Annotated in this window: 161 protein-coding genes and 3 pseudogenes (1 of these 164 only partly in view); 76 read left to right on the top strand and 88 right to left on the bottom strand. The window is 72.3% G+C overall.

What is annotated here, in order from left to right:
* The 3 genes from ACGF5G_RS13250 to ACGF5G_RS13260 all read right to left on the bottom strand — a co-directional run.
* Positions 1-282 carry the 5' portion of a thiamine pyrophosphate-dependent enzyme gene (locus ACGF5G_RS13250; RefSeq protein WP_357696970.1) on the bottom strand. 1,488 nt of this gene lie to the left of the window's left edge, so 282 of the gene's 1,770 nt are visible here — the first part of the coding sequence; its start codon is at positions 280-282; its stop codon lies beyond the left edge, outside the window.
* 202 nt (positions 283-484) lie between these two features.
* Positions 485-667, bottom strand: a complete 183-nt coding sequence (locus ACGF5G_RS13255) for a hypothetical protein (protein WP_393262250.1) — start codon at positions 665-667, stop codon at positions 485-487.
* A 70-nt stretch (positions 668-737) separates the two neighbouring features.
* Entirely contained in the window at positions 738-1,178 is a 441-nt protein-coding gene (locus ACGF5G_RS13260; protein WP_393262251.1) for a phage holin family protein, read from the bottom strand.
* Between the two features lie 663 nt (positions 1,179-1,841).
* Between ACGF5G_RS13260 and ACGF5G_RS13265 the strand changes: the two genes are divergently transcribed.
* Entirely contained in the window at positions 1,842-2,153 is a 312-nt protein-coding gene (locus tag ACGF5G_RS13265; protein WP_393262253.1) for a hypothetical protein, read from the top strand.
* Between the two features lie 2 nt (positions 2,154-2,155).
* Here ACGF5G_RS13265 and ACGF5G_RS13270 read toward each other — a convergent pair.
* A pseudogene (locus ACGF5G_RS13270) lies at positions 2,156-2,964 on the bottom strand (IS630 family transposase); the annotation flags it as partial.
* A 596-nt stretch (positions 2,965-3,560) separates the two neighbouring features.
* Here ACGF5G_RS13270 and ACGF5G_RS13275 point away from each other — a divergent pair.
* From ACGF5G_RS13275 to ACGF5G_RS13290, 4 genes and pseudogenes are all read left to right on the top strand, one after another.
* A complete protein-coding gene (locus ACGF5G_RS13275) occupies positions 3,561-4,340 on the top strand; it encodes an SDR family oxidoreductase (protein WP_393262256.1) in 780 nt (259 codons plus the stop codon).
* Positions 4,341-4,471: 131 nt separating this feature from the next.
* Complete coding sequence (locus ACGF5G_RS13280) at positions 4,472-4,825, top strand: hypothetical protein (protein WP_393262258.1); 354 nt, start codon at positions 4,472-4,474, stop codon at positions 4,823-4,825.
* 54 nt (positions 4,826-4,879) lie between these two features.
* On the top strand, positions 4,880-5,017 hold the full coding sequence (locus ACGF5G_RS13285; RefSeq protein ID WP_393262261.1) for a hypothetical protein: 138 nt from the start codon (positions 4,880-4,882) through the stop codon (positions 5,015-5,017).
* A gap of 18 nt (positions 5,018-5,035) precedes the next feature.
* Positions 5,036-5,641, top strand: a pseudogene (locus ACGF5G_RS13290) (tyrosine-type recombinase/integrase); the annotation flags it as partial.
* A 57-nt stretch (positions 5,642-5,698) separates the two neighbouring features.
* On the opposite strand, the gene metH reads toward ACGF5G_RS13290, so the two are convergent.
* Positions 5,699-9,214: a methionine synthase gene (metH, locus tag ACGF5G_RS13295; RefSeq protein ID WP_393262264.1), complete on the bottom strand. Its 3,516-nt coding sequence runs from the start codon at positions 9,212-9,214 to the stop codon at positions 5,699-5,701.
* 262 nt (positions 9,215-9,476) lie between these two features.
* On the opposite strand from metH, the gene ACGF5G_RS13300 reads away from it, so the two are divergent.
* Positions 9,477-10,346, top strand: a complete 870-nt coding sequence (locus ACGF5G_RS13300) for a PAC2 family protein (RefSeq protein WP_357093678.1) — start codon at positions 9,477-9,479, stop codon at positions 10,344-10,346.
* 126 nt (positions 10,347-10,472) lie between these two features.
* The gene (locus tag ACGF5G_RS13305; protein WP_393262267.1) at positions 10,473-11,264 is read left to right on the top strand and encodes a GntR family transcriptional regulator; all 792 of its coding nucleotides are present in this window, start codon (positions 10,473-10,475) and stop codon (positions 11,262-11,264) included.
* Positions 11,265-11,395: 131 nt separating this feature from the next.
* On the opposite strand, the gene mshC is transcribed toward ACGF5G_RS13305, so the two are convergent.
* The 4 genes from mshC to ACGF5G_RS13325 all read right to left on the bottom strand — a co-directional run bounded on the left by mshC (position 11,396) and on the right by ACGF5G_RS13325 (position 14,951).
* Positions 11,396-12,634, bottom strand: a complete 1,239-nt coding sequence (mshC, locus tag ACGF5G_RS13310) for a cysteine--1-D-myo-inosityl 2-amino-2-deoxy-alpha-D-glucopyranoside ligase (RefSeq protein ID WP_393262270.1) — start codon at positions 12,632-12,634, stop codon at positions 11,396-11,398.
* 88 nt (positions 12,635-12,722) lie between these two features.
* Positions 12,723-13,541: an SCO1664 family protein gene (locus tag ACGF5G_RS13315; RefSeq protein ID WP_393262272.1), complete on the bottom strand. Its 819-nt coding sequence runs from the start codon at positions 13,539-13,541 to the stop codon at positions 12,723-12,725.
* Positions 13,538-14,113, bottom strand: a complete 576-nt coding sequence (locus ACGF5G_RS13320; RefSeq protein WP_393262275.1) for a DUF3090 domain-containing protein — start codon at positions 14,111-14,113, stop codon at positions 13,538-13,540. The genes ACGF5G_RS13315 and ACGF5G_RS13320 overlap by 4 nt, the downstream gene beginning before the upstream one ends.
* 124 nt (positions 14,114-14,237) lie before the next feature.
* Positions 14,238-14,951: a histidine phosphatase family protein gene (locus ACGF5G_RS13325; RefSeq protein WP_393262278.1), complete on the bottom strand. Its 714-nt coding sequence runs from the start codon at positions 14,949-14,951 to the stop codon at positions 14,238-14,240.
* A gap of 122 nt (positions 14,952-15,073) precedes the next feature.
* On the opposite strand from ACGF5G_RS13325, the gene ACGF5G_RS13330 reads away from it, so the two are divergent.
* Positions 15,074-15,682 (top strand): helix-turn-helix domain-containing protein, encoded by a 609-nt coding sequence (locus ACGF5G_RS13330; RefSeq protein ID WP_393262280.1) that lies wholly within the window; start codon positions 15,074-15,076, stop codon positions 15,680-15,682.
* Positions 15,683-15,782: 100 nt separating this feature from the next.
* Here ACGF5G_RS13330 and ACGF5G_RS13335 read toward each other — a convergent pair whose 3' ends face one another.
* Together ACGF5G_RS13335 and ACGF5G_RS13340 are read right to left on the bottom strand one after the other, a co-directional pair.
* On the bottom strand, positions 15,783-16,619 hold the full coding sequence (locus ACGF5G_RS13335) for an undecaprenyl-diphosphate phosphatase (protein ID WP_357696942.1): 837 nt from the start codon (positions 16,617-16,619) through the stop codon (positions 15,783-15,785).
* Positions 16,616-17,668, bottom strand: a complete 1,053-nt coding sequence (locus ACGF5G_RS13340; protein ID WP_393262283.1) for an LLM class F420-dependent oxidoreductase — start codon at positions 17,666-17,668, stop codon at positions 16,616-16,618. Before ACGF5G_RS13340 ends, ACGF5G_RS13335 begins: the two co-directional genes overlap by 4 nt.
* A 178-nt stretch (positions 17,669-17,846) precedes the next feature.
* Between ACGF5G_RS13340 and ACGF5G_RS13345 the strand changes: the two genes are divergently transcribed.
* The 3 genes from ACGF5G_RS13345 to ACGF5G_RS13355 all read left to right on the top strand — a co-directional run bounded on the left by ACGF5G_RS13345 (position 17,847) and on the right by ACGF5G_RS13355 (position 19,614).
* Positions 17,847-18,818, top strand: a complete 972-nt coding sequence (locus ACGF5G_RS13345; protein ID WP_357696938.1) for an aldo/keto reductase — start codon at positions 17,847-17,849, stop codon at positions 18,816-18,818.
* A 74-nt stretch (positions 18,819-18,892) separates the two neighbouring features.
* Positions 18,893-19,204 carry an ArsR/SmtB family transcription factor gene (locus ACGF5G_RS13350; protein ID WP_393262285.1) on the top strand — a complete coding sequence of 104 codons (312 nt, stop codon included), beginning with the start codon at positions 18,893-18,895 and terminating at the stop codon, positions 19,202-19,204.
* Positions 19,201-19,614 (top strand): SRPBCC domain-containing protein, encoded by a 414-nt coding sequence (locus tag ACGF5G_RS13355; protein WP_393262287.1) that lies wholly within the window; start codon positions 19,201-19,203, stop codon positions 19,612-19,614. The genes ACGF5G_RS13350 and ACGF5G_RS13355 overlap by 4 nt, the downstream gene beginning before the upstream one ends.
* 153 nt (positions 19,615-19,767) lie before the next feature.
* Here the strand turns inward: ACGF5G_RS13355 and ACGF5G_RS13360 are convergent, their stop codons facing one another.
* Together ACGF5G_RS13360 and ACGF5G_RS13365 are read right to left on the bottom strand one after the other, a co-directional pair.
* Positions 19,768-20,670, bottom strand: a complete 903-nt coding sequence (locus tag ACGF5G_RS13360) for a hypothetical protein (protein WP_393262289.1) — start codon at positions 20,668-20,670, stop codon at positions 19,768-19,770.
* A gap of 22 nt (positions 20,671-20,692) precedes the next feature.
* Positions 20,693-21,280, bottom strand: a complete 588-nt coding sequence (locus ACGF5G_RS13365) for a hypothetical protein (protein WP_393262290.1) — start codon at positions 21,278-21,280, stop codon at positions 20,693-20,695.
* Positions 21,281-21,321: 41 nt separating this feature from the next.
* Between ACGF5G_RS13365 and ACGF5G_RS13370 the strand changes: the two genes are divergently transcribed.
* From ACGF5G_RS13370 to ACGF5G_RS13380, 3 genes are all read left to right on the top strand, one after another.
* Positions 21,322-21,792, top strand: a complete 471-nt coding sequence (locus ACGF5G_RS13370) for a YbaB/EbfC family nucleoid-associated protein (protein ID WP_393262292.1) — start codon at positions 21,322-21,324, stop codon at positions 21,790-21,792.
* On the top strand, positions 21,789-22,943 hold the full coding sequence (locus tag ACGF5G_RS13375) for an SseB family protein (RefSeq protein ID WP_393262293.1): 1,155 nt from the start codon (positions 21,789-21,791) through the stop codon (positions 22,941-22,943). Before ACGF5G_RS13370 ends, ACGF5G_RS13375 begins: the two co-directional genes overlap by 4 nt.
* A gap of 181 nt (positions 22,944-23,124) precedes the next feature.
* Positions 23,125-23,316, top strand: coding sequence for a DUF5703 family protein (locus ACGF5G_RS13380; RefSeq protein WP_053655860.1), 192 nt, complete (start codon positions 23,125-23,127; stop codon positions 23,314-23,316).
* A gap of 75 nt (positions 23,317-23,391) precedes the next feature.
* Here ACGF5G_RS13380 and ACGF5G_RS13385 read toward each other — a convergent pair whose 3' ends face one another.
* Together ACGF5G_RS13385 and ACGF5G_RS13390 are read right to left on the bottom strand one after the other, a co-directional pair.
* A complete protein-coding gene (locus tag ACGF5G_RS13385) occupies positions 23,392-24,042 on the bottom strand; it encodes a hypothetical protein (protein WP_350704635.1) in 651 nt (216 codons plus the stop codon).
* Positions 24,043-24,104: 62 nt separating this feature from the next.
* Positions 24,105-25,433 (bottom strand): M20/M25/M40 family metallo-hydrolase, encoded by a 1,329-nt coding sequence (locus ACGF5G_RS13390; RefSeq protein WP_393262296.1) that lies wholly within the window; start codon positions 25,431-25,433, stop codon positions 24,105-24,107.
* 182 nt (positions 25,434-25,615) lie between these two features.
* On the opposite strand from ACGF5G_RS13390, the gene ACGF5G_RS13395 reads away from it, so the two are divergent.
* The 3 genes from ACGF5G_RS13395 (at position 25,616) to ACGF5G_RS13405 (ending at position 27,591) form a co-directional block, all read left to right on the top strand.
* On the top strand, positions 25,616-26,224 hold the full coding sequence (locus ACGF5G_RS13395) for a hemerythrin domain-containing protein (RefSeq protein ID WP_393262299.1): 609 nt from the start codon (positions 25,616-25,618) through the stop codon (positions 26,222-26,224).
* Between the two features lie 109 nt (positions 26,225-26,333).
* Complete coding sequence (locus tag ACGF5G_RS13400; RefSeq protein WP_393262302.1) at positions 26,334-27,329, top strand: LysR family transcriptional regulator; 996 nt, start codon at positions 26,334-26,336, stop codon at positions 27,327-27,329.
* 19 nt (positions 27,330-27,348) lie between these two features.
* On the top strand, positions 27,349-27,591 hold the full coding sequence (locus ACGF5G_RS13405; RefSeq protein WP_393262304.1) for a hypothetical protein: 243 nt from the start codon (positions 27,349-27,351) through the stop codon (positions 27,589-27,591).
* Positions 27,592-27,660: 69 nt separating this feature from the next.
* Here the strand turns inward: ACGF5G_RS13405 and ACGF5G_RS13410 are convergent, their stop codons facing one another.
* From ACGF5G_RS13410 to ACGF5G_RS13420, 3 genes are read right to left on the bottom strand one after another with little or no spacing between them, the layout of a single operon-like run.
* Positions 27,661-28,011 carry a DUF3140 domain-containing protein gene (locus ACGF5G_RS13410; protein WP_350704392.1) on the bottom strand — a complete coding sequence of 117 codons (351 nt, stop codon included), beginning with the start codon at positions 28,009-28,011 and terminating at the stop codon, positions 27,661-27,663.
* The gene (locus tag ACGF5G_RS13415) at positions 28,011-28,181 is read right to left on the bottom strand and encodes a hypothetical protein (protein ID WP_350686336.1); all 171 of its coding nucleotides are present in this window, start codon (positions 28,179-28,181) and stop codon (positions 28,011-28,013) included. The genes ACGF5G_RS13410 and ACGF5G_RS13415 overlap by 1 nt, the downstream gene beginning before the upstream one ends.
* A gap of 14 nt (positions 28,182-28,195) precedes the next feature.
* Positions 28,196-30,751, bottom strand: coding sequence for an ATP-dependent Clp protease ATP-binding subunit (locus tag ACGF5G_RS13420; RefSeq protein WP_393262305.1), 2,556 nt, complete (start codon positions 30,749-30,751; stop codon positions 28,196-28,198).
* Between the two features lie 214 nt (positions 30,752-30,965).
* Between ACGF5G_RS13420 and ACGF5G_RS13425 the strand changes: the two genes are divergently transcribed.
* The 5 genes from ACGF5G_RS13425 to ACGF5G_RS13445 all read left to right on the top strand — a co-directional run bounded on the left by ACGF5G_RS13425 (position 30,966) and on the right by ACGF5G_RS13445 (position 36,363).
* Entirely contained in the window at positions 30,966-31,370 is a 405-nt protein-coding gene (locus ACGF5G_RS13425) for a hypothetical protein (RefSeq protein ID WP_393262308.1), read from the top strand.
* 124 nt (positions 31,371-31,494) lie between these two features.
* Positions 31,495-31,755 (top strand): hypothetical protein, encoded by a 261-nt coding sequence (locus ACGF5G_RS13430; RefSeq protein ID WP_089000636.1) that lies wholly within the window; start codon positions 31,495-31,497, stop codon positions 31,753-31,755.
* 9 nt (positions 31,756-31,764) lie between these two features.
* A complete protein-coding gene (locus tag ACGF5G_RS13435) occupies positions 31,765-33,045 on the top strand; it encodes a hypothetical protein (protein ID WP_393262310.1) in 1,281 nt (426 codons plus the stop codon).
* Positions 33,038-35,701 carry an FtsK/SpoIIIE domain-containing protein gene (locus ACGF5G_RS13440; protein ID WP_393262312.1) on the top strand — a complete coding sequence of 888 codons (2,664 nt, stop codon included), beginning with the start codon at positions 33,038-33,040 and terminating at the stop codon, positions 35,699-35,701. The genes ACGF5G_RS13435 and ACGF5G_RS13440 overlap by 8 nt, the downstream gene beginning before the upstream one ends.
* Positions 35,698-36,363 (top strand): hypothetical protein, encoded by a 666-nt coding sequence (locus tag ACGF5G_RS13445; protein WP_393262314.1) that lies wholly within the window; start codon positions 35,698-35,700, stop codon positions 36,361-36,363. Before ACGF5G_RS13440 ends, ACGF5G_RS13445 begins: the two co-directional genes overlap by 4 nt.
* A 66-nt stretch (positions 36,364-36,429) precedes the next feature.
* Here ACGF5G_RS13445 and ACGF5G_RS13450 read toward each other — a convergent pair whose 3' ends face one another.
* Together ACGF5G_RS13450 and ACGF5G_RS13455 are read right to left on the bottom strand one after the other, a co-directional pair.
* Positions 36,430-37,698: a cupin domain-containing protein gene (locus ACGF5G_RS13450; RefSeq protein ID WP_393262317.1), complete on the bottom strand. Its 1,269-nt coding sequence runs from the start codon at positions 37,696-37,698 to the stop codon at positions 36,430-36,432.
* A gap of 9 nt (positions 37,699-37,707) precedes the next feature.
* Positions 37,708-38,058 carry a hypothetical protein gene (locus ACGF5G_RS13455; protein WP_393262319.1) on the bottom strand — a complete coding sequence of 117 codons (351 nt, stop codon included), beginning with the start codon at positions 38,056-38,058 and terminating at the stop codon, positions 37,708-37,710.
* 258 nt (positions 38,059-38,316) lie between these two features.
* On the opposite strand from ACGF5G_RS13455, the gene ACGF5G_RS13460 reads away from it, so the two are divergent.
* On the top strand, positions 38,317-38,799 hold the full coding sequence (locus ACGF5G_RS13460; RefSeq protein WP_393262322.1) for a PIG-L deacetylase family protein: 483 nt from the start codon (positions 38,317-38,319) through the stop codon (positions 38,797-38,799).
* Positions 38,800-38,838: 39 nt separating this feature from the next.
* Positions 38,839-39,063: a hypothetical protein gene (locus ACGF5G_RS13465; RefSeq protein WP_393262324.1), complete on the top strand. Its 225-nt coding sequence runs from the start codon at positions 38,839-38,841 to the stop codon at positions 39,061-39,063.
* A 112-nt stretch (positions 39,064-39,175) separates the two neighbouring features.
* Here the strand turns inward: ACGF5G_RS13465 and ACGF5G_RS13470 are convergent, their stop codons facing one another.
* The 9 genes from ACGF5G_RS13470 to ACGF5G_RS13510 form a co-directional block, all read right to left on the bottom strand.
* Positions 39,176-39,604 carry a DUF2267 domain-containing protein gene (locus tag ACGF5G_RS13470; RefSeq protein WP_357695769.1) on the bottom strand — a complete coding sequence of 143 codons (429 nt, stop codon included), beginning with the start codon at positions 39,602-39,604 and terminating at the stop codon, positions 39,176-39,178.
* 304 nt (positions 39,605-39,908) lie between these two features.
* Positions 39,909-40,781 (bottom strand): DUF72 domain-containing protein, encoded by an 873-nt coding sequence (locus tag ACGF5G_RS13475; RefSeq protein WP_393262329.1) that lies wholly within the window; start codon positions 40,779-40,781, stop codon positions 39,909-39,911.
* A gap of 44 nt (positions 40,782-40,825) precedes the next feature.
* Complete coding sequence (locus ACGF5G_RS13480; protein WP_393262331.1) at positions 40,826-41,224, bottom strand: TraR/DksA family transcriptional regulator; 399 nt, start codon at positions 41,222-41,224, stop codon at positions 40,826-40,828.
* 162 nt (positions 41,225-41,386) lie between these two features.
* Positions 41,387-42,025 (bottom strand): uridine kinase, encoded by a 639-nt coding sequence (locus ACGF5G_RS13485; protein ID WP_393262334.1) that lies wholly within the window; start codon positions 42,023-42,025, stop codon positions 41,387-41,389.
* A 124-nt stretch (positions 42,026-42,149) separates the two neighbouring features.
* A complete protein-coding gene (locus tag ACGF5G_RS13490; RefSeq protein WP_357695775.1) occupies positions 42,150-42,755 on the bottom strand; it encodes a winged helix-turn-helix domain-containing protein in 606 nt (201 codons plus the stop codon).
* A 374-nt stretch (positions 42,756-43,129) separates the two neighbouring features.
* Positions 43,130-43,567: a DUF6463 family protein gene (locus ACGF5G_RS13495; protein WP_393262337.1), complete on the bottom strand. Its 438-nt coding sequence runs from the start codon at positions 43,565-43,567 to the stop codon at positions 43,130-43,132.
* 115 nt (positions 43,568-43,682) lie between these two features.
* The gene (locus ACGF5G_RS13500) at positions 43,683-44,831 is read right to left on the bottom strand and encodes a CapA family protein (RefSeq protein ID WP_393262340.1); all 1,149 of its coding nucleotides are present in this window, start codon (positions 44,829-44,831) and stop codon (positions 43,683-43,685) included.
* Between the two features lie 173 nt (positions 44,832-45,004).
* Positions 45,005-45,679, bottom strand: a complete 675-nt coding sequence (locus ACGF5G_RS13505; protein WP_393262343.1) for a response regulator — start codon at positions 45,677-45,679, stop codon at positions 45,005-45,007.
* Positions 45,676-47,370 carry an ATP-binding protein gene (locus ACGF5G_RS13510; RefSeq protein WP_393262346.1) on the bottom strand — a complete coding sequence of 565 codons (1,695 nt, stop codon included), beginning with the start codon at positions 47,368-47,370 and terminating at the stop codon, positions 45,676-45,678. Before ACGF5G_RS13510 ends, ACGF5G_RS13505 begins: the two co-directional genes overlap by 4 nt.
* Before the next feature lie 99 nt (positions 47,371-47,469).
* Here ACGF5G_RS13510 and ACGF5G_RS13515 point away from each other — a divergent pair, with 99 nt between their 5' ends.
* From ACGF5G_RS13515 to ACGF5G_RS13555, 9 genes are all read left to right on the top strand, one after another.
* On the top strand, positions 47,470-48,477 hold the full coding sequence (locus tag ACGF5G_RS13515) for a Bug family tripartite tricarboxylate transporter substrate binding protein (protein WP_393262348.1): 1,008 nt from the start codon (positions 47,470-47,472) through the stop codon (positions 48,475-48,477).
* Between the two features lie 5 nt (positions 48,478-48,482).
* Positions 48,483-49,241, top strand: coding sequence for a tripartite tricarboxylate transporter TctB family protein (locus ACGF5G_RS13520; protein WP_393262350.1), 759 nt, complete (start codon positions 48,483-48,485; stop codon positions 49,239-49,241).
* Complete coding sequence (locus tag ACGF5G_RS13525; RefSeq protein WP_393262352.1) at positions 49,241-50,746, top strand: tripartite tricarboxylate transporter permease; 1,506 nt, start codon at positions 49,241-49,243, stop codon at positions 50,744-50,746. The genes ACGF5G_RS13520 and ACGF5G_RS13525 overlap by 1 nt, the downstream gene beginning before the upstream one ends.
* Positions 50,743-51,135, top strand: a complete 393-nt coding sequence (locus tag ACGF5G_RS13530) for a universal stress protein (protein WP_393262355.1) — start codon at positions 50,743-50,745, stop codon at positions 51,133-51,135. The genes ACGF5G_RS13525 and ACGF5G_RS13530 overlap by 4 nt, the downstream gene beginning before the upstream one ends.
* 50 nt (positions 51,136-51,185) lie before the next feature.
* Positions 51,186-52,346, top strand: a complete 1,161-nt coding sequence (locus ACGF5G_RS13535) for an MFS transporter (protein WP_393262357.1) — start codon at positions 51,186-51,188, stop codon at positions 52,344-52,346.
* 387 nt (positions 52,347-52,733) lie between these two features.
* Positions 52,734-53,798 carry an N-acetylmuramoyl-L-alanine amidase gene (locus tag ACGF5G_RS13540; protein ID WP_393262359.1) on the top strand — a complete coding sequence of 355 codons (1,065 nt, stop codon included), beginning with the start codon at positions 52,734-52,736 and terminating at the stop codon, positions 53,796-53,798.
* 550 nt (positions 53,799-54,348) lie between these two features.
* On the top strand, positions 54,349-55,179 hold the full coding sequence (locus ACGF5G_RS13545; RefSeq protein ID WP_393262362.1) for an inositol monophosphatase family protein: 831 nt from the start codon (positions 54,349-54,351) through the stop codon (positions 55,177-55,179).
* A gap of 178 nt (positions 55,180-55,357) precedes the next feature.
* Positions 55,358-55,591: a hypothetical protein gene (locus tag ACGF5G_RS13550; RefSeq protein ID WP_393262365.1), complete on the top strand. Its 234-nt coding sequence runs from the start codon at positions 55,358-55,360 to the stop codon at positions 55,589-55,591.
* Positions 55,584-56,453: a PhzF family phenazine biosynthesis protein gene (locus ACGF5G_RS13555; RefSeq protein WP_393262367.1), complete on the top strand. Its 870-nt coding sequence runs from the start codon at positions 55,584-55,586 to the stop codon at positions 56,451-56,453. Before ACGF5G_RS13550 ends, ACGF5G_RS13555 begins: the two co-directional genes overlap by 8 nt.
* A 104-nt stretch (positions 56,454-56,557) precedes the next feature.
* Here ACGF5G_RS13555 and ACGF5G_RS13560 read toward each other — a convergent pair whose 3' ends face one another.
* The 9 genes from ACGF5G_RS13560 to ACGF5G_RS13600 are packed head-to-tail and all read right to left on the bottom strand — an operon-like array spanning position 56,558 to position 65,246.
* Positions 56,558-58,312, bottom strand: coding sequence for a cytochrome bc complex cytochrome b subunit (locus tag ACGF5G_RS13560; protein ID WP_393262370.1), 1,755 nt, complete (start codon positions 58,310-58,312; stop codon positions 56,558-56,560).
* Positions 58,309-59,172 (bottom strand): ubiquinol-cytochrome c reductase iron-sulfur subunit, encoded by an 864-nt coding sequence (locus tag ACGF5G_RS13565; RefSeq protein WP_393262372.1) that lies wholly within the window; start codon positions 59,170-59,172, stop codon positions 58,309-58,311. The genes ACGF5G_RS13560 and ACGF5G_RS13565 overlap by 4 nt, the downstream gene beginning before the upstream one ends.
* Positions 59,169-60,029 carry a c-type cytochrome gene (locus tag ACGF5G_RS13570; protein ID WP_393262374.1) on the bottom strand — a complete coding sequence of 287 codons (861 nt, stop codon included), beginning with the start codon at positions 60,027-60,029 and terminating at the stop codon, positions 59,169-59,171. Before ACGF5G_RS13570 ends, ACGF5G_RS13565 begins: the two co-directional genes overlap by 4 nt.
* A gap of 4 nt (positions 60,030-60,033) precedes the next feature.
* A complete protein-coding gene (locus tag ACGF5G_RS13575; RefSeq protein ID WP_393262377.1) occupies positions 60,034-60,423 on the bottom strand; it encodes a c-type cytochrome in 390 nt (129 codons plus the stop codon).
* Positions 60,423-61,310 carry a cytochrome c oxidase assembly protein gene (locus ACGF5G_RS13580; RefSeq protein WP_393262380.1) on the bottom strand — a complete coding sequence of 296 codons (888 nt, stop codon included), beginning with the start codon at positions 61,308-61,310 and terminating at the stop codon, positions 60,423-60,425. The genes ACGF5G_RS13575 and ACGF5G_RS13580 overlap by 1 nt, the downstream gene beginning before the upstream one ends.
* Complete coding sequence (locus ACGF5G_RS13585; RefSeq protein ID WP_393262383.1) at positions 61,307-61,696, bottom strand: hypothetical protein; 390 nt, start codon at positions 61,694-61,696, stop codon at positions 61,307-61,309. The genes ACGF5G_RS13580 and ACGF5G_RS13585 overlap by 4 nt, the downstream gene beginning before the upstream one ends.
* On the bottom strand, positions 61,696-62,325 hold the full coding sequence (locus tag ACGF5G_RS13590; RefSeq protein WP_393262386.1) for a heme-copper oxidase subunit III: 630 nt from the start codon (positions 62,323-62,325) through the stop codon (positions 61,696-61,698). Before ACGF5G_RS13590 ends, ACGF5G_RS13585 begins: the two co-directional genes overlap by 1 nt.
* On the bottom strand, positions 62,322-64,250 hold the full coding sequence (ctaD, locus tag ACGF5G_RS13595; protein ID WP_393262388.1) for a cytochrome c oxidase subunit I: 1,929 nt from the start codon (positions 64,248-64,250) through the stop codon (positions 62,322-62,324). The genes ACGF5G_RS13590 and ctaD overlap by 4 nt, the downstream gene beginning before the upstream one ends.
* Before the next feature lie 21 nt (positions 64,251-64,271).
* Complete coding sequence (locus tag ACGF5G_RS13600; RefSeq protein WP_393262391.1) at positions 64,272-65,246, bottom strand: c-type cytochrome; 975 nt, start codon at positions 65,244-65,246, stop codon at positions 64,272-64,274.
* A gap of 202 nt (positions 65,247-65,448) precedes the next feature.
* Between ACGF5G_RS13600 and ccsA the strand changes: the two genes are divergently transcribed.
* From ccsA to hypD, 17 genes are all read left to right on the top strand, one after another.
* Entirely contained in the window at positions 65,449-66,210 is a 762-nt protein-coding gene (gene ccsA / locus ACGF5G_RS13605; RefSeq protein ID WP_393262395.1) for a cytochrome c biogenesis protein CcsA, read from the top strand.
* Entirely contained in the window at positions 66,207-66,614 is a 408-nt protein-coding gene (locus tag ACGF5G_RS13610) for a cytochrome c maturation protein CcmE (RefSeq protein ID WP_363707921.1), read from the top strand. Before ccsA ends, ACGF5G_RS13610 begins: the two co-directional genes overlap by 4 nt.
* Positions 66,604-68,541, top strand: a complete 1,938-nt coding sequence (locus tag ACGF5G_RS13615) for a heme lyase CcmF/NrfE family subunit (RefSeq protein WP_393262398.1) — start codon at positions 66,604-66,606, stop codon at positions 68,539-68,541. The genes ACGF5G_RS13610 and ACGF5G_RS13615 overlap by 11 nt, the downstream gene beginning before the upstream one ends.
* Positions 68,538-69,077, top strand: coding sequence for a TlpA family protein disulfide reductase (locus tag ACGF5G_RS13620; protein WP_393262400.1), 540 nt, complete (start codon positions 68,538-68,540; stop codon positions 69,075-69,077). Before ACGF5G_RS13615 ends, ACGF5G_RS13620 begins: the two co-directional genes overlap by 4 nt.
* Positions 69,074-69,961: a cytochrome c-type biogenesis protein CcmH gene (locus tag ACGF5G_RS13625; protein WP_393262403.1), complete on the top strand. Its 888-nt coding sequence runs from the start codon at positions 69,074-69,076 to the stop codon at positions 69,959-69,961. The genes ACGF5G_RS13620 and ACGF5G_RS13625 overlap by 4 nt, the downstream gene beginning before the upstream one ends.
* A 264-nt stretch (positions 69,962-70,225) precedes the next feature.
* Positions 70,226-71,632, top strand: coding sequence for a hypothetical protein (locus ACGF5G_RS13630; RefSeq protein ID WP_393262405.1), 1,407 nt, complete (start codon positions 70,226-70,228; stop codon positions 71,630-71,632).
* Positions 71,629-72,213, top strand: a complete 585-nt coding sequence (locus ACGF5G_RS13635; RefSeq protein ID WP_393262408.1) for a hydrogenase maturation protease — start codon at positions 71,629-71,631, stop codon at positions 72,211-72,213. Before ACGF5G_RS13630 ends, ACGF5G_RS13635 begins: the two co-directional genes overlap by 4 nt.
* Positions 72,206-72,562 carry a hydrogenase/urease maturation nickel metallochaperone HypA gene (locus ACGF5G_RS13640; protein ID WP_393262411.1) on the top strand — a complete coding sequence of 119 codons (357 nt, stop codon included), beginning with the start codon at positions 72,206-72,208 and terminating at the stop codon, positions 72,560-72,562. The genes ACGF5G_RS13635 and ACGF5G_RS13640 overlap by 8 nt, the downstream gene beginning before the upstream one ends.
* Positions 72,562-73,101, top strand: coding sequence for a hemerythrin domain-containing protein (locus ACGF5G_RS13645; protein WP_393262414.1), 540 nt, complete (start codon positions 72,562-72,564; stop codon positions 73,099-73,101). The genes ACGF5G_RS13640 and ACGF5G_RS13645 overlap by 1 nt, the downstream gene beginning before the upstream one ends.
* Positions 73,098-74,222, top strand: coding sequence for a hydrogenase expression protein HypE (locus ACGF5G_RS13650; protein ID WP_393262416.1), 1,125 nt, complete (start codon positions 73,098-73,100; stop codon positions 74,220-74,222). Before ACGF5G_RS13645 ends, ACGF5G_RS13650 begins: the two co-directional genes overlap by 4 nt.
* The gene (locus ACGF5G_RS13655; protein ID WP_393262419.1) at positions 74,219-76,018 is read left to right on the top strand and encodes a nickel-dependent hydrogenase large subunit; all 1,800 of its coding nucleotides are present in this window, start codon (positions 74,219-74,221) and stop codon (positions 76,016-76,018) included. The genes ACGF5G_RS13650 and ACGF5G_RS13655 overlap by 4 nt, the downstream gene beginning before the upstream one ends.
* On the top strand, positions 76,011-76,622 hold the full coding sequence (locus ACGF5G_RS13660; protein WP_393262422.1) for a hypothetical protein: 612 nt from the start codon (positions 76,011-76,013) through the stop codon (positions 76,620-76,622). The genes ACGF5G_RS13655 and ACGF5G_RS13660 overlap by 8 nt, the downstream gene beginning before the upstream one ends.
* Positions 76,619-77,233, top strand: a complete 615-nt coding sequence (locus ACGF5G_RS13665) for a DUF5947 family protein (RefSeq protein ID WP_393262425.1) — start codon at positions 76,619-76,621, stop codon at positions 77,231-77,233. Before ACGF5G_RS13660 ends, ACGF5G_RS13665 begins: the two co-directional genes overlap by 4 nt.
* A 14-nt stretch (positions 77,234-77,247) precedes the next feature.
* A complete protein-coding gene (locus ACGF5G_RS13670) occupies positions 77,248-77,451 on the top strand; it encodes a hypothetical protein (protein ID WP_393262427.1) in 204 nt (67 codons plus the stop codon).
* Positions 77,452-77,484: 33 nt separating this feature from the next.
* Positions 77,485-77,586: a DUF6893 family small protein gene (locus tag ACGF5G_RS13675; protein ID WP_375373474.1), complete on the top strand. Its 102-nt coding sequence runs from the start codon at positions 77,485-77,487 to the stop codon at positions 77,584-77,586.
* 22 nt (positions 77,587-77,608) lie between these two features.
* On the top strand, positions 77,609-77,881 hold the full coding sequence (locus tag ACGF5G_RS13680) for a HypC/HybG/HupF family hydrogenase formation chaperone (protein ID WP_393262430.1): 273 nt from the start codon (positions 77,609-77,611) through the stop codon (positions 77,879-77,881).
* A gap of 11 nt (positions 77,882-77,892) precedes the next feature.
* Positions 77,893-79,020: a hydrogenase formation protein HypD gene (gene hypD / locus ACGF5G_RS13685; protein ID WP_393262433.1), complete on the top strand. Its 1,128-nt coding sequence runs from the start codon at positions 77,893-77,895 to the stop codon at positions 79,018-79,020.
* A gap of 120 nt (positions 79,021-79,140) precedes the next feature.
* Here the strand turns inward: hypD and ACGF5G_RS13690 are convergent, their stop codons facing one another.
* The gene (locus tag ACGF5G_RS13690) at positions 79,141-80,250 is read right to left on the bottom strand and encodes an RNA-guided endonuclease InsQ/TnpB family protein (RefSeq protein ID WP_393262435.1); all 1,110 of its coding nucleotides are present in this window, start codon (positions 80,248-80,250) and stop codon (positions 79,141-79,143) included.
* Between the two features lie 101 nt (positions 80,251-80,351).
* Between ACGF5G_RS13690 and hypE the strand changes: the two genes are divergently transcribed.
* Complete coding sequence (gene hypE / locus ACGF5G_RS13695) at positions 80,352-81,503, top strand: hydrogenase expression/formation protein HypE (RefSeq protein ID WP_393262437.1); 1,152 nt, start codon at positions 80,352-80,354, stop codon at positions 81,501-81,503.
* 16 nt (positions 81,504-81,519) lie between these two features.
* On the opposite strand, the gene hypF is transcribed toward hypE, so the two are convergent.
* The 7 genes from hypF to ACGF5G_RS13730 form a co-directional block, all read right to left on the bottom strand.
* Positions 81,520-83,805, bottom strand: coding sequence for a carbamoyltransferase HypF (hypF, locus tag ACGF5G_RS13700; protein ID WP_393262439.1), 2,286 nt, complete (start codon positions 83,803-83,805; stop codon positions 81,520-81,522).
* A gap of 8 nt (positions 83,806-83,813) precedes the next feature.
* On the bottom strand, positions 83,814-84,479 hold the full coding sequence (locus ACGF5G_RS13705; protein ID WP_393262442.1) for an SIS domain-containing protein: 666 nt from the start codon (positions 84,477-84,479) through the stop codon (positions 83,814-83,816).
* Positions 84,476-84,736: a HypC/HybG/HupF family hydrogenase formation chaperone gene (locus ACGF5G_RS13710; protein ID WP_393262444.1), complete on the bottom strand. Its 261-nt coding sequence runs from the start codon at positions 84,734-84,736 to the stop codon at positions 84,476-84,478. Before ACGF5G_RS13710 ends, ACGF5G_RS13705 begins: the two co-directional genes overlap by 4 nt.
* Entirely contained in the window at positions 84,733-85,347 is a 615-nt protein-coding gene (locus ACGF5G_RS13715; RefSeq protein ID WP_393262446.1) for an SIS domain-containing protein, read from the bottom strand. The genes ACGF5G_RS13710 and ACGF5G_RS13715 overlap by 4 nt, the downstream gene beginning before the upstream one ends.
* A 9-nt stretch (positions 85,348-85,356) precedes the next feature.
* Positions 85,357-85,731 carry a helix-turn-helix transcriptional regulator gene (locus tag ACGF5G_RS13720; protein ID WP_393262448.1) on the bottom strand — a complete coding sequence of 125 codons (375 nt, stop codon included), beginning with the start codon at positions 85,729-85,731 and terminating at the stop codon, positions 85,357-85,359.
* Positions 85,732-85,886: 155 nt separating this feature from the next.
* A complete protein-coding gene (locus ACGF5G_RS13725; RefSeq protein WP_393262450.1) occupies positions 85,887-87,110 on the bottom strand; it encodes an RNA polymerase sigma factor in 1,224 nt (407 codons plus the stop codon).
* Entirely contained in the window at positions 87,107-87,643 is a 537-nt protein-coding gene (locus ACGF5G_RS13730; RefSeq protein WP_393262630.1) for a YciI family protein, read from the bottom strand. Before ACGF5G_RS13730 ends, ACGF5G_RS13725 begins: the two co-directional genes overlap by 4 nt.
* Positions 87,644-87,745: 102 nt before the next feature.
* Between ACGF5G_RS13730 and ACGF5G_RS13735 the strand changes: the two genes are divergently transcribed.
* Complete coding sequence (locus tag ACGF5G_RS13735; RefSeq protein WP_393262453.1) at positions 87,746-88,156, top strand: DoxX family protein; 411 nt, start codon at positions 87,746-87,748, stop codon at positions 88,154-88,156.
* Positions 88,157-88,202: 46 nt separating this feature from the next.
* The gene (locus tag ACGF5G_RS13740) at positions 88,203-88,649 is read left to right on the top strand and encodes a hypothetical protein (protein WP_393262454.1); all 447 of its coding nucleotides are present in this window, start codon (positions 88,203-88,205) and stop codon (positions 88,647-88,649) included.
* A 22-nt stretch (positions 88,650-88,671) separates the two neighbouring features.
* Here the strand turns inward: ACGF5G_RS13740 and ACGF5G_RS13745 are convergent, their stop codons facing one another.
* The 7 genes from ACGF5G_RS13745 to ACGF5G_RS13775 form a co-directional block, all read right to left on the bottom strand.
* Entirely contained in the window at positions 88,672-90,417 is a 1,746-nt protein-coding gene (locus ACGF5G_RS13745) for an ABC transporter permease subunit (protein ID WP_393262456.1), read from the bottom strand.
* On the bottom strand, positions 90,414-91,916 hold the full coding sequence (locus ACGF5G_RS13750) for an ABC transporter substrate-binding protein (RefSeq protein ID WP_393262457.1): 1,503 nt from the start codon (positions 91,914-91,916) through the stop codon (positions 90,414-90,416). The genes ACGF5G_RS13745 and ACGF5G_RS13750 overlap by 4 nt, the downstream gene beginning before the upstream one ends.
* Before the next feature lie 36 nt (positions 91,917-91,952).
* Complete coding sequence (locus ACGF5G_RS13755; RefSeq protein ID WP_393262458.1) at positions 91,953-92,732, bottom strand: ABC transporter ATP-binding protein; 780 nt, start codon at positions 92,730-92,732, stop codon at positions 91,953-91,955.
* Positions 92,729-93,508, bottom strand: coding sequence for an ATP-binding cassette domain-containing protein (locus ACGF5G_RS13760; RefSeq protein ID WP_393262460.1), 780 nt, complete (start codon positions 93,506-93,508; stop codon positions 92,729-92,731). The genes ACGF5G_RS13755 and ACGF5G_RS13760 overlap by 4 nt, the downstream gene beginning before the upstream one ends.
* Positions 93,509-93,713: 205 nt before the next feature.
* Positions 93,714-94,226 (bottom strand): hypothetical protein, encoded by a 513-nt coding sequence (locus tag ACGF5G_RS13765; protein ID WP_393262463.1) that lies wholly within the window; start codon positions 94,224-94,226, stop codon positions 93,714-93,716.
* Positions 94,216-96,024 carry a RyR domain-containing protein gene (locus ACGF5G_RS13770; protein WP_393262465.1) on the bottom strand — a complete coding sequence of 603 codons (1,809 nt, stop codon included), beginning with the start codon at positions 96,022-96,024 and terminating at the stop codon, positions 94,216-94,218. Before ACGF5G_RS13770 ends, ACGF5G_RS13765 begins: the two co-directional genes overlap by 11 nt.
* A 280-nt stretch (positions 96,025-96,304) precedes the next feature.
* Positions 96,305-100,522, bottom strand: a complete 4,218-nt coding sequence (locus ACGF5G_RS13775; protein WP_393262468.1) for a HEAT repeat domain-containing protein — start codon at positions 100,520-100,522, stop codon at positions 96,305-96,307.
* Positions 100,523-100,822: 300 nt separating this feature from the next.
* Here ACGF5G_RS13775 and ACGF5G_RS13780 point away from each other — a divergent pair, with 300 nt between their 5' ends.
* On the top strand, positions 100,823-101,779 hold the full coding sequence (locus ACGF5G_RS13780; protein ID WP_393262470.1) for an SCO2521 family protein: 957 nt from the start codon (positions 100,823-100,825) through the stop codon (positions 101,777-101,779).
* Between the two features lie 6 nt (positions 101,780-101,785).
* Here the strand turns inward: ACGF5G_RS13780 and ACGF5G_RS13785 are convergent, their stop codons facing one another.
* From ACGF5G_RS13785 to ACGF5G_RS13805, 5 genes are all read right to left on the bottom strand, one after another.
* Positions 101,786-102,763 (bottom strand): SCO2522 family protein, encoded by a 978-nt coding sequence (locus tag ACGF5G_RS13785; protein ID WP_393262472.1) that lies wholly within the window; start codon positions 102,761-102,763, stop codon positions 101,786-101,788.
* Positions 102,748-103,677 carry an SCO2523 family variant P-loop protein gene (locus ACGF5G_RS13790; protein WP_393262474.1) on the bottom strand — a complete coding sequence of 310 codons (930 nt, stop codon included), beginning with the start codon at positions 103,675-103,677 and terminating at the stop codon, positions 102,748-102,750. The genes ACGF5G_RS13785 and ACGF5G_RS13790 overlap by 16 nt, the downstream gene beginning before the upstream one ends.
* The gene (locus tag ACGF5G_RS13795) at positions 103,678-105,519 is read right to left on the bottom strand and encodes an SCO2524 family protein (RefSeq protein ID WP_393262476.1); all 1,842 of its coding nucleotides are present in this window, start codon (positions 105,517-105,519) and stop codon (positions 103,678-103,680) included.
* 237 nt (positions 105,520-105,756) lie between these two features.
* Positions 105,757-106,551 (bottom strand): SCO2525 family SAM-dependent methyltransferase, encoded by a 795-nt coding sequence (locus ACGF5G_RS13800; protein WP_393262478.1) that lies wholly within the window; start codon positions 106,549-106,551, stop codon positions 105,757-105,759.
* Between the two features lie 733 nt (positions 106,552-107,284).
* Positions 107,285-108,673 carry an alkaline phosphatase PhoX gene (locus tag ACGF5G_RS13805; RefSeq protein WP_393262479.1) on the bottom strand — a complete coding sequence of 463 codons (1,389 nt, stop codon included), beginning with the start codon at positions 108,671-108,673 and terminating at the stop codon, positions 107,285-107,287.
* Between the two features lie 354 nt (positions 108,674-109,027).
* Between ACGF5G_RS13805 and ACGF5G_RS13810 the strand changes: the two genes are divergently transcribed.
* Complete coding sequence (locus ACGF5G_RS13810; RefSeq protein ID WP_393262481.1) at positions 109,028-110,503, top strand: SDR family NAD(P)-dependent oxidoreductase; 1,476 nt, start codon at positions 109,028-109,030, stop codon at positions 110,501-110,503.
* Between the two features lie 267 nt (positions 110,504-110,770).
* Here ACGF5G_RS13810 and ACGF5G_RS13815 read toward each other — a convergent pair whose 3' ends face one another.
* Positions 110,771-112,660, bottom strand: a complete 1,890-nt coding sequence (locus ACGF5G_RS13815; RefSeq protein WP_393262483.1) for a glycerophosphodiester phosphodiesterase family protein — start codon at positions 112,658-112,660, stop codon at positions 110,771-110,773.
* A 346-nt stretch (positions 112,661-113,006) separates the two neighbouring features.
* On the opposite strand from ACGF5G_RS13815, the gene ACGF5G_RS13820 reads away from it, so the two are divergent.
* Positions 113,007-113,390, top strand: coding sequence for a Scr1 family TA system antitoxin-like transcriptional regulator (locus tag ACGF5G_RS13820; protein WP_393262633.1), 384 nt, complete (start codon positions 113,007-113,009; stop codon positions 113,388-113,390).
* Complete coding sequence (locus ACGF5G_RS13825) at positions 113,383-113,601, top strand: DUF397 domain-containing protein (RefSeq protein WP_393262485.1); 219 nt, start codon at positions 113,383-113,385, stop codon at positions 113,599-113,601. The genes ACGF5G_RS13820 and ACGF5G_RS13825 overlap by 8 nt, the downstream gene beginning before the upstream one ends.
* Here ACGF5G_RS13825 and ACGF5G_RS13830 read toward each other — a convergent pair.
* From ACGF5G_RS13830 to ACGF5G_RS13860, 7 genes are all read right to left on the bottom strand, one after another.
* Positions 113,574-114,149, bottom strand: a complete 576-nt coding sequence (locus tag ACGF5G_RS13830; protein ID WP_393262488.1) for a hypothetical protein — start codon at positions 114,147-114,149, stop codon at positions 113,574-113,576. The two genes, ACGF5G_RS13825 and ACGF5G_RS13830, sit on opposite strands and share 28 nt — an antisense overlap.
* 8 nt (positions 114,150-114,157) lie before the next feature.
* Complete coding sequence (locus tag ACGF5G_RS13835; protein WP_393262490.1) at positions 114,158-114,970, bottom strand: AAA family ATPase; 813 nt, start codon at positions 114,968-114,970, stop codon at positions 114,158-114,160.
* 501 nt (positions 114,971-115,471) lie between these two features.
* Positions 115,472-117,133 (bottom strand): protein kinase, encoded by a 1,662-nt coding sequence (locus ACGF5G_RS13840; protein WP_393262492.1) that lies wholly within the window; start codon positions 117,131-117,133, stop codon positions 115,472-115,474.
* A 5-nt stretch (positions 117,134-117,138) separates the two neighbouring features.
* A complete protein-coding gene (locus ACGF5G_RS13845) occupies positions 117,139-120,084 on the bottom strand; it encodes a type I restriction endonuclease subunit R (protein ID WP_393262495.1) in 2,946 nt (981 codons plus the stop codon).
* Positions 120,085-120,182: 98 nt separating this feature from the next.
* Entirely contained in the window at positions 120,183-121,325 is a 1,143-nt protein-coding gene (locus tag ACGF5G_RS13850; RefSeq protein WP_393262497.1) for a hypothetical protein, read from the bottom strand.
* 152 nt (positions 121,326-121,477) lie between these two features.
* On the bottom strand, positions 121,478-123,439 hold the full coding sequence (locus ACGF5G_RS13855) for an N-6 DNA methylase (RefSeq protein WP_393262499.1): 1,962 nt from the start codon (positions 123,437-123,439) through the stop codon (positions 121,478-121,480).
* Positions 123,440-123,555: 116 nt separating this feature from the next.
* Positions 123,556-125,493, bottom strand: coding sequence for an N-6 DNA methylase (locus tag ACGF5G_RS13860; RefSeq protein WP_393262501.1), 1,938 nt, complete (start codon positions 125,491-125,493; stop codon positions 123,556-123,558).
* A 106-nt stretch (positions 125,494-125,599) separates the two neighbouring features.
* Between ACGF5G_RS13860 and ACGF5G_RS13865 the strand changes: the two genes are divergently transcribed.
* From ACGF5G_RS13865 to ACGF5G_RS13920, 12 genes are all read left to right on the top strand, one after another.
* Entirely contained in the window at positions 125,600-126,130 is a 531-nt protein-coding gene (locus ACGF5G_RS13865; RefSeq protein WP_393262504.1) for a DUF4352 domain-containing protein, read from the top strand.
* Positions 126,131-126,217: 87 nt separating this feature from the next.
* Positions 126,218-126,712, top strand: a complete 495-nt coding sequence (locus tag ACGF5G_RS13870; protein ID WP_393262506.1) for a hypothetical protein — start codon at positions 126,218-126,220, stop codon at positions 126,710-126,712.
* Between the two features lie 35 nt (positions 126,713-126,747).
* Positions 126,748-127,566 (top strand): ribonuclease HI, encoded by an 819-nt coding sequence (locus ACGF5G_RS13875; protein WP_393262508.1) that lies wholly within the window; start codon positions 126,748-126,750, stop codon positions 127,564-127,566.
* A gap of 28 nt (positions 127,567-127,594) precedes the next feature.
* Positions 127,595-128,521, top strand: coding sequence for a hypothetical protein (locus tag ACGF5G_RS13880; protein ID WP_393262509.1), 927 nt, complete (start codon positions 127,595-127,597; stop codon positions 128,519-128,521).
* A gap of 79 nt (positions 128,522-128,600) precedes the next feature.
* Positions 128,601-128,999, top strand: coding sequence for a DUF4190 domain-containing protein (locus ACGF5G_RS13885; RefSeq protein ID WP_393262511.1), 399 nt, complete (start codon positions 128,601-128,603; stop codon positions 128,997-128,999).
* Positions 129,000-129,015: 16 nt separating this feature from the next.
* Positions 129,016-129,303 (top strand): hypothetical protein, encoded by a 288-nt coding sequence (locus ACGF5G_RS13890; RefSeq protein ID WP_393262513.1) that lies wholly within the window; start codon positions 129,016-129,018, stop codon positions 129,301-129,303.
* Between the two features lie 113 nt (positions 129,304-129,416).
* Positions 129,417-131,021, top strand: a complete 1,605-nt coding sequence (locus tag ACGF5G_RS13895; protein WP_393262514.1) for a TIGR02677 family protein — start codon at positions 129,417-129,419, stop codon at positions 131,019-131,021.
* Positions 131,018-132,262 (top strand): TIGR02678 family protein, encoded by a 1,245-nt coding sequence (locus tag ACGF5G_RS13900; RefSeq protein WP_393262516.1) that lies wholly within the window; start codon positions 131,018-131,020, stop codon positions 132,260-132,262. The genes ACGF5G_RS13895 and ACGF5G_RS13900 overlap by 4 nt, the downstream gene beginning before the upstream one ends.
* Positions 132,259-136,395, top strand: a complete 4,137-nt coding sequence (locus ACGF5G_RS13905; RefSeq protein WP_393262518.1) for a TIGR02680 family protein — start codon at positions 132,259-132,261, stop codon at positions 136,393-136,395. The genes ACGF5G_RS13900 and ACGF5G_RS13905 overlap by 4 nt, the downstream gene beginning before the upstream one ends.
* Positions 136,392-137,660 carry a TIGR02679 family protein gene (locus ACGF5G_RS13910; protein WP_393262520.1) on the top strand — a complete coding sequence of 423 codons (1,269 nt, stop codon included), beginning with the start codon at positions 136,392-136,394 and terminating at the stop codon, positions 137,658-137,660. The genes ACGF5G_RS13905 and ACGF5G_RS13910 overlap by 4 nt, the downstream gene beginning before the upstream one ends.
* Positions 137,661-137,735: 75 nt before the next feature.
* Positions 137,736-137,915 (top strand): hypothetical protein, encoded by a 180-nt coding sequence (locus tag ACGF5G_RS13915; protein WP_393262522.1) that lies wholly within the window; start codon positions 137,736-137,738, stop codon positions 137,913-137,915.
* Positions 137,916-138,071: 156 nt separating this feature from the next.
* Entirely contained in the window at positions 138,072-138,785 is a 714-nt protein-coding gene (locus ACGF5G_RS13920; RefSeq protein WP_393262525.1) for a hypothetical protein, read from the top strand.
* A 572-nt stretch (positions 138,786-139,357) separates the two neighbouring features.
* Here ACGF5G_RS13920 and ACGF5G_RS13925 read toward each other — a convergent pair.
* Positions 139,358-140,242: a DUF4034 domain-containing protein gene (locus tag ACGF5G_RS13925; RefSeq protein ID WP_393262526.1), complete on the bottom strand. Its 885-nt coding sequence runs from the start codon at positions 140,240-140,242 to the stop codon at positions 139,358-139,360.
* Between the two features lie 276 nt (positions 140,243-140,518).
* Here ACGF5G_RS13925 and ACGF5G_RS13930 point away from each other — a divergent pair, with 276 nt between their 5' ends.
* Positions 140,519-141,046, top strand: a complete 528-nt coding sequence (locus ACGF5G_RS13930) for a GNAT family N-acetyltransferase (RefSeq protein ID WP_393262529.1) — start codon at positions 140,519-140,521, stop codon at positions 141,044-141,046.
* Positions 141,047-141,238: 192 nt separating this feature from the next.
* The gene (locus ACGF5G_RS13935; RefSeq protein ID WP_393262531.1) at positions 141,239-141,904 is read left to right on the top strand and encodes an HAD family hydrolase; all 666 of its coding nucleotides are present in this window, start codon (positions 141,239-141,241) and stop codon (positions 141,902-141,904) included.
* Between the two features lie 260 nt (positions 141,905-142,164).
* On the opposite strand, the gene ACGF5G_RS13940 is transcribed toward ACGF5G_RS13935, so the two are convergent.
* Positions 142,165-142,500 carry a hypothetical protein gene (locus tag ACGF5G_RS13940; RefSeq protein ID WP_393262534.1) on the bottom strand — a complete coding sequence of 112 codons (336 nt, stop codon included), beginning with the start codon at positions 142,498-142,500 and terminating at the stop codon, positions 142,165-142,167.
* A gap of 233 nt (positions 142,501-142,733) precedes the next feature.
* On the opposite strand from ACGF5G_RS13940, the gene ACGF5G_RS13945 reads away from it, so the two are divergent.
* Positions 142,734-143,273, top strand: a complete 540-nt coding sequence (locus ACGF5G_RS13945) for a hypothetical protein (protein WP_393262535.1) — start codon at positions 142,734-142,736, stop codon at positions 143,271-143,273.
* 382 nt (positions 143,274-143,655) lie between these two features.
* On the top strand, positions 143,656-144,264 hold the full coding sequence (locus tag ACGF5G_RS13950; RefSeq protein WP_393262538.1) for a DUF6368 family protein: 609 nt from the start codon (positions 143,656-143,658) through the stop codon (positions 144,262-144,264).
* Between the two features lie 171 nt (positions 144,265-144,435).
* Here ACGF5G_RS13950 and ACGF5G_RS13955 read toward each other — a convergent pair whose 3' ends face one another.
* The 8 genes from ACGF5G_RS13955 to ACGF5G_RS13990 form a co-directional block, all read right to left on the bottom strand.
* Positions 144,436-145,611 carry a hypothetical protein gene (locus ACGF5G_RS13955; protein WP_393262541.1) on the bottom strand — a complete coding sequence of 392 codons (1,176 nt, stop codon included), beginning with the start codon at positions 145,609-145,611 and terminating at the stop codon, positions 144,436-144,438.
* 141 nt (positions 145,612-145,752) lie between these two features.
* Positions 145,753-146,391, bottom strand: a complete 639-nt coding sequence (locus ACGF5G_RS13960) for a hypothetical protein (protein WP_393262543.1) — start codon at positions 146,389-146,391, stop codon at positions 145,753-145,755.
* A gap of 552 nt (positions 146,392-146,943) precedes the next feature.
* Positions 146,944-148,191 (bottom strand): globin domain-containing protein, encoded by a 1,248-nt coding sequence (locus ACGF5G_RS13965; protein ID WP_393262635.1) that lies wholly within the window; start codon positions 148,189-148,191, stop codon positions 146,944-146,946.
* A 415-nt stretch (positions 148,192-148,606) separates the two neighbouring features.
* Positions 148,607-150,418, bottom strand: a complete 1,812-nt coding sequence (locus ACGF5G_RS13970) for a hypothetical protein (protein ID WP_393262546.1) — start codon at positions 150,416-150,418, stop codon at positions 148,607-148,609.
* 109 nt (positions 150,419-150,527) lie between these two features.
* Entirely contained in the window at positions 150,528-150,824 is a 297-nt protein-coding gene (locus tag ACGF5G_RS13975; protein ID WP_393262548.1) for a phosphopantetheine-binding protein, read from the bottom strand.
* Position 150,825: 1 nt separating this feature from the next.
* Positions 150,826-153,912: an amino acid adenylation domain-containing protein gene (locus ACGF5G_RS13980; protein WP_393262551.1), complete on the bottom strand. Its 3,087-nt coding sequence runs from the start codon at positions 153,910-153,912 to the stop codon at positions 150,826-150,828.
* A 26-nt stretch (positions 153,913-153,938) separates the two neighbouring features.
* Entirely contained in the window at positions 153,939-155,444 is a 1,506-nt protein-coding gene (locus ACGF5G_RS13985) for an AMP-binding protein (protein ID WP_393262554.1), read from the bottom strand.
* A gap of 1 nt (position 155,445) precedes the next feature.
* Positions 155,446-161,004 carry an amino acid adenylation domain-containing protein gene (locus ACGF5G_RS13990; RefSeq protein ID WP_393262557.1) on the bottom strand — a complete coding sequence of 1,853 codons (5,559 nt, stop codon included), beginning with the start codon at positions 161,002-161,004 and terminating at the stop codon, positions 155,446-155,448.
* Positions 161,005-161,186: 182 nt separating this feature from the next.
* Here ACGF5G_RS13990 and ACGF5G_RS13995 point away from each other — a divergent pair, with 182 nt between their 5' ends.
* Positions 161,187-164,006: a condensation domain-containing protein gene (locus ACGF5G_RS13995; RefSeq protein WP_393262559.1), complete on the top strand. Its 2,820-nt coding sequence runs from the start codon at positions 161,187-161,189 to the stop codon at positions 164,004-164,006.
* 19 nt (positions 164,007-164,025) lie between these two features.
* Here the strand turns inward: ACGF5G_RS13995 and ACGF5G_RS14000 are convergent, their stop codons facing one another.
* The 9 genes from ACGF5G_RS14000 to ACGF5G_RS14040 form a co-directional block, all read right to left on the bottom strand.
* Positions 164,026-166,041, bottom strand: a complete 2,016-nt coding sequence (locus ACGF5G_RS14000; protein WP_393262562.1) for an amino acid adenylation domain-containing protein — start codon at positions 166,039-166,041, stop codon at positions 164,026-164,028.
* On the bottom strand, positions 166,038-168,953 hold the full coding sequence (locus ACGF5G_RS14005; RefSeq protein ID WP_393262564.1) for a beta-ketoacyl synthase N-terminal-like domain-containing protein: 2,916 nt from the start codon (positions 168,951-168,953) through the stop codon (positions 166,038-166,040). The genes ACGF5G_RS14000 and ACGF5G_RS14005 overlap by 4 nt, the downstream gene beginning before the upstream one ends.
* A complete protein-coding gene (locus ACGF5G_RS14010) occupies positions 168,950-172,507 on the bottom strand; it encodes an amino acid adenylation domain-containing protein (RefSeq protein WP_393262567.1) in 3,558 nt (1,185 codons plus the stop codon). The genes ACGF5G_RS14005 and ACGF5G_RS14010 overlap by 4 nt, the downstream gene beginning before the upstream one ends.
* Complete coding sequence (locus ACGF5G_RS14015) at positions 172,507-172,773, bottom strand: phosphopantetheine-binding protein (protein ID WP_393262570.1); 267 nt, start codon at positions 172,771-172,773, stop codon at positions 172,507-172,509. Before ACGF5G_RS14015 ends, ACGF5G_RS14010 begins: the two co-directional genes overlap by 1 nt.
* Positions 172,773-175,043 carry a beta-ketoacyl synthase N-terminal-like domain-containing protein gene (locus tag ACGF5G_RS14020; protein WP_393262572.1) on the bottom strand — a complete coding sequence of 757 codons (2,271 nt, stop codon included), beginning with the start codon at positions 175,041-175,043 and terminating at the stop codon, positions 172,773-172,775. Before ACGF5G_RS14020 ends, ACGF5G_RS14015 begins: the two co-directional genes overlap by 1 nt.
* Positions 175,036-178,257 carry an amino acid adenylation domain-containing protein gene (locus ACGF5G_RS14025; RefSeq protein ID WP_393262574.1) on the bottom strand — a complete coding sequence of 1,074 codons (3,222 nt, stop codon included), beginning with the start codon at positions 178,255-178,257 and terminating at the stop codon, positions 175,036-175,038. Before ACGF5G_RS14025 ends, ACGF5G_RS14020 begins: the two co-directional genes overlap by 8 nt.
* 293 nt (positions 178,258-178,550) lie before the next feature.
* Positions 178,551-179,705 (bottom strand): S8 family peptidase, encoded by a 1,155-nt coding sequence (locus ACGF5G_RS14030; RefSeq protein WP_393262577.1) that lies wholly within the window; start codon positions 179,703-179,705, stop codon positions 178,551-178,553.
* A gap of 336 nt (positions 179,706-180,041) precedes the next feature.
* Positions 180,042-180,881 carry an aminoglycoside phosphotransferase family protein gene (locus ACGF5G_RS14035; RefSeq protein ID WP_393262581.1) on the bottom strand — a complete coding sequence of 280 codons (840 nt, stop codon included), beginning with the start codon at positions 180,879-180,881 and terminating at the stop codon, positions 180,042-180,044.
* 5 nt (positions 180,882-180,886) lie between these two features.
* Positions 180,887-181,651 carry a response regulator transcription factor gene (locus ACGF5G_RS14040; protein ID WP_357463641.1) on the bottom strand — a complete coding sequence of 255 codons (765 nt, stop codon included), beginning with the start codon at positions 181,649-181,651 and terminating at the stop codon, positions 180,887-180,889.
* A 587-nt stretch (positions 181,652-182,238) separates the two neighbouring features.
* Between ACGF5G_RS14040 and ACGF5G_RS14045 the strand changes: the two genes are divergently transcribed.
* Positions 182,239-183,447: an MFS transporter gene (locus ACGF5G_RS14045; protein ID WP_393262583.1), complete on the top strand. Its 1,209-nt coding sequence runs from the start codon at positions 182,239-182,241 to the stop codon at positions 183,445-183,447.
* An 85-nt stretch (positions 183,448-183,532) separates the two neighbouring features.
* Here ACGF5G_RS14045 and ACGF5G_RS14050 read toward each other — a convergent pair whose 3' ends face one another.
* A complete protein-coding gene (locus tag ACGF5G_RS14050; RefSeq protein ID WP_393262586.1) occupies positions 183,533-185,170 on the bottom strand; it encodes a BCCT family transporter in 1,638 nt (545 codons plus the stop codon).
* Positions 185,171-185,629: 459 nt separating this feature from the next.
* Positions 185,630-186,250, bottom strand: coding sequence for an L-threonylcarbamoyladenylate synthase (locus ACGF5G_RS14055; RefSeq protein ID WP_393262589.1), 621 nt, complete (start codon positions 186,248-186,250; stop codon positions 185,630-185,632).
* Between the two features lie 289 nt (positions 186,251-186,539).
* Here ACGF5G_RS14055 and ACGF5G_RS14060 point away from each other — a divergent pair.
* Positions 186,540-187,645: pseudogene (locus tag ACGF5G_RS14060) on the top strand (IS630 family transposase).
* A gap of 115 nt (positions 187,646-187,760) precedes the next feature.
* Here ACGF5G_RS14060 and ACGF5G_RS14065 read toward each other — a convergent pair.
* Complete coding sequence (locus ACGF5G_RS14065) at positions 187,761-188,633, bottom strand: hypothetical protein (protein ID WP_393262591.1); 873 nt, start codon at positions 188,631-188,633, stop codon at positions 187,761-187,763.
* Positions 188,634-188,788: the final 155 nt, after the last annotated feature.

Genomic DNA, 188,788 nt, shown 5'->3' on the forward strand with positions numbered 1-188,788 from the left:
GACGTGGTCGAGCTTGGCGTCGTAGAGCCCGTTGAGCAGGTGGATGGCGCCCGGCCCGGAGGTGGCGGCGCACACCCCGATCCGGCCGGTGGCCTTGGCGTACCCGGTGGCCATGAAGGCCGCCGCCTCCTCGTGGTGCACCAGCACGAACCGCAGCTTCTCCCGCTGCCGGCGAAAGCCCTCCATCAGGCCGTTGATGCCGTCGCCAGGGAGGCCGAAGACGGTGTCGACGCCCCACTCCACCAGTCGTCGGGCAAGGCCTTCGCCTACGATCTCCTGCACGTCACGCCTCCTGAATCCGTACCCCCGCGGTCCCGGACGGCTACCCGGCATCCGATCCGTCGCGAGCTACCCGTGACGATTCGCGGCAAACGTCCGAACTGGCGTTTTCGGCCGAGCGGCGGTGACATGCCGGGCCGATGCCGCCGGACCACCCGCTGCTCGCCCCCGCTCGTAAGCTGCGGGTGCTCCGGCCCGCGACCGCTCAGCGGCGGCGGCGGCGGCGCGAGATCAGCAGGCCGAGGACCAGACCCGCCAGGAGCAGGGCGATCTGCTTACCGGAGACCGACGACTTCAGCTGGCCGAGTCCTCTCCTGGGGTCGACGAGGGTGCCCGCGGCGTCACCAATCCTTCCGATGATCACGTCGTCGATCCGGCTCCGTTTCATCGCCCACCGTCCATTCCTGTATGGCCCCGCAGGTTCCCGGGCCGCCGTGGCCGCCCATGTCGACGATGTTTCAGCGCCCCAGCTCGTCGCGGGCGGCCGAGGAACCGGCCGGCACCACCCGGCCGGCGGTGCTGGACACCGCATCGCGTACCTCGTCCGCCAGCCGGGCGGACCTTCCGCCCGCCGCACGCAGCCGCTCCAGGCCCGCGGCGCCGAGGAACACGGCAGCGGCCACGTACCCGGCGGTCATCCCGGCAGCCGCCAGCCGTCGCGGCAGGAACGCCTCCAACATGCGCAGCGAGGTCGCCGAGGCCGCCCCGACAGCCAGCACCGCACACCCTCCGGCGGCGGCCAGCAGCACGAAGCCGAGCCCGGCCGGGCGGGCGGCGTCCGCGAGCTGGGTGCGTACCGCTCGAACCTCCTCGCGTACCACCTCGGCCACGTCCTCGGCCAGGCGGTCGGTGGGACTGGCTGGTCGGCCGCCACCCCCGGGCTGGTTCGCCATGCCCATCGGGCCTCCCTCGGCTCGTCTCGGCCCGGTCGAGTACCCCGAAGCAGCACCCCCATTCGCTCCCGTCCCACAGCGGCGGCTTGGGGGACCGCGCAGCACGAGCCGGGCGGTCACTTGGAGGGACCGGGCGGAAACGGCGGCGTACGACTCACCGCTGCGCCGGGGACCACTCGCGCTGCGTCAGGACCCTGTAACTCCGGCTCCGCCGCCGGTCTCGGACCGATCTGGAGGTAGCCGCTCTGGAGGTAGGCATGGGCGGCAATCGGTCCTTCAGCGCCGCCAGCCGCGCGTCCGCCCGGTCACAGCTGCCCAAAGCCGCGACCGCTAGGCAGAGAAAGGCGGCCCGCAGAGGCGGTCCCGCCAGAAGCGAAAAGCCCGTCCGCGACGCGCCGGGCGACGGTGCCGTCCTCCATCGCGGTACGCACCGCCACCGGCATCCGCCCGAGGGGGAACCGCCCCGCGCGGAGCTGGTGCGCGACAGCGTCTGTGGGCGTCTCCGCCATCGCCTCCAGCTGTCGGTCGAGGATGCTCGCGGTGGCCCCATCCACGGCTTCGGGTCAGCAGGTCGAGGGCGAGTTTGACAGTGCCGAGGTCGTCGTACCGGGCTGCCAAGATGCGGGCGTGGACGACGCGTTGACGGTGCTGAGGCGAGAGTTCGAGTCCGTGGATGGGAGCTTCCTGCTCCGACTGCGCTGTGAACTCGTCTGGGACCGGGCAGCGTTCAGCCGGTTGGAGCAGGCGATGCGGGTGGCCTGTGAGCAGCGCGAGGGTCATGACGACTTGCCGCGCTGGATGGCTGAGGGGTTCTACGAGGTCTCACACTTCGTGGCGGAGTGGACCGCGCACTCGCACTTTCCTCGGCCGGAGCCGGCCCAGCACTACCAGGATTGCCTGGAGCGGTTGCGGGACCTGGCGGACTGGTTCTTTCGCGGGTGGCATGCCTACCAGGAGCCGCACCTGTGGCGTGATCTCTAGCGTCATGCAGAAGAGTTGTGTTGTGCCTTGGCGGGAATCTGGTCAGCGGTCTTGGTCCAGCGGAACGGCTGGCAGCGTTCGTCGTAGCCGTCGATGAACGCGCGGATCGCGGCGATCAGGTCGGCGACGCTGGTGAAGCTGCCGCGGCGTATGGCCTGCCGGCTGATGATCCCAAAGAAGATCTCCACCATGTTCATCCAGGACGCACTGGTCGGAGTGAAGTGCATGGTCATCCGCGGATGTTTGGCGAGCCACGCCTTGACGTTCGGGTCGTTGTGGGTGGCGTAGTTGTCAGCTACCACGTGCAGCTTCACTCTCGGGTGGGCCTTGGCGACCTGCTTGAGGAAGGCCAGGAACTCGGCATTGGAGTGCCGCTCGTAGCAGGCGTTCGCGGTGATCTTTCCAGTGGCGACCTCCAGGGCGGCGAACAGCGTGGTGGTGCCGTGTCGCCGGTAGTCGTGGGTGCGGCGCTCCGCCGCGTCGAAGCGCATCGGCAGCAGCGGCGCGGCCCGGTCCAGCGCTTGGATCTGCGACTTCTCGTCCACGCACACCACGACCGCGTTGGCCGGCGGATCCAGATACAGGCCGACCACATCGCGAATCTTGGCTTCCAGCTGCGGGTCGGTGGAGGACTTGAGCGTCTCAACGCGATGCGGCTGCAGCCCCCAGGCTCCCCAGATCCGGGCCACCTCGGCGAAGCTGACCGGCAGCCCAGCCCTGGTCAAATGGTCCGCGAGCAGCCGCGCCGATATGCGGGAAAGACCACGCCGTCCGTCGTAAGACGCGGCGGTGGTTCCAGCCTCGTACCCAGTGCGACGCACACTGCGTGGGCAGCCGCGACCTTCACGTCACCCTCAGCGGTGTCCACCGGCCAATCCACAATCTTCTTCACCGTGGCCTTGTAGCCACCGGGTCCCGCCACGCGGGCGAGCGCATAGCGCACGCCCTCGACCGCCTCAGCCACCAATCGATCATTGACCGGCCGATCGATCACAGCTCGCAACCCATAGACATCCCGCAGCCAGGCAAAGGCATCCGGGGAAACGTCTACCTCGTCACGGTCTGCCCGCTCGACCGCGACAGCCACATCCGCCGCATGCCCAATCCGGCCAACCATCTGCCGAAGGCGAAACTCTCCCTGCACGGCCAGACGATACCGGCTCCGGTTCTTCGTCCCGAAGAAACGATCACCCGTCGATGAGCTGAGCGACCGGTATGGGCGAAATACCGGAACGGTCCGCCATCGCAGCCGGCTGTCCGACTCCGCTTGATGGCTGACACGGCGCCCTCCGTTGATGCTTGACGCCGTGGCGATGCACCGCCGGCTCTGCTGTGGTGGCCGGGTAATTCCGATGACGGCCATTGGGCGGGCAGCAAGGATGGTGCGTCGAGGGGGTGCGACCACGGATGGCACTTACGGATGGCACGGACCAACAGCATCGACCCGTCGCCCTGGTGACCGGTGCCGGCCGCAGCGCCGGCATCGCTGCATCGGTGGTGCTGACGCTGGCTCAGACCGGCTGGGATGTCGGCTTCACCTACTGGACCCCGTACGACGAGCGGATGCCCTGGGGAGCCGATCCCGAGGCCATGACGCAGCTCAGCAGCCAAGCCGCCAAGCACGGGGCAAGAACTGCCGCAGTCGAGGCGGACCTCGCTGATCCTCACGCCACGGCTGGCATCTTCAAGGCCGTGGAGCGAGAGCTGGGCTCGGTCAGCGCGCTCGTCCTCGCCCACTGCGAGAGCGTCAAGTCGGGCCTGCTCGACACCAGCATCGAGAGCTTCGACCGTCACTTCGCGGTCAACACCCGGGCGAGCTGGCTCCTGATTCGCGAGTACGCCCAACGGTTCCAAGGGCCACATGGCACCGGACGCATCGTCAGCCTGACCAGTGACGCTACCGTCGGCAACCTTCCCTACGGAGCCAGCAAAGGCGCTTTCGATCGGATCACCCTGGCCGCTGCTCAGGAACTGGCCCACCTCGGCGTGACCGCCAACGCCATCGATCCGGGTCCAACCGATACCGGCTGGATGACCGCAGAGATCAAGGATGCCGTCCTACGGTCCACGCCGCTCGGTCGCCTCGGGCGCCCACAGGACTGCGCGAACCTCGTCGCGTTCCTGTGCTCACCCGACGGGGGCTGGATCAACGGCCAACTCTTACACAGCGACGGCGGCATCTCCTAACCAACGTTGCGCCTTCGAAGATGGCAGGGGGTCAAGCGTCGTCCGGGGCCGTTTGGTCAACCATCATTCGAGACCAGGCATCGCCGGCAGCCGGCCGGCCTGGCCTTTACTCCGGGGCAGTCACGCTGCCCTTGACCGCTTGGTCGATCAGCTCGGCGGCCCTGTCCGGGCGGGTCTCGGACTTCGATGGTGAGGTCGGCGGTGACAAGTGTTTCTGTTTCGTCCCATGCTTGGAGGCGTTCCGCGGTGTCGCCGGTCTGTCGTTGTGCGATCCGCAGTTCCGCCACGTCTCGGGGACACGTGAGAGGAACAACGGTCCATTGCGCGTCAGGGAATGCTTCGCGTACAGCTTCAACGGCCTCGGCCTGGCCGAGATGCACTACAGGGATGCCGTCGTGGAGCTGCCGGCGCAGGCCGTGGGCGTCGACGACGTAGACGGATCCGTACCGCTGGTTCTCCCACACCACGTCACCGGCGGCGCGTAGTGCCGCCAAGTCCGCGTCCGTGGTCATCCGGTAGCCCGTGGTGCGAACGCCGCCGTGGACGACAAGAAGATCGTCAGCAATCCGTTCTCGGCTAAGAGCATCCAACGCCCCCGGCATGTCCCCAACAAGGTCCAGCCGTGGTCAGTCGACCGGCTCACCGCGTTCCGCGCGAAGCTGCCAGACCGCTACTGAGTCGCCGTCGACCTCGGCACGGGCTGCGGACTACGGCAGGGCGAGATCTTCGCCGTAAGCCCAGACGACCTGGACGCGACCCGGCCAACCCTCCGAGTCGTCCGTCAGGTCAAGCTCGTGCGCGGCGCGCTCATCTTCGCCCCGCCCAAGGGCGGGAAGACGCGGGAGGTTCCCCTCCCCGCCTCAGTAGCTCGCCGCTTGGGCGACCACGCCAAGCAGTACGCGCCCGTAGAGGTCACCTTGCCTTGGGGAACCCTGACCGGCGACGTCACGACAGTCACCCTCTACTTGACGACCCCTGACGGCCTGCCACTCAGCCGCTCAGAGTTCAACCCCCGCATCTGGAAGCCCGCGATTCGCGCCACGGGCATCCCCGACGACCGCCGCAACGGGATGCACGTCCTTCGGCGCACCTACGCCTCAGTTCTCCTGGACGCTGGGGAGAGCATCAAGGCCCGCTCGACCTACCTCGGCCACGCAGATCCGGGCTTCACTCTGCGGACCTACACACACCTGCTGCCGACCAGTGAGGACCGCACGCGCCGGGCCATTGATGCGGCGTTCGGTGAGGACCAGGCCGCCGAGGACGGCCCGGAAGCCGTTGACGGCCTGGAGACGGCATGATCATGGTTCAGCGACCCTCCGGACGACCTAGATTCCAGGTCAGAGCACCTGGGGCCGTCACTTCGCGTTGAAGTAGCTCGCCTCCGGGTGGTGCACCACGATCGCATCCGTGGCCTGCTCCGGCATCAGCTGGAACTCCTCCGACAACTGCACGCCGATCCGCTCCGCGCCCAGCAGCTCCACGATCTTCGCGCGGTCCTCCAGGTCCGGACAGGCCGGGTAGCCGAACGCGTACCGGCAGCCCCGGTAGTCGGTGCGCAGCAGCCCCGCCAGGTCGGCCGGGTCGTCGTCGGCCACGGTACGGCCGCCCGGCAGGGTCAGCTCGGCGCGGATCCGCCGGTGCCAGTACTCCGCCAGGGCCTCGGTGAGCTGCACGGACAGCCCGTGCACCTCCAGGTAGTCGCGGTACTCGTTGCGGGCGAACATCTTCGCGGTGTACTCGCTGATCGGCTGCCCGACCGTGACCAACTGCAACGCCACCACGTCCAGCTCGTCGCCGCGCGGGCGGAAGAAGTCGGCCAGGCAGAGCCGCCGCTCCTGGCGCTGCCGAGGGAAGGAGAACCGGGCCCGCTCGGCGTGCCCGTTCTCGTCCAGCACCACCAGGTCGTTGCCCTCGGCGTACGCCGGGAAGTAGCCGTACACGACGGCGGCCTCGAGCACCTGGTCGGCGATGAGACGGTCCAGCCAGTAGCGCAGCCGCGGCCGACCCTCGGTCTCCACCAGCTCCTCGTAGGACGGTCCCTTGCCGCCCCGCGCGCCGCGCAGCCCCCACTGCCCGAGGAAGGTGGCCCGCTCGTCGAGCAGCGCCGCGTAGTCCGCGAGCGGCACGCCCTTGACGACCCGGGTGCCCAGGAACGGCGGGGCGGGCACCTCGACGTCGGTGGCCACGTCGGAGCGGACCGAGGCGTCGTCCAGCGCCGGCAGCGCCTCGCTGACGATCGCCCGCTGCCGCTCGCGGCGGGCCCGGCGGGCCGCCAGGGCGGCCTCCCGCTCGGCGTCGACCACGGGCGCCCCGCCACGCTTGGCGGTCATCACCCGGTCCATCAGGGACAGCCCCTCGAAGGCGTCCCGGGCGTAGTGCACCTGGCCGGGGAACATCGCCCGCAGGTCGTCCTCGACGTACGCCCGGGTCAGCGCCGCCCCGCCCAGCAGCACCGGCCAGCGCTCCGCGACCCCGCGCGAGGCCATCTCGGCCAGGTTCTCCTTCATGATCACGGTGCTCTTGACCAGCAGGCCGGACATGCCGATGGCATCGGCCCGGTGCTGCTCGGCGGCCTCCAGGATCGCGTTGATCGGCTGCTTGATGCCGATGTTGACGACCTCGTAGCCGTTGTTGGAAAGGATGATGTCGACCAGGTTCTTGCCGATGTCGTGCACGTCGCCCCGCACGGTGGCCAGCACGATGCGGCCCTTGCCGCCGTCCTCGGCGGTCTCCATGTGCGGCTCCAGGTACGCCACCGCGGTCTTCATCACCTCGGCGGACTGGAGCACGAACGGCAGCTGCATCTGGCCCGAGCCGAACAACTCGCCGACGACCTTCATGCCGTCGAGCAGGATGTCGTTGATGATGGACAGCGGGCTGCGCCCCTGCGCCATCGCCGCGTCCAGGTCGGCTTCCAGGCCGTTGCGCTCGCCGTCGATGATCCGCCGCTTGAGCCGCTCCTCCAGGGGCAGCGCGGCCAGTTCCTCCGCCCGGCCGGCCCGCGCCGACGCGGCGTCCACGCCCTCGAAGATCTCGATGAACCTCTGCACCGGGTCGTAGCCCTCGCGACGCCGGTCGTAGACGAGATCCAGCGCCACCTCCCGCTGCTCGTCGGGGATCTTGTTGAACGGCAGGATCTTGCTGGCGTGCACGATGGCGCTGGTCAGGCCGGCCTGGCGGCACTCGTGCAGGAAGACCGAGTTGAGCACCTGCCGGGCGGCCGGGTTGAGCCCGAAGGAGACGTTGGAGATGCCGAGGGTGAAGTTGACCCCCGGCCAACGGCGGGCGATCTCCCGGATCGCCTCGATCGTCTCGATGCCGTCGCGCCGGGTCTCCTCCTGGCCGGTGGCGATCGGGAAGGTCAGCGCGTCGATCAGGATGTCCGCGCGGTCCATCCCCCACCGCCCGGTGAGGTCCTCGATCAGCCGGCCCGCGACCCGCACCTTCCAGTCGGCGGTCCGCGCCTGCCCCTCCTCGTCGATGAGCAGCGCCACCACGGCGGCTCCGTGCTCCTTGACGATGGGCATCACCCGCGCGTACCGGGATTCGGGGCCGTCGCCGTCCTCGAAGTTGACCGAGTTGACCACGCACCGCCCGCCGAGCATCTCCAGCCCCGCCTCGATCACCGCCGGCTCGGTCGAGTCCAGCATGATCGGCAGGGTGGAGGCGGTGGCGAAGCGGCCGGCGAGTTCCCGCATGTCCTGCGTGCCGTCGCGGCCGACGTAGTCGACGCACAGGTCCAGCAGGTGCGAGCCGTCGCGGGCCTGGCTACGGGCGATCTCCACGCAGGCCCGCCAGTCGCCGGCGAGCATGGCCTCGCGGAACGCCTTGGAGCCGTTGGCGTTGGTCCGCTCCCCCACCATCAGCAGGGAGGCGTCCTGGGCGAACGGCACCGGGTGGTAGACCGACGAGACCCCCGCCTCGTGCCGCGGTTCGCGGGGTACGGGGCTCGTGCCGTGCAGGCGCTCGGCCAGGACCCGGATGTGCTCGGGGGTGGTGCCGCAGCAGCCGCCGACCAGCGACACGTCGTACTCGGTGACGAACCGCTCCAGGGCGTCGGCCAGCTCCACCGGGCTCAGCGGGAAGTACGCCCCGTCCGCGGTCAGCACCGGCAGGCCCGCGTTCGGCATCACGGACAGCGGGATGCGGGAGTGCTGGGAGAGGTAGCGCAGGTGCTCGCTCATCTCGGCCGGCCCGGTCGAGCAGTTCAGCCCGATCAGGTCGACCCCCAACGGCTCGATGGCCGCCAGCGCCGCCCCGATCTCGCTGCCCACCAGCATGGTGCCGGTGGTCTCCACGGCGACGTGGCAGATGATCGGGACCGTCCGGCCGAGCCGGGCCATCGCCCGCTTCGAGCCGACCACCGCCGCCTTGACCTGGAGCAGGTCCTGGCAGGTCTCCACGATCAGCGCGTCCGAACCGCCGTCGATCAGGCCCTCGGCGTTCTCCTGGTAGGCGTCGCGCAGGGTCGCGTAGGCGGCGTGCCCGAGGGTGGGCAGCTTGGTGCCCGGGCCGATCGAGCCGAGCACGAACCGGGGCCGCTCCGGCGTGGCGTACGCGTCGGCGGCCGCCCGGGCGATCCGCGCCCCCGCCTCGGAGAGCTCGCGGATGCGGTGCGGGATGTCGTACTCGCCGAGGTTGGCCAGGTTGGCCCCGAAGGTGTTGGTCTCGACGCAGTCCGCGCCGGCGGCCAGGTAGGCCTCGTGCACCCCGCGGACCACGTCCGGCCTGGTGACGTTGAGGATCTCGTTGCAGCCCTCGAAGCCCTCGAAGTCGTCGAGGGTGAGGTCAGCCGCCTGCAGCATCGTGCCCATGGCGCCGTCGGCGATGAGGATCCGGTCTGCCAGCACGTCGAGCAATGAGGTCCGCACGGGGTTCAGGTTAGTGCCGCCGCGACCCGATGGGTTCCCCCGTGCTTGTCTTCCCACATTCTGTCAGCGGGATCACGCCGTCCGGTTCATCGCGGTATGACCGGCCGACGTCGGGCCCGACCGGCGCGGCCGACGGGCCGCTTCCCGCGCCGGGACGTAGGCTGACGGACGTGAAGGACTACAGCGACAGCACCACGCCCGGCGGGCGGGCGACCGGGTACGGTCCCGGCACCGCCCCCGACGAGCAGGGTGAGGTGACGGCGTGACCGAGTTCGACGGACTGCCGGTGCTGCGGTCCCCCGTGGCGATCGCCGCGTTCGAGGGTTGGAACGACGCCGCCGACGCGTCCACCGCCGCCGTGGAGCACCTGGAGCAGGTGTGGCAGGCCCGCCAGGTCACCGAGCTCGACCCGGAGGACTTCTACGACTTCCAGGTCAGCCGCCCCACCATCACGATGGCCGAGGGCGAGACCCGCCGGGTGGAGTGGCCCACCACGCGCTTCATGGTGGCCAGCCCCGAGGGCACCGAACGGGACGTGGTGCTGATCCGGGGCATCGAGCCGAGCATGCGGTGGCGCACCTTCTGCGAGCAGGTGCTGGAGATCTGCCACAGCCTGGAGGTCGAGCGGGTGGTCGTGCTCGGTGCCCTGCTGGCCGACGTGCCGTACACCCGGCCGTTGCCGATCAGCGGCAGCGCCTCCGACGCGGAGGCCGCGCAGCGCTACCAGCTCACCCCCACCCGATACGACGGCCCGACCGGGATCGTGGGCGTGCTGCACGACGCCTGCAACCGCGCCGAGGTCGACGCGGTGTCGTTCTGGGTGCACGTGCCGCACTACGCCAACAACCCGCCCTGCCCGAAGGCCACCCTGGCCCTGCTGCACCGGGTCGAGGAGGTGCTCGACCTGCCGGTGCCGATGGCCGACCTCGCCGAGGAGGCCGCCGAGTGGGAGCAGCGGGTGCGCAGCGCCGCCGAGCAGGACGCCGAGCTCGGCGAGTACGTGCGCGAGTTGGAGGAACGCGTCGGCGACGCGGGCATCACCCCGCTGACGGGCGACGAGATCGCCCAGGAGTTCGAGAAGTACCTGCGCCGCCGCGGCGGCTCCGCCGGCCCGACCGCCGGCTCCTGGTAGCGCCTCTCCCCTGCCTGCCCCGGGCCCCGGACGTATCTCGTCCGGGGCCCTTTCCGCGTGTCCGGGGTGGCGCCGTCACCACCTCTACGGCATCCTAGGAACCTAGCTGTGATCGAGGAGGCGGGCATGCAGATCAATCCGGGGGCGGCCGAGTTCCCGCACCGGCAGATCGCCGCGCAGCTCAAGGCGCAGATCCGCCGCGGTGACTGGGGGCCGGGCGAGCGGCTGCCGTCCATCCCGGCGATCGCCGAGATGTTCGGCGTGGCGAAGCAGACCGTGCAGCGGGCCGTCGACCAGTTGCGGGTCGAGGGCATCCTGATCACCAAGCCCGGCTCCGGGACGTACGTGCGGGGCACCCGGCGGCGGCTCAACCGGCTCTCCCGGGGCCGGTACGGCGGCTTCCGCGGCTACCACACCGACCTGGCCGCCCGGTACCGGCAGCAGCTCGTCTCGGTCGGCCGGGCCCCCGCCCCGCCCGAGGTGGCCGACGCGTTCGGCGTGGCCGACGGCACCGAGCTGCTCTGCCGGCGCCACCTCGTCCGCACCGAGGACTCGCCGGTCGAGGTGGGCGCCTCGTGGTTCCTGCCCGCCGACACCGCCGGCACGTCGCTGGAGCGCGCCGAGGCGTTCGGCCGGCCGCTCTACCAGGAGGCCGAGGAGGCCACCGGCCGGCGGTACGTCTCGGCCACCGACACGATCAGTGCCCGCCAGCCCAGCCGGGAGGAGGCGGAGATCCTCCAGATCCGTCCCGACACCCCCGTGCTGCACCTGCTGCACGTCGCGTACGACGGCCACCGCAAGCCGATCGAGGTCGCCCAGGCGACCTGGCCCGGCCCGGTCACCACGCTGACCGAGGAGTACAAGATCCCCTCCCCCACCCCGGCCCCGGACCCCGACCCGGGGCTGGTCCTGGGCTGACGCCGCCCCTCCCGCCTCGCCCGACCGCGATCTTGCACTTACCGCCGGGAGAAGGCGGACACACGCCGCGCGTCGAGGGCCGAAAGTGCAAGATCGCGGTCGGGACCGGGGCGTGGGGAGCGAGGGCTGGGTTAGAGGCGGATGCCCAGGAGGGCGTCGAGGGTGTCGGCGAAGAGGGTGGGGGCGGCCGGGTCGGTCGCGGTGCCGGAGAGGGCAGCCACGGCCCACTCGTCGGCCAGCACCAGGGCGCCCGGCGAATCGAGGTCGTCGGCGAGGCGGGCGCGTACGCCGGCCAGGAACGCCTCCCCCGACGGGCCGGCGGGCGCGGCGGCGGCCTGCCGCCAGCGGGCCAGCCGCTGCTGCGCGGTCGCCAGCAGCTCGTCGGTCCAGGTGCGGTCGGCGCGGTAGTGCCCGGACAGCAGTGCCAGCCGGACCGCCATCGGGTCGACCCGGTCGGCGCGCAGCCTGGAGACGAAGACCAGGTTGCCGCGGGACTTCGACATCTTCTCGCCGTCCAGGCCGATCATGCCGGCGTGCACGTAGTGGTCGGCGAAGGGCGCCGCGCCGGTGAGCCGCTCGGCGTGCGCGGCGGAGCACTCGTGGTGCGGGAAGATCAGGTCGTTGCCGCCGCCCTGCACGTCGATCCGGTCGCCGAGCAGGTTGAGCGCGATCACCGCGCACTCGATGTGCCAGCCGGGGCGGCCGGGACCCAGGTCGCCGCCCGGCCAGGAGGGCTCGCCCTCGCGGGCGCCGCGCCACAGCAGCGGGTCGAGCGGGTCGCGCTTGCCGGCCCGGTCGGGGTCGCCCCCGCGCTCGGGGAAGATCTCCAGCATCTGCTCGCGGGACAGGTTGGACTCGTAGCCGAACCGGGGCGCGGCGGCGATGTCGAAGTAGACGTCGCCGGTGCCGTCCTCCAAGCGGTACGCGGCCCCCTCCTTGAGCAGCACGAGGACCTTCTCGGCGATGTCGGGAATGGACTCGACCGCGCCCACATAGTGCGCCGGCGGGATGATCCGCAGCGCCTCCATGTCCTCCCGGAACAGCGCCGTCTCGCGCATCGCCAGGACCTTCCAGTCCTCGCCGTCGCGCTCGGCCCGCTCCAGCAGCGGGTCGTCGATGTCGGTGACGTTCTGCACGTAGCGCACGTCGAGGCCCGCGTCCCGCCACATTCGCTGCACGAGGTCGAACGCGATCATGGTGGCGGCGTGGCCGAGGTGGGTCGCGTCGTACGGGGTGATGCCGCAGACGTACATGGTCGCGGTGCCGGACGGCTCGCTCGGCCGGACGCCCTGCCGCGCCGAGTCGAACAACGCCAGTGGCCCGCCCCTGCCCGGCAGCCGCGGCACCTCGTGCCCCACCCAAGAGTCCATGACCGTCAGCCTAACCAGCCGCCGGACCCGGACACGGCCACCCCACAAGTGATCATCGTGACAGCCCCGCCGGAGCGGTGTCGGGCGGTCACATGGGGGGCCAGGGCACCGCCGGCCAGTCCTGCGGCGGCTGCGGGAAGCAGCCGGTGTGGCGCATCCGGTCGACCCGGGCGGCCAGCTCGGCGATCTCCCCGATGGTGAGGTGGTCGGCCAGTTCCGCGCCGAGCGCGCCGGCGAGCTGGCCGGCGAGCGCGTCGAGCATCTCCACGGCATCCCCCGGCAGCGGCCGGCCGGCCCAGCCCCAGAGCACCGTGCGCAGCTTCTCCTCGACGTGGAAGCTCACCCCGTGGTCCACGCCGTAGATCCGGTCGTCCGGGCCGACCAGCACGTGGCCGCCCTTGCGGTCGGCGTTGTTGATCACCGCGTCGAGCACCGCGAGGCGGGCCAGCCGCGGGTCGTCGGCGTGGGCGAGCGCGTAGGGCGTGCCGTCGTCGTCTCGGGCCGCGGCGATCGGGAACCAGCGGGGCGGCAGCGCGTCGGCCGGCACGAAGCCGACCAGCGGCTCGGCCTCCGCCGGCTCGTCGATCCAGAGCTGGCACGACCCCGGCCCCAACGGGCCGTCCCGCAGCACCGTGGGCGGGACCAGGTCCCACCCGGTGGCTCGGGAGACCATGTAAGCCGAGACCTCCCGGCTGGCCAGGGTGCCCTCGGGGAAGTCCCACAGCGGACGCTCACCCCGCACGGGCTTGTAGACGCACCGCGCGGTCGCCCCGTCGAGGGTCAGGATGCCGCGCAGGGTGGTGTTGGAGGCGTCGACGAGTCGCCCCTCCAGGTCGAGCCGGCCGTCGCGGAGCAGTCGGAGCGCGGCGTCGCCGTCCTGTCGGGGCTGGAGTTCCGACGAGGTCACCGGTGATAACCGTTGTGGCGCGGGCAGAGGTGACCCGCCGGGTCGAGCGGCTGGCCGCACAGCGGGCAGGGCGGGCGGCCGGCGTTGACCACCCGCCGGGCCCGTTCGATGAACGCGCGGGTCGCCTCGGGGGTCAGCCGCACCCGGAGCCGGTCGAGGTCGTCGTCCGGCTCGTCGTCGACGTCCTCGTCGTCGTCCGGCTCGCCCAGCTCGACCTCGGCCTCCGCCTCGCCGGCGGCGATGGCCTCGATCACCACGGTCACGGTGTCGACGTCGAAGGCCAGCCCGAGCGTGCCGACCCGGAACTCCTCGTCGACCGGCGTGTCCAGCGGGTCGTTGTCGCCGACGGCGGCCACCGGCTCGGGCAGCTCCACACCGAAGCGGCGCTGCGCCTCGGAGAGCAGCTCCTCCAGCTTCTCGGCGAGCAGCGACACCTGGACCTTCTCCAGCGCGACGCTGACCAGCCGGCCGCCGCCGCGCGCCTGGAGGAAGAACGTGCGCTCCCCGGGCGGCCCGACGGTCCCGGCGACGAACCGCTCCGGCGGCTCGAAGGCGTGCACCTGGTGGGTCATACCCACGACCCTATCCGGCGCGCCACGGCACCGCGTACCCCACCGACGCGAATCGCCGCGCGCCCGCCGCGCCCGGCTGGGCGGCGGCCGGGCCCGGGCGTGGCGGTGGGCCGCCGCCGGGCCGTCACCGGCCTGCCCCCGCGCCGCCGCCCACCGCCGCGTCGGAGTCGGCCGCGCCGGCGGCCCGGGCCGCCCGGCGGCGTCGCCTGGGCGGCGGCGGCACCAGGGCGGCCAGGTCGCCGCCGGTGTCGTTGAGCCGCACCAGGAACGGCCGCAGCGGGGTGTAGCGGATCGCCGTCACCGACGCCGGATCGGCCACGATCCGCTGGAACAGGTCCAGGTGTACGCCGAGCGCGTCGGCCACGATGGCCTTGATCACGTCGCCGTGGCTGCACGCCAGCCACACCGCCTCCGGGCCGTGCTCCGCGGCGACCCGGGCGTCCCACGAGCGCACCGCGGCGACCGCCCGCGCCGCCATCGCCGCCATCGCCTCCCCCTCCGGGAAGACCGCCGCGCTCGGGTGCTGCTGGACCACCGGCCAGAGCGGCTCCTTGGCCAGCTTCTTGAGCGGCTGTCCCTCCCAGGTGCCGTAGCCGCACTCGGTCAGGCCCTCCTCCACCGTCGGGGTGGCCCCGGGCAACGCCAGCTCCACGGTCTGCCGGCAGCGGATGAGGGGGCTGGTCACCACCGCCGCCAGCGGCACCGGCCGCAGCCGCTCGCCCACCGCGGCGGCCTGGGCCCGGCCGGTGTCGTCCAGCTCGACCGGCTGGCGGCCGGCCAGCCCGCCGTCCGCGTTCGCGGTCGTCCGGCCGTGTCGCAGAAGCAGAAGGGTCGCCACGGTGACACCCTATGATCCTGCGCCCGGCGGCGGGCGTACGCGGCGTCCGTCGCGGCCGCCGCATCCGGCCCCGCACCGACCAAGGTGGCAAGTGATGTTTGCCGGGCTGGCAAACTGGCGGCATGGACGACGATCTCGACCAGGCGCTCGGCGCGGTGGGACCCCGGCTGCGCGCGCTGCGCCGGCAGCGCGCGACCACGCTGGCCGACCTGTCGGGGGCGACCGGCATCTCGGTGAGCACGCTGTCCCGGCTGGAGTCCGGCTCCCGCCGGCCGACCCTCGAACTGCTGCTCCCCCTGGCCCGGGCCCACGGCGTCACGCTCGACGAGCTGGTCGGCGCTCCGCCCACCGGCGACCCGCGCATCCACCTGCGGTCCGTCACCCGGCACGGCATGACGATGCTGCCCCTGACCCGCCGGGCCGGCGGCATCCAGGCGTACAAGCTCGTGATCCCGGCCAGCAGCTCCCGCCGGGAGCCCGATCCGCAGACCCACGAGGGCTACGAGTGGCTCTACGTCCTCAACGGGCGGCTGCGGCTCGTCCTCGGCGAGCGGGACCTGGTGCTCTCCCCCGGCGAGGCGGCCGAGTTCGACACCCGGGTGCCGCACTGGTTCGGGGCCGCCGACGCCGAGCCGGTCGAGTTCCTCAGCCTGTTCGGCACGCAGGGCGAGCGGGCGCACCTGCGCGCCCGTCCCAGGGCCACCCCCTCGGAGGAACGGGACGGGCGCTGACCCCGCCGACGGTCTGCACGGCCCGCCCCGGACCCGGGCCGGCCCCCGTCCGCACGAGGCGGAGGCGGGGGCCGGCGGGGCTGCGGGGCTGCGGGGCGGGTCAGGTGGCGCTGATGGTGCCGGTCATCAGCAGGGCGAGCACCAGGGTGCCCAGCGCGACCCGGTACAGCACGAAGACGTACAGGGTGTGGTGCGCGACGTAGCGCAGCAGCCAGGCGATGGCCGCGTACCCGACGCCGAAGGCGATGATCGTGGCCACGACCATCTGGGCGACGCTCGGCACCGAGGTGCCGGGGGCCGCCGGCTCGAAGACGTCGCCGACGCTGAAGATCCCGGACATCACCACCGCCGGGATGGCCAGCAGGAACGAGTAGCGCGCCGCCGCCTCCCGGGTGAGGCTGAGCAGCAGCCCGGCGGTGAGCGTGCCGCCGGAGCGGGACACGCCGGGGATCAGCGCCATCGCCTGGGCGAAGCCCATCACCACGCCGTCGCGCATCCGGAAGTTCTCCAGCGTGCGCGTCTGCCGCCCCCAGTACTCGGCGAACGCGAGCACGAACGCGAAGACGATCAGCGTGGTGGACACCACCCAGAGGTTGCGGCCGGCGGTGCGGATCTGGTCCTTGAACAGGAAGCCGAACAGCCCGATCGGGATCGAGCCGACGATCACGTACCAGCCCATCCGGTAGTCGAGGCTGGAGCGGACCGACTTGTCCCGGATGCCGACCAGCCACGTCCGGGTGATCCGCCAGATGTCCTTGGCGAAGTAGATCAGCACCGCCGCCTCGGTGCCCAACTGGGTGACCGCGGTGAACGACGCCCCGGCGTCGCGGTCGAAGAAGATCGCCGAGGTGATCCGCAGGTGCCCCGACGAGCTGACCGGCAGGAACTCGGTCAGTCCCTGGACGATGCCCAGGACGATGGCCTCGACCCAGGTCACTCGCCGACTCCCGAGAGCTCCAGCGCCTCGGCGACGGTACGCAGCGTCTGCACGCCGCTGTCCCGGTCCGCCGCGAACAGGGCCACCGACAGGGTGGTGACGCCGGCGGCCGCGTACTCGCGCATCCGCTCGGCGATGCGCTCCTTCGGGCCCAGCAGCGAGGTCCGGTCGATGAACTCCATCGGCACCGCCGCGGCGGCGTCACGCTGCCGCTTGGCCAGGTAGAGGTCCTGCACCTCGCGGGCGGCGTCGCCGTAACCCATCCGGGTGGCGAGCTGGTTGTAGAAGTTCTGCTGCCGGCTGCCCATGCCGCCCACGTAGAGGGCCGCGTAGAAGCGGACCAGCTCGGCGCAGGACGCGACGTCGTCGCCGACCACCACCGGCACGGACGGGACCACGTCGAAGCCGGCGAGTTCCTTGCCGGCCTTCGCCCGCCCGGCCCGGACCGACGCGAGCTGCTCCTCGGCGAACTCGGGGGCGTAGAAGACGGCGAGCCAGCCGTCGGCGATCTCCCCGGCCAGCTCCAGGTTCTTCGGGCCGACCGCGGCGAGGTAGATCGGGATGTGTTCGCGCGGCGGGTGGAAGCCGAGGCGCAGCGCCTTCCCGGGCCCGTCCGGCAGCGGCAGCGTGTAGAACTCGCCGTCGTACGCGACCTCCTTGCGGGCGACGGCCAGCTTCACGATGTCCACGAACTCGCGGGTCCGCGCCAGCGGCTTGCCGAACCGCACCCCGTGCCAGCCCTCGGAGACCTGCGGACCGGACACCCCCAGGCCGAGCCGGAACCGGCCGCCGGAGAGCGAGTCGATGGTGGCCGCGGTCATCGCGGTCATCGCCGGGGTGCGGGCGGGGATCTGCATCACCGCGCTGCCCACGTCGATCCGCTCCGTCTGCCCCGCCAGCCAGGCGAGCATGCTCGGCGAGTCGGAGCCGTAGGCCTCCGCCGCCCACACCACCGAGTAGCCGAGCCGGTCCGCCTCCTGGGCGAGAGCCAGGTGATCGGCCGGCGTGCTCCACGCCGTCTGGTATCCGAGGCTGAGCCCGAGTCGCACTAAGGTCCTCCCCCATCCGCACCACAGGTCGCATCAGGTTACGCAATGCGGGAGAACGCCCCGATCACCGGCTCACCGCAACCGGGGGGCGACCCGAGCGGTCGGAAACACGACGCGCCCGGCAGACTTGACGGGAGCGAGGATGTCCGCGCGGCCCGGTTCGAAATAAGGTTCACCCATGCAACAGCGACCGCTCGGCCGAAGCGGGCTGGCGGTTTCGCGGCTCGCGCTCGGCACCATGACGTGGGGCCGGGACACCGACGCCGACGATGCGGCCGCCCAGCTGAAGAGTTACCTCGACGCGGGCGGCAACCTGATCGACACCGCCGACGTCTACGGCGACGGCGACGCCGAGTCGGTCATCGGGTCGCTGCTGGGCACCCTGGTGCCGCGCGAGGAACTGCTGATCGCCACCAAGGCGGGGCTGCGGCCGGGCAGCGGCCGGCGCCGCGACGGCTCCCGGGGGCACCTGCTGCGGACGTTGGACGCCTCGCTGCGCCGCCTCAACACCGACCACGTCGACCTGTTCCAGGTGCACGGCTACGACCCCGACACCCCGCTGGAGGAGACCCTCGCGGCGCTGGACCACGCGGTGGCCAGCGGCCGGGTCCGCTACGCCGGGGTGTCGAACTTCTCCGGTTGGCAGACCGCGCGGGCGGCCGCCTGGCAGGCCGCCTGGCCGGGCCGCGCCCCGGTGGTGGCCGCGCAGGTGGAGTACTCGCTGCTGGAGCGAGGCGTGGAGCGGGAGGTGCTGCCCGCGTGCGAGGCCCTCGGGCTGGGGGTGCTGCCCTGGTCGCCGTTGGGCCGCGGGGTGCTCACCGGCAAGTACCGGCACGGCCGCCCCGCCGACTCGCGGGCGGCCTCGCCGCACTTCGAGCGGTTCGTCGCCACCTACCTGGAGCCGCGCTGCTCCAGCATCGTGGAGGCGGTCGCCACCGCGGCCGGCGGGCTGGGGGTCTCGCCGCTGGAGGTGGCGCTGGCCTGGATCCGCGACCGGCCCGGGGTGGTGGCCCCGATCCTCGGCGCGCGGACAGTCGGGCAGTTGCTCGGCGCGCTCCAGGTCGAGCGGATGACGCTGCCGGAGGAGATCATCACCGCGCTGGACGACGTGTCGGCCGTACCGGTCGGCTACCCCGAGCGCGACGGCTGACCTGCCCCGCCGCGACGGCGCCAACGTGTCGGAAATCATTGACATGTCGGCAATCCCCGACATAACTTGTGGTGGTGCCTGACGACGACGTGTTCCTCGCGCTGGCGAGCCCGGTCCGCCGCAGACTCCTGCAGCTGCTCGCCGAGGGGCCCCGTACGGCCGGCGACCTGGCCAGCCAGTTCGACCTGAGCCGGCCCGCGGTCGCCGAGCACCTGCAGGTGCTGCGGCGTGCCGCGCTGGTGCACGACGAGCCCAGCGGCCGGCAACGGCACTACCACCTCACCGCGGAGCCGCTCGCCCAGGTCGGCGACTGGCTCCACCCGTTCGAACGATTCTGGCGCCAGCGACTGCGCTCGCTCGCCGACGTCGCCGAGGAGGACAAGTGACCGCGACCAACACCGACAGCATCGCCGTCGACCAGTTCGTCGCCGCCCCGCCGAGCAAGGTCTGGCGCACGCTCACCGAACCCGAGCTGCTCGCCCGCTGGTGGGTGCCCGGCGACATCGCCGCCGTCCTCGGGCACCGCTTCCACCTCCAGATGCCCGGCTGGGGAGCGGTGGCCTGCGAAGTCGTCGAGGTCGTCCCCGAGGAGAAGCTCGTCTACACCTTCAACGAGAGCTGGACACTGACCTGGCGTCTGGTCGCGGAGGGCAACGGCACGCGCCTGTTGTTCGAGCACAGCGGGTTCGACCTCGACCAGAAGTCCGAACGGAACGCCTTCGGCCGGATGGGGCCCGGGTGGCGGGACAAGGTGCTGCCGCAGCTCGCACGGACCGCCTGCCGACCCACCGACTGACGTTCCGTCAGGGCACGCCGGGGCGGAGGCCGACACGGCTCGGGGCGCCGGTGGCACGCCCGGTGGCCGTGGCACGGGTTCGGTCGCGGTCCGCCTCCGTTCCATGCGAGACGGGACACCGGCGTCCGCGCCGCTGCGGCGGACGCCGCCGGCTCAGGCCGTGGGGCGCCGACCCGGGATGTCGCGTACGGCCGCGAGGAAGCGCGCCTGGTCGTCGCGGGTGGCCGGGTTGACGATCCGGATCCAGGAGCCGTCGTCGAACACGATGGTGGACGGGAACTGCGCGAGGCGGGCGGCGCCGTGGTCGGAGTCGATCCGGGCGATGCGCCCCCGGTCCACGCTCCACAGCACCTGGGGGCGGCGGCGGTCCTCCCGGTCGGGGTCGGGGCGGCGGCCCATCCGCAGCAGGTACAGGTGGGTGTCGGTGACGGCGAGCGGGGTGCCGGTGTAGCGCTCCAGGAACAGCAGCAGGCTGCCGGCGAGCGTGGCGAGGTCGCCGCTGAAGACGTACCGCCGCCGATAGGCGATCTCCGCGAGCTGGTCGGCCAGCGGCCGGTAGCGGCTGAGCCGGAACAGCGCCCGGAACGCCTCCTGTTCGGCGGTGAGCGGCAGCGGCTGCCGGGGCTCGGCGGCCGGGCCCGGCTCGTCCGCCTCGGCCGCCTCCGGGCTGCTCGCCGCGAGGACGGCCGCCCTGCCCGGCAGCAGCAGGACGCCCGCGACGACCCGCACGGGCGTCATCACGGCGTCGACCCACGCGACCGGGTTGACGATGTGGAGCAGCCCGAACAGCGCGCGCGGGTCGAGCGCCTCGGCCAGCTCGGCGTTCACCCGGTCGGCGAGATGGCCGCCCGCCCGGTGGTTCTCGGGCGCCCGCACCGGCGCCAGGCCGACGTAGCGGATCTCCTCGCCGGGCAGCAGCGGCGCGACCAGGGCGCGCTCCGGCTCGTCGCTGGTGCGGAACTCGTCGCGCAGCTCGCGGGCCTTGTCGCGGGCGGCCCGCGCCCCGCCGAGCACCGCGTCGGTCAGTCGGCCGAGTCGACCCCGGGCGCCGGTCACGCCCCACCTCCTCGATCGGCCCTCACCGGCCGGCTGGTTGCTCCGCCGGCTGCCCGAAGACATTCGGGTCGATCCACTCGGCGCCGCCCGCGACCGCCCCGTCGATCTTGTCGTCGAGCTGGTCCGTGCCGGGCACCGACAGCCCCGAGACCACCGCGACGGTGCCCCAGGTCGCGCCGTGCACCACCGCGTTCGGGACGTTCCACGGCAGGTTGGAGACGAAGTCCCGGCCGATCATCCGCGCCCCGTCGGCCATGCCGTGCGCCCGCAGCGCCCCGACGCGCTCGAAGGTGCTCATGTCGAACGGCGTGCCCGGCTTGCCGAGCTTCCAGCTGCCCTTCGCCGGATCCGTGAACTTGTGGAACCACTTGTCGGGGTCGCCGGCGGCGCGGCGCTTGTCGGCGTACTTCTGGCCGGTGCCGCCGCTGACCTGCTCGGCGTACTTCTCGCGGAGCAGGTCGCTGACGAACGGCAGGTGCCCGAACGCCCCGTCGGGAACGTCGCCCGCGGACGCGATCCGGCTCTCCAGTGCGGTCAGCGAGGCGGCCACCTGTTTCGCCGCCGCTTCCAGTCGCCGTACCGCCTGCACGTCGACGTCGACGTCCGCCATGCCGTTCCTCCCCCGTCGCCCGGCGGGACGACGATACGATCATGGGGCTGCCGGTCGCCACCCCGGACCGGCGCCGCGTCCGGGAGGTTCTCGTGTCCGACCTGCTGTCCGCGTTCGACGCCCTCGCCGGACGGCTCGCCGACATCGAACGCCGCTTCGCCGGCCTCAGCGACGACCTGGACGGGCTGAGCGGCACCGCGACCGACGACAGTGGACTGGTGTCCGCGACCGTCGACGCCACCGGCGAACTGACCGACCTGAGCCTCGCGCCGACCGCGCTGGGCGTGGGCACGGAGGACCTCGCGGCGATGGTGCTGGCGGCGTACCGGCAGGCCCGCACGGCGGCGGCGGAGCAGCTCGGCGAGCGCACCGAGGGCCTCGACGTCACGCTCGGCGCGGGCCTGGGCGAAATCTTCGGCACCCCCGGCGACTTCGCCTCGCTGGGCCGGCTGGAGGAGGCCATGGGGCGGCTCGGGCGGCTCGACGGGCGCCTCCCGGGGCCGACGGCATGACCTCGCTGGGCTGGCCCGACGTCGTCGCCCGGCTGCACGACACGCTGTCCCGCTGCGACCACGACACCGACCTTGAACTCGCCGCCGGTCCCCGCCGGCTGCACCTCATGGTGCGCCGGAACCGGGTCCGGGGAATCTGCCCGGCCTACGACGAGCGGCACCTCGCGGAGCTCGGCTGGCAGGCGCCGCGAAGCGCCGGCGACTGGTGGCACGAAACGCCGCGCACCCCCGAGGGCCTGCGTTGGTGGAGCGGGTTCGTGGCGCGGACCGCTGCCGCCGTGCTGACCACGGAACCCGACGCGCTGTCCTGCCAGATCCTCCCGCCCACCGGCCCCCGGGTGCGGCCGAGGCCGACGCTGCCGCGCTCGCCGCGACCCCGGCCCCAGGTGGCCGCGCCGCCCGTCCGGCCGGTGGCGGCGCCGGCCCCCCGGCCGCCCGCCGGCCCGGCCGTGCCCGTGGCCCCGCCCGCCGCACCGCCGCCCCCGCCCGTTCCGGCCGTCCCGCAGCCGCCCGCCGGGGACCGGCCGGAGCGAAGCGGACCGGCCGCTACCTCGGCCCACCGGCCCGCCGACGGCACCGCGCCCACCGCCGACGCCCCGGACGAGCCGGGCAGGGCCGCCGCGACCGGGACCGGACCGCATGCCGACGAAGGAGCCGGGTCGTTCCCGACCGCCGCGAGCGGAACCGGGCTGACCGCCGACGACCGGGACCGGTCGGCCCTCACCGGGTCCGGGCCGACCGTCGGGGGCGGGTCGGCGGAGGGCGGCCGGACGGTGCAGGACCTTCTCGGCGACGCCGTCGCGCGGCGCGACCTGCCGGCGTACCTCGGCGTCCTGGCCGCCTCGATGGTGTGCGTACCGCTGGCGGCGGAGCCGGGCCCGGACCGCGACGTGCCCTGGACGGTTGTCGCCGACGCGGCCGGCGCGCCGCTGCTGCCCGTATTCACCACGCCGGACGCCCTGGCCGCGTTCGCCGGCTCGGGCGTGCCGTTTGTCGCGATGCCCTGCGCGGACCTGCTCGCCGACTGGCCGGAGCCGGCGTGGGGGCTGGCGGTGGACGCCGGCACCCCGCGGACGCTGCTGCTGGCACCGCCGGCGCTGGCCGCCCTGCTGGCGGCGAACCCGCCCGTCGACGGCGCGCCCCTCGACTAGACAGCGCGCCGCTCGACTAGGAGGTGTCGGGACCGGCCGGCGTCGGGTGGACCGGCCCGGTGCGGGGGCGACGACGGGCCCCGGCCCGGGGTGGGCCACCTCACACCCGGGCGCCGGACGGCGGCGCGGGTCACCGGCGAGGGGGTGGCGGACGGCCGCCGGGCTGGGCAGCATAGGGCTCATGGACTACGAGTACGCGCCGCTGCGGCTGCCGCCGAACGTCGACCGGTTGACCGCTGCGGCGCAGTTGGCGATCCAGGCGGAGTTCTCCGGGTGGGAGTTGGCCCGGGTGCGGCTGTTCCGCGACGGCACGCGCCAGGTGGTGCTGCGCCGCCGACGGGTCAACCAGCCGCAGCCGGGCCTGTCGTACTGATCACCGGCGGCACCGCCGGTACGCGGACGCCCCGGGGCCCGGCCGAACTGCCGGGGGCCCCGGGGCGCCGCCGCCCTAGTGGGCGTGGTCGTGCTCGTCGTCGAGCTCCAGGAACGGGTGCTCGTCGAGCCGGCCCACCAGCCGGTCGTCGGGCGCCGGCTGGAACGGGCCGACCGGGTCGTCGTCGTCGAAGGACTCCAGGTCCACCGGGGTGCCGACCTCGCTGACCATCACCACACCGTCCAGCGGCTCCAGCTCCGGCACGTCCAGTGCGCCGAGCGAGCCGTCGCCGCTCTGGAGCAGCTCCAGCACCGCCTCACCGACCCCCTCGACGGGTGCCGGCTCGTCGTCGGCCGGGGTGCCCTCCCGGCGGGCCGCCTCGGCCACCCGGATCAGCGCCGACACGCTCGGCACCCGGTAGTCGCGCCGCTGGCGCACCGAGATGACCCGCGGGTGCGGGTCGGTGGGCTCCACGCCCTCCCCGCCGAAGCGCTCGTCGGCCTCGTCCGGGTCGATCGACTCGACGTCCCAGGGGGTGACCTCGCCGAAGGCGTCCAGGAGTTGCTCGTCGTACGCGAAGGAGGCGTTGTTCAGGGCGACGTACGCCTGCCAGACGTCGTCGTCGTCGACGCGGCCCTGCGCGGCTCGGACGGCGGCCAGGTGGTGGCGGGCCGCATCGATCACGCGCTCGAGGGCGGCGTCCAGCTCACCGTGCTGGTCGGTCATGTGGGTCAGTCCCTTCACGATGGGGAGGTTCCCCGGCGGAACACTGGCGTTCCGGACGGGGGCTAGCAGGTGCGGAGGAACCGGTCGAGAACCCGCACGCCGAACTGTAGTCCGTCCACCGGAACGCGCTCGTCGATGCCGTGGAACAGCGCGGAGAAGTTCAGGTCGGCGGGCAGCCGCAGCGGCGCGAAGCCGAAGCATCGGATGCCGAGCTGGGAGAACGCCTTGGCGTCGGTGCCGCCGGAGAGCATGTACGGCACCGGCCGGGCCCCCGGGTCCTCCGCGCGCAGCGCCGCCGACATCGCGTCGACCAGGTCGCCGTCGAACGTCGTCTCCAGCGCGGGCTGGCGCTGGATGTACTCGATGACGATGTCCGGGCCGACCAGCTCGCGCAGCTGTCGCTCCAGCAGCTCCGACTGCCCGGGAAGGCTGCGGCAGTCGATGGTGGCGGTGGCCCGGCCGGGGATGACGTTGTCCTTGTAGCCGGCGGCGAGCCGGGTCGGGTTGGCGGTGTTGCGGATCGTCGCGCCGATGATGTTGGCGATCGGCCCCAGCTTGGCGATGGCGGTCTCCGGGTCCTCCGGGTCGAGTTCGATCCCGAGCAGGTCGGAGACCTCCTCCAGGAAGGCCCGGACGGTGTCGGTCACCACCACGGGGAAGCGGTGCCGGCCGACCCGGGCCACCGCCTCGGCGAGCGCGGTGACGGCGTTGTCGTCGTGCACCATCGAGCCGTGCCCGGGCCGGCCCTTGGCGCGCAGGCGCAGCCAGTCGATGCCCTTCTCGGCCGTCTCGATCAGGTAGAGCCGCTGCTCGTCGTTGACCGAGTAGGAGAAGCCGCCGACCTCGCCGATGGCCTCGGTGCAGCCGTCGAGGAGATCGCGGTGCCGCTGGACGAGGAAGTGTGCGCCGTAGTCGCTGCCGGCCTCCTCGTCGGCGGTGTACGCGAGCACGATGTCGCGCGGCGGGCGCACCCCGGTGCGCTGCCAGTGCCGCACCACGGCCAGCACCATCGCGTCGAAGTCCTTCATGTCGATCGCGCCGCGGCCCCACAGGTAGCCGTCGCGCAGCTCCCCGGAGAACGGGTGTACCGACCACTCGTCGGCGTCGGCGGGGACCACGTCGAGGTGGCCGTGCACCAGCAGGGCGCCGCGGCTCGGGTTGGTGCCCGGGATGCGGGCGACCAGGTTGGCGCGGCCCGGCGCCGACTCGTGGATGGCGGACTCGACGCCCACCTCGGCCAGCTTCTCCGCCACGTACTCGGCGGCGACGCGTTCGCCGACGCTGGTGTCGTTGTCCCCGGTGTTGGTGGTGTCGATCCGCAGGAGGTCGCGGCACAGGCCGACGACCTCGTCGGTGGGGTCGGGAAGGGCGGAGGCGGGGTCGCTCGTCATCGCTTCTTCATACCAGCCGACCGGTCCGCTCCGGTCGCCCCGTCCCGCCCCTGTGGCGCGGCGGGGTGGGGCCGCCGGGGCGGGCGCGTACCGCCGCCCGGTTTCGCCGCCGGCGCGGTCGGGTACCGCCGGTCGCGACCGCACCCCACCACGTGCTCCGCCCGCCGCCCGAGGAGGGCACCATGACCGTTCCCCTGCCGCCGCTGCCGCCCACCGGAGAGGACGAGACCTTCCGGCCGGGCGGGCGCAGCATCGCCGACATCGTCGACGCCGAGCACCGGCAACTGCGGGAGCTGCTGCGCCGGCTCACCGACGCCGACGCCGAGCCCGCACCGGAACGCGGGTGGGAGGTGCTGACGGCGGCGCTGTCCCGGCACCTGTCCGCCGAGGAGCAGTACCTGCTGCCCACGGTCCGGGCCGCGCTGCCCGACGCCGCCGACCGGGTGGACCAGGTGCTCGCCGACGACATGGCCCTGCTGACCGCCCTGGGCGGGCTCGCCGACGACGGGCTGGCCGAGGTCGACGCGCGGGTCCGCCGCCACGTCGAGGAGGTCGGCGCCCTGGTCGCGGCGCTGCGCGAGGTGGCCAGCCCCGAGGAGCTGATCCGCCTGGGCAACCGGCTGGAGATCGCCGAGGAGGCGGCCCCGACCCGACCGCACCCGGGCACGCCGGCGACCCCGCCCTGGAACCGGGTCGTCGAGCCGGCGGTGGGCGTGGTCGACAAGGTGCGCGACGCCGTCACCGGCCGCCCCACCTACCTCGCCGACCTGGCCGAGCCGCCGTCGAGCTGAGCCGCCGGCTTCCCCGCCGGGCGCCCCGGCCACCGGCCCGGCACACATCGGAAGGTGTTGATACGTTCAGGGCCTTCCGCCAGCCGCTGCGGGGTCATACCGTCACTCTATGAATCTGGAGCTGCGTCACCTGAGGGTGGTCTGCGCGATCGCGGAGACGGGGAGCGTGACCAAGGCGGCCTCGGCGCTCGGCCTGGCCCAGCCGGCGCTCACCGCCCAGCTCCAGCGCATCGAGCGGACACTGGGCGGGCCGCTGTTCGAACGGGACCGTCGCGGCGCCCGGCCCACCGTCCTCGGCGAGCTGGTCCTCGCCCGGGCCCGGGTGCTGCTGCCGGCCATGAAGGGCCTGCAGGACGAGGCGGCCCGGCTGGCCGGTGCCGGGGATGCCCCCCGGCGCTACCGGTTCGGCGGGGTGAACAGCCCGATCCTCGGTCGGCTCGTGCACCGGCTCGCCGCCGATCCCCCGCCGGCCCAGATCACCACCCACGCCTCCTGGTCGGCGGAGGAGCTGACCCACCTGGTCGCGGGCGGCCGGCTGGACTTCGCGCTGATCGGGGTGTGCGGCGATGCCGCCCCGCCGGCCGAGTACGGGTTGAGCTGGCGGGAGGTGGCCGTCGACCCGGTGCTCGTCATGCTGCCCGAGCAGCACCCGCTGGCCGGCCGGGCCGAGGTGCCCCTGGCCGACCTACGCCGCGAGCAGTGGGTCGCCGCGCCCGGCGACGGCTGCTTCGGGGACTGCTTCGCCGCCGCCTGCGCCCGCGCCGGCTTCACCCCCCGCAAGCTGTACGAGGCCGACGTGCGCGTGTGCATCGACATGGTCGACTCCGGCGAGGCGGTGGCACTGTGCCAGGCGACCTTCCGTCCGGTCGCCGGGCTGGTCACCCGGATGCTGGCCGGGACCCCGCTGCGCTGGCGGCTGATGCTCGGGTGGCACCCCGACTCCCCCGCCGCCCGGGACGCCGAGGTGGTGCTGGAGACCGCGCTGGCCGCGTACACCGACTCGCTGGCGGCACATCCGGAATACCTGTCCTGGCTGCTGCGCAACCCGGGCTTCGGGGCGCAGGGGCTGACGGCCGCCGGGACGGACCGGGTGCGAACGGCGTGATGTCGGGTATCTGGCGGGCATGACCGATCTCTACCCCGCCGCCGACGACCGGGAGATCCTCCGGCAGGCGGCCGCCGCGCACACGTCCGCCGCCCGCGACGTGGAGGCCTTCCTGCGCCGCCTGCCCGAGGTGCCCGACCCGGCGGACATCACGGAGTACGCCACCCTGCTCACCCGGGAGGAGCGGGCGCGCGCCGACCGGGAGGCGGCGGCCGACGCCGCGGGCCTGACGATCGGCAGCCTGGAGAGCGACCAGGGCTGAGCACACGGGGCCGGCGGCGCCCGGGAGGTGTTCCCGGGGCGCGCCGGCCCGCGTGTCGACGGGGACGGTTCAGCGTTCGACGAGGACGTCGTGGCCCAGGTCGAGCAGCGAGTGCCGCCACTCGTCGTCGGCGTTGCCGCGGTCCGGCTTGGCCTCCAGCAGGTTCTCGATCTCGTCGATCGCGTCCTGCATCACCTTGATGTCCTCCGGGGTGAGGTCGACCTTGCGCTTGGTGAGCACCTTGAGGATCTCCCGGCCCAGCGCGGGCAGGTCGAGGTCCGGGTTCGGCCCGAACGCCTCCTCCCCGGAGCCGCGGGTGAGCAGCCACTGCCGCAGCTTCTCCGACGGGACGTTCACCTGGGCGTGGAAGTCGTCCCAGAGCACCTCCACCTCGGGATCGAGCCGCTGCTCGCGTACCATCAGCCCTCCTCTCGACGGCGACGGTCGGACGCCGCCGGCTCCGGCTCGTCGCCCTGCTGCTGACCCAGGCCCTCCGGCGGCACCTGCACCCGGGCGGGGTTCGCCGTCGGCGGCGCCAGGATCGGATCGGTGCGGTCGGTCTCTTCCTGGGTCTCCTCGGGTTCGGTCATGTCCGCCCTCCGGGTCATCGGGGATGGGACGTGCTGGCCGCGGTGTATCCGCGCTCGCCGGCGGTCACGTCGAAGGCGAGTCGGCCGTCGCGGGCGTCGACGACGACCTTCTGGCCGGGCGAGATGGCCGATTCCAGCAGCATCCGGGAGAGGTGGTTGTCCACCTCCCGCTGGATGACCCGGCGCAGCGGCCGCGCGCCGAACTCCGGCTGGTAGCCGTGCTCGGCGAGCCAGTCGATGCCGGCGGTGGTGAAGTCGACCTCGATGTCCTGGGCGTGCAGGCGGCGGCGGGTCTCCTCCAGCATCAACTCGGTGATCTGGCGCAGCTGCTCGGCCTCCAGCCGGCGGAAGATGATCACCTCGTCGATGCGGTTGAGGAACTCCGGCCGGAAGTTCTCCTGGAGCCGGCGCATCAGCCGCTCGCGCAGCTCCTCGCGCTCGGCGTCGGTGCCCGGCGCGCCGGTGCCGAACCCGACCGCGCGCTGGGTGCCGGTGATCAGCTCCGAGCCGAGGTTGCTCGTCATGATCAGCACGGTGTTCTTGAAGTTGACCGTACGCCCCTGGCTGTCGGTGAGCCGACCGTCGTCGAGCACCTGGAGCAGGATGTTGAACACGTCCGGGTGGGCCTTCTCGATCTCGTCGAGCAGCACCACCGCGTACGGGCGGCGGCGCACCGCCTCGGTGAGCTGGCCGGCCTCCTCGTAGCCGACGTACCCGGGCGGGGCGCCGACGAGCCGGCTCACCGTGTGCCGCTCCTGGAACTCGCTCATGTCCACCCGGACCATCCGGTCGGCCTCGCCGAAGAGCGCCTCCGCGAGGGCCCGGGCCAGCTCCGTCTTGCCGACGCCGGTCGGCCCGAGGAACAGGAAGCTGCCCATCGGCCGTTCCGGGTCGGCCAGCCCCGTCCGCGAGCGGCGGACCGCCTCGGCGACCGCGGTGACCGCGTCGTCCTGGCCGACCACCTTCTCGTGCAGGTGACCCTCCAGGCGCAGCAGCCGGTCGCGTTCCTCCTCGGTGAGCTGGTTGACCGGGATGCCGGTGGCCCGGGAGACCACCTCGGCGATCTCCCGCGGCCCCACCGCCGGCACCTGCGAGGTGGCGCCCTCGTCGCCCCGGGCGCGGCGGATCTGCTCCTCCAGCTCGGCGAGCCGGTCGCGCAGGGTGGACGCCTTCTCGTACTGCTCGTCGGCGACGGCCTGCTCCTTGTCCCGGCGTACGTCGTCGAGCTGCGTCTCCAGCTCGCGCACGTCGGAGGCCGGCGTGCGGGTGCGCAGCCGGACCCGGGCGCCGGCCTGGTCGATCAGGTCGATCGCCTTGTCCGGCAGGTACCGGTCGGTGACGTACCGGTCGGACAGCTCGGCCGCGGCGACCAGCGCCTCGTCGGTGAACCGCACCTGGTGGTGCGCCTCGTAGCGGTCCCGCAGGCCACGCAGGATCGCCACGGTGTCCTCCACGCTGGGCTCCGGCACGAAGACCGGCTGGAACCGGCGGGCCAGCGCGGCGTCCTTCTCGATGCTCTTGCGGTACTCGTCCAGGGTGGTCGCGCCGATCACCCGCAGCTCGCCCCGGGCCAGCGCGGGCTTGAGCATGTTGGACGCGTCCATGCCGCCCTCGCTGCCCGCCCCACCCGCGCCGACCAGGGTGTGGATCTCGTCCAGGAAGACGATCAGCTCCTCGCGGTGCGCGCGGATCTCGTCGATCACCTTCTTCAGCCGCTCCTCGAAGTCGCCCCGGTAGCGGGTACCGGCGACCAGCCCGGCGAGGTCGAGCTGGACCACCCGCTTGCCGAGCAGCGTCTGCGGCACGTCGCCGTCGCAGATCCGCTCGGCGAGGCCCTCCACGATCGCGGTCTTGCCGACGCCCGCCTCGCCGATCAGCACCGGGTTGTTCTTCGTCCGCCGGGACAGGATCTCGACGGCCTGCTCGATCTCGTCGGCCCGGCCGATCACCGGGTCGATCTGGTCGTTGCGGGCCAGGTCGGTGAGGTCCTGGCCGTACTGGTCCAGGGTGGGGGTGCCGCGGTCCGGCTTCGGACCGGCCATCGGCCCGCGCTCGGCGCTGGCCGCCTGCAACGACTCGGGCTGGATCCGGCCGGCGGCGAGCATCCGGCCGGCGGGCGACTCCGGGTTCAGCGGCAACGCCATCAGGATGTGCTCGGGGCCGATGTAGTTCGCGCCCATCGCCCGGGACAACTGGTGGGCGTCGAGCAGCGCCCGCTTCGCCGCCGGCGTCAGCGACAGGTTCGGCGGCACCTCACCCCGGGGCGCGCCGTCGCCGCGCCCGCCAAGCGCGTTCAGCAGGGTGTCCGGGTCGGCGCCGGCGCGGCGGACCAGGTCGCGCAGCGGCTCGCGTTGCAGCGCCGCCCACAGCAGGTGGTCGGTGTCCAGGTCGGTGCTCTGCCGCTGGGCGGCCCGCCGGGCCGCGTCGGCCAGCATCTCCCGGGCGTCGGCGGTCATCAGCCGGGTGATGTCGACCCGGTGCGCGGGTCGGCGCCCACCCTCGCCCCGGCCGAAGTACCGGGCCAGGAACTCGTCCCAGGGGTCGGAGCCGAAGTCACCGGGTCCCATCATGTCTTCCTCCGCTGCTCGGGCGCGGCACGGTCGCCAGGGGCTACCCGGCGGTCGGCGCGACAAACGCCGCCGCCCGCCGAGGCGACCCGCGTACGCCCGGCACGCTGGCGCAGGCGGGGCGTGTAAGGAAGGGCCCCCTGTTAACGCCTGGGGTAGAGGAAGGGTCCCTTCCTTACACCTGTCGTCGGCGGGGGCGGGGTGGCAGGCTGGCGGCATGGAACCGAGGCCGCTGCTGATCGTGGACGCCGCCAACGTGGTGGGTTCCCGCCCGGACGGCTGGTGGCGGGACCGCGCGGGCGCCACCGCCCGGCTGCGCGACTCGCTGGCCCGGGTGGCCGACGACGGGCTGCCCCCGGACCTGCCGGCCCCGGTGGAGGTGCTGCTGGTGGTGGAGGGCCGGGCGCGGGACGTGCCGGGCGCGGCCGGGGTCCGGGTGGTCGCCGCGGCGGGGTCCGGGGACGACGCCGTGGTCGAGCTGGTCGCCGGCGCGCCGGAGCGCCGGCGGCTGGTCGTCACCGCCGACCGTGAGCTGCGGGAACGGGTCGCGGCACTGGGCGCCGAGGTGTACGGCCCGCGCTGGTTGCGGGACCGGACCGAGCCCTCCGACGAGTCCCGTTAATCGGACTCACGGCGCTTCCGGTCGACAACCGGTCAGCGGGGCAGGAACACTGACAGGGCGGATGTTCTCTCACCGCAACCGATAGGCTCTAATGGAGGCCTCCCCGCCCCCAGGAGGTTTCGCCGTGGCGAGCGTCGCCGAGCTCAAGGCAGCCATCGATGTCGCGCTCCAACAGATCGGCGACGGCCAGAGCGCCGTGCAGGCGGCCGGCGAGAAGCTGGCCGAGGCGCAGCAGACACTGGCCGGCGCGCTGGAGGGCAGTGGGCACGAGACGGTCGAGGCGGCCCAGTCCTCGCTGACCCAGGCCAGCCAGGAGCTGGAGGAGTGCCTCGCCGCGACACTCGTCGCGGTCGAGCAGGCGCAGCTCTACGTCGCGACGCTCTGAGGCCGGGCCGTGTCCATCGTCGAGGACATCGGCGGGCAGGTCCGCGCCGCCGCCGAGGACCTGCCGCTCGCCCAGCTCGCCCTGGCGTTAGAGAAGTTCGGGCTGGCCGCCGAGCGGCTGCGCTGGGTGCGCCAGGAGTCGGCCGACCCGATGGGTGTGCCGGAGCTGTCCGCCGCCACCGAGCACGCCGAGACCGCCGGCTACGCGCTGCGCGTCGCGCAGGAGCAGCTGTCGGCGTACCTGGCGGCGATCGGGCTGGGCCCCGACGGCGCGCCGGCGCCCGGGCCGGAGCAGCAGCAGCGCCGGCCGGCACACGACGCGCCGCGCGAGGCGGCCCCGGTCGCCCCGGCGCCCGAGCCGGCCGGCGAGGTGAAGCTGCGCCGCTGGTGGTCGGTGCGGGTGGCCGAGCTGACCGGCGGCCGGGAGGGGCCGCCGGACGAGCCCGACGAGCGGGTCGGCGACGCCCGGGAGCTGCTGCGCCGGGTGGTGGGCGGGGTCCGGGCCGGCGACCGGGACCGGCTGCACCGCGAGCTGCGCCGCGCGCACGCCGACGTCGGCCTCGGTCTGGCCGCGCTGGCGCCGCCGCTGCTGCGCGACCTGGCCGGAGAGCTGCTGGGGCACCCGCCGCGCGCCGACGACCTGGGGCGACTGCGCCGTGAGCTGGACGGCCGGGTCCGGGACCTGCTGCCCGGGCTGCCCGCGCCGGTGCTGGACACCCTCCTGACCCGGGTCTGCCGGATGCCGCCGCCGCGGCGCGGCGAGGCGGAGCAGCCGCACGCGGCCGACCCCGCGGTCACCGCCGGGGTGCTGACCGGCGTGCTGCTGGCCCGGCTCGGCCGGGACCTGCCGGTCGAGGGCGAGCGGGACCGGCAGGCCGAGGCCGGCCGGGAGCGGCAGGCCGCCGCCGAGCGGGACCGCCGGGCCGACGCCGCGCGCGACCGGGCCGCCGACGCCGAGTGGGAGCGGCGCGCCGCCGACGCGCGGGGCCGGGTGGCCGATGCCCGGAAGCGGGCCGCCGCGGCGTCCGACCGGGCGGCCTCGGCGCACGAGCGGGCCGCCGCGGTACGGGACCGGGCCGCCGCCCGGCGGAACGAGTCGGCGGGCGGCGGCCGGGCCGCCCCTGGCGACCCGCCGGCACCGGGCGGAGCGGGGACACCCGTCGGGCCGGCGGCCGGCCGGGGCGCGCCGGGCGCCGACCGGCCCGCCGGTCGCGCCTGGTCGAGCCCGCCGACGGGTCGGCCCGTGTCCGGCGGGGCCGGGGAGCCACGGCCGCGGGGCGTCGATGGCTGACCGGCGGACGCAGCTGGTCACCCGGGTCCGGGGCATGCTCGGCGAGGCCCTCGGCGCGACCCGGACCCGGCTGTCGACGGCGCAGGCCGAGCTGACCACGGCCCGGGAGCGGCTGGCGAAGGTACGGCGGGCCGCGGCGGTCGTGCCGGAGCGGGTGGGCGCGCAGCGGGACCGCCGGCTGGCCGACATCGACGACCGGCACGCGGCGCGGATCGCCGAGCTGGCCCGCCGCGCGGCGGACGCCGCGCGGCGGGAGGCCCCCGGCGCCGCGTCCGCCGACTGGGCGCGGTGGCGCCCCACCCCGGCGCGGCGGGCCGAGCCGCCCGGCGCGCTGCGGATCGGCACGGTCCGCATCCCGGGCGCGGAACCGGTGCCGGCGCTGGTGCCGCTGCTGGACGCCGGCCACGTGGAGCTGACCGGGGACGACCGGGACGGCGGCGAGGCGGTGGTGTCGGCGCTGCTGCTGCGCGCCGTCGGCCGGGCCGACCCGGGCGCCGTCCGGCTGATCGGCTACGACCCGGAGCACCTGGGCGGCGGGCTGGCCGGCTTCGCCCCGCTCGGCACCGCCGGGCTGCTCACCTTCGTCGGCCCGGGCGGGCTGGCCCGCCTGCTCGACGACCTGGTGGAGCAGATCCGCCGGATCAACGAGACGGTGCTGGCCGGGGAGCACGGCTCGCTGCGCGAGCTGGCCGCCGCGACCGGCCGCCGGCCGGAGCCGTGGCGGGTGGCGGTGCTGCTGGGCGGGGACGAGCTGTCCCGGCACGAGCGCGGCCAGCTCGACCGGGTGGTGCGCACCGGGGCGGCCTGCGGGGTGCACCTGGTGGTCCGGGGCGTGTCGCTGCCCGACGACCCCACGGTGACCCGGGTGGCGGTCGACCCCGACGGCGCGCGGATCGGTGGGCTGCCGGTCAGGTCGGACCCGCCGCCGCCCGCGGCCCTGGTCACCGAGACCTGCCGGGACGTGGCGGCGCGGGTGAACGCCGGCCCCGCCCCGACCCCGTTCACCGACCTGCTCCCGCCCCCGGAGCAGATGTGGCGGGAGGATTCGGCGACCGGGCTGACCGCCCCGATCGGCGAGGGGCCGCACGGCCGGCCGGTCCTGCTCACCCTGGGCGACTACCCGCCGCACGCGCTGATCGGCGGCCCGTCCGGCACCGGCAAGACGAACCTGATCTTCGCCTGGATCGGCGCGCTGGCGGCCCGCTACTCCCCCACGGAGTTGGAGTTCTACCTGCTGGACTTCAAGGAGGGGGTCTCCTTCGCCCGGTTCGCCCAGGGCCGACGCGACCCGAGCTGGCTGCCGCACATGCGGCTCGTCGGGATCAACGTCAACACCGACCGGGAGTTCGGCTTGGCGCTGCTGCGCTTCCTCGCCGAGGAGCTGCGCCGGCGGGCCGACGCCGCGAAGAAGCACGAGGTCACCAAGCTCGCCGAGCTGCGCGCGGTCGACCCGACGGGGCACTGGCCGCGGATCGTCGCGGTGGTCGACGAGTTCCAGATGCTGCTGGCCGGGCGCGACGTCGTCGCCCGGGAGGCCGCCGACCTGCTGGAGGACCTGGCCCGGCGCGGCCGGTCCCAGGGCATCCACCTGGTGCTCGCCTCGCAGGACGTGCGCGGCATCGAGGCGCTCTGGGGGCGGCCGGCCCTGGTCGCCCAGTTCACGCTGCGCATCGCGCTGCCCAAGGCGCTGCGGATCCTCGCCGAACGCAACGACGCCGCCCAGTCGCTGCCCCGCCACCACGCGGTCGTCAACGCCGAGTCGGGCATGGCCGAGGGCAACCAGGTGGCCCGCATCCCGTCGGCCAGCGACTGGGAGACGTGGAGCGAGCTGCAGCACCGGCTGTGGCGGATGCGCCCGCAGGACGCCGCCCCGGCCCGGCTCTTCGACGGCGACGCGATCCCCCGGCTCGCCGACGCGCCGGACTTCCGGGCGCTCACCGCGCCGGAGGCGGGCCACCCGCGGACGCCGGTCGCGCTGCTCGGCGAGATCATCGACGTGCAGGCCCGTTCGGCGGTGCTGCGGCTGCCCCGGGCCCCCGGACGCAACCTGGCGGTGCTCGGCACGCGGGTGGACGAGGCGTGCGCGGTGCTCGACGCGGCGGCCCGCTCGCTGGCCCGGCAGCACCGCCCCGGCACGGCCCGCTTCTCCATCGCCTGCCTCGACCCGGACGCCGACCCGGCCGCCCGTTCCCTCTACGAGGACCTCGCCGACGACGCCGCCTGGTACGACGAGGAGACCGTCGGGGAGCTGATGGCCGAGACCGCCGAGGGGCTGGGCGCGCCGGGCATCCCGCACTACCTGCTGCTGTTCGCGGTCGACGCGGCGGCCGGGGCGCTGGCGGCGCGGGTCGGCCGGCGTACCGGGCTGGAGGAGCTGCGCCGTATCCTGCACGACGGGCCGGAACGGCGTACGCACGTGCTGGCCTGGTGGCGGGGTGTCGCCCGGATGCGCGCCGACCTGGGCGGGCCGGCGGCCCGGACGGACCAGATCGGCGCCTGGGTGGCGCTGGACGCGCACGGCGGCGAACTGGGCTCGTCGCTCTATCCGGGCACCGGCGGCCCGGACTGGTATCCCCGCCCCTGGCGTGGGCTCTTCTTCGACCGGGCGGTGCACCGCACCGGTCAGGTGATCATCCCTTATGGACCGTCCCGATGAACGAACCGGCGACCAGTGAGACGTACGCGGCGCAGCTGCGGCGGCTGGCCGAGCTGACGGCGCGGGTGCGCGACCAGCGGGCCGAGGCGCACACCTGGTACGCGCAGCAGTGTGCCGCCGCCGAACGGGCGGTCGCCGAGGCCGAGGCCGAGGTCGCGCGCGCCGAGCGGGAGCTGGTGGCGGCGCGGGAGCTGCAGGAGCGGGTGGACGCCGAGGTCGCCCACCTGTGGCAGCAGCTGCGCGGGCGACTCGGCGGGGGCGGCCGTCGGGCGGGCGGGCCCCCGGCCCCGGCGCCGGGCGCCACGGCGGACCCGGTGACGCTGCTGGACGGCGTACGCGACCTGTTGAACCGCACTCGCCAGCCCGGTGACCTGCCGGGCTCGGTGAACCCGCTGCTGGCGCTCTGCGGTGTGGCCGGCGCCGTGGTCGCGTACGCCCTGGGCGGCGCGGCCCGGGCGGCGGGCGACCGGTACGGCGGCGAACTCGCGGTCGGGCTGCCCGTGCTGGCCCTGGTGGTGACCCTGCTGGGTCCGCTGGTCGGCCTGGTGCCGGCGAAGGCCCTGGCCGACCGCCGGCACGCGGTGCTCGGCCCCCGCCCGGTCGCCGTGGTCCTCGGTGCCGGCCTGCTCACCACGGTCCTGCTGCTCGCCCTCGCCCGCTGACCCCGCGCCGGTCGCGTGGGCGTCAGCGGGCAGGCCCGGTGTCCGTCCCGCGGGCGGGGCGCGGCGTCAGGCCGGGACGACGACGGCCTCCCGGAGCAGTCGGCGGGCCAGGGTGACCCGGTCGGCGTCGTCGTCGAGGCCCGGCAGGTCGCCGACCCGGGTGGCCTCGCCGGTGAGCAGGGCGCGCACCGCCGGCGCGCACGACGCGGGCAGGGTGATGGTGCGGTCGAACAGGCGCAGCGCCACCCGGTCGCCCTGCGGGGCGAGCTGCCAGCGCAGGCCGGGGCGCGGGGCGAGCCGGGTGTCGGCGTCCAGCGCGGCCAGCGCGGCTGCCTGGGCCAGGGGCCGGATCGGCGCCGGCCGGGCGGCCGGCCAGGCGCGCTGGCGCAGCCGGGCGGCCACCGCCGCCGGGTCGGCCCGCAGCAGCCAGTCCCGCAGCGCCTCGACGGTCTCGGTCAGCTCCGGTTCGATCGCGTCCGGGTCGGCCACGTCGGTGCCGAACGGCAGCGTGGCGCGTAGCCGCTGGTCCTCGGCCGCGAGGGCGAGCAGTTCCTCGACCAGGGCGTACCGGGTCAGTGCCCGGACGCCGACGGTCAGGTGCAGCGAGCTGGACTCCTGCGCCTGCGCGCTGTGCAGCCAGCCGCGGGGCAGGTAGAGCGCGTCGCCGGGGCCGAGCACCACGCCGAGCGCGGGCGGCCCGTCGGCGGTGGCGGCGACCTCGTCGGCCCGCCCGCCCCAGGTCTGCTTCTCGAGCGGGTCGGGCAGCACCGGCGGGTGGATCCGCCAGTGCTTGCGGCCGTCGACCTGGAGGACGAAGACGTCGTGGGTGTCGTAGTGGGTGGCGAAGCCCTGGTTTCCGGCGGGGGTCAGGTAGGCGTTGACCTGCAGCGGCTGCCCGACCGCGACGCCGAGGTCGCGGGCGAAGTCGATCAGGGCCGGCCAGGTGCGGTGCAGGCCCTGCAGCACCAGGGTGGCGCCGCCGGCGTACAGCTCCAGGACCCGCTCGTCGAGGACCTGGTCGCCGATCTCGGCCCCGGCGCCGCCGCCGCCGGTGAAGCGCGCCGCCGGGACGAGTTGGCCGTCCTTGGCGATGCGCAGGAACGGGGTACGCAGGCCGCGCCGGCTGAGCAGTTCGTCGGCGTCGGCGGGGCTGAGCAGGTCGGCGAACCCCGCGGGGTTGGGCAGCTCGTCGGCGCGGGACAGCAGCGGCGTGCGCCCCCAGTGGGCGGCGGCGAACTTCGCCGGCTCGACCGACACGCAGCGGGTCAGCGCGGTCGTGGGTGCGGACGGAACCGCCGGGCGGCCGTGGCCGCCCGGCGGGACGATGTGGGTCACGGCGGTTCGTCAGGAGGCGCTGCCGTCGGCGCCGCCGTCCTGCTGGCCGGGGGTGGCACCGCCGTCCGCCGGGCCCTCCGCCCCGCCGTCGGCGCCGCCGTCCTGCTGGCCGGGCGTGGCACCGCCGTCGGCCGGGCCCTCCGCGCCCCGGTCAGCGCCCTTGTCGGCACCACGGTCGGCGCCCTTGTCGGCACCACGGTCGGCGCCCTTGTCGGCACCACGGTCGGCGCCCTTGTCGGCACCGCGGTCGGCACTGCCGTCGGCGCCGCCGTCCTGCTGGCCGGGGGTCGCGCCGCCGTCGGCCGGGCCCTCAAGGCCGCCGCCGCCGGTGGTCTGCATGTCGTCGTCGTTGAGTGCCATCGGTGCTCCCTCGGATGTGCCGCCCCGCCGTGCGCCGGGGTCCGTCGTGCAGCGGGTGGTACCCCACGCCCGATCTTCTCTAACCACACCGTAGACGTCCTTTTCGGCTCACACCGGCGGTTCGCCGTGCCGGGTGGGCGGTCAGTCCGGCGGTACGGCAGGACGGCCGAGGCAGGCGTTCACCCCGCGGTTCGGCGGTGCCGGGCGGCGAGCCCGCACCGGCGGTGTCAGGATGGTCAGGCCGACGAGGAGGTGGCGATGACCGAGGGCCCGGGGTCGCTGGAGCCCGTGACCGAGCAGTGGCAGCGCGCCCTGGCGATCGTGGCGCACCCCGACGACCTGGAGTTCGGCGCCGCCGCCGCGGTCGCGCGCTGGACGGCGCAGGGCAAGCACGTCGTCTACTGCCTCGTCACCAGTGGCGAGGCGGGCATCGACGGGATGCCGCCGGCGCAGGCCCGTCAGGTGCGCGAGCAGGAGCAGCGGGAGTCCGCCGCGCTGGTCGGGGTGGACACGGTGGAGTTCCTCGGCCTGCCCGACGGCATCCTGGAGTACGGCGTGCCGCTGCGCCGCGAGCTGGCCGCGGTGGTGCGCCGGCATCGCCCCGAGATCGTCATCACCAACAACTTCCGCGACACCTGGGACGGGGCGTACGCGCTGAACCAGGCCGACCACATCGCCACCGGGCGGGCGGTGCTGGACGCCGTCCGCGACGCCGGCAACCGCTGGGTGTTCCCCGAGTAGCTCGCCGACGGCGTCGAACCGTGGGGCGGGGTACGCCAGGTGTGGGCAGCCTCCTCCCCGCTCGCCGCCCACGGGGTGGACGTCACCGACACCTTCGACCGGGGAGTCGCCTCGCTGCGGGCGCACGACGCGTACCTGGCCGGGCTGGGCGACGGCAGCTTCGACGCCGAGGAGTTCCTCGAGGGGCTGGGCCGGCCCGCCGGCGCCCGGCTCGGCGTCCGCTACGGCGCCGCCTTCGAGGTCTTCCACTTCGACCTCTGGTAGGGCTGCCGCGACGATCCTGCTCGGCACCACGGTCGAGGCGAACAACGCCTCCGCCGGAACGCGCGAGCGGCCCGCCCCACGCCGGTGGAGCGAGCCCTCGTCGACGCGCCCGTCAGGGAATCATCCGGGCCATGTCCTTGGGCATGGTGTCCTTCACGTCCTGCCACTCGCCCTGGGTCACGTGCCGGCGCAGGGTGTCCAGCACCACCTGCACCACCCGCTCCGGGCCGCCCTCGACGTCGTACGGAAAGCGCTGCCGGACCTCCAGCAGGAAGTCGTCCCGGTTCAGCTTGACCGGCACGTCCATCGGCTTCCAGCCGTCGAAGTAGATCCCCCGCACCACCACCGGCAACTGCGCGGCGAACTCCACGCTCTCCTGCACCGGCATCCGGTCGCGCAACAGGTGCAGCACCGTGCGCATCGCGCAGTAGGACTGGTTGCGTTGCTCCTTCGGCCAGCCGTAGGCCTGCTCGATGTCCCTCAACATCTCGTTGGTCTTCTGCATCGAGGACTCGATTGCCGACTGCAACTGCTCAGCCATCTCTCCACCCCCGTACGTCGGTCTCCCACCGTCGGTCGTCGTCACGTCGCGGCGGCCCCACCGGACCGCGCGGCTGCCGGGTCGGCCTGACCCGGTCGGCGCGCGGCACCCACCGGGCGTCGCCGGACGACCCGACGACGTGCAGCACGGCGCCGCGTCGTCGATCCGGTACCACCCGAACCGTCATCTCCAGCCACCTCCGTGGTGTCGGTTCCGCGGTCGCGGTCGACCGCACGCACCGTCCATGCTGCGCGGCGGCGGGGTGAGCGGGCTTCACCCGGACGGGATGAGAGCAGGGCGCGGCTCAGCCGGCGTCGAGCAGCCCGGCGAGGGTGGCGGCGTTGGTCTGCGCATAGTCGCGGTAGCAGTTGTTGAGGAGAACGTGGGTCTGCTCGGTGGAGTCGGCCAGCTCGCGCAGCTTCGGCGCCCAGTCGCGCAACTCCCGGTCGGAGTAGCGGTAGCCGAACTTCTCGTGGATGTCCTTGCTGGTCCACTTGTCGCTGTGCCCGTGGAAGCGGACCACCGCCAGGTCCGCGGTGGCGGCCAGCACCGGCGGCACCGACGAGCGGTGCCCCTGCGGCATGTCCACGCAGACGTACGCCAGCCGGTGCTGGCGCAGGAAGGCGAGCGTCTCGTCGGCGTTGTCGCCGTCGAACCAGGAGGCGTGCCGGAACTCGTAGACCGGGCGCAGCGGGGCGCAGCGCTTCGCCACCTCCAGGAGGTACTGCTTGTTGTCCCGGCGGATGGTGAACCAGGGCGGGAACTGGAACAGCAGCGCGCCGAGCCGGCCCGCCTCGACCAGCGGGTCCAGCGCGCTGAGGAACCGCGTCCAGACCTCCTCGTACGCCTGCGGCGGCAGGTCGTCCGGGTAGAGGTTCTTCTTCTCCGTGTCGGGCCGGAGGTCCTTGTAGAGGGCGTCGACCCGGGTCGGGTGCCCGGTGAGCAGGCTGAACGCCTTGACGTTGAAGGTGAAGCCGGCCGGGGTGCGCTCGGCCCACAGCCGCGCCGTCCGCTCGGCGGGCGGCGAGTAGTAGGTGGCGTCCACCTCGACGAGCGGGAACTGCCGGGCGTAGTACGCCAGCCGCTTCTCCGGGGTGTCGGCGGTCTGCGGGTACCAGCCGGAGTCCAGCAGCGTGCGGTCGGTCCAGGAGGCGGTGCCCACCTTGATCTCACCCATGGGTGGAGTCCACCGCGTCCCGGACCGACCCGCAACCGCTCGCGTCAGGCCGCCCGGCGCTCCCGGCTCTGCTTGCACTGCACGCAGGTGGTGGCGGAGGGGAAGATCTCCAGCCGCTCGACCGGGATGGCCGCGGAGCAGCCCTCGCAGAAGCCGTAGGTGCCCTCCTCCAGCCTGGTGAGGGCGTGCTCGTACTGGGTGCGGCGGTCGAGGATGGTCCGCAGCAGGGACTGCGCGGTGTCCCGTTCGGCCGTCTTGGTGCCGCTGTCGGCCTGGTCGTCGCCGGCGGTGTCGCCGACCTCCACCAGCCGCAGCACCTGGCTCTGCAGCACCGCCTGCTCGTACTCCGCGGACAGCTCGTCGTAGCGGGCCTGCAGGGAGCGCCGGATCTGGTCGATCTCCGCCTGGGATCGGCCCGTACCGACCTTGTCGTGGACGAGCATCGCTGCCTGCCTTTCTGGGCCTCAAGGTCCGCCGGGGCGCCGGTGCGTGCGCCCGGGCCGTGGTCGTCTGCGCGCGGGTGGATCACCCGTGCTCTGTGAGCCGGCCGAATACCCCGGCCCGCCGACGATCAAACCGGCCACTTTTTCCGGACGTCGCGGCGGTCAGGAGGACACCGCGGACTCCACCAGCGCCGGGTGTCGGGGGTCGTCGGCGCGCACCACGACGTCGGCGAACGAGGCCGGGGCCACCTCGTCGGCGTACCGGGCGAAGGCGGGCAGCGTCCACCGCAGCGCTGGGTCGGTGCGCCGGGCCAGGGCCGCCGGGGAGAGCGCCAGGTGGACCGTGACGTCGAAGGGCAGGCCTCCGCCGAGCAGCAGCGCCCCGCTGACCAGCAGGACGCCCCCGGGTGGCAGGTCGACGTACGCGGCGCGGCTGGCCCGGTCGGCGCGGGCGTCCCAGAGCGAGGGCAGCACCCGCCCGGAGCCGTCCGGCCCGGCCGGGTCGAGCACCTCCCGGCGCAGCCCCGCCTCGTCGACCCACCCCTCGTAGTACGCGTCGGGGTTGGTCCGGCCGTGCTCAAGGCGGACGGAGGCGGGGCGGAGGAAGTCGTCGGCGCGCACGTGCAGCACGGGCCGGCCGAGCGCGCGCAGCGGGTCGACCAGCGCGGCGGCCAGCGCGTCCGGGCCGGCGGCGGGCGGGCCGTCGACGGCCACGCGCAGCCGCCCGGCGCTCACGGTGCCGGCGAACCGCTCGGTCAGCTCGGTGACCAGCCGGTCCGGGGTGATGGGGCGGATCCGCATCCGACCATCGTGCCCCGTGGGCCGGCGGTCCCACGGGCCGGCCGACTGCGGGGTGGGCCGGGCGGTCACCGCCCGGTCGCACCGGCGCGACTCCCCCCGCGAACGGGCCACTCCGGGCGCGAGGTCAGCCGCTGCGGTCGATGGTGACGCGGGCGTCGTCGGCCAGCCGGTAGCCGACGCCGTAGACGGTGGTGACCAACGGGACGTCGACACCGACCTTGCCGCGCAGGCGGCGGACGTGCACGTCGACCGTGCGCACCCCGGCGTGCTCGTAGCCCCACACCGCGTTGAGCAGCTGCAACCGGGTGAACACCCGGCGAGGGTGGGCGACCAGGTGCAGCAGCAGGTCGAACTCCAGCCGGGTCAGCGGCAACGGCTCGCCGTCGCGCAGCACGGAGCGGGACGAGGCGAGGATGTGCAGGGCGGGGATCGTGGGGGCGGTGGCCGGGCGGGACGGCGACCGCCCGGCCGGCACGGCGTCGGGCCGACGCTCCACGGTGGCGGCCGTGATGGTGCCCTCTCCGCGTTCGAGCATCTCCCGGGCGGCCTCCAGCAGCCGACGGGCGGGTGGGGTCAGCGACTCCTCGCAGGCCAGCGGGATGTTCAGCGTCACCGTGAGCATCGGGGCGGCCGTGTTGGCGGGGCGGCGCTGGCCGCCGGGGGGCCGACCGGGAACAGCGGGCTGGGACGTATGCCATCCGGCGCGCGACGAGGCGGGGCTGACCGACATGGTCCTCCTTGGCTGGTCCGGGTATCTCCCCACGGCCCGGGACGCCGCTTCATCGATGCTTCCCGGCGCCCGGGCGAGGGTCAAGGGGCGGCTACGTTGCATGAATGTGACAATTGACGAACGCATCGGAGCCGAATGCTCGCTCTGCGTACGAAGCCTGATGATTACAGCAGAGCCGTCGGGTTGACCCGATACGGGGGGTCCCCGTCCGGTTCACGTCCGTCGAGGTGACATGTCCCGGCGCGGGTGAACCAGGCCCACCTCGGCGCCGCACGGCGGTCGGGCACGCTCCCACGGATGGCGTGGCGAAGCGGCGACATGCACGGAGACGCTGCCCAGGTGGTCACGACCGGCGGCTGCCGTACTGGCGGCGATCAGCGCTGTGGCCGCGCGGCCTCCTCCCGCCCGACCGCCGGCCCCGTTACGCCGCGCCCGGCGGCCCCGCGGCGGGCCAGCAGGTCTTCGGCGATGAGCAGCCCGGCCGGGATGAGGCCCAGCAGGAAGCCGCTGGGACCGACAAGCAGTGCGCATCCGGCCGCCCAGCCGGCCACTGTCCAGCCGACGTAAGCCGGCGCGCACTCGCCGCGCCGCCCCAGCCGCGCCAGCAGGAGGCCGAACAGGACCAGGGGGACGACGAAGCCCCCGGGCAGCGCCCAGAACACGGACAGGGACGCGTCACCGCCTTCGCCCGAGCGCAGTCCGCCGGTGAGCCACTCGCTCCAGTAGGGGTGGGGCAGGAAGACCGCGGCGTGCAGGACTCCGATGGCCGCCATCGACCATCCGGCGCCGATCGTCAATTTCTTCTTGATCATGCCCCTAGCCTCCGCCTCCTGCCCGGGGCCGCGCCTCCCCGATGAGGGGTGGCCCCCTCCCTCGCGAGAGGGAACATCCGCACGGGCGCGTGAAGGGGACGTGAAGCCGACTTGATCATTGGTGCGGCATCCGCAGCCCGGCGGAGAAGGCATCCCGCAGGTCGACGTATCCGTTGATCCGCCGTGCGATCGCGGCGTAGTGCGCCCGACGCGGGGCGGGCACCACCGGGTCGCTCAGCGCGGCGGTCAGGTCGACGACGCGGGCCCGCGGTCGGTACTCCATCCAGGTTGGCAGCACGGTCACGCCGGCGACCTCCCACCCACCGGACGGGGTGCGGGTGAAGGTGAACTCCGGCACGACCGCGTCCTGAGTGTTTTCCGCCGAGCCGTCACCGAACCGGGCGGTCAGGTTTCCCATGCCGTAGGCGACCCATTTTGCGCCGACCTTCTCGAAGGGCTGGACCACGTGCGCATGGTGGCCGACGATCAGGTCGATGTCGGGCGAGGACAGCAGCCGGCTCGCGAGGTCGACCTGGTCGGCGTTCGGTTCGTTCTGGTACTCGGTGCCCCAGTGCATCGACAGGATGACGATCTCCGCGCCGGCGACGCGGGCCCGCCGCGCTTCGGCGAGGATGGCGTCCGCGTCGATCAGGTTGGCCGCCCAGGGCCGTCCCGGCGGCAGCGGGATGTCGTTGAAGCTCAGGGTGTACGAGAGGTGTCCGATCTTGACGCCGCCCACGTCCATGACATTCGGGCGTTGGCTCTCCGCCGCGGTCCGGGCCGTGCCCGTATGCCGCAGGCCCACCCGGTCGAGGTTGTCGAGAGTACGGGCGATGCCCTCGACCCCGGTGTCCAGAGAGTGGTTGGAGGCGGTGGAACAGGTGTCGAAGCCTGCCCACGCGGCGGCGTCGGCCAGTGCGGGGGGCACGCTGAAGTTCGGCCAGCCGGTGAACGGGCCGGCGGGCTCGGCCAGGGGCGTCTCCATGTGGCAGATGGCCAGATCGGCGGCGCTCACGCGGGCGCGGACCGCGGCGAGCACCTGCGTGAAGTCGTGGCCGTCGCGTCCTGCTCGGCGCGCATCGGTGGCTGCCTGCTCGGTGAGCGCGGGGTGTACGAGCAGGTCACCGGCCGCCACCACGGTGAGTGTGTTTCGGGGTCCGGCGCTGGTGGCGGCGGCGCTGGGCGGTTCGCTTGTCGTCTCCCTCTGCGGCGCGTCGCAGCCGGACGCCAGAGCAGCGATCACCAGCAGTGCCACAGCCGACATTCTCCTCATTCAGCACATAATGCCGATGCTTCGCACAGAGCGTCGGGAGAGAGGAAAACGTCCTTCCAGGGAGGAAGGGCCAGATGCCGGCATCGTCCCGGGACGACCGCGGCGAGCCCGGCCAAGGCGCCTCCCGGGGGCGCCAGGTGCCTGCGGCACGGAGCTGTCGATCGTCAGGAGACCCAGACGTAGCGACGCTCCGGGCGGCCGGCGGAGCCGTACCGGAGGCTGACCTCCGCCCGCCCGGTGTCGGCGAAGTGTTCCAGGTAGCGACGGGCGCTGACCCGGGAGATGCCCACCGCGTTGGCGCACTCGGCGGCGGAGAGCGTCCCGGAGTGCCCCCGCAGGGCGCGCTCCACCAGCTCGGCGGTCTCCCCACTGAGGCCCCGGGGCAGCGCGGAGGTGGCGATGTGCGCGCCGCTGCGGGACAGCACCCGGTCCACGTCGCTCTGGTCGCTGACCACCGTGGCGCGCAGCGAGTTGCGCCGGGCGGCGTACTGCTCCAGCCGGGTCCGCAGCTCGTCGAAGCCGAACGGCTTGAGCAGGTAGTTGACCGCGCCGTAACGGACGGCCCGACGCACCGCCTCGGCCTCCCGGGCCGCGCTGATCACCAGCACGTCGCAGTCGTGCCGGGCGGCCCGCAGCCGGGTCACCACATCCAGGCCGAACATGTCCGGCAGGTAGAGGTCGAGCAGCACCAGGTCGGGGCGGAACTCGTCGACGGCGGCGATCGCCTCCTCGCCCGTGCTGGCCGTGCCCACCACCCGGAAGCCGTCGATGCGCTCGACGAAGCCGCGGTGGATCCGGGCCACCATGAAGTCGTCGTCGACCACCAGTACGTCGATCACCGGCTCACCTCCACTGCCCCGGTCACCGACATCCGGGCCGTGAACATCGCGCCCTCCTCGGTGTTCGTCACCGCAACCTCGCCGCCGCGACGGTGGCAGACCAGCCGGGTGAGCGCCAGTCCGATGCCCCGTTCGCCGCCGCGCGCCGCCTTGGTGGTGAACCCGTGCGTGAAGACCTCCTGGGCCAGTTGCGGGGCCACCCCCGGGCCGGAGTCGCGGACCACGATCTCCACCGAGGAGGCGTCCTGGCGTAGTTCGACCTCCACCCAGGCCGGCCCGTCCGGGACGTCACCGCCGTCCGTTCCGGTGCCGTCCGGGCTGCCGGACGGCACCGGGGTCCGGCTCTCCCGGCCGCCGGCCACGGCCTCCACGGCGTTGTCGACCAGGTTGCCCAGCACCGTCGCGACGTCCGCGGCGACCGCCGGCTCCAACCGGTCCAGGCCGGTCCGCTCGGAGATCCGCAGCTCCACCCGGCGCTCGGCGGCCAGCGCCGACTTCGCCATCAGCAGGGCCGCCACCGCCGTGTCCTGGATCCGGCTGGTGACGGTGAGGTCGAGGGAGGCCCGGTGCCGGCTCAGCGCGTCGACGTACCGGACCACCTCGTCGTGCTCGCCGATCTGGATCAGCCCGGAGATGGTGTGCAGCTGGTTGGCGAACTCGTGGGTCTGGGCGCGCAGCAGCTCGGTGGTGCTGCGGAAGGAACCGATCTCCTGCTCCAGACGGGCCAGTTCGGTGCGGTCCCGCAGGGTGGTCACCGAGCCGAGCCGACGGCCGTCCTTGCTGACCGTCATCCGGTTCATCACCAGCACCCGGCCGGCGCGCACCACCACCTCGTCCCGGGCCTGCGGCTCGTGGTCGGCGCCGGCCAGCACGTCCCGCAGCCGGCCGGAGATCCTCAGCTCGGCGAGGGTGCGGCCGAGGCAGTGCTCGGGCAGGTCGAGCAGCCGCCGGCCGACCGCGTTGACCAGGGTGACTCGCTGCTGCGGGTCCAGCGCGATCACCCCCTCGGCGATGCCGTGCAGCAGCGCCTCCCGGTGCTCGGCCAGGCCGGCGATCTCCCGGGGCTCCAGGCCCAGGGTCTGCCGCTTGATCCGGCGGGCCAGGAGCCAGGAGCCGACGACCCCGAGCAGGCTGGCGATGCCCAGGTAGGTGAAGAGGTACGACGAGGCGCCCACCAGCCGCTGGGACCATCCGGGCGACGCCTCCCCGATCATCACCACGCCGAGATGCCGCCCGAGGTTGTCCTTGCGGTCGCCGAGCACCGGCACCTGGGCGACCAGCTCCCGCGAGTCGCCGACCGCCAGCTCGCCGGACCAGCTCCGGCCCCGTGCCACCTCGGGGTCGCCGAGCTCGAGCGGGCTCCCCACCAGCGTCGGGTCGGTGGAGCTGACCACCCGGCCCCGGGCGTCGGCCACGGTCACCGAGGTCACCCCGGACTGGGTCAGCGCGTTCTGCACCAGCGGGGCGACGAGTTCCGCCGGCGCCGGCTGGTTGATCCGCTCACGCAGCAGCCGGTTGCCGGCGAGCTGCTCGCCGAGGGCGGCCACCCGCCGCCCCTCCACCCGGTTGAAGGTGGCGGCGGACTGGGCCAGCGAGACGGCGGCCACCGCCACCAGCACGACCACGATGATCGCGAGCTGGAGCACGAGCAACTGCCCGGCCAACGTACGGCGGGGGGTGACCGTGACCACAAAGACCTCAACTTCCGCTGGTGACAGAACGCAGACATAGGGTTCGCCCGGAGGCCATCATCTTGCCGCCGGACTCCTTCGAAACGGAAGAGAAACATGATGGCAACTCGGAGAAAACTGCTGGTCATGGGCGTCTCGGTCGCCACGGCGCTGGCGCTGGGCGCCTGCGGTGCCACCGCGGACAAGAACGAGGGCGGGTCCGGCGGCGACGGCGGACCCGCCACCGGACTGCGGATCATGGTGCCGAACACCCCCGGCGGCGGGTACGACACCACCGCTCGCACCGCGGCCAAGGTGATGGAGGACGCCAAGATCGCCACCGGGGTGCAGGTCTTCAACCTGCCGGGCGCGGGCGGCACCGTCGGTTTGCAACGCATGGTGAACGAGAAGGGCAACGGCAAGCTCGCCATGCAGATGGGGCTGGGCGTGGTCGGTGCCTCGTACACCTCGAAGTCGTCGGCGACGCTCACCCAGACCACCCCGCTGGCCAAGATGATCGAGGAGGCCGGCGCCATCGTGGTGCCGAAGGACTCGCCGTACAAGACCATCGGCGACCTCGTCGCGGCGTGGAAGGCCGACCCCAAGGGCATCGCGGTCGGCGGCGGCTCGTCTCCCGGCGGCCCGGACCACCTGCTGCCGATGCAGCTCGCCAAGGCCGTCGGCATCGACCCCCGCCAGGTCAACTTCGTCTCGTACGACGGCGGCGGCGAGCTGCTGCCGGCCGTGCTCGGCGGCAAGGTCGCCTTCGGCGCCAGCGGCTTCGGCGAGTTCCTCGACCAGGTCGAGGCCGGTCAGATCCGGGTCCTCGCGGTCACCAGCGCGGCCCCGATCGACGCGCTCAAGGACGTGCCGACGCTGAAGTCCTCCGGCATCGACCTCGTCTTCACCAACTGGCGGGGCATCGTCGCGCCGCCCGGCATCAGCGACGCCGACAAGAAGGTCTGGATCGACGCGCTGACGAAGATGCACGAGTCGGACGAGTGGAAGGCCGAGCTGACCAAGCGCGGCTGGACCGACGCCTTCGTCACCGGCGACCAGTTCGCCACCTTCCTCACCGAGCAGGACAAGTCGGTGGCGGACCTGCTCACACAGCTCGGACTGGCATGACCGGCATGACCACCCGACCGGAGCGGGGCGGCGACCCGCCGCCCCGCCCGGGCGCCGCCGACGGACCGGTCACCGCGCCGGTGCCGGGCCAGCCGACCGGTCCGGACCCGGCCACGTCGGGCGGGACGCCGACGGTTCCCGGCCCGGACGTGGCGCCCGCCTCGGCGGCGGGACGGCTGGGCGCGGCGCGTACGCCGGTCGGGCCAAGGGAGCCCTCGGCCGTGCCGGGCGGTCCCGCCCCGGCCGACGCGGAGGTCGAGGCGGGACCGGCGGCGACGCCGCGCCGCGACCGGGCCCAGTACGCCGTCTGCGCCTTCCTCGCCCTCGTCGGCGCGCTGGTCCTCGTCGACGCGGCCCGCACCGGGCACGCGATCAGCACCGCCGACCCGATCGGCCCGAAGCCGGTGCCGATCCTGCTCGGGGTGCTGCTGCTGATCGTCGCCGCGATCTACGCGGTGGACGTGGCCCGTGGCGGCGCCGGGGAGCCGGAGGCCGGCGAGGACGTCGACCTGACCACCCCGATCGACTGGCGGACGGTGCTGCTGCTCATCGGCGCGTTCGGGGTCAACGCGGTGCTCATCGACCGGCTGGGCTGGGTGATCAGCGGGACGCTGCTGTTCTGGGGTTCGGCGTTCGCGCTGGGCAACCGGCACCACGTGCGCAACCTGCTGATCTCCGTCGCGCTGTCGTTGATCACCTTCTACACGTTCGCCATCGGGCTCGGCGTGAACCTGCCCGCGGGCGTGCTGCAAGGGATCCTGTGATGGACAACCTCGGAAACCTGCTCGACGGGTTCGCCAACGTGGTGACCCCGATGAACCTGCTGATCGCGCTGCTCGGGGTCACCATCGGCACCGCCGTCGGCGTGCTGCCCGGGATCGGCCCGGCGATGACGGTGGCGCTGCTGCTGCCGGTCACCTACGGGATGGAGCCCACCCAGGCGTTCATCATGTTCGCCGGCATCTTCTACGGCGGCATGTACGGCGGCTCGACCACCTCGATCCTGTTGAACACCCCGGGCGAGTCGTCCTCGGTGATCACCGCGATCGAGGGCAACAAGATGGCGAAGGCGGGCCGGGCCGCGCAGGCTCTCGCCACCGCCGCGATCGGCTCGTTCGTCGCCGGCACCATCGCCACCCTGCTGCTGGTGGTGGTGACCCCGCCGGTCGTGCGGTTCGCGATCAGCCTCGGCGCGCCCGACTACTTCGCGCTGATGCTGCTGTCGTTCGTGGCGGTCACCGCGGTGCTCGGCGCGTCCCGGGTACGCGGCTTCGCCTCGCTGCTGATCGGCCTGGTCATCGGCACGATCGGGATCGACGCGGTGAGCGGCCAGCAGCGGCTCACCCTGGGCATCCCGCAGCTCGCCGACGGCATCGACGTGGTGGTGGTGGCGGTCGGCATCTTCGCCGTCGGCGAGGCGCTCTGGATCGCCGCGCACCTGCGCCGCCGCGCCGCCGAGGTGATCCCGGTCGGACGGCCGTGGATGGGGAGGCAGGACTGGAAACGGTCCTGGAAGCCGTGGCTGCGCGGCACCGCGTACGGATTCCCGTTCGGCGCGCTGCCGGCCGGCGGGGCGGAGATCCCGACGTTCCTGTCGTACGCCACGGAGAAGAAGCTGACGAGGCACCCGGAGGAGTTCGGCCGGGGCGCGATCGAGGGCGTCGCCGGGCCGGAGGCGGCCAACAACGCCTCCGCCGCCGGCACGCTGGTGCCGATGCTGGCCATCGGCCTGCCCACCAACGCCACCGCCGCGGTGATGCTGGCCGCCTTCCAGCAGTACGGCATCCAGCCCGGCCCGCTGCTCTTCGAGCGGGAGTCGGGCCTGGTGTGGACGTTGATCGCCAGCCTCTTCGTGGGCAACCTGCTGCTGCTGGTGCTCAACCTGCCGCTCGCACCCGCCTGGGCGCGGCTGCTGCGGATCCCCCGCCCGTACCTCTACGCCGGGATCCTCTTCTTCGCCTCGATGGGCGCGTACGCCGTCAACGCCCAGCCGTTCGACCTGTTCCTGCTGCTCACCCTCGGCCTGCTCGGCTTCGGCATGCGTCGCTTCGGGCTGCCGATCCTGCCGCTGATCGTCGGGGTGATCCTCGGCCCGCGCGCCGAGTTGCAGGGCCGACGGGCGTTGCAGCTCTCCGGCGGCGAGCTGCACGGCCTCATCGGCGGCTGGGTGTCCTGGACGGTCTACGCCGTGGTCCTGGTGGTGCTGCTCTGGCCGGTGCTCGGCCGCTTCGTCGTTCGACCTGTTCGCGAAAGGCTGGTGACCCGATGACGGTGCTGGTGGGGTACGTCCCCTCGGCCCTTGGTGAGGCGGCCCTTCGGGCCGCCGTGGAGCAGGCCCGGTTCCGCGACGAGCCGGTGCTGGTGGTGAACACGTCGCGCGGCGACGCCTACGTCGACCCGCGCTTCGCCCAGGAGGACGACCTGGCCCAGGTGGTGCGAGAGTTGACCGCCGAGGGGGTGCCGCACACCGTCCGCCAGCTGATGCGCGGGCGGGACGCGGCCGAGGAGATCGCGGAGATCGTCGACACGGAGGAGATCTCGCTGGTGGTGATCGGCATCCGGCACCGCACTCCCGTGGGCAAGCTGATCATGGGTTCGACCGCACAGGAGATCCTGCTTCGGGTGCCCTGCCCGGTCCTCGCGGTGAAGGCCGACTGAGTGGAGTGCCCACCACCGTTCACGGGGACCCCGGGCTGACCGGGGTCCCCGTGCGTACCCAGACGGGCCTGCTGCTCGCCCACACCGTCGTGGTGCAGGCGGTCACCTTCATGCTGCGCCCGGCGTCCGCGTACCGGGCGCTGGACCTGGACGTGCCGGCGGCCTGGCTCGGCGTGCTCGGGGCCAGCTTCGCCGTCGTGCCGCTGGTGCTCGCGGTCCCCTCCGGCCACGCGGTCGACCGGTTCGGCGAACACCGGATCGTGCTGGCCGGCTCGGGTCTGCTCGCCGCCGCCGGCGCCTGCTTCGTGCTGTTCGCCGACTCGGTCGCCGGCCTGGTCGTGGCCAGCATGGTCCTCGGCACCGGCCACCTCTTCGCGGTGGTCGGCCAACAGGCGCTGGTCGCCAACCGCACCGCGGCGGACCGGTACGACACGGCTTTCGGCTACTACACCTTCGCCGCCTCGCTCGGCCAGGCGCTCGGTCCCGGCCTCATCGTGGCCTTCGGCGGTGACCGCCCGATCCCGGACACCGGGGCGATCTTCCTCGGCGCCACCGCGCTCACCCTGCCCCTGCTGGTCGCCGCCGCGTTCCTCCGTCCGTCGGCGCACCATCGGCAGGCGGCGGGGCCGGCCGCCGGTGGGCTGGGCGGCCTGCTCCGGCAGCCGGGACTGGTGCGTGCCCTCGCGGTCAGTTGCGTCGTCCTGGCGGCGGTCGACATCACCCTGGTCTACCTGCCGGCCCTCGGTGCGGAGCGGGGCATCGCCGCCGGCACCATCGGCGTGCTGCTGGGGTTACGGGCGGTCGCGTCGATGACCTCGCGGCTGCTGCTCGGCCGGCTGGTCGCCGCCGTCGGTCGGCGCCGGCTGCTCGTCGGCACCGTCGCGATCTCCGCCGCCGGTCTCGGTCTGCTGCTGCCGCCCCTGCCGCTGTGGGCGATGGCCGTGGTGGTCACGGTCTCCGGGTTGGGCCTGGGCGCCGGGCAACCGCTGACCATGTCGTTCCTGGCCGAGGCCGCGCCGCCCGGGCTGCGCGGCCGGGCGATGTCCCTGCGCCTCACCGGCAACCGGCTCGGCCAGGTGCTCATCCCGAGCGCCGCCGGTGCGCTCGCCGCCGGCGCCGGGGCGGCGGGCGTGCTCGCCTGCACCGCCGCCGGCCTGGCTGGCGCGGCCGTCGCCGCGACCGGCCTGCACCGGCCGCCCCCGGAACCCTGAGCGCGGCCCTCGCTCGCCGAGTGGGGGAATCGGACCTGACGTGGACACCTGGACGACCACCGCCGGCGAGAACGTCTGCGCGCCCGGTCGCTTTCCAAGATCACGAACACGTAAACGTCCTTCCCGGACACATCGACGGTGGTTACAGTCACCGCCGTGAGGCTTCCATGGACTCCACGCGCGTTGCCGGCGGCGGCAGCAGACGTTGCCGCCACGTCGGCCGAGCGCGCATGCCACCGCTGAACGCGGCCCTTCGACGACGTGGCGTCATCGCGCACGCCCACGTACGCGAGGTTCGCCGGGCGGAGGCAGACGGCGCCAGACCGGTGCCGGTGGTGGGCGCCTCACAACTTCCCCAGTGCTCATCCCTCCATCTGAGAGGCACCCATGCTCAGCAACACCCCCCTGCGGCGCCGTACCCTGTTGGCCGCCGCGGCCGGCGCCGCATTCGCGCCCGTCGTCGCCGGCCAGGCCCGGGCCGCGATCCCCCGCGTCTACATCGACCCGGGGCACGGCGGCACCGACCCCGGCGCGGTCGGTAACGGCCTGCAGGAGAAGGCACTCACCCTCGACATCGCCCTGCAGCTACGCAGCATCCTGCTGGCCAACTGGAGCGTCGACGTGCGGATGTCACGGACGACCGACGTCACCCGCAGCCTCACCTACCGCACCGACGACGCCAACGCATGGGGCGCCGACCTGTTCGTGAGCGTCCACATCAACTCGGGCGGCGGCACCGGCTTCGAAAGCTACCGGTACCCGACGGCGGACTCGGCTACGGTCAACCTGCACAACGCACTGCACTCGAGGGTCCTCGCGGACATGCGGACGATCGGTGGGGTCGCCGACCGGGGCCAGCGGACGGCCAACTTCCACGTACTCCGCGAGACCACCATGCCGGCGGTCCTCACCGAGAACCTGTTCATCGACACCGTCGCCGACGCGAACCTGCTCAAGCGGGCCGACTTCATCACCGCCACCGCCCACGGGCACGCCCAAGGCATCGCGCAGTACCTGGGACTCGGCAGCACTCCCCCGCCCGCATACAGCACCATCGTGGACAACGCCACCGCGGGCCGCTTCAGCGCGAGCACCAACTGGGGCACGTCGACCTACTCGGCACAGCGGTACGGAGCCGACTATCGGTTCGCCAACCCGGTGGCCGCGAGCGACGCGGCATGGTTCAAGGTCAGCATTCCGCAGTCCGGCAACTACCGCGTCGAGGTGCGGCACCCGGCGGACCCCGGCTACAACAGCGCGACGCCGTACGTGATCGTCACCGCGGCGGGAAACCAGACGGTGCACGTGGACCAGCGCACCAACGGCGGCGTCTGGCGTTCGATCGGCACCTTCAACCTCGCTGCCGCCGACCGCAACCTGGTCGGTGTGAGCCGTTGGAGCAGCGCCGGCGGATACGTGATCGCCGACGCGGTACGGGTCACCCGGGTCTGAGGCGCCGGCCTCAGCGGTGAGGGGGAGGGCGCGGCCCGTGCAATGTCGCGCTCCGCGCCCTCCCTCGCGGAGTGATGTGTCGGCGTGGACAACGTGGGCGGCCGGACCGCGTAGGCGTACCCGTCGTAGGACTCGTCTCGCCGACGGTTCCAGCAGCAGGCCCTGGCTTCAGGAATGCGACGACCAGAACTGCCTCGGATACGTCAACAGTGTCCTCCTCTTCGCTCCGCCCTGCCTTGGGTGCGGCGGGTTCTCGGATTCGGCCAAACGGGGCGCGGGCGTGAACGCGAGCGCGGTGGCGCGACCGATCCCGTTCGCCGCACCCGTCACGAATGCGACCTTGCCCGCGAAGCTGGCGCCAGCCGTCCTGTCGATCACTGGTTCCTTTCCGCGTTGGAACTCACTCAGCGCGGCGTCCGCTGCCATGGCGGTCGCCCTCCCAGGGGTGGCGCGGTTCGTCAGGGATTGAGGAGGACCTTGATGGCCCGACGCTCGTCCATGGCCTTGTAGCGGGCGGTCGGTGGCCCCGAGATAGGCAAGGATGGTGCCCATGGAAAACGACCTTCTGCTTGCTCGACGTGCCGCCCTGACCGGTGCCGCAGTGGGTCTGCGGTATTTCGCGGCCCTCGCTCAGCTTCCCCGGCAGCTGAAGTCGGACGGCAGCGTAGTGACGGAAGCCGACCGCGCCGTCGAAGCCGCCATCCGAGAGGTCCTGGCCGACACGCGGCCCGACGACGCCGTCCTGGGCGAGGAAGCCGGGCAGAGCGGTGGGGGCAGCCGTCGCTGGATCGTCGACCCGATAGACGGCACCGCGCTGTTCGTCGCCGGTGACAACCGGTGGTTGGTGCTCGTCGCGTTGGAAGAGGCTGGCGAGATCGTCGTCGGGGTGGCCGCGGTTCCCGCGCAGGGGAAAGTCTGGTGGGCGCAGCGGGGCGGCGGCGCGTTCCAAGCGGACTTCTCCGGACTGACACTGACCGACGAGCGACGGATCACCGTTGACGGCGACAGGCCGGACATCCTGTGCGGAAGCCGACTCGGCGTGATTCCCACCGACGATGAACTCTTCCAGGCTGAACGCGAGATGATCGCACCGCTGAGTGCCATGACGTCGACCGCGCCGTGGAGCACCCATGCTGCACTGCTCGTCGCGTCCGGGCAGTTGGACCTCGCCGTCCAGACCCGGGGACAGGTGTGGGACTACGCGGCTACGTCGCTCATCGTCGAGGAGGCTGGTGGGCGCTTCAGCGGGCTTGACGGGCAGGCACAGCCCGCCCCCGGGCCGGCGCTGTTCGCGCGCAGCGGCCTCGTGCACACCGCGGCGCTGCAGGTCCTCAACACCGGCGCCGACCGGTTGGCGGACGACCACCGATCGATGCGCTGAGCAGCAGCCCGCCAGCCAAGCCCTTCGACCTTCGCCGACTGCCGCTGCCGCGCTCTGCCACAGTAATCACACCCGGTGAACGCTGATGGTCACCACGACCAGGTGGCCGGGCCCGAGGCCGGTGCCGGGCGCTCCGTTTGTCGGCGGCAGCGAAGGCGAACGACCGCGAGGCGGTACCGTGTCGGAAACCGAAGCGCTGGAGGAGGCGGGCGGAATCGACTTGCAGCACCGACCGACCGAGCTGCCAAAGGCCCGCATCGCCGAGCAGCAACCGGATACCGCGTACGCCCTCAGCGCGCTCGGGCACGACGCCCACCAGGCGCTGTCCCACTTGTCCGCTGGTCCGACGACTGGGCCGGTGCCCTCGCCGGCCACGCGGCAGTTACCGGCGAAGGGATGCCGGCTTGACTAACTTCTCCCGCCGCGATGTGACGATCGTCGACGCCTGCACGCTCCGGGGACAAGGCGGCAGCCCCACCGCCGTGCTGGTCGACGACCCGGCGCTCGACGATGGCGCACGCCGCGTGGCGGTTCGCGATGCAGGCACCTCACACGCGGCGTTCGTGGACACGGGCACGGACACTGTCCGGTTCTTCACCACGCATGGCGAACTCACCAACTGCGGGCACGGCACCGTGGCCGCCCAAGCGTTCCTGCTGCGCCGTCGCGGGGCAACAGAGCATCACGGGCACCAGCGGACCGGCGGCCGCATCTTCGGCACCACGGCGGTCGAGCGCGACGACGGCATCGAGGTGTGGTTCGACCAGGGCCTCATCGGTCTTCAGGACGGCGTTCCCGCGGGCCTCGACGGGGTCCTCGGCGCCCTCGGTATCGGGCCGGACGCCATCGCCACGAACGACACCCCGACCGTCGCATCGCCGGGAACGCCGCGACTGCTCGTGCCCGTCAAGACGGCGCCGATCCTGCGCTCGCTGCGACCGGATCTGCCCCGGCTCGCCGCTGAATGCCGCCGCCTCGGTTACCTCGGCTGCTTTGCCTACACGATGTCTCCGGTCAACGGCAGGGCGATGGCGCGCATGTTCGCGCCCGCCATCGGAGTCGGCGAGGATGTGGTCAACGCCAACAGCAGCGGATGCCTCGCCGCGCATCTTCATGTGACACATGGCCGGAACAGCGTCGAAGTCGAACAGGGACACTCTGCCGGACGTCCGTCCCTGGTGTTCGCCACCGCGACGACCACCCGTGAGGGCATCCTGACCCGGGTCGGCGGGACGGCCGTTGTCCGAAGCAGACTCGAGGGCACGGCGGCCTGACGCATCCGGGTCGTCAGGGTGTGGGTGGCCAGGATGGTGACGAGCGTCAGCGCACCGAGTCCAGCTCCGTGGAATCCACCACGATTCCGTCATCGCCGTACCGGTCAGTCCGACGGGCCCGACCGCCCGTCCGGCCCGTCGCGGTCCGGGCCGGAACGGGCCGGTTTGCGCGCCCGCCGCCGCTGGGCCAGGGCCGTCACCAGCAGGGACACCCCGAGCGCGGCGTCGCCCCAGCGGCGCAGCGCGGACCGGAGGCCGGGAGCCGGCGGCGGGGGCCCGGGAACGACGACGCGGCCCACCCCCGGGTACGCCAGCCGGGACGCACGGGCCACCTCCTGCTCCGACTCCCCCGACAGGTTGCCGTGGATGGTGACGTCCCGGGCGTCGTCGCGGTAGCGCCAGCGCCACAGGTCGCCCTCGGACCACATCTCGATCCGCTCGCCCGGCAGGGTCGCCTGTGCGGCGGATTCGGGCGGCTGGTCCGCCCGCCCCGCGTCGCCGCCGCGGCGAGGCCCACCGACGGCCCGCCGCAGGTCGGCGCGGGTGAGATCGCCGATCCCGGCGGCGTCGCCGCGGTTCAGGGCCCGCGCCACCAGGTACGCGAGCAGCCCGGCCGCCACGGGCAGCAGCAGGACCAGCACCTGCAGCAGCGAGCGCACGTCATGGGTCGGCACGTCCAGCAGCCGGGCGACGATGTCGTCGCCCGCGGCGACGGTCAGCACCCCGTAGAACGTGATGGCGGTTACGCCGATGCCGGTGCGCGCGGGGTGGTCGCGGGGGCGGTCGAGCAGTTGGTGCGGCCGGCGGTCCTTCGTGCGCAGCCGCTCGGCGAACGGCCAGGCGTACAGGGCGAGGAAGGTCAGCCCGCCCAGCACCACCCCGGGGACGAACGGGGCGGGCACGAGGTACCCGGCGATTCGGATCTCCCACGGCGGGAAGAGGCGCAGCGCCCCGTCGCCGAAGGCGACGTACCAGTCGGGTTGGGCGGGGGACGTGGCCTCGGACGGTTCGAACGGTCCGTAGATCCACACCGGGTTGATCTGCAGCAGCCCGCCGAGGGCGAACAGCACGGCGAGCACCCAGGCGAACAGGGCCAGCGAGCGCAGGGCGTAGCTGGGCCAGAGCCGGGAGCCGACGACGTTGTGTTCGGTCCGTCCCGGACCCGGGAACTGGCTGTGCGTCTGCCGCACGATGATCGCCAGGTGGATCGACACCAGCGCGACGAGGAGGGCCGGGACCAGCAGCACGTGGCTGACGAACATCCGGGGAATCATCTCGTCGGAGGGAAACTCGCCGCCGAGAGCCAGGAACGCCAGCCACGGCCCGACCAACGGGACGGACTCCGTCACCGAGACGAGGATCCGCAGGCCCATACCGGAGAGCAGATCGTCCGGCAACGAGTAGCCGGTGAAGCCGTTGAACAGGGCCAGGGCCAGCATGGTGACGCCGATCAGCCAGTTGATCTCGCGCGGCTTGCGGTACGCCCCAGTGAAGAAGATCCGGCTCAGGTGCACCACGATCGCGGCGACGAAGACCAGCGCCGCCCAGTGGTGTGTCTGCCGGATCAGCAACCCGGCAGACACGTCCCAGCTCAACCGCACCGTCGAGGCGTACGCGGCGGAGGTGGGGACGCCGTCCAGCGGCGCGTAGCTGCCCTGGTAGACGCGGTCGGCGGCGCTGGGGTCGAAGAAGAGGGTCAGGTAGACGCCGGTGAGGATCAGCGCGACGAACGAGTAGAGCGCGATCTCGCCCAGCATGAACGACCAGTGGTCGGGGAACACCTTGGCCAGGGCTCTGCGGGCGACGGGAGACAGCCGCAGCCGGTCGTCGAGGGCGCGGGCGAACCGGTCGACGATCACGGCCGGCCCCAGAAGCCGGCGCCGGGTGGGGCGGTGAAGTCACCGGTGGCGCGCAGGTGGCCGTCCGGACCGACCTCGATCGGCAACCCGGGCAGCGCTCGGGCGGCCGGGCCAGACACCGGACGGGCCGCGGCGAGCAGGTCGAACGAGGACTGGTGGCAGGGGCAGAGCAGTTGCCCGGTACCTGCCAGGTAGAGGCGGACCGGGCAGCCGGCGTGCGTGCACAGCAGCGAGTAGACGACCAAGCCGTCGAGGTGACCGCCGGCCGGTGGCCGGGTGAAGCGTCGCGGGTCGAGACGGACCGCGAAGGCGGGCCCGTCACCGGCGTCGACGTCGCCTTCCGGGAAGACCACGACCATCGTGTCCGCCGGCACGTCCTCGGGGCGCAACAGTCGCCCCTCGCGGGTCACCAGCCGCACACCGGACCCCCAGGGCGTGTCCTTCCGTGCCGTCACCGGGCGGGCGCGGTCGAACGGCAGCAGGGAGCGCAGCGGGAAGAGCGCGGTGACGCCGAGGGCGGCCAGCGCCAGCCCGAGCGCGGCGAGCGGGCCACGGCGGCGCAGCGGGCTGTCCTCGGCCGTGAACTCCGCCGCCGCCAGCGCCTGCGTGCGCGGCGGAGGGGTGAACCCGGCGTGCTCCTCGACGTAGCCGCCGGACGGCACGAGCCGCCGCCCCCAGACCGCGAGCCCCACGGCCAGACCGGCGAAGGCCACCGCGAGCGAGACGCCCTCCCACTGCGTCTGGCCGCCGAGGACGTAGGTCACCGCGAAGCCGACCGCTCCGGCGGCGCTGACCAGGAAGGCCGTGACGATGCGGCGGGTCACACCCCGGTCGGGCGGCGGTGCACCGCTGTCGCTCACTCGCCAGCCCTCCCGCCCAGCCAGCGCGCCGCCGCGACGAGCAGTCCCAGCACGACGATCCACGCCACGAGTCCCTCAGCCAGCGGGCCCAACCGGCCCAACGGGTTCCCGCCCCGGTCCAGCCGGTCGCTCTGCAACCTCCGCACGTAGGTGACCACGTCGTTGACCTGCTGGTCGCTGAGAACCTGGCTGGGAAAGACCGGCATCAGACCGGGACCGACCCGCACCGCCTCGGCCACCTGCACCGCGGTCGCGTCGTACAGGGGTGGGGCGATCGATCCGTCGGTCAGGTACGCGCCCGCCCCGGTCGCGCCGTGGCAGGGTGCGCAGGTGGCGGCGAAGATCTCCCGGCCGTTGGTGACGCTGCCGGGTGCGACCTGGGGGATCTGCGGGCCGCCGCCGAAGGTGCCGACGTGGCCGACCAGCGCCGCGATCTCGCCGGCCGAGAACACCGGCTCGGCACGTCGGGGCTGCTGCTGCTCGGTCGAGAGCGGCATCCGGCCGGTGGAGACCTGGAAGTCGACCGAGGCGGGCCCGACACCGATCAGGGAGGGCCCCCGCTGGGCGCCCTGGCCCTGCGGGCCGTGGCAGCTGGCGCAGTGCTGCCGGTAGAGCTCGGCGCCGTGGTCCGTCGGTGCCGACACGGCCGGTGCGGACGTGGACGCCGCCGACGTGGCCGGTGCTGGCGTGGCCGGTGCGGACGTGGCCGGTGCGGACGTGGCCGGTTGGGGGTCGGGCTGCGCCGCGACGCCGGGTCCGGCGGCGAGCGTCAGCACGGCACCGACGGCGAGGGCCCGCCGGGGGTGCAGCCGCACCCTGCGGCCCCGTCCGGCGGTGATCGTTGCTCGTTGGTCCACGGCCTCAGTCCAGTGTGTACAGGTAGGCGGCGATGTCCTGCGCGTCGATCGGGTCGATGCCCAGGTCCGGCATGGCGGTGCCGGGCTCGACCGCCTGCGGGTCGGCGATCCAGTGCCGCAGGTTGTCGGCGTTGTTCGGCAACGCGCCGGCGATGTAGGAGCGGGCGCCGAAGCGGGTCAGGGGCGGGCCGACCAGCCCGTTCGCCCGGTCGATGCCCGGGATGACGTGGCAGGAGCCGCAACCGTGCTCGACGATGAGCTGTGCGCCGCGCTCGGGGAAGCCGACGCGGACCTCCGGCGGTGGCGGCGGGGCGGTGCTGGCGCAGCCGGGCGCGACGAGCACGACCGGCAACACCAGCAGGACCGGCCACAGCGACCGGATTCTTCGCGTCATCACGCCCCCGCTCCGGTATGCGTGGTGACGACCGGGCCGCTCGGTTCCGGCGGGGTCACCCGGTCCGGGCTCTGCCGGTGCAGGCGCAGCAGCCAGCGCAGGAAGATGGTCAACGTCGCGACCAGCACGGCCACGTCCATCGGCGCCCACATCAGCAGGCCCGCCACCTGTTGATCGGTGAGCGGGTTGGGGCCGAGCGCCTCGGCCGGGTAGACCGGTCGCGGCGCGAAGGTGAGCACCGCGCCCAGGGCCGAGGCCGGCAGCATCGTGGCGACCAGGAGCAGCACCGCGATCGGGGCGGGCAGGCGGTGCTGCGGCGCGCCGAGCACCGGCGCCCACAGCAGCCAGGCAGCGGTGACGAAGCAGAGATGCTCGACGGCGTGCACGAGCGGTTGCTGCAGGGCGGCGAGGTAGGGCCCGGGCAGGTGCCAGACCCACAACACCAGCGTCTGCACCCCACCGGCCAGCGCAGCCGTGGTCATCGGCCGGCGCAGCCACCGGGCGGTGGGGGCGGCCCGGAGCCGGGCCAGTCGTTGCCGTAGCGGCTGCGGGCAGGCGAGGGTCAGTGGCAGCCCGGCGGCGCCGGCGGCGAGCAGCGGCCCGGCGACCAGCAGCAGGGCCATGTGCTGGATCATGTGCCCGGTCAACGACCGCCCGGCCAGGTCGGTCAGCGGAGGGCCCTGAGCGGCGAGCGCGACCAGCACGCCGAGGCCGAAGGTGGTCACCCGCCAGCCCGGCAGGACGCGTCCCGCGCCGCGGCGCGCCCAGAGCTCGTGCACGCCGCGGCCGTAGCCGGCGGCCAGCAGGGCCAGCGTCAGCACGAGCAGGATGTCGAGCAGCCCGGCCACGACGGACGCCTCCTGCGGCACGCCGCCGGTCGCGGTCATCCCTGGCATGGCGCCAGCACCAGCAGGGCGACTCCGCCCAGGACGATGATGGTCAGGAAGAGCAGGTTCAGCCAGATCCCCACGACGGCGAGCATCCTGGTGCGGGAGACCGACCGGTCCTCGCCGTCCTGGCGGATGCGCCGCCAGGCCAGCCCGGCGGCGAGCAGCGATCCCACGGTGGCCAGCGCCGGCAGCACCACCGCCAGGGTGACGACCAGACGCAGCGGCACGGCGCCGACGCGCGTGGAGCCGGTGGCGCAGGTGAGTTCGTCGACGCCCCACGCGACGATCAGGTGTACGGCCCAGGCGAGCGCGCCGCCGAGGACCCCGTACCAGAGCAGCAGCCCGCCGGCGAGGCGGGCGCGCTGACCGGGCTGGACGCTCATCACAGCCACGGCGAGAGGTAGACGGTGAACAGGATGGCGGCCCACACCGCGTCGACGAAGTGCCAGTAGATGGCCGTGTTGCGGACCCGGTCGTGGCGGTGGCCCCCAAGGTTGCCGCCGCGCAGCGAGGCGGCGAGCAGCCGGCTCAGCATGGTCAGCCCGACCAGCACGTGCAGGCCGTGGAACCCGGTGATGGCGTAGAACAGCGAGCCGTAGACGTTGGTGGTCATGGTGAACTCACGCAGCAGTTCGGCGTACTCGGTGGCCTGCAGGGCCAGGAACGTCAGCCCGAGGAGCAGGGTGGCGGCGACGCCGATGTTCAGCCGCCGGCGCTGCCCGGCGCGGATGCCGCGTTCCGCCCAGATCAGGGGCAGGCTGCTGGGCAGCAGCACCGCGGTCATCACCAGTGGGCGCAGCAGCGCCGGCTCGGCGATTCCGTCGGGGGGCCACGGCGAACCGTGCTGGAAGCGCAGGTAGAAGTAGCTGCCGAGCAGGTAGGCGAACAGGGTCGCCTCGGTGGCGACGAACATGACCATTCCCCACCAGCCGACGGAGCGGCCGGCCGGCAGTTCCGTCGTCAGCGCCTCGCCGCCGGTGGCCGCCGCGATGCCGCCTCGGGCGGCTCTCATCCGGTCACCCCCGGCTCCGCCTCTGGCCGGCGCGGCGGCCAGAGCCAGACGGCCAGCGTCGCGGCGACGGCCAGCGCGGCGGCGACGGCGACCGGGTACCAGGCGAACAACATCGCGGTGAAGAACACGAGCAGTTCCACGGCGACCAGGAGCGGCTGCAGGGAGGCCTCGGGCATCTGGACCGCGCGTTCGCGTCGGCCGTCCAGTTCGCTGGTGATCAGCGTCGTCCGGCCGTCGGCGAGGATCCGGTCACCCGTGGCGCCCGCGCCCATCGACTCCATGCTCTGGGCGTCCCAGGCGGGGTGCAGGCTGTGCACCCGCGGCAGCACCGGGAAGTTGTAGGGCTGCGGTGGTGATGCGGTCGCCCACTCCAGGCTGTCGCCGCCCCAGGGATCGGCCGGGGCCGGCCGGCCACGCCGGATCGCGTGCCCGACCCCGATCAGTACGAGCAGCAGCCCGACCGCGAGGAGGTACGCCCCGGCTGTGCTGACCAGGTTCCACCGCTCCCAGCCCAGCTCCCCGGGATAGGTGTAGACGCGTCGGGGCATGCCCCACAGGCCGTAGAGGTGCATCGGGAAGAACGTGACCTGCATGCCGGTGAACACCAGCCCGAAGGCCCACCGGCCGAGCCGCTCGTGGTACATCCTGCCGGTGATCTTCGGCAGCCAGTGGTAGATGCCGGCGAGGATCGGAAACAGCGCGCCGCCGACGAGCACGTAGTGGAAGTGCGCCACGACGAAGTACGAGTCGGTGATCTGCTGGTCGAAGGCGGTGATCGCGAACATGGTGCCGGTGAAGCCGCCGACCACGAAGGTCACCAGGAATCCGATCACGAACAACATCGGCACCCGGAGGACCAGCCGGCCGAGCAGCATGGTGGCCAGCCAGGCGAAGATCTGGATGCCCGACGGGATGGTGATGATCGTGCTGGCCGCGCTGAAGAAGCTGTAGGACAGCTGCGGCAGCCCGGTGGCGAACATGTGGTGCACCCACACGCCGAAGGAGATGATCGCGATGGACACGATGGAGAGCACGACCAGCGCGTAGCCGACCACGCCCCGGCGGGTGAAGGCCGGCAGCACCGCCGAGACGATGCCCAGTGCCGGCAGCACGATGATGTAGACGTCCGGATGGCCGAAGATCCAGAACAGGTGCTGCCAGAGCAGCACGTTTCCGCCGGCCTCCGGATCGAAGAAGTGGGTGCCGAACCGGCGGTCGAGGAACAGCATCGCGTTGTCCAGGTTCAACGCGGGCAACGCGAAGATCACCATGAACGCGGTGGCGACGATCGCCCAGACGAACAGCGGCACCCGGTCGAGCGACATGCCGGGGGCGCGCAGCTTCAGCGCGGTGACGATGAAGTTGATCGAGCCGGCGGTGGTGGCGATGCCGAGGAACAGCAGCCCGAGGGTGTAGACGTCGATGTTCATCCCGGGCATGCTCTGCTCACCGGCCAACGGCACGTACGCGAACCAGCCGGCGTTCGGGGCCGCGCCGAAGGGCAGGCTGGCCCACATGAACAGCCCGGCGAAGAGGAAGATCCAGTAGCCCAGCGCGTTCAGCTTCGGAAACGCCATGTCCCGCGAACCGATCATGAGCGGGACCAGGTAGTTGCCGAAGCCGAAGAGCATCGGGGTGGCGAACAGGAAGATCATCGCCGTGCCGTGCATGGTGAACAGCTGGTTGTACTCGTCCGGGGAGAGCAGGGTGGACTCGGGGCGGGCCAGTTGGGTGCGCATCGCCAGCGCGCTGGTCCCGGCGAGGGCGAAGAACAGTCCGGCGGTGACCAGGTAGCGCCGCCCGATCTTCTTGTGGTCGACGGTGCCGAACCAGGCGACCAGGGACGGCCGCTCACCCCAGTGCTGTTCCAGCCGCGCCAGGTCCTCGCGGGTCGCGCCGGCCGGCGGTGCGGCAGCGGTCGACATGTCGTCACCTCCCCCGTGTGGTCACTTCAGCGACTGCAGGTACGCGATGAGGTCCGGCAGCCGCGCGGCGTCGATCGGTTGCGGCGGCATGTAGCTGCCGGGTTTGACGGTCTGCGGGTTGGCGATCCAGCCGCCGAGGTGGCCGGCGTCGTTCGGCACCGCGCCGGCGCCGAGGCTCCAGCGGGAACCGACGTCGGACAGGTCGGGACCGGCCTGGCCGTCGGCGCCGGTGCCGCGGATGGCGTGGCAGCCGGCGCAGGTGCCCTGGACGAACGCCTGCCGGCCGCGCTGTTCGGCGTCGGTCCGCGGCTGCCGGGCCGGCGAGCCGAGTCGGGCCAGCCAGGCGTCGAACTGCGGGCGGGGCTCGGCCACCACCAGGAACGCCATGTGCGCGTGCTGGGTGCCGCAGTACTCGGCGCACTGGCCACGGTAGGTGCCCGCCCGCTCGGCCTGCAGCCACGTCTCACGGGTCTCGCCGGCGATCAGGTCGGTCTTGGGCATCAGCTGCGGCACCCAGAAGCTGTGCAGCACGTCCGCGGTCCGCAGCCGCACCCGGACCCGCTCCCCCACCGGGATGTGGAGCTCGTTGGCGGTCGCCCCGTCGGTCCCCGGCACCCGCACCTCCCACCACCACCTGTGGCCGGTGACCTCGATGGTCGGCGCCTGCGGCTCCGGGCCGGCGCCGAGCGCCGCCAGGTCCCGCAGCCCGACGCCGTAGACCGCGACCAGGATGAGCAGCGGAACGCCGGCGCCGGCGACGGCCACGAAGCGCAGTGGCTGGCCGTGCCGGACCCGGGTCGTCGGTGCGCGGCGGAACAGCAGCGCCCAGGCCAGCAGCGCCATCACCTCGACGAAGACCGCCAGGGCTATCCAGAACAGCAGCCACCAGGTCCGCTCGACGCGCGCGGCGCCGGTCCCCGCGGTGTCGAGCGTGGACGGCGCGTCCGTGGCACAGGAGGTCAGGGCGAACAGCGCCGCCAGGGTGCCGAGCGCCATGACGGTGCGACGGTGCGACCGCCGCGCGGTCCCACCGGCCGTCGACGCCGCTGACCTGTCCACCGCCAGGGACGGTAGCGGCACGAACCGCTTTGGTCCGCAATTATGCCAAAAGCCGCCTATCGCCTTCTTTGGACCGCTAGCCTCCTGTTCGAGCGATAGCCAGCGGAAGCGCCCGGTTCGGGGCGCGGACAGGGAGATCATGCACCAGCGGGTCCTCGATCTCGTCGCGGATACCCCGCGGGCCGCCGCCGGCCGCCGCACCCTGGCCTGGATCGCCGGCGGGCTGGCCGCCGCAGCGACCCTGACCGGCGGGTTGGTGGCGCCTGCGGACCAGCTCCAGGGGCAGGCGCAGCGGCTGATGTACCTGCACGTCCCGGCCGCGTGGGTGGCGTACGCCGCCTTCGCGGTCGTCCTGCTCGGCAGCGGCGCCTACCTGCTCAACCGGGATCTGCGGTTCGACCGGCTGGCCCGGTCGGCGGCCGAGATCGGCGTCGTGCTGACCGCCGCCACGATCGCCACCGGCGCCGTCTGGGGCCATCTCGTGTGGGGCACCTGGTGGGCCTGGGATCCGCGGCTGGTGAGCAGCGCCCTGCTGCTGGCGGTGTACGCCGGCTACCTGGCGTTGCGCCGCCTGCTCAGCGAGCGGCACGCCGCGGCGGACAGCGCCGACCATCGGGTCGCCCGTTCGGTGGCCGCCGTCGGCGTTGCCGCGTTCCTGCTGGTACCGGTGGTGCACTTCTCGGTCGTCTGGTGGCGCTCCCTGCACCAGCAGGCGACGGTGCTCGCGCCGCAGCGCCCCCCGATCGACCCCCGGATGGGGACGGCTCTACTGCTCGCGGTCGCCGCCGCGACGGCCGCCGCCCTCTACGTCCTGCTGCGCCGGCTGGCAGCCCTGGAACGCCAGTCCGCCCGTGCGGTGCGGCAGGCGACCCCGGCCCGGACGCCGGTCCGGACGGGATGACCCGCCGCATCGGCCGGATCGCGGTCGGCTTGGTCGGCCTTTCCGCCGGTGCCCTGTTGGCGGCCGCCGCCATGCAGGGCACTCTCACCTACTACCGCACCCCGGCGGAGGTGTCCCGGGATCCGGAGGTCCGTCAGGAACGGCTGCGGGTGAGCGGCCAGGTGGTGCCCGGCTCGCTGCGCCGCGCCTCCGATCGGACGGAGTTCCGGCTCGCGGAGGACGGCCACGAGATCGCCGTACGGCAGCGCGGTGTGCCGCCGGAGACCTTCCGGGAGGGCGAGGCGGCCGTCGTCGAAGGCCGCTTCTCCGCCGACGGGGTCTTCGACGCGGATCAGGTCGTCGTTCGGCACGGCAACGAGTACCGGCCTCCGACAACCCCGGGAGGGCCGGCGGATGGCCGGTGAGTTCGGCACCGCGAGCCTCGCCGCCGGCCTGGTCACGGCCACCCTCGCCGCCCTGCTCTGGCTGCGCGCCGGGCTGTCCGGCGGGCCGGTCAGGGTCGCGCGCGCCGCGACCGTCGCCAGTCTCCTGGCCGCCGTCCTCGGTAGCGCCGTGCTGGAGTACGCCCTGCTGCGCCACGACTTCAGCGTCCGGTTCGTGGCCGAGAACGGTGGACGGGACGTGCCGGTCTACTACACCGTCACCAGCCTCTGGTCGGCGCTGGACGGCTCGCTGCTGCTGTGGCTGGTCATCCACTGCGCGATCGCCGCGCTGCTGGCAACCCGGGCGTCGCGGTACCCGGCCCGGCTGCACGCGTACGCCATGCTCGTGGTCAGCGCGGTCGGCATGTTCTTCTTCGCGCTGACCTACTTCGCGGCGAACCCGTTCCGGGAGGTGCGGCCGGTGCCGCTCGACGGCCCCGGACCCAACCCACTGCTGCAGCAGCACCCCGCGATGGGAGTGCACCCGCCCCTGCTCTACCTGGGCTACATCGGCCTGGTCGTGCCGTTCGCGTTCGCGCTCGCCGGGCTGCTCGCCGGCCGGGACGGGCACCACTGGCTGCGCGCCGCCCGGCCCTGGGCCCTGCTCGCCTGGTCGGCGCTCACCGCCGGAATCGGGCTCGGCGCCTGGTGGTCCTACGCGGTGCTGGGCTGGGGCGGATACTGGGCCTGGGATCCGGTGGAGAACGCCTCCCTGTTGCCCTGGCTGACCGCCACCGCGCTGCTGCACACGGCGCTCGGCGGTACGCGGGCGCGGGCGGGTTGGAACGTCGTGCTGGCCTGTGCGAGCTTCCTGCTGGTGCTGCTCGGCACGTTCCTCACCCGCTCCGGCGCGGTGGCCAGCGTGCACGCGTTCACCGAGTCGCCGCTCGGACCGATGCTGCTGGGCTTCGTCGTGCTCGCCGTCGCGGTCTCGACCGTGCTGGTGGGATGGCAGGGCCCGGGCGCGGTCCCGCGGAGCCGCACGCCGGTGCTGTCGCGGGGCGCGGCCGTTCTGGTCAACGGGGTCCTGCTGCTCACCATCGCGGCGATGGTGCTGGTCGGCACGATCTTCCCGCTGCTGTCCGAGTCGTTCGGTGGGATCCGGACGGCCGTCGGCCCCCGCTACTACCAGCGGACCGCGGTGCCGCTGGCCGTCGTGGTGCTCCTGGTGATGGGCGTGGTGCCCGCGGTGGTGTCGGCCCGGCGGGCGGGCGCGCTGCGCCGGCTGGGCGTGCCATTCGGCGTCGCGCTGGCCGTCGTGGCCGTGCTGGGCTGGGCCGGCCGCCCCGGTGCGCCCGCCCTCGCCGCGTTCGGGGCCGCGGCGTTCGTCCTCAGCGGCCTGGTGGGGCAGGCCGCCCGGGCCGCCCGCATCGGCGCTGCCGCCCCCCGGCTGAGCGCTGCGAGGCTCGGCGGAGTGCTGGCGCATGCCGGGATCGCGCTGGTCGCCGCCGGGGTCGCCGGCTCGTCGGCGTACGGCAGCAGCATCGAGCGGGACATCCGGGTGGGCGAGGCCCTGCGCGTCGGCGGGGTCCAGGTGCGGCTGCTGGAGGTGCGCCGAACGGGCGACGCGGATCGGATGGCGGTGACCGCCCGACTCGAGCACGACGGCGGGACACTGGCGCCGGCCCTGCGCTACTTCCCCGCCCACGACACCGCCGTCACCGTTCCACAGATCCGCACCGGAGTGGTCCGGGACGTCTACGTCACGCTGATCGCCGCCGGCGCGGACGGCGGCAGCGCGACCGTACGGCTCGCGGTGAATCCGCTGGTGGCTCTGCTGTGGGTCGGTGGCGGGCTGACGGCGGCCGGTGGGCTGCTCGCGGTGCCGGCGGCGGTGCGGCGCCACCCTGCGCCCGGGGCCGCCGTCCCGACCGCGGCGGCTGTCGAGCGGACGGAGGTACGGGTGTGAGCGTGCTCCGCAGGCGGCTGTGGCCGGCGCTGGTGCTGGTCGTCACCGCCGCAGTCGGCACCGGCCTCGCCGCCGGCCTCGGCACGCCGGACCGGTCGGCGCCGGTCGGCGCCTCGACCGGGGACCCCGCGCCGCCGATCGCCGGCACGACCCTCGACGGGGGCCGGTTCGACCTCGCCGACGTGCGGGGGCATCCGGTGCTGGTGAACGTCTTCGCGTCCTGGTGCGGGCCCTGCCGCGACGAGTTGCCGCTGCTGGCGGAGGCCGGCCGGCAGGGCCAGCCCGCCGGGTTGCGGATCGTCGGCATCAACCTGCGCGACGGACCCGACGCGGTACGGGCGCTGCTGCGCGAGACCAGCGCGGAGGCGATGACGGTGGTGCCGGATCCCGACGGCACCCTGGCGATCGGCTGGGGGGTCCGGGGCGTGCCGGAGACCTTCCTGGTGGACCGGGACGGGCGGGTCGTGGACCGGCGCCAGGGCGTGGTCACCCGGCAGTGGCTGGAACAGCGGCTCGGCCCGCTGCTGGCCGGATGAGGCGGCGTCACGCCCTCGGCGGAGCCGTGCTGGCCGTCCTGCTGGCCGCGGCGGTCCTCGGAATGGTTCGTGCGGGCCAGCCCGCACCACGGCAGGATCCGGTCCGGTCGGTCGCCGTCGGATTACGCTGCCCGTCCTGCCAGGGCGAGTCGGTGGCCGACTCGCGTTCCCCGATCGCCGCCGCCATGCGGCAGGTGGTGGCCGACCAGCTCGCGCGGGGCCGCGACCCTGACGACATCCGGCGCTGGTTCGTGCAGCGCTACGGCGAGGAGGTGCTGGCCGATCCGCCGGTGCGCGGTCCCGGGCTGCTGCTGTGGGTCGTACCAGCGCTGGCGCTGGTCGGCGCCGGGTACGCCGCGGTTCGGACGCTGCGCCCCCGTACGCGGGGGGCGCCGGCGCCGGCACCGACGGAACCGGCGCCGAGCGGCGCGGCGGCCCGCCTGGCCTGGCGGGCGGGCTCGCTCGGTCTGGTCGCCGTCGTCGTGGCGGTGGCGGCCGCCGGGGCCCGCCTCGACGGGTCGACCGAGGGCGGCGAGCCACCGGATCCGGCGGCGGTGGCCGTGCTGCTCGCCCGGGACCTGGAGCAGCAGAGCCGCTTCGACGCGGCGGCGGAGCTGTACCGGCAGGCGTTGCGAACCCGTCCCGACGACGGGGTGCGGCTGCGGTTGGGATTCGCGTTGGTCCGCGCCGGTGACACGGCCGGCGCGGAACGGGAGGCCCGGCAGGTGCTGGCGCGCGTCCCCGATTCGCCGGACGCGCTGCTGGTGCTCGGGCTGGCCCAGCGGCGGTCCGACCGGGCCCAGGCCGAGGTGACCCTGCGCCGCTTCCTGGCCGCCGCCCCGGACCATCCCGCCGCCGCCGAGATCCGCCGGCTGCTCCCCTGACACTCGCCCGTACCCACCCACGCGGGCGACCTCGTTCGCCGGGCGGCACCGGCGCCCACCTCGCTCCCCCTGCGCCGGCTTGTGCCGTCGGCCTGTCGTCCGTCGGCAGAACGAGCATCCCCAGGTTCGGAGCTGCTCACCCGATCCGGTGAGTGCTGTCGGCACACAGGGACGACGAGCACTTACGGCCACCCGGCCGGATGGACTAGACCGGGGTGACAGCCCACCGGAGCTGGTTCCGTGCGCCACGGAGGAGGGAGCACCATGCAGACGCATCCGCGCGGCGGTGGCATCCACGGCGCCGAGGCGGTCGCGGAGGCGATCCTGTACGAGGGCTACCTGCTCTACCCCTATCGGCGGTCTTCGGGCAAGAACCGCGTCCGTTGGCAGTTCGGTGTCCTCGTGCCCCCCGCCTGGGCGGATGCGCACGGCCTCGGCGACAGCACGGTGGCGGGTTCGGCCGAGTCACCGTGGCAGCAGACCGAGTGCCTGATGGAGGTCCCGGACACCGCAGTCGTCCGGATCAGGGTGCGCTTCCTGCACCTGCAAAGACGGGTGGCCGAGGAGCGGACGGCCGACGGCGGCTACCGGCCTGTCGACAGCAGAGATGCCGGGAGCCGCGTGGAACTCAGCTTCGACGAGGCCGTACCACAGGAGTTCGACCTCGAAGCGTCGGTCGCCGACCTGCGCCGCGGCCGTCGCCTCGACATCCGGGTCCCGGGCGGCGAGGACGTCGACCAGTTGGTCGACGATCGGGGCGAACCGGCGGGGCGGGTGGTGCGCCGGCGATGGCCGTTGTCCGCATCGGTCACCATCTCCGCCGTGCCGTGTCAGGCGCCCTTCCGGTTGCTGCGGCTCCGGATCCACGTCGAGAACACGGACCGGACGACTCCGGCGGCCAGCCCACGCGACGAGGCGTTGCGGTGTTGCCTGCTGGCGACCCACACCCTGGCCTCCGTCAGTCAGGGTCGATTCCTGTCACTGCTCGACCCGCCCGAGTGGGCGGCGCACGCGGCGAAGGAATGCCGCAACGTGCACACCTTCCCCGTGCTGGCCGGCGAGGTCGGCACCGCTGACGTCCTGCTCTCGTCGCCGATCATCCTCTACGACCACCCGCAGATCGCACCGGAGAGCCCGGGCGATCTGCACGACGCGACCGAGATCGACGAGATCCTCTCGCTGCGTACGCTCACGCTCACCGACGCCGAGAAGCGGGAGGTGCGGGACACCGATCCCCGGGCCGCCGCGATCCTCGACCGCGTCGACGCCATGCCGCCCGAGGTGTTCGCGCGGTTGCACGGCGCCGTTCGGAGCCTGGAGCCCGTGCGGCGAGACGGCGGTACCGCCACCTCACCACGCTGGTGGGAGCCCGGTGCCGATGCGGGGATCGCGCCGGAGAGCGACACCGTCCTGGTCGGTGGCACCCTGCTGTCCCGGGGCAGCCGGGTTCGGTTGCGCCCCCGGAAACGCGGCACCGACGCGCACGACATGTTTCTGGAGGGCCGCACCGGCCGGGTGGAGCAGGTCCTGCTCGACGTCGACGGGTCACGGTTCCTGGCCGTGACGGTGGACGACGACCCGGGCGCCGAACTGCACCAGTGGTACGGGCGGCTACGCCATTTCCGTGCCGAAGAGGTCGAGCCGTTGGCCGGCGAGGTGGAGGCGCCGTGAGGAGCAACGGCAGCGGGCGGATCCTGGTCGCCGGCATCGGCAACATCTTCCTCGGCGACGACGCCTTCGGCGTCGAGGTCGTCCGGCGCCTCCGGGACGCTGTCCTGCCGGAGATGGTGGATGTGTCCGATTACGGCATCCGGGGGATGCATCTGGCCTACGATCTGCTGGACGGCAACCACGACGTGTTGGTCATGGTGGACGCGTTGCCACTGAACGAGGCGCCTGGCACGTTGGCCGTCCTCCACGTGGACCTCGACGACCCTGGCTGGACGCTGGGGCCGGCGGACGCGCTGGCGGCACCGGCAGCCGACGGGCACGGGATGGATCCGGCGTCCGTGCTCCGGTTGCTGCGCAGCCTGGGCGGCACCGTCGGCCGCGTCCTGGTCGTGGGATGCCAGCCCGCTGTCATGGACGAGCGCATGGAACTGTCGGCGCCGGTCGCCGAGGCTCTCGACGAGGCGGCCCGGATGGTGGTCGGGGTCGTGGAGGAGGAAGCCGCACGGCTCGGTGCCGCGGCGGAGCAGCGGGAGACAACCCAGCAGACGTCAGCCGAGAGGGAGGTGACCGCGCATGCATGAGACGGGGCTGTCCGAGGCGATCGTGACCGCCGCGGTGCGCAGAGCCGCGGGCCGCCGGGTCACCGGGCTACGGGTGCGGATCGGGGGTCACCCGGTGGACCCGGAGATCGTCGCGCAGGGCATCCAGTTGGCCGCGGCCGGCACCATCGCCGCGGACGCCGCCGTCGACCTGGTCCTGGAGCCGATGACGGTGACGTGCCATGACTGCGGTCGCAGCGGGCCGGTCGACGACCACCTCGCGATGGTCGCCTGTCCGGGGTGCGGCGGCGTGGACATCGATGTCACCGGCAGCGACGACGTCGTCCTGGAGTCCATCACCGTGAACTCCGGCGCGCGGAAGCCGGCCTGATGGACGCCGTCGAACTGCTGCGGCATGACCACCGCGTGGTCGAGCAGTTGTTCCGAGACTATCGGGCGGCGGCCTCCGACGCCCAGCGGCGCGGGGTGGTCGACGTCCTCATCCGGGAGCTGTCGAAGCACGCCGCGCTCGAGGAGGTCCTCTTCTATCCCTTCGCCGCGAAGGTGTTGAACGACGGGCAGGTCGCCGGACACCTCGCGGGGCATGCGCCCATCAAGGAGCTGCTGCTTCAACTGGACCGGTGCGGGGTCGGCGATCCGGCGCAGGACCAGCTGATGGAGCGGCTGGCGTCCGCCGTCGCCCGGCACGTGCGTGACGACGAGAACCAGCTCATGCCGCTGCTGTGCCGGCAGGCGGACGAACAGGCACTCCGCGAGCTGGGGCAGGAGATCGACCGGGGCAAGCAGCGCGCTCCCACGCGTCCGCACCCGCACGCACCGGACAGGCCTCCGGCGCTGGCCCTCGCGGCGCCGCTGGCAGCCATCTACGACCGGCTTCGGGACCGGATGCAAGGGAGGCCCCGCACATGACGCAGGGGATGCGCGACACCGGCGCGGTGATCCCGCACGAGAACGGGTTTGACGAGGTCACCGTTCTCTGGATCTCCGAGGGCATGAGTTGCGACGGAGATTCCGTGTCGATGACCGCCTCCGGTCAGCCGGCGATCGAGGACATCGTCCTCGGGCTCGTTCCCGGTCTGCCGAGGGTCAACCTGCACAACAAGGTGCTGTCGCCGACGGCCGGCGGCGAGGAGTTCCTGGCGCCGTACCGGAAAGCGGCTCGTGGGGAGATGATCGAGCCGTTCATCCTCGTCATCGAAGGATCGATCCCGAACGAGAACATCAACGGCGACGGGTACTGGACGTCGTTCGGCAACGACGAGAACACCGGTGAGCCGCTGACCTTGAACTGGTGGATCGACCGGCTCGCGCCGAAGGCCTGGGCGGTCGTCGCGGCCGGCACGTGCGCGACGTACGGCGGCATCCACGCCATGGCGGGCAACCCGACGGGGTGCATGGGCCTGGCCGACTATCTCGGGTGGGACTTCCGGTCCCAGGGCGGCTTGCCGATCGTCAACGTGCCCGGCTGCCCGATCCAGCCGGAGAACTTCATGGAGACCCTGACCTGGGTGCTCTACCACGCCGCCGGCTCGGCCCCGCCTCCGCCGCTGGACCACATGCTGCGGCCGCAGTGGCTGTTCGGCAAGACCGTGCACGAGGGCTGTGACCGGGCCGCCTACTACGAGCAGGCCGACTTCGCCAAGGACTACAACTCGCCCAAGTGCCAGGTGAAGATCGGCTGTTGGGGGCCGGTCATCAACTGCAACGTCCCGAAGCGCGGCTGGATGGGCGGCGTCGGTGGCTGCCCCAACGTCGGCGGCATCTGCATCGGCTGCACCATGCCGGGATTCCCCGACAAGTTCATGCCGTTCATGGACATGCCTCCCGGTGGCAGCCTGTCGACGCTGCTCATCAAGCCGTACGGCGCGTTGATCCGCCGGCTGCGCGGCATCACCAACGTGACCGCCAACAAGGAACCGAAGTGGCACCACAACGGCCCGGAGCTCACCAGCGGCTACAACCCCCGGTGGCGCCCGTACGGCCCGGCGGACCCCCGGCGTCAGGCAGCAGAGGAGAGGTACCGACCGTGACAGCGACGGAAGCCAAGAAGGCCACCGGCCAGAAACCCGGCGAACTGGTGGAGATGGCCTGGGATCCGATCACCCGGATCATCGGCAACCTCGGCGTCTACACGAAGATCGACTTCGCGAACCGCGTGGTCGCCGAATGCCACACCACGTCGTCGCTGTTCCGCGGCTACTCGGTATTCATGAAGGGGAAGGACCCCCGCGACGCCGGCTTCATCACCAGCCGGATCTGCGGCATCTGCGGCGACAACCACACGACCTGCTCCGTCTACGCGCAGAACATGGCGTACGGCATCAAGACCCCGCCCCTGGCCGAGTGGATCATCAACCTCGGCGAGGCCGCCGAGTACATGTTCGACCACACCCTGTTCCAGGACAATCTCGTCTTCGTCGACTTCTGCGAGGCGATGGTCAAGCAGACCAACCCGAGTGTGCTGGCCCGCGCCGAGAAGACCCCGGCACCGGGCCGGGACATCCACGGCTACCGGACGATCGCCGACATCATGCGGGCCTACAACCCGTTCGAGGGCGAGGTGTACAAGGAGGCGCTGAAGGTCAGTCGGACTACCCGGGAGATGTTCTGCCTGATGGAGGGCCGGCACGTCCACCCGTCGACGGTCTATCCCGGCGGCGTCGGCACGATGCCGCAGCCGACGCTGTTCACCGACTACCTGAGCCGGCTGATCAGCATCCTGGACTTCGTCAAGAAGGCCGTCGCCATGAACGACGACATCTTCGACTTCTGGTACGAGGCGCTGCCCGGCTACGAGGAGGTCGGTCGCCGCCGGGTCCTGCTCGGCTGCTGGGGCGCGTTCCAGAACCCCGACGTCGTCGACTACCGCTACGAGACCATGACGACCTGGGGACGGGCGATGCACGTCACGCCTGGCATCGTCGTCGACGGCAAACTGCTCACCACGGACCTGGTCGACATCAACCTCGGCATCCGGATCCTGCTCGGCAGCTCCTACTACAAGGACTGGGCCGGCCAGGAGGAACCGTTCGTCAAGTACGACCCGCTCGGCAATCCGGTCGACATCCGCCATCCCTGGAACCAGACCACCCTGCCTGACCCGCAGAAACGCGATTTCGACGACAAGTACAGCTGGGTGATGAGCCCCCGCTGGTTCGACAGGAGCAGCGGGGAGCATCTCGCGCTGGACACCGGAGGCGGCTGCTTCGCCCGGCTGTACACCACGGCGCTCGCGAAAATGGTCGACACCCCGTACGTCAAGTCGACCGGGCAGAGCGTGCTGATCTCGCTTCCGAAGAGCCAGCGGCTGCCCGAGATGACGTTGGAGTGGAAGATCCCGCGCTGGTCGAACGCGCTGGAGCGGGACCGCTCACGGGCCTACTTCATCGCGTACGCCGCAGCGATGTCGCTGCACTTCCTGGAACGGGCGATGGAGCGGATGCGCGGCGGCGACATGCGGGTCTTCGCCGAGTTCGACGTGCCGGACGAGGCCATCGGCTGCGGCTTCCACGAGGCCGTCCGGGGCACCCTGTCGCACCACCTCGTGATCAGGGATCGCAAGATCGCCAACTACCACCCGTACCCGCCCACGCCGTGGAACGGCAGTCCCCGCGACAGCTACGGCACACCGGGTCCGTACGAGGACGCGATCCAGAACATGCCCATCTTCGAGGAGAACGGCCCGGAGAACTTCAAGGGTGTGGACATCATGCGGGCGGTGCGCAGTTTCGATCCGTGCCTGCCGTGCGGGGTGCACATGTACGTCGGCGGCGGTCGTACCCTGAAAAAGATCCACTCGCCGATGTTCGGCGCGTCCCATGGGTGAGCAGCCGGAGGTCCAGCGTCTCGCCGACGCGGCCGTCGAGCCGCGGCTGGCCCGCCTGGACGCCGCGCTCGGCCAGCTCGAGCAGACCCCCGGCCGCACCGCCGAGCTGGCGTTGGAAGCCGTCGAGATCCTGACCGAGGTGTACGGCGAGGCGCTGGCCCGGGTCACCGATCTCGCCGCCGACAGCGCCGGCCCGCTCGACCGGCTCACCGACGACGAGCTGCTGCGGCACCTGCTGTTGCTGCACCGCATCCACCCGGATCCGCTGGAAGGGCGCGTGGCCCGTGCGGTCGACGATCTCCGGCCGCAGCTGCGCGCGCAGGGCGCTGAGATCGCGCTGGTCGGCGTCCAGGACGAGGTGGCGAGGATCAGCCTGTCCGCGAGGTCGTGCGGCGGTGGCGGCGGGGCCCTTGGTGACCTGGTGCGGGAGCAGGTGTTGGCGTTCGCGCCGGAGCTGTCCGCCGTCGATGTGGTGGCGCCGGCGCCGGCTCCGGCACTGATCCCGGTCGCCACCCTGTGGGAGCGGCCGGACCGGACCGACGAGACGGCGACGAGCGCGGCGGGGCGAGCTGCGGGGCTCCTGGCGTCGGGTGGCACGGAATGACGGCGGGCGCGCTGCAACGGGCGATCCGCCGCGCGAGGCGGCGCGCGGCCTCGACCGAGCGCTGCGGCATGTGCGCCGGGCCGGTCGGCCCCGAGCACCGGCATGTGTGGGACGAGCAGGACGGAGAGCTGATGTGCGCCTGCACGCCCTGCTCCCTGCTGTTCGAACGTGAGGCGGCCGGCGGTGGCCGGTACCAGCTCGTCCCCACCGAGGGCAGACGGTTGACGGGCCTGTCGGTCGACGAGCTCGGCGTGCCGGTCGGCCTGGTCTTCTTCGTGAAGCAGCGGGACGGCCGGGTGCTCGCCCACTACCCGAGTCCCCTCGGCACGACCGAGTCGGAGATCGATGCCGGCGTCTGGGGGGCCGCCGAGGCGCGATCACCCGCGCTGGCCGCGCTGAAGCCACGGGTCGAGGCGTTCCTGGTGTGGACGGGCACGCCGCGCGGCGGCGGCCAACAGTGGGTGGTGCCGGTCGACGACTGCTTCCGACTCGTCGCACTCATCCGGCGGAACTGGGCGGGCATGTCGGGGGGAAGCGCGGTGTGGCGGGAGATTCCCCGATTCTTCGACGAACTCGGCCGACGACACCATCGGCCGTCCGGCAAGGACTGACGGAGGAGGCGGGAATGGGCGAGATCCGAGTGGGCGATCCCGATGTCGAGCTCGACGCACCGGCGCACACCAAGGGCGTGGAGGAGGGCAACTCGCGGCGGAGGAGGCAGTCAGGCCATCAGGATGACGGAACGGTGGACGCGCGTCGCTCGACCGGCATCCGACCCAAGAGACACGACCCGATCCTGCCGATCATGCCGAATCTGCCGCCGGGCTGACCGGGCCCGGACCAGGCCCGAAGGAGGTGAGCTGTGCGGAAGCTGTTGGTGCTGCTGGCCGGCGTGGTGGTGGCCGGGATGTTCTGGAAGGAACTTCCCGCGCTGCGGCGCTACATCAAGATCGAGAAAATGTGATCCGGAGAGGACCAGCGAGTCGATGTGTCTTGGTATCCCGGGCGAGATCGTCGAGATCAAAGCCGGTCACGACGATCTCGCCATCGTCGACGTCGTGGGCGTCCGGCGGGTGATCAACGTCGGCCTGCTCGACGGCGATCAGACAGGAGTCGGCGACTGGGTGCTGGTCCACGTCGGCTTCGCCATGTCGAAGATCGACGAAGCCGAGGCGACCGCCACGTTGGCGCTGTTGTCCGGCCTGGGCCAGGCGTACACCGACGAGCTGCAGGCGCTCGCCGAATCCGATATCAGCTAGGGAATCACCAGATGCGTTTCGTCGACGAGTACCGCGATGCGGACAAGGCCCAGGCGTTGGCCACGCAGATCGCCGCCTTGTGCGAGCCCGGGCGGCAGTACAAGTTCATGGAGGTCTGCGGCGGGCACACGCACACCATCTACCGGCACGGGCTGGAGGACTACCTGCCCGAGAACGTCTCGCTCGTGCACGGCCCCGGCTGCCCGGTCTGCGTGATCCCGATGGGCCGGGTGGACGACGCCATCGCCATCGCACACCAGCCGGGCGTCATCATGACAGCGTTCGGCGACATGATGCGGGTCCCCGGCGGCAGCGGCTCGTTCCTCGACGCCAAGGCGGCCGGCGCGGACATCCGGATGGTGTACTCGCCGTTGGATGCGCTGAAGGTCGCGCGGACCAACCCCGACCGCAAGGTCGTCTTCATGGCGATCGGGTTCGAGACCACCTCGCCGTCCACCGCGATGACTGTGCTGCGGGCGGCCGCCGAAGGGATCGACAACTTCTCGGTCTTCTGCAACCACGTCACCATCCTTCCGGCGATCAAGGCCATCCTCGACTCACCCGACCTGCGCCTCGACGGCTTCCTCGGCCCCGGGCACGTCTCCACCGTGATCGGGTGCCGACCGTACGAGTTCATCGCCCACGACTACGGCAAGCCCCTGGTCTGCGCGGGTTTCGAGCCGCTGGACCTCCTGCAGTCGGTCTTCATGCTGCTCACGCAGCTCGCCGAGGGCCGCTGCGAGGTGGAGAACCAGTACACCCGGGTGGTGCCCTGGGACGGCAACCTGCGGGCGCTGGAGGCGATCGGCCAGGTCATGCAGCTGCGGCCACACTTCGAGTGGCGCGGTCTCGGGTTCATCTCGCACTCGGCGCTGCGGATGCGGGACGAGTACGCGGCGTACGACGCCGAGCGGCTCTTCGACGTTCCGGGGGTGCGCGTGGCGGACCCGAAGGCCTGCCAGTGCGGCGAGGTGCTCAAGGGTGTGCTCAAGCCCTGGGAATGCAAGGTGTTCGGCACCGCGTGCACGCCGGAGACACCCATCGGCACGTGCATGGTCTCGTCGGAGGGCGCCTGCGCGGCGTACTACAACTTCGGCCGCTTCACGCGGCAGCGGGTGGCGGAGGCGACGCGGGTTTGACATCCTCCCGGCCCTGGAGGGCCGGGATTCCCCCTGGTCGCCCGTGGGGTTTCCTGCTTCGTCGCCGACTGCCCGCCCGGAGGGACTCCGTTGAGGTCTTACATCAGCTCCACAGGCGTTTCACCTGTCCGCCAGCCCGGCGGCCAGGAGGTTTCTCGCGGCGTTGATGTCCCGGTCATGGGTCGCACCGCACGGGCATTGCCACGTACGGATGGTCAACGGCAGGGATTCGGTGAGTTGCCCGCAGTCCGCGCACAGCTTGGACGACGGCAACCAGCGGTCCACCGTCACCAGGGTGCGCCCGTACCAGGCGGCCTTGTACTCCAACATGGCCCGCAGATCCGACCAGGCCGCGTCGGAGATCGCGCGAGCCAGCCGGTGGTTACGCAGCATGTTCCGCACCGTCAGGTCTTCGATCACGACCGTTTGGTTCTCACGGACGAGTCGAGTCGACAGTTTGTGCAGGTGGTCCCGTCGCCGATCGGCGATTCGAGCGTGAATCCTGGCGACCTTGAGTCGGGCTTTGGCCCGGTTGGCCGAGCCTTTCTCCTTGCGCGCGTGTTCCCGCTGGGCCTTGGCGAGTTTCCGCCGGTCGGCCCGCTCGTGACGGGGGTTGGTGACCTTCTCCCCAGTGGACAAGGTCACCAGGCTGGTCAGCCCCACATCGACGCCAACCGCCGTATCCACCGATGGGAGCGCCTCGACGGTCGGGTCCTCGACAAGCAGGGACACGAACCAGCGGCCGGCCGCGTCTCGAGACACGGTGACGGTGGACGGTACGACGCCCTCGGGCAGCGGACGCGACCACACGATGTCCAGCGGGGCGTCCATCTTCGCGAGAGTCAGTTGCCCGTCCCGCCAGCGGAACGCCGACCGGGTGTACTCGGCGCTGGCCCGGGACTTCCTCTTGGACTTGAAACGGGGGTATCGGGCGCGTTTGGCGAAGAACGCCGCGTAGGCGGCGTGCAGATGCCGCAACGCTTGTTGCAGCGGAACGCTGGACACATCGTTGAGGAACGCCAACTCCTCTGTGCGTTTCCATTCGGTCAGGACCGCCGACGATTCCGCGTAGCTGATCGAGCGGCGTTGGGTGGCGTATGCGCGGGTCCGCATCTCGAGGGTTTTGTTGTAGACCAGACGCACGCACCCGAAGGTGCGGTGGAGCTGTTCGGCCTGCTCACCGGTGGGATAGAAGCGGTACTTGTATGCCCGCTTCACCACCCCACCCACATTTCACATTCTAGCGGTCCATTGTGTTACGCGATCATTGAGGGGAGGGAGCGGCGTTTCCTCCCGGCCCTGAACGGCCGGGTTCCCACGCCGCAACTCTGATGACGACAGAACGTACCGCCGAGTGGGCCGAGCGCGCGGTGGCCGAGGCCGAAGCGGCAGTCGACCGGGAGCCCGGGCGACTGTCGCCCGAGCAGCAGGTCCTGCAGCGCATCGAACGGGCGCGCCGGCGCAAGCCGAAGATCAGGGAGGATCTCGTCACCCTCGCGCACGGCGCCGGCGGGAAGGCGACCCACACCCTGGTCGAGGGGCTGTTCGTCGAGGCGTTCCGCAACCCGACGCTCGAGGCGCTCGACGACGGGGCGGTGCTCTCCGTGGCTGGCGGCCGGCTCGCCTTCACCACCGACTCGCACGTCGTGTCCCCGCTGTTCTTCCCCGGGGGTGACATCGGCGACCTCGCCGTGAACGGCACGGTCAACGACCTCGCGGTCAGCGGCGCCCGCCCGTTGTACCTGTCGGCCGGCTTCATCCTCGAGGAGGGCTTTCCGGTCGCCGACCTGCGTCGGATCGCCACCTCGATGGCCGTCGCGGCGCAGCGGGCCGGGGTGCAGGTGGTCACCGGCGACACGAAGGTGGTGCAGCGCGGCAAGGCCGACGGCTGCTACGTCAACACGGCGGGGATCGGCGTGGTGGAACGGCCGGTGATGCTGGGCGCCGCACAGATCAGCCCTGGTGACGCGATCCTCGTCTCCGGGCCGATCGGTGATCACGGTGTCACGATCATGCTCGCCCGCGGCGAGCTGGACATCGAGGCCGACCTCGTCTCCGACACCGCGGCGCTGCACGGTCTCGTGGCGGCCCTGCTGGACGCCGCCCCCGGGGTGCGGCTGCTGCGCGACGCCACCCGCGGCGGAGTGGCGACCATCCTCAACGAGGTGGCGCAGGCGGCAGGGGTCGCCGTGGTCGTCGACGAGGCGGCCGTACCGGTACGTCCCGCCGTGACCGGGGCGTGCGAACTGCTCGGCATCGATCCGCTCCACGTGGCCTGTGAGGGACGCTTCATCGCCGTGGTGGACGGCGCGCAGGTGGACGTGGCGCTCTCGGCGCTGCGGGGGCATCCGCTCGGCGAGGACGCCGCGGTCATCGGCCGGGTCGCCGCCGACCCGCCCGGGATCGTACTGCTCAAGACGGTGTTCGGCGGCACCCGCATCGTCGACATGCTGGTCGGGGATCCGCTGCCGCGCATCTGCTGACGCGACGGTCGTCGGCTCAGCCGGACGGGGTGGCCCGGTGCCGGGCCGCGGCCACCACGGCCTGGCCGAGGGAGATACCGCCGTCGTTGGGCGGCACCCGCGAGTGCACGAGCACCCGGAACCCCTCCGCCTCCAGGCCGCACACCACGAGGTCGAGCAGCAGCACGTTCTGGAAGACGCCGCCGGACAGCGCGACGCTTGCCAGACCCGTGCGTTCGCGGACGGCTCCGGCCGCCCGCACCACGGCGTCCGCCAGTCCCTGGTGGAAGCGCGCGGCGATCCGGCCGGGGTCCACACCGGAGAGCAGGTCGTCGACCACGCACCGAACCAGGCCGCGTCCGACGTCGGCGAGCGGGGTCGTCCCGGCCGCCTCGACCCGGTAGCCGCCGCGTTCGTCGCGACGAGCCCGCTGCTCCAGGGCGATCGCGGCCTGGCCCTCGTACGTGACGCGGTCCCGCAAGCCGAGGATCGCCGAGACGGCGTCGAACAGCCGGCCCGCGCTCGAGGTACGCGGCGAGTTCGTCCCGCTCCGCGCCAGCGCCACCATCACGGGCCACCGCCGCTCGTGTCGCCGCAGCACCTCCAGGTCGGGCACGGCGTCGCCGTAGATGTCGTCGAGGTACGCCACCGCCATCCGCCACGGCTCGCGGATCGCCGCGGCCCCGCCCGGCATCGGCATCGCGCCCAGGTGGCCGACCCGCTCGAACCCGATCAGGTCCGCGACGAGCACCTCACCTCCCCAGAGGGTGCCGTCCGGGCCGAACCCGAGGCCGTCGAAGGCGACCCCGATCACCGGGCCGCGTTCGCCGTTGTCGGCCAGGCAGGACGCGACGTGGGCGTGGTGGTGTTGGACGCCGACCAGTTCGACGTCATCGCGCTGGAGCGCGTACTTCGTCGACAGGTACTCGGGATGCAGGTCGTGGGCGACCATCTCCGGTCGGACGTCGAAGAGGCGGCTGAAGTGCTCGATCCCGTCGGTGAACGCACACAGTGTCTCGTAGTTCTCCAGGTCGCCGATGTGGTGCGAGACGAACGCACGCCGTCCCTTCGCCACGCAGAAGGTGTTCTTCAACTCCGCGCCGCACGCCAGTACCGGTCGGTCGAACCGCCACGGCACCGTCACCGGGGCGGGCACGTAGCCGCGGGACCGCCGCACCGGCAGCTCGCGGCCCCGGAACACGCGCACCACCGAGTCGTCGGTGCGGACGTGGATGCGCCGGTCGTGGACCAGGAAACCGTCGGCGATCCGCGCCAACCGCTGCCGCGCGTCGTCATCCCTGTGGGCGATGGGTTCGTCGGAGGTGTTGCCGCTGGTCAGCACGATGGGCATGCCGAGCCGGCCGATCAGCAGGTGGTGCAGCGGCGTGTACGGCAGCATGACGCCCAGGTCGCGGTTGTCCGGTGCCACCGACGCGGCGACCGGTGCGTCGGCGCGGCGTGGCAGCAGCACCACGGGACGGCGTGCACCGGTGAGCACCCGCGCATCTGCCGGCGTCAGGTGGACCAGGGTGCGCGCCGCCCGGAGGTCGGCGGCCATCACGGCGAACGGTTTCTCCTCGCGGCGCTTGCGGGCGCGCAGGGCCGACACCGCCCGTTCGTCGTCGGCACGGGTCGACAGGTGGTAGCCGCCCAGCCCCTTGACCGCGAGGATCCGGCCGTCCCGCAGCCACCGTGCGGCGGTGTCCACGGGATCGCCGACGACAGGGGCGCCGTCCGCGTCGACGAGCCGGAGAGCCGGGCCGCACTCCGGACAGCACACCGGCTCGGCGTGGAAGCGTCGGTCTCCAGGGTCTGCGTACTCGGCGGCGCAGCCGGCGCAGAGTGGGAACTCCCCCATCGTGGTGGCGCGCCGGTCGTACGGCACGTCCGTCACGATCGTGAACCGCGGCCCGCAGTTGGTGCAGTTCGTGAACGGGTAGCCGTGGCGGCGGTCCGTCGGATCGGAGACGTCCGCGAGGCAGTCCGGGCAGGTGGCGGTGTCGGGGGAGATCAGTGCCTCCCGGCCGGCGCCGGTGACGCTGGCGACGATGACAAAGCCGGGCCGCCCCGTCCGGGGCACCGCTTCGGTGGTGACCCGCTCCACCTGTGCGAGTGTCGGTGCACGCCGGCTGAGGTCGGTCACGAACGCGGTCAGCTGGTTCCCGTCCCCCTCGACCTCGACGAAGACGCCTCCGGTGTCGTTGCCGACGAACCCGGCCAGGTCGTACTCCCTGGCCAGGGCGTGCACGAACGGACGGAAGCCAACCCCCTGCACGATGCCCTCGACGCGGACCCGTACCCGCCTCGGATCAGGCGTGACCATGCCGGCCGTCAGAGTTCGCCGGTCAGTGCCTGCTGGGTGAGTTCCCAGAGCACGTGATAGACCGTCGTCTGCGCCTCCTGCACCCGGTGCACCGACGAGGACGGCACCACGAACAGGTGATCGACGGCGTCCGACTCGGCCATCCGGCCGCCGTCGTATCCGGCGAGACCGACGGTGACCATGCCCCGCCGGGTGGCCTCCTCGAAGGCCCGCAGGACGTTGGACGATCCGCCGCTGGTGGAGAGCCCCACCGCGACGTCGCCGGCGCGACCGAACGCGCCGATCTGCCGGGCGAACACCACCTCGAACCCCACGTCGTTGGAGAGCGCGGTGAGCACCGCGACATCGTGGGTCAGCGATATGGCCGGCAACGGTCGGGCGGTCGTCGGCGGGTGCAGGAACAACTGCGCGAGATCCTGGGCGTCGGTGCTGCTGCCGCCGTTGCCGAACGTGAAGAGCTTGCCGCCGGCCTGGAACGCCGCCGCGAGCGCCCGGGCGCATTCGACCAGCCGGCACCCGTGCTCGGCCACCAGGGACTCGCGGAGGGTGACGATCTCCCTCGCCTTGTCCGCCGTGGATCGGGCAACGTCGGCGAGCACCGTGCCGGCGTCGGCCGCCCGGGTGTCGAGGAACGGATAGAGCGCCCCCAGTGCGCCCCCGACGCGGGCGCTCACCGAGCCTTCTCCACGACCGCGATGGCCTCCTTCGCGTGTACGAGCACCACGTCGCCGGCCGCCGCGTCGACCAGCGCGACGCTGACCTCCTCCGGCCCGCCGTCCGTGTCGACCACGGCCAGGTGGCCGGGCACCAGCTCCCGGATCCGAACCGCGACCGCGGCGTCGGAACAGGTGATGCAGGCGTCGCCGTGGCAGTCGGCCGCGATCGCCGTGCTCGGCCGACCGGCCGGCGGGAAGAACGCGTCCCGGGTCACCGGGCCTCCTCCGGTTCGAGCAGACCGGGCTGCTCGAGGAACACGTGCACCAACTCCCACAGGAGGTGATAGACCGTCACGTGGACCTCCTTCACGATGCACGGATCATCTGAGCGAGCGACGACGAGATGGTCGGCGGTGGCGTCCCGGGCAATGTCCCCGCCGTCTCCCCCCACCAGCGCCACGGTGAGGAGGCCGAGGTGGCGGGCGGTCTCCAAGCCTCGGCGGACGTTGACACAACGGCCGTCGACGGAGAGCCCGACCGCGATGTCCTGCGGGGTGGCGAGCAGGCGCATCTGGGCGGCGAACACCTCGTCGAAACCCTCCGCCCGGGCGATCCCGGTGAGGGTGGCGGCGTCGTTGGTGAGGGAGAGCGCCGGCAGCGCCCGCTTGCCGACGATGACGGGGTGAACGAACTCGACCACGATGTGCTGGGCATCGGTGGCCGGCCCGCCGTTGCCGAAGACGATCAGCTTGCCGCCACGATGAAAGCGCTGGGACATCTCGTAACAGGCCCGCGCGACCTGCGCGGCGTCGCCGGCGAGCGCCTCCGCGGGGGCCACCCGGCGGGCGAACGCGCGGTGAACCGCCGGGAACACGGACGATTGCATCGTCCTCCTTCAACCTCGGGAAGCGGCATACGAGTCACGCCCGTCCCGCGGCCTCTCGAAGGCGTCCGCCGAGCGCCGCAGAAAGGCATCCATGACGTGGTCCAGTTGCGCCAGGCGGGCGATCCACGACCGGAGGTCGTTGCGTCCCTTCGCCGTCAGCTCGTAGCGCCGACGCGCCGGGCCCGCCTCGGCGGCCTCCCACCTCGACAGCAGCGAACGGTCGCGCTCCAGCCCGCGCAGCACCCGGTAGACCTGACCGGATTCCACGTCGGACATTCCCATCGCTTCAAGTCGCTCGATCAGGTCGTACCCGTGACTGGGTCGCTCGAAGATCAGGAGCAGGAGGAATGGATGCAGCAGGCTGCGCAGTTCACGCCCATGCATGTCAGTCCCTTCCGCGGTCGGGCCGCCGCTCCTCCTCGCAGCTAAGCACACCGAACCTCCCGAAAATGGGGAAATGTCCAACTTGAGGTTGCGGAGCCGATGGTGTGAGAGCCCGGATCGGTGCCCCTTGAGCCACCGCCGGTCCCCACCGTGGGTTACCGGGCGGCGAGTCGGGCCTGTCGGAGCAGGTACTCGCGTTCCGGAATGCTCGCCGTCTGCCGTGCCGCGGCCTGGTATTGGGCGACGGCAGCCTCGTGATCACCGGCCTGGTGGAGCAGGTGGGCCCGCACGGCGGCCAGGCGGTGGTTGCCCGTCATCCGGGCATCGGAGTCGAGCGCTTCCAGCAGTGTCAGGCCGGCCCGGGGCCCGTGGACCATGGCGGCGGCGACGGCGCGGTTGAGCGTCACGACGGGGTTGTCGTCGAAACGCTGGAGCATGTCGTACAGGTTGAGGATGTGCGGCCAGTCGGTGTCTTCGGCACGGGCGGCCTGGCTGTGCGCGGCGGCGATCGCCGCCTGGATCTGGTAGGGGCCCGGTCGGCGGTGCGCCAGTGCCGCGGCGAGCAGCGTGATGCCCTCGTGAATGGTGCGGCGATCCCAGCGGCCGCGGTCCTGCTCCGCCAGCGGCACCAGCTCACCGGCGGGGCCGGTGCGCGCCGCCCGCCGGGCGTCGGTGAGCAGCAGCAACGCGAGCAGGCCGGCGACTTCGGCGTCGTCGGGGCGGGTCCGGTGGACCATACGGGCCAGTCGAATCGCCTCGGTGGCCAGGTCCGTACGCTGCAGGGCGACACCGGAGGTCGCCGTGTGCCCTTCGGTGAAGATGAGGTAGAGCGTGTGTAGCACCGCCCGCAACCGACCCTCGTAGTCGTGCCGGGTGGGCGGTTCGAACCTGGCGCCCGCGTCCCTGATGCGCTGCTTGGCCCGGCTGATCCGCTGTGCCAGCGTGGCCTCCGGCACGAGCAGGGCATGGGCGATCTCCGCCGTGGTCAGCCCGCCCACCGCTCGCAGGGTCAGCGCGATCTGCGAGGCCGCCGTGAGCGCGGGATGGCAGCACAGGAAAAGCAGCGTCAGGGTGTCGTCGGATGCCTCGCCGGTGTCGGCCGCCGGAGCCAGCCAGTCGGCGGGCGGTACCTGCGCCGCGAGTGTCGCCTCGCGCCGCAGACGGGACTGCTCGCTGCGCAGGTGGTCGATCAGACGTCGGGAGGCGACCCGGATCAGCCAACCCCGCGGGTTGTCCGGTACGCCTTCGGCGGGCCATTGCGTCGTCGCCGCCAGCAGCGCTTCCTGGGTGGCGTCCTCGGCCTCGTCGAAGTGCCCGTAGCGGCGCGTTACCGCTGCCAGGACCTGTGGCGCCAGTTCGCGCAGCAGGTCATCGCTCATCCGTGCACGGATCGCAGTTCGACGCGGGTGGACACGACGCCGGCGAACCGGGCTGCCAACTCGACCGCACGGTCGTGGGTCGCCACATCGATGATGCCGAACCCGGCGAGGAACTCCTTGGTTTCGGCGTAGGGCCCGTCCGAGACCACCGGCGTGCCGCCGCGGAGGTCGACCGTCTGCGCGCGTGCCGGCTCGGACAGCCCGAAGGCGCTGACCAGCTCGCCGGTGGCGGCCAGTTCCTTCTGCAACGCCTGCATCGCCTCGAAGTGGGCGGCGATCTCCTCGGGCGACATCGCGTCCGGGCCGGTGCCGGCCAGTGCTTCCCAGGCCGACGGGCCACCGTAGGTCATCACCATGTACTTCACACCGTCACCCTCCGCGTTCACTCGATCGAACATTGATACCAGATCACAACGGTCGAATCCGGCCGGCGGCCCGCACGCCAGCGGGTGCGGTGTGCCCTCCGCGCGCCCCACGTTCAGCCGCCGGCCTCGTTTCCCGCCGGCCCGCACCCATCCTTCCGGCGCCTCCATCACCGGCGAAAAAGATCTTCGAAAAATCTCGACCGGCGTGTAGAGAACGGGTGGCCGGCTCCGACGTCCCGGGTACAACGACGACCCGACGAGGAGAGCCCCATGACCGTTAACGTCGCCACCCGTTCCGCCAGCCGCCCGACCGGTCTGCGCCGCACCGGATCCATCGCCCGGTGGGTGGTGCAGGCGTTCCTCGCCGTGCAGTTCGTCTCGGGCGGGGTGCTGAAGCTCATCGGCGACGCGCGAATGGTCGACCTGTTCACCGACATCGGTGCGGGGCAGTGGCTGCGCTACCTGGTCGGCGTGTGCGAGGTGGCCGGCGCCCTCGGTCTGCTGGTTCCGCGGCTGGCCGCGCTGGCCGCCCTCGGCCTGACCGGGCTCATGGCCGGGGCCGTGGTCACCAACGTGCTGATCGGCGCCAACCCCGCGGTGCCAGCCGCGTTCCTGCTGCTCGCGGCGGTCATCGCCTACAGCCGCCGCGCTCAGATGCGCCGCTCTACCCCCAGCCGTTGAGACCCCAACCGTTCGAACGCCCGACCCGGTGAAAGGAACCATTGCCATGACCGACAAGACCCTCGGCGGCGCGTCCGCCAGCACCCCCCACCCAGCCCTGAAGACCCTTGAGGTACTGGTCGGCACCTGGGATGTCTCCGGGCCCGGGCACCACGGCACCGTCACCTACGAGTGGATGCCGGGCGGTCACTTCCTGGTCCAGCGCGTCCACCTTGTCCAGGACGACCACACCACCTCCGGCATCGAGTACATCGGATACGACCCCGGGAGCGGCACCCTGAAGTCGCACTTCTTCGGCAGCAATGGAGAGATCCTGGAGTACGTGTACGAGGTGGCCGACCGCGAGCTGACCATCTGGTTCGGCCAGCCAGGCTCGCCGGCGAGGTACCGCGGGACCTTCGACGCGGAGGGCACCAGCGCCACCGGGGCGTGGGCCTGGCCCGGTGGCGGTTACCAGTCCACCATGACCCGCGTCCATCCCGCCGTCCGTTGACAGCCTGGTGGGGTGGTGTCTCTCAGCGGGAACGCCGCAGTGCTGAGGCCGTGACGGTGAGCACGGACAGGGCGACCAGCGACAGGCACGGTCCGAAGGCCGTCCACGGGGCGCGTTCCACGTACGGCATGCCCTCGGACAGCACGAGGCCCCAGTCCGGGGTCGGTGGTTGCGGACCGAGGCCGAGGAAGCCGAGTGCCGCCAGGGCCAGCGCGATGCCCGGGATGCGCAGCAGCGCGTGGCGGGTCAGCGGCCCGAGCACGCCGGGAAGGATGTGACACCACAGGGTCCGGGCCCGTCCGACACCGAGCACGGGCAGGATCGCCACGTACGGCTGTGCCCGTGCCTCCACGACCAGAGCCGCGGTGTGCGCCGCCAGGGGCGCCCAGCCGACCAGCAGTACGGCGGCGGCCGCGGCGCCGGTCGACGGGCCGGTGACCGCGACGACGAGCAGCCCGGCCAGCACCGGCGGCGCCGCGTTCGCCATCTCGATCGGGCCGGTCGCCGCCCGGGGAAGCAGTCCGACCACGAGCCCGATCAGCAGGCACGCCGCGCACAGCAGCAGCGCGGTGCCGATGGTCGTGGCCGCGCCGTGGCCCAGCCGGGCGAGCAGGTCCCGCCCGGAGGCGTCGGCGCCCAGCGGCAGGTCCCACGAGGGAGCCGTCAACCGGCCGCGGTCGGCGGCGTAGGGGTCGCCGGCCAGCCCGGCGACGACGAGGACGGTGAGCACGAGCGTCGCCACGCCGGTCGTGATCCACAGGCCGCGGTGCGGGGCCGGGGCGTGCGCGGCCACCGGCAGGGCGCCGGAACGCAGCGCGGGGCCGAGCAGTGCGCGGCGCAGCAGTTCGGCGCCGATGCCGGCCACGACGCCGAGGACGAGCAGGATCAGCACGCCGCCCTGCAGCACCGGGAGGTCCTGCGTCTGGGCCGCGCCCAGGGTCACCCGGCCCAGCCCGGGAACGGCGAAGACCCGTTCGACGGCGACGCCCCCGCCGGTCAGGCCGATGAGCACCAGCCCGATCTGCGGGAGCAGCGCGGGCAGCGCCCGCCGGAGCAGGGCGGCGGCGGTACGGGCACGGCCGGCCCCGGCGGTCGCCCAGGTGATCGTCCACGGCTCCCCCGCGGTACGGGACACCGCGTCGGCCAGGAGCATCCCGATCAGCCCGCCGGCCGGCAGTCCCAGCGCCAGCGACGGCAGCACGGCGTGGTGCGCCGAGTCCCACCCGTACGGTGGAAAAGCGCGCAGACCGACCGCCCCGACGATCAGCAGGACCGACGCGAGCAGGAACTCCGGCAGCGCGGTGAGGGCTGCGGCCCCCGCCCCGCCGCTGCGTCGCGGGGTGCCGCGCAGCGCCGCCCGGAGCGCGGGCAGCGTCAGCAGCCCGGCCACCACGGCGGCGACCAGCCCGGCGAAGGCCGTCAGGGTCAGCGAGACCCCGGTGGCGGTGAGCAGGTCCGGCAGCACGGGCCGGCCGCTGACCCAGGAGGTGCCGAGGTCCCCGCGCGGCAGACCGGAGAGCCAGCGGCCGAGCAGCGCGAGCGGTCCCGCGTCGAGGCCGAGTTGCTCGCGGACCGCGGCCAGCGCCTCGGGGGTGGCCTCCTGCTCGGCGGAACGCCCGCGCAGCACGGTGAGCGCGGGGTCACGCCCGGACAGCCAGGGCAGGACGCCGACCAGGGCGATCACCGCCGCGGCCGCGCCGATCCGGGACAGGGCGGTCACCCCGGGAAACGGCCGGGGCCCGGCTTTCAGGAGGGGTGCGGCGGTCACGCTGGCGCGGTTCGGGCCGTGATCAGCGTACGCTCGCGCGAGTCGCGCTCCACGCCGGTGAACGCGCCGGACTCCCCCTGGATGACCCGCTCGTGCAGCAGCGGGATCGCGGCGTCCGACTCCAGGATCAGCTTCTCCGCCCGCATGATGGCCGCCTGTCGCTGCGGGCCGGCCGTGGTGGCCGCGGCGGTTCTCAGGGCGGCGTCGATGGCCGGGTCGCAGAGCTGGGCGATGTTGAACGAGCCCTCGCAGGAGAAGTCGCTGTACATGTAGGCGACCGGATCGCCGGAGTCCAGGACGGTGGCGCGGGACAGGACGAAGGCGTCGAACCTGCCGGCCAGGGCGTCGGCCTCGATCTGGGCGTACTCGCGTACCTCTTGGCGCACCGTGAAGCCGGCGGCTTCGAGCTGCTGCTGGAGTTGCACGGCGACCTCGGGCAGCTCGGCCCGGTCGGTGAAGGTGGCCAGCACGATCGGGGTGCCGTTCACCTTCTTCGCGGCGGTGTTCTCTCGCTCGAGGCGTGCCTCGGCCGCCCAGGGCAGAGCGGGACCGAGCAGGCCGGCGGCGACGTCGGCGCGGCCCTCGTAGACGGTGTCGACGATCGGTTCGCGGTTGATCGCCTGGCGGGCGGCGGCCCGCACGGCGGGGTCGGCGAACGGGCCCTTCTTCGTGTTGAGGTACAGCGTGTTGGTGCGGGGCATCGGCACCTCGAACACCTTGTCGGCGTCGAGCAGACCGGCCTGCGACACCGGGACGGCCTCCACCACGTCCACCGTGCCGGTCCGCAGCGCCGCCGCCCGCGCGGTGGCGTCCGGGACGAAGCTGACGTCGATCCCGGCGGCCTTCGCGGGCCCGCCCCAGTAGCCGTCGTAACGGTCCAGCTTGGCGGTCGTGGTGTTACTGGAGATCAGCCTGAACGGGCCGGTGCCGCGCCCGGCGGGGTTGACCACGCCGTCCGCTCCGTAGGCCGCGGCGGACAGGATGGAGAGCTGCGGGCTGGACAGCCGCTGCGGCAGCAGTGGGTCGGTTTCACGGGTGGTGACCAGGACCGCCTTGTCGGTGGCCGCGGGATCCGGCTGCACGGTCAGCTCGACGCCGTCGAGGATGCGGGGCTTAGGGCTGGCCTTGGTCGCCGCGGTCAGGGCGGCCACCACCGACGCCACGGTGAGCGGGGTGCCGTCGTGGAACGTGACCCCGCTCCGGATCTCGAACCGCCACGTTCTCGGGTCGTCGAGCGGGGTGAAGGCGGTGGCGAGGGCAGGCTGCGCGATGCCGTCGGCGTCGAGGGTCACCAGGGTCTCGGCCGTCGACCAGCGGGACAGCTTGAACGCGTCGTCGCTGAACGGGGTCAGCCCGCTGCGCGGCGGCAGCAGCATCGCCACCGAGATCCGGTCGTCGCCGGTGGCCTCGGCGGTGTCGCCGCCGGCGTTGAAGCAGCCGCTCAGCAGCAGCACGCCGGCAACGGCAGCGGCGGCGAGGCGTAGGCGGGATGGAGGCACGGTGATTCTCCGATGGGTAGTGGGGATTCCGGTGTTTCAGGCCGGGAATCGGGGCACCGCGGCGAACAGCGCGCGGGTCTCCGGGTGTTCGGGGCCGGCGAGCAGGTCGCCGGTCGGGCGGTCCTCGACGATCCGGCCCTCGTGCAGCACCGTGATCCGGTCGCACAGGGCAGCCGCCGCGGACAGGTCGTGGGAGACCAGCAGCAGCGCGGTCCCCCGGGTCTCGGACGCCTGGCGCAGGGCGTCGACGACGTGCGCCCGCAGCGGGGCGTCGAGGCCGCTGACCGGCTCGTCGGCGATCAGCAGTCGCGGCTCGGGGCTCAGCGCCCGGGCGATCGCCACCCGCTGGGCCTGCCCGCCGGAGAGATCCCGGGCGCGGGCCGTCCGCAGGTCCGCCGGCAGCCGTACGGCCTCCAGCGCCGCCACGGCCGCGGCGGTGAGCCGGGCCCGGTCGGTGACCCCGCACAGCCGGCGAATCGGCTCCGCGACGATGTCGAGGACCCGGGCGCGCGGGTCGAGGGTGGACCCGGGGTCCTGCGGCACGTACTGGACGACCCGGCGGAACCAGCGCAGCCGGTGGACCGGTCCGGGCGTCACGTCCCGGCCGTCGCAGCGGATTGAACCGGCCTGCACCGGTTCCAGGGCGAGCAGCGCCCGTACCAGAGTGGACTTTCCGGACCCGGACCGGCCGACCAACGCGACGCGTTCACCGGCGGCGATCCTGAGGTCGACGCCGTCGAGCACGGGCAGGGCGGACGCCGAGCGGTGGGACGGCGGGTAGGCGTGCCGAAGCCGGTTGCACTCGATGACGGTCATCGGCGTGCGGCCAGGGCGTCCGCCGAGAGCCGGGCGGCGTCAACGAGGTCACGGGCCCGGGGATGCCGGGGGTCGTGCAGCACGTCGAGGGCCGGGCGGTCCTCGACAACGCGCCCCTCGTGCAGCACCACGATGCGGGTGCACAGCTCGGCGGCGACAGCGAGGTCGTGCGTGATGAACAGCAGCGCCGGGCCGTCCGGGCCGCCGGTACGCTCCCGTAGCAGCCGCACGATCGCGGCCTGGGTGACGACGTCGAGGGCGGTCGTCGGTTCGTCGGCGATCAGCAGTGGCGGGTGGGCGGCCAGGGCCACGGCGAGGCAGGCGCGTTGGCGTTGCCCGCCCGAGAGCTGGCTCGGGTAGCGGCCGGCGACCCGCTCCGGGTCCGGCAGGCCCACAGCGGCCAGCAGTTCGAGAAGCACCCGCCGGGTGTCGGCGCGCCGGACGTCGCGGTGCAGTGGCAGGGCGACCTGTTCACCGATGGTGACCAACGGGTGCAGCGCCAGTGCGGGGTCCTGGAGCACCGCAGCGGGTCTGAACGCGGCGCCGCGGCGGGCGCACGGCAGACCGAGCACCTCCTCGCCGGCGATGCGGATGCTGCCGGCGGCGACCAGGCCCAGGGGCAGGACACCCAGCACGGCCTTCGCGGTGAGGCTCTTGCCGGACCCGGAGGCGCCGACCAACGCGACACGCTCGCCCGGCGCACACGTCAGGTTGACATCGGAGACGAGCGCGCGACCGTTCCCGTGTACCCACAGGTCGGTAGTGGTCAGAACCACCTGCCCCACCACACCCCCAGAAAACGAGATCGGTTTTCGTCGCCCGGATAGCTGCCGCCCGGCGGTAACGCCGCAGGCCCGAGCCCTCCGGCGGTGAACGTTACAATGAAAACCGTTGCCAACAAAATCGTGGCGTCACCCGACCCACGTGTTCAGGTTCTCGAACCCATTCGTCGCAGGCAGCCGCCCCGCCGTTGCTGGCCCGTCAGTCCCCGAGGACCATCCGGCGGGCGCCGACGGGCCAGAGGACCGTGGTCGGGATGCCGTGGCGCCGCGCCCAGCCGACGGTCCGGTCCGTCGACGCCGCGTGGCAGCCAGGTTCGCCGTCCCACACCGCCACGAGTCGCTGCACCCGTCGCACCAGTTCCCGGTTGGCGGCCACGTAGGCGGCGGTGTGCGAGCGGTCGTAGCCGGTGTGGACGACCGCCGCCGCCCGGGCGAGCAGCTCGTCGAAGGCCGTCCGGTTCTCCGGGCGGATCACGGCGGTCCGGTAGTCGCGGGCCGGGAGGATCACCTCGTGCGTGCCGCCCATCTCCAGAATCGTGCGCACGAAGACCTGATCCGCACCGGCCGCCAGGCAGGTGACGCCGTGCACCGGCCGGTCGCTGATCCGGCGCAACTCGACGCGGAGCGCGTCGGCGACGAGCAGCTCGGTGTCGCGGGTCAGGTTGATGTGCCCGGTCATGCCGACGCGCACCGGTGCGGGATCAGCCGGCATCCCCCGGTCCTCTCCGCTGCGCGGGCACCGCGGGTGCCAGCCGGATCAGCTCGAACCCGCTGTCGGACAGCACGTCGGGCAGCGCCCGGATTTCCTCGCGGTTCTGCTCCTGGACGCCGGGGGGCAGTTGGTCCCACGGCCGCAGGGCGGGATGCCGCCGCCGGGCGTCGTCGCGGGGCTCGCCGTACGTCCAGCCCTCCCCTCGCCGTTCCCGGCACCACCGTTCGTGCTCGAGGCGGGCGAGTTCCTCGATCCGGTCGTCGATGACCTGCCCGGCGGCGGAAGCGTCGCCGGTGCCGCCGCGCCGGGGCGCCACGACGCACCCGAGATTCAACAGCTTCGCGGCGATGTCCTGGACGTGTGCCCTGTTGGCCCGCCGCAGCGACTCGGGCAGCCGCGACCAGTCCACCATCGCCGGCGCGTCGCCGGGGCGCACCCCGGCGCCCTGCTGGGCCTGGAGGTACCGCTCGTGGATCAGCCGGGCCAGCCGCTCGGTGAGGTCCTCGGCGATCAACCGGGCATCGCAGGCGCGGGTCAGCACCGGATAGAGGCGGAGCTTGCCGTGCACCTCGTCGAGCAGGTCGTGGCGGGAGTCGCCGTGGAAGGCGGCGGCGAGCGCCGCCTGCTGGTAGACCGGTACGAAGACGGAGCTTTCGGCGCTCTGCCAGAGGGCGGGCGTGTCCAGCACGAACTGCAGGCCGCTGGTCTCGTCCGGTGCGCAGACGTAGATGCGGTCGTAGCGGCCTCGGTCGAGCTGGTCGAGCCCGACGAGGCCGTCGAGGTCCCGGTTGTACGCGGTGAGCTGGCAGACGGTGGTCAGGAACGGGTAGCGGGACGCCGCGACGGCGAGTTCGGTGTCGGCGTCCGGGGCGACGAGGTCCACCCGCAGGGGTGGCACGAACTGGCCGGGAGGGGTGTCGGCGTGGCGTGCCCGCCAGTGCCGAGCGGTTTCCACCAGGAGGGCTCGGCGGAAGGCGCCGGTGCCGGCGATGAGGACCTTGGTGGGTCGGCCGGTCGCGGGTGGCAGCGGGTGGTGCCGGTGCAGTGCGCGGGCGGCGACGTCGTCGACGTGGAAGTAGTCCAGCCGCAGCCGGCTGGATCCCGCGGCGCCGAGTCGTCGGGCCTGCAGTGACAGGCACATCTCGGAGTCGTGGACCAGTACGTAGACTCGGGGTGGTTGCCGTCGGTCCTGGACGAGCCGGCTGGCGGTGTTGGCGATCGCGTGGTTGCGGTCGTCGTCCTCGCTGCAGGCGTAGATGGTGTGGGCCCGGGGCAGGCCGGCGCCGCGCAACACCTGAGGGCTGGCCGGGTCGCCGATGACGCCAAGATACCGGCGTAAGCGGTACTCCAGCGGCCCGAACGGTTCGGAGCGCACCACGACCACGCGTTCGCCGTCGGCGAAGAGTCGGTCGGCGAGCATGTGGGCGAACTGGGAGTCGCCGCAGACCAGGACGTGACCACGGGCTCGCCGGGCCCGCAGGCGGCGGCTCTCGGCGGCCAGCAGCAGCCGGCTGGCCTCGGCCACGGCGAGAAGGGTGAACAGCGGGGCGGCGAACCGGGCGACCTGCAGCTGCCACGGGTAGGGTCCGGAGTTCTGGAAGGGTTCGGCGCCGAAGACGAAGAGCTGCAGGTCGTAGTAGAGCACGTCGTACGGGTCGTGCGCGGTGTCCGGCCGGGCCTGGAGCAGGCGCTCGAAGCCGACGTAGCCGAGTATGAAGGCGGCCAGTCCGATGACTCCGAACACGACTCGAAGCCACCATTCGACCAGGCGGGGCGAGCCGGCGACCGGGTCTGTCATGAGCCTGATGATATTTGACGAGGTCGATCAGGACCGCGCTCGGCGCACCCGCCTCCGTGCTACCAGCTCGGGCGGGCCGGCGGTGGGGACCACCGCGCTCGGAGGCCGTCTCCGCGGCCGGGACCGGTCGCCCGTGCGGGTACGGGACCATGCGCAGGCCGATGCCACGGTCGGTGCGAGCGTGTTGTTGACGGCGGACGCGGCTGCGGTTGCCGCCCCGTCCGGCTCGACCTGCTCACGGGCGACGGCACCGCCTGTCCGGGCGTCCGGTCGGGCCCGGTCACGGGAAGTCGTCCGGCTTGGTGTCGGGCAGCGCGGCCAGCAGTTGCCCGGCCAGCCGCCGTACGGTGGCGTCGTCCTCCTGGCGAGCAAGCCGCGCGAGCACAACCCGGGTCCGGGTGTCCCTACAGTAGTGGCGGGTCAACCCGAGCAGCGCGGTCCGGCGGATCTCCCAGTCATTGTCGTCAGCCAGCCGTAGCAGCAGCTCCTGCACCCCCACTCGGCCGGCCAGCGTGGCTCCCAGCTGTTCCACGGCCCGGCGCCGGACCTCGAGGTCCGGGTCGTCGCGGACCAGCCCCACCAGCAGTACCCGGACCTCCGGGTCGGCTCCGAAGTGCGCGCCGAGCGCGGCGGCGATGCGGGCGCGGATCGCCGGGTCCTGGTCTGCCAGGCGGCGCAGGAGCCGCAGTGTCACCGCCATGGATGCCGAGCCCTGCTCGGTCAGGCAGCACACCGCCGCGTCGAACACGGCAGGGTCGCTGTCCGACTCGACGCACTCCAGCAGCACGTCGGTCACCAGATCGGGGCTCCCGTACGCGCAGAGGGCCTGCACGGCGGCCAGCCGGATGCCGACGTAGCTGTCTCGGCGGGCCCGCCGGCACAGTGTCTCCATCAGGCCGTCGGTCTCGCCGTGGCGGGCGAGCGCCTGGGCGGCCGCGCGCAGCACGTTCGGGTCGGGGTCCCGGCTGACCTGCTCGGCCAGGCACTCCAGCACCTCGGGGTCGGGCGGGTCGGCGAGGCGGGTCAGGCGGAGGGTGACCCGCAGCCGGACGATCGCGTCCCGCTCCTGGGAAGCGCGGCTGATGAGCAGATCACGGGTGGCGTGCCCGAGTAGCGGCCGACCGGTGAGGAGGTCGACCGCGGCGAGCCGGACGCTCGCGGTCGGGTCGCGGTGAGCTTTCTCCAGCAGCAGCTCTCCGGTGCGGTGGTCCGGGTATGCCTCAGCCAGCGCGCGCACCGCGGCGAGGCGCACCGTCGCGTCCTCGTCGGCACGGGCCGCGTGCGCCACCACGGTCCATCCGGTGTCGTCGGCGCGGTCCCGGTCGATCAGCGCGGTCACGGCGGCGGCACGCACGGAGGCGTCCTCGTCCTGCTCGATCTGATCGACCAGCCGGGCTCGGCAGCGCCCCTCCGGGTCGGATACGAGCGCCAGCCGCTGCACGGCGACCGCGCGGAGCCGCGCGGAGGTGTCCGAGCCGGCCAGCTTCAGCAGCAGTTCGATGCTCTCCGGGCCGGACCGCCCCGGCAGCAGCTCGCTCACCACGCAGCGCCGCACCTCGTCCGGGGAGTCGCCGGTCACCCGCTCCAGTGCCCGGGTGCGGGCGGTCCCGGCGTGCTCCGGCAGGGCCAGCAGGCCCTCCAGCGCGCACTGCACCACGCCCGGGTCGGTGTCGGTGGCCAGCAGTCGCTGGAGTGTCTCGGGGGCCTCCGGGAGGTCGGCGCAGCGCGTGGTGAGCACTCCGGCGGCGGCCCGCCGCACCGCGGTGGCGGGGTCTTCGGTGGCCCTGGCCAGCACCTGGCGGACGTCCTCGGACAGCTCGGTCCGGCCGCCGAGGGACTGCACGGCCAGCGCGCGCACCGCGAGATCGGGTGAGTCGGCAAGGTTACGCAGCACGTCGACGTGGTCGGGGTCGGCGCCGAAGTGCGCGACCAGAGCCCGTACGGCGGCCTGCCGCACCGCGGTGGAGACCTCGGCCTGTGCCTGGGCGAGCAAAAGGTCTCGGCATCGGCGGCGGCTGCGGCTGGTGGTGGTGTCCAGCCGGCCGGCGGCCTCGGCCAGCCCCGCGACCAGGGTGAGGTGGGCCTGCCGCTCGCGGCCCTGCCCGAGTTCCCGGACCAGCAGTTCCTCCAGCTGCTCCTCGGCGGTGGAGAGCGCCGCGGCGATCCGGGTGGCGAATGCGGAGCCGGAACGCCAGCTGGTCCGCACCCCGCGACGGCGGTACCAGTGCAGGAAGGCTTCCCGGCCGGGCCAGCTCGGTCCGAGCGCCCGGATCGAGGACAGCAGCTCCTGCTCGGTGAGCTCCACCAGGTTGGGGTCGTCGGCGGAAATGCCGTGTTCGACCAGCCGCACGACCTGGCACAGCACCGCGTCGCCCGCGCCGGCCAGCTCGGCGGGCTGCGGCGCCTCCGCCACGCACTGCGCGGCCAGCACCAGGTTCCATGGCGGGCCGGTCAGGTTCAGCGGCGGCCAGGGTTGGTTGGCCTCGGTGGCGAGCAGGATGACCAGGTCGTTCGCGGTCTGGGCGGGCAGGGCGCCGGCGACCAGCCGGAGCACCTCCCGCCAGGACGGGTCGGCCCAGTGCTCCCGGAACAGCGCGCGCAGTTGGTCGAGGCCCCAGGCGTCCGGATCGTGCTCGAACCTGTCCACGATCTCCTCTGCGCAGAAGAACTCCAGGAACGTGCGGTGCACGAACCCGAACAGTCGCAGTCCGTACCGTTCCAGGATGAAGCTTCGCTGACGCAATTTGTCGATCATCGAGTAGGCCATGGCGAGCGCCCGCTCGTTCTCGAAACCGTAGAACGCGACGAGGTCGTCCCGGAAGATGCGGGCCAGCTCGTCGGATTCAATGTAGTTTCCTGCCGGGCCGGACTCCCGGAACTGCATCCAATACGCCAGGTGGCGCACCAACCGGCGCTTCGCCTGCAGGTCCAGCAGCGGCACGTCGCTGTGGCTTTCCCGCAACTGTTTGGTCACGTCCCACTCGGAGATCAGGACGTCCGTGACGTGCGCGTAGAGCCGGTGCCGGTTGCGGGGCAGCGGGTGGCCCCGGCCGACGATCGCCATGAGCATCAACAGCAGGGGGTTGCCGGCGATCTCGTGCATCGCTCGGGACCTGCGCACCACGTCGAGAATCTGTCGCCGCTGCCGGTCCGCTTCCGCCGTTGGGGTGGGCATCACGTAGCGGTACCAGTTGCCGAGGAACCGGGCGATTCGCTCGTCGTCGAGATCCTCCAGGGTGAAGTGGTCGAAGCCGGCGTTGGCGAACGTGTGCCGCAGGTACCCGGCCGCCCGCGAGGTGACCATCGTCCGCACCCCCGGGTACTCGCTGGCGAACGTGGCGATCTGCGCGGCCACCTCCTCCCGCTGCGCGGGGTCGAACACCTCGTCCAGGCCGTCGAACAGGAACAGCGCCTGGCCGCCCTGCCGCAGGTACGCCTCCAGCACGCCCTGGTCGATTCCGGCCAGTCCCTGCTGGTGGCGGTGGCCCACGTAGTCCAGCAGGCCGTCGCACCGCCCGTCCCCGCAGTGCGCGGCGTAGGAGCGCAGCTCGATCAGGACGGGTAGGTACCGGTCCAGCGCCGCCAGCCGGGGCTCGGCGCAGACCCCGGCCAGCGCCAGCGCCAGGTACCGCGCGGCCGCCGACTTGCCGGAGCCGGGGTCGCCGAGCAGCACGATCGCTCGCCGGCCCGGATCGCACACCACGTCGAACAGGGCCAGCGCGTCCTTGGCCGCGTATTCTTCCCAGAGCCGCTCCACCTCCTCCGGGTTGACCACCCCGGGCAGCCCGCTGGCATAATCGTCGCCTGTGGAGCTGACCCAACGCCACCAGGCCAGTGGCATCTCCGGCCGGGTGTCCTCGTGCACGCGAGGCTCCACGAACATCTTCGGTAACCCGACCGTGAGGTATCCGATGGTGGGGCGTGGTGAGACCGCGTCCAGCGGAACGGCCTGGTACCTCAGCGCCAGCTGTTTGTAGTACTGGCTGCGCACGGCTTCCGGCAGGTGGGTGTCCGGGTCGGCGGGCTCGCGCGCCGGGGATCGGCCGCTGCGCACCTCGGCCAGTGCCACGGTCACCTTGGCGGCGAGGTCGTCCACCCCGGAGAAGAAGGCACAGAGGTGGCGCTCCTTGAGCTCCCGGCGCAGCGCGACGATCTGCTGCCAGTCGGCGTCCCGGTCGATCATGCCGACCGGCCAGGGTGTGTCCTCGGCGAGCAGGAAGATCAGGCAGGGCTTTCCGGCCGCGAGTGCCTCACGGTACTCCAGTTCGGTGATGGAGGAGTCCTGGCCGGGCGGCCGGAACCCGTACCGCCAGGCGAACAGCCCCACGTAGAGATCGCACCGGCGCACGTCGGCCAGGCAGCGTTCCAGCGGTGGCCGGACGTCGGCGCCGTACGCCTCCATGGCCACGTCCTCGATCTCGAGACGACGTGCCACGACGTGCACGGCAGCACGATATTCCAGCAGGTCCTTTTGGGTGGCCGAAATGTAGACCTTCATGAACGGCAAACTCCAGGGGGTGGCTGGCGACCGCACCAATGAAAATATCAGCTGCCTTCACATCCCTCTGTCCCGCAAACACTCGCCACCCCTGCCGTACATGGGAATCCCGCCAACGGTGGGCCTATGATGGCGACAGGACAGATACGGATCCGGGCGAGCCGAATCCCGTGCTCACGGGGAGTTTCGGTAATCCCACCCGGATCCGTGTCGGTGCGGGTCACGGCGGCGTACGTCAATCACCATGGGACCGCATTCCGCGGGCGACCGCGGACCGGTGCCGGCAATGCGGAGGAAGCCATGCTCACGGTGGGTGAGGTGCACACCAGCCTGCTGCAGCACAGCACGGCGCTGACCCAGGAGCAGAGCTCCGAGGTGCTCGGTCTGGTCGAGGGCGAGGTCGTGCTGACCTCCCGACGTCCTTCGCTCTACGCGGTGTCGCCCGACGTCCGCACCGGCGTGGACTGCTGGCTTCCCAGCGCCAGGAAGCGCCAACTGCGCGGGGTGGGTGCGGTGGTCACCCGGGCCATCATCACCGGTGGCCGAATCGTGCAGGCCTCCTCGGTCATCCAGGTCGTCGCCGGAGATCGCCGCCAGCCATGGTCGCACTATCTGGCCAACCCCGGCGTCCTCGAGACGGTCGGCAGGCTGGACGCCGCGGACCTGACCGCAGGCTTCCTGCACGGCAACAACGCGGACGTGCTGAACCTGGAGGCGATCACCGGCCGGGTACTCGACGGCGTGCAGATGTCCGACCTGCTGGACCGGCACCCGCCACTGCGCTCGGCGCGCACCCGGCTGCGCTGGACCGCGCAGGTCGACCAGCAGCCGGGCCGAGCCGTCTCGGCGGTGGTCACCGTGGACTCCCCCACGCTGCGCACGGTCGAACTCGTGGTCGGCCCGCAGGACGTGCCGGCCGCCGTGGCCGGCCTCTGCGAAGATCTCGCGCTGCACGATTGGCTGCTGACCATGCTGTCCTCCCTGGTGGAGGCCGCGGTCACCCGACCGGCCTCCGGGCAGGAGCACATCGAGCGGCTGCGGCCGGTGCTGGAGCACCTGCTGCACCTGTGGCTGCCTGGCGCTCGGGTCCACCCGCGGCTGCGGCCGATCTGGGACCGCCTGGAGCAGGTACCCGGGTTCAGCCGGCAGTGGAAGTCGTCGGTCAACTGGATCCGGGATCAGATCAGCGTGAACAACATGGCACTGCTGCGCGACCTGGCCGACCGGGTGGCGGTCAAGCAGCCGTGCGGCCGCTGACCACGCTCACTCGCCGATGAACACGTAGCTCAACCGGTCGACCAGCTCGCTCGGCAGCTGCAGGCCCTCGCCGCCGGCTCGCTTGGCGACCTGCTGCGCGACTGCCGGCGGTACCGCCACCTGGCCGAGGATGGTCCGTACGGCCAGCTCCACCGGCAGGTACTGGGTGTCCATGAGGGTCAGCGTGCGGTACGCGCAGAACGGCGCGGCGGCCGGATTCAGCTGGACGATCGCCGGCAGCTCGTCCCAGTCGGTGGGCAGCTCCCCGGCAAGCCGGCACGGCTGCCTGATCGTCTCACCCCGGTGCCGTAGCACGCCCAGCCGGGTCAACTGCCAGACCGAGGCGAGCAGCGCGCAGGCCCACACCCGGGTGTTCGGCTCGTCGGACCACAGCTCGATGTCGACGAAGATGGAGTGCTGGGGATCGCCGGACTGCACCGGCGGGGACCACGGCCGCGGCAGGGTCATCGCCGGGGCGTCGACGTGCCCGGGCGACCGCTTGCCGTTGGACAGCCAACCCGACTCGCTCAGCGGTGGGCGACTCCCGGTGGTGTGCCGGGGCGGTTCCACCACCAGTGTGTCGACCACCAGCTGGGCCAGCTCGACACCGTCGTGCCGCGCGAAGCTGGACTCCCGGGCGACGTAGTCCAGCGTCAGGCCGTGCTCCGCCGCGGCGCTCTGCACCTGCGGGATCACCTCACCGGGGGTACCGAAGCGGTGGAAGTAGTCGTCCACCATGAAGCAGGTGCTGATCCGCGGTTGCCGGTGCGGGGGCAGGCCTCGTCGGGCCAGGGCCGGGATCGCGGCCGACCAGTCCGCGATCCGCTCGAACTTGCGCCGCAGTTCCTGACACCCGTCGCCGAAGTCCTCCGCGTAGAAGTGCCCCAACTCCACGGACAGATGCGAGTACGCCACGCTCTCTGTACGTCGCACCGCAGCTGCCTCCTGGAACCTGACATCCACGCCAATCACACGGTCTCCCATGCCGTCTCGTCGAAGAGCTTCTCGGTCAGATCCACGAAGGCGTCCACGGTCTTGACGTTCGCGATCTTGCTCTGCACGTCGTGGTCCGAGATGAGCTGCTCCCGCCACTGCAACAGAGGATCCAGCGGCACCGCGCCGAACAGCGTGGTGCGCCCGACGCCCCGCCGTCGGGCCAGCTCCGACAGCTCCGCGTCGCACTTGCGCAGGAAGGCCTGCTGCGCAAGGTCGAGGTAGCCGACCTCGGGGCCGCGTGAGTCGATCACCGCCGTGCGGATGAACCGCAGCGACTCCCGCAGCCGCTCCGGCTCGTGACCGTATTCCTTGCCCATGGCCACGATCCCGCCTGCCTCGAAGGCCAGATCCGCAGCCGCGGTGACGTGCTGGGGAGTCCACCGGTGGAAGACCAACCAGCGAACGGTGACCTTGCGTAGGGTCGGGGTGGCGGTGGCTGCCAGCGCGATCTGGCTGGCGTACGACCGGCCGGCGCTGAGGTCCACCAGGGTCAGGTCGAACTCCTCCTCCAGACGAAGGAAGAGTTCGGCGCAGCGCTTGGCGATGTCGTTGGTGAAACCGAACTCGCTGCCGTTGCGCTGCCCGGGCAGGAGCACCAGCGGACCGGACCCGATGGGACGCTGACGCAGGCTGGCCCGCTCCGACGTGGCCCACACGTCCAACTGCTCCGGAGACGGGATCTCTCCGCGCAGATACCGGTGCAGGCCGCCGCCGTTGGGCCCGGCGCCCTCCACCCCGTTGACGGCCTGCGGGATCTGGAACGTGATGCCGGCCGTCGGCGAGCCGAAATCGTAGTCCAGGTAGCAGGTGGGGCGGCCGGACAACGCGCTGCGGTAGGCGATGTTCGCCGCAGTCACCGAACGCCCGGTACCGCCCTTGTGCGACGTGACGAAGACCAGCATTCAGATCCCCTCGCTGGCCTTCTGCTGCCCGGTGGCAACGTCGTTGAGCAGCAGCAGCAGGGTGTTGGCCAGGGCGGCCGCCGTGCCGGGGCGTTCGTCCACCAGTAGCTGCGCCCGGCGCAGGCTGGCCCGGATGCTGCGCATGCTGCGCTGCATCGCCTCACCGGCGAACGTGCCGCGCATCAACTCCCGGTCGAAAAGGTATTCGGCCTCGTCGATGAGATCCTGCGCGTACGCGGCGAGCCGGCCAGCCCGCGGGAACGGCCGGTCCCAGAGCAGCTGACCGGCGCTGACCAGCGCCTCCACCACCCGCTCGGTCAGATACCAGGAGGGTGCGTCCGGCTTCGGCGCCAGCCCGGGAAAAGCACCGCCGGCGTGGTCCCACAGCCCTCGGTGCTGGCCGTCAGGGATACGCCGCAGCAGCAGGTGGTCCCACACCTCGTCCGCCAGCTCGAGCAGCTCGCTGCGCTGCCGGGCGTTGCTCAGCAGACCGGCGACGGTGGCCGCCCGCTGGAGCAGCACCGTGGAGTACTCGTTCACGTTCCACGTCATGATTGGCTTCGACGTGTCGTCGTTCAGGGTCACCCGCTTGCCTGGCGCGTGCAGGAGCAGCGCTGGCTCGTCGGGTGAGGCACGCCGGGTGATCCGCGCCCGCTGCGCCAGCTCCACCAGCACCGAGGCGATCCGGCCGAGCTCCTCGTCGGCGCCGCGCCCGCCGGCGATCAGGCCCTTCACCGCCAGCGAGGTGGCCTGGAGGGTGTAGTAGTCGGTCCGGTCACCGTCGGTCGTCCGCCAGGGAATGTCCTCGATGGGCCACCGCCGTCGGTTGCCGAAGGTCGCCACCGTCGCCCAGTAGGTCCGGGTCAGCTCCCAGCGCAGCTGCAGCGCCCGGGACAGCCGCTGCTGTTCCTCGTTGAGCAGCCCGAGCAGGCGGGTGCGTTCGGAGTTCAGGTCCTCGATGGCGTCCATCGCGATGACCGTGAAGTAGAGGTAGGGAGCGTTCTCTGCCGAGCCCTCGCGCTGCAGGCCGATCGGCTCGGTGGTCGGGACCTCCTCGGCCCCGGCGATGATCCCCCACGACCAGCCGCACTCGAACAGCATCTCGCTGTTGTCCAGGTCCTCGGTCACCCGGCCCGACCCGATGACCACGCTGCGCAGGCTGGCCATGGTTTCCCGCAGCTGCTCGCGCAGCGCGGCCACGACCTCGCGGCGCGGCAACTCGTCCTGGTTGATCATGTCGCACAGCCGGAGGCCGTACTCGTCGGTGGAGGTGAAGACGAAGGTACTGAAGCTGCGGAGGAGGCCGACCATGGCCGCGGTGAGCCGCGCGCTGGCCATCGCTTCCAGGGCGTCCAGCTGCGCCAGCAGGTCGCGTCGCTTGGTGGCGCCACGGTAGACCTTGACGAAGCCGATCGTCGCCAGGGTAAGCGTGACGGAGACCGCGAACGAGTCGACGATGTCCAGGGAGCGTTGCTCGTCGGTGAGCTCCGAGCCGCCCTCCAGCGGGGTGAGGTAGCTTCCGCCGCTGAAGATCGGGGTGCCGGTGTCGTCGGTGTACCGCGTGAAGTAGTCGGTGATCACGCTGACCAGCCGGCGGGGAATCTCGATCGCGCCGCCGATCGGGCTGAGCGCCTCGATCACCTCTTCGTCGGCGCGATCCGGGTCGTCGAGCGACAGCACGGGGACCTTGGCCGCCGGGAGCAGCAGGGTCAGTAGTTGCTCCGCATCGCTGATCGAGTTGCTGCCACTTCGACCACCCCAGTGCCATTCACCGTTCTGCCAGCAACTACGCACCGTGGCCCGCCAGATGTCGAGGATCTCCTGGCGTGGCTGTATCCGCACGATTCACCGCCGTCTGCTGTAGTCGTCGACTCGAAACTGCTGGTGGTGCCGTTCACACGATGATCCAGAATGGTCCACAACGACGTGCAACAACATGGTAGCGGGCCAGTCGAGTGCCACTTGAACAGCTTCGATGGCCGCGTGTCGGCAACCCGACCCATCGGGCGCGGTGTGAATACCCGCGCCGGGCCGGGCGGACCTCACGGCACCGGCGCCTCCCATGATCAGGCATCGGCACTAACCGCGGGCACGGCCGGTGGTCAGCAGCATGCTCAGGTACCCGTCCCGCAGCGGCGGCGTGAGCCGCACCTCGTGGACGGCCAGGCCGTACGCGTCGGCCGCGATGCTGGCCACCACCTCGGCGCGCTGCAGCGCCACGGCCGGGAACAGGCGCTGGCCGACGCTGTAGCCGCGGGAGCCGAGCATGACCGCCACGGCAAAGGGCGAGCCGGGCCGCAGCGCGCCGAGGAACCGACCGATCGCCCGCTCGGCCTCCGCGTGGTCGGCCGATATGGAGCAGGCCACGAAGAACATCGTGCCGGCGTCCCAGGCGCGCCTCGGCGCGTCGAAGACACTGGTCCTCAGCACTCGGCCCACCCGCGCCAGACGGCCCCGCGGATCGGTCAGCGCCGAGTACGCCGGGTGCTCCGCGCACACCTGCCAGTACGGGTCCCAGAGCTCGTCGTAGCCGTCGATCTGCGTACGCAGCCAGCTCACGTTCGACATCGACCAGTCACACAGGTCGATCGTGCGCGCGAACGGCAGAAGCGACAGCGCCGGGTAGAGGTTCGCCCCCGAACCCACGTCGACACAGTGCGCGCCGGAGAGCTTCGCCTCGGCGAGAAAATCTCTGGTACGGCAGAGGATCTCACGATCGTCGGCACGCAGAACGGCGTAGTTGTGCCGGACGTATGCCTGGGGGTCGAAGCTGTCCCACTCGACGTCGGCATTCAACGGCCTCGGAGACTGGATCGGCGGGGTTGGCGTCGACGACTCGCCGCAACCGCCGCCAGCCGCCGGGGTCAACGTCATGGACGTGCCTCCATCGATGTCGGCGAATTACGTCGGTCGTCGTTCCGGCGTGCTCCTTCGCACTGCCCATTGTGTATCGGACGTGGTGTCGGCTCGCAAGCAGCGGCACGTCACCAACTCCAGGGAATGAAGACCTGACAGGGTTCGGTCTCCCACCAACGGCGCACCCGTGACCCGATGAGTCGCGGCCACACCATTGGCCTTGTCCATGAACTGCGGCACCGGCACAGCCTGCGGGGTTCCAAAACGCGGTCATCGTGGTTGACCTCGCCGAAGGTGGTGCTTGACAGGGGATGCCGATGGGCAGGAGCCGCCGGCCGCTGCCCATTGCCGTCCGTCGAACCGTACGACACCTGCTTGCCGCCCACGACCGGCGACCCCGCCTCACCGCAGGACCGATGCCGTTTGCGGGGCTGGTGACGCGTTTCTTACCGGCGCCCCGCCTTGACCCGAGACCCCGTCCGCACAACCCGAGCCATTTCCGTTCGGCCCGTACCACCAGTGCCCATACTCCTGCGGCCCGGCGGGCAGGCAGCCGAGCTTCAGGTGGACGACGCAACCGTGGGGCTGACCTCGGCGGGCCGGCCGCGCCGATTGCGTCGGTCGACGACGATCTGCGGGGACACTGTCCGGCACCCACACGCCCCGAGGCCCAGGCGCGGCGGGGCTCCCCGACCACATGTGGACCGGGGAGCCCCGCAGGGCGGCTGTGAGGGCCCCGCCATCCTCACAGTCAGCCCTGGCGGCGGTTCCAGGGGCCGGTGACGGCGTACGTGATGCCCGGGTTGTAGACGTTGAAGAACATGGTCCGGCCGTCGGCGGAGAACGTCGCTCCGGCCAGCTCGCCGTACTCCGGGTCCCCGGTGGTGCCGACGTCGACCCGGTTACGCGCAAAGACGAACACTTCGCCGTCGGCGGTCGTACCAAGGATGTGCTGGTCCCCGATCCCGTCCTCGCACATCATCAGGCCCCCGTACGGGGACATGCAGATGTTGTCCGGGGCGTCGAACTCCGGGATTTCCGGCGCCGGCGTGGGACGGGTGAAGATGGTCTCCAGGCGCAACGTGTTGGCTCGCGGGTCGTACCGCCAGACCTGGCCGTCGTGGTCGCGGGCCGAGCCCAGCGCACGCCGGGCGAACGACGAGACGAAGTAGGCGCAGCCGTCCTTCTCCCCCCACCAAGCGCCCTCGATCTTGTACCCACCGGTGATCGGCTTGCCGTAGTCCTGGGCACGGACCGACTCCGTCGTCGCCAGCGGGTCCGGCACGTCAAGCCACTCGACGCCGGAGAAGGAGTTGCCCGCCTCGGTCACCACCGACAGGTCCGGCAGGTCCGGGACGTGCAGAGCCTGCAGCACGCCGCCTGCCCGCAGGCTCCCGTGACCGCCGAGCGGCCGGTTCGGCAGGAAGCGATAGAAGCTGCCCAGCGGTGCCACGAACGCGTCCTCGGTCTCGTAGACGATGCCGGTGTGCGGGTCGACCGCGACCGCCTCGTGCTGGAACCGGCCCATCGCGGTCAGCGGGGCCGGATCGGTGTTGCGAGCATCGTCGTACGGGTCAACCTCGAAGATGAACCCGTGGTCCTTCGTGTACCCGCGGACCCCCGCCTTGTCTTCGGTCTCCTCGCAGGTCAGCCAGGTGTGCCACGGCGTCCGGCCGCCGGAACAGTTGATGGCCGTGCCGCCCAGGCTGACGTGCTCGGAGACGGCGCGGTTCGACGCGTCGACGGCGAGCGTGCTGGTCCCACCCCCGGCGGCCGGGTCGTACGTCCGTTCCGGCGGAGCCACGACCGTGATCTTCGCGGTCGGGGAGCACTCATGGTTGCGGACCAGGCGGGTGCCGCGCGCCTCGTCGGCGAAGGAACCCATACCGTCGAACCGGCTCGGCACGACACCACCGTCCGGCCGGACGGTGCCTTCGCGCGACAGCACCGTGTAGCGGAAGCCCACCGGCAGGTCGAGCATGCCGGCTGGGTCAGGCACGAGCGGACCGTACCCGACCTCCGGGCCAGACACCCCCAGCGCGGGTGCTGCGGTGAACAGGGCGTCGACCGAACCGGCCACGGCCACGGCGAGACCGGCTCCGGCCGATCGGGACAGGAACTGGCGGCGAGACAAGGACACGGACAAGCCTCCTAGACGTCACAGACCGGAGCGGGCCGGCCGATATCGATTCGAACCGCTCGATCAACTACGTCACATCCCGCCCCACCCGTCAAGATGCTGATCGATTTGATCCCGCCAACCGCGACAGCCGACCTGGCCGAACCGGTCAAAACCGCAGAAACCAAGCCTGCCCAAAGGCCGCCCCGAACTCGCCGTGGCTGGAGCTGCATTGTTCGGTAGACCCGTGGCGAGGTTGGCCTCGACGGTCTCTGGGCTGAGCAGCAGACGCGGGATGCGTCGGAGGCCGTGCGGTGCGTACAGTTCCGGGTCGGACTTGGGGTGGGACCGGGTAGACCCGGCGCAGGGAACGGGATGAGACAGCGACGCATGACGGCGGACAACATTACCGAAACCGGTCAATACGGCATTGACCGCGACCGGCTGGAGACCTGCCTCAGCGTCTTCGAGGCGTTGGAGAACCTGCCTCCCGACCACCCCGACGTGGTGCGGGTGCAACGGGCTACCGCGAAACTCTACAAGGTGATCAAGCAGCGGCGACGCGAGGAACGGCGGGATGCCATCGCGGCGGCCGACCGCGCGGTGACGGCCGCCACCGCCACCGGCGCCCCGGGCCGGATCGACGACGAGACCCAGGGCATCCCGCTCACCTCCCCCACCGTAGGTGCCACGGCCGGCACCCTGCACAATCCGCGCGGCTGCTACGTCTGCAAGCAGCGCTACCGCGAGGTGGACGCCTTCTACCATCAGCTCTGCCCGCCCTGCGCTGCATTCAACCGGGAGCGCCGGAACGCCCGCACCGACCTGACCGGCCGGCGCGCGCTGCTCACCGGCGGCCGGGCGAAGATCGGCATGTACATCGCGCTGCGGCTGCTGCGCGACGGCGCGCACACCACGGTGACCACGCGGTTTCCCCACGACGCGGTCCGCCGATTCGCCGCGATGCCCGACAGCGGAGACTGGCTGCACCGCCTGCGGATCGTGGGGATCGACCTGCGCGACCCCGCCCAGGTGATCGCCCTCGCTGATTCGGTCAGTGGCCAGGGACCACTCGACATCCTGATCAACAACGCGGCGCAGACCGTCCGCCGCACGCCCGGGGCGTACGCGCAACTCGTCGCCGCGGAGGCGGCGGCCCTGCCGGACGGCCCGCTGCCGGAGATGATCACGTTCGCCAAACCTGCCGGCCGGGACGACCCGGCGGGCAGCCTGGCCGCCCCGCCGCAGTCGGCCGCGATCCCCCCGCACGCGCTGACCGCGCTGGCGCTGACCAGCGGCTCCGCCTCGCCGGAACGAATCGCGGCCGCCACCGCCATCGACGCCGGCGGTCTGGTGCCGGACCTCGACCCGGTCAACAGCTGGGTGCAGCGGGTGCACGAGGTGGACCCGATCGAGCTGCTCGAAGTGCAGCTGTGCAACGTGACCGCGCCGTTCGTTCTGGTCAGCCGGCTGCGACCGGCGATGGCCGCAGCGACCGCCCGCCGCAAGTACGTAGTGAACGTGTCGGCGATGGAAGGCCAGTTCGCCCGCGGCTACAAGGGGCCGGGGCACCCGCACACCAATATGGCCAAGGCCGCGCTGAACATGCTGACCCGGACCAGCGCCCAGGAGATGCTGGCCGACGGCATCCTCATGACCAGCGTCGACACGGGCTGGATCACCGACGAGCGGCCCCACCCGACGAAGATGCGGCTGGCGGACGCCGGCTTCCACGCCCCGCTGGACCTGGTCGACGGAGCGGCCCGGGTCTACGACCCGATCGTCCGCGGCGAACAGGGCGAAGACCTGTACGGCTGCTTCCTGAAGGACTACGCGCCCTGCGCCTGGTGATCAGCGCGCCCGCCCCGCCGTCAGCCGCCCAAGCGCAGGCCGACACGGTCAGCACCGTCGCCCCGTCCACCACAGGTCCGAGCTGTGGTGGCTGGCGCGATGGAGTCGCATGGCCGACACGAGGAGCTTGACCGCCTCCACGTTCGCAGTGCCGCTCGCCGAGGGCGGGATCCTTCGCGACCGCAGCGAGTTCGGCGTGGGCGAGCGCCCGCTCACGGCGGCGAGCGGGGAACATCCCCACCCGCCGCCGTCGTCGTCGTCGTACGGTCAGTCTGCGGCGAGGGCCCGCGCGTCGGCCGCGACGACGCGCGCCAGCTCCACCGGGAGCCGCTGGCCGGCCTGCTGGTCGGCGTAGCGGGCCAGCTCGGCGTAACGGCCCTGGACGAGCAGCGTGCTCAGCGCGGTGCGGGTGCCGTGCTCGACGTCGGAGGTCAGGATCACGTACCCGAGCCCGGCCGGGGTGACCGCGACGGTGAAGGTGCTGGTCGCCGTCGCCCGGCCGGCCGGTCCGACGGCCTCGGCGCGCAGCGTGTGCCGACCGGCGGGCAGGGTGGTCAGGTCCAGCGCCACGCCGGGCTCGACCCGCTCGCCGTCGAGGGTGACCGTGACCGTCTCGGCGTGCGTGGTGGTGACGGTGACGGTCGGTGCCTGCGCCCGGTCCAGGGTGGCGCCGTCGGCCGGCGCGCCGATCGCGACGGTCGGCGTGGCGGGCGGACGCTGCGAGTACGCGGCGTTCCAGCCGGCCAACTCGGCCGGGCGGTTGGTGATGATCCCGTCGACGTCGGCCTGCTCCAGAGCCTGCCACTGGTTCGCCGAGTCGATGGTCCACACCAGGACGGCCACGCCCGCGTCGTGCAGCTCGCGCACCACGCCCGGTCGGGTCAGCAGCGCCGTCCCGCTCGGGTTGTACGCGGTCAGGCCCAGCTCGCGGGCGACCGCCACCGGGTCGGCGTCGAGGCTGCCGCGCAGCAGCCCGAGGGGCAGCTCCGGGGCCAGCTCGCGGGTGTGGCGCAGCGCGTCGGTCTCGAAGCTCTGGATGAACACCCGGCCGGTCATCCGCTCCGCGCGGATCACCTCGACGATCCGGGCGACCTCGTCGCGGGTGTGCGCCCCCTTGATCTCCAGCAGCAGGTTGCCGCCCCGAACGCGCAGGTCGGCGAGCTGCTCGGCGAGCGTGGGCAGCCTCTCCCCCGCGTACGACGGCGCGAACCAGGAGCCGGCGTCGAGCGCCTTGAGCTGGGCGGCGGTGAGGTCGCGGATCCGGCCGGCGCCGTCGGTGGTCCGGTCCACCGTGGCGTCGTGCAGCACGAACGGCACGCCGTCGCGGGACGGCTGCACGTCGTTCTCGATCCAGTCGGCGTTGGCCCGTCGCGCGGTCTCCTGGGCGACCAGGGTGTTCTCCGGGGCGGCCGACGAGGCGCCGCGGTGGGCGATCACGGTGAGCGGGCTGCCGTCCGGGCGGAGGTAGCCGTTGGGGGCCAGCTCGGTGATTCGCACGTCGTCGAAGGAGACGGTGGCGCCGTTGACCAGCAGGGCCTGCCCGCCGTCGGCGGAGCGTTGCAGGCTGCTGGTCCTCAGCGCCTCCCGCCCGTCGACGAACCAGCGCGCCTGGCTGCCGTGCACCTCCACGGCGACCCGCACGTCTCGGCCGGTGCCGGCGGCGTACGGTCCGGCGCCGGTGTTGGTGACGTTCCAGGTGTCGGCGGTGGTGCGCTGGGCGAACTCGAGCCCGTTGCTCGCGGTGGTGCCGCTGCGCATCGTGGCGATCCACCAGGGGTTCGCGCCGTCGGCGGGCACGTCGAGGCCCAGCGCCGTCCAGCGGGTGGCGGAGGCGACGGACTCGAACCGGACGGTCGCCTCGAACCGGAAGTCGTTCAGGTGCCGCCCGAAGGTGATCTTGTTGTTCTGGCTGGAGCTGGCGGACGTGCCGTACAGCCGGCCGTTTTCCACCTTCCAGGTGCCGTCGACGGCCCGCCAGCCGGTGGGCAGCCGGCCGTCGGAGAAGTCCTCCGCGACGGCCACCGAGCCGGGTCCGGCGGCGGCCGGCGGCGACGGGGGCAGCACGGCGAGCACGCCGGTCGACAGCGTCAGGACGGCGAGCGCGGCGATCGTGCGGCTCGGGTTCCCGCGTGGGAGGTGGGCAGGGCGAGGTGTCATGACCCGGACCGTAGGAACGCCACCGGAACGCCCGACCAACCTGGCGTGGCGGCAGCGTCAACGTCACCTCTCCAACGTGCGACGAATCACGGGCCGCCGTTGAGCGGCACGTTCGCCACGGCGGCGTGGACGTCGGAACATCAGCAGGCCCTGTCCCGCCCCGGCGGGAAGCAGTCACTGAGGCGCACGTGGCGCAGACGCCCTCGCTGTCGAGGGCGCGGCACATGGACCCATGCGGGGCTCCACGGTTACAGGTGCAGGGCGGCGCTGAGCGCGGACCAGCGCGGCGGCGTGGGAGCCGATGACCGTTTCCACGGCAAGGGGCTGACGGCCGGTGTCCTCCGGGGTGTCCGGCTTGGCCGTCCACGCCGGGCCGAGAACATGCGTCACCCGACCGTCCTCACTCAGCGGTTCCCCGAGAAGATCTACCGCGCCACAGAAGCGTGCCAACGTCTCGCTCCGGGTGGTGCCGTTGGATGCGGGACCGCACGTCGGTGCCGTCGCAGGATCGTTCGTCATCCTGGACTTTCCCGTCACCAAAGGCGGCCGGGCGGTACCCGAGCCGTCAGTCGTGTACAGCGAATCGCTCACCGGGGCGCTCTACCTTGACAAGCCTGCGGAACTGCAGGCCTACGAGGCCGCCTTCGCGAGTGCCGCACGGCTGGCACAAGGTGAGGCAGAATCAAGAGACACGATCAAGAGGATCATCGGGGAGATGCGGCATGACTGACCTCAGCGGAGCCGTCTGGCGAAAGAGCACCCGCAGCGGCGGCAACGGCGGCGAGTGCGTCGAGGTGGCCACCAACCTGCCCGGCACCGTCGCTGTCCGCGACTCGAAGGACTCCGGCGGTACTGCGCTCGTCTTCACCCCTGGCTCCTGGATCGCGTTCGTGACGGCGTTGCAGGCCAGCGATCAGGATTCGAGGTTCTTGTACCGGTAGGTGACCGTCGCCTCAGACAAGTTTTGGTCCGACACCACAAGCTCCCGATCGAGAGCGGCTTCACTCATGCGCTTCCGATCCACATCGGTAAGGGGGACCGTGCCGAAGCGGCGCCGAAGCTCCTCGAGCTTGTCGGGCAGAGCGTTGTAGTGACAGACGACCTCCTCGACCTTGTTCTCGCTGGTCTTCGCCGCCACGAACTCAGCCGCGAGTTCCAATAGCGGCGCCATCTGCCCGGTGACAGGTGCCGAGGGATCGAGTCGGAACACCGAGGAGGTCGCACCCTGTATCAGGTTGATCGCGTACTTTTCCCAGTCCACCTCGATGCAAAGGTATCCGACAAGCTCGCCCGACCTTGTGTATTGAGCAATTTTGACTCGCCGCAACAACCCGTCGCGGAATCCCTCGAATATCGTCTTGAGTGCGGCGGCCGGGACCCCGGCGGCTGCCGCGACCTCGCGCGAGACGTGACCAATGACGTTGGCGCGGGTCAGCGCAGCAACCTTCGCGCTGACATTCACCTTGATGCGGGGACCGCTGAGAGACATCTTCCCTCCTACAGAAATCGGCGCGGCTTGGCGGACTCGTCGTGACGCAACTTCAATGCGGCCTCATACTCCTCCAATCCGAACTTCGGAGCCCTGAATGCTCGCCTGATCGCATTCACATCATAAACTCTGTATTTGCTCGCATAGTCGTAGGCGTGCGACGCCAGACAGTCATTCAGCGCAGCCGAATAGGCGGCCAGTGGCGCCGCCGAATACTTGTTAGAAAGCTTGGCAGCCTCATTCATGGACAACTGCGGAATATACGGCTGCAGCATGGTGAAGACAACCTGCGACCGCTCGTCCGCATTCGGTTCCCAGGTGAATATGTTCGACCTACCTGGGCGCATCAAGGGCCCATGCATTGAGCTGAAGTCGTTGCCGGTGAGAAAAATCGGGTATCGGTCGGTGGTCCCGACATCACACATAGAAATGTCATCAGCGAGGTTCATCAGGAACCCCACCAGAAGCTGAGAGTTGACCGTGTAACGGCTGTTCGCCCGCTGGTTTGCAGGACTGAGGTCGAAATCTTCGAGCAACAGTGCCGGGTAGCCGCGAGAATTTGGAGCCTCACGGTAGGCACGCGCCCTCCCGTACAGGTCACGCACACCTTGCACCGAGTCCCCTTCATGTGAACCACCGAGCATCGCGGCCGAGAGGGCAAAAACGACGAACCCGCCGGCACGGAGGCTCTCGCGGGTCTGATAGGACTTCCCATCCCCGGGGCGGCCCTGGACCGCGAGCAGTAGGGGGTATTTCGGAAAGGCCGCAACCGAGATCGCATGCGACAGGATCGACTTATGAAATCGCGGAGGGATGAACATGCTATCGATCCTGCGCCTTGTCATCGAAGATGAACGTGTCACCCCGCCGAACGCGCAGTTCCGCGTCGGTCAGGAACCGCACTTCCAGATCTTCCCCGCTGAGCCCTCGATACGATTCACCCACACGATGGAGCGGCAACTCTCTCTTCCCCGGGTCATTGTCGCCGCGATCGGCCGCTCGTTCCGAAGGAACCTTGGCACCCCCACCCTTCCCCGAGTCGCGACCAACCGAACCACCCTTGTTCTCCGCCATTCGCGGAGGCGCGGGCGAGGGCGTGGCCGCGCCTCCGTTGCCCCGGCCGTGTCGCTTGCTTGTTCTCTGCTGATGGCGGGCCGCGATAATGGCGGCAAGCACTGCGAAGACCCCACCGACGATCGCAGCTATCACTTCAGCCATGAAGATCCAATCCTAACGAAAGATCAAGAATTGGCGTCCCAAAGTCCAACAAGGGCTGAACCGCAAGTGTGCCACCTCCCGACAAGCACCTCAGGGACAAGTGGTCAACGGATTTCGTGGTGGCCCTTGACACCCGGCACGCCGCCGTCCAGCCGATCGAGACGAACCAGCAACATCTCGATCTCCTCCGCCGCCGGCGACTGTGCTCCGGAGGAGGCGCTGACGTCATCGAGCAGACCCTGAAGCCTGCGTCGCGCACCGGAAACATCGCCCATCCCGGCGGCGAGCATGGCGATCTGTTGCCGCAGAGCGACCAACTCCGGCGAGCCGGGTGGCATGACCCGCTCCTCCTCAACGAACACCGCTTCCAGCTCACTGAGCGCTGCGGTGGCCTCGCCCAGTTCCGCCTGGCAGACAGCCGCCTGCTGCCGGCACTGCCAGATCAGCTCCTGGTCCGGCACCGGTCGCTCAGCCAGATCGGGGATCAGCCGCTGGAACTCGGGCAGCGCCTGCCGGAACGCGCCCGCGAGGACGTACAGGTTGGCCAGGTTGACGCGCAGCTCCAGAATCCTCGGCTGCTTGACCGCGCCGTGAGCCTTGCGGATCGGGCGCAGCGCGGTCTCCAGCAGCTCGGCCGCCTGGGTGAACCGCTCCTCCTCGGCCAATTCCCAGGCCCGCTCCTCGACCTCCGCCAGCTCGTCAAGAGAGGGAACGTGGATGACCTCCGGAGCGCTGCGGGGGCGCACCACGTCGATCTTCGTGGGGGCGAGGGGCGCCTGGGGCGGCAGCGGTCCGAATGGGTACCGGTACGGCATCGTCGGATCGACCCGCTGGCCGTCCGCGACCGTCATCGCCAGGTCGGCGGCAAGATCCGACTCGACAGCACCGAGCGGCATCAGGATTTCGTACACCTCGGCGGCGGACCCGGGACGGTGCTGCGGGTCCTTGGCGAGCATCCGCACGACGAGCTGCACCAGCGCGTCCGGTACGCCGGCGCGGTGGTCCGTCACCAAGGGGACCGGGTCGTTCATGTGCCGGTGCAGCATGCCGAGCGGGTTGTCCGCCCGGTAGGGCGGATTGCCGGTCAGCAGTTCGAACAGCACGCAGCCGAGCGCGTACAGGTCGGCCTTCGGGCCCACCGTGCTGTTCAACGCCTGCTCGGGCGCCATGTAGGTGGGCGTGCCGAGGGTGTGGCCGGTGGCGGTCAGTCGGGGTACGTCTGCCGGGCCGAGCAGCGCGGCCACCCCGAAGTCGAGGACCTTGACCGAGCCGGTGGGTGTGACCATCAGGTTCTGCGGCTTGAGGTCGCGGTGCACCAGCGAGGCGGCGTGAGCCGTCGCCAGCACGGAGCAGATCTGTGCCCCGATCGCCGCCGCCCACGGCACGGAGAGCCAGCCGCGTTCAGCGACCAGGTCGGAGAGGAGCATGCCGGGTACGAGCTGCATCACGATGTAGATGTCGTCGCCTTGAATGCCGACGTCGTGCACGCTGGGCACCCCGGGGTGGTCGAGCCGGGCGGTCACCCGGGCCTCCCGCATGAACCGCTCGACCGCGTTCTCCCGCTCGCCCTCCGGGATGGAGAGCCTGCGGAGGAACTTGATGGCGACGGGCCGGTCGAGCTTCTCGTCGAAGCCGGCCCACACCTCGCCCATGCCGCCGTGACCGACCGCGTAGGTGAGTTCGTAGCGGTCGGCCACGCGGTCCTGCGCCTGCATCGCCATCGCCTCCCAGCGCGAGCAGCCGGTCCCACCCACGGGACCATTCATTCAGGTTATGCGATGCCCTTGCGGCGGCGGATCATCTGGTACGCCTGCCGGCGCGCGAACTGGTTGAGCTGCGACCGCAGGCTCTCGTCGTCGAGGTAGCGCTGCATGAGTTTGCCGTTGTCGTCGTGCCGGGACAGGATCACGTCCTCGATCCGCTTGTCGCATACGACGCCGAAGTTGCTCTCGTCGTTGACCATCGCGGCGGCTTCCAGAGTGCCGTCCTCGGCGAGGGCGACGATCTGCTGCTCGACCCAGACCTTGTCCGACTCGCCCAGCCCGATGCCGAACTTGTCGTTGAACGCGTCGATCAGCTCCGACAGGGCCACCTTCTCCGGGTCGTGCTGCCGGCCCGCTCCCCCGCCGACGAAGCCGGGCAGCATCTGCTCGCCCTCGGGCGACAGCGAGGCGTCGTGCTCGCCGGTCTTGCTGACCCGCAGGTGGGTGAGCTGCACCTCGCCGATGTCGACGGACGGGTCCTGCCGGCGCGGCAGCCGGTTGAGCAGCGCACGCCCGTAGAGGTAGAGGCGTTCCAGGTCCTCGTCGTGGTAGGGCACGACCTGGCTGAGGAACGCGTACATCCGGGTGTAGTCGCGCAGCGCGGACCGGAAGCCGTCGGCGGCCTCGGCGTCGTCGGCGGCGAGAGCCTTGTAGCGGTCGACGGCCGGTTCGGTGAAGCGGTAGAGCGAGGCGTGCGCCCGCTGCAGGCCGGTGTCGCTGGTCGCCTTGCGCTCGGCGGCGAGCAGCGCCTCGGCGTAGGCCTGCATCTCCGAGTCGACCAGCACCGGATACCCGGTGACCGCGTTCTGGGCGGTGTAGAGCAGGTTCGGGTCGGTGGGCGTGGTGGCAGCGGTTTCGAAGTACGGCTTGAACTGCTCGGCGATGTCGCCGGCCTCGTTGACGAAGTCGAGGACGAAGATGTCGCCCTGGGCCTTGAGCGGGTGGGTGCGGTTGAGCCGGGACAGGGTCTGCACGGCGGCGACGCTCTTCAGCAGCTTGTCGACGTACATCGTGGTCAGCAGCGGCTGGTCGAAGCCGGTCTGGTACTTCTCGGCGACGACCAGAATCCGGTACTCGGTGTCCTGCTTGGCCCTCGGCGTGCCGGCATGCTTGTCGTCGGCGGCGGTGTAGGCGAACTTCTCGGGCAGCTCACCCTCGCTGAACCCGTTGACCCGCGCCTCGGTGTGCTCGACGCCGTCGACCTCCAGCTCACCAGAGAACGCGACCAGGGAGTCACAGCCGACGTAGCCCTGCATGTCGACGTACTTGCGGATGGCGGTGTGCAGGCGGACGGCGGCCTCGCGGGAGCCGGTGACCACCATGGCCTTGGCGCGACCGCCGAGGCGCGGCGCGGTGTGCTTGCGGAAGTGCTCGACGATGATCTCCGCCTTCTGTGCCTGCATCGTCGGGTGCAGGCTGGCGAAGCGGGCGAGCTGCGCGCCGGCCTTCTTCGGGTCGACGTCCGGGTCGTCGGGGTTGGCGTTGGCCAGCTTCCAGTACGCCTTGTAGGTCACGTAGTTGCGCAGCACGTCGAGGATGAAGCCCTCCTCGATGGCCTGCCGCATCGAGTACGTGTGGAACGGCTGCGGGTTCCCGGTGACCGGGTGCGGCGTGCCGAACAGTTCGAGGGTCTTCGGCTTCGGCGTGGCGGTGAACGCAAAGTACGACAGCGTCTCGTGCCGGCCCCGGGCCAGCGCAGAGGCGGTAAGCAGGTCACCCGACTCGTCCACGTCGTCGCTGCCGAGCTTGAGCAGCACCTTCTTCAGCGCAGCGGCCGAGTCACCGGACTGCGACGAGTGCGCCTCGTCGACGATGACCGCGAACCGCTTACCGCGGAGCCCCTGCACCTTGTCGAGGATGTAGGGGAACTTCTGCATGGTGGTGATGACGACTTTGGCGGTCTCGCCCTGGAGGGCGGCGGCGAGTTGGGCGGAGTCCTTGTCGATCCGCTGCACCACACCCGGCACGTGCTCGAACTGGAAGACGGTGTCCTGCAACTGCCGGTCCAGCACCACCCGGTCGGTGATGATGATGACCTTGTCGAAGACCGGCTCGTTGGGGCGCAGCCGTTCGTTGTCAACCACGGACGCGGTGTGCAGGCTGGACAGCCGGTGCGCCAGCCAGGCGATGGTGTTCGACTTGCCCGACCCGGCCGAGTGCATCACCAAGTAGTTGTGGCCAGAACCGTGGCGGGCCGCGTGGTCGGTGAGCTGAGTGACCGCGTGCCACTGGTGGTAGCGCGGGAAGATCAGGCTCCCGGAGTCCTTGTCGGTGTGCAGGAACCGCCGCACCAGGTCCATCCAGGTGTCCGGGTGCCAGATCTGCTCCCACAGGTAGGAGCTGCGGTAGCCGGACGCGCCGACCGGCGGGTTGCCGGCGCCGCCGGAGACGCCCGGCCCGTCCGAGCCGGTGTTGAAGGGCAGGAAACGAGTCTTCTCCCCCGCCAGCTTCGTCGTCACGAAGACCAGGTCGGGATCCACGGCGAAGTGCACGAGGGTACGCCGAGCGAAGAGCAGTTCCTTCGGGCCGCGGCTCTTGCGGTATTGCTCCTTGGCGTCCTCGACGGTCTGGCCGGTCAGCGGGTTCTTCAGCTCGGCCGTGGCGAGCGGGATGCCGTTGACGAAGAGGACCAGGTCGAGGGTGTTGTTGTTGCTGGTTGAGTAGGCGAGCTGGCGGGTGACGGTGAGGCGGTTGGCGCGGTAGAGCTTGAGCGCGTCATCGGTGATGGCGTGGGCGGGCTTGAAGTAAGCGAGGCGGATGAGGACGCCCTTGTCCTTGACGCCCCGGCGGAGGACATCGAGGGGGCCGCGCTCGTCGATCTGCTTGGCGAGGTGCTGGGCGAAGTGGCGCTGCGCCTCGTCCGGGTTGTTCCCGTGGTACGCCAGCAGCTTGAACCACTCGTCAGGCTGGCTTGCACCGATGAACGCGTACAACTCCGCGGTGTCGAGTCCCAACGGACGATCGAAGTTGCTCGCCGCCCCGCGGTGCCACCCGGAACCCAGCAACGTTCCTTCGATTGCCGCCTCGAACGATTGCTCTTGGTGCACCGGAGTCATACGTCCACCCCTCGCGCCGTTGTGATGTCTACGTGACCAGTTACAGCAGCAGCGACGATCGCCTGCCGTCGCTCGTATAGTCGTGCCATCTGGCGCTCAATGGATTTACGCACTCGCTCAATTTCCTTCAACTCCTTCCCAAGTTCGGCTACGATGACACGTTGACGATCGATGGCCGGCAGTGGAACAGGAAAGCTCAGAATCTTACTACTATTGGTAGACGCGAGGTTGGTCGTCTTTACTCCGGTACTTTCGAAATAGCATCGACCGTGAAGGGAGCGAGTGGCGAGAGCGAGGTAATCTGGATCAAGCTGGGCTTTATTGACGCGGAGCGCGAAGACATGATTCTGATGCAGGCAGTTAGGCAACTCATCGCGCCAGACCGTTCCTCGACCAAGCTTGTCGAGATCCCCACCTTCGGTCATCAGGACGTCGCCTGGCTGCAACGTACTCCGCGCAGCGACCGTGCGGGGCACCGTGATCTGCGTGACCGAATCTAGATTGATGTATCCCGCTTGAACATTTGCAACACGGAGGTAAGGTCGAGTGACATCATCTTCAGTCTTCTTGCGAGCCCCGTCCACGGTGAGGCCAGATTGAAGTCGGCTCAAATATCCTAGCCGCACAAGCGGAACGCCATCAGAAAGCGCTGGCAGCCACGGGAACCGAACATGCCGTGGACTTCCGCTTAGGATGCCTGGAGTTATCGCCTCCGAGATGCTCGCCTGAACATGCTCGTCGAGCTGGGCCCGCTGCGCCGCCCTGAGGCCTTGGATTTGGCCAAGCCGCGCGAGCTCGCCGTCCAGGAAGTCAGCGATGCGCCGCTGGTCCTCGATTGGAGGATGCGGCAAGACGACATCTGCGAGCGTCGCCGCATCGAATGCGGTTGAGCGTTCCCGAATTCCTTTGGCAAGGGATGACACGTAGCCATTAAGCGCCATGTAGCGAAGGACGTATGCGAAGTAACGAACATCGACGTCTTCAGAGCCAACGTATGCATGAACGACTGGAGAAGCCTTGCCATCTGCGTCGGAGACTCCAACGGCGCCGGCAAACCCGTCCATTGCATGGACGACAAGATCGCCCCGCCTGATTCCCTGATACCCGATCTCCTGAATGGCCTCAGTGAAGCCATCCACTCTACGGTTCGCTCGGAGAGTCACCTGGCCATCACGGAAGGCGGTAACCACGCCATCATGAGGGCGAATCGGTCGCCGCTGCCGAGCGAGTAGCCACCGCGCCCGCTCTGTTCGCCAATGTGCGGGCACCGATCCGAGCCCCGGAACGGCCGTCACTTGATCACCTCGCCAAGCAATTCCTGGATTTCGGCCTCGAGCGACCTGATCTCAGCGTCAATCTCGGATAGGGGACGCGGCGGTGCATACATGTAGAAGTGGCGAGTGAATGGGATCTCGTACCCGATTTTGGTCTTGGCCTCGTCGATCCAGGCGTCGGGGACGTGCGGGAGCACCTCGCGCTTGAGGTAGTCGTGGATGTCCTCGTCGAGCGGCACGTTCTCGTTGTCGCGTAGGTCGACATCAGGCAACGGCTTGCCCTTGCGGTCAGTCTGCACCTCCCCCTGCGGATCGCTGACAGAAAACGCGTCCCATACCGCCTTCTCCAGCGCTGCGGGCAGCTTGCCAAGCTTGGCGAGCTGCATCGCGAACTCGCACCGGCTCTTCGACTGCGCTCCGAGCAGGCCCTTCGCAGACGACAGCAGCTCCTCGCGCTTGGCGTACTTGAGCACCGCCCGCGCCTCGGCCAACAGGGCGAGCGAGTCCTGTGTGACCTCGAACCGCAGCCGCAGAGGGCGTTCGACCGTGATCCGCTGGTAGCCGAAGTCGGTAGTCCTGAAGACCTTCACCTTGGCGGCTTGCGGGTGCTCCGGGTCGTTCGCGACAGACAGAGCATCGACGTACGCGCGGGTCAGCTCAGCGATCTGTTCCTCGGCGATCTGCTTACGCTTTTCTCCGAGGCCCTTGCGCAGCTTGGTCCAGTAGTCGCGACCGTCGAGCAGCACGACCTTGCGCGCACGCGCCGGGTCCTTGCGGTTGGCGAGGATCCAGAAGTACGTGGAAATGCCGGTGTTGTAGAAGAGTTGGTCGGGCAGGGCGACGATGCCTTCGAGGAGGTCATTCTCCAGGATCCAGCGGCGGATCTCCGACTCCCCGGAGCCGGCGGCGCCGGTGAACAGCGGCGAGCCGTTGAAGACGATGGCCAGGCGGCTGCCGCCGTCCTCGGGGCGCTTCATCTTCGAGATCATGTGCTGGAGAAAGAGCAGCGAGCCGTCGTTGATCCGGGGCAGCCCCGCACCGAACCGGCCGGCAAAGCCGCGGGCGTGCTCGTCCTTGATGAACTTCTCGACCTTCTTCCACTCCACGCCGAACGGCGGGTTGGCGAGCATGTAGTCGAACCGCTCGCCCTCGTGGCCGTCCTGGCTGAACGAGTTGCCATAGGCGATCTTCGTCGGGTCGCCGCCCTTGAGCATCATGTCCGAGCGGCAGATCGCGTACGTCTCGCCGTTGAGCTCCTGCCCGTACACCTCGACGGTGGCATGCGGGTTGTGCGCCTGGATGTGGTCCTGGGCCTCACTGAGCATCCCGCCGGTGCCGCAGGCCGGGTCGTAGACCTTGCGGACGATGCCGGGGGTGACCAGGTCCTCCTCGTCGGGGGCAAGCAGCAGGTTGACCATCAGCTTGATGACCTCGCGCGGGGTGAAGTGCTCACCGGCGGTCTCGTTGCTGATTTCAGAGAAGCGGCGGATCAGCTCCTCGAAGACGTAGCCCATCTGGTGGTTGGAGACCACGTCCGGGTGCAGGTCGATGTCGGCGAACTTGGCGACCACCTGGTAGAGCAGCCCGGCCTCGGCAAGGCGGCTGATCTGGGTGTCGAAACCGTACTTCTCCAACACGTCGACCGCGCCGGGCGAGAAGCCGCCGATGTAGGCGCGCAGGTTCAGCGCGACGTGGTCCTGGTCACCGAGGAGCTTGCGGAAGGACATCTCGCTGGTGTTGTAGAACGACAGGCCGGCGGCCTTGCGCAGCACCGGGTCCATGTTCTGCACGCCGAGCTGCTTGAGCTGTGCGTGCTTGGCGAGCACCGCGTCCTTCGTCGGCTCCAGCACGCAGTCGAGTCGCCGCAGCACGGTCAACGGCAGGATGACCCGGCCGTACTCGGACTGCTTGTAGTCGCCGCGCAGCAGGTCGGCCACCGACCAGATGAAGTTCGCGAGCTCTTGGTGCTTGGTACTCACCAGGTTCCTTTCGGTTGCCTTAAGTGAAGGAGTATGGCCGGTGCGCCGGAGCGGTGCAGTCCACCACCCGGTCGGACGAGGAGCCCGTTTCGTCAGCAGGGACGGCGATTGGTCCCTTACCTGCTCGGTCGCTTACGGCTCGGCCGCTGCTCAGCCTGAAGTGATCCACGCGCGAGGCCGTCCGCGGTGAGCTGGACCAGCTCGGCCCCCAGCGACGCCGCCTGTCGGATTGCCGACTCGAAGGCGTCGAGGCGCCGGAACGCCTCCCCGTGCGTCCGCTGCTCGTCGAGCGGCCGGCGCCGCACCTGGGCTCGCCGGATGTCGAAGCGGAGCGTGCCCGACAGGCTCGACGCCTGCTTCTCGTTGGCCGAGGTGCGCAGTTGCCCGGCGAGAAACCACGGGTCGAGCGCCGCCGGGTTGGGGCGCAGCAGGTAGAGGTTGCGACCGAGCAGGGCTCCCTCGGCGGTGATCACCCGAGGCGTGAGCGTGCGGGCGATCATCGGCACCACGACATCGCCCACCGCCAGGGAGATCTCCTGGCCGAGCCGGTCGTCGGCCCGACCGGAGGCGTCTACGCCGGCCAGCACGTCCTGCACGGTGAGCACCGGCGCCCCGCCGGTCGATCCGCCGACGTCTGCTGACGAGTTGGCGCGGATGGGGCCGATCAGCTGCAACGCGCCCGTGCGGGCCAGCTCGGCGACCGTGACGACGAGTGGTGCGGCCCCGTCGGGCGCGGGCGTGACCTGCGGCATCAGCGCCGGCAGGTCGCCGACGATGGCAACCAGCCGCTCTCTGGTGCGTACCAGATGTTCGCCGCTCTGCTCGCCCCCGACGGCCGGTTGCCGGCGGGCGGGGGTGAGGTCGACCTCCTCGTCGAGCAGCTCGATGACCGGCACCGCGCGGGCGAAGCCGACCTCCTCGATCTCGGCGTCGGGCGCGGCGGTGAAGGCCCGCCAGGTAGCCAGGACCCGCGCCGAGAGTTCGGGAAGCTCACCCTCCGCGGCGTCGACCAGCAGCGCCCGCGCCGGTGCGGGCGCGTCGGCAATGGGCCGTCGCAGCACCCACAGGTGCAGCGGTACGCCGTGCGGCGCGGCCACCCCGCTCGGGAGTGCGATGACGGCGCGCAGCGCGCCGCGGCGGAGCAGTTCGGCTCGGATCCGCCGGCCCGCGCGACGTCCGGCAGCCGCCGGCGGCATCAGGATCACGGCGTGCCCGCCGGGGCGGAGGTGGGCCAGGGCGTGCTGCACCCAGGCCAGCTCCGGCTCGGTGCGTGGCGGGACGCCGTACTCCCAGCGGGGGTCGTAGCCGAGTTCCTCGTTTCCCCAGTTCGTGACGCCGAACGGCGGGTGGCAGATGACGGCGTCGACGGTGCGGCCGGCGAAGGCGTCGGCGCGCAGTGAGTCGCCGGGGCACACCTCGCCCGGCACCTCGCGCAGGGCGAGCCAGAGCCCGGCCAGCCGGGCGAGGTCCTCGTCGAGCTCCTGTCCGTAGGCCGTGACGCAGCCGGCCCGCACTGCGGCCCGCAGCGTGGCGCCGGACCCCGCAGCAGGATCGAGGACGGAGCCGCCACCGACACCGGCAAGCTCGACCATCAGGTCGGCCAGTTCGTCCGGGGTGGCCCAGGGACGACCCGGGCCGGGCGCGGAGAAGCGCTGCCACAGCTCGTCGAAGGCGGTCTGCGGCCCCAACTCGTCGGCGAGCGCGTCGATTTCCGGTCGCAGGTCGGCGACGACGGAGATGTCGGTGTGTCCACGGCGTGGTCGTCCGCCGCGTTGCCCGGCGAGCAGCAGGGCGCCGACGGCGGCCAGCCCGGTCGCGGGGGTCTCCCCGACGGCGGCGAGGTGGCGCCAGAGCCGGTCGGCCCGGGACAGCTCGGGGAGTTTGCCCTGCCGGCCCAGCCACCGCTCGACCTCGGCGAGGTCGAACTCGGGGCTGGCCGTGGTGCCACCCACCGGGGCCGGGAAGTCGGGATGGCGTTTCCGCCAGTTGCTGACGGCGGCGCGACCCACCCCGGCGAGCCGGGCGATCTCCGCCGCCGTAATGGTCGGGTTCACCTGCACCTCCGAAGTGTGTCACACCCGTCAAGCATCATGTTCGTTGACAGCGTTCACAGATGATGCTCTCATTGACGCCGCCACGGTTCACACCAGGAGGATTTCGATGCGCAAGACCACCACGCTCGCCCTCATCGCCACCGCCGTCGTCGCGCTGGGCTGCAGCTCCGGGGCCACCGACAGCTCCAGCGGCTCCGGCAGCGACAGCGGTGCCAAGGGCGACGACAAGCCGGCGAAGACCGCCAAGATCGGCCAGCCGGCCCGCGACGGGAAGTTCGAGTTCACGGTCAAGTCGGCCAAGTGCGGCGTGACCAAGGTCGGCACCTCGATGCTCGGCGACAAGGCCCAGGGCCAGTTCTGCCTGGTCACGGTCAACGTCAAGAACATCGGCAAGGAGGCGCAGCTGCTCGACGGCAGCAGCCAGAAGGCCTACGCCGCGGACGGCACCGAGTACTCGTCCGACACCGAGGCCGGCCTCTACGCCAACAAGGACCAGAGCACCTTCTTCGAGGAGATCAACCCCGGCAACCAGGTGACCGGCGTCTTCGTCTTCGACATTCCGAAGAACGTCAAGCTCACCAAGCTCGAGCTGCACGACTCGATGTTCTCCGGCGGCGTCACCGTCGCGCTGAGCTGACCTCTCGCATTCGGTCGGGGCGGGTGATCCGCCCGCCCCACTGCCTCCGACGCAACCCCCACCCGTCAGCCAACAGCGGAGACCGCCATGACCGACCAGACCAACCCGATACCGGCGCACCATTCCCAGGAACCGCGCAAGTCTGCACAACCCGGGATGCCGTTCATCCCCGAGACCTGGCCCACGCAGCCTCGACGGAGGCGCCGCAGTGTGCTGATCGTGGTAGCCGCGGTGGCCCTCGTACTCCTGGCGACTGGCATCGCTTTCGCACTCGTCAACCGGCAGTCCCCGCTCGAGGCGGCCCGCCAGGCGTGCGGGGCCGCGTCGGACGACTACGCGAGGTTGGGTGACGACGGCAGCACGTTGACCCTGCGCAGCCTCGGCAAGGAAACCAGCGGCCTGAGCCTCGACCAGCTCGAGTGCTACTGGTCCGAATTGGAGATGCCGGACTCCGTGCGAGCGGAGGTCGAAGCGACCAGGGCGCTGGACGGACGGCGGTCCGGCGAGTGGGACGGAATCCGCGCCTCGTGGAGTTACCACCCGGACAGCGGCGTCCAGATGGTCTTCACGCTCGCGGACTGATCACCACCTACCCACTCCCACGTCAAGGAGGCGTCGTGCGTCGTGACGAGTTCATCCACGCCCTGGAGTTGCTCCCCGGTCCGCTGCGCGAGCGCGCCTTCGCGCTGCGCACCTACGTACGGCTGACCCGCTGCCCGGACTGCCAGCGGATCGGCGATGCCGTGACGCTGTCCGTCACCGCGGCCCACTACGACGCGTTCGCCTCGGCCGGCCAGTTGCTCGACTCCGCCGAGCGGCTGGCCGCTGAGCACGGCACGGCCTGCCGGCCGCAGCCGCAGCCGCAGCGGGGCCGCGGCCGGGTGGGCCGCTGGGCGGGCGCGTCCGCGACCCTGGTCGCCGCGACCGACGCGAGCTGGAAGGGCCGCGCCGGCGGCATCGGGTACGTCGTCAGCGACGGCCACTACGGCCTGCGCGGCCGGCGTACGGGCCGGATGGACCCGACCGGCGCCTCGCGGGTGCTGGTCGACGAGTTGCGGGCGGTCGAGTTCCTGCTGTCGGCGTACGACGCGGTGCCGGCCGGCATGACGGTGCTGCTGGACAGCCTGAGCGCCCTGCGGTACCTGCACCGCTGGCAGGGCGGCGACACCACCGCCATGCCGGCCGGCTACAGCCTGCGGCCGCGCCGGTGGTCGGACCAGCCGACCCTCGTACGGCTCGCCGAGCTGGTGGGCCAGCGGCCGGACCTGTCGTTCGCCCACGTGCGGGGGCACAGCGGGCACGCCCTCAACGAGGCCGCCGACGGCCTGTCGCACATGGCGCGCCGCCGGGTCGGCGAGCCGTTCGACGTACACCCGCGGGCGCACGCCCTGGCCGACGCGTTCCTGCGCGACTGGCACGCCACCGTCGCGTCCTGATCCCCCACTCTCACGCCTGGAGACGGTCATGCTCCTCCCCCGCCACACCGCCACCGTTCAGTCGCCGGCCTCCTCGCTCCTGCGTCGGGCCGGGTCGCACCCGCTCACCCGCCGGGTCGGCGTCCCGCTGGCCACCGCCGCGCTGACGGCCGTCGTCCTGGCAGGCTGCGGCGACGACCCGACGGCCACGGGTAGCGCGTCCACGCCCTCGGCCAGTCCGTCCGCCACTGCGAGCCCGTCCCCGACGCCCAGCCCGACGCCGCCGCCTGACCGGGACGGCGACGGAATGCCCGACGGGCTCGACCCGTACCCGGACGACCCGAAGAACGTCCCCCAGCAGGGGCCGATCACCGTCTCGTGCGACACCGGTCAGGACTGGGATTCCGCACTCACGATCTCCCCCGGCGCGGACGGGCGCCCTGACTTCAGCCAGGTCTGGCTGGCGAAGCCGAGCTCGTGCGAGGTGGAGGGGACGGTCGCCATCGTCACCGCCACCGAGCAGGCCGCCTACAAGACGTCCGGCTACGACGACCAGGACATCTCGACGCTGTACGAGATCTGCGCCGCCGTCGACCCGGACGACGTCTACGCCGAGCCGGGGTTCGCCGCCAGTCCTGCGCAGATTGCTGAGAGAAACGGTGCCCTGACGCTCTGCCCGAAGCACCCGTACGCGAAGAAGTGGCGCGAGGCGGTCCGGCGCGGCCAGGCCGACGTCAAGCTCGAGGCGGAGGGACGACTGTTCGGGCCAGGCACCTTCCGGGTCGGCAAGGAGATCAAGCCGGGCACGTACGTCGCCACCGACGTCGAGGGCTGCTACTGGGAGCGGCAGAACAGCTCCGGCCGGATCATCGACAACTACTTCACCAACAGCGCGCGGCGGGTGCAGGTCACCATCCGCTCCTCGGACTACGCCTTCAGCTCCGAGAGGTGCGGCGAGTGGCGGCCCGCCCGCTGAGCCCCTGGTTGGCCCAGCGGAGCAACTCCCACTCCACGGCACCCGCGCCGCACATCCGTTCACCCAGACAGGAGTCACCGTGACCCACCAGTCCGGCTACGACCCGTACCGGCCTTCGCCGCCGGTGCCGGCCCTTCCCCCGCCACCAAGCCCGCGCCCGCCGTACGGCTATCCGGCGACCCATGTTGTCGTACAGGTGCCGCCGACCTCTGGCGTCGCCGTGGCGTCGATGGTGCTCGGGATTCTCGGCGTCCTCGGCGGGTGGTGCCTGTTCGGGTTGCCGTGCCTGCTCGCCGTCATTCTTGGCCACGTCGGTCTGAACGAGACCCGCAACAACGCGAAGTCGGGGCGAGGCATGGCCGTCGCGGGCCTGGTCCTCGGCTACGTCTTCGTCGCCCCGATGGTCCTGCTGACGGTCATGGTCTTCTTCGGCGGGCTGATCGGCGCGGCCACCCCCTCGACCACCCCCACCCCCTGAGTAAAGGACGACCGCCATGCCGACCGACCAGAATCGCCACCCGGAGCCGGACGACGACGTGATGCTCGGCGTGAACGCGTTCCAGATCATGGCGCGCCGGTACGTGGAAGGGCGGATCGCCGAACTTTCCCCCCGGCCCGAGGACGCCGACGCCCGCCTGCGCGGGCTGCTCGCCATCTATGAGGACCTCATGGGCAAGGGCCACCCGGATCCGCTGACGTTGCTCGCGAGCGTGCTGGGCATTCCCGTGGACACGCTGGTCGTCCATCTGCGTGCGGCCGGCCGCGACCTGCGGCCCTCGTAGTCAAGCGGCTCGCTGGCAGGCAGGCTCCGCCGCCCACGTCTTGTTCCGCTGGGCGTTGAGGCAAGCACGCACGGTGAGTCCCAGCACCGAAGATCACGCCCGACGATGCGAGGATGAACACCATGCCCCTCGGGACCGGTTCTCCGGCGCAACCGTTCGCCCACCTCCAGGCGCAGAACTCGGCGCTGTATCGGCAGATCCTGGACGCATTCGTTTCGGCGAAGCAGCGCTTCACCGTGCACCTGCGGCCCGAGGACGTCCTGATCGACATCGGGGCGGGGCCGTCGCTGGAAACCGTTCGCGCCGCCCTGGATCAGCTCGCCGAGTGGGGAAATCTGCGCGCCGACCCCGACACCGGCCGGGTGACAACGGTTGAGGACTTCCACCGGGCCCGCTACCTCTATCAGCTCACCCGGGAGGGGCACGCGGCGGAGGAGGCGATCGCCAGGTACGAGGAGGCGATCGGGCGGCGGGGCGCCCTGCAGTCGGTGGCCCTGTCCGACATCGCGGAACAGCTGCGCGGGCTGCTGGCCGTCGCCGAAGCAGCGGCGGCTGGCGAGCCGCCGGACGCGGCGAAGACGCACCTGCTGTTGCTGAGCCTCGTCGACCGGTTCACCGGCCTGGCCGCCAACGCGCAGGCCTTCATGGCGTCACTGCGCCGGACGATCGACTTCTCCGACGCCGACGTCGCGGCGTTCCTGGCCTACAAGGAGCAGCTGATCGCCTACCTGGAGCGGTTCATCGCCGACCTGGCCAACCGGGGCGCCGACATCGCGGCGCTCACCCGCCAGATCGAGGCGGTCGGCGTGACACCGCTGCTGGAGGTGGCGGCGCGCCGCGAGGCCGCCGACACCGCTCCCACCGAGGAGCACGGCGGCGCGGACGCACAGGATGACCTGGACCGGAACGCGTGGGGTGGGCACGACGCTGCCATGCGACAGGCCCTGGACACCTGGCGCCTGCGCTGGGTGGGGCTACGCGACTGGTTCGTCAGCGGCGACAGCAGCCGCCCTGCCCAAGCGCGGCTGCTGCGTACCGCGGCGATCGGTGGGATCCGGCAGTTGCTGAGCACGGTCGCCGCGATCAACGAGCGGCGGGCCGGGCGGTCGGACCGCTCGGCGGACTTCCGCCGGCTCGCCCTCTGGTTCGCCGAAGCGCCGGACGACGAGGCGGCGCACCGGCTCTGGCACACCGCGTTCGGGCTCTCCCCCGCGCGGCACCTCACCACCACCGCCGAGACCCTCGCCGCCGTCGAGGAGCGGCCCGTGCCGGCGGCCACGCCGTGGGCGCGCGCGCCCCGCCTGGAGATCAGCCCTCGGCTGCGCCGTACCGGCTCCTACGAGCGGCGGGGCGCGCCGAACCGGGTGATCGACCGGTCGGAGCAGCGTCGCGTGCTCGCCGAGCGGGTGCGCCGGGAGGCGGAACAGACCGCCCGCGCCCGGGCCGCGCTGGCCACCCCGGGCCCGATCCGCCTCTCCGAGCTGGCGGAGCTGGACTCCGCCGAGTTCCGGCTGTTCCTCCAACTGCTCGGTGACGCCCTGGCCACCCGCCGGCCGGACCAGTCGGAGGTGACCACCACGACGTCGGACGGCACGATGCTGGTCCGGCTGCGACGGGTCGACGCGGCCCCACCGGTGCGGGTCGTCACCGAGGACGGGGTGCTGACCGGGCCGGAGCATCTCATCGAGATCATCGACCTTGTCGGGGCGGCCAGGTGAGGGGGCGCGCCGTCGCCGACGACGTGCCGGAGGCGCGGCGGCGCAGGGCCGCGCGGCTGCTGCTGGCCCGCCCGCTGCTGGTCGCTGGGCTCACCGACGCGGAGACCTACCGGCTGGTCCGGGCGTACGCGGCGGAGCTGCGGGAGTGGTTCGACCGGGAGACCGGCTGGCAGGTGGTGGCCGACGCCCACACGGTACGGCTGGTGAAGCTGGCCGCCGACCCGCACGACGGCACGCATCCGGCGCGGGATCCGCGGTCGCGGACCCCGTTCTCCCGGCAGCGGTACGTGCTGGCCTGCCTGGCGCTGGCGGCCCTGGAGCGTGCCGACGGGCAGATCACGCTGGGCCGGCTGGCCGAGGAGGTGGTGACGGGGGCCGCGGAGCCGGCGCTGGCGGCGGCCGGGTTCTCGTTCGCGCTGGACCGGCGGGAGCGGCGGGCCGACATGGTGGCCGTGGTCCGGTTGCTGCTGCACTGGGGGGTGCTGCGTCGGGTGGCCGGGGACGAGGAGGCGTACCTGGGCGCCGGTGGAGACGTCCTGTACGACGTGGACCGGCATGTGATCGCCGGCCTGCTCGCCGCGCCCCGGGGGCCGTCGATGATCGACGAGTCGACTGGGCCGGGTCGGCTCGCGGCGTTGACGCTGGAGGTCGTACCGGATGTGGACGACGCCCGGAACCGGGCGCTGCGGCACCGGCTGACCCGGCTGCTGCTGGAGCAGCCGGTGGTCTACCACGACGAGCTCTCCGAGGCCGAGCGCGCCTACCTGACCAGCCAGCGTCACGCGCTGCTGACCCGGATCACCCAGTTCACGGGCTTGGTCGCCGAGGTGCGCGCGGAGGGGATCGCGATGGTCGATCCCGAGGACGAGCTTACCGACGTGCGGATGCCGGCCGAGGGGATGCAGAGCCACCTGACCCTGCTGTTGGCGGAGCACATCGCCGCCGGTGACGGGGTACGGGTCAGCGAGCTGCAGCGGCGCACCCGGGAGCTCGCTGTCGAGCACCAGACGTACTGGCGTAAGCACGCCACCGACCCGGGCGCCGAGGTGGACCTCGTCGCCACGGCGTTGGAGGCGCTACGCGCGCTGAAGCTGATCCGGGTCGAGCCGGGAGCAGACCCGCTCGTGCTGCCCCGACCGGCGGTCGCCCGATATGCCCTGGCCGCGCCGACGATCCGCGAGCCGGCCGCCCGACGGGTGGGCACCGACAAGTCCGAACGATCGAGGGAAACTGCGCGATGACCGTACCGCTGGCCGACCATCTGCCGCTCCCGGCGAAGGAACGCTGGCAGCCGTTGCGCGCCGGGCTGGTCGACATCTTCTACTACGACCAGGAGGAGTTCCACTTCCACGGCGGGAGCCTGCTACTGCGGGGCAACAACGGCACCGGCAAGTCGAAGGTGCTGGCGCTGATGCTGCCGTTCCTGCTCGACGGGGACCTGGCGCCGTACCGGGTGGAGCCCGACGGTGACCCGCACAAGCGGATGGAGTGGAACCTGCTGCTCGGCGGCAGGTACCCGCACCAGGAGCGGCTCGGCTACACCTGGTTGGAGCTCGGCCGCCGCGACCGCGACGGGGACCGCTTTCTCACCATCGGCTGCGGGCTGAAGGCGGTCGCCGGGCGGGGCATCACCCGGCACTGGTTCTTCGTCACCAGCCAGCGGGTCGGCGTCGACCTGACGCTGGTGGGTGCGACCGGCACGACGTTGACCCGGGAGCGGCTGCGCGACGCGGTCGGGCCCGCCGGAATGGTCTACGACCGGGCGGCGGACTACCGGCGGGCCGTGGACGAGGCACTGTTCGGGCTCGGCAGCCGATACGACGCGTTGGTCTCCCTGCTGATCCGGCTGCGCCAGCCGCAACTGTCGAAGCGGCCGGACGAGAAGAGCCTGTCCCGGGCGCTCACCGACGCGCTGCCGCCGCTGGACGAGAACCTGATCACCCAGGTCGCGGAGGCGTTCCGCAGCCTGGACGACGAGCGGATGACGCTGCGGGAGCTGGCCGAGACGAAACGGGCCGCCGACGACTTCCTCACCCGCTACCGGCAGTACGCGCGGGTCGCGACGCGCCGCCGGGCCGGGCTGCTGCGCCAGCAGCACAGCCGCTACGAACAGCTCGGCAGGGAACTGACGGAGGCGCAGCGGGCCTACGACCAGGCCGACGCCGACCTGACCCGGGCGTTGGCGCGCATCGACGGGCTGACGGAGCGGTCCCGGGAGCTGACCACGCGGCTGCAGGCGCTGCGGGACAGCCCGGAGGCACGTACCGCCGAGCATCTGCGCCGGCTGCAGGGCATCGCCGACGAGCGGGACCGGTTCGCCGTCCGACAGGAGGGGCGGCTGCGCGACCTGGAGGCCGACGTGGCCCGCGCCGGCCGGTCCGCGGAGGACACGACCCGGGAGCTGCAGCAGGCGCAGGACGCCGAGGACGCGGCGCGCGCGCAGGTCGAGCGGGACGCCGCGGTGGCGCGGCTGGCCGACCGGCACGCGGCGCGGGTGGTGGCCGCGCTGCCGGTCGGGCTGGCCGAGGCGGCCCGCGCCGCGGACGAACTGGTCGCCTCGCGGTCGAGTTCGCTGCGGATGCTGGACCGGCTCCGTGACGCCGCCGGCGCGGCCCGGGGTCGGGCGGACCGGGCCCGCGAGGAGGTGGACCGGCTCGACGCCGAGGTGGCCGCCGTGGACCTGCGGATCGCGGAGGCCGAGTCGGCCGCGACGGAGGCGGGTGAGCTGCTGCTCCGGCGGACCGGGGAGCACCTCGGGGGCGTGGTCGAACTGCCGGTCGGTGACCTCGACGGCGTCCTCGCGGAACTGGAGCAGTGGGTCGGCACGCTGGCGGGAGAGAACCCGGCGGCGCGGGAGACGGCGCGCGCCGCCACGGCCGCGACGGAGGCCCTCGCTCGCGCCGACGCCGCGTTGGAGGCCGAGGAACGCGAGGTCCGCGACGGTCTGCAGCGGGCCGAGGCGGAGCTGCGCCGGCTGGAGGCGGGAACGCATCAGCCGCCGCCCGTGCCGCACACGCGCGCCGACGAGGCGCGCCGGGACCGGCCGGGCGCGCCGCTGTGGCGGGTGGTGGACTTCGCCCCGGAGGTGCCGGCGTCGGATCGGGCCGGCATCGAGGCGGCCCTGGAGGCGGCCGGCATTCTCGACGCGTGGCTCGACCCCGACGGGGCGCTGCGCGACCCGGTCAGCGGGGACACCGTGCTGCGGCCCGGCGGGGCGGCGACATCGAACCTGGCCAAGCTGCTCCGCCCGGCGGTCGACCGGGCGGACCCGGCCTGCGCGGCGCTGTCGGACGAAGCAGTCACCGGTGTGCTCGCCGCGATCGGCCTCGGCGCCGACGCAGCGGTGACCTGGGTCGACGTGACCGGCGCGTTCGGCAACGGGGTCCTCGCCGGACGGTGGGCCAAGCCGGCGGCGGAGCACATCGGCGACAGTGCCCGGGAGGCGTCCCGCCGGGCGCGGATCAACCAGCTGCGGCAGGAAGCCGAGGAGCTGTCGGCGCGGCTCGCGGCCGTCGCGGGCCAGCGCGGCGAGCTGCGCCAGCGGCGGGAGCGGGTCGTCGCCGAGGCGCGGGCGCTGCCGTCGGACCAGCCGCTGCGGGAGGCCCACACCCAGGTACGCGGCGCGTACGAGACCCGCCGCGGCATCGTCGGCCGGCGGGACGAGGCAGATGCGGCGCTGGGCCGGCGGCTCGCCGAGGCGGAGGCCGCGCTGGCTGAGGCGACCGAGTTCGCCGACGACGTCGCCCTGCCGTACGACGTCGAGGAGCTGGCCGCGGTGCGGGACGGGCTACAGTCGTACCGGGTGGCCCTGGCCGCCTGGTGGCCGACCGTAAAGGGCGTGCGTGTGGCGCGCGGCCGCCGGGACGAGGCGGCCGGGCTGCACGAGGAGCGGCTGGAGCGGCTGGCGCCGGCAGCGGCCGAGGCGGCCGAGGCGCGGGACGCGGCTCGGGCGGCCCGAGTGGAGTTCGAGACGCTGGACGCCACCGCCGGCGCGTCCGTGGCGGACCTGCAGCGCCGCATCGCGGAGGCGACCGGCCTGCTGGAGGGCTGCGAGCGCGACCGTGAGGAGGCCCGGCGGCAGGAGGCAGCGGCCCGGGACGCCCGGGGTGACGCCGGCGGGCGGCGCAGCCGGCTGCAACAGGAGCTGCACGCGGCGACCGGGGCCCGGGACGCCGCTGTCGAGGGGCTGCGCGCCTTCGCCGGCACCGGCCTGGTCGACCTGGCGTGCCCCGACCTCGAGGTGCCGGACGTGGCGCAGTCGTGGGCGGCGACCCCAGCGGTGGCGCTGGCCCGGGCCGTCGAGCGGGAACTGGCCGACACCGACGACGACGACCGCCGTTGGGATCGGCTGCAGCAGCAGGTCAGCATGGATGTGAAGGCGCTGACCGACGGCCTCCTGCGGCAGGGTCACCAGGTGGTGACGACCATCCGTGAGGAGACGATGGTCGTCGAGGTCAGCTTCCAGGGGCGTAGCCGCCCCGTCGCCGACCTGGCCGCCGCGCTGGTTGACGAGATCGACGAGCGGCAGCGGATGCTCTCCGCGCACGAGCGGGAGGTGCTGGAGACGCACCTGGTCAACGAGGTGGCCGGGGCGCTCCAGGAGCTGATCGTCGGCGCCGAGCGGCAGGTCGCGGGGATGAACGAGGAGCTGGAGGTGCGGCCCACCTCGACCGGCATGCGGCTGCGGCTGCTGTGGCGGCCGACCCGCGACGCCCCGGCCGGATTGGCCGAGCTGCGCGCCAAGCAGTTGCGGCAGAGCACGGACGTCTGGAACGACGAGGACCGCCGCGCCGTGGGCGCCTTCCTCCAGGAGCAGATCAACCGGGAACGGCTACGCGACGACGCGGCGACCTGGTCGGAGCAGCTCACCCGCGCGCTGGACTACCGGGCGTGGCACGAGTTCACGATCCAGCGGCACCAGGACGGGCAGTGGCGCCCGGCGACCGGGCCCGCGTCCGGCGGTGAGCGGGTGCTCGCGGCGAGCGTTCCGCTGTTCGCCGCCGCGTCGTCCTACTACGGCTCGGCCGGCAACCCGTACGCGCCGCGGCTGATCGCCCTGGACGAGGCCTTCGCGGGGGTGGACGACGACTCCCGGGCGAAGTGCCTCGGCCTGCTGGCCACTTTCGACCTCGACGTGGTGATGACCAGCGAGCGTGAATGGGGCTGTTATCCGCAGGTGCCCGGCCTCGGTATCGCCCACCTTGCCCGGCACGACGGCATCGACGCGGTGTTGGTCACCCCGTGGCGCTGGGACGGACGCGAACGGCACCTGTTGTCCACGCCGGAGCGGCGCGCGCCACGGCAGCGGAACCCACAGCCGCACGAGCATCATCCCGAGCCGGAAACGACCCCAGGCCTATGGGACGTGCCGTGACCGACCTGGAACGGCTACGCCGGCAGCTCGGCGGAGCGGAGACCGAACGGCTGTTCCAGCGGTTACGCCGCCGCATCGCCCGGGGACAGCCGCTGACCGGCACCCTGAGCCTGGACGGGCCCAGCCCGGACGAACGGCGGGCGGTGGAACGGGTCCTGGGCCGCCCGCCCGGTCGCGGCAGCACCCTGACCATCAACCTTGACGAGCTGGATCGGATCATCCGGCGCAGCGGAATGCACCCCGGCGGCTTGGCCGGGGCGGTCGAGGCGCTGACCGGAGGCGTCGCGGTGCTCGCCGAGGTGCGGGCCGCCGAGGCCGCCGCCTGGCAGGCCGCCCTCGCACCGCTCGCCGCACTCGGCGGCGTGCGCGCCGAACTGGCCGAATGGTGCGCCGCCTCGGGCACGGCCGCGCTGCTGCGGCGACTGGCCGGTACGCCGCCGGCGGCGGCGCGGCTCGTGGCCGACCTGGTTGCCGTCCTCGCCGCGCTGCCTGCGGACGGGGAACCGCTGGCCCGGATCGCGGCCCGCACCACCGGCGACGCACACGCGCTCGACGCCGGCCGGGCACTGGAGACAGTGACCCGCTCGGCCGTCCGGGCCACCTGGTGGGGGGACGCGCCACTGCCCGAGTCAGCGGCCGAGCAACGCCGGATGCTCTGGTACGCCGCCGGGGTGTTCCTCGACGATCTCTCCTCGACCGTGCTCGCCGTCAACCTGCCCACGATCCCCGGATGCCGGCTGCACGACCTCGTCGCCCCCGCCGCCGCACTCGGGGAGCCGGTCGTCGTGACCCTGCGCCAGCTCGCTCGCGGAGAGCCCCGGTTCGCCGCCCGGACCGTGTACGTCTGCGAGAACCCCACTGTGCTGGCCGCCGCGGCCGACCAGCTCGGTGCGGCGTGCCCGCCGCTGGCCTGCGTCGGCGGCCAGCCCAGCACCGCGGCGCTGCGGCTGCTGGCCAGCCTGGTCCAGTCCGGCGCCCACCTGCGGTATCACGGCGACTTCGACTGGGGTGGCCTGCGGATCGCCAACCTGCTGCACGGCAGGGTGCCCTGGCAGCCGTGGCGCTACAGGACCGCCGACTACCTGGCCGGGGTCGCGGCCCGCACCGCCCAGCCGATTACCGGAGGGTCGCTGAGTGGCACGCCGACCGACGCGGCCTGGGATCCGGGACTCGCTGCGGCGATGCTCGCGGCCGGGGTCCGAGTCGAGGAGGAACTGGTGCTCGACAAGCTGATCACCGATTTGTCGGCGGCGACGGGACATTGAGGTCGCCGCTGTCGGGCCGTAGGCGTTGCGAAACGGCTGCAACCGCACGACGTCAATGAGTCTCGCCCGGGGATCATGGACAGGATCGCAATCGTCGGCTGCGGCGGCAGTGGCAAGTCAACCGTCGCCCGGCAGTTGGCCCGGATCTTCAATTCACCACTGACTCACCTCGACACGATCTACTACGACGAACAGTGGAACCCGGTGCAGGAGCAGTTCGCTGACCAGCAAAGGCAGCTGGTTTCATGGGAGTAGTCCTCGGTGAGGAGTGCGTCGGGTCCGCCTTGGCCGAGGCGGCGGATTTCCAGAGATCGCTCAGCCGCCCCATCCGCAGCCACCCCATCCATACGAGGGAGGTCTGAGATACTAGCATTGCCGCAGTTTGGGACGGCTCTGCTGAAACGAGGCGAAATGCGTTGGCTCCGGCGGTTCCTGGGCGGCGGGCGGGTCCAGCTCGATCCGGGGCGGCAGCAGGCACTGCTACGGGACGTTCAGTACCGGTACGGCGGCCGCGCGGAGATTCGGTTTTCCGAGCAGGTCGAGGCGGTCACCGCAATGCTGAACGGCGACGACGGATTGGTGGTGGCGGCCCGGATCGTGAGCCAGGTCGCCGACGAGGCCCACGCGGACCTACAGGCCCAGGCCAACGAAATACACCGACGGACGGGCCGGCGGCTCGTGGTGCACCGCCGGAACTACCGGCCACTGTGGATGGAGGCCGGCTCAGCCCTGCGGTGGCCACTGTTCACGTTGCCGTGCGGCTTCCACCCGTACGCGCAGGTGGCCGCCGCCGTCGCGGTGGTCGGCGGCCAGGCGCCCCGGCTCGACCAAGTGACCGAACCAAACCCGCTCCTGACCCGCGTGTTCGAGGTGCTCGACCTCACCACCGCCGGCTGGGAGTACGGCCGGGTGCGGATAGACACCGACGCTGCCGCCCTGGCGGATAGACTGATCTCGAGCGCTGGGCAGGTCCTTACAGCCATGGACGACCCGCCCCGGCTGCCACCTCCGGTTCGTGAGTGGATGCGCCGCAACAACACCTTCGACGTGCACGATCCGACCGGCCCTCGGGTGGTAGGCGTGATCAATGTGGGCGCGAGGATGCGGGAGTGTCTCCTGGCCTGAAGAACACCGAGACCATGTCAACGAGCAACGCGCTCGGCTCGTCCAGTCGCCGCTCCCCGACCTACTCGACAGTCTCCTGGCCCACATCGGCCTGAGCCTTGAACCCGACTCAACCTAACCATTGAGATACTTCTATAGCTGTCAAGGGGTGTTGGTAGCTGGGTGTGCGCCGGTCAGGGTTCTGAAGAGTTGCCGGCAGATGTAGCGCTTGAGGTTGCGCATGACCTCGCGTTTGGTGCGGCCTTCAGCGGTGCGGCGGGTGACGTAGGCGCGGGTGCGGGGTCGTGGTCCATGCGGACGGTGTAGAGGGAGCTGCAAGATCAGCTTGGAAAAGGCTCAGTGCATACGGCTGCTCATCGCAGCCGATCATGACACGCCGACGCGATCCGAGGCATCCGCTCATCAGCACCAGAGTGCGCCGGAGGCCGTCGAGTCGAGCGCACCCAGAAGCCGGCACCTTCGGAGCCGCCGAAGGGGTCACCAGGCAGGTACCCCCGATCAGCGCACTGTCGGCGCCGGGGCTGGGACGCGCCGGTAATGCGCTGGGGACGCCGCGGTCTCCGCCTGGATCGTCAGCTACGGTTCGTGGTCACATAGTCGCGGGAGGCGGTGAATTTCTCGACCGGGTCGCCGAGGATCTGCCACGGCCACTCGGTAACCAAGCCGTCCAGCAGCGCGAACGCGTGCCCGGCCGCGTCGAACTCGTCGGCCAGTTCCAAGGCCATCGCGAATGTCGCCACCCGGGGCGCCCAGCCAGGGCCGGCGGGGATGTAATCCGGGTGAAAGATCGAGTTATCCGCCGCGGTCAGAAGTTCGGCACGGACCTCGTCGGAGACGATGTACTCGTTGCCCACCTCCCGTTCAGTGGCGTGCCACTTCTCGATGTGGGCGACGGCCACCAGTTCGTGCAGGAGGCTGTTCGGTCCGGCCGCCGTTGCGGCGCCCCGGGCGAAGTCGAACATCTCCTCGTGACTGCCGGACCATTTTGCACACAGATACTGCAACCGCTGCTCGTGCGCGACCACGTGCCCCGGGTGTAGTCGAGTCACCGCTTCGAAGCGCTGCCGGGCCTCCGCCGACCCAACGCCCAGGCCCCGTGAACTGGTGACCAGCCATGCCCGCGCGGTCACGTTATCCGGTTCGCGGGTGAGTACCCTTTGCAACAACGCCTCGGCGTAGTGCAACCGCTCATGGAAACCCTTGAACTGGGCAGCAGTGGTGTATTTCGCCCGCTTGCCACCGCGTGCCTCCCACGCCCAGTGCACGGCGTGACAGCCGGCGACCAGCACGGGCAGAGTCGACTCAGGCTCGGCGTCGATCCAATCGCCGACCCAGTCCTGGATCCCGTCGACCCCGCCGACTGCCTCCATCAGGAAGGCCATCTCATCCGGATCGGCCGCCATGTCGAGCAGTTCCCGGGCGAACTTCCACTTGCGCTTCTCCAGCGCCCGGATCAAGGCCTTCCGGTGTGGGTCACCAAAGGTCGGGTCCAGGACCGGATCCTTTGGTCGCTTCGTAAACGGCCACATGCAACCCAACCCCCATGTCGTGCGCCGTACCGGCCGCCGATACTAGATGATCAGATTCGGCCGCAACTGACCGGTGCCGACCGTCGCCGTGAGGCCGGGCGCGCGTTGTCGGTGGCAGATGCGGATGTCGGATCTGCACTGACCGTCGAATGCTGCTGGTACCTTGCCTCCGCTGATCCGTGCTCGACCAGATTGGGGATACTTGTGGCTGAGGTGGCGCTGCGACCAATCGACGACTCCAACCTCGATGCCTTGTTCGAACAGATGCGAGATCCGGAGTCGGTCCGGATGGCTGCCTTCACTACCGAGAATCCCGACGACCGCACCGCATTCGATCGTCACATGGCGAAGGTCAGGACGTCGCCTGAGGTGACCACGCGGGCTATCACCGTCGACAGACGGCTCGTTGGCAGCATCGCCAGCTTCGTCATGGAGGGCGACACCGAGGTCACGTACTGGATCGACAGGCTCTTCTGGGGGCAGGGCATCGCCAGCCGAGCGCTTGCCCTGTTTCTCGAATCGGTTCCCGTCCGGCCTGTGTTCGCCCGCGCCGCCAGTGACAACCGAGGATCGCTCAAGGTGTTGCAGAAGGCAGGATTCGCGGTCATAGGAACGGAGACCTCGTTTGCCAATGGGCGCAACGCGGAGATCGAAGAAACGATCCTGCGCCTCGATGGGCATGCGAATGCCGCGCCATCCGATGCATCGAGCGGAGAGAGGCCGACCTACTGATCTCGGCACGTCGGTGCGCCGCCACCCTTGGCAGCCGGCTGCGCTGCGTGACGCGCGGTTCACGGCAGAGTCGGACGTCCGAGAGCCTGGTCGAACGCGCGCGTCGCGGCAAGAGAGTGCGCTTGATCTTGGCGTCGTCATGCTAGTCAAGGCCTGCTGCTGCCATACGGTATGGCGATGCAGAGGTTAGCGTTGTTCGATCTCGACAACACCCTCGTCCAGCGCGATCGGGCATTCGCCGCCTGGGCACAGGAGTTCACCGCAGAGCATGACCTTGACCCCAAGTGGGCCACCTGGCTGATCTTCGCCGACGCGCATCACGACGGCCCGATGGACACGTTTTTCGACATCGTCCGCGACGAGTTCGCCTTGACCACTCCCGCAGACGAGTTGTGGCGACAGTACCGACACCGCATGCCACAACTGGTCTCATGCTCCGCCGAGGACCTCGCGGGGCTGGCCAAGCTCCGCCGTCAGGACTGGAAGATCGGGATCGTCACCAACGGCATGACCGACAACCAGCTCGGAAAGATTCGCAACACCGGCCTGGACCGGAACGTCGACGCCTGGTGCATCTCACACGACGTCGGCATACGCAAGCCCGACCCACGCATCTTCCAGCTCGCGGCCCACCGCTGCGGCCTCACTCTCGACGGCGGCGGGTGGATGATCGGCGACAGTCTCATCCTGGACATCGCCGGTGGTGCCGGCGCCGGCCTACGGACGGTGTGGATCCCCGAGCCCCGCCTCGCCCGTCAGCACGCCACATACGGACCGGACTTCTTCCTCCCGCCCGCACCCGACGCCACTGTCATGTCGGTCGCCGAAGCTGTCGACGTGCTACTCACGGCCGAGTGACCGGCTGCTAGCCCTGCCCTGCTGGTCAGCGAACGCCCTGCGCGGCAGTGAGCGGTCGTCTCGGCCTACCACCTTGCACGGCTTAAGACGTCACCGGGCTTGGTCCAGTCGGCTTCCTCGAACTGACCGTCGAGGAACTGCGCGGGGTGCGAACTGGCTTGCCCTCCTCCACGCCGGACAACTCGATGTCCGCGCGCCGCCGCGATGCTCCCCGGCCGGTCGCCGGCGTAGCGGGGATGTCTCGTGCCGATGCAGGCTTCTCACACCCGCACGCGGGGATCGGCCAGCACGTTGGCGACCGCGGCCGTCATCCCGTCAACGCACAGCGTCGGCGCGCCGACCATGAACTCCTCCCGGTCGAGCCACTCCACGCGCTCGACGCCCGGCGCGGCCAGGATGCCCACGTCGAGCTGTAGCGACGCGTGGTCGTCGTAGTATCCGCGGGCGGCGTCACCGACCCAGAGGGACCAGTGGTATCCGGTGCCGCCCCGCTTTCGGTCCGCCTCCGTGAGCGGGTCGGTCTTGAGGTCGCCGGTGTCAAGCAGTTCGGCGACGGTCATGGGTTCCAAATCCGGATGGGCCGGCGGCAGCACCACCTCGAGGAGGTGTTCGAGGTGAACGGTGCAGGTACAGTTCCCCCGCTGCGGAGGAGTCCAACTGTCGACCATCACAGCACTCTACGGCCCCGGCTCATCCAGTCGTCATCTCATGTCTCTGCTTTTGCCATGCAGACTCGCCGTGACTTGTACTGGCCCCGTCAGCGCGCACGACGGGCGGCAGATCCGGATGACAGCTGGCGAGGCGGACAGCTACGCGTCATTGTTGCGCGATGATCACCATCCAACGAGTGCGGGTGCGGTGGAGCGCTGCGGCACGCGGCGCTCAGCAGGCCGACCTCCGTCGTGGCCTGAGCTGCCCGGTGCCCCTTCCTGCCTCACTACCGATGTGCGACGTGGCCGTGCACGAGGTGCTGTATGACGAGGCGACCGGCTACGTGCGCCATGACGAGGTTCTCAGTGGGGGCGTGGAGCGAGCCCGCGACGTGGGCTTGTGGCTCACCCTTGAGGGTTCCGCGGTGATCGTGGAACGACTGCCAGGCCGGGCGGCATTTCCCCGCGACCGTGGTACAGCCCGCCTGTTCCCACTCGCATCGGGGCAGGTGGGCCGCTACCGGGCCAACTTCCGGTTCACGTTCACCCAATGCGCCTGCAATCCCAGCTGGTTCTACGAGGACTGGGCAGTGCACGTCACCAATGGCCCAGTGGAGCCCGAAAGGTTCATCCAACGCGAACCGGACCATGACGCCGACAACCGCGTGCATCTCTACGGCGGCACGATCAGGCCCGCCGGAGGCAGCCGTCACCGCTAGGATCGGTCGGCGCGCAGCCAGCGGCAGATGAGTGCGCCTGGTCCTCGAACCGCGTCCACTGGAAACTGAAGCCGACCAGAATCGCCTGCTTCGAGGCCAACCCGGCCAACCACGATGTTCTGATCGGGCCCGGTGACGAATGCGTACGGTCCCGCGGCGACGTCATCGAACACCAAACCACCTGCGAAGAACTACGTGACGAGATCCAGCAACGGTGCACCCGGGCACTTGCGTTCGCCGCGCCCGCGATCGCGCTGCCACCGATCCTCGTCGACGTGCGGTGGCGGATTCGCCGCAGGCCGGCACCGACGACACACTGACTCCACGCTCCCCCACCCTGATCGCGGCATGAGCGGATACCAGGTGCCCTCGGCCGTGGTGCATGATTGTCATCGTGTCCGGGCCTTCCGCCGCAGTTCTGCTGCCCGTCGAGTGGACCGCTGACGACGTCAGGGCATTCCGGGTGTGGCTGTCGGAGTCGCTCAGCCCGGACAGAGATAACTGGTGGGCACTTCGGGAACCGCGCAACCTCGGCATGGCGAAGCCGTCGTCGAAGACCGGGCCGATGCTCATCGAACCCGATGCTTACGAATGCGACGACGCTGATGAGGCGGTCTGCTTGACGCGCGCGGCCGGCTTCCTCCCGATCACCGAGATCGTCCTGGCCGCAGCAGTCAACGGCAAGGATGACCACCGGTTTCTCGCCCAGCTCGCTGTGACGATAGCCCGCCAATACGGCGGCCTCATCGATCTCGATGGCCCGCTTCCGGTACCTCCACCGCCGGGCGTCTCCGCTCTATCGACTCTGCAGTCCGGCCCTGGTCGCCGACGATGGGAGGATCGTTCCCGGGCAACTATCGCCACGCTTTCCGGAAGGTGGCACGAGATTCCCTACCGGACGGCGTGGGATGAGGTTGCGGTCCGCCATGTCGTCGATGCCGATCTCCTCGCCTCCTGGCTGCAGCACCCGCTCTTCCAGATGGTGAAGTGACCAGGTCTTGCCGGACATCCGCTCATCGGCTACATGAGCGGACACCTGGTGGGGACCGCCGCCGTAGGCATCAAGGTGTGTTGCCGTCTCCACAGGCCGGACGCAGCAACCCCGTGGACCAGGCGTCCACTGGGGTGCTCGGCGGGCCTCGCCTCTGAGATCAGCAACGGTCTAGCGGCCTGATGAGGTCGGTCCCCAGTCTTCGGCGCGGGTGAGGCCTAGGGCTGACAGCGCGTCGGCCACCGCCGTCCGGTGTATGGCCTTCACGTCGGCGGCCAGCGTCGGCGCACTGTCGGTGATGGTGACCGGGTATGACGTCAGCGGGGCGGTGCCGGAGTGGGCGACGGTCAGCTCACCTTCGCCTCGCCCCGCGGTGAGGTCGAGGTGGGTCAGGCGCAGGGCGTAGGACGGCACCTGACCGGTGGCGTAGCCGTCGAACGGCGAGCGGACGGCGATCGTGCCGTCGAGGCACCACCACGGCGCCGACGGTCGCCCCTGCCAGTGGTGGTCGGCGAACAGCTCGTGCCGCACCGACCGGTACTGCCAGGCCAGCACGACCGCGCGCCGCACGCGGGCGTCCAGAATGCCCAGCCCTTCCGCCCGGTCAGTGGCGGCCAGCAGCGCGGCGAGCCGCTGGCGTACCCAGGGGGCCAGGACCTGCTGCAGCCGGTGCGGCCAGGCCTGCTCGGCGGCCTCGGCGGCGAAGCGCAGCGCCGAGGCCAGCCGGGCCAGGCGGTCATCGACGTCGGACCAGTGCTCACCGGCGCGACCGGTGTGGTCGGGCAGCGCTGTGGCGTGACGACGGGCGACGTACTCGACGGTCGCGCGCAGCGCCCCGCTGGCGGCAAGGTCGACATCCTGTCGGTTGTCGCACCACGACCAGTCGCTCTGATGCCTCAGCATCTCCCGCGCGTAGGGATCGCGCAGCACTTCCTCGCCGTGGTCACCGTGAGGGGGGCGGGTGGCCGCATCGACCACCTCGGCGGCGAACAGCAACGCTTCGGCGTACCTTGTCGACGCGGACGACACATCCACCTGCGTTACCTCCCCCTTGCGGTGACACGATGCCACAACCACGCGACTCGCCACGTCCACTCCAGACGGCATTCGCGCTCTGCGGAGGGGATACGGCCCGCGGTCATGGCAGTCCGCCGCTTGACCGCTGCCCATCCCTCCGAGCTGGCGTCGGCCCATGCCTGGCTCCACGCCGGAGCCGGTGGTGCTCACGTCGGCAAGGTTGCTCCGAAGCTGGCTGGCGAGTGTGCTGGTTGCTTCCTGGGGTTCGACGTCGAGGTCGGCCAGGGCTTTGGTCAGGGCACGCAGGAGGGTGCGGATGCCGCGCACCACCACCCGAGCCCGGCCACCGCCGCGTCGCCCGCCGCCACCGCTTCCGCCACCGTCAGAGCCAGTCGTACGTCCAGCCGCGCACGCGGGGCCCCCGGCCTCCTAGAGGGTGGAGGAGACCGGGGGTTCCCGGGTCGGCAGCGGTCAGGCGGTGATGCGGTTCTTCGCCGGCTCGGGAGCGGCGAACGCCTCGGTGGCCGGGGTGCGGAAGGCGTGCACCAGGCCGGCGATCGACAGCAGCAGGAGCAGCCCCGCCCCGATGAACGTCACCAGAGCGGCCTGCTCGGCCTTACGGCCGAACTCGCTGAAGCCGTACGAGGTGAGCAGCATGCCGCGCAGCGTCTCGCCCTTGAATACGGTCTCCCGCTGGCCGCTGACCTCCGCCAACTGCTTCTGCAGGTCGGCCAGGGCCGGGTCGTTGGTCTGCGTGGCCTGCTCGACCTTGGCCCGCAGCTCGCTCTCCGGCGCGCCGAGGTCGGCGTACGTCTTCCCACCGGCCATGGACTTCAGGTGCAGCCCGATGAACTCGTTGGCGTAGCACTCGGCCTGCTTGCCGGTGGTCATCTTCTGGCCGGCGTACTCGACCAGGCAGTCCGCCTTCTTCTCCTCGTCGGTCAGCTTGTCGGCCGGCTTGAAGGTGATGTGCTGCGCGCCGAGCTGGTCGCGTACGTAGTCGTTGGCGAAGTTCGCGTTCGTGGTGAGGACGAGGCCGGCGATGAGCAGCAGAACGGTCAGGCCCAGCCCACCGATGCTGAAAAGTAGGTCCAGGGTGCGTCGCTTCATGTCGGAACTCCTGTGAGGATGGCAACGTCCGTTGGTGTCGCGTCTCATCCTGGCTCACCACGGCGGTCCCTAGTCAGGGCCAAACCCCCTGTCCGGTCCGTGACCTTCGACTCCCCCGCCCGGGCCGTCCGGCCACCTCAGGGCCATTCGTCGGTCAGGTCGCCGTCGCTCACGGCGGGCCCGTCGTCGACGCACGGCTGGCGGGTCGCCATGCGTCCACGGGGTCTCCTCCGGCGTCGAAAACGCCCCGGCCGGCAGGAACGCGTCGGACAGGGTGGTGTGGCAAAGCCACTCGCCCACCTCGGGCACGGCGCCCGGCGGGTCGGCCCCCCGCCCATCCCGCCGGAGAGCTCCAGCACCGCCTCCGTCCTGCCGTCCGCGGCCGGGGTCAGGAAGATCACTCTCGCCTTCTGCGCCGGCCGGGTCGGCGACCACAGCCTCGAGCATGGCCGCATCGCCGACAAGTTCCACTCGCGGACCGACCGGCGCCTGGCCATCCCGCACGGCAGTGAGCCGCCGTTCGGGCGGACGCCGCCCGCCGGGCCGGTGTCCCTACTGCCGGTCGTACCGGATGTGGTCAGGCTCGACGCCGAGGTCGACCAGGCGGTGGGCCATCTCCGTGACCATGGCCGCCGGTCCGGCGAGGTAGGCGTCGTGTCCGGCCCAGCCGCCGTAGCGGGTCACGACGTCCACCACCGTGCCGGGTTCGTACGGGCCGGCGTCACCGTCGGAGACCGCCAGCACCAAGCGGAGCCACGGGAAGCGGTCCGCGAACGAGCGGAGCGATTCGAGATCGTACAGGTCGTCCCGAGTGCGGGCGCCGAAGAACAGCCAGGTTGCCGGCGGGCTGGCCAGACGGGCCAGCCCACCCAGCAGCGCCCGGATCGTGGCCAGACCGGTGCCGCCGGCGACCAGCAGTACGCGATTACCCGGGGCGGTTGCGAGGGTCGTGATGCCGCGCGCCGGGCCGAGCCGCAGCACATCACCCACGGCGCTCTTGTGCACCAGGACGTCGCTGAGCCGGCCGACGCCTGTCGCCCGCACATGGAACTCCAGCACCCCGTCACCGCCGGGTGGGTTGGCTATGGAGTAGGACCGCCAGGTGCGCGGGAGCCGCCCAGATCCGACGGTGGCGTACTGCCCGGCCCGGTAGTCGTACGCCTCGGCGGTGCGTACCCGCAGGACTGCCAGGTCGGGGCCGCGCAGCTCGTGGTGGACCACGGTGCCGTTGAAGTACGGCGGAGCGGAGAGCTCCCCCGTGGCGGCGTTGCTCATCACGCCGGCCAGGAACCGGTACGCCCGTGACCAGGCGTCGTCGTGTTCGGGACACCAGCCGGCACCGGCACGGGACCGCAGCGCCTCCATCAGCGCCGCACCGAACGGCTGGTAGTGGCTGGCGCGTACGCCGAGCTTGCGGTGCGCCCGGCCAAGCTCCTCGAAGACCGGCACGATGACCTCCGGCTGGTCCAGCCCCTCGATAAGCTGCCGCACCGACCAGGTGAGCTGGTCGCGTTGGGCCGCGAGCGAGTCGGGGAACAGCGACCTCAGGTGCGATCCGTCCCGGAACAGCGCCGCGTACAGGTACGTCAGCGTGTCGGTGAGCGGCTCCAGCAACGCGAGGCTCTCCCGCAGCAGCCGCTGGTCGTCCACTCGTTGCGGCCACGCCGCCAGCAGCGCCCCGGCGGACGCCTCCCGCTCGTCCGGCGCCGGCACGTCCCCGCGCATCCTCCGGCGCAGCACCATGGAGTGGTGCAGGCCGAGCAGATCGTGGTAGTCGTACGCGTGGTCCCTCTCCCTCATCGTCACGCCGGCATGCTAGGCGCGGCCCGCCGGCGAAGTGCCTCTCATCAGGACAAATGTGCGATCTACCACCGCTTGTAGTAGTCGGGGCGGACGGCCCTTCCACGACCGATCCAGTCGTGCTATCGGAATGCGGCCAGTGCTCCGCCCTGCAGGGCGGGGGTGAAGGCCCGTGCTGGAAGGGCCGTCAAGGCCCGGGCAGTGTCTTAGACCGGGCGGTTCTGCTGCTCGATGTACGGCGGCGCCGAAGCCGACGACCGCGGTCCCGCTGGCGATGGTCGCTGCGCGGAGCAGCGTTGCTCGTTGACCTTGGGCTGGTGCTGTCGCCGACAGTGTGCGCGGCGCTTGACTGGCAGGAGCGACGCAGTTGATCGGAGCAAGCTCCCTTGGCGTTGGTGGCTCAGCGTGACATGGGTCAGGTTCTGCGGACTGCGCTGGTGAAGCCGGCGATGAAGAGGGTGGCGAAGGTCCAGGCGAGCAGTTGCAGGAACCAGCTGGCGATGGTGAGGGTTTGGCCGGCGGGGGTGTCGGTGGGTTGGCAGCGGTCGCGGGCGCCGGTCTTGATCAGTGGGGTACCGAGGTCGAGGCCCACGCCGATTTCGTCGATGGTGGTGCAGGCGGTGGCTGCGACTTCTCCGGTGACCGCCGGCTTCTGGGCGAGGCCGCCGTGGTGGCCGATGGTGACGCTGAGGGTGACTGCGGTCGCAAGCGTGGCGAGGAGCAGGAGCAGGGCGCGCCAGGGCTGGTAGCCGTATCCGAGGGTGATGCCGGTGAGGCGGCCCCAGGCCCGTTCGGAGCCGGCCAGTCCGGCGCGCTGGATCTGGTCGCGGCGTTGGGCGATGAGGATGGTGCGGGCGTCGCGGTCGTGGCCGGCGGCGCGGTAGGCGGCGGCGAGGTGCTGGTAGGGCTGGGCTGCGTAGCGGGGGGTGTGCTCGCGCAGCAGGGTCAGCCAGCGCGGCAGTGACGCGGGCCGCGGCAGTCCGCTGTAGGTGAGCCCGTCCAGCTCGACCAGTGATCCCTGGTCCGGTGCCGTGTGCGTCGTTCGGTCGGTGTCGAGGCGGAGCGTCCCGCCGATCCGCGTACCGGTCAACATCAGCACCGCCTGGCCGTCTGCGCTGGTGGCGGTGAACCCGTCGTCCAGGAGCACGTCCTGGTCGACGCGGAGGCCGTCGGTGTTGAGGGCGGGTCCGGTGGTGTTCTCCAGCCGTGCCCCGCCGCAGTACAGGACGCCGCCGATGTGGGCGCCGGGCAGCTGGATCGTGCCCAGCTCGCTGGCGCTGGTGGCGGTGAACCCGGCGTCCAGGGCCACGTCCCGGTCGACCTGGAGGTGGTCGGCTTCGAGGGCGGGTCCGATGGTGTTCTTCAACTGTGCCCCGGTGCAGTCCAATGTGCCGAGGTGGGCACCGAGCAGCCGGATGGTGCCCTGCTCGCTGGCGCTGGTGGCGGTGAACCCGTTGCGGAGCAACACGTCCTGGTCGACCTGGAGCCGGTCGGCGTTGAGGGCGGGTCCGGTGGTGTTCCGCAGCCGCGCTCCGGTGCAGTTCAGTTGGCCGCCGAGGTGGGCACCGAGCAGCCGGATCGTGCCTCGCTCGCTGGCGCTGGTGGTGGTGGAGCCGCGCAGGAACACGCTCTGGTCGACCCGGAGGCCGTCGGCGTCGAGGGCGGGCCCGGTGGCGTTCTCGAGCCGCGCTCCGCTGCAGTCCAGTGTGCCGAGGTGGGCAGCGAGGAGCCGGACCGTGCCCTGCTCGCTGGCGCTGGTGGCGGTGCTCCCTTCGAGCGAGAGCACCCGCGCGGCAAAGCGTGTGGCGTCGACTGGTGCGTCGTCCGAATCTGCCGCTTGCTCGATGCGGCACCCGGTCATGGCAACCGCCGACAGTCGGGCGTTGCGGAGATTCACGCCGCTGGGGAGTAGACAGTCGCGCAGCTCCAGCGCCAGGTCACTGGTGATGTTCTCCAGATCGATCTGGCCGGCGATCCGGGCTCCGCGTAGCCGCAGGCCGTGTGGGTCGGGCTCGCCGACCAGGCGGCCGCGGACGAGCTCACGGATGACCGAGGCCGAGACCGTCCGCTCATCGCCCCAGGACCGCATCGCTGCCTCGTCGACCGGCCCGTCACCGGCCAGATCGAGCACCTCGCCGCGGGCGACGGACTTGATCAGTCGCTGCTCGACACGACTGTGCGCTCGACCGTCCGCGTTCCTCACCCGCTGGCGACTCACTGACGTCATGGCACCAATAATGGACAGCCATGCCATCCCGCGATCCCCCGGACCGGGCCACGGCCCGCGACCCGCCAGTCGTTCCGCGTCGCGGACGATGGGAAAAGGACGCGGCGGATCAGCTCAGCGGCCCGCCCGCCCCGCCGGATCCGATGGCAGCTCGCCCGGCCCCTGCCGCGCCCACCAGCGCCACGAGGTCGTCGAGGGTGTCCAGGGTGCGGCCGGGACCGTTCAGGTCCACCTCGACGCCGTACTCCAGCTCGATCGCGTCGACCAGGCGCAGCAGGCCGAGGGAGTCCACGCCGAGTGCGACCATCGACCCGCCGGCCAGCACGTCGGCCGCCGCGACCTCGCCGGCCGTAGCCTCGCTCACCAGTTCCGCGATCCGCTCGCGCAGGTCGGTGCTGCTGTCCATGTCAGAACTCCTTTGCGGACTGCCGGACGATCTCGGCGATCTCGGCGATGGTCGGGGTGTCGAAGAAGTCGTCCAGTGGCACCTCGACCCCGAGCCGCTGCTGGATCCGGCCGCTGATCCGGGTGATGCTCAGCGAGTGCCCGCCCAGGTCGAACAGGTCCTCGTGCACACCGATGTCGGGGACGCGCAGCACCTCCTGCCAGATCTGGCGCAGTTGCTCCACCACCGGGTCGTCGCCGGTTCCGTCGGCGGCGGACCCGCCCGGGGCCGCGCCGACCGGTTCCCGGGGCGCGGGGGCGGGCAGTGCGGCCCGGTCGACTTTCCCGTTCGGGTTCAGCGGCAGCCGGTCGAGCGTCACGAAGTCGGTGGGCAGCACGGCCTGCGGCAGGCTCAGCGCCAGGTGCTGTCGCAGCTCCGCCGGCTGCGGGGCGGCCCCGGCGCGGCACACCACGTACGCGACGAGGCGCGGCTCGTCCGCGTCGTGCCGCAGCGCGGTGGCCGCCGCGGCCACGGCCGGATGATCGAGGAGCCGGGCGTCGATCTCCCCCAGCTCGACCCGGTGCCCCCGGATCTTGACCTGGTCGTCGATGCGACCGAGGAACTCGATCCGCCCGTCGGGCAGCCACCGACAGCGGTCGCCGGTGCGGTAGAGCCGCTCGCCGGCCCGCCCGAACGGGTCCGGGACGAACCGCTCGGCGGTGAGGTCGTCCTGCCCGAGGTAGCCGGCGGCCAGCCCTGCGCCGGCCAGGTACAGCTCGCCGGGCACCCCGAGCGGCACCGGTCGGCGGGCCTCGTCCAGGACGTACGCCCGCACGTTCGGCAGCGGCCGACCGATGGTGACCTCGTCGGGACCGGCGGGGATCTCCGCGATGGTCGCGTAGACGGTCGCCTCCGTGGGCCCGTACCCGTTGACCAGGCGGGCGGTGCGGGCCCGCAGGTCCCGCGCGAGGGCGACCGGCAGCGCCTCCCCGCCGGCGACCGCGACCAGCGGCGCCGGTGTGCCCCCGGCGTCCGGGGCCGGAACGCCGAGACCGGCGTCCAGCAGCACCCGCCAGCCGGACGGGGTGGCCTGGGCGTGGGTCACGCCGGTGTCGCGGACCAGCCGCAGCACGCCCGCGCCGTCCAGCGCGCCGACCGCCGAGGCGACAACGACTCTGCCGCCGGTGACCAGCGGCAGGAGCACCTCCACGGTGGAGATGTCGAACGACAGCGACGTCAGGTGCAGCCACCGGTCCCGTGGCCCGCTGCCCAGCAGGTCGCGGACGCCCAGCAGCAGGTTCGCCAACGCGCCGTGCCGCACGGCCACGCCCTTGGGTCGGCCGGTCGACCCGGAGGTGTAGAGCACGTACGCGAGGTCGTCGGCGTGCGGCGGCCCGTCGGCGGGTCCGGTCGGGACCGGGCCGTGAAGCAGGTCGGTCCCGTCGAGGGCGAGGGTGGGCCGGCCCGTCTCGACGGCAGAACCTGTCACGACCAGCGCCGGGGCGGCATCGGCGAGGATCGCCTCCCGCCGGGCCGGCGGGTTGCCCGGGTCGACCGGCAGGTAGGCGGCGCGGCAGCGCAGCACCGCCAGCACGGTCACCACCGCCTGCCAGGAGCGGTCCAGCGCGACGGCCACCAGCGTGCCGGGGCCGACCGCGCGCTGGCGTAGCAGCGCGGCGAGCCGGAGGACGGCGGCGTCGAGCTGGGCGTAGGTCAGCGTCATGTCGCCGTCGACCAGGGCCGGCGCGTCCGGTTCTGCGGCGACCCGGGCGGCGAACAGGGCCGGCACCGTCACGGCGGGATACGCCCGGACGGTGTCGTTGACGGCGCGGGTGACCCGGTCGAGTTCGTCGGCGGGCAGCAGCGGCAGGTCCGCCACGGGGCGGTCGGGTTCGGCGACCACCGCGGCGAGCATGGTGCGCAGGTGCCCGCCGATCCGGCGTACGGAGTCGGTGTCGATGGCCGCCGGGCTGTGCTGGAGGCTCACCGTGACGCCTGTCGGGGCGTCGACGATCTGCACGTGCAGGGCGTTGCGGGCGGCGCCGCAGAACAGGGTCCAGTCGACCTCGCTGGCCACCCCGGGGAACGCCGGTTCCGCACCGCGCCGCCGGTAGGCGACGCTGACCGGGGTCAGGGCCGGGGCGGGCCGCAACCCGGACACGGCGTGGGCCAGCGGCACGGCGCGGTGCCGGTACGCCTCGCGCAGGCGGGCCCGGACGGCGAGGGCGTGGTCGCGGAACGTGCCCCGCGCCGGGGCGACCGCGACGGGCAGCTCGTTGACGAACAGTCCGACCCGGTCGGCCTGGTCGGGGGTGCGGGTGGACAGGGCCACCCCGACCGGCGCGCCCTGGTTGCCGTAGCGCTCGAGCAGGGCGTGCAGCACGGCGAACAGCAGCTCGAAGCGGGTCACGCCGATCGACCGGGCGGCCCGGTCGACGCCGTCGATCAGGCCGGCGGGCAGGTCCAGGGGCACGGCCTCGCCGGGCTCCGCGGCGGTGGGCAGCCGACGTAGGCCGGGCAGCACGACGTCTCCGGGGCCGGACCAGTGCCGCGCCCAGTGGTCGCGGGCGGCGGGCAGGTCGGCCGTGACGCGTTGCTGCTCGGCGGCGGCGAGGCCGGCGTACCCGTCGGCGCGGGGTGACGGCGCGGGCGGGCCGCCGGCGCGGGCGGCGGCGTAGGCGGCGGCCAGGTCGCGGACGAGCACGTCCTTGGACGTGCCGTCGAAGGCCAGGTGGTGCGCGGTGACGAGCAGCAGGTGGCTGCCGTCGGTGGCGGTCAGCAGGGTGAACCGGGCCAGCGGGCCGGTGCCCAGGTCGTGCGGGCGGGCGATCTCCTCGGTGACGCGGGCGCCGGTCCACTCGCCGACCGTGACCGCCGGGCGCGTGTCCGCGGGGGCCAGGTGGGGGATGCCGTCGTCGCCGGTGACGACGCGGGCGGCCAGGACCGGGTGCTGTTCGGTCACCGCGGCGCACGCCGCGACGAGGGCCCGGCGGTCGAGTTCGGCGGCGAACCGTACGCCCAACGCCATGTGGTAGGCCGTGCCGGCGACGCCGGCCTGCTCGGTGAACCAGACGGCGTGCTGCGCGGAGGTCGCCTCGGCGGTACCCACATGTGCTCCCATGGTCGTGCTGGTGGTCAGTTGTCGAAGAGGTCGGTGAGCTGCCGCTTGAGCACCTTGCCGCCCTCGTTGCGGGGCAGCCGGTCCAGCAGCAGGAGTCGGGCGGGCAGCTGGTAGTCGGCCAGCCGGTCGGCGAGGAAACCGCGCAGCACCGGCAGGGACAGCCCGTCCGGGCCGGCCGGGGGGCGTGGCACGACGGCGGCGGCCACGACCGAACCGAGCACCGGGTGCGGGACGCCGACGACGGCCGCCTCGGCGACCAGGGGGTGCTCGTGCAGGGCGGCCTCGACCTCGATGGTGGAGACCTTGAACGCGCCGGTCTTGACGACGTCCTGGTGCCGGTCGGTGAGGTACAGGTAGCCGTCGGCGTCCATCCGGCCGACGTCGCCCATCCGGACCCACCCGTCGCGGAAGGTGGCCCGGTTGGCCGCGTCGTCGCGGTAGTACGCGCGGGGGTGGGGGGCGCGCAGCCACACGTCGCCGGTGGCTCCGGCCGGCAGCGGGTTCCCGTCGGCGTCGGCGACCATCAACTGCCCACTCACCGGCCGCCCGACCGCGTCCCGGCGGGACGGGTCGTAGATCATCGTGGTCTGGGCCGGGGCCGCCTCCGTCGACGTGTAGTAGTTGACGATCGTGGCCTGCGGGAACGCCTCGGCCAGCCGGGCCGCGACCGCGGGGGCGAGCGGGGCGGCGGTGGAGCCGATGAGCTGCACGGCGCCGGTGTCCCGCCCGCGCAGCGCCCCGGAGTCGAGCAGCTCGACGGCGATCGACGGGACGACGAAGACGGTCCCGGTGCCGGGCGTCTCGATCAGCCGGGCGAACCGGGCCGGGGTGAACCGGGGCAGGGTGAACGCGGCGGCCTTCGCGGTGAGCGCGTTGGCCAGCATGGTCTGCCCGGCGTTGGTGCCGATGGCGAACGCGTGCAGGAACCGCTGCGAGTGGGCCAGCGCCAGCCGGCGCGGGTGGGTCGGCGCGCCCACGGTGAGGTTGGCGTGGCTGGCGGCCACTCCCTTCGGGCGGCCCGTGGTGCCCGAGGTGTAGAGGATCTGGGCGAGGTCGCCCGGGCGGGGGCCGGCGGGGTCGAGGTCGGTTCCGGGACCGGCGAGCAGGTCACCGACCGTCCAGGTCGACACGCCGGACGGTACGGGCGGGGCGGGGGTGTCGTCGCCGTGCAGGACGGCGGTGGCCGCGCAGTGGGTCAGCGCGTACCCGAGTTGCCCGGCGGCGAGCCGGTCGGACAGCGGCACGGCGACGCCGCCGGCCCGCAGCACCCCGCAGTACGCCACGGCGAACCGGGTCCAGTCGCGGGCGCCGAACAGCAGGCCGACCCGGTCGCCGCGGCACAGGCCCCGGTGCCGCAGCGCGGCGGCCACGGCGGTCGCGCCGGCGGACCACTGGGCGAAGGTCAGCGTCGCCACGCCGTGCACCTCGACCGCGACCTGGTCGGGGTGCAGGCTGGTGCGCCAGTCGAGCAGCTCGGGCACGGTACGGAGGGTGGCCCGGCCGGTGGTCGTCGCGGTCATGTCAGGCGGCCTTCCGTCCGGTCGTGGCGGCGGGTTCCCGGCGCTCCCGGACACCGGCGACCCGGGCGCGGCGCTCCTCGATGCCGACCAGGTCGTCCGGCGGCGCGTCGGGCACCTCGTCGTCGAACCGGGCGAGGGTCGGCGTGAGCAGCGACACCAGCGCCGTCGCCGCGATGCACACCCCGAACAGCACGTACAGCAGGCCGTGGCCGCGGCCCGGGCCGACGCCGATCACCGCGCCGACCGTGGCGGCGAGGGCGCCGTCGGGCAGCAGCATCGGCTCGGCGACCCGGGCGGCGAACGGGGCGACGACGCCCCAGCCCAGCGGCAGGGTGGACTGCGCGACCATCTGGTTGAGCGCGAAGACCCGGCCGTGGACGCGCGCCGGCACCTTGGTCTGGATGATCGTGTGGTAGACGCCGTTGACGATGCCGAGGGCCAGGTAGATGCCGAACGCGCCCACGCCGATGAGCAGCAGGTTCGGTCGCAGCCCGGTCAGCACGGCGGCCACCGCGATGCCGCAGGTGCCCAGCAGCACCGCCCGCATCCGGCGTCGGCGGGGGCCGCCCCAGATCAGCATCACCAGGCCGCCGACGGCCGCGCCGACCCCGCCGGCGAGCGCGACCCGGGCCACCTCGTCCAGGTCGGCGAAGCCGAGCACGAGCGGGGAGAGCAGGAACAGCACCGGGAACAGGAAGAAGTTCAGCGCGGCGAAGAACGCCAGCATGGCGCGGAACTCCCGGCGGCGCAGCGAGTACCGGAAGCCGGCGACGATCTCGGCGCCGATGCCCTCGCGCCGTTGCAGCGCCAGGGTGCGCGGGAACCGCACGGCCGCCAGGACACCGATCGCGAACAGGTACGACGCCACGTCGATGAGCAGGATGCCCCGTAGCCCGACGGCCTGTAGCAGGGCCACGGCGAGCAGCGGCACGGTGAACTGGGTGAGGCCGACGGCGGTCTGGGTGAGACCGTTGGCGTGGCCGAGGTAACGCTTGGGCACCAGCTGCGGCAGCGCCGAGACGAACGCGAGGCGCTGGAACGCCAGCGCCACCGACAGCCACGCCGTCAGCGGGTAGAAGTGCCACACCTCGGCCCGGTCGACGAGCACGAGCCCGGCCAGCACCGCGTTGGCGCCGCCGGCGGCCGCGTTGGCGAGCAGCAGGACGCGCCGCCGGCTGGTCCGGTCGACCAGCGCCCCGGCCAGCGGGGCGACGAGCAGGCCGGGCAGCAGGCCCAGCACGGCGAAGAGGGCGAACCGGGCGAGCGACCCGGTCTCGGTGTAGATCCACAGCGGGATCGCGAAGGTGGTCAGCGCGGTGCCCAGGCCGGAGACGATCTGGCCGGTGGCGACCAGGCCGAAGCGGCGCATGCTGGGCGGCGGCGCGGTGTCCGCCGGGGTGTCGGCGCCCGGTGGTGGGGGGCCGGCGGGCCGGTGGGAGACGGCGGCGAGCTGCCAGGCGGGCCGGGCGGCGTCCGGTTCGGCCGGCGCGGGTGGCGGCCCGTCGAGGCGTCGGTGCACGTCGGTGACGATCTCCGCCAGCTCGGCGGCCCGGTACTTGAGGAAGTAGTGCCCGCCCTCGTCGACCACGACCAGGGCGGTGCGGTCGGTGAGGAGGTGCCACTCCCGGTACCGCTCCTCGTGGTAGTCGGTGCTGCGGTCGCGTTCGCCGACCACCGAGATGACGGGCGCGCGCAGCGGGGTGACCCGCTGGCGCATCAGGTCGGTGAAGTAGTCCTCGGAGACCTCGGCGTCGTGGCGCATCGCCCGGATCAGGAACCGGACCTCGTCGGGCGCGAGCGACCCGACGGCGGTGCCCTGCGCCTGCAGCCAGGTGCGGTAGATCCGGTCGCTGCGCAGGCGTTCGGCCAGCCGCAGCCGCAGCAGCGGGCCGAGCGGACCGCCGGCCGGCCGGGCGAACGGGAAGACCGCGCCGAGGTACACCGCGAGCAGGTCCCGGCCGGCGGCCTCCAGCCGGCGGGCCACCTCCACGGCCAGCGCGCCGCCGGGGCCGCAGTGTCCGTAGAGGATCAGTGGGCCCTCCACCCGGGCCAGGATCTCCGCGACGACGTCGGCGGCGACGTCGGCGATGGGCGCGGGCTCGTCGGCGAGGCCGATGTCGTGCCCGGGCACGGCCACCGACAGCAGCCGGTACCCGGCCGGCAGCGCGTCGGCCAGCGGTTGGTACACCACGGCGCTGCCGCCGCCGTACGGAACGCAGACCAGGGTGGCGACCCGCTCGGCGGACGGCACCGGCGGGGTCAGTTCGTGCAGCGGCCCGGCGGGACCGGCGGCGACCCCGGCGACGAGGGCGGCCAGCTCGCGTACGGTGCGGTGGCGGAAGAGGTCCATCACGCTGACCGCCGGCGCTTCGGCGCCCACGACGACGGGCAGCTCCCGGCGCAGCCGGGCCACCACCTGGGTGGCCAGCAGCGAGTGCCCGCCCAGGTCGAAGAAGTCGTCGGTGGCGCCGACCTCGGCCACCCCCAGCACGGCCCGCCAGATGCCGGCCACCAGCGTCTCCACCGGCCCGACCGGCGCCACCCGCTCGCCGCCCGGCGGTGCGTCGGTCGGCTCGGGCAGGGCCCGCCGGTCGACCTTGCCGTGCTCCTGCAGCGGCAGCCGGTCCAGGACCATCCAGCGGGTCGGCACCATGTGCTCGGGCAGCCGGTCGGCGAGGCGGCGGCGCAGGCGCGCGGGGTCCGGCCCGCCCGCGCCGGGTGTCGGCTCCAGGTAGGCCACCAGCCGGTCGTCGCGCAACAGCACCGCTGCCTGTCGTACGCCGGGGCAGTTCCGCAGGGTGGCTTCGATCTCCCCCAGCTCGACCCGGTAGCCGCGAATCTTCACCTGGTGGTCGCGGCGGCCGAGGAAGACCAGTTGCCCGTCGGCGTTCCAGCGGCCCAGGTCGCCGGTGCGGTAGAGGCGGGCGCCCGGGGGTCCGTACGGGTCGGGCACGAACCGCTCGGCGGTGAGGCCGGGTCGGTTCAGGTAGCCGCGCGCGAGCCGGTCGCCGCCGAGGTACAGCTCGCCGGCCACCCCGACCGGCACCGGGCGCATCCGCTCGTCGAGCACGTACACGCGGGCGTGCGGCAGGGGCCGGCCGATCGGCACCGGGCCGGTGCGCGGGCTGTCGGCGACCACCTCGTAGGTGGCCACGCCGACGGTGGCCTCGGTGGGGCCGTAGTGGTTGAAGACCCGGGCCGGGCCGGCGTCGGCGAGCGGGCCGACGCGCTCCAGGTCGGACGCCTCGCCGCCGAGGATCAGCGCGCGGGCGGGCAGCAGCTCGGCCGGCTCAGCGTCGGCGGTGAGCGCCGCCAGGTGCGACGGGGTGATCTTGAGGTAGTCGATGTGCCCGTCGCGCAGCCGCTCGGCCAGTTCGGCGCCGGTGCCGCGGCGGGGCAGCAGGTGCACCGCGCCGCCGGTGGCCAGCGCCAGGTAGAAGAGGGTGACGCTGAAGTCGAACGACATCGACTGGAGCAGCCCGTACCGGGCGGCCGGGGCGACCGCGAACCGGTCGGCCACCCCGTCGAGGTAGCGCAGCGCCTGCCGGTGCGCCACGGCGACGCCCTTCGGCGTGCCCGTGGAGCCGGAGGTGTAGATGACGTACGCGAGGTTCCCGCCGGTCGCCCCGGTCTCCGGTGCGGTGTCGGGCACGGCGGCGGCCTCGACGGCGATCTCGTCGAGGCAGGCGGTCGGGGCGTCGGCGGGCAGCAGGTCCCGCAGGTCCGCGCTGGTGAGCACCACCGTCGGGCGGGCGTCGGCGAGCATCAGGGCCAGCCGGGCGGCGGGCTGCTCCGGGTCCAGCGGCAGGTACGCGCCGCCGGCGCGGAGCACCCCGAGCAGCGTCGCGGCCAGGTCGACGGACTGCTCCAGCAGGACCCCGACCAGCCGCTCCGGGCCGACGCCGCGGGCGCGCAGCACGTGGGCCAGCCGGTTCGCCCGTCGGTCCAGCTCCCGGTAGGTGAGCGTGTCCGGCCCGCAGACCACGGCCGGCGCGTCGGGCGTGGCGGTGACGAAGGGGGCGACGAGGTCGGCCAGGGTGTGCGCCGGGCCGGTGACGCCGGCGCCGGCGGCCGGGTGGTCGGGGCGGTGGTCATGGCGTGCCTGGTCCGCGCCGGCGTCGCCACGCTCGGGCCGGGCGAGGGCGAGCACCCGGTCCCGCTCGGCGGGGCCGATCAGGTCCAGGTCGACGACGGGCAGGTCCGGCCGGGCGACCGCGGCGCGCAACAGCGTCTCGAAGCTGCCGGCCAGCCGGCGTACGGTGGCGGCGTCGAACAGGTCGGTGTTGTGGACGACCATGCAGCGCAGGCCGTCGGCGGTCTCGCCCACGTAGAGCGAGAGGTCGAAGCGGGCGGTGGCGGCGTCGGTGCCGACGCCCTCGGCGTGCAGGCCGGCGGGCCAGCGGTCGCCGCCGTGGGCGTAGTTCTGGAGGGTGAACAGCACCTGGAACACCGGGGAGCGGCTGACGTCGCGGGCGACGTTGAGCTCCTTGACCAGCCGTTCGAACGGGATCTCCTGGTGGGCCAGGGCCCGGACCACGGTGGTGCGGGTGCGCCGCAGCAGGGCCGCGAAGCTGGGCTCGGCGGCCGGGGCGTCGGCGGTCGCGGCGACCGGGGAGAGGTCGGCGCGCAGGGCGAGGGTGTTGACGAAGAGACCGACGAGGTTCTCCAGCTCCGGCACCACCCGGCCGGCGACCGGGGTGCCGACGGCGAAGTCCCGCTGGCCGCTGTACCGGAACAGCGCGGCCTGCAGACCGGTGAGCAGGGTCATGTAGAGGGTGGCGCGGTTGGCGCGGCTGAGCCGGCGCAGGCCGTCGGTGAGGTCGGCGTCGAGGGCGAAGCGGTACGTGGCGCCGGCGTACGACTGCACGGCCGGCCGGGGGCGGTCGGTGGGCAGCTCCAGCGCGGGCACCCCGGCCAGCGCGCGGGTCCAGTACGCGAAGCCGTCGCCGGTGGCCGGCCCGTCGAGCCGGTCCCGCTGCCAGGCGGCGTAGTCGACGTAGTCGACGGCCGGGGCCGGGGGTGGGACGCCACCGTCGCGCAGCGCGGCGTAGGTGGCGGCGAGCTCGCCGAGGAGCAGGTCCAGTGACCAGCCGTCGCTGACGATGTGGTGCATCGCGAGGTGCACGAGGTGCTCCTCGTCGCCGAGCCGGACGACGAGGGCCCGCAGCAGCGGCGCGTGGCCGAGATCGAAGGGGGTGGCGACGGAGGCGGCCACCAGCGCGCGGGCGGCGGCCTCCGACGGCGCGGCGGTGACGGTGACCGGCACCCGCACCTGCGGGAGCACGTGCACGACGGGTTCGCCGTCGGCGTTCTCGACGAACCGCATGCGCAGGCTGTCGTGCCGGCCGGCGGTGGCGTCGAGGGCGGCGCGCAGGAGGTCGACGTCCAGCGGCCCGCGCAGCCGGGTGGTCGAGTGGACGACGTACGCGGCAGTGCCGGGGGTGAGCTGTTCGGTGAACCAGATCCGTTCCTGGCCGAACGACAGGCGGGGGTCGGCGGGGGGACGGGTGGCGGCCGGCGCGAGGGCAGGGCTCCGCGACGGTACGTCAACGTTGGTCACGCGGGTACCCTCTGCTGCGGTGACGGACGGGAGCCAGTAGTTTGCACGCCGCAACCAACCGGGTGGATCGGCTGATCGGTCCACTGTGGACAACATGATCGAGCGATCCGGAAGCTGTTGGTCCACGGTGGACAAGATGATCGAGCGATCCGGAACCGGAACGGACCGTCGTACGGTCGGGAATGCGATTCACCGACATGGTCGTGCCCGCCGAGTGGGCGTCGGAGACCCTCGTGCACGCCGAGTTCACCGGCGCCGGGGCCGGAACGGCACCGCTGACCTGGGCCCAGCAGGTGCTGTGGCGGGCGCTCACCCGGTTCGGATCCAACCACCGCTTCCTCAACCTGCGGCGCACCGTGGCGGTCTCCGCGCGGGCCGGCGCGGACGTGGCCGCCGCGGCCCGCGCGGTGGGTGAGCTGGTCGGCCGGCACTCCGCGCTGCGTACCAGGCTGCGGGTGAGCGACGGCGAGCCACGCCAGGAGACGGCGGCGGCCGGGGTGCTGCCGCTGCTGGTGTACGCCGGCGCCGACGACGGGTCCGGGGCCGCCGGGGTGGCCGCCGGCCGCCTCGGCGACGTCGCGTTCGACCACGCCGAGGAGTGGCCGCTGCGGGTCGCGCTGGTCACGGTGGACGACCGGGTACGGCAGATCGTGGTGGTGTTCAGCCACACCACCGTGGACGCGCACGCCGCCGAGGTGGTGCTGCGCGACCTGCGGCTGATCCTGCTCCGGGGCCCCCTGCCCACGCCGCCCGGCCCGCAGTCGGCGGACGTGGGCCGCCGCCAGCACGGGGCCGACCGGCGCCGCTCGGAGCGGGCCGTGGCGCACTGGCTGCGGGAGTTCCAGCGCCTGCCCCGCCGGCCGCTGACCCCGACCGGGCCGGGGCTCGACCCTCCGCTGCGCCGGGGCGTGCTGGTCTCCTCCGCCATCGACACCGCCGCCCGGCTGATCGCCGCCCGGCAGCGGGTCAGCGTGTCGGCGGTGCTGCTGGCCGGGTACACGGCGATGGCCGCCCGCGATTCGGGGCGCGAGCTGTGCGGCCTGTTCCCGATGGCCCACAACCGGTTCCGCGTCGAGTACGCCGACGCGGTCGCCAACCTCGGCCAGATCGGCTTCTGCGTGGTGGACCTGTCCGGGCGTCCCGACTTCGGCGAGCTGGTGTCCCGGGTCTGGACCGCGTCCCTGGACGGCCTGCGGCACGCCTACTACGAACCGCCCGCGCTGCGCCGCGCCTTCGAGGCCCAGGGCGTCGACCTCGACTCGGCGTTCCTGCCGTACCACTACTTCAACGACGTCCGACTGGCCACCGGCGGTGCCGAGCCGGCGCCCCGGGTGACCCCCGGCGAGCTACGGGCCGCCGTGGAGCGCAGCACCTTCTCCTGGACCGCCGGCCTCCAGCAGGCGGCCTGGCACCTGCTGGCCCACGTGGTCGACGAGCCGGCCGGGGTCGGCGTCACGCTCACCGCCGACACCCGCCACCTTCCGATGGACGCCGCCGAGCCGTTCCTGCGTGGGCTGGAGGAGCTGCTGGTCGAGGCGGCCTTCGCGGCGGTGCCGTGGCCGTGGTCGTCCGTCCGCGCCGGGCTCCCGGCCGCCGCCGGGCCGGTCACCCCCGACGCCACGGGCACCGAGCAGGTGGCGTACGCGTCGTTCCACGGCGGACGCGCCGCGAGTGCGCCGCTGACCTGGGGGCAACGCGCGATGTGGCGCACCGTCGAGGAGTTCGACTCCCCCGCCGCCTACCGGGTGCTGGCCCTCCCCCGCACCCTGACGGTCCCCGCACGGGCCGACCTCACCGTGCCCCGGGCGCTGGACGCCGTCGGCGCGCTGGTCGCCCGGCACGAGTCGCTGCGTACCCGGTTCCGCCTCCGGGACCGGGAGCTGCACCAGGAGGCGGCGGCGACGGGCCGGCTGCCGGTCCTCGTCCACGCCGTGGCCCGACCGGCCGACGACCCCAACGGCCGGCGTGCCGCGGCTGCCCTGACCGCCCGGCTGGGCGAGCCGCGCTTCGACCACGTCGCCGAGTGGCCGCTGCGCGTCGCGCTGGTCACGGTCGACGACCGGGTACGGCAGATCGTCGCGGTGTTCAGCCACGCCGTCGTGGACCTGCACGCCGCCGACACCGTGCTGCGTGACCTGCGGGCGCTCCTGCTGCGCGGCGCGCTGGACACGCCGCCCGGTCTTCAGTCGCTGGACCTCGCCGAGCGGGAACGCCGCGTCGGGACAGGGCGCTCGCAGCGGGCCGTGGCGTACTGGGTCCGGCAGTTGGACGGCCTCACCGGGAGCCTGTCCGACCCGGACCCGTCCGCGGCGGCGGCCCGCCACCTGCGCGGTTCGCTGGTGTCCCCGGCGCTGCACCACGCGACCGGGCTGGTGGCGGCCCGCCACGGGGTCAGCACCTCCGACGCCCTGCTGGCGGCGACCGCCGCCGTGCTGGACGCGGGCAGCGGGCGGGGCGCCTGCGGAATCGTCGTCATGGCCAACAACCGCTTCCAACCCGACCACGACCGCGCCGTCGGCACCCTGAACCAGATCGGGTTCTGCCGGGTGGACCTGGCCGACCGGCCCGGCTTCGCCGAGCTGCTGTCCCGTACGCGACGCTCGGCCCTGGACGCCTACCGGCACGCCTACTACGACCCGACGGCGTGGGAGCAGGCGGTCACCGAGCTGGGCCACGACCACCGGACCTTCCTGGCCCCGTTCTGCTACCTCAACGACGCCCGCCTGTCGCGCCCCGCCCGACCCTCGACGGCCGGCCCGGACGAGGCCGACCTGCGGGCCATGCTGACCCGAAGCACCGTCCGGTGGCTGCCGGACCTGGCGCAGTTCCCGTGGCGGTGCCGCCTCCAGGTGCGCGACGCGCCCGGCGCGGTCGAGCTGATCGTCACCGCCGACACCCGGTACCTCCCGCCCGGGCGGGCCGAGGGGTTGCTGCGCGGCGTCGAGGCGCTGCTGGTCGAGGCGGCCGTCGACGACACGGCGCACATCGCCGCCGCGCGTTGAGTGGCGGTACGTGCCTCGGTCATGGACTCCCGACTTTCGACAGTTCGGCGGCGACGTCGGCGGTCGCGACGCGCCGGCGGACCCGGGCCGGCGGGGCGGGCAGGGCACGCCGGTCGACCTTGCCGTTCGCGGTCGCGGGCAGCTCCGGCAGGACCACGTACCGCAGGGGCACCATGTAGTCGGGCAGCTGCTGCGCCATGAAGGCGCGCAGCGCGCGTTCGGCCACCCGCTGCGGGTCGGCGTCGCGTTCGGTCACCACGTACGCCACGAGGGTCGCCGCGGCGCCCAGGTCGTCGCGCAGCAGCACGACGCTGTTGGCGACGAGCGGGTGCCGGTTGAGCACCGACTCGATCTCGCCGAGCTCCACCCGCTGCCCGCGGACCTTCACCTGGGTGTCGATGCGCCCGCCGTAGTGCAGGTGCCCGTCCGTCGACCACCAGGCCAGGTCGCCGGTGCGGTACACCCGCTGCGGCCGGCCGGCGACATCCGTCTCGACGAACCGCTCCGCGGTCAGGTCGGGCCGCCCGGCGTACCCCCGGGCCAGGCAGTCCCCGCCGAGGACCAGTTCCCCGGGCTGGCCCAGCGGGGCGAGCGCGCCGCGCTCGTCGAGGACGTACGCGGCGACGTTCGTGATCGGCCGGCCGATGGGGACGGTGTCGTCCGGTTCGGGCCGGCGGCACGGCCAGGCGGTGACGTCGATGGCGGCCTCGGTGGGCCCGTACAGGTTGTGCACCTCGACCTGCTGCAGGACGGTGGTGAGCTTGTTGACCAGCTTCGGCGGCAGCGCCTCCCCGCTGCAGACGACCCGGCGCAGTCCGGTGCAGCGGCCCAGGCCGGCCTCCTCGACGAAGAGGGCGAGCATGGAGGGCACGAAGTGCACCGTGGTCACCGACTCGCGGGCGATGACGTCGACCATCTCCTGCGGGTCGCGGTGCGCCTGCGCCTCGGCCGTGACCAGTGTCGCGCCGGCCATGAACGCCCACAGCAGCTCCCACACCGACACGTCGAAGGTGTACGGCGTCTTCTGCAGCACCACGTCGCCGGGGCCGATGCGGTACTCGTCCTGCATCCACACCAGCCGGTTGGCCAGCGACAGGTGCGTCATCTGCACGCCCTTGGGCGCCCCCGTCGAGCCGGAGGTGAAGATGACGTACGACAGACCCCGCACCACCTCCTCGGGGGCCCGGTAGCCGCGCCAGTCGACCGGCGCGGCGGGCAGGTCACCGCCCGTCAGCGGCCGTACGGGCACGGACGGCTCGCCGCCAGAGCCCAGCGCGGCCCGCCCCGCGTCGTCGGCCAGCACCAGCGCGGCATCGGCCGCGCGGAGCATGAGGTCCAGCCGAGGGCGCGGGTGGGACGGATCCAGCGGCAGGTACGCCCCGCCCGCCAGCAGGACGCCGAGCACCGCGACCACCATCTCGGGGCTCCGCTCGGTGCACAGCCCGACGACCGACCCGGGTCCCACACCCTCGGCGCGCAGCCGCCCGGCCAGCGCCGCCGCCTCGTCCAGGAACTCGCGGTAGGTGCGGTCCCGTCCGCCGCCGCGCAGCGCGACGGCATCCGGGGTGAGCGCCGCCTGGCGGCAGATCGTCTCGTGCACCGGCGTGCGGGGCGCGGGGACCGGCGCGGGGTTGAAGCCGAGCAGCGTCGCGCGCTCCGCCGGGCCGACCAGCGCGGCCTCCCGGACCGGCCGGTCCGGATGGGCGGCGAGCCAGGCGTGCAGGGTGTCCAGGCGCTCCTGCAGGTACGCGGGATCGCCGTGATGCCGGGCGAACCGGACCGGCACCCCGGCCAGGACCGCCGGCACCCCGGGGCCACCCGTGGTGGGCTCTGCCAGCACGACGTCCGCGGACGCCGGCTCCTGCTGCCGGCGGCGCGTCTGCTCGCGTACCTCCGTGAGGGTGTTGTCCGGGTAGACGCGCACCAGGACGTCGCCCCGCGGGCCGTGCACGGCGACCGACGTCGCGGCCGAAAGGCGGTGGCAGAGCACGGCCGCCACCGCCGCGACCAGGTCCAGATCGTCGTGGCCGCTCATATCGTCACCAGCCCGGCCAGCGTGCGCGGCGTGGGGTCGGCGGAGAGCACCTCGACCGGGATACGCACCCCGAACCTGCGCTGCACCTGCGTGATCATGCGGATGAACAGCAGCGATTCACCACCCAGCACGAAGAAGTTCGCGTCCGGGTCAATGTCGGGAGTGCCGAGCATCCTGCCCCACAGCTCCATGATCTCGTTCACCACCTCGGTCTCTCCGGCGCCGGCGGCGGGCTGCTCCGGTTCGGCGATGTCGGCGGCCGGCGCCGCTGGTACGGGGTCGAGCCAGTGTCGGGTGCGGGCGAACGGGTACGTGGGCAGCGCGACCCGCCGCGCGCTGCTCTCGCCCCGCACCGCGGTCCAGTCCACGGCCGCTCCGGCGGTCCACAGCCCGCCGAGTCCGGCGAGCACGTCACCGGCGTCGACCTGCGCCCTCGGCCGGGGTTGCAGGGCGAACGTGGGCACCCGCCCCCGGTCCTGCGTCCGCCGCGAAGAGCCCGAGCCCGCCGTCGTCTGCCGGGCCATGCCGGTCAGGGCGGTGCCCGGCCCGACCTCGACCAGGACCGGGTCGGGCAGGTCCAGCGCGGTCAGCAGCGCGTCGTGGTAGCGCACCGGGCTGCGCAGCTGCGCGGCCCAGTAGCCCTCGGCGCGGGGCAGCCCCCTGCCGAGCAGTACGCCGTCGATGCTGCTGACGACCGGGACGGTGCGGGGTCGCTGGGCGATGCGGTCCGCCTCGGCGCCGAGCAGTCGTGCCGCGTCGGCCATCATCCGCGAGTGGAAGGCGCGCTGCGCGGGCATCGCCCGGCAGTGCACCTCGGCCGTGGCCAGGCGCTCCCGCAACTCGGCGAGCTGCGCCACCGGCCCGGCCAGCACGGTGAACTCGGGGGCGTTGTACGCGGCCACGTCGAGGCCGTCCAGACCCACCAGGTGCTCCTCCACGGTGGACGGCGGCGCGAGCACGGCCAGCATGCCGCCCTCGGGCGCGTCCTGCATCAGCCTGCCGCGGGTCGCGACCAGGCGCAGCATGTCGTCGGCGGCCATCTCGCCGGCCAGCGCCGCGGCGGCGAACTCGCCGATCGAGTGGCCGATCAACGCCGCCGGGCGGACGCCCCACGACACCAGCAGACTGCCGAGGGCGAGTTCGTGCAGCGCCAGCGCGGGCTGGGTGACGTCGGTGCGGTGCACGATCCCCTGCGGGTCGTCGTCGACCAGCACGTCGCGCAGGTCCAGCCCCAGGACCGGGGCCAGCAGCGCCGCCCCGTGGTCGAGGTCGGCGCGGAAGGAGGGGTAGCGGTCGTAGAGGCCCCGCGACATGGCGGGGAACTCCGCGCCCTGGCCGGGAAACAGGAACACCACGCTGGGCCGGCGCGCCGCCTCGCGGACCGGCGCCTTGGGCAGCCGGGTCAGCGCCGCAGGGACGTCCCGCGCGGCGACCGCGAGCCGGTGCGGGAAGTGCCTGCGGTACGTCTGCGACGTCAGCGCGACATCGCCGACGGCCAGATCGGGGCGTTGCCGCAGGTGCTCGCCGAGCTGCTCGGCGGCCTCGCGGACCGCCTCCGGGCTGCGCCCGGACAGCACGATCAGCTCGGTGCGACCGTCGACCACGGCGGGACCGGGCGTGACCGGCCCGTCGGCCTCCTCCAGCACCACGTGGGCGTTGGTGCCGCCGAGGCCGAAGGAGCTGACCGCCGCCCGGCGCGGGCCGCCGGCGGAGTCCCACTGCCGGGCCACGCTGTCCACGGTGAACGGGGACGACCCGTCGAGCAGTTCGGGGCGGGCCTGCTTGAGGCCGGCCAGCGGCGGGATCTGCCGGAAGTGCAGCGCCAGCGCGGCCTTGATGAGCCCGGTGACGCCGGCGGCCGCGTCGAGGTGGCCGACGTTGGCCTTGACCGAGCCGATCGAGCACGGCTGCTCGCCGCGCCGGAACACCTCGGTCAACGCCGCCAGCTCGATCGCGTCGCCGACCTCGGTGGCGGTGCCGTGCGCCTCGAGGTAGCCGACGGTCGCGGGGTCGACGCCGGCGGCGGCGTACGCGCGCGTCAGCACGTCGATCTGTCCGGCGATGCCGGGCGCGGTGTAGCCGACCTTCATGCCGCCGTCGTTGTTCACCGCCGAGCCCTTGATCAGGGCGTACACGGTGTCCCCGTCGCGGCGGGCGTCCTCGGCGCGTTTGAGCGCCACCATGGCGACGCCGTTGCCGGGGACGGTCCCGTCGGCCGAGGCGTCGAAGGGCCGGCACGTGCCGTCGGGCGACATGATCCCTTTCGTCTCGTAGAGGTAGCCGGCCTGCTGCGGCACGGCCACGCAGGCGCCGCCGGCGAGCGCGACGTCCGAGTCGCCGGTGCGCAGGCTCTGGCACGCCAGGTGCACCGCCACCAGCGACGTCGAGCAGGCGGTCTGCACGGTGACCGCGGGGCCGCCCAGGTCCAGCCGGTACGCGACCTTCGCGGCCAGGTGGTCCTTCTCGTTGCCCAGCACCACCGACAGCAGCCCCTGCGTCTCGACCAGGCCGGGCTGCGCGAACACGTGGTGCAGCGCGTAGTAGTTGAACCCGGCCCCGGCGAACACGCCGACTCGGCCGAAGGGCTCCCGGGTGGCCAGGCCGGCCGACTCCAGCGTGGCCCACGCCGTCTGCATCAGCAGCCGGTGCTGCGGATCCATGGTCTCGGCCTCCCGCGGCGTGATGCCGAAGAAGGCGGCGTCGAACAGGTCCGGGTCGGCCAGCACGCCGCGCGCCGGCACGTACGCCGGGTCGTCGAGCCGGTCGGCGGGCACGCCGGCGGCCAGCAGCTCGCCGCGGGTCAGCTCGCTGATCGTGATCTTCCCGGCGGCCACGTTGGACCAGTACTCCCAGACGTCGGCGGCGCCGGGGAACCGGCCCGCCATGCCTACGATCGCGATGTCGCCGTTCATGATGATGCGCCTGCTCCTTCGGTCTGTGCGTGCAGATGCCGGGCCAGCGTCTGGACGGTCGGGAAGCGGTAGAGGTCGGTCAGCGCGACGGTCCGGCCGGCCAGCCGCTCCTGGAGCAGCCGGCGCACGATGGCGAGCCGCAGCGACTCCCCGCCGACGTCGAAGAACGCCTCGTCGACGTCGAAGTCGTCGGTGCCCAGCGCCTCCACCCAGGCCCCCGTCACCAGCTCCTCGAACTCGGCGAGCGACGCGGAGCGCTGGGCGGGAACCCGCGCCGGCTGCCCGGCCCTCGCGGCGGCGGTCGCCTGGTCGCTCGCCGTCGCGGCGGCGGGCACTGCGGCAACGGCGGACGTCGCGGCGGCGGCGGGCTGCGGCACCGCGGCCAGCGCGCCCAGGGCACGGAGGTCGACCTTGCCGTTGCGGTCGAGCGGGAACTCGGCCACGGTCACCCACTGCTGCGGCCGGGCGTAGGGGGCCAGCTCGGCCTCCACCGCGCGGCGCACGTCGGCCACGACAAGGCCGTCGGGCGCGGGCTTCAGCGCGGCGCACAGGCGTACGCCCGTCACCGGGTCGCCGGTGGTGAACACCACCGCGTCCAGAACGCCGGGCTGCGCCCGCAGCCGGCGCTCGACGTCGACCAGTTCCACCCGGTGCCCGGCGATCTTCACCTGGCGGTCGTTGCGGCCCAGGAAGCGCAGTTGCCCGTCCGCGCCCCAGCGCACCAGGTCCCCGGTGCGGTACAGGCGCACTCCCAGGCCCGCGTGCCGCACGAAGGACGCGTCGGTGCGCACGGGGTCGTTGAGGTAGCCGTCGGCGAGCCCGCCGCCCGCCGCCCACAGTTCGCCGATCGCGCCCGGCGGCACGAGGCGCCCCGACGGGTCGACGACGTACAGGTCGGTGCCGTGCACCGCCGCGCCGATCGGCAGCGGGTCGGGCGTCGCGTCGGCGTGCTCGACCGAGTACGTCGTGGTGAACGTGGTGTTCTCGGTGGGGCCGTAGCCGTTGGTGAGCCGCAGCCCCGGGCAGGCCCGCAGCACCCGGCGCACGTGCGCCGGGGAGACCACGCCGCCGCCGGTGAACAGCTGCCGCAGCCCGGCGAACGCGTCCGGGCGGTGGTCGGCGACCAGGTGGAACACGCCCGAGGTGAGCCAGGCGTGGGTGATCCCGGCGGTGGGCAGGAACTCGGCCAGGCCGCTCGGCGTCGGTTCGCCGGGTGGGAACACGACCACGGTGTCGCCGTTGGCGAGCGGCACCAGCAGCTCCAGCGTGGACGCGTCGAACGCCAGCGGGGACAGCCGCATCATCCGCATGCCCGCCCGGTCGGCGAACAGCCGCGGGTCGTCGGCCAGCCGCAGCACGGCCCGGTGCGGCACGACCACCCCCTTGGGCACGCCCGTGGAGCCCGAGGTGAAGGAGACGTACGCAATCCGCGCCGGGTCGGCCGGCGCCGCCTCGACCGGGCCGTCGTCGGACCGCGCGGGGTCGGCCGGCGCCGAGTTGGCCCAGCCCGGCGCACCCCCGCGCGCCTCGACCGGGCCCTCTCCCGGCTGCGCCGAGGCGTCCAGACGGGCGAGTGGGCAGTCGGCCGCGCCCGACCACTCCGGGCCGGGCGCGCCCGCGCCGAGGCGGGCCCGCGGCGCGACGGCTGCGGCCAGGTGCGCCCGCCACTCGCCGGTGGCGTGCTGGTCGACCGCGACGTAGTGCGCGCCCAGCCGCAGCACGCCCAGCACCGCGACCGCCTCGGCCGCCGAGCGCGGCACCTCCAGGATCACCGCGTCGCCGGCGCGCACGCCGTGCGCGTGCAGCAGCCGCGCCTGCGCGACCGCGTGGTCGTGCAGTTCGCGGTAGGTCAGCGTGAGCCCGGCGTGCGGGTCGACCAGCGCGATCCGCTCGCCCGCAACCTCCGCGTGGGCCGCGAACCGGCTCCACACGTCGTCGGCGGTGTCGTGCGGCCCGCCCGCGCCCAGCGACCGCAGCCGGGCGTGCTGCCCCGCCGACAGGGTCGTGAGATCGCGCAGGGCCGCGTCCGGGTCGGCGGCCATCTGCCGCAGCGCCGCCTGGAACGACTCGGCCAGCTCCCCGGCGTCGGCGGCGGTGAGCGCCGACGTGGCGTACTCCAGGGCGAAGCGGGGGCGGTCGGACCACGACTGGAGGTAGAGCAGCGCGTCGAAGACCGCGCCGTGGCAGTGGCCCTCGTGCACCCGCCAGGTGCGCCCGCCCGCGACCAGTTCGTCGGGCACCAGCTCGTGGTGGGCGGCGAAGCCGAGCTGCGCGAGCGGGTTGCGGCCCGGGTCGGTGGTGACGCCGAGCCCGGAGACGACCCGTTCGAACGGCACGTCGGCGTCGGCGGCCGCCTCGGCCATCGCGCCGGCCACGCCGCGTACGTGGTCGCGCACGCTGACGTCGTCGGGCGCGGCGCAGCGCACCGGGACGGCCCGGGTGCACAGGCCCACGACGGCGTCCATGCCCGCCTCGAACCGGCCCGCCGCCGGCACCCCGAGCACCAGGTCGGTCAGGCCGGCGCGGCGGGACGCGGCCAGCGCCCACGCCGCCATGGCCACCGACGTCACCGTCACCCGGCAGTGCCGGGCCAGCTCGGTCGCGGCCCGCGCCGCCTCGGCGTCGAGGTGGAAGTGCAGGCGCGCGCCGCGTCCGTCGGCCTCGACGACGGGCGGCAGGTCGGTGGGCAGCGCCACCGTCCACGGCGCGCCGTCCAACCGGGCCGCGATCCGGGCCAGCGCCTCGTCCACCGCCCCGGCCTTCTCCCGCGCGGCGAGCCGCGAACCGATCCAGTCGGGCGACGGCGCGGGGCCCGCCGGACCGGCGCCGGCGTAGAGCTCGGCGAACTCGCGCCAGAGCACGCCGATGCTCCAGCCGTCGCTGATCGTGTGGTGCACCAGCATGGTGAGCAGGTCCCGCTGCCCGGCACGGGTCAGCACGAAGACGACCGGCGGCTGCTCGAAGGGGCGCAGCAACTGCGCGGCCGACCGGCCGTAGAGGTCGTGCACGGCGCGTACCGGGTCGTCGCCGGGCAGCGTCTGGTGCAGCAGCCGGGGCTCGTACGGCGCGGGCAGCACGATCCGGGCCTGGCGTGGGTCGCGGACGAAGCGGGTGCGCAGCGCCTCGTGGCGGGTCGTCAGCTCGCGCAGCGCCGCGCGGGTCCGGGCCGCGTCGAGCGGCCCGTCCGCCTCGAGGGTGAACATCAGGTGGTACGGCGCGTCCTGGTCGAGCAGGTGCGCGGCCAGCATGGACCGCTGGCCGGGCAGCAGCTCCAGCTCGGCGGGCCGCTGGGCGGCCGGCGGCGGCGCGGTGTCCACGTGGTCCACCGCGCCGGCCAGTGCCTGCGCCAGCGGCAGCGCCGACAGCAGCCGGGCGCTCTCCACGTGCGCGCGCAGCTCGCGCTGGCCGAGCGAGACCAGCGCGATGGCCTGCAGCGAGGTGCCGCCCAGGCCGACGAACGACTCGGTGGCCGCCGCGTCCCGGAGGTGTTCGGGGGTGAGGCCGAGCACCTGCGCGGCGAGCGGCGCCCAGGCGGTGAGGTCGGGGGTGGCCATCAGACGCTCTCCGCCACGGGCCTGTCCAGCGGCACCTGGCCGGCGATGTCGCGCAGGTCGGCGAAGCGGGGGTTCTCCAGCACGTGGCCGAACATCACCGCGAGGTTGAGTTCCTGGCGGATCAGGGTGCTCAGCCGCAGTGCGCTGAGCGAGTGGCCGCCGAGGTCGAAGAAGTCGTCCTCGTCGTCGACGGTGTCGACGCCGAGCACCTCCATCCACAGCTGTTCGAACTCGGCCACCCAGGTCCGGTCGGTTTCGTCGCGCATCAGTGGTGCCTCTCTGTGTCCAGTCGGGTCGCGGGGGCGTCCAGGTAGTGCCGGGTGGCCGCGAAGGGGTAGGTGGGGGCGGGCACGCGGCGCCGGCCGGTGTCGTGCGTGGGGTCCCAGGCGTCGACGACGCCCAGTTGCCACAGCGCGCCGACGGTCGCCAGCAGCCGGGCGTGCCGGTCGGCGGGCAGCGCGGGCTGCTCCGGGCCCAGGTGCGGGGTGACGCTCGTGCCGACCTCGATCCAGAGCACCTGGTCGAGGTCGGCGGGCAGCGTCGCCGGCGCGGGCGGTTCGGCCGCCTGCGCCCGCCAGTACGCGAGGTCGTCGTACTCGGTCAGCGGCTCTCCGCCGGAGGTGTGGACGGGCAGGTCGGGCGGGCCGAACCGGCTGCCGTCGACGTGGGCGCCGCGGATCAGCGCCAGCGCGTCCGCGACGGACATGATCCCGGCCACGACCGCGCAGGCCACCGCGCCGAGGCCGACGCCGGCCAGGGCGCGCGGTGCCACGCCCCGGCTGCGCAGCGACCGCGCCAGGCCGACGCAGGCCAGCAGCCGGGTGCAGCGCTCCCGGACGGCCTCGTCGAGGTCGCGCCCGCGCAGCAGCGCCACGCCCTCGTCGACGACCTGGCGGTACACCGGGTCGGCGTCGTAGTTGGGCCGGTTGCCGGTCAGCTCGCCGGCCCCGGTGAGGTGCAGCGCCACACCGCGCGCCCGCGCCTTGGCCACGACCTGCCGGACCGTCGGCGGCGAGGCGTGCGCTCCGGTCAGGAACGCGGCCCGCCACGGCAGCTCCGCCCGGCCGGTCCGCAACGTGTACGCGAGGTCGGCCAGCTCCCCGGGCGCGGTCCCGGCCACCCACGCGACAGCGCGGTCCAGGCTGTCCTGCGCCGCGGTGGCGGTCTTGGCGGAGACCACGACCAGCTCGGTGACGTGGCGGCGCGGCCGGGGCCGGGCGGCCGGGGCCTCCTCCAGCACGACGTGGGCGTTGGTGCCCCCGATGCCGAAGGCGCTGACCCCGGCCCGGCGTACGCCGTCGATCGGCGCCCACGGCCGGGCCGCCGCCGGCAACTCGAACACCGAACCGTCCAGCCGAACCGCCGGGTTGGGCGTGGCGAGGTGGGCGATCGGCGGGATCACGCGGTGCTTCAGCGCCAGCACCGTCTTGATCAGGCCGATCACCCCGGCCGCGGTGTCCAGGTGCCCGACGACCGACTTGGCCGCGCCGAGCGCGCACGGCGCCCGGTCGGGCCGGTCGCTGTCGAAGACCTGCCGCAGCGCCGCCACCTCGATCGGGTCGCCGAGCGCGGTGCCGGTGCCGTGGGTCTCGACCAGGCCGATGGTGTCCGGGTCGACGCCGGCCACGCTCAGCGCTGCCGAGATCACGCCGGCCTGGCCGGTGGGGCCGGGCGCGGTGAAGCCCGCCTTGCGGGCGCCGTCGTTGTTGACCGCGCAGCCGCGGATCACCGCGTGCACGGTGTCGCCGTCGCGCAGCGCGTCGACGAGTCGCTTGAGCACCACCACGCCCGCGCCGTCGCCGGGCACCGTGCCGTCGGCCGCGGCGTCGAAGGCCCGGCACCGGCCGTCGGCGGAGAAGATCCCACCGGGCTCGTGCAGGTGCCCGCGCCGGGTCGGCGGGGCCACCGTGGCGCCCCCGGCCAGCGCCAGGTCGGCGTCGTACGTCAGCAGGGCCTGCACCGCCTGGTGCACCGCGACCAGCGACGTCGAGCAGGCGGTCTGCAGCGTCAGCGCCGGGCCCTGCAGGTTCAGCTTGTACGCGATCCGGGTGCTGGCGAAGTCCTTGTCGCTGCCGATGATCAGCCCCAGGCCGCCGGCCGCCTCGACGGCGCGCTCGTCGGGCCACACGTTGTCGAGCAGGTAGACGTTCAGGCCGGTGCCGACGTACACCCCGATGCGGTTGCCGTCGGCGGCGACCGGCGGGTGGCCGGCGTGCTCCAGCGCGGCCCACGCGCACTCCAGCAGGATCCGCTGCTGCGGGTCCATCAGCGTGCTGTCCGACGGCGAGTAGCTGAACAGCCGGTGGTCGAAGCAGTCCGCGTCGCGCAGCACCGCCCGGGCGGGCACGAAGTCGGGCCGCTCCACCAGGTCCTTGGGCACGCCCCAGCCGACGAGCTGCTCGGCGGTGAAGAAGGTGACCGCGTCGATGCCGTTGACCACGTGGTGCCAGAACAGGTCCAGGTCGCGTTCGGCGCCCGGGACGCGGACGGCCATGCCGACCACGGCCACCGCCGCGCTGTCGTCGAACTCAGCCACGGCTGCCTCCCCGGCGGGCAGCGAGCAGGGCGCGGCCCTGGCGGCGCTGCGCGGCGTGCGCGTCGGCGACCACGGGGGTCGCCTGCTGCAGATGCGCGGCGCAGCCGGCGACCGTGCCGGCGCGGAACAGGTCCGTCACGGAGACCTCCAGGCCCTCCTCGGACAGCCGCTGCTGCAACGCGATCAGCGCGAAGCTGTGCCCGCCCAGGTCGAAGAAGTTGTCGTGCAGCCCGATGTCGCCCCGGCCGAGCACCTCGCCCCAGGCGGCCCGGATCCGCTCCTCCAACCCGGTGCCGGCGGTGTGCTCGCGGCGCGTCGCGGGTGCGGCGGCCGTGCGCGCGGCGCGGCTGTCGGCCAGCAGTCGGGCGGTGTCCACCTTGCCGTGCGCGGTGAGCGGGATCGCCGCGACGGCCAGGATCCGCGACGGCACCATGTACGCCGGCAGGATCGCCCGCACGTGGGCACGCAGCTCGCGTTCGGCGTCCGGGCCGACCTCGCCGACGACGAAGGCGACCAGTTGGTCGTTCTCGGCCGCGACGGCGCACGAGCGTACCGCCGGGTGGGTCAGGAACGCGCCCTCGACCTCGGCCAGCTCGACGCGGTAGCCGCGCAGCTGCACCTGGGTGTCGTTGCGGCCGAGGTACACCATGTTCCCGTCGACGCCCCACTTGACGACGTCGCCGGTCTTGTACATGACGCCCCCGCCGTACGGATCGGGCAGGAAGCGCGCCTCGGTCAGCTCCGGGTTGTCCACGTAGCCGTGCGCGACGAGCACGCCGCCGCAGTACAGCTCGCCGGGCACGTTGACACCGGTCGGCCGCAGGTCCTCGTCCAGGACGTAGCAGCGCCCCGACGGCAGCGGCACACCGATGTCGCCCTCCGTGACCCGGGCCAGCTCGCCGGTGGGCACCTCGACGATCGTGACGTGGATGGTGCCCTCGGTGATGCCGTACATGTTGACGAACACCGCGCGCATGCCCGGCGCGCCGGCGACCAGCGACGTGACCCGCGACCAGCTCAGCGCCTCGCCGCCGAGGACGACGTAGCGGATGCTGGAGACCTCGTCCGCGCCCAGCAGCCGCAGGTACGGGGGCAGCAGCCGGTAGAGCGCCCCCGGGGTCTGGAACACCACCGTGACGGCCTCGCGGCGCACCAACGCGGCGAGCCGCTCCCGGTCCACCAGGTCGGCCTGGTCGGCGATGACCAGCCGGCCGCCGGTGCTCAGCGCCCCCCACATCTCCCACACCGAGGCGTCGAACGAGAACGAGCTGGCGGCCAGCCACACGTCGTCGGCGGTGATGTCGAGGCCGGCGGGGGTGGGGCTGTTCAGCGCGTCCAGGCCGCCGTGGCCGACGATGACGCCCTTGGGCACGCCGGTGGAGCCCGAGGTGTAGATGATGTACGCCTGGTCGCCCGGCCCGGGGAACGTCTCGGCGACCACGGACGCCCCGTCGAGGGTGTGCGCGTCGGCCATTCGGATGTCGCGGCCCCGCGCCAACGCGGCGGCCGCGTCCGCGGTGCCGGCCTCCACCAGCATGATCGGCATGGCGGCGCTGGCCGTGATCAGTTCGAGGCGCTGCTGCGGATACTCCGGGTCCAGCGGCACGTAGACGCCGCCGAGCTTCCAGACGCCGAGGATCGCCGCGATGACCGCGGGCGAACGGCGCAGCAGCAGCCCGACCCGGTCGCCGCGCCGCACGCCCCGGTCGGCCAGGCCCGCCGCGATCCGCCCGGCCCAGCGGTCCAGTTCGGCGTAGGTGACCTCCACGTCCCGGTGGCGCACCGCCACGGCGTCCGGGGAGTTCGCCACGTGCCCGGCGAACCGACGCAGCACCGACGGGTGGTCGACGGGCTGCTCCGGGATCGGCGGGTTCACCCCGGCGGTCAGCAGCAGCCGCTCCGCCTCGTCCACCATGGACGGTTCGGCGTCCGGCTCGTCGACGACCGACCGGAGGAAGGCCAGGTAGTGCGTGAGCAGCGTCGCGACGGTCTCCGGGGTGAACAGCTCGGTGCTGTACTCGGCGCGCACGAACGGCGCGCCGGTGGACACGTCGAGGGTCAGCCCCAGGTCGAACTTGGTGACGTCGACCTCGACGTCGACCTCGGTCAGCTTCACCCCGTCGAACTCGGGGAACGCGAACGGGAAGTTCTGCACCGTCAGCGAGGTCTGGAACAGCGGCGCGTGGCTGAGCTGCCGCTCCCCCACGGTGGCCCGCACGATCTGCTCGAACGGCACGTCCTGGTTGGCGAACGCGGCCATGCTGGCCCTGCGGGCCCGCTCGACCAGCTCGGCGAAGCCCGGCCGGCCGGACACGTCGAGCCGGATCGGCAGCGTGTTGACGAGGCAGCCGACGATCCGCTCCTCGGCCTCGTCCATCCGGTTGGCCACCGGCACCCCGACCACCACCTCGTCCTGGCGCGCGTACCGCGACAGCACCGAGGCGTACGCGGCCAGCGTCACCGCGAACAGCGTCGCGCCCCGCGACCTGGCCCACGCGGTGAGCCGCTCGACCAGCTCGGGCTCGACGGGGCGCCGCAGCACCGCGCCGCGGGCGCTGAGCACGCTCGGCCGGGGGAAGTCGGTGGGCAGCGCGAGCTGCGGGACGTCCCGTAGCTCGGCGCGCCAGAAGTCCAGCCCGGAGCTGTCGCGCTCCCAGGACTCGCGTTGCCGCCGCGCGTACGCCAGGTAGGACTCCGCCGGTTCGGCGTACGCGGCGGCATCCGGGCCGGACACCGCGGCGTTGTACTCGGCGGCGAGGTCGCGCAGCAGCAGGCCCACCGACCAGCCGTCGCAGGCGATGTGGTGCACCAGCACGGCGAGGGTGTGCTCGTCGGGGCCCCAGGAGCGCAGGAAGGCGCGCAGCACCGGCCCGTCGCCGAGCCGGAACGGGCGCCGGGCCTGCTCGGCGACGAGGGCGTGCAGGAAGGTCTCCTGGGTGTCCCGGTCGGCCCGCCCACCCGCCTGGACGTCGATGTCCGCGTGCGGGGTGGCCGACACCCGCTGGGTGAGCACACCGTCGACCAGGGCGAACGTGGTGCGCAGCGCGTCGTGCCGGGCGACGACGCGGGTCAGCGCCCCGCGCAGCGCCTCGGGCTGTAGCGCGCCCTGCAGGTGGACCGCGAAGGCCACCACGTACGCCGGATTGCCGGGCTGGAGCTGGTTGAGGAAATAGAGCCGTTCCTGAGCGAAGGAAGCACGACCGGTACGAACCATGCATCGATCGTGGTCCGCCGGACGTCCCGCCCGGCAGAGCGACCTTCCCCGCCCCGCCAGGGAAAACCTCCCGGTCGGGTGCCGGACACCCCCACGCCGTCGCCGGACACGACTCGGCCCCCGGGTCCGGCGGGTCAACCGTCGGACCGGGGGCCGGTCAGGCAGGTCCCGACAGGACCGGCCGGCGGATGGTGGTCAGAGACGGTTCGACTGCTCGGGAGGTGCGGGCCCGGCCTGGAGCGGCGCGTGGGGTGGCCGGCAGGTGCCGGCCACCCCACGCGTCTGTGGGACGGTCAGAGGCCGCCGGTGAAGACCAGCCGGTTGGGCGTGCCGGCCAGGTCGCCCTGGACCACGCCGGTGGTGGCGTTGCCGACCAGCCAGCTGTGCAGGGTGGCCTGGGAGGCGTCACCGTTCACGCTCTTGTAGAGCGCGGCGATGCCCGCGACGTGCGGGGTGGCCATCGAGGTGCCGTTGAAGACGGCGGTGGTGTTGTTCGGTTGGGTCGACAGGATCGCCGAGCCGGGAGCGTAGAGGTCGACGCAGGCGCCGGTCGAGGAGTAGCTGGCCCGGGCGTCGGTGTTGGTCGACGCGGCGACGGCCACCGCGGCGGTCACCGCCCGGGGCAGCCGATCGCACGAGTCCGCGCCGGTGTTGCCCGCCGAGGTGGCCAGGAAGACACCGGAGTTCATCATCCCGGTGATCGCGGCGGCCATCGTGTCGGAGTAGGTCCAGTTCCACGAGGTGTTGGCCACCGCCGGCTTCGCCGCGTTGGCGGTCACCCAGTCGATCGCGGCGATGGTGGCCGAGGTCTTGCCCGACCCCTGGCAGTTGAGGATCTTCACGGCGTGCAGCCGGACGCCCTTGGCCACCCCGTACGTCTTCGAGCCGATCGTGCCGGCGACGTGGGTGCCGTGCCCGTCACAGTCGGTGTTGCGCCGGTCGATGGCGTTGTAGTCGAAGCTCGCCCGGCCCTCGAAGTCCGGGTGGGTCACGTCGATGCCCGAGTCGATGACATAGGCGTGCACGCCGGAGCCGGTGGCGGTCGTGGTGTAGCTGTTGGACAGCGGCAGCGTGCGCTGGTCGACCCGGTCCAGGCCCCAGGACGGCGGGTTGGCCTGGGTGCCCTCGGCGACGCCGTCGAGCCAGGCGTCCTGCTCGACGGCGAGCACCGCGGGATCGCGGCGCAGCGCCTGCACCTGCCCGGCGGTCAGCTCGGCGGCGAAGCCGTTGACAGCCCGTTCGTAGACGAACCGCGGGTTGACCGACAGGGCACGGGCGATGCCACGCGGTTCGGCGCCCGGGCGCAGCCGGACGATGTACTCGCCGGGCACCGGCCGCACGCCGGGCGCGGCGGACGCCGCGTTGACCGGTGCGGACGACGTGGACGCGGGTGCCGCCGCAGCCGGTACGGCGACCAGGGTGCAGCCCGCCGCCACCAGCGAAGCCATCAGGACTCTTGATCTCACATTGCCTCCCAGACTGACCCGGTGTCATCACTGGATGACGCCGCGGTGAAGAGGCACGCTAGTCGGAGCACTGTCGAGCGTCAATGCCTTCCTCGCCCTGCGGACCGGAGGGCAGGTGGCCGACGACCGGTCGTGACATCGACTGTCGCGTCCGGCCTGGCGACGCCGGCCGGGGAAGGCGGTGGACACGGTGGCGGCGGGTGAGCCCCGCCGCCACCGCACGCTCAGCAGACCTGGCGTCGGCGTAGCCGGCACCACCTGCCACCAACCGTGAACGTTCCCCCGCGACAAGCGCCACCGAGCCCGACGGAGCAACGACTAGTATTCGCCACGCCCGAAGGCGGCCAGCTCCGCGGAGTGGCCGGGGTTACTGACGTACGTCGCCCCGATCGGGGCGGTCACCCGGCACCACATGTCCAGCCGTTCCACGTCGATGCCGGCCGCCGCGGCCAGCTCGTCGCGCCGGCGCAGCATCTCCGCGCGGTCCAGGCCCTCCAGCACGTAGTCGACCGCGTCGAAGCACGGGTCGCCGGCGCAGGCCATCGGGTCGATGGCGACCAGACCCTTCGCGCCGCCGCTGAGCACGTTGCCCAGGTGCAGGTCGCCGTGCAGCAGCACGGTGTCGGTGGGCACCGCGAACAGGTCGTCGCGCAGCCGCTTCGACCCGGCGAGGTCGGCGCCCCGCCGCACCGCCGAGTTGAACAGCACGTCGATCCAGTCCTCCAGCCGCCGCGGCGCGGCAGCCGGGTCCCCGGCGCCGTGCAGGTCGTTGAGGAACGCGGCGTACTCCCGCGGCGACGGCGGCTGCGGCATCTTCTCCACCAGCGTGCCCGGGTGGATCGACTCCAGCAGCACGGCGCCCTTGGCGGCCGCCAGCACCGCCGGCACCCGCCCGCTGGGCGCGAACTGGCGCAGCATGTCGACCTCCTCCCGTACGGCGTAGCTGTCGGGCGACAGTTTCAGCACCGCGTCGCCCTGCGGGCCGCGGCACCGGAACACCACCGAAGAGTTGCCGGACTTGAGCCGGTCGCCGAGGTCGAGCTGCCACTGTGCGACGAGCTCGTCCAGGCGCTGGGGCAGCGTGCCGACCCAGCGGTGCGCCGCCTTGCCGAACCGCGGCTCCAGCCGGCTCGCGATCGCTTCCAGATCCAGGGTCATCCCGCTCACCTCTCCATCGATCGCGCGCCGGCGCAGGCGGCCGAGCCGCCCACCCCCGGCAGGGACATGGCGCCACGCCTACGCGCCAGCGGTACGCCGCCACCGGACACCGTGTCGAGACTCGACCCGTACGGCCCGGGGCGCTCCAGCCTGGCCTTGCGGGCGACCTCGATCGCCTCGTGCCGGTCCGACACGTTCAGCTTGCTGAAGATGGTCGAGATGTGGTTGCTGACCGTCTTCGGCGAGAGGTTCAGCCGCGTGGCGATCGCCACGTTGCGCATGCCCGACGCGATCAGTTCCAGCACCTGCCGCTCACGCGTCGTCAGCTCCGGGAAGAGCTGCTGGTTGCGCGGCTCGCGGCCCAACCGCCCGATGAGTTGGTCGGCCACCCGGGGGCCGAGGATCACCTCGCCCGTCGCGATGCCCCGGATCGTCCGCACGATGCCGTCGCCCGGGCAGCTCTTGAGCACGTAGCCCCGCGCACCCGCCCGCATGGCCGCGAAGACCGCACCCTCGTCCTCCACCGCGGTGAAGACCAGCACGGCGGTCGAGGGCGACATCCGGGCGATCTCCTGCAGCGTCACCCCCACCTGGAAGCCCGGCAGCTCGATGTCGAGCACGAGCACGTCGGGGCGCAGCGACGCCGCGCATGTCATCGCCTCCCGCGTGGTCCCCGCCTCGGCGACCACGCTGACCTCAGCCGAGGAGGACAGCAGGGCATGCAGGCCCCTGCGTACCACCGGCTGAGCGTCGGCCAGCACCACCGTCACGGTGCGAGGCTTCGCCTCGCCCGCGACACTTCCCGGGCTCCGCCTCATCGTATGAGCCAGTTCCGAGGTCGAGCCAACGCTGACCATTACGACACCTCACCCCGTCCTAACCGGCCCGCGACGCCTCCCTTCCGGAGGCGTCGCGGAAGCGCCGACCTCCGCGTCGGCGTGAACATCTACTGACGGCGAACAGAACAACACATGAAGTCAGTCGGACGGAAGCCATGTCAATCTTCTGACGTATTTTCCGAAATCAATTTAATACGACCATCCGGTACCCTTCTCGGCCGACGGAGCAGCCCGCGACAGACCGGGAATGCCGGGACGATGTACCCGCAGGTCCCGCCTCCGGGCCGCACGCCGGGGACGCACCGCCCGCCCGGACCAGGCCGGGCGCCTAGCGCACCGCGCCCCGGACGTCCAGCGGGAAAGTTCCCTGCCCACCCGGGAAGTCGTCCCGACCCCGGTCCGCCGAACGCCCTGCCCCGCCCGGCTTCGCCGCGGCGAGGATTGACGCCGGCCGCTCCACCACACAAGGATGTGCGAATATGCCCTTGTCACGAATGATTGATTTTTCATCCCGTTTGGTGCCGACCGACCCGCTGCGCAGGAAACTGATCGCGATCCGGCTGGCCGAATCGATCGGCAAGGGAGTCTTCCTCAGCGGCAGTGTCGTCTACTTCACGCTCCGCGTCGGCCTCGACCCCAAGCAGGTCGGCCTGGGCCTGTCCGCCGCCGGCCTGTCCGCCTTCATCTCGTCGGTCGTGTTCGGCGTGATCGCCGACCGGGTGGGGGCGCGCAGGCTGCTCGTCATGCTGTTCGCCGCGCTGACGGTGGGCTTCGGGCTCTACGCCCTGGTGGACAACGCGATCCACTTCTTCGCCCTGGTGGTCGCCGTCGGCTTCATCGAGTACGGCACCGGCCCGACCAACGGGGCCCTCGTCGGCAATCTCGTGCCCGCCGAGGAACGGGTCAAGCTCAAGGCGATGATGCGATCGGTGTTCAACATCGGCTTCAGCATCGGCATCGGCGTGGCCGCCGTCGCCGCGCTCGACCAGCGGCTGCTCGTGCTGATCCCACTCACCACCGCCGCGCTCATGGCCAGCGCCGCGCTGCTGGTCACCCGCCTGCCCGACGTGCCGTCGCGTCCCGTCCCGGTGGGCTTCAAGCGCTTCGCCGCCGTACGCGACCCGCGCTTCCTCTCCGTCATCGGCGTCTCGACGGTGCTCGCCTCCCACGTCACCGTCATCCTGGTCACGATGCCGCTGTGGGCGCTCAACCGCACCTCGCTGCCACACTTCCTGATCCCGTTGCTGCTCATCTTCAACACGGTGTTCGTCATCCTGTTCCAGGTACGGGCCAGCCGGGGCGCGGACACCGTGGAAGGGGCCGGCAGGCTCGCGCGGCGCTCCGGCTACTGGCTGGCCGGCGGCTGCACGGTGATCGCGGTGACGGCCCTGGACGACAACGTGGTGCTGGTCTCCGTCGCGATCGTCGCCGCGGTGCTGATCCTGTCGGTGGCCGAGGTGATGCAGGCCGCCTCGGGTTGGGGTCTCGCGTTCGGCCTCGCCCCCGAGCACGCGCAGGGCGAGTACCTGGGCGCGTTCGACCTGCACGTGATCACGCAGAACATCATCGGACCGGCCGTGCTGTCCGGCCTGGTCATCGCGTTCGGCTTCTGGGGCTGGCTCGGCATCGCGGTCGCCGCGCTGGTGGCGGCGGCGCTGATCATCCCGGTCGCGCACCGCAGCCAGGCCACCCTCGTCCCGGAAACGGCCTCCGCGACAAGCCCGTGAACAGCGGCCCGACCACCGAAACGGCCAGCACCACGCGGCCGCGGGCCGACCCCGGTGTGGGGACGGCCCGCGGCCGCGTGATGGGTCAGGAACGGTCGGGGTCCGCGTGCTCCGGCCGCGCGGCGGCGGCCACCAGGGCCCGGATCTCCGGGGCCATCGTCGCGCTGAGGGGTTCGCGACGCAGCTCGCGCAGCAGCCCGGCGACCATGCCGACCATCACGAACAGAAACGGCAACGCGGCGAGGATGGTCAGCGACTGCAGGGCGGACAGGCCACCGGCGAGCAGCAGCACGGCGGCCACCAGGCCGGTCAGGATGCCCCACATGGAGACCAGCCATGCCCTCGGTTCGAGGTTGCCGCGCGAGGAGAGCGTGCCCATCACCACCGAGGCGGCGTCGGCCCCGCTGACGAAGAAGAGGGCCACCAGCACCATCACCAGGATCGCGGTGACGGTGAAGAGCGGGAACTCCCGCAGGACCGCGAAGAGCGCGGCCTCCGGGCTCTCCGCCACGGCGGCCGAGAGGTCGGTGCCGCCGAGTTGCAGGTCGATGGCGGTACCGCCGAACACCGAGAACCAGGCGAAGCTGACCAGGCTCGGGATGGCCACCACACCGAGGACGAACTGGCGGATGGTGCGGCCCCTGGAGATGCGGGCGATGAACGCGCCGACGAACGGGGTCCAGGAGATCCACCACGCCCAGTAGAAGATGGTCCAGCCCGCCATCCACTTCTCGCCCCCGAAGGCGCCGGTGCGGAAGCTCATCGGGATGAGGTCGTTGAGGTAGCCGCCGGTCGAGGCGGTGAGGCTGTTGAGGATGAAGACCGTCGGGCCCACCACGAGCAGGAAGAACATCAGCGCCACCGCGAGCACCATGTTGGTGTTCGAGAGGAACTGGATGCCGCGCTTGACGCCGGTCACGGCGGACACCACGAACGCCACGGTGAGCACCGCGATGATCCCGATCGCCAGCGGGGTGGACTTCGGCACGCCCCAGAGGTTCGTCAGGCCGCTGTTGATCTGCAAGGCGCCCAGCCCGAGGGAGACCGCCGATCCGAACAGCGTCGCGAAGATCGCGAAGATGTCGATGGCCTTGCCGGGGCCCCGGTTGGCCCGTTCTCCGATGAGCGGGAAGAAGGCGCTGCTGATCAGGCCGCGCCGGCCCTTACGGAAGGTGAAGTAGGCCAGCGTCAGACCCACCACCGCGTAGATCGCCCACGGGTGCAGCGCCCAGTGGAAGAACGAGTACTCCATGGCCACGCGGGCGGCCTGCTGGGAGTTCGGTTCGGTGAGACCGCGCGGCGGGGTCCCCAGGTGGGACAGCGGCTCGGCGGCGCCCCAGAACATCAGGCCGATGCCCATGCCGGCGCTGAACATCATCGCCACCCAGGAGACGGTGGAGAACTCCGGCTTCTCGTCGTCCCGGCCGAGCTTGATCCGCCCGTACCGGCTGGACGCCAGCCAGACCGACAGCACGACGAAGGCGGCGCTGGCCAGCACGAAGACCCAGCCGAACGCCCTGACCACCCAGTCGAGCGCCGCGCCGGTGACCGACGCCAGGTTGTCGGTGGCCACGATGCCCCACACGACGAAGAGCACGGACACCGCGGCGGCGATTCCCAGCACCGTCCGGTCGACGTCTCCCGGGCGGCGGCCCGGCTGGACTGGCGCTTCTCCTAACGGGGTGTTGTTGTCAGTTGACGTACCTGTGGCGGGCACGGCCATGGTCTGTGGACCTCCGTGGGCTCGCGGGAACGCAGGCCGCGGTTCCGGCGCTGTTTCTCCGCCGGTGGGCCCGCAGTTCCGATTTGTCCCGACCTGGGTCAGCGGTCCGGGAACTCGGGATGGTGTCTCCGGTTCATAGGCGATCTTGCGTCAATGACGAACGTACGTGCGGTTCGTCGGGGCTCGACCGCCACTGACGCCGGCGACGGGCCGCAATCACTCTGGGTGTCAATCTTGGAGGAGACCCTGCGATCTCATGACAGTCCCATGACAAGACCGGCGAAACGTCACGGACCGTGGACGAGGGCGGTCTCACGGCCTCGCCCGGTGACACGCGCAGCAGCGCCATCGTGATCAGGCCGGACGCGCCTTCCATTTTTGCAAGCTGTCGTGCCGGCCGCGCACGCCGCGGAGGGAAAGCCGACGGGTAGGTGGACGCCGATCAGGGCGGCGGTGAACTCACGCGAAGCGGGACGGGTCCCCCGCCCCCTCGCGTAGGATCTCCGGCTCGGGTTGCGACAGGTCGACCACGGTCGTCGGCTCCTTTCCGCAGTCGCCGGCGTCGATCACCGCGTCGAGGACGTGGTCCAGCCGTTCCTTGATTTCCCACCCCTGGGTCATCGGCTCGTCCTCGTCCGGCAGGATCAGGGTGCTCGACACCAACGGCTCGCCGAGTTCGGCCAGCAGCGCCTGGGCGACCGTGTGCCGGGGGACGCGTACGCCCACCGTGCGTTTCTTGGGATGCAGCAGCCGACGCGGCACCTCACGGGTGGCGGGCAGGATGAAGGTGTAGCTGCCCGGGGTGCATGCCTTCACCAGGCGGAAGACCGAGTTGCTGACCTGCACGAACTGACCGAGCTGGGCGAAGTCCCGGCACACCAGCGTGAAGTGGTGCCGTTCGTCCAGTCGCCGGACCTCCCGGATCCGATCCAGCCCGGCCCGGTTGCCCAGCCGGCAGCCGAACGCGAAACACGAGTCCGTCGGGTAGGCGACCAGCCCGCCGTCCCGGATCAGGTCGGCGACCTGGCGGAGGACCCGGGGCTGGGGATTGTCCGGATGCACGTCGTAGTACCTCGCCATACGCCGAGACTAGTACTTCAGCCGACGCCGCCATCGTTACCATCGATGTTGGTGGTCGGGTGGTCGGATGGTGGTGATCAGGTGTGCCGCCGCTACCGCGACCGTCCCCACGGGTTGCGTTCGACCCAGTCGCCAGCAGACCGCCGTGCTCATGGCGCCTCCGGCCGCCCATCGCTGCATTTCACGCCAAGGGCGATCTCTAGTGCCGTGACCACGAACGTTCACCGTGTTGGATAACACGCCGTCTGGCCTGCCGGCCCGGCAGTCTGGTGGCACTCAGGCTGTGGCGGTGGCAGAACCCGTCGTACGGCGGCTCAGTGACCAGGAGGGTCAGCAGCTGCTGAAGATCACTCGTAGAGGTACCGGCTCGCCGATTCGGTTACGGCGGGCGATGGTCGTGTTGGCGTCTGCCGGCGGGAATACGGTGCCGGCGATCGCTCGCCTCGTTCAGGCGGACGAGGACACGATCAGGCAGGTCATCCACCGGTTCAACGAGATGGGAATGGCCAGCCTGGACCCTCGGTGGGCGGGTGGCCGTCCCCGCCAGATCAGTCCTGACGAAGAGCAGTTCATCGTCGAAACGGCCAACAGCCGCCCCAAGAAGCTGGGGCGGCTGTTCACCCGGTGGAGCATCCGCAAACTCGCCGACCACCTCTGCTTGCATCCCACCCGACGGGTCCGGGTGGGCCGGGAACGGCTGCGGCAGATCCTGCACCGGCACCGGATCACCTTCCAGCGGACCAAGACGTGGAAGGAGTCCACCGACCCGCAGCGCGATGCCAAGCTCGCCCGGATCGAGTACGTGAGCAGCCACTTCCCGCAGCGAGTGTTCGCGTTCGACGAGTTCGGGCCCCTGGTGGTCCGCCCGCAGGCAGGGCCGGGCGGGCGCCGGCCGGGCACCCGCACCGGCTGCCCGCGAACTACCACAAGCTGCACGGGGTCCGGCAGTTCCACGGTTGTTACTCCGTCGGTGACGACCAGCTCTGGGGCGTCGTCCGGCGCCGTCAGAGCGTCGCGAACACCCTCGCCGCGCTCAAGTCGATCCGGGCCGTGCGTCCGGACGGGGCGCCGATCTACGTGATCCTGGACAACCTGTCCGCGCACAAGGGCTCGAAGATCCGCAGGTGGGCGGCCCGGAACAAGGTCGAGCTCTGCTTCACCCCGACCCACGCCTCCTGGGCCAACCCGATCGAAGCCCAGTTCGGGCCACTACGCACCTTCGTGATCGCCGGCTCGAACCACCCCGCGTTGACCCGGAAACTGCAGGCCTACCTGCGCTGGCGCAACGCCAACGCCCGCCACCCCGACGTACTGGCCGCCCAACGCCGCGAACGCGCCCGCATCCGCAGCGAACGACAACGACACTGGGGCCAACCCGCCACTCGCGCAGCCTGACCCCAACACCGTCAACGTTCGTGGTCAGAGCACCAGCCGGCCCGTGGGCCTCGGCGGGCCACTGTGCCCCACGCCGATCCGACGTGGTGGAGCGCCCGGGCCCGGCGTCGTCGGGTCAGTAGCCTTCGAATTCACTCACGGCGTCGGGGTGGGCGAAGAAGGCGCCAGGATAGCGCGGCGGGTACCGCAGGGCGACGTCGCGGTCATCGGGCGGAAAGGCCCGATTGATGCCGAGTGCCACCTCGTAGCCGCCGTGGAGGAGTAGCTGTTTCGCTCCCGGAATGTACTCGTTCTCGACCTGATACCGCAGCTCGGTGAACTTGGCCCGCACCGCGTTGCCGAGCGCCACCAGATTCAGGGCCTCGGGACCGCCGTCGACCCCTGCTTGAAGCGCTCTGGTGAGGGTGCTCGTGAATGGGTCGATCTCGCTCCCGAACAGCATTACCCGGCCAGCGCCCAGCAGCGACAACTGTGGGCCGTGCCAGTGACCGGCCGGTGGGTCCGGCAGGGTGAAGTGCCGCGCGGCGATCTGCGGGGAATCGCAGTCCAGCAGGACGACGAGTCGGGTGGCCGCACTGTTCCTCATCAGGTCGGCGACCCTCCTGAGCACGGACCGCCGGCTGCCCGGATCCTCGGTCCACTGCTCCGCGCCCTCGGGGGTCTCCCAGTGTTCCGGGCCGGTCGCGGCGTAGGAGAACAGCAACGTGTCCGACGCCGCCGCCGCGGCCCGGCGCACGGCGTCGATCACCGCGTCGGGGGACTCCCCGCGCACGAGCTGTTCGGTGTGCGCTTCGAGGAAGGGCGTACCGATGTTCGGGGAGACGAGGGTGCGGGCCAACGCCCTGGTCGCCTCCACCGCCGACTCGTAGCCGTGGCCGAAGCCATGGTCGGCGTCGGGGTCGGGGTTGTCCCGGCCGACGAGGACGGCTCGGGAACCGGCGAGGACGGGCAGAAGCGGATGTCGTCGCGGGGTCGCGTCGGCTGTCATCACTCCATTCTGGAGACCGAGAGCCGGCCAGTCGATGTCCCCGGCCGTGTCGGCGCCGGGGGGGGGTGTCCCTATGGGTTTCGTCAAGCTGTGATCGGCGGTGTGGGGCGGGGCTGGTAGGGGATCTTGTCGCGGAGCATGGCGAACAGGACGTC

This window comes from Micromonospora sp. NPDC047730 (assembly GCF_043204765.1).
Classification (GTDB): domain Bacteria; phylum Actinomycetota; class Actinomycetes; order Mycobacteriales; family Micromonosporaceae; genus Micromonospora.

What these genes read in the sequence shown, in the direction of transcription:
- ACGF5G_RS13255 (WP_393262250.1), bottom strand. Translation starts at nt 667, where the DNA reads ATGAAACGGAGCCGGATCGACGACGTGATCATCGGAAGGATTGGTGAC.
- ACGF5G_RS13260 (WP_393262251.1), bottom strand. Translation starts at nt 1,178, where the DNA reads ATGGGCATGGCGAACCAGCCCGGGGGTGGCGGCCGACCAGCCAGTCCC.
- ACGF5G_RS13275 (WP_393262256.1), top strand. Translation starts at nt 3,561, where the DNA reads ATGGCACTTACGGATGGCACGGACCAACAGCATCGACCCGTCGCCCTG.
- ACGF5G_RS13305 (WP_393262267.1), top strand. Translation starts at nt 10,473, where the DNA reads ATGCAGATCAATCCGGGGGCGGCCGAGTTCCCGCACCGGCAGATCGCC.
- mshC (WP_393262270.1), bottom strand. Translation starts at nt 12,634, where the DNA reads ATGGACTCTTGGGTGGGGCACGAGGTGCCGCGGCTGCCGGGCAGGGGC.
- ACGF5G_RS13320 (WP_393262275.1), bottom strand. Translation starts at nt 14,113, where the DNA reads ATGACCCACCAGGTGCACGCCTTCGAGCCGCCGGAGCGGTTCGTCGCC.
- ACGF5G_RS13330 (WP_393262280.1), top strand. Translation starts at nt 15,074, where the DNA reads ATGGACGACGATCTCGACCAGGCGCTCGGCGCGGTGGGACCCCGGCTG.
- ACGF5G_RS13345 (WP_357696938.1), top strand. Translation starts at nt 17,847, where the DNA reads ATGCAACAGCGACCGCTCGGCCGAAGCGGGCTGGCGGTTTCGCGGCTC.
- ACGF5G_RS13365 (WP_393262290.1), bottom strand. Translation starts at nt 21,280, where the DNA reads ATGGCGGACGTCGACGTCGACGTGCAGGCGGTACGGCGACTGGAAGCG.
- ACGF5G_RS13370 (WP_393262292.1), top strand. Translation starts at nt 21,322, where the DNA reads ATGGGGCTGCCGGTCGCCACCCCGGACCGGCGCCGCGTCCGGGAGGTT.
- ACGF5G_RS13375 (WP_393262293.1), top strand. Translation starts at nt 21,789, where the DNA reads ATGACCTCGCTGGGCTGGCCCGACGTCGTCGCCCGGCTGCACGACACG.
- ACGF5G_RS13380 (WP_053655860.1), top strand. Translation starts at nt 23,125, where the DNA reads ATGGACTACGAGTACGCGCCGCTGCGGCTGCCGCCGAACGTCGACCGG.
- ACGF5G_RS13385 (WP_350704635.1), bottom strand. Translation starts at nt 24,042, where the DNA reads ATGACCGACCAGCACGGTGAGCTGGACGCCGCCCTCGAGCGCGTGATC.
- ACGF5G_RS13390 (WP_393262296.1), bottom strand. Translation starts at nt 25,433, where the DNA reads ATGACGAGCGACCCCGCCTCCGCCCTTCCCGACCCCACCGACGAGGTC.
- ACGF5G_RS13395 (WP_393262299.1), top strand. Translation starts at nt 25,616, where the DNA reads ATGACCGTTCCCCTGCCGCCGCTGCCGCCCACCGGAGAGGACGAGACC.
- ACGF5G_RS13400 (WP_393262302.1), top strand. Translation starts at nt 26,334, where the DNA reads ATGAATCTGGAGCTGCGTCACCTGAGGGTGGTCTGCGCGATCGCGGAG.
- ACGF5G_RS13405 (WP_393262304.1), top strand. Translation starts at nt 27,349, where the DNA reads ATGACCGATCTCTACCCCGCCGCCGACGACCGGGAGATCCTCCGGCAG.
- ACGF5G_RS13410 (WP_350704392.1), bottom strand. Translation starts at nt 28,011, where the DNA reads ATGGTACGCGAGCAGCGGCTCGATCCCGAGGTGGAGGTGCTCTGGGAC.
- ACGF5G_RS13415 (WP_350686336.1), bottom strand. Translation starts at nt 28,181, where the DNA reads ATGACCGAACCCGAGGAGACCCAGGAAGAGACCGACCGCACCGATCCG.
- ACGF5G_RS13420 (WP_393262305.1), bottom strand. Translation starts at nt 30,751, where the DNA reads ATGATGGGACCCGGTGACTTCGGCTCCGACCCCTGGGACGAGTTCCTG.
- ACGF5G_RS13425 (WP_393262308.1), top strand. Translation starts at nt 30,966, where the DNA reads ATGGAACCGAGGCCGCTGCTGATCGTGGACGCCGCCAACGTGGTGGGT.
- ACGF5G_RS13440 (WP_393262312.1), top strand. Translation starts at nt 33,038, where the DNA reads ATGGCTGACCGGCGGACGCAGCTGGTCACCCGGGTCCGGGGCATGCTC.
- ACGF5G_RS13445 (WP_393262314.1), top strand. Translation starts at nt 35,698, where the DNA reads ATGAACGAACCGGCGACCAGTGAGACGTACGCGGCGCAGCTGCGGCGG.
- ACGF5G_RS13455 (WP_393262319.1), bottom strand. Translation starts at nt 38,058, where the DNA reads ATGGCACTCAACGACGACGACATGCAGACCACCGGCGGCGGCGGCCTT.
- ACGF5G_RS13460 (WP_393262322.1), top strand. Translation starts at nt 38,317, where the DNA reads ATGACCGAGGGCCCGGGGTCGCTGGAGCCCGTGACCGAGCAGTGGCAG.
- ACGF5G_RS13470 (WP_357695769.1), bottom strand. Translation starts at nt 39,604, where the DNA reads ATGGCTGAGCAGTTGCAGTCGGCAATCGAGTCCTCGATGCAGAAGACC.
- ACGF5G_RS13475 (WP_393262329.1), bottom strand. Translation starts at nt 40,781, where the DNA reads ATGGGTGAGATCAAGGTGGGCACCGCCTCCTGGACCGACCGCACGCTG.
- ACGF5G_RS13480 (WP_393262331.1), bottom strand. Translation starts at nt 41,224, where the DNA reads ATGCTCGTCCACGACAAGGTCGGTACGGGCCGATCCCAGGCGGAGATC.
- ACGF5G_RS13485 (WP_393262334.1), bottom strand. Translation starts at nt 42,025, where the DNA reads ATGCGGATCCGCCCCATCACCCCGGACCGGCTGGTCACCGAGCTGACC.
- ACGF5G_RS13490 (WP_357695775.1), bottom strand. Translation starts at nt 42,755, where the DNA reads ATGTCGGTCAGCCCCGCCTCGTCGCGCGCCGGATGGCATACGTCCCAG.
- ACGF5G_RS13495 (WP_393262337.1), bottom strand. Translation starts at nt 43,567, where the DNA reads ATGATCAAGAAGAAATTGACGATCGGCGCCGGATGGTCGATGGCGGCC.
- ACGF5G_RS13500 (WP_393262340.1), bottom strand. Translation starts at nt 44,831, where the DNA reads ATGTCGGCTGTGGCACTGCTGGTGATCGCTGCTCTGGCGTCCGGCTGC.
- ACGF5G_RS13515 (WP_393262348.1), top strand. Translation starts at nt 47,470, where the DNA reads ATGGCAACTCGGAGAAAACTGCTGGTCATGGGCGTCTCGGTCGCCACG.
- ACGF5G_RS13520 (WP_393262350.1), top strand. Translation starts at nt 48,483, where the DNA reads ATGACCACCCGACCGGAGCGGGGCGGCGACCCGCCGCCCCGCCCGGGC.
- ACGF5G_RS13525 (WP_393262352.1), top strand. Translation starts at nt 49,241, where the DNA reads ATGGACAACCTCGGAAACCTGCTCGACGGGTTCGCCAACGTGGTGACC.
- ACGF5G_RS13530 (WP_393262355.1), top strand. Translation starts at nt 50,743, where the DNA reads ATGACGGTGCTGGTGGGGTACGTCCCCTCGGCCCTTGGTGAGGCGGCC.
- ACGF5G_RS13540 (WP_393262359.1), top strand. Translation starts at nt 52,734, where the DNA reads ATGCTCAGCAACACCCCCCTGCGGCGCCGTACCCTGTTGGCCGCCGCG.
- ACGF5G_RS13545 (WP_393262362.1), top strand. Translation starts at nt 54,349, where the DNA reads ATGGAAAACGACCTTCTGCTTGCTCGACGTGCCGCCCTGACCGGTGCC.
- ACGF5G_RS13575 (WP_393262377.1), bottom strand. Translation starts at nt 60,423, where the DNA reads ATGACGCGAAGAATCCGGTCGCTGTGGCCGGTCCTGCTGGTGTTGCCG.
- ACGF5G_RS13580 (WP_393262380.1), bottom strand. Translation starts at nt 61,310, where the DNA reads ATGACCGCGACCGGCGGCGTGCCGCAGGAGGCGTCCGTCGTGGCCGGG.
- ACGF5G_RS13585 (WP_393262383.1), bottom strand. Translation starts at nt 61,696, where the DNA reads ATGAGCGTCCAGCCCGGTCAGCGCGCCCGCCTCGCCGGCGGGCTGCTG.
- ACGF5G_RS13590 (WP_393262386.1), bottom strand. Translation starts at nt 62,325, where the DNA reads ATGAGAGCCGCCCGAGGCGGCATCGCGGCGGCCACCGGCGGCGAGGCG.
- ctaD (WP_393262388.1), bottom strand. Translation starts at nt 64,250, where the DNA reads ATGTCGACCGCTGCCGCACCGCCGGCCGGCGCGACCCGCGAGGACCTG.
- ACGF5G_RS13600 (WP_393262391.1), bottom strand. Translation starts at nt 65,246, where the DNA reads ATGGCGCTCGGCACCCTGGCGGCGCTGTTCGCCCTGACCTCCTGTGCC.
- ccsA (WP_393262395.1), top strand. Translation starts at nt 65,449, where the DNA reads ATGCACCAGCGGGTCCTCGATCTCGTCGCGGATACCCCGCGGGCCGCC.
- ACGF5G_RS13610 (WP_363707921.1), top strand. Translation starts at nt 66,207, where the DNA reads ATGACCCGCCGCATCGGCCGGATCGCGGTCGGCTTGGTCGGCCTTTCC.
- ACGF5G_RS13615 (WP_393262398.1), top strand. Translation starts at nt 66,604, where the DNA reads ATGGCCGGTGAGTTCGGCACCGCGAGCCTCGCCGCCGGCCTGGTCACG.
- ACGF5G_RS13625 (WP_393262403.1), top strand. Translation starts at nt 69,074, where the DNA reads ATGAGGCGGCGTCACGCCCTCGGCGGAGCCGTGCTGGCCGTCCTGCTG.
- ACGF5G_RS13630 (WP_393262405.1), top strand. Translation starts at nt 70,226, where the DNA reads ATGCAGACGCATCCGCGCGGCGGTGGCATCCACGGCGCCGAGGCGGTC.
- ACGF5G_RS13640 (WP_393262411.1), top strand. Translation starts at nt 72,206, where the DNA reads ATGCATGAGACGGGGCTGTCCGAGGCGATCGTGACCGCCGCGGTGCGC.
- ACGF5G_RS13645 (WP_393262414.1), top strand. Translation starts at nt 72,562, where the DNA reads ATGGACGCCGTCGAACTGCTGCGGCATGACCACCGCGTGGTCGAGCAG.
- ACGF5G_RS13650 (WP_393262416.1), top strand. Translation starts at nt 73,098, where the DNA reads ATGACGCAGGGGATGCGCGACACCGGCGCGGTGATCCCGCACGAGAAC.
- ACGF5G_RS13660 (WP_393262422.1), top strand. Translation starts at nt 76,011, where the DNA reads ATGGGTGAGCAGCCGGAGGTCCAGCGTCTCGCCGACGCGGCCGTCGAG.
- ACGF5G_RS13665 (WP_393262425.1), top strand. Translation starts at nt 76,619, where the DNA reads ATGACGGCGGGCGCGCTGCAACGGGCGATCCGCCGCGCGAGGCGGCGC.
- ACGF5G_RS13670 (WP_393262427.1), top strand. Translation starts at nt 77,248, where the DNA reads ATGGGCGAGATCCGAGTGGGCGATCCCGATGTCGAGCTCGACGCACCG.
- ACGF5G_RS13680 (WP_393262430.1), top strand. Translation starts at nt 77,609, where the DNA reads ATGTGTCTTGGTATCCCGGGCGAGATCGTCGAGATCAAAGCCGGTCAC.
- hypD (WP_393262433.1), top strand. Translation starts at nt 77,893, where the DNA reads ATGCGTTTCGTCGACGAGTACCGCGATGCGGACAAGGCCCAGGCGTTG.
- hypE (WP_393262437.1), top strand. Translation starts at nt 80,352, where the DNA reads ATGACGACAGAACGTACCGCCGAGTGGGCCGAGCGCGCGGTGGCCGAG.
- hypF (WP_393262439.1), bottom strand. Translation starts at nt 83,805, where the DNA reads ATGGTCACGCCTGATCCGAGGCGGGTACGGGTCCGCGTCGAGGGCATC.
- ACGF5G_RS13715 (WP_393262446.1), bottom strand. Translation starts at nt 85,347, where the DNA reads ATGCAATCGTCCGTGTTCCCGGCGGTTCACCGCGCGTTCGCCCGCCGG.
- ACGF5G_RS13720 (WP_393262448.1), bottom strand. Translation starts at nt 85,731, where the DNA reads ATGCATGGGCGTGAACTGCGCAGCCTGCTGCATCCATTCCTCCTGCTC.
- ACGF5G_RS13725 (WP_393262450.1), bottom strand. Translation starts at nt 87,110, where the DNA reads ATGAGCGATGACCTGCTGCGCGAACTGGCGCCACAGGTCCTGGCAGCG.
- ACGF5G_RS13730 (WP_393262630.1), bottom strand. Translation starts at nt 87,643, where the DNA reads ATGGAGGCGCCGGAAGGATGGGTGCGGGCCGGCGGGAAACGAGGCCGG.
- ACGF5G_RS13735 (WP_393262453.1), top strand. Translation starts at nt 87,746, where the DNA reads ATGACCGTTAACGTCGCCACCCGTTCCGCCAGCCGCCCGACCGGTCTG.
- ACGF5G_RS13740 (WP_393262454.1), top strand. Translation starts at nt 88,203, where the DNA reads ATGACCGACAAGACCCTCGGCGGCGCGTCCGCCAGCACCCCCCACCCA.
- ACGF5G_RS13755 (WP_393262458.1), bottom strand. Translation starts at nt 92,732, where the DNA reads ATGACCGTCATCGAGTGCAACCGGCTTCGGCACGCCTACCCGCCGTCC.
- ACGF5G_RS13765 (WP_393262463.1), bottom strand. Translation starts at nt 94,226, where the DNA reads ATGCCGGCTGATCCCGCACCGGTGCGCGTCGGCATGACCGGGCACATC.
- ACGF5G_RS13770 (WP_393262465.1), bottom strand. Translation starts at nt 96,024, where the DNA reads ATGACAGACCCGGTCGCCGGCTCGCCCCGCCTGGTCGAATGGTGGCTT.
- ACGF5G_RS13775 (WP_393262468.1), bottom strand. Translation starts at nt 100,522, where the DNA reads ATGAAGGTCTACATTTCGGCCACCCAAAAGGACCTGCTGGAATATCGT.
- ACGF5G_RS13780 (WP_393262470.1), top strand. Translation starts at nt 100,823, where the DNA reads ATGCTCACGGTGGGTGAGGTGCACACCAGCCTGCTGCAGCACAGCACG.
- ACGF5G_RS13785 (WP_393262472.1), bottom strand. Translation starts at nt 102,763, where the DNA reads ATGGGAGACCGTGTGATTGGCGTGGATGTCAGGTTCCAGGAGGCAGCT.
- ACGF5G_RS13790 (WP_393262474.1), bottom strand. Translation starts at nt 103,677, where the DNA reads ATGCTGGTCTTCGTCACGTCGCACAAGGGCGGTACCGGGCGTTCGGTG.
- ACGF5G_RS13800 (WP_393262478.1), bottom strand. Translation starts at nt 106,551, where the DNA reads ATGACGTTGACCCCGGCGGCTGGCGGCGGTTGCGGCGAGTCGTCGACG.
- ACGF5G_RS13810 (WP_393262481.1), top strand. Translation starts at nt 109,028, where the DNA reads ATGAGACAGCGACGCATGACGGCGGACAACATTACCGAAACCGGTCAA.
- ACGF5G_RS13815 (WP_393262483.1), bottom strand. Translation starts at nt 112,660, where the DNA reads ATGACACCTCGCCCTGCCCACCTCCCACGCGGGAACCCGAGCCGCACG.
- ACGF5G_RS13825 (WP_393262485.1), top strand. Translation starts at nt 113,383, where the DNA reads ATGACTGACCTCAGCGGAGCCGTCTGGCGAAAGAGCACCCGCAGCGGC.
- ACGF5G_RS13830 (WP_393262488.1), bottom strand. Translation starts at nt 114,149, where the DNA reads ATGTCTCTCAGCGGTCCCCGCATCAAGGTGAATGTCAGCGCGAAGGTT.
- ACGF5G_RS13835 (WP_393262490.1), bottom strand. Translation starts at nt 114,970, where the DNA reads ATGTTCATCCCTCCGCGATTTCATAAGTCGATCCTGTCGCATGCGATC.
- ACGF5G_RS13840 (WP_393262492.1), bottom strand. Translation starts at nt 117,133, where the DNA reads ATGAATGGTCCCGTGGGTGGGACCGGCTGCTCGCGCTGGGAGGCGATG.
- ACGF5G_RS13865 (WP_393262504.1), top strand. Translation starts at nt 125,600, where the DNA reads ATGCGCAAGACCACCACGCTCGCCCTCATCGCCACCGCCGTCGTCGCG.
- ACGF5G_RS13870 (WP_393262506.1), top strand. Translation starts at nt 126,218, where the DNA reads ATGACCGACCAGACCAACCCGATACCGGCGCACCATTCCCAGGAACCG.
- ACGF5G_RS13880 (WP_393262509.1), top strand. Translation starts at nt 127,595, where the DNA reads ATGCTCCTCCCCCGCCACACCGCCACCGTTCAGTCGCCGGCCTCCTCG.
- ACGF5G_RS13890 (WP_393262513.1), top strand. Translation starts at nt 129,016, where the DNA reads ATGCCGACCGACCAGAATCGCCACCCGGAGCCGGACGACGACGTGATG.
- ACGF5G_RS13895 (WP_393262514.1), top strand. Translation starts at nt 129,417, where the DNA reads ATGAACACCATGCCCCTCGGGACCGGTTCTCCGGCGCAACCGTTCGCC.
- ACGF5G_RS13905 (WP_393262518.1), top strand. Translation starts at nt 132,259, where the DNA reads ATGACCGTACCGCTGGCCGACCATCTGCCGCTCCCGGCGAAGGAACGC.
- ACGF5G_RS13915 (WP_393262522.1), top strand. Translation starts at nt 137,736, where the DNA reads ATGGACAGGATCGCAATCGTCGGCTGCGGCGGCAGTGGCAAGTCAACC.
- ACGF5G_RS13920 (WP_393262525.1), top strand. Translation starts at nt 138,072, where the DNA reads ATGCGTTGGCTCCGGCGGTTCCTGGGCGGCGGGCGGGTCCAGCTCGAT.
- ACGF5G_RS13945 (WP_393262535.1), top strand. Translation starts at nt 142,734, where the DNA reads ATGATCACCATCCAACGAGTGCGGGTGCGGTGGAGCGCTGCGGCACGC.
- ACGF5G_RS13950 (WP_393262538.1), top strand. Translation starts at nt 143,656, where the DNA reads ATGATTGTCATCGTGTCCGGGCCTTCCGCCGCAGTTCTGCTGCCCGTC.
- ACGF5G_RS13960 (WP_393262543.1), bottom strand. Translation starts at nt 146,391, where the DNA reads ATGAAGCGACGCACCCTGGACCTACTTTTCAGCATCGGTGGGCTGGGC.
- ACGF5G_RS13965 (WP_393262635.1), bottom strand. Translation starts at nt 148,191, where the DNA reads ATGAGGGAGAGGGACCACGCGTACGACTACCACGATCTGCTCGGCCTG.
- ACGF5G_RS13970 (WP_393262546.1), bottom strand. Translation starts at nt 150,418, where the DNA reads ATGACGTCAGTGAGTCGCCAGCGGGTGAGGAACGCGGACGGTCGAGCG.
- ACGF5G_RS13975 (WP_393262548.1), bottom strand. Translation starts at nt 150,824, where the DNA reads ATGGACAGCAGCACCGACCTGCGCGAGCGGATCGCGGAACTGGTGAGC.
- ACGF5G_RS13985 (WP_393262554.1), bottom strand. Translation starts at nt 155,444, where the DNA reads ATGACCGCGACGACCACCGGCCGGGCCACCCTCCGTACCGTGCCCGAG.
- ACGF5G_RS13995 (WP_393262559.1), top strand. Translation starts at nt 161,187, where the DNA reads ATGCGATTCACCGACATGGTCGTGCCCGCCGAGTGGGCGTCGGAGACC.
- ACGF5G_RS14000 (WP_393262562.1), bottom strand. Translation starts at nt 166,041, where the DNA reads ATGAGCGGCCACGACGATCTGGACCTGGTCGCGGCGGTGGCGGCCGTG.
- ACGF5G_RS14005 (WP_393262564.1), bottom strand. Translation starts at nt 168,953, where the DNA reads ATGAACGGCGACATCGCGATCGTAGGCATGGCGGGCCGGTTCCCCGGC.
- ACGF5G_RS14010 (WP_393262567.1), bottom strand. Translation starts at nt 172,507, where the DNA reads ATGGCCACCCCCGACCTCACCGCCTGGGCGCCGCTCGCCGCGCAGGTG.
- ACGF5G_RS14015 (WP_393262570.1), bottom strand. Translation starts at nt 172,773, where the DNA reads ATGCGCGACGAAACCGACCGGACCTGGGTGGCCGAGTTCGAACAGCTG.
- ACGF5G_RS14025 (WP_393262574.1), bottom strand. Translation starts at nt 178,257, where the DNA reads ATGGTTCGTACCGGTCGTGCTTCCTTCGCTCAGGAACGGCTCTATTTC.
- ACGF5G_RS14030 (WP_393262577.1), bottom strand. Translation starts at nt 179,705, where the DNA reads ATGGCTTCGCTGGTGGCGGCGGGCTGCACCCTGGTCGCCGTACCGGCT.
- ACGF5G_RS14035 (WP_393262581.1), bottom strand. Translation starts at nt 180,881, where the DNA reads ATGACCCTGGATCTGGAAGCGATCGCGAGCCGGCTGGAGCCGCGGTTC.
- ACGF5G_RS14050 (WP_393262586.1), bottom strand. Translation starts at nt 185,170, where the DNA reads ATGGCCGTGCCCGCCACAGGTACGTCAACTGACAACAACACCCCGTTA.
- ACGF5G_RS14055 (WP_393262589.1), bottom strand. Translation starts at nt 186,250, where the DNA reads ATGGCGAGGTACTACGACGTGCATCCGGACAATCCCCAGCCCCGGGTC.
- ACGF5G_RS14065 (WP_393262591.1), bottom strand. Translation starts at nt 188,633, where the DNA reads ATGACAGCCGACGCGACCCCGCGACGACATCCGCTTCTGCCCGTCCTC.